The sequence below is a fragment of the Alkaliphilus transvaalensis ATCC 700919 genome, assembly GCF_000621485.1.
Lineage (GTDB): Bacteria > Bacillota > Clostridia > Peptostreptococcales > Natronincolaceae > Alkaliphilus > Alkaliphilus transvaalensis.
The window spans coordinates 115,344-346,029 of sequence record NZ_JHYF01000001.1 but is presented as its reverse complement, the minus strand read 5'-3'; the positions used below and the strand labels follow the sequence as shown (position 1 = coordinate 346,029).

The window sequence follows — 230,686 nt, the reverse complement described above, 5'->3', positions numbered from 1 at the left end:
CTTTACCCGGTCCAATCTCAATAAAAGTATCTACGTCATTCTTCAACATCAATTCTACTGAATCTTCCCAAAGAACAGATGAGCTCACTTGATCTACTAGTGAAGGAATAACCTCTTCTTTTCCCTTTAGTATTTGTGCATTTACGTTTGATATTACTGGGATTTCTGGTTGATTTATTTCATATTTCTGAAGTTCAACCTTTAATTTGTCCCCAGCTGGCTTAAGTAGACTACTATGGAAAGGGGCACTTACTGGCAATAATACTGCCTTCATAGCTCCCATTTCTCCTGCCTTTTCCACAGCAGCTTTAACTGCAGCAACTTCACCAGAAATAACAATTTGTCCAGGACTATTAAGATTAGCAGTTTCAACTACCCCATAACTACTACATTCTTTTAAGCAGACCTCTAATGTACTTCTATCTAGCCCTAGTATAGCAGCCATTGTCCCAACGCCTAGAGGTACAGCTTCTTGCATAAACTTACCTCTGTTCTTAACTATACGAACAGCATCCTTAAAGGAAAAAACCTTAGATTTTACTAAAGAAGCATATTCTCCTAAGCTCAGTCCTGCTGTAATGCTACAGTCTACCCCTTCAGCTTCTAAAACTTTTAGTAGAGCGATACTTGTCGTTAAAATGGCGGGTTGAGTATTTTCTGTTTTTACTAATTCTTCATCTGGTCCTTCGAAGCAAAGCTTTTTCATGTCTAAATTTAGATAATCGCTTGCCTCTTCGTAAACCTCTTTAGCAACTGAGAAATGATCGTAAATTTCTTTTCCCATCCCTACATATTGGGCACCTTGCCCTGGGAAGACAAAAGCAATCTTTGCCATAACTTACTCCTCCTTTTTATACTGTGACAGTATATTTAGTTGTTCCTTTGCACCATTAATTATATCTTCAATAATTTCACCACATGGTTGAATTTCTTTAACCATAGAAGCAATTTGTCCTGCCATTACCGAACCATTTTCAATGTCACCTTCTACTACGGCTAATCGTAATTTACCTACACCTAATTTTTCTATTTCATCAATTGTTGCGCCAGCCTTTTCCATTTGAGAAAATTCTTTAGTAAGTTTATTTTTTAATACTCTTACTGGGTGACCAGTGGTTCTAGCAGAAACAATAGCGTCCCGATCCTTTGCTTTAATCACCATTTGCTTATAATTGTCATGGACTACACACTCTTCTGCACAAATAAATCGTGTACCAATTTGAACTCCATCTGCCCCAAGGGATAGGGATGCTAAGAATCCTCTTCCGTCAGCAATTCCGCCAGCAGCAATTACAGGGATACTAATTTCACTGGCGACTTGTGGTACTAATACCATTGTCGTTAGCTCTCCAATATGTCCACCAGCCTCTGTTCCTTCTACAATTACAGCATCTGCACCTAACTTCTCCATTCTTTTTGCTAAGGCTACAGAAGGAACTACTGGAATAACCTTTGTTCCAATTTCCTTAAAACGACCCATAAATTTCCCAGGGTTTCCTGCACCAGTGGTTACAACCGAAACCTTTTCTCTACAAACAACATCGACTACTTCCTCAACAAAGGGAGACAATAACATGATATTAACTCCAAAAGGTTTATCAGTTAAGGCTTTAGCCTTTTTAATTTCTTGCTCTACAACCTCTGCTGGAGCATTGCCAGCAGCAATAATTCCTAAACCTCCAGCTTCTGAAACAGCAGCAGCTAATTCTGCAGTAGCTACCCAAGCCATTCCTCCCTGAATAATTGGATACTGTATATTTAAAATCTCACATAATTTCGTTTGAAACATATTCATCCTCTCCTCACTCACTAACTTCCTCATCAATCCTTGGACCATTTCATTAGGGTTGATCCCCAGGTTAACCCACCACCAAAGGCCACCATAACTACCTTATCGTTCTTTTTAATCAGTCCATTTCTTACAACTTCATCTAGGGCTACTGGTACTGATGCAGCCGACATATTGCCGTATTTATCTAAATTAACATATACCTTTTCCATTGGCAGCTTTAAACGTTTAGCTGAACCTTCAATAATCCTAATATTTGCCTGATGGGGAATTAAAAAGTCAATATCTTCTAATTCCATACCCCCAAGGCGTAGGGCTTCCATAGCCGCCTTACCCATTGCCCTAACTGCAAATTTAAATACTTCACTACCATCCATTTTAACATAGTGCAGCTTGTTTTCTACAGAATGTAAAGACGCTGGTATCCTAGATCCACCTGCTGGCTGTGTTAACGCTTCTCCATTACCACCATCAGCTCCTAAATAGGAGGATAAGATCCCCATACCTTCTTCTGTTCTTTCAACTACAACGGCACCTGCCCCATCACCGAAAAGAACACAAGTATTTCTGTCTTCCCAATCTAAAACTTTACTTAAAGTTTCTGCTCCAATCACTAAAGCATTTTTATATACACCATTTTTTATGAACTGTTCAGCTATTGTAAGGGCATAGATAAACCCTGTACATGCAGCTTCAATATCAAAAGCTGCAGCCTTAACTGCCCCTAAATTTTTCTGTACAATACAAGCTGTGGAAGGAAAAGCCATGTCTGGCGTTACAGTTGCAACAATGATTAAATCTAGATCTTCTGCCTTAAGATTAGCATCTGCTAAAGCCTTCTTTGCAGCTTCAGTTGAAAGATCTGAGGTTGCTGTCTTATCATCAGCAATTCTCCTGCTTCCAATACCTGTTCTAGTTCGAATCCATTCATCAGTAGTATCCACCATTTTTTCTAGGTCCAGATTCGTTAACACTTTTTCTGGTAATGCACTACCAGTACCGCTAATGCCCACTGCATAACCTTTAATCATTTTTATCCTCTCCTAATGTGCTTATTTCAGATGTAATTTCCATAACCACTTCATGCTCAACCAATAATTTGGCTTGGCGAATTGCATTCTTTATTGCTACTTCATTAGAGCTGCCATGAGCTTTAATTAATAATCCCTTAACCCCTAGAAAAGGAGCTCCTCCGTATTCTGTGTAATCAAATTGTTTTTTAAACTCTCTAAAACCTGACTTCATCAATAAAGCACCCAATTTTCTAATTGGCGTTTTCATTAGTTCTACCTTCAATAGCTTTAGAATAGTCCCTGCGACACCCTCCATAAGCTTCAAGATCACATTCCCTGTAAAGCCATCACAAACAACTACGTCTGCATAGCCAGCAGGAATATCTCTCGCCTCAACATTACCATAGAAGTTAAAGGGAGCAGTTTTACATATTTCATAGGCTGCTTTAGTACTTTCGTTTCCTTTTCCCTCTTCTATCCCAATGTTGACAAGACAGACTCTTGGTTTTGAGGTTCCCAGCATTTTTTTCGAATAAATATTACCCATCAGTCCAAACTCTAAATAATTTCGTGGTTTAATATCTGAATTAGCTCCACCATCAATTAAAACTGCTCCACCCTTTTCTGTTGGAATAATTGGGGCTAATGCAGGTCTATCAATCCCCTTTATTCTTCCTAAGACAAGTAGACCACCAGCTAATAGAGCGCCAGTATTACCGGCTGATATAATGGCATCTGCCTTACCTTCTTTAACTAAGTTTAAGGCCACCACCATTGAAGAATCCTTTTTTCTTTTAATTGCTGCAACTGGTTTATCTTCATTTGAAATAACTTCACTACAATGTATAATTTCAATTTTATCCTTTGGATAGTTTTTTGCACTTAATTCCTGTTGAATTGTTGTCTGATCTCCAGTTAAGATGACATTAATTCCATATTCATTAACTGCATCGACAGCTCCTTTTACCGTAACTTTGGTTCCATGATCACCGCCCATTGCGTCTACAACTATCTTCATGGTATACCTCCTTATTTGCTATTTAATAGCTACCAATATAAATTTACCTCTAAAAACCTGTTCTTGGTTAATATGTATTTTTACATGAACAAAATGATTATTTCCTCTAACTCTAACAACTTCTGCTTTTGCGATTAGTTTATCTCCCGCATGCACTGGACTGAGGTACTTTATATTTGATACACCTGTCAAAGCAACATCGGCATCAATTACCGCCATTGCCAAAGATTCTGCCTGCGAGAAAATATGGTGGCCTCTTACGATATTTGTTTTACTAAAGGCCATTTCTGGTGTAGTTTGTAGAATTGAGATTCCCCGTTGACCTAAGTTTAGATCAATTAGCTCACCGATGATTTCTGTCCCAATTATACTTCTTACTTTTTTATAGTTTTTATCGGCCACCTGCTTTATTCTTTCTCTTAATTCGGGAATTCCTAATTCTAGTCTATCTAGTCTTATTGTTTGTATACTTACAGCAAATTTTTCTGATAAGTCTTCGTCAGTTACAAATGGATCTGATTCTAATAGCTCTAGTAACCTTTTTTGACGACTTGATTTCTTTAGTTTCTCCGCCTTTTTCAATTCCTTCACCTCTAATAGTGATTTGTTTTAGTACCAGATACTAATAATTAGTATATATTATAAGTACTTAAAAATCAAGTATTTTATATCTAAAAATTCCCTTTCTTAATAGTTTAGCCATTTTTTAAACAAAAAAATAAAATAGTAATGATTTCTCATTACTATTTGTTAGTTAGTATTACTTTGTTTCAACTACCTCTTTGTTTTTATAGAAACCGCATGATCCACATACTCTATGAGGTAACTTAGGCTCATGGCATTGAGGACACTTGATTACGCCAACAGCAACATACTTTGAGTTAGAAGCTCTTCTCATATCTCTTTTTGATTTACTAGTTTTTCGCTTTGGTACTGCCATATTTAACACCTCCTTAATCTTCTTGTAGCAATTCCTTCAATTTTGCCAGTCGAGGATCTAATACTTCCTCTTCCTGTTCCTCTTCAATGGAACACTGACATTCATGAACATTAAGATTTTTACCACATTGTACACATAATCCTTTACAATTATCGCTACAAAGGGTTTTAAGGGGAACATTAATAAAGATGCTCTCCTTAATAATTTCATCTAGTTCAATTACTTCGTCTTGATAAAAAATCAGATCATCTTCATCATCTTGATTTTCTTCATTAGAATCCTCTTGAACTAATTCAGCATTAATTTTTTCGTCCAGTTGATATGTAAAAGGCTCAAGACATCGACTACAATCCACCAACAAGTCAGCTTTAACATTGCAGTTTAAATAAATTCTTTTATCCATCACATATAACTTTCCCGTTACTGAAACAGGCGACGGTACATTAATTTGATCTCCATAATAATCAATAGTATCAAGATTTAGAAGAAAATTCAAGTCAACTTGATCCTTTTTCTCTTTTTTAAGTGCTGTTAAATCAATCTTCACACAGTTCACCTCTTAACCATCGCTAAAATAGATTATACAAATGAATAAAATGTTTGTCAAGTATTTTATCTTGATAGCTACCGATAATTAATACAAATTCTGACTAACTATGCTGTAACTCTTGTATTCATCCCTCTATTAATTATTAGAATAAAAGTATATGAAGGTAGGTTGCCCTACCTTCAAAACCTATTTTTATTACTTAACAAGAGCTAATGTATCTCTTGCAATCATTAATTCTTCATTAGTTGGGATTAATAGTACCTTTGTTTTTGAATCGTCTGTTGTAACAATTCTTCTTTCCCCTCTAACATCATTCTTTTCAGGAGAAATGTTAATACCTAAGAACTCTAGACCTTTACAAACTGCTTCACGACATTCTTTTGAGTTTTCTCCTAAACCTGCAGTAAATACAACTGCATCTAATCCACCCATTATAGCTGCATAGGCACCAATGTATTTCTTAACTCTTTTATAATATACTTCTAAGGCAAGATTAGCTCTTTCGTTTCCTTCTGCAGCTGCTTGTTCGATATCTCTAAAGTCGCTACTTACTCCTGAAATACCTAAGACACCAGATTTTTTGTTCATTATGTTATTTAATTCTGATGAGCTGATATTTTCTTTTTCCATTAAGTAAGTCGTTATAGCTGGGTCCATATCTCCGCATCTTGTTCCCATTACTAAACCTTCTAATGGAGTAAAGCCCATGCTTGTGTCAACTGATTTACCACCATCAACAGCAGCAACACTTGCACCGTTTCCTAAATGGCATGTAACAATCTTTAACTCTTCTAAAGATTTTCCTAACATTTCAGCCGCAACATTTGCTACATATTTATGAGAAGTTCCGTGGAACCCGTATCTTCTAATTGAATATTTTTCGTATAACTCATATGGAAGTGCATATAAGTAGGAGGATTTTGGCATTGTTTGATGGAATGCAGTATCGAATACCCCTACCATAGGAACCCCTGGTAAAATTTCTTCACAAGCATATATTCCCATTAGGTTTGGTGGGTTATGTAATGGTGCTAATTCTGAACATTCTTCTAATGTAGCCTTTACTTCTTCAGTAATTAGTATTGAACCAGAGAACTTTTCTCCACCATGAACTACACGATGACCTACTGCGCTAATTTCATCCATTGATTTGATTGCCCCATGATTTGGGTCTACTAAAGCTTCTAAAACAATTCTTATTGCATCTTTATGATTCCCTAATGTTTCGTTAATCACTACTTTATCTTTACCAGTAGTTTCATGCTTTACAAAGCCATCTTCTATTCCGATACGCTCTGCAATTCCCTTTGCTAATACTTCTTCATTTTCCATATTAATTAATTGATATTTTAATGAAGAACTACCGCAGTTTAAAACTAATACTTTCATTTGATAACCTCCTAAAAATATAATTTTATCTAGTTTGATAAAAAATTGTTTTACATATTCCGACATTACCATAATAATAAAAATTCAAAAATAATGCAAGGCAAATTTAGCCCTTTGTATACAAAATATCTAAAATATTTTCTTCCAATCTACAGATATTGTACCATATTTTTAACCATTTATTTAAATAATATAGTATAATCATTATGTTATACAAAGAATGTTCTATTTCTTGCTATTCTCTAGGGATTAGTATAACCAAAATCCTCTTTCAAATTACATTTAATTAGGTAATTTATTCTTAATTAATAACCTCACCGAAAGAATAAATACTACTATTTTTTTATATTTATTTACAAAATGTTTTATTTATTTACTAAATACCGATAATACAAATTAACCCATATATAGGAGGAATTTATGAAGGTACTAGGTTTGATTACAGAATATAACCCCTTTCATAATGGTCATTTATATCATTTGCAGGAATCTCTTAAAGTTAGTAATGCAACCCATTCAATTGCTGTTATGAGTGGTAACTTTCTTCAAAGGGGGGAACCCGCCCTACTTCATAAATGGGCTAGGGCAAAAATGGCTGTTTCAGCAGGGGTAGATCTCGTTTTAGAGATCCCCACCCTATATGCTTGTGCAACCGCTGAACATTTCGCCTACGGATCAGTTAAACTTTTAGATGAAACAGGAATAGTTGATGCCCTGTGTTTTGGTAGTGAAGAAGGTAATTTAAAGGGGCTTCAATTAATTTCAGATGTTTTAGTATACTCTCCTGAAGCATTTAAGTGTTATCTGCAAAGTTATTTACAACAGGGACTATCCTTCCCTGTTGCCAGAGAAAATGCCCTAAAGGATTATTTTAATAAAGCAGGCAATTTTTCAGAGGAAGAAACGAGACAATTACATAGCATTATTAAGAATCCTAACAATATTCTCTCGATAGAATATCTAAAAGCCCTTAAAAGGATTAATAGTAAGATCCTCCCCCATACGATTTTGAGAGTAAAGGCGGGTTATCATTCCACTGATATTTCCTCTAATATTGCCAGTGCAACTGCTATTAGAGAGCATCTAAAGAGGAAGGTACCTCTAGAAGAATTAATGGGTGTGATCCCTGTTTCAACCTATTCTGTATTAAGGGACTCCTTTAAAGATGCAATTGGCCCAATTTTTAGTCACCAATACCAACAGTCTATCATGACCCTAATCAGACGAAGTAGTTTAGATGACTTAAGGAACATTCCTGATGTAAATGAAGGGCTAGAGAATAGAATTAAAGAGTGTGGTTTAACTTCAAATGACTATGGCGAACTATTAGAAAATATAAAAAGCAAACGATATACATTAACCAGAATCCAAAGAATTTTAATGCATTTACTTCTTAATATATCAAAATCAGACTTTGATAAAATACACCAACAGGGTGGTCCTCAATATATTAGAGTCCTTGCCTTTAATGATAAAGGACGAGAGCTTTTACGATTAATGAAGGATAAAGCCAGACTCCCAGTTATTAATAAACTTAGTCATTATATTCCCCAAAATGAAGCTGCTACTAAAATGTTAGAAATTGATGTTAGAGCAACTGATCTTTATCATTTAGGGGTTAAAAATTCTGATTTGGCTTTACAACAACAAGATTTTCTACAGACTCCATATTATCACCATCATTAAAGGGGTAGCAGCGCCACCCCTTTTAATGATCCCTATCTAATTAAATGGCCCTCATAAACTTAGTCTAACGATACAGTTTAAGTAAAAATTTAATTTATATACCCATATCATTATTCATAACATTTTTTAAAAGCTAGTCCTCATGATTTATAAAATTACATTATTGTCTATAATGATTTCTTTGAGTGCCCTAATTTATTACTAACTCTACACTTTGTCCCTCTTTAAGGCATTAGATTATGTTGGTAATGAGGGAATACTTTTATCAGTAGGCTTACATAATAATATACTTGTATACCTATCTGTTTGAAAAGATTTCCCCCTAGCTTCTTGATAAATAACCTAGGTTCCATCGTTTCAGTAATTTTCATTCTACTATTAAACTTAGCTATTTCAAATTAAACACCATGATAGTAATGCCTTGCTAAATTTACAATGTCCGCCTTAAACTTATTGCCCGCCACAGTTATTGGAGGTCTTCGCTCTTCTAATGCCTTCAAAATAGAAAGATAATCATCTGTAACAGTAAAGATTTGGTTTATATCAATATTAAAATAGCCACCATGATTGACTTCTACATCCTTGAAAAGATGCTTTATATTTTTTCGCTTTACATATACATCATCACTGTAACGATTTATCAATAAATCCACCTTAAGTTCTTTTAACCCATCAAGATAAAGCTTATTAGGCATTCTATTAAGAGTATTCATTCTCTGGTCTACCACTAACAATCGATGATCAACTAATGCTAATAGATCCCGAAGCACATTTTCCTCTAGTTTTGTACCTATATCAACAAGTACCACCTGTGCTTCCTCTTTACTTCTAAGGATCAAATTTGATAGTTGTTCCCTCGTTAAAGAAAGCTTTACGTCTCGATGTTCAGAGTAAATCGATAAATAGCGATTAATTTCAATAGGGGTTGTTGCCTTTCCATCTTTACTTGCTGAAGCAAGGCAATTGGCAAAATCCTTGTTAAAGTAATAATACACATCCTTTTTTTCTAAGTCAGCATCAATCAGTATTGTTTTTATTTTCTTTTGAGAGAAATACCATGCAAGATTGACTGCGGTAATTGTCTTACCTGTAGCTTCTGGAGCCATAATAGCTATTATTTTTTTATAATCTAGAGGAGGTTGATAACTTCCCTTCCCCTTGAATAAAGAAAAGCTATTACCTTCTTCCTTCTTAGACTCTTTTATTCTATCAAGGTCTAATTTAAGTTCTTCTATTCCCTGATATCTATTTTTCATTTCTCTCTGACAACATTTTTCTAGTACCTTTAATAATTCTTTAGAAACCTTTTTGGTCTGTCTAGCAAACCCTTCATCTACTTTAGGAAATGTTCCTGTTAGAAGATAAAATGACATAACCCCAAGACTATATAGATCTGTTCTAGTGTCTGCATAACCTTCAAACTGTTCTGGAGCAGCAAATTTTGCTGTAATAGCTACAGTTTCTTCCCTCAACGAAATAATAGACTTTTCTTTGAATTCCATTGATACACCAAAATCAATTAATACCGCTTTATTGTCGGGTGTAATCATAACATTTGAAGGTTTCATGTCACTGTAGATAATAGGATGGGGTTTAATACCGTGCAAGTACATTAACACATCTGTTAAGTGACTTAGCCAATTTAAAACCTCTTCCTCGTTAAAAGGCCCCTCCAATTTCATTTTTTTATCTAACGAAACCCCTTCAATGTAACTTTCCACTAAATATGTTCCATTTTCATCTTTAAATATGTCAACTATTTGTGGAAGATATGTATGGTTAAGCTTTTTTAATATATCTTCTTCCGCAACTATTGATGAGTTTCTTATCCCCTCAATTTTGGGAATATATTTAACAGCCCAAAGATTTCCCAATTTTAAGTTACGACAAAGATAAACCTTCCCCATGCCTCCCTCACCTAAAATGCCCTCTACTACATATTGATTATTTAGAATTGTTCCCTTTGGGGAACCTCTGTCAGGAAAATTAGATTGAATAAATTCTGTTACTAGTGGATCTTCTTCTAACATTAGATCTTCTTCTGATTTAGGATTTTTTGCAAAATTAGGTGACACAAGTTGTTGTGACATATTAGTCTTGTCATGATTTTTTTTATTGTTTTTTTCCACAAAAAGTAACAATACTAATCCAATTACTAGTATTGATAGTAATAAATAGACCATAGTATCCTCCTTCATCTTTTAAGCTATCATTTCTTGTTAGTGTAAACTTTCTTTTGTTATGTGCAATTAAAAATGTAATTTTCCTAACGCTTTATTTGAAAATATTACCTTTTAGCAAATTATAGCAGGTTTCGACCTTATATGCAATAATTTGTCACTTATTTTTATGATTTTTTTCAAAGTCTTATACTGCTAATTTTTCAATTTAATTCTTCTGTTCTCCCATTATCTATATTAACATTAATTCAATTTCATCAACCTTCTTCCTTCTTTATCATCAAATTCCATTACTTTGTCATTAAGTTCCCTTTCTTTATCATCAAGTTCGATTTCTTTATCATCAAGTTCGATTTCTTTATCATCAACCTCAACTCATATTGTGGATTTTTAAATTTTATCGTTTTTTCCGAAAATCATATGTTTCATCATGAATGTTGATTTGTGCTGTCTTATCATCCTTTAATTTGTTTACAAATGTAACGGTTTCATTACTGTTCCATTTTATGTCTTCATAATGTTGGTCTACCCAAAATAAGACCTTCCTTTCATCAGATTTGCTACTATGGATCACACCAACATAACTATAATCTGAAAATAAAAATGGTCCACCTCTATAATAAACTTCCAATGTCAGTTTTTCATCTGGTGATGGTATTTCATACAATGGTTGAGTATCCAAATCAATTGCGTTTTCAAGACTAGTCCTGTATATTGAAGCCCAGGTCAACAATTGGTGCTTCCCATATACAATAGTGACTGTACCTAGTATGAAAAATATAATGATAATTATAATTTTTTTACGGCCATCTCTTTGACTCAAATAATTTCCCCCTAGCTCTAAAATTTTTATAATTATTACTAACTTAACTAACTTATTTCTTTTATTACTTTTTCAACAAAAAGATTATACTTCCTTCTACTTGAATAAAGTTGTCTACACCAAGTTATTTTTCCTAAGAAGCCTAGGTCCCTTAGATGATATAATAACGTCTGAGTACCCTCCTGACTAGGCCCATAGGGGGACTCCTCTATACACCTATGACTAACAAACTAAAATTATAATTTACAGAAAAAAATAAGCACAAATGCTTATTTTTTTTCTTCAAGATTAAATTGCCACCCAACGCCAAATTTATCTACAACATATCCATATAATTTACTCCAAAATGTCTCCTGAAGCTCCATTGGAACAGAACCACCTACACTCAATTTTTCAAAGGCTGACCTAATTTCATCAATATCATTACAATTAACTACCAGGCTAATATTATTGCCTACTGTAAAGGGCATACCTGGTGGCACATCAGAAAACATTACAATACTCCCTTTAATATTTAAGAAGGTATGCATCACCAAATTTTTTGTTTCTTCAGTAAGGGGAAAATCTTCCGAAGAGTGAACGTCCTTATATAGCATTATTTCTTGTTTCTCTACATTGAAGACATTTGCATAAAATTCTACAGCTTCCCGACAATTCCCATTAAAGTTTAAATACATTTGAAGAGGCATTTTTTTCACTCCAATTCTTTTTTGATTTTTATATTGTTATCCATAACTTGTCCATATAAACATAGAGAAACACAAAAAATATTTTATTTATGTTTATTATACCTTAGTAGAGAAAACCTATTATCGCTTATCTCAGCCAACTACATGTCCCTCGTTTTCTCAGCTCCCAAAATTGCCATGGCTTCTTTGTATTCTGGAAATACTTTACCCACAAGCCGCCAAAAAGAACGATCATGATTCATATGCATAAGATGACAAAGCTCGTGGACCACAACATAATCTACTGCCTTAAGTGGAAACAGCATTAGTTTCCAATGAAAAGTCAAATGTCTATTGGAATTACAACTTCCCCATTTGGTTTGGCTATTTTCAATGGAGAAGGATTTATATTTTACTTTAAAGTTGGGTTGATAAAACCTCAATCTTTCTTCTATTAATTTACGACTAGCTTTAATATAATAAGCCTGTAATGCATCAGTAATGTCAATTTCCCCTTCATGAGGGCATCTGCAAATAAAGGTATCTTCTTTCTTTTCTATCGTAATTTTTTTAATGGATGAGTCTATTAGGATATATAAGGGATAAGGTTTACCTAAGTAATAGCAATACATCTTTCTTTTTTGATCTTCCATATAACGACTCCTTATATTAGGTTATATTAAGTAATTCATTCCACAATTATACATTTAGATACCATCTCCCTCTTTAAATTTAAGAAAGCTTTTAACTCTTAACTTTTATCTTTAACTTTTATCTTTAACTTCTACTTTTCTTATTTCACCATTCAAGTCGATATTGTTAGTTCCTTTCATTTCTATAATAGATTTTCTTTAGCAGGTTTTTAACTCTCATACTAAAAAACCGCCAATTTTCATTGGCGGTTAATTAAAAGGATATACTATTGAGCCTCTTTAGCGTATACACTAACTTGCTTTCTAGTTTTGTCTTTTCTTTCGAACTTAACAACTCCATCAATCATAGCAAATAACGTATCATCTTTACCGATTCCTACGTTAGTTCCTGGATGAATTTTAGTTCCTCTTTGTCTAACTAATATATTGCCAGAGCTAACAAATTGACCATCTGCTCTTTTAACACCTAGTCTTTTGGCAATACTGTCACGACCATTTTTAGAACTACCTACCCCTTTTTTACTGGCAAATAGTTGCAGATCCATGATAAATAACATGAGTTACACCTCCTTGTCATGAAGCGCTATATATTCCGAATAGCCTAATTCTAAATTTTTTAAACCTATCAACATTGTTTCCAAAAGAAGATTCGTTTTTTCACGTTCTTCTTTGGTTAGTTCATCGGGAATTCTACAAGTGAGAAAACCGTTATTTATTTCATAGGTTATGTTAATCTTTGTAATTTCATGTAATGCCAACACTATTGTTTGGCTTAAGACAGATACTGCAGCACAAACTATGTCTTGTCCCCGCTCTGCCGCCTCAGCATGACCAGAAATTTCAAACCTTGAAACTTCTTTTTTATCGTTTCTTTCTATCAGAATTGATATCATGGGCTTTACCTAGGCATTGATTTTTTCGATTACTAATTTAGTGAATGGTTGTCTGTGACCTTGCTTTTTTCTGTAGTCCTTTTTTCTCTTGAACTTGAAAACAATAACTTTCTTAGCTTTACCTTGAGCAAGAACTTTAGCTTCAACTTTTGCACCAGCAACAGTCGGAGCACCTACAGTAAGGTTACCATCCTTAGAAACTGCTAATACATTGTCAATTGTAACAACATCACCTTCAACTACTTCTAATTTCTCAACAAAAAGTGTGTCTCCTTCTTGAACTCTGTATTGCTTACCACCTGTTTCAATAATAGCGTACATATTTACACCTCCTCAACCCAGTCTCGCCAAATACTAGGTAGTAAGATATCCTTACATTTTAAACCCGATTTGTGCGGCTACTACAATAATAAATATTATCATAGTCTTTAGCTGTTGTCAACTCTTTCAGAGGACTTTTCTTTTAAGAGTTTTTCTATCATATCAATATTCCCCATAACTTTACGATTTATTTCATGATAGGCTAACTTTTCATCAATTTGGAAAAAAACTTTTATCTGAGTCACTCTCTCCATTTCCTCTAAAAGTTCCTGCTCCCCTTTAATTACTTCTAAAGCAACAGGATTAACTTCAAAAAGTACTGCTTGACAAGTTGTATGTTCCCTCATTCTTTTCAAATGAATTTCTAGCTTATGTAATAGGGTGTATTCTGATAAAACCTTACCCGTCCCCTCACAACAATCGCATCTCCGTTGCAAAAGGAAATCTAATCTCTGTCTTACCTTTTTTCTTGTGATTTCAACTAATCCCAATTGAGTCATTCCAAGAATTTTTGTTTTTGTTCGATCTTTTCCTAATGCCTTTTCTAATACCATCAATACTTCTTCATCATATTTTTCATTGATCATATCTATAAAGTCTACAATGATAATGCCACCAATATCTCTAAGTCTTAATTGTTTAGCAATTTCTGTAGCTGCTTCAAGATTGGTCTTAAAAACGGTATCATCTAGATCTATACTCCCTACATATTTCCCTGTATTGACATCTACAACCGTTAAAGCCTCTGTTGTATCAATTACAATATAGCCACCACTTTTCAACCATATTTTCCTTGAAATAGCTTTATTAATTTGTCCATCTATCTTATAGGTTTGAAAGATATCCTCGTCTTCTTCAAGACGCAGTTTATCCTTTAACAATGGTGAGATTAATTCTACTAAATCTCTAGCACTTTGGTATTCTTCCCGATCATTAATAATGAATTGATCAATTTCCTTATTAAAGACATCCCTAATTGTTCGATTAATTAAATCAAAATCTTTATAGATTAGCCTTGGAGCAAATCCTAACTTTTTATCCTTTTCGATTTTTTGCCAAAGTTTTAGCAGAAACTTGATATCGTCCCTAAAATCTTCTTTTGTTTTACCAGAAGCAACCGTTCTAACGATAACGCCCATTTTTCCTGGTTTTAACTCTTCTATCTCGGTTTTTAGACGTTCCCTTTCCTCTTCACTGCCAATCCTTCTTGAAATCCCCACATAGTCGGTATTAGGCATTAACACAAGATATCTACCTGGAAGGGTAATATGGGTAGTCACCCTTGCCCCTTTGCTGCCTATGGGCTCTTTAATTACTTGTACGATAATTTCTTGCCCTGGCTTTAATAACTCTTTTATGGAAATATCCTTACAGGATTCTTCATTATTTAATAGATCTTCAGGAATGGCATCTTTAACATATAAAAAACTATTCTTTTCTAAACCAATATCAACAAAGGCTGCCTGCATCCCTGGTAATACATTAGTTACTCTTCCTTTATAAATGTTCCCTACAATTCTTTTTTGATTTTTTCTTTCAATATATAACTCAACTAGCTCGTGATCCTCTAATAGGGCTAATCGTGTCTCTACGATCCCTACATCCACAACGATTTGATTCATAAATCCAACTCCCAACTTATTTAATGCTATTCCTCCATCAATGTAACAAATTGCCCATTATGTTCCTTTAGGGATTCTAGCCTACTAATTCTGACGGATTCTAAGTTTAATGGAATTTCAGTTAATTCTTTAAGATGTTTCACTACTATTTCTGGTTTTAGATTTCCAACACTTCCAGCTGCTAAATTCATTTTTAGAAGCATTTCTTGTCCATTAAGAGAGAAGATAATTAGTTCATGAATTAGTGGTCTGATATTTGTTTCTTGCACTTTATTTTTATCACGATCCCGTCTAAATCCACCTTTACCCTTTTTCTTTTTCTTCTCTTTCACTTCTATAATTTCCTCTTTTTTGATAAAATCTGAAAGTTGAGCCCTAACAGCATCTTCTTCCATAGGTGTTTCTAAATCTACCTTTACTATGTAAATAGAACGCTTTAAAATTGCCATTAATGACTCTGCTTTAGGTGCTACATACTGACTCTTAAGTAGCTTTAATCCTTCTGGTAGAACAGCATTTAGACGACTTATAAATTCATTTACATCTATTTCCTCATCTAATTGAATATCAATATATTCTGCCTCACTACTTACCCCTATTCCCAGGGCAGTAGCAAAGGCCATGATAGGATGAGGATTAAATCCTTGGCTATAGGAAATTGGGATATTTGCCCTCCTCATGGCTCTTTCAAACACCCTAACAAGATCTAAGTGGGATATAAATACTAAGTCTCCTGTTTTAGTAAATCTTGAACGCATTTTAAACATTAACATATTCCTCCTATAAAACCATTGTTGATACCACAACCTGAACAATTAGTACGACAATCCTGCGTTAATTCCCCTGATTTAGCCTTTTCATTCTCTTTAACTAGGAACTTCTTAGTTATCCCAACATCTATATGATCCCAAGGAAGTACTTCATCATATGCTCTTCTTCTATTAGCATAAAATGCAGGATCAACATTACACTTTTCAAAAACCTCCATCCATCGGTTATAATCGAAGTGTTCGTTCCAACCATCAAACTTACAGCCTGCCTTTAGGGCCTCTTCTAACACTCTAGATAGTCTTCTATCTCCCCTTGCAAAGATCCCCTCTAAGAAGCTAGTCTTGGCATCATGATAATTAAAGGTGATATTTTTACGCTTTAACTTGTCCACTAAATGTCGCTGCTTACTATATATTTCTTCTAAGGTATCTTGTGGTTCCCATTGGAATGGTGTAAATGGTTTTGGTACAAAAGTAGAGGCACTTACTGTAACATTTAGTCCCTTACCTCTTTTTTCTTTGTCTGTTTGATAATAAATATCCACAACCTTAAAGGCTAAGTCTTTTATACCGTCTAAGTCATCATAGGTTTCTGTTGGTAATCCAATCATAAAATAAAGTTTTACGCTACTCCACCCTAAACCGAAGGCTTTTTCAACTGCATTAGTTAGGTCTAATTCAGTTAATCCTTTATTAATTACGTCCCTCAAACGCTGACTTCCTGCTTCTGGGGCAAAGGTTAAACCTGTTTTTCTAACTTTTTGTATTTCTTGTATTAATTCAAAGGTAAAGTTGTCTAAACGAAGGGATGGCAAGGATACTCCAACTTTATCCTTTTCATACTCATCTATTAAATGTCTGACAATCGAGTCGAGGTTTGAATAATCACTAGTACTTAAAGACGACAATGAAATTTCTTCATACCCAGTATTAGCTAAAAGCTTTCCTGTAAGCTCTTGTAATCTATCAAAGCCCTTTTCTCTTACTGGTCGATAGATCATTCCCGCTTGACAGAAACGACATCCTCTAGTACATCCTCTAAATACTTCTAACATCACACGGTCGTGGACAATATTTAAATAGGGTACTAAAATTTCTTCTGGGTAAAATACTTCATCTAGATTTTGAATAATTCTCTTCTTTAGTTTTTCTGGGGCATTAGGGTTATTTGCTTTTACTGCCTCAATTGTTCCGTCATCTTTATATGTAACATCATAAAAGGAGGGAATGTACACACCTTGGATACTTGCAATCTTTTCTAAAAAAGACCTTCTACTAAAGGAAGTATTCTTAAACTCTCTATATGCATCAATTACTTCTACCATAACTTCTTCAGCTTCACCTAATATAATAATATCGCAAAAATCAGCTATTGGTTCAGCATTATAGGCACATGGTCCCCCAACGATTACAAAGGGATGATTTTCGTCTCTATCCTTTGAATACAGCGGAATTTCTCCTAAATCTAACATATTCAGTATGTTTGTGTAGCTCATTTCGTACTGCAATGTAAAGCCTACAAAATCCATCTCTTTAATTGGTTCTCTACTCTCTAAGGCAAATAGCGGTATCTTATTTTTTCTCATTTCTTCTTCCATATCAACTGCTGGCGAAAATACTCTTTCACAGAATACTTCTTCCTTACTATTTAACAGATGATATAAAATTTGCATTCCTAAATGACTCATTCCAATTTCATATATATCAGGAAAGCAAAAGGCAAAACGGATTGTGTTGTCATTTACTTCCTTATGTACACTATTGAGTTCATTACCCAAGTATCTTGCTGGTTTTTCGACCTTGTATAGTAAGTCGTGTATTGCTAATTTACCCATTATTGATCCTCCAATCAACTTCTTCATTTGTTTAATACTTCTATTGTATATGATAACATATTTTTCCCCATTATATGAGTTTAAATCTTGCTTTTTCATCATATACAAAAGTATTTTAAAAAGCAATAACTTATTTATCTCAATTTACAATTCTAATAAAAAAATAATTTTCACTGTTAATTAGTTCTTTAAAACATTTTATTTTTTTGCATAAACCCTACATAATTCATATTTATGGTGTTATGTAATTTCTTCGATTAGATAACATCTAAATAAAGAATAGTTTCTTCAATTACAAATTTAAACAGATAGATTTTTATATAATAACTTTAAAAGGATATTCTAATTATAACAAAGTCTTCCTTCGGAAGATTTATAGGATGACTTTAGGTGAAAAAAACTAAGCGACTTACACAATTTAATCCATTAAATTGGTTATCTGCTTATCTTGAAACTCATTACGTAAAGTTCTCTTATTTTAATAATAATTAAAGTCGAACTTTCCTATTCGTTATAAGAAAGCTTCTCGATTTAAGACTAAGAACCATTAATTGAAACTGAATAGTCTATAATAAGTCTCTACTGCTTTATTGAGAAGCTTTTACATGATTATGATAACCTATTCATACTTGATTTTTTAATTAGCCCACCTATCGTCATCTCACTTCCATAGCTGGCTACTGCATCTAAAATCTGACTCTCAGTTAATGTTCCTAATATCTCACCTTTCAAACTAATAACAGTTACAAAATGATACCTTCCCGTAGAAAATTCATGAAAAACCCTACTTATGTCGATGGTTTCGATTACGGTTAGATACTTAGAGTTCATGATGCCTTTCTTTTGTAGGGTTTTTTTCTTTCGAAGAACATCCCTAAAAAACAGAAAAAATACCATCTTTTTTTCTCTATGTACGTTAAAGTATAGAAAGATGGCTAACAGAATCAAATACAAATGCTCTATAGATTGACTAGTATAATATATACCAGTTAAAAGTAATAGCACCGACAGGGTCTTTCCAATTAAAACTGAAATTTTTGTTGCTCGTTTCATTCCCCATAGATAATTTAATATTGCCCTTAATATTCTCCCCCCGTCTAAAGGGATAATTGGTACTAGATTAAAAATGCCTATCATAATATTTGCTCTTAAAAAGATCATGAGAAGTTCTTCCTTTATAGGGAAATAAAGCCCTAAAAAATATCCGATGGAAAACATCAAGAAATTTGACAAAGGTCCTGCAATTGAAACAATAATCTCTTTATAGGGTTCTAACACTAATTCGTCGTCTACTTTAATCACACCACCAAAGGGAAATAGTTCTATTTCTTTTATGTTAATAGCATAATACTCCGACACCTTATAATGGGCCATTTCATGTAGGGTTACAATAACAAGGGTTATGATCAACTCTCTATAATGGCCCAAATAAAAGCTCAGAGTAATTAATGGGAATAGTAAAGGGTTTATTTTGATTTCCATTCCAAATAACTTAAATTTTATCATATTATATACCAACTTATAAATTTATTTGCTCTACATCAATGAAATTTAGAGGATTTACAGGCTCTTGACGTTGCCATATTTCAAAAAGCAACTTATTGGAGGATAACCCTATTTCCTCTCCTTTTACTACCTTCATATTTAATTCAACATGGCTACTTTGTAGATGCTTATAAACTGTTAGAAACTCTCCTCTATGTTTAATTACAATATAATGACCTAAACCATGACTTGAATCAACTTCTATAACAACCCCTTCATCAGCAGCAACAACTGGATTACCTTCTGGTGTCCCCAATATAATACCATTTACCTTTTTACTGGTGTCTGGATCAATTTCGTTAAAATAGGTAAGAATGTTGTTTTCCACCGGCATTATAAAGTTTCGCTGACTTATATCTGTTAAATTTAGTGCCTCTAGGGCTTCTTCCCCTTTAACAATTAATTGATTTCCCCATCCTACCACCATACGATAACTCTCTTTATAATTAAATTCTTGATTCATTCTATAGGCCAGTTGGTGGCTGATTCCGTTGGTAAAACCAGTGTTAATCATATTGATTAAAAAAATAATAATAAATAAAAAGACACAAATAACAGTTTGGACTACTGTTCGCTTTAGTATTGTATTAATATCAAAAGAAAACATCGACTTTTCAGTACCAATAGGTCTTTGTTGGTTTAGTTTTGCAAAAAAGCCGAAGGGTTGTTGGCGGTTTTTACTAGTACTCATCAAAACTCTCCTCTCCCTTAGTTTGAATTAGTATAATATATTGTTGGAAGAAGAGATTTATTACTGACTATTACCATTCCTTCAAAAACTAAAAAAGACTATAACTGCTATAGTCTTTTTTAGAGATATATGTACTTTTAAAAGTTTCCTAACTTTAAATCATTTTCAGTAAATCAAACTAGTCATGCTTACTTTCTTTGATAAATTTCCTCCATTGAAGGTCTCCCCGCTCAAGTGCTCTAATTAGAATTTCTCCGGTAGCAATGTTTGTTGCTACAGGCACCTTGTAAACGTCACAGAGTCTAATTAGTGCTTGTATATCGGGTTCATGGGGTTGCGCAGCCATAGGATCCCTTAAGAAAATTACCATATCCATTTCATTTTCTGCTATTTTAGCTCCAATCTGTTGATCACCACCATAGGGACCTGACTGGAATCTATGGACTTTCAGTCCTGTGGCTTCCATAATTTTCTTACCAGTAGTACCTGTTGCAAAAAGATTATGGTCCTTTAATATGTTTTCGTAGGCAATTACAAAGTTTACCATTGAGTCCTTCTTCTGGTCATGGGCTATCAGTGCTATATTCATGATGATCCTCCAATTTCAATTATCTTCCTCTATCCTTCATCTTTTTAATAGGAATATTGGCTACTAGTGCAGGTACACTACCTTCGTCTAATTCACGCTTTGTTTTAGTTATTTTAATATCTAGACCTGCTTCATCAATTTCCATATAATCTGAAATTACTTTTATGATATCCCCCTTCACCATCTCAAGAAAGTCAGGAGAGCAGTTAGTTCGGTCATGAACTAAAACTAATTTTAGTCTCTCTTTTGCAACGTCTTTACTAGTATTACTTTCTTTTGAAAACAGTTTGAAAAAATCCACTATATACTCCTCCTTCCACCCAGATTACTTACCAAAACCGAAGATTTTTCTTAGTTTTGTAACAAATCCTCCATCAGTCTCCATATTGATGAAGGGTACTTCTTCACCCGTTAAGCGCTTAGTAATATTTCGGTAGGCTTGTCCTGCTAAAGAGGAATTTTCCGTAACTACCGGTTCCCCCTTATTAGTGGAAATAACAATAGATTCATCATCTGGAACAACTCCCAAAAGATCTATGGCTAGAATATCGATCATATCTTCAATATTCATCATATCTCCCTTTTTCACCATTTCTATACGTATCCGATTGATAATTAGTAACGGGTCCCTCAGCTCAGCCGCTTCTAGTAGTCCAATAATTCTGTCGGCGTCTCTAACAGCTGATATTTCTGGTGTTGTTACAACAATAGCTTTATCGGCACCAGCAATTGCATTTTTAAATCCTTGCTCGATTCCAGCTGGACAATCAATTATCACAAAATCGAACATTTCTCTTAATTCATTAGTAAGTCCCTGCATTTGTTCAGGCGTAACAGCATTTTTATCTCTGGTCTGGGCAGCTGGTAGCAAATATAAACCATCATACCGTTTATCTTTTATCAGAGCTTGCTTAAGTCTACAGACTCCTTCAACTACATCCACAATATCATATACAATTCTATTCTCTAAACCCATAACAACATCTAAGTTCCTTAAACCAATATCTGCATCCACCACTACAACTTTATAACCCATTTTAGCTAGTCCAGTACCAAGATTAGCAGTTGTAGTTGTCTTACCAACTCCACCCTTACCCGATGTGATTACAATTACTTGTGACATTTTTTAATAACCCCCTAACAAATACTCATTTTATCTTTTTGTTAAATACGGTTCAATATACACTACATTATCTTTTATTTTTGCCAACTCGGGCCCTTTAGGTTTTTCATACTCTCCGTCGGGAGATCTTGCAATTTTGTCTGCAATTCTAAGCTGAGTTGGATCTAGATAATAGGCCGCTACACAAGCCTTTGTATTCCCATTACTTCCTGCATGGGCAATTCCTCTTAGACTTCCCATTATAATGATGTTACCATAAGCAATGATCTCTGCACCTGGGTTAACATCTCCTAAAATAACAACATTCCCATTGTAGTCTATCTTTTGGCCTGATCTAACAGTACCTTGTACAAATTTAGTTTTACCCTCATTTATACCTTGAAAAACTTCGTCTTCTACTTCAACTGAAGTATTGTCTTGTATTATTTCCCTTTGAAGCTGCATTTGATAATCGTTAGTCATAATGTTTTCTAACTCTTCCTTTTCTTCTGCAGTTAGGGATTCACATTGAATGTCTAAAATCTTAGCACCACTAAAAAAAGATTTAGTTTTATCTAGCTTTTCTATCAGTAGTTGCTTGATGGTTTCAAAATCATTTAATGGTTTAATTTGTACATAAATTCCTTTTTTTGTGCCTTTAAACTCGACTGCGTTATCTTGGGGCATTTAATCCTACCTCCACCAATAAATTACATAGTTTTACCCTATCTATAACATTCTCCATTGATGATTTAAATCCTGCTAAGAGGGTTAAAAAATATTCGGTACTATAGTCCTGTAAATGGTTTTACAACATACAAAACCCCTTTATGTTTCCATATAAAGGGGTTTTGTATGCTTATCTTTCAGATGGAACTAATAAAACCATATCCTTTCTACGATATATTCCCAACAGGAAGCCTACTAAGGCCATATTGGCGATAAAACTTGATCCACCAAAGGAAATAAAGGGGATGGTGGCTCCGGTATTGGGAAATATGCCAAAATTCATTAATAGATTTGAAATAATTTGTAGGGCAAATACTGTGACGATAGAACTTGATAAGAACTTTCCATAGGTGGTTTTAATTTTCATGGCAGTAGCTAACATGCGAAGAATTGTTGTAAGAAGCACTATTAATACTAAAATACCTGTTACCCACCCAAAGGCAGCAACAATATAAACAAACACAAAATCTCCATTGGCCATTGGTAGCCTCAATATTTTTTCGAACCCATTATCAACAAATAAGCCGTTAGCCTCCCCTATAAACCTTGCCCCTGTCAATAATTCTAGGGCAATTTGATGTACATATCTTCCAGCAGGGTGTTGTAGTCGGGGGAATAAGTGATACCATCTTAAGCCCTGTCTTATTAGAAATAATATTATTAGAATAAAACTAAAACATGCACTTCCATAAAGAGCTACTAAAAACTTTTTCTTATTTCCCTTAAAATTTTTCCCTAGTATAGCTATTGTTGTGGTAACTATAAAGCCACTTGTTAAAAGCATCGCACTTACAAACGATGGCTGTACATAACATGCTATTACAGCAATCCCCCCTAAAATTAACAGTTTTAACATATCCATCACTTTACCATTGGCCCATCTATTTAATAGCCCAGCAAAGGAGATCAAGAATATGGGAAGAAAAATAAAAGTTGGATTAAAAGATAGACTTCCTATTGTTATCTGGGGTATTCCATAGATATAAGTACCTTTTTTAATGTAGTAAAATAGTAACGCAACAGTAGAAAGAAACACAGGTAAAGAAAATTTCTCCAATTTTGTGTAATCAGTAAAATAGCACCCAATAAAAACCACTAATCCTACTATCAAATACATGGTGTAGGATATTAAGCTAGCAGATGTGATATAACTTCCTGTCACATAGGATAATGCATTTACTACCCCAAAACCTATTATAATCATTGTTGCTACCAGGGCTAATAGCCAGCCTTCTGTTCTAGGCTTATGGGCTTGGTCTAAACTTTTACCAATTTTTACAGGATCACCCATCTGATATAGGGCCTTTTTAACAGCTTCTTCTTCCGATATCCCTTTCTGGAGATAGGCTAAAATTATCTCATCAAGATGGTTTTGTAATTCCAATGAAATAGCTTTATGTACTCCTTTGTACTTGATTTCTTGACAGACTGTAGCTAAAAAGCTAGACACCTCCCTATTCATGACATGCACCCCCTATGACTTGATTCACAGTTTTACTAAAGTATCGCCATTCTTTTTCCTTCTCTTCTAACAGTTTTCTACCTTGTGAAGTAATTTTATAGTACTTTCTTTTCCTTGAAGATTCTGTATCTTCCCAAAAGGATTCAATCATCCCTTGACCTTCAAGGGTGTGCAAAATTGGGTATAATGTTCCCTCCTTCAAAGTAAAGCTATTGTCAGAACGCTGCTCCAACTCTTTTATCATTTGATAGCCATACATTTCGCTACTACTTAGAAGATTTAGCACTAGCATTGTGGTACTACCCTTCAAGAGTTCTTTATTAATCTTCACTTTATATACCTCCTATATCTATGTATTATATATCTATGTATTATCTTATATCTAATTACAGTATTTGTCAATTTTTTTGAATTTTAATTTTGACCTCATTGTCTATCTACCAAGAATAATTGCCTCTATAATATTTGGTGTTAGTGATTAAAAGCCAGCACCTTTTTTATTGCAAAAAAAATAAGACAACTGACAATACTCTGGTAAAATATAATCGACCAAAACCACATTTTACAAGGGAGTGCTGTCAAATTGTCTCTTGATGATTGTATAATAAATCAACATTAAAGGCCTAGGAGATATACCACCTAATATTCTCCTAAGCCTTTAGATTATATTTTTCATTGTTTATTCAGTTGTTTTATATTTTTTATTTTTCTTCACCAACACCAGTTGACAAAGTGCCGATTTTTGTAGCTTTTAAAAAAAAAATTAGTGATTAGAATGATTCTCACCCGTTATAATAGTTGTAGTTGTATAATGACCGCATGCAGCACACATGTAAGCAGTAGTTCTATAATAGGTTGTAATTATACAGTTTCTATTATGGCTACACATTCCTGGGTAAGATACCTGATAATAGTTCTCAACATTGTATACCCTGTAGTTATGCTCACCAATACTACAATCCCAGTGTGAGTTTGGGTGTGTGTCAGCTGCAATACTAGAAGACGTTAAAGCGAAAATAAATATCAATACTAACATCAAACTAAACAATTTTTTCATTTTGATCATCCTTTCACTTATATTATTTGAATTCATAATAAATAATAACATATTAAACAAAAAATGTAAATAATGGAATATATTTTTTTATTGACTCTTTAAGTTGGATTTATAGCAGTCTGTAATCTTTTCACCCTTGGTTTTTGCCTTAACGTAGGTTTTATTGAAAATGTTGTCAATACCTTAAAATAGTAATTCTCTAAAGAAAATCATCTTTTCCCTCTTGCTTTTTGATTGTACAAAAAGAAGTTCTACTTATCTTTTTGAAAAGTACTACCTTTCTATAGTTGGTAAAATATTTACTTACTTAAATACCACAGAATGTAAATTACTTTATTAGTGATATGTATGCTCCTTATGTCAGATTAGCTGGTGTATTTTTTTCTAAAGCTAAAGATGATATAATACATTTCACTTTGTAAGACAAGTTATGTAGCCCAATATTCAAATCAAAAGAAAGCCCACCGTCCTCAACGTATATCGTGATACGTAAGGGCAGTGAGCTTTCACAGTCACCAAGAAGATATCGACCATCAGCCTATAGGGTAGTCTCTACTGAGTGAGTCTGTTTTGCATAATCATCTCAGTACTATCTTCTTTAATATTTAATCCCATATATTCTGCTACAATTTCCCTAAAGATTGGTGCACCATATCCACCGGAACCACCTTGGAAGATGAGGACAGAAATTGCGATTTCTGGATTTTCATAAGGAGCAAAGCCTGTATACCATGCAAAGTTATCATAATCCTCTTTAAAATGATCAAGATCAGCATTTTTGATTCGTGGGTTTAACTGCTTAATTGCTTCCCTCATGACATATGCATCATCGTGGATTCGTGGATTATCACGATCTTCTGTTCGCATTATTTCCATTTGTTCATAAACAGCAGCCTCTGTAACCCCGAAGGCACCTAAGTGCCTCTTTAGATATTCTACTTCATCAAGAGGTGGTATTTTTCCCGATCTTTGGGCTGTACCTGTCTTTCCAGCAACATCTATTGGGAATCTAGAAAAATGACTTCTAGCTGTACCGGTTGTATTTACCAGATACATTCCATAATTTACTTCATCTAAATTACTGTAGTCATTCATTGGAATTCTCTCAATTAATTCTGGTGGATGCTCACTAATTATGTTACCTTCAAAATCTGTAATTTTATTTAACACACTAACTTTGTATCGGTATCCACCATTAGCTAAAATAGCCATGTAGTTAGTCATTTGAATCGGAGTATAGGCATGTTCACCCTGGCCAATGGAAAAATTCATTGTATCAGCTTTACTCCATCTTGCTTGATTAAAGTAGGTGAACTTAATTAAGTCAGCAAAAATACTAGCTTTATCTGCCTGTAGACCTATATCAACTAGTCTATTATAAAGCACTGGTCTTGAAGGGTTTTCTTCCGTCCAACTTACGATTTCCTCTATAATATCCAGTATTTCCTCCTGAGTTGGTATTCCAATAATTTCTTCAAAGTCAGCAGGTCGTAATTGTCTTTCTAATTGTCTTGTTAATAACGCCTTAATGGTTCTGGTTTTACTTTCAACACTTGGTACTCCACCGGATCTTTCCCTCGGTACATCTATTTCGATTCCAGTTCTATCATTTAATCCAAAGCGGTGACTATAGTCAATAAAGGTATCCACATTCATAGATATAGGTAACCATCTTTCAATACCATGATCATACCCAGTACCTAAGGAGTAGAAATAGTAGTTATTAGAGTCAGCAATAGCTTGATGTAGTCCTTGCCACCCCATAGTTTGTCCTCTACCTTGATTCCAAAGCCAGTTACCAAAAGAGTGACCCCCTACTTGAATAAATCCTCTATCCAATATTTTATAATTTGGGTCAAGCCCCTGTTCAATTGCGGCTAAACCTACCAACATTTTATAGGTAGAACCCGGCTGTATCGCTGTACTTAAAGCAATATTATTTAATGGACTAGGTGCTAAAAGATCCCTCGTATTTTCAGGGTGAAGACTATTCCAATCTTCTGTGCTGATGCCAGTTGCAAATAGATTAGGGTCATAGGAAGGATAATTTGCTAGTGCTAATACTTCACCAGTATTAACATCTGTTACAACAACAGAAGCTGACTTGGCATTCTTCATAATGCCAGCTGAACCCATAAGTCTAGCACTTCCCCATTGGGTTTCATAGACACCACCAACTTGAAGAGTTTCTAATACCACTTTTAGAACTTCTTCTGCCTTTTTTTGAATATTTAAATCAATGGTTAAATAAATAGTATTTCCAGGAACTGGGTCAACAGTCTCTATAACATTAACCAACCTTCCTCGAGAATCTACAATTACATTCTGGGATCCATTAGTCCCTTTTAAAGTTTCTTCAAACTTTTCTTCAATCCCAGTTTTCCCAATCATATCATTTGGATTATAGCCTAACTCATTGACATACTTTTCAATTTCGTGGGTTTGTGAAATTTTCCCCATATATCCTAAGATATGGGCGGCAGTTTCACCTTCTGGATAATATCTTATTGGTTCGAAGGCAACATTTACTCCAGGTAATTCCATGATGTTCTCTTCTATTTGAATAATAGATTCCTTTGAAACATCGTGGGCGATTCTAACAGGTTGATACTGAAGGAAACCTGTCTTTCTTAATTGCTCTTTAATAACCATAATTCTTCTGGCATCTTCTGCCGAGTAGGTACTTTCTAGATCATAAGGCCGTTCTCTGACTCGATCAAAAGCCTCTTTAGCTGTAATGATAGCAATTTCCTCTGGGTCTCTTATCCCGTGATCTTGCAACCAATTTTGTTTTCTCATATCATAGGTAAATCTTAAGTTTTCTGGGTTTGCTACTGATATTGGTACAGATGACATATAGTTTAGAAGCTCTATTTGTGCAGCTCCCACACTTTCTTCCTGTATTCCATGACGATCTAATAAGATTTGAAAAGCTTCTGATGCTGTTTCTACCCCCAAAAGATCGTTTCTTTCCTTCCAATCTTCCTTTTCTAAATCAAAAGTAAAGTGGTATTGACCATTATCATCGACTATTATTGGAAACTCATCTACATACTGATCCCCATTACTTTCAAAAATCTGAGTTAGTCTTAGGGCAACATCATTAACTGAATCTCCTGTAACTTCATTTTTCATAATTTGTACAGTATAGCTTGTTCTATTCCCTGCTATCAGTCTACCATATCGATCTCTTATTTCCCCTCGAGGAGCAGCCAATTCAATACTCTTAAAAATCCTGTTTTCTGCTTGTTCTCTATAGGTTTCACCATTTACAATCATTAAGTCTGCTAATCTAAATAAAATGATTGTAAAAATCATCACAAAAACAGTAGTTGTTACAAAATAACGATCCTTAAATTTATTAAGAAGCATAGACACCCCACCTACCTCACGTTACCTTCTTTTCATTAATCTAGATTGAAATAATTTAGATACATAAATATAAATAAAAACGGAAAAAATAGAATTATACAACACTTCTACTACTAACATTTTCTTAAAGATATTTAATAGCTCTATTCTATAACCCAATAGATAGATAAATAGCATATTAACACCTTCGTAAAATACTGTGGCTAATGCAGTAAGGGCAAAAGGGATTAATAAATTGTCCTTAAATACCTTACGATTAATTAATCCAACCACATAGCCTGTAAGCATAAAGACCAAAGCATTTAATCCAATAACTCGACCAAACATAATATCCTGTAAAATACCTACAAAAAATCCAATTACAGCGCCTTTATACTTTCCGCTGTAAATGGAGAAGGATATTACCAAAATAAGTCCAGTACTGGGTAGCACATCAAAAATCTTAAAGTACTGAAATAGTGTGGATTGTAATATTAAATTAACAATAATGATCATTCCAATGACAATACTCTTCACTTTACTTTCCCCTTTTATTGTTCATAAGTGAAGTTAGGTGTCATTACCATGACTTTCCTAATCCTCTTAAAGTTTACTGCTGGTTCAACGGTTATGGTCTTTAATAGTTGATCGGCTGATCTAGAGACATCGACAACTTCACCGATAGGAATCCCTCGAGGAAACGTTCCTAAGCCAGAAGTAATAAGCTTATCACCGATCACAACATCTGCCATTGCATCAAATAAATATCCAGTTAGATCATTACTAATACTTCCCGATACAATCCCTTGAGAATCGCCATCTCTTAATACTTGGAAACTTACTGAACTGTTGTTATCAATGATCGATACAACTTTAGCCCAATTTCCGCCTGTCTCAAATACTCTTCCTACTAAACCATTAGAAGCTACTATAATACTTTCATTTGATATGCCATGTTGCTCTCCAGCATTAATTGTAAAAGTATTAAACCAGTTGCCAGGTGTCTTTCCTATAACGTCGGCTACAATTGTGTCAAATTCAGCTTCTTCATCTAAGAAATTTAGAGCATATCTTAATTCCCTCAACTCTTCTAATTCATCACGATTTAAACGGGTAGTAATTACTTCTGATTCCAACTCTTCTACTTGTGATCTTAATTCATCATTTTCTCGTTTAATTTTTGAAACACTAAATACTGAAATAAAACCATCACCGACTGTGGTGACACCAGTATTTATCACCTGTTGAACAGGGGAAATAATATTCCCCACCCATTTTTCAACAACAGTTATCTCTTCCCTCTGTCCAGCAGTTACACCCATAATAATAATGAGTATAATAGCTATAATAGCAACCACTATGGCAGAGCGATCTTTGTTAGCACCCCTTTTACCCATCAGTAATCACCCACTCTATCCTAGTTTCTTGGGAGTAATTAGTACGTTCTTTAAAGCATCTAAATCTTCAATTGTTTTACCTGTTCCAAGTACAACACAATCTAGAGGTTCTTCAGCTATTCTTACAGGCATTCCCGTTTCATTTTTTACTAGTTTATCTAATCCATCTAGTAAAGCCCCTCCACCAGTTAACATAATGCCAATTTCCATAATATCAGCAGCTAACTCCGGTGGTGTTTTTTCTAATGTATACTTTATTGCATCAATAATTTGACTCACTGGCTCTTTAAGGGCCTCCATAATCTCTTTTGAAGTTATTTCTAAAGTCTTTGGTAAACCAGATACTAAATCTCTACCTCTTATTAACATCTTCTCTTCCTTTACTTTTGGAAAAGCAGAGCCAACGGTAATTTTTATTTCTTCTGCCGTACGTTCACCAATCATTAAATTGTACTCCCTCTTGATGTAGTTAATGATCGATTCGTCTAACTCATCGCCACCTACTCTAATGGACTTAGCGGTAACAATACCACCTAGGGAAATAATAGCAACTTCAGTGGTTCCACCACCAATATCTACAACCATGCTACCTGTTGGCTCGGCAACTGGTAAACCTGCTCCTATAGCGGCTGCCATAGGCTCTTCTATTAAAAAGGCTTCCCTTGCTCCTGCTTGATAAGCAGCTTCTTCAACAGCTCTTTTCTCAACTTCAGTAACCCCTGAAGGCACACAGACAACTACCCTTGGTTGAACTAATGTTTTTCTTGAATAAGCTTTTCTAATAAAATATTTTAACATACTTTGTGTTACATCGAAATCAGCAATTACACCATCCTTCATTGGTCTTATTGCTCGAATATTCCCTGGAGTTCTTCCTATCATCTTTTTAGCATCTTCTCCAACTGCTAAAACAGTTTTAGTCTCACTTTGTATCGCAACTACGGAAGGTTCTCTTAAAACAATCCCCTTACCATTCACATAAACTAATGTATTTGCTGTTCCTAAGTCTATACCCATATCCTTTGAAAAGAATTTAAATATGCCCATTATACTGCTCCTTCCTCTACATTAAATCATTCTCTTTTAAACTGTAATAATTGCCATCTCCCACAATAATATGATCTAGGACTGTTATACCAATAAGTTTTCCCGCTTCTTGTAATCTTTGGGTTATTTTAATATCTTCATTACTCGGCCTTGGGTCACCACTTGGATGATTATGGGCCAAAATAATTGATGAGCTACTTCTTTTGATAGCCCTGACAAAAACCTCCCTCGGGTGAACTATTGATGCATTTAAACTTCCAATTGAGATGTTTTCTACAGCTATCACTTCATTTTTTGTGTTTAGTAAAATTATATTGAAATGTTCCTTTTTCAAGTAGCGCATTTCTTCCATTAGCAGGTTACTTACATCATCTGGTCCCTTTATTTTATAATTATTAGCCTTTGTTGCCAAAGCTATACGTTTGCCTAACTCGACAGCAGCAATTAATTGAGATGATTTAGCTAAACCAATTCCCTTTATTTGACTTAATTCTTCTACTGTTCCATCTGTTAAAAATCGTAATCCTTCTTGGCTAAAGCTTAAGATGTTTTCTGCTAAACCTAAAGCAGATTGATCTTTCGTTCCCGTTGATAAAAGTATTGCCAAAAGTTCGGCGTTAGATAGTTTTCTAACTCCATATTTTAGTAATTTTTCCCTTGGTCTCTCGTCCTGTGGCATCTTCTTAATTGTAGTATACCCTTCTATTCCCATTCCTTTTCACCCAACCATACATATAATTTATTCGATTAGTTTATTCCAATTATTTAAAATAAAATGCAAAATTAATAATTTAATAAACTTTTCTCAAACTCTTTTCTTAATGTTTCTTCTATTTTAAATAAAGGTAATCCTACGACATTAAAATAATCACCTTCTATTTTCTCCACAAATAAAGATGCCTTTCCTTGAATCCCATATGCCCCTGCTTTATCCATCGGCTCACCAGAGCGAATATAGGACATAATTTCATCATGATTTAACTCTTTAAAATAGACTTTAGTAGTCTCAGATGAAAGAATCTTTTTATTAGATGGATATTCCACCACAGCAAAAGCAGTTATTACTTCATGAACTGTGGCAGAAAGTGATTTAAGCATGTCATAAGCTTCACCTTCATTGGCTGGCTTACCCAATATCCCTTGATGATACACAATGGTGTCTGCTGCTATAATAATAGACTCTTCATTTACATCAGTTAATACTGCCTGCGCTTTCCTAAAAGCGTTTTCACAGGCAAGCTTATAGGGATCATAATCAACTTCTTTAATTTCATCAACTTCTTTTGCAACCACATCGAATTTAACACCTAAGTTAGTTAATAGTTCCTTTCTCCTGGGAGAATTTGATGCCAATATCAATTTTGTCATTAATCCACCTACAATCTATTGAATATTAGAACTGCCAAAAGGAGTCCCACTAAACTGGCAACATTAATTTCAATAAGCATAGTCACATGAAAGTAAATTACACCTAAATTCACTTCTAAATTTCTTAGTCCTAATGGACCTGGCCCATAGGAAAGCAATGGCAATACATTCCCTAAAGAAGTGCCAATTAAGCTGCCTATAACTACTCCCGTCACTAACAAAAGTAATAATAGCCAAGGATTTTTGTACTTACTCATTTTGTGTCCTCCTAAAGTAAATTATGTCCCAATTACTTCATTTAAATGACCTGTTTTTGATATTGTAAAGTTTGCTGTAAGACCAATAAAAATCCCAGTAAAAATACTTGCCATCATTAGTACTGGCAAATAAATAAAGATTCGTGGGTTGCTAATTAACAAACTAGCAACTGTTAGCTGAGCAATATTATGGCCTAAAGCTCCAAAAACACTTACCCCAACCAAACTGAAATATTTACTTAAATATCTATAAACTAAATACATTAAAATGGTACTAACAATGGCACCTGCCATACTATACATCATAGAACTAACTGCACCTGTAGCTAGTCCACCCAAAAAACACCGTAGAAGATTTACGCTTAAGGCATATTTAAAACCAAACAAAACTAATGTGATTAATCCAATAATATTTGCTAAACCAAGCTTAGCCCCTGGAGCAATTCCCATAAATGGATTTGGTATAAAATTTTCGATCACATGTAGGGCTAACCCTAATGCAGTAAGCATTGCTAAATGTGTTAGTTTTTTTGTATTCATTTACATCACCCTTTTCTAACTGACTATTGAACTGGATTTTTTTGCTTTAAGGGCTCTATAGATTAGTATATATTATAGAACACTTTATATAATATTTTAACATAGAATGTGCAATAAATATAACTTTTCTATCAAAAATTTATAGCATATATATTCCAAATTTCCCCTTATATAATGCATATATATACTTCGAAAAAATTCTATTTTTTGCAGGGTACAAATCATTCCTTTTCTGAAACTTTCCTATGGCAATAAATTCACATAATCCATTAAAGTTTATCATTAAAGGAAACAACTTACAAGTAGTAATTATTAGAATTCTAATCATTGCCATTTGTATTTTATTAAATATATTTAATAAAGTTATCAAAAACAGATAAAAGAGTTTCCATTATGAAAACTCTTTTATCTCTATCATTGATGAAATTAGATTACATCCTTCTTTTGCATGTCTCTTCTTTCATAATTACCTTCGATTGCTTTAGTTGGGCATTTTTCAACACAAACAAAGCAATTAGTACATTTATCATAGTTGATGAAGGCTAAGTTATTTTCAAAATCAATAGCTTCGTGAGGACATGATTTAACACAAATCTTACATGCTATACATCCTACGCTACATTTTTGTCTTACAACTTTACCAACTTCTTTGTTATTACAAGCAATCACTACATCTTGGTCATAAGGAACCATGTCTATAACTTTCTTAGGACAAACTTCAACACATTTTCCACATGCTGTACATTTTTCTGGAATGATCTTAGCGATTCTTCCATCAACAATTTCAATAGCATCAAATGGACACGCTCTAACACAAGTTCCTAATCCTAAGCAACCATATTCACAAGATTTGCTTCCGCCACCAACCATTGAAGCAGCGACACAATCTTGTACTCCCTTATATTCAAATCGCTCTTTACACTTAGTTGTAGTCCCATTACAAATAACTTTAGCAACCGTCTTAACTGATTCTGTTTCTTCTACTCCCATAATCTTAGCCAATGCACTGGCACATTCAGCACCACCAACAGGACATCCATTTACAGGAAGTTTACCTTCAAATACTGCTTTAGCAAAACTATCACATCCAGGAACGCCACAACCACCACAGTTAGCTCCTGGTAACGCATCTCTAATTAATAATAGTTTAGGGTCTACCTCAGTACCAAATTTCTTTGATGCATAGGCAAGTCCTGCTCCGAAAAGAAGTCCCATTCCACCTAAACTCACGATTGGTAGTACAATCACTTGTTGAATATTCATCTGATCACTCCTTTACACAAGTCCACTGAAACCTAAGAAGGCTAACGACATTAAACTTGCTGTAATTAAGGCAATTGGAAAACCTTTGAATACTTCTGGTACATCATACAGCTCTAATCTTTCTCGGATAGCTGCAAATAATACAATAGCTAACGAAAACCCAATTGCTGCACCAATTGCATGAATCATCGTTTCGATAATATTGTAATCTAATTGGATATTTAAGATAGTTAATCCTAAAACTGCACAGTTTGTTGTAATTAGAGGTAGGAAAACCCCTAAAGATTGGTACAGTGTAGGACTGGTTTTTTCGATTACCATCTCTACAAATTGAACTAATGCTGCAATTACTAGAATAAACGCTATTGTTTGTAAATATTCTAAGTCAAATCGCTTTAGAATTTGATTTTGAATGATATAAGTCATCATAGAAGCTAAGGCCATAACGAAAGTAACAGCCATACCCATTCCAAAGGCAGTTTCTACCTGTTTAGAAACTCCAAAGAAGGGACAGATTCCTAAGAATCTTGATAGAATAAAGTTATTTACTAATATAGAACTAACTAATATTAAAAATATCGAAGAAACTGACAACGCCTACACCTCCTTAAAGTTCATTTAATTCTTTAGAAGTAATTTTATTAAATAGTGCTAATAGTAAACCTAATGCTAAGAAAGCTCCTGGTGCTAATGTCATAACTCTTGCTGGCTCGTAGAAAGAACCTAAAATTGTAACACCGAAGATTGTTCCTGCACCAAATAATTCTCTAACACTACCTAAGATTACTAAAGCAACAGTAAATCCAACTCCCATCCCGATACCATCAATAATAGAAGGTAAACCTGATTGCTTTGATGCAAAAGATTCTGCCCTTGCTAATATTAAACAGTTAACTACGATCAGTGGAATAAAAATACCTAAAGCTCTATCTAAATCTGGTAAGAAAGCCTTCATTAACATCCCTATAATCGTAACGAAGGTTGCGATAATAACAATGTAGGATGGTATTCTTATTTTACTTGGTATTAACTTCTTTACTAAAGAAATAACTAAGTTAGAACCAATCAATACTGAAGTTGTTGCTAAACCCATACCTAAAGCATTTTCAGCAGAGTTAGTAACAGCTAACGTTGGACACATACCTAATAATTGTACAAATACAGGGTTATCAAATATAACACCTCTTGAAAAAATTCGACCAAACTTCATCATTTCACCTCCGACGACCTAGCGATTTTTCAAAACTTCTTCAAACAATTGAGTAGAACGGTTTATACCTCTAGCAACTGCCTCCGAAGAAACTGTAGCTCCAGTAACCGTCTCAATATCATTTTCTCTTTGAGGATCTTTAGTAACTTGGAATTCATTTGTAGTAGCTTTATCTAAAAACTGGTTAATAAATGCAGCATCTGCAATTTTTGTTCCAAGACCTGGCGTCTCAGTGTTGTCACCAACTTTAGCACCAGTAATGATACCATCAATTGATATACCAATAAGGATATCTACTCTACCACCGTATCCTTGAGGATTTGATTTTACCGTATAACCAACAACCTCACCATTTTTAGTTCCTTGATATACTTCTACGATATCTGTTACCCCTGTAACATTGGCATCTTCAACTAACTCAAATTCTTCAGCCTCTGGTAGTAATACCTTAATAGCCGCAACATTTTCTTCGTGGGCTCTTGCCTGAATAATTCCTTGTGTATAGTCATTAGTTACTCCTAAAATGAAAGCAGAGATAGCGCAAATAATTAGAAGTACTAAACCCAATTTAATCATATCACGCACTTTGCTTCACCTCCCCAAAAACTCTTGGACTAGTATATTTCTCGATTAGTGGAGCAGCAATATTCATTAAGATAATTGAGAATCCAACACCTTCTGGATAAGATCCATAGAATCTGATCACTGTAGTTAGGATACCACATCCTAAAGCAAATATTACTTTACCACGAGCTGTTACTGGAGAAGATGCATAATCAGTTGCCATATAAATAGCACCGATCATTAAACCACCTGAAAACACATGATATAACATAAAGTTAATATCGAACCCACCAAAAATTAAAGTTAAAATTGCTACTGTTCCAATATAGATAACAGGAACTTTTGGAGACATTACACGACGATAAACTAAGTATAGGCCACCTAAAATCAATAGTATTGCAGAAGTCTCTCCCATACTACCGCCTGTGTTACCAATTATCATATTAAATATGCTTGGTGCATTTCCTGGAATTTCTGTAGCACCTTTAATTAAAGCAAGGGGTGTTGCTGTACTTACAGCATCTACTCCTGGTCTAATCCAAGCTGTCATTCTATCTGTCCATGAAATTGTTAAGAAGATTCTGGCTGCTAATGCAGGGTTCATGAAGTTTTGTCCAATCCCTCCGAATAACTGTTTAACAACAATAATAGCAAATGCAGAACCAACAACTGCAATCCACCATGGAGCAGAAGCAGGTATATTTAAAGCTAAAAGTAAACCAGTAATCACAGCACTAAAGTCAAGGATTGTTGTTTTTTGATTTCTTATTTTTTGTATCCCCCACTCACTTACAACTGCAGTTATTACTGCTAATGCAACTAAAATTGCAGCATTTAATCTAAAATAGTATACAGCAGCAATAGTGGCTGGAAGTAATGCAATAACAACATCTAACATGATTTTTGAAGTTGTATTTTTAGACCAAACGTGTGGAGAAGAAGATACAGTTAATTTTTCTACCATTATTTCTTTTCCCTCCCATCATTAATTAAGCTTGTTTTCTTTTTTTTGCGATGATATATCGCTTTGCAACTCTAATAGATTGTAATAGAGGTATCTTAGCTGGACAAATAAATGAACATGATCCACACTCAATACAATCTAAAGCTCGATACTTTTCAGCACTCTCCATCATGTTATTGAAGGAGTAATTACTAATGTGAAGAGGTTGTAGGAAAGCAGGACAAATGTCAACACACTTACCACATCGAATACAAGCACTGGCTTCTGGAACTTCTGCCTCTTCTCCTGTGAAAACTAAAATACCTGAAGAACCTTTAGTTGTAACAACCTCATCTGAGGGTTGTGCTAATCCCATCATTGGTCCACCCATCAGAATTTTCCCTGGTTCACCAACATAGCCACCACATTGTTCGATGATACTGTTAATGGATACACCGATCTTAATTAATAGGTTTTTAGGTGTTTTAACACCATTTCCAGATACAGTTGTAATACGTTCTACTAGAGGCATACCTGTTTTAATAGCAGTTGCAACTTGTGCTGCTGTTCCAACGTTGTTAACGATTACACCGACATCCATTGGTAGTCCACCAGATGGAACTTCCCTTTTAGTACAAGCATAAATTAATTGCTTTTCTGCCCCTTGAGGATACTTAGTATACAATGCAACAACCTCAATATTTGAATAGCTAGAAGCTGCCTTTTTCATTGTTTCAATTGCGTCTGGCTTATTGTTTTCAATACCAATATAACCTTTTTCAACTCCAACTGCCTTCATTAATGCGATTAAACCAAAAACAACATCTTCTGGTTTCTCTAACATTAAACGATGGTCTGCAGTAAGATAAGGTTCACATTCTGCTCCATTTAAGATGATTGTATCAATCTTCTTTTCTGGTGGCGGAGATAGCTTAACATGGGTTGGGAAAGTTGCTCCACCCATACCAACAATTCCTGCTTCTTTAATAATTTCAATAATTTCAGCAGGTTTTAAATTTTCTAGCTTCCCCTTTGGTTTAACAGAAGGATCTACCTCATTCTGTCCATCAGACTCAATAACTACTGAAAGTACTTCTCCACCTGTGACGCTTGGCATCATAGAGATGGATTTAACCTCACCAGAAACACTGGAATGTACAGGTGATGACACAAAGCCTTTTGCCTCACCAATTTTTTGCCCTACCAATACTCTATCCCCTGCTTTAACAATAGCTTCGCAAGGTGCCCCGATATGTTGCTGAAGTGGAATAGCAACAACACTTGGGTCGATAGCCTTTTCAATTGCTAGGTGCTCAGTTGCTTCTTTAAATTCTGGTGGATGGATTCCACCTTTAAAGGTTAAAAAATTCATTGTTATTTTCACCCCTTACATAAAATTATAACAAAATTTGCTTTTTATAATGTATTCTACATAAAAATACAAGTTCCTTTGTACAAATGCAGATTAATAATATCGAATACTGTATACAGTAATTTCGAATTATGATTTCTACCTTTGCATCCTTCAGAACTTATTTCATAGTTGTCTTCATGCAGAATCATTAAATAAAATTGAGATATTGCTAAGTTTCCCATAGCCCTCTCTCAATTTTTAGTAAAGATGAATTACTTTTATAAAAGAATAATTCAATATTATTAAATACTATAATATTACAAAATTTATATTTTAACAAGCTTTTTTATCCCACTTTCTATATAGTCTTTAATCCAAGTAATTACCTCTATATCAGTTATAGACAGTCCTTGAAGTATTTTTTTAATTTCTAAAGTACTGAAAAAAAATTTCTCAATATCTTTGGTATGGGTGTAAGTATACTCAATATTTTCATCCCCCAACAGCAAGGTTATCATTGTGTCAGCCATGTTTCCTATAGGTACACGGTTTATATGGTCATGAAGAAAAGTTGCAACTACTGTAGTTCCTTTACCTTTTTTAGATTCTATTTGTAGACTTCCTCCACATTCTTCGGCTGCAGCTTTAAAAAGGGGAAGTCCTAGTCCCACTCTTCTTGTTGTTCTAGTAGTTGTAAAGGGATCTAATACAATTTTTAACATTTCCGAGTCCATACCACATCCGTTATCCTTAATGGAAATTGTTAGTAAGTTTTCTTTAATATCTTCTTTAATTGTTATATCTATCTGTGTTGCCTTAGCACCTACAGAATTTTCAGCCAAATCTAGTATGTGGAGTGATAATTCCTTCACAATAAATCACCTCTATTTAAGTTCTCCATTTTATTTATGTCACATTTTTTCTAGAGCTTCAATAACACCAGAAATTGATAGTTCCTCTACCTCCAAATATACTTCTCTTTCTAATATATCACCTAATTGATGGGCATCGGAACTTTTAATCTTTTTGTATTTAGATAAGTAGGGATGTTTTTCCACTAAGGATGAATATCGACAAGAAGTAGTTAACTCAACAGTATTTATCAGAAGGTCTGGGGGGATAAAACCAAGATTAGAAAGGATACTATAGCTTCCTCGGTCTATATGGGCGGGTATTGATATGCCATTAAATTTCTTAATCGCATCGATTGCTTCTCTTAAGGTTAACTTAGTTGCATTCAATAATAGGGAAGGATATTCTCCTATTATTTCATCATATTGATTATAAAGGAGCTGTCTACCGAATATCTTCTCATGATAAGCCATAACAATTAAGTTGTTTTCAATAAATTGCTGAAAATTTAAAGCAGATTCCAAATCTCTAAAATAGCCTAACAGGTGTACATCTTCTTTAGTTGTTATTTCCACTCCCGGTATTAACAATAGGCGTTTCTCCTCTGCCACTTGAGTAAATGCTGGTATATTCTTCAAACAATTATGGTCGGTTATTGAGATTGCATCTAACCCTTTTAGCTTAGCCATACCAATAATGTTGTTTGGTGTCATATCCTCTTCACTACAGGGTGAAAGTCCACTATGAATATGTAGATCTACTGCAATCTTCATGACTGATCAGCTTCTAATAGTTGTCCATATTTAAATGCTAATTGAAAGGCACTTTCTTTACTCCTGAGAAGAGGAATATTTTCTTCATTCGCCTTTTCAATAGTGGCTTCATCGATGTCAGCACCTTCAGGTATGATAATACATGCTGCTTCTCCTAACATTGCAACAGCCACAATATTTACATGGGTTTGAATTGTTACCCAACAATTTCCTTTACGTATATTAGCCATAACCCAACTTAGTAAATCACCAATATACATTCCCTCCACAACTTGACTAAGTCCTGTTGCTCCTGCTATAACCTCTAACTCCATTTTTTCTACCAATTGATTTACTGTTATCATCATAACCTCCTATAAATACGTTAGTCTTTATTAAATTCACAACAAATGGGCTTTAATGCTAAACCTGTATTTACTAACCTTTGTTCTAACTATTATTTTATGTTATTATTTTAACAAATTCTTTTTTTCTCTTATTGTATTATTTAATTATTTTATATGCTTCAATAACTTCTGTACACTTATTTTATCTTCTTTTTACCTTCCTATCAATTTCTTCTACTTCTTCTAACTTCTTTTAACTTCCGTTTAACTTCTTTTAACTATTTTTAGATTCTTATAATTATCGTAACTTCTGTAGAATTACCAAGGGACGATTTAATTTCAAATTCATCTGCACACCTTTTCATATTCGGTAAACCCATACCTGCTCCAAATCCCATCTCTCTTACTTCTTGTGGTGCAGTCGAATATCCTTCCTTCATTGCCATCTCAATATCTGCTATACCTGGTCCCTTATCAAGTGCCGTAATCTGCACTTTTTCTGGAGTCACTAATAAAATTATTTCTCCGCCATCAGAATGGATTACAATATTCATTTCGGCTTCATAAGTGGCTACTGCAACTCTTCTGATAAGATCAGATGGAATCCCTAATTGCCTCAAGACCTTTTTGATATTACTCGAAGCTTCTCCAGCTTTAAAAAAATCATTTTTAACTACTTCGTAACTTAATTGTATGGTCACCACCCCTTCATCATATTGCCAATTATTTATACTCTAGCTTGGCTCCTTTTAAGCCATTATTATATAAAATACCACAACTGGTAAATAAAATGTGCTTTGTTGATAAAATTACAATATTATTCTCTTTTGCTATTTTAAGCGTCTCGTGATCAGGTATCTTACCCCTAACAAACACTACAGCGTTAATATCAAGCATTTCAGCTGTTCTAATCGTCTGTAGATTTACTAACCCTGTTAAAAGAATCGTTTTGTCTTCAATTAAAGATAAAACATCGCTCATTAAATCACAAGCAAAAACAGTATTTACCTCCCTTTCCATATGTGCTTCCCCAGACAATATTTCTGCGTCTAGGAGTTGTTGCACGTGTTTTAAATTCATAAAATCCCTCCTATTGATTCTTATCCTTTGATAATCTCTACTATTCTAAATAAATTATCTAAATATAAACTATGAAGACGATGGATGTTATCTTCTAAGTCTTCCTGGTAAAATTCTACAGAACGATTAATATTCCCCTCTTGATACACGATCATTTTATCAATTAATGCTTTATCCGGAAAACTCTCTGGTAACTCTACCTCAGATATGATATTAGATAAATGCGATAATAAAGTTTGTTGTTTTTTTAACAATTCTATATACCCATCTAATTTTCCTTCTTTTTTGAAAAAATTATACCAAGTTTCCCCTTGTTCTTCTAAAGTAATCAATATTTCATTTAAATCTCCGACGATTTCCTTTAGTACATCCTTATTTTCTCCTTCTTCATACTGGACTGATCTTCTTGAAGCATGAACTTCATTAATATATGCATCGGGATAGTTTTCCTTAACTCTTGCTAACTCAATTTCTACATGTTCACGTTTAGTTCCTCCCAACACATATACTTTATAACTGTTATCTAGTTGATATATTAAATGGGGCAATCTTTGGTAGTTTAGCTCGCCAATAACATCATCTAGATTACTATTATCTACTAAACTGGCAATTTGTATCGTATAAATTGAAAAAGGCCTAATTTCATTAGATATTTTACTTGTATTTTCATTTACATTTTCATTAGCATTTTTATTGGGGTCTTCAACCTCTTCTGAATCATCCTTTACTGGTTCATCTTCGTTGTTGTCAATATCGATAACCGATATGTAATCATCTGAATTTAAAACTGGAGATACCCATAATTCAGTAATTCTTAAGCCTATATAGATAGCTGTAATAGGAAGAATAATGCAAAAAACAACAACTAATAACAAACTGGTATTTCTCCTCTTTCGTTTAATCATCATCCGATTCCTTTTCATACTAATCTCCTCCTCCATTGCGTGGTCCCATCAACTAGATAAAACTTCGTAAACTTGTCTTATTATATATATAATGGATAAATCAAAAATTATTCTTACAATATTAATACATTACTTAGACATTTTGTCCATAAAAAAAGAGCTTATCCTATGACAAGCCCTAGATACGTAATTCATAATTAAGTTAATAATTTTCTACTAAAGTCTTACTGCTTTAATATATCGGGTATCATAGTATCCCTCCGATAAAGATGAAATCATTACTGTTTGTCTAGCCGATGAGGCATGGATAAATTGTCCATTACCAAGATAGATTCCAACATGGGTAATATTGCTACTGATTCTTGATTCAGTATTAAAGAATACTAAGTCACCTGGTATCCATTCACCTCTGTTAACATTTGTTCCAACTGTAGCTTGGTCTCTAGATGTCCTAGGTAAATTTATCCCCTTCGACTTTAAATAATCACCATAATATGTATTTAAGATGTATGTGGTAAATCCTGAGCAATCGAAACGATCTGGCCCGGTTTGACCCCATCCATATTTTTTTCCTAGATATTTTTTTGATACTTCTGCTATATTAGAAAATATACCAGTTCTTTCACCTGAGCGACTTACAGGTCTGGTTATGTTAATCTCTAACTCTACCTCTAACTGTGGAAGCCACCCTTCAATAAAATTATCTGTTACAACAAGATACCAGCCTTCTACAAAATCTTTAATGTAAACTCGACTATCCTTTCTTAAGGATAAAACGACTTTATCTGATCCTCTATTTTCCTTTAGGTCTGTATTTCTTAATACCAGCCCTGGAGGATAATTAGGAATTAACTTAACAAAATCACTATGGACCCAGCCATTGTTTATATGCTGTGTTTTAATTTGATACCATTCACCTCTAGCAGATACAATAATCACTTCCGAACCCTGACTTAACCTTGATAAAACATGTCCACTTGTTGAAGGTTCTTGTCTGACATTTAAAACCGAAGCTGTCGTAATTCCTTTTTGAGTTTTAGTTGAGTCTTCTACTACCATAAGTTCTTCATATATCCAACCCTCAAGTCCACCATCAAGGGTTTTAATGTGATACCAGCGGTCTTTAAAGTCTAGTACATTAACCGAAGTGCCAATATTTAATTTTTCAACAATTTCTCCATTAAAACTTGTACTTTTTCTCACAATTCCTTCAGAAGCAATTACGGTTCCCTTTAACTCAGCTGCTGATGCAAAATAAGTAGACATTAGCAATAACACCATTACCATAGTAACTAATCTTGATCTTCTTCTCTTTAGCTCCATACGTCACCACCCAATAAGTATTTTTCGTATGTAGTACTATTCTATGTTTTAAACAAATTTCCTGCTTTTTCTTCTAATTTTCTGTAAATATTTCTAACTAACATGTTTTATTATTTAATGGAAGAAATTGCATATTGAAATTAAACTTATAATAATGCAAAATGAAGATTTCATTGTTTCGTGTTCAATGAATAGTCTGAAAATCCAAATTACACACCCATCTGCTTTTCACATTGCATGACTATCCTTTCATCTCTCCATAAAACGAATAAGTTCAGGGTTATGGCATATACAATCTCCTAAATCATAAAAGCAATTTTTTAGCTTTTTAAGTCTTTACCTACCTTACCATTATTTCCAACGAAGGTACTTATTATAGATTTGTGTACTTACATTAGTTATTACAACTTTTTTTCGTGAGCATACAATAATTCAATTTCCACCATTAGTAGCCACTAAAAACTAAAGTCTTTTAGCCGAGAAAAAAAGGTCCTCAAAAGAGAACCTTACCTTAATTAAGATAGAAACCTTACTTTTAACAGGGTAGGAGAATGCTACTTTAAACTATTCAGAATGCTATAATATAATGCTATAATATAAAATGACCTTTACAAAAATTTGCTTCAACATAAGCAGTTAATCAATTTTGATTAATTAAATTGCAAATATATCTTTGCTTAAATATCTATCAGCTTTATCCGGAAAAACAACAATAATATTACCTTCCTTCATTTTATAAGCCTTTTCTATTGCAGCGTAAAAAGCTGCCCCTGATGACGACCCGACTAAAAGTCCTTCTCTTTTGGCTAATTCCGTTACCATACCAAAAGCATTGTCATCAGTAACTTTTACTACTTCATCAACAAACTTCTTATCGAGGGTGGCTGGAATAAAGTCATTTCCAATACCCTCCATTTTATAACAACCTTCTACTCCTCCACCTATTATCGAGCCAACAGGATCTGCCAATACACCCATAACAGGTACTTTTCGCTCTTTTAAATATTTCATTACCCCTGTAAAAGTTCCTCCAGATCCGGCACCTGCCACAAAAGCATCAATTTTACCGTCTAATTGTTCATAAATCTCTTTACCAGTAAAAAGATAATGGGCTTCTACATTATCGGGGTTGTTAAATTGATCCGCGACGAATACTGTTCCTATTTCTTCCTTCAATTCTTCTACTTTCTTAAAAGCACCCTTAAGGCCTTCTTCTGTAGGTGTGGTGATAATTTTTGCCCCTAATGCCTGCATAATTTTTTGTTTTTCAATCGAAAATTTACCAGGGACTACAAAAATCACTTCATAACCTCTATTAATAGCAGCTAAGGCAATGCCAATACCTGTATTACCTGCTGTTGCTTCTAATATGGTATACCCCTTTTTTAAGAGTCCCTTTTCCTCAGCCTTTTTAATCATCCAATGGCCAATTCTATCTTTTACCGATCCCCCTGGGTTGTAGTATTCTAATTTCGCATAAAGATTAATCCCTTCAGGTAGGTTAAAGTTACTAATTTTAACTATGGGGGTATTGCCTATTAATTCTGTTACATTATTATACACTTTCATACTACTCACCTTTAAATGGATTAATGTCTGAAATTAGGTCATCAATATCTTCTACCCCAACAGATAACCTAATTAAAGTATCTGTGATGCCTAATCTATTTCTAATTTCCACAGGAATTGAGGCATGGGTCATTTTAGCTGGAACAGAGATTAATGTTTCAATTCCACCTAAACTTTCCGCCAAGGTCATAATTTTAAGGTTAGCCATAATAGAGTTTAGAAGTTCTTCACTCTCAACTTCGAAGGAGATCATGGCTCCATAGTCTTTCATTTGATCTTTGAATTCTTCGATATTAGCGTCAAGACCAGGGTAATATACTTTCTTAACCCATTTTTGCTCTTGTAGCCAAGAAACCATTTTCTTAGCATTTTCACAATGTCTATCCATTCTTAAAGCAAGAGTCTTAATTCCCTTAATCAATAACCAACTATCCTGTGGTCCCAAGATTGCTCCTACAGCATTTTGTATAAAATGTAATCTCTCTCCTAGTTCTTCATTATTTACAACTGCTAATCCGGCCACTACATCACTATGCCCTCCTAAGTATTTTGTAGCACTATGAAGAACGATATCAGCTCCTAAATCTAGTGGCCTTTGTAAATAAGGCGTCATAAAAGTATTATCCACAACAAATACTAGGTTATGTTTTTTAGCCTTTTCTGCAATAGCTTTAATATCTGTAAGTTTCATAATTGGATTAGATGGCGTCTCTGCAATGATGGCCTTTGTGTTAGCCTTAATTACATTGTCAATATTTGATGGATCTGTTGTATCCACTGCATCATATTCAATACCTAAGTTTTTAAATACCTTATCAACTACCCTAAAGGTTCCTCCATAGACATCGTCACCAATTATAATATGGTCTCCTTTTTGAAAAAGCATAATAACAGAGGACATTGCCGCCATTCCAGAGCCAAAGGCAAACCCTCTATGGCCTCCTTCAAGATCTGCTATCAACTTTTCTAGTGCTTCTCTAGTTGGATTACCAGTTCTAGAATACTCATAACCCGTATGCTTACCTACTGCATGTTGTTTGTATGTAGAAGTTTGATAAATTGGTACAGTAACTGCTCCTGTTCTTTCATCTCCATCAATACCACCATGAATTACTAAAGTATTAAATTTCATTTTATATCCTCCCTCTCATTTAAGTAATTTTAATTGACTTTTTCATAACATATATTAATAATATATTATATTCCTACAATCCTTATCGGTTTACTTGGTATTAATATACCATTGATTTTTCCATCGGTCAATAGAAATTTCCTATAGAATCCTGTAGAATGTTATTCGTACTTTTATATAATTATTAATTGAGGAAAATGCATAATACCATAAATTAAATTTATATTGGTTTTATTCAGATGTGAAAGCTGAGACACTAAACAGCGAAGTTTTCATTTTTCATTAATATAAATTTAATATTAATTATCCAATTTCATCAATCATTTTATTTGAACTTCTATAATTCATTAAATTCATAGGCAGGACAGATGAACACTAGATTATTATTATCTATATTCAAGTAAAAAATAAAAGGACTACTCTAATAGTAGACCTTTACAATATTTTGTACCTTTATCTTATTATTATGCCTTTACCCTTTGTATATTTCCTTCAATTTTCCTAATACTTCCTTAGCATATTCCTGTGCTCCAAATAAAGACATATCTCTGTAATTTCCACACTGAACAGCATTGACTGCTGGAATCTCGGTTGAATTAATCACTTTTTCTAGTGTTCTCATTAAAGCTTGTGCAACCTCTTCTTCTGTAGATTCTCCAACTTTAATCAGATAAAAACCAGTTCGACAGCCCATTGGCGAAATGTCTACAATGTCTTCTAGTTCTTCCCTGAAATAACCTGCCATTAAATGCTCTATTGCATGAATTGCACCAGTAGGCATAGCTTCTGCGTTAGGTTGAGTGAATCGCAAGTCAAATTTATTAATCACATCACCTTTGGGTGTGTTGATGTGTCCACATTTCCTTACAAAAGGTGCTGTTACCTTTGTGTGATCCATCGTAAAACTTTCTACTACAATCTTCATAATTTAACCTCCTAAGGACTTTAAATTTAATTAATTCTTATCGGTTTACTTGGCATTAATATATCACTTATTTTTTCAGTGGTCAATAATTAATTCGATATTAATATTGTTTCTCCTTTTTTATTTTATGATTACAGTAAAAGCAATATCCTTAGCTTAAAAAATAAATATAATTAAAATACAAAACTTTCATTTTCCTAATTGACATATATTAGCATAGATGATAATATAAAACCAAGTAAATCGATAGGAATACTTGTATATTTAAAGGAGGATGATGTAAGTGCTAGAATTTAATGAACTATTTAATGAATGGGCCCCAGTCTATGATAAAACTGTTTATGATCAACAAGGTGAATATAGAGAGGTTTTTCAAAACTATGATGTTCTTCTAAACACCATATGTGATGAAATTAGCGACAAAAATAAGGGTTTAATATTGGAAATTGGCGTAGGTACTGGCAATCTATCTAAAAAATTAGTCTCTAAAGGTTTTAGTGTGATTGGTATTGAACCTTGCCAAGAAATGAGACGTCTAGCTAAAGAAAAATTGCCTAATATAGCAATACTTGATGGTCACTTTTTATCCATTCCTATTGCCGAACAATTTGATAGTATTGTTACCTCCTATGCTTTTCACCATCTTACCTATTCGGAAAAAAGAAATGCATTAAAATATTTAGATGGATATTTAAAAGAGTCAGGTAAGTTTGTGATTGCTGATACAATGTATGAATCTGCTGATTATAAGGATCAGCTTTTAAAATACGTTGCTGATTCTAATTCCCATAATCTATTAAATGACTTAAAAACTGAGTATTATGAGTTTACCAATGACATACTTAAACTATTTGATGAGCTTGGTTATACCTACCAACTGCAACAAATAAACAAATATGTTTGGGTTATTTCTGCACAAAAATAAGACTAAGGCTTCCCGCGGGAAGTCTTAGTCTTATTTTGCATCATCAACTTTTAAGCTTCTATCTATGATCTTGAAATTAAACTTTTCAGTTTTCTAACCACGAAAAACTCTTTAAACCCTAATAACGATATAAATATATTACTTCCTAAGAATAAGGTTGCAATTCTTACAGCAGTATCATTAAAGAAACCTTCTGGTAACATTAATATCATCAACTCATCCACCTCTAGTAACCATAAATCATTTGTAAAGAATATTAAGTGGAAGTAGGTAAAATAGCGATAGAAGTCAAATAACATTAATAAATACAATATTACCATCAATGAAACATTAACAACGGCAGTATACACCAATGTTTTAGCAAGGCTTCTCTTCCAATTCTTATTCTTCTTAATGGAGTAGATCAATAGTCCAATAAAAGCAATAATACTAAAATTTCTAATTCGCTTTCCCCCTATAAATAATTCCTTCACATCAATCATATGAAGCACAGCCCTCTCCCCAAAGGCAGGTATTTCTTGCCCATTCTCAATTCTTGTTGTATTCAATAAAGGTCTATCATCCTTTAAATACATTAGCAAATCATTCATGATTACTTGAAGTTCACTAATCTCTAGTCCAGTTTCTTTTTGCACATCATATTTATCAAACATTTCTTTATAATGATTTTGATTAAAAGTTACTAATTCTACTGCAGTTAACAATAGCATTAAAGATAAACAGATCCCCATTAAAATATATGATGCTCTACTTTTCATAAGCTTTTCTCCTTCATTTACTGATTTCTTAAGGACGGAAATTGTAATCATAACCTTAACAATGGATTTATATACGATTTACTATTAACATAAATCAAAGATTAATAATACAATTTCCGTAAACGATTGAAACTAGTATAATTTTCCTCCCATTTTATCTATGAATAAAATAATAAATAAATACCGATAGAATCATCATACCTATTACCATGATGTTGTCCCTCTTTAAATCCCTTACTTCTATTTTTACTGTAGCATTTGCCCCATTAGATTGTGGGTTATCATCCTTCTTTTGAAAGTACCATCTTAATGCAATAGCACCTGCTACTAGCCCCAAACTATATAGATGGGCAATTGATATCGGTCCTGCTACCATTGGATTAGTTCTAAAGAATTCCACGATAAATCTATTCATAGAAAACCCAATAAGATAGATTACAAATAATTGACCATTATAATAAAGTTTCTTTCTTTTATTCCATAAAACCATAAATAAGATATAATTTAATATTGCCTCATAGATTTGAGCAGGATGTAATAACCTACCTGCTACATTTACACCCCAGGGCCAAACCCTATTCATTTCTACACCAAATACATCACAGCCAATTCTTCCAATCGCTTGACCCATAATAATGGCAGGTGCAAAAACATCAGCAGTTTTCCCAATATCCATCTTTTTACGATTCATATACCAAAGGGCAAATATAATTCCGGCAATTAAAGACCCTTGTATTGAGAGTCCTCCATTTTGAATCATTAAGATCTCTAATGGATTTGAAAGATAATAAGATGGGTTAAAAGCTAATATATAATTTAGTCTAGCTCCTATTATCCCCACGATTACCGTATATAGGGCTAGATCTGTTAAATCTTCTTGATTCATATTTTTTCTTTTAGCTTCCCTCACTACAATATAAAGCCCTACCATGACCCCAATAGCTATTGTTAAGCCAAATAATTGAATTGGAATTCCTCCTATATGAAATGTTTTCATTTGTACTTCTCCTTTCAGTTTAAAATGATTAGTTACTACAAGAATATATATGCAATAACCATGCCATTTCTGAAAGTTACTTCCCAAAATCAAATTATTTTTTTATGCTATATTTTTCCATTCTATAGATTAGGGTATGACGACTTATGCCCAGTAGCTGAGCAGCCTTAGTTTGATTATAGTCAGTTCTTTCTAAAGCTTGAAGAATTAGATTTTTTTCAAGATCTTCCATAAACAGTCCATTTTCAGGCAATAGAAACTCTTCTCGGATTTCAGCTACCAATATCTCTTTAGGAAGATTATTTACTGTTATTTTGTTTCCATCGGATAGTATTACCATTCTTTCAATTACATTCTCCAACTCTCGTATATTTCCCTTCCATTGATATTGTAGAAGTTTTTCCGCTACCCCATCCTCAAGCATTATTTTTCCTTTACCAACTTCTTGACTAAATTTCTCTAAAAAGTAATTAACTAGTAGCGGGATGTCCTCCTTCCTTTCTCTAAGGGGAGGTAATTGAATAGGGATAACATTAAGCCTATAGTATAAGTCCTCCCTAAACCTACCCTCCTCTACCATACTAAATAAGTCTCTATTTGTGGCTGCTACTACCCTTACATCAATTTTAATGGGCTGTGTACCGCCAATCCTTTCAATTTCCTTTTCTTGAAGAACTCTTAATAGTTTCACCTGCATCCCTAAATCTAGCTCACCTACTTCATCTAGAAATATCGTTCCACCATTGGCTCGTTCAAACTTGCCTATTTTTCTTGTGGCAGCACCAGTAAAAGCACCTTTTTCGTATCCAAACAATTCACTTTCAATTAAATTTTCTGGTATTGCACCACAATTAATCTTTACATAGGGGGCTGCTTTTCGATCACTGCTATAATGAATTGCATTTGCGATTAATTCTTTACCCGTGCCACTTTCCCCTAAAATCAATACAGTAGCATTAGTTTTAGACACCCTTTCCACCATGTCCATAACATTTTTCAACTGATTACTGGCTCCTATTATCTGTTTTCCAGTTGTATGCTCCAACTCTTCTCTTAAGTAGTTTAGCTCTTCTTTTAAAGCACCAAAGCCTAATGCTTTTTGAATAGTAACCTTTAATTCTTCTACTTCAAAGGGCTTTGAAATATAATCTAATGCACCTATTTTCATCGCCTCTATTGCTGTCTCCATTGTGCCATGGGCAGTAATCATAATAATAGGCACTTCCTCGTTTAGGACTTTAATTTTTTTTAATGCCTCCAGTCCATCCATAGCAGGCATTTTTAAATCCAATAAAACCAAATTTGGATTACAGCTATTAAACTTTTCGATTGCTTCTTTTCCATTTGATGCCTCATAAACAACATATTTTTCTTTCTCTAAGGCCTTTCGAAGAGCCCATCGCATATTTTTTTCATCATCTACGACTAAAATTTTTTTATGCATCGACTTCCTCCTTGTTAATTATGGGTAAGAGGATCTTAACTCTAGTGCCTTTTCCCACTTCACTAATCACTTCTATTCTTCCATCATGTTCTTCAATAATCCGATGGGTAATTGATAAACCTAAGCCAGTGCCTTGGTCTTTTGTGGTATAAAAGGGATCAAACATTTTATCTAGATTTTCCATTGATATACCAGTTCCTTGGTCTTGAAAGGTGATCATTGCTAATTGTTGGTCAACAATTTCAAGTGTAATCATTAGTTCGCCACCCTTTTCCATAGCCTGAATACCATTTAACACGATGTTTAAAAATGCTTGTTTCAACTTATCAAAGTCTCCCTCTATAATACATTCGTCCTTTATATCCACAATAATTTCTACACCCCTCTGTTCACCATACTTATTTGTTAAAACCAAAAGTTCTAGTAATTGTTTACCCAAGGGGGCCTTTATCACTTGATATTTATAAGGTTTTGCAAAGTCTAACAGTTCTTGAATTACCCTGTTAGCCCTATCTGTTTCATGAAGAATAATCTCAATAGCCTCTTTGGTATCGAGATCCTTTATGTCTTCCTCAATTGTTTGGCTTATGGTTTTAATAATCCCTAAAGGATTTCTTACCTCATGGGCAATACCTGATGCCAATTGACCAATAGCCGACAATCTTTCACTTCGCTTTACTTGAAGCTGAAGTTCCTTAATATTGGTTATGTCCTCAATTAAAAGAACGATCCCTTCCTTCACACCTTTAATGTTTTTAATAGGTTGGGCAACAATCTTTAAATTCTGTTTCGACCCATCCCTTTGTTCTAATAATACTTCCGACTCTATTTGTTCAGCTTCACCCTTAAATATTTTATCCAGTTCTTCAACTAAATTATTTTTCTTTAAGAAAGGTAAAATCTCTTTAGAATCATTAAAGAAAACCAATGCTTGTTTGTTAGTAGAGGGTACATTATAGCTCCGATCTAAGGCTATTACACCACTATTTAGGCTATCTAATATATTATAGGTGTAATTTTCTAAGTTAGCCAACTGAATCAGCTGAAATTCCAACAATCCCCGTTTATGATAATCTTTCTCCACCAGGTAACCTGTAATCATTCCAACAATCATAAACATTCCTAGTTCTAAAAATTGATTTACAACCTGTATGTTAATTTCTCCAAAATAAAATATCAAATGGGGGGCGTATATCAACACGACAATAAGGGAGGTTATGAAACCTCCCTTAAGTCTAAACTTGAAGGCAGCAATAATAATCGGTAGATAATACAATCTTCTATAGAAGTCATGAATGGGCCAGTAACCTACCAGAGTAAAATAGTGCAACCCAGAAATTAAAGTAATTAATAATGCTATTGATAATAGATCCTTGTTGACTTTTTTCATGGTATCACCCATTTTCTCGTGTATTTCCACAATAGGGGCAGTATCGCCAATTACTGCTATAAGGTTTATTACACTTGAGGCACTGGTCTGTTAGTTCACCATCCAAAATAATACCCTTCTCTACTTTATTTTTATCTGTCTCGTTTTCTGTTTTTCTTAAACTATAAAACAATAGCATATAAATTATAATTGACATACCAACACAAGCTAAAACTGGCATATGATCACCTTCTATTGTAGTATATCCTACAGTTTCATCGAACGTTTAAATTCATCTATTTTTTCTTTTCAGACGAGTTATCACAACAACTACTTCCTTTAGACGAGCTGTTAGATGCGTCATTACGATCTTGTTTATGACCACCTCCACAGCAACCTCCTCTTCTCATCATAAAAAACATTAAAACTGCTAATAGTCCGTATATTAATATATTCTCCAAAAAGACACCTCTTTCATTAATAATAGTATATCCCTATTGCCTTTTCTAAGCAAACTAAAATCACTTATTACATACGAATTAATTTACTAAAATTTTTTCTCATTCTTTTGAAATTATCAACTAAGAAATTGCATTATTAATTATGCAATTTCCTCATAAGAATTACAATGGTTGAGTCTTGTCATCTACACCTTGCTTTTCTGAATGACAATCTTCTTTGTTACCCTTGAACATAAAGAACATCATACCAATATGCATCAAAGGACATATTAAAACCATAGCAAAGGGAGCATATCTTCCCAGTGGCCCTAGATTTACACCAAATCGTGGTAACAAAGCTAGTAGTAATAAAGGTACTAAACAACATAATAACATTAACATCCCGTGTTTTTTTCCATGATTATGATTTTTCATTTAAATTCCTCCAGTATTAGTTTTTCTTTTAGCCTTCTTATTTTTATTTAAATCACAACAATCCATTTTCCCACTATCAAAGTTGTTTTTATTTGCATCTTCAATAGCCTTTAACAATTTTTTAAACCATTTCTTCATAAAACCACTCCTTAAATTCTTTACATCAATAAAAGATTCACTGTACTGCCCATATTTCTGACTTACACTAATTATTTTGTCTCACTATTTATAACAAGCAAATTTCATGCCAACTTTACATATGATGACCCTTATGATTAGAACTTAAAAAGAAAAAAACTACTGCTAATAACAACATTAAGACTGCAAAGCACCTGTTAATAACCCTTCTATATCTAAATGTAAGGTTAATGTTGGTTATGTAGTCAGAAAATAGACCAAAGACAATAAAAATTAAGCTATGTCCTAAGCCAAAGCTGAATAAAAGTAACCCCCCATAAAAGAGACTACCCCTAAGCATGGCTAAGGTCAAAATTGATATAATATACGGTAAGCTACAGGGTGTAAAAATAAGGGGTAATATTATATTTTTCACCAGACTTCGTTTTTTAGTATTACTGCTATAAAAATAAACAATTTTTATGGGGGATAATTTCTTCAAATTAAGCCCTAACATTTTTAATCCTAAAAGCAGATAGATGGTTCCCCCAATGATATAACTTATTCTCATAATTGGATGAAGAGACGCCCCAAAACTTGAAACGATAACACCTAAAATCGTTAGCATTAGTGCAAAGCTAATGGAAAAGCAGATCACTTCTCTAGTCCTTACTCCCTCTTTTTTTTCCTGTAGAATTATTCCCATGTACATTGGTACCATCCCAATCATATGAGGGTTTAGAGACGAAATGATACCTATTAGAAATATCAATATAAAGATCATGGGTGAGTTTCCTAAAACTTGTTCCTTCATTGGTTCTAAATATGCACTGAAGTTCATAATAATCCCCCTAACAAAAAAAGATAAGAGCCAACTATATTAGTTAGTCTTATCTTTAGTAATTTTTTATATTATTAATTGAATTTAATTAATTGCTACACCTACTGTAGCATTTCCTACAATATATTTAGATTGATGTAGCAAAATATCATTTAGTTTATCTAGCCGATTTTCTTTTGTTTTGAATAGGCCCCCTTTCATATAATTTAATATAGTCTTGTTAATTTAAAGTTATAAACATGCAATTTTTATACCAAAGTCTATCTAACTTATTTTTTCTATAGTCACTCTTTTTTATATTTTTTAGATACCCCCCATAGGTAATACCCTACCAGAATAAAACCAGTAATAATTGCAACAGTGCTGAAGAGCATAATAATATAATTAGTCATTTAAGCCACCTCGCTATAAATTCTATCCTTCATCTAAGAACAGACTTATTTTCTCGTTTATATCTTGCCTTGTTGCTAATATTTTTAAACATTAGAACTAAAGATTGTTCAAGCATGAAAAAAAGAGACTCCCAATACCGGAGTCTCCTTCATTATCATTTTTGATTGATATAACTTGGATCAATATTTATCTTTTTTAATCTTAAAGAGTTATACACAACATTTAATGAACTAATTGACATTGCAGCTGCTCCAATCATTGGGTGCAGTAGTCCAAACATTGCTAGTGGTATTGCCATTGCATTATAGAACCATGCCCAGAAGTAATTTTCCTTAATCTTTCTAAAGGTTGCTTTAGACAACTTGATGGCTGAAATAATTCCACTCAGCTCACCTCTAACCAAGGTAACATCTGCCGCTTCGATGGCAATATCTGTTCCTGTACCAATGGCGATACCAACATTCGATTGTTTTAATGCAGGAGCATCATTGATTCCGTCTCCAACCATTGCTACTAGCCCATATTTTTCTTGAAGTCTTTCTATTTCTGCCACTTTACCATCTGGTAAAACTTCTGCAATAACGTGACTAATACCAACTTTTTTACCTATAGCTGCTGCTGTTCTTTTATTATCACCAGTGATCATGGCTGTAACAATCCCCATTTTTTCTAATTCAGCTATGGCTCTGATAGAATCTTCCTTTAGTGGGTCGGCCACTGCAACAATACCAATTAACTGATCATCTTTAGCCACCATCATAGCAGTTTTAGCTTCTTCTTCTAAACGAATTAGTTCATTTTCATGGCTCTCAAATTCTACTCCATTTTCCTTCATCAGCTTCCTGTTTCCAACTAGAATCTTATTTCCATCAATACTTCCTTCTACACCCATTCCGACTAAAGCGCTAAAATCCTTTACTTCACCGAAAGTAATCTGATCATTAGTTGCTTTTTCTATGATTGCATGGGCCAATGGATGCTCAGAAGCTTTTTCAATTGTCCCTGCAAAATAGAGGACTTCTTTTTCAGTTGAACTTTTTATTACTACAAGATCAGTTACTTCTGGCTTCCCTTTAGTAATTGTACCTGTTTTATCGAAGGCTATAGCCTTAATATCCTTGAATGTTTGTACTGCTTCTCCATTACGGATTAAGATTCCCTTTTCAGCACCAATACCACTACCAACCATTAACGCTGTTGGTGTTCCTAAACCTAATGCACAAGGGCAAGCAATTACCAACACTGCCGTTGCCGTAACAAAGGCTAAGGTTAATGGTGTTAGATCTGGGTTAACCCAAGGTAAATATTGAGCACCCCAAAGCATTATGTTTTTGTGGAAGTCAGGGAATAGGTTAAAGGATATAAAGGTCCCTAACGTTAAAAGTAGAATAATTGGTACAAAGTAACCTGTTACTCTATCGGCAAATTCCTGAATTGGAACTTTTGAACCTTGACATTCTTCAACCATCTTAATAACCTGAGACAAGAAGGTATCTTTACCAACCTTCGTAACCTGAACTTTCAATAAGCCCTGCTTATTAATAGTTGCGCCTATTACCTCATCACCACTTTGTCTTTTAACAGGCATTGACTCACCAGTAGCCATAGACTCGTCAACTAAACTGCTTCCATCAACTACCGAACCATCAGTAGGAATCTTTTCACCAGGTCGAACAATCATTATATCACCAATTTGAAGTTCTTTTACTGGAATTTCTACTTCCTCACCATTAATGATTACCTTTGCTGTTTTCGCCCCCATTTGAATCAACTTCTTAATAGCTTGAGAGGCTCTTCCCTTTGCCCTAACTTCTAGATATTTTCCTATAAGATGGAAGGACATAATTGTTGTAGCCATTTCAATAAAAGTTTGAATTGGGAACATAAAACCTAATAAACCAATTAAATAAGGAGGTAAAGACCCCAGAGAAACTAATACATCCATGTTTGGACTTTTATTTTTTAATGCTTTAAAACTTGCCTTATGAACATGCATTCCAGTCCCAAAAATAATTGGAATCCCTAAGACAACTGTCATTGGAAAATAATAAGGTACCTCTTTAATAAACATATGGATAATCATTAAACCCATTATTAATCCCGTAAAAATTAATGAAGTAAACATTGTTTTATAAGCTGCATCAACTTTCCTTTGATCTTCATCTACCTCTTCTTTAACAGAATCCTCATCAGTAATTAACTCATAACCTAAGCTTGCTATTTTTCTTTTCATATCCATGAGGCGAATCATTTTTGGATCATATTCTACAGTTGCTTTCTCAACAGCAAAATTAACACTTGCCGAATGTATACCCTCCATCTTATTCAAAGTTTTTTCTACTCTACTTGAGCAAGCTGTGCAGGTCATTCCAGTAACTTTAAAGGTAGCTTTTTCTAGTTTTTCCTCTACCTCTTCTGTTCCACTATATCCTAACTTTTGAATCTTTTCTAAAATTGACTCCATTGTAATGATGTCTGGGTCAAACTCAACTTGTGCTCTTTCAGCGGCAAAGTTTATACTTACATTGAAAATCCCTTCAGTTGCCTTGAGTTTCTTTTCAATATTGGCTGAGCAACTACTACAGGACATACCTTGTATTTTGATTGCTCTTTTAAGAAGATTGTTGTTTTTAACACTCATTTTAATGCTCCTCTCTTAGGAAATGTAGTAAAGGTTTCAAATATATTTAAACTTATCATTACTTACCGGTATACTAATACCCCCTATATGTATATAATACCCCCATAGGGTATATCTCGTCAACTATTTTTTTTATTTTCCTCTTATTTTATTACCCCATATTAAGGTATTTAATACGTTATCCTTTTTATGATCTCTATAACGATAGAAAAACCACTAGATTCCATGTCTAGTGGCTGTGTTAATTTTTAAAATATTATTTTTATTAATTCTCTATCTAGTTGTGTTATTCTTTACTTACTACTCTACTTCGATCTACTGCTATCTACTTCCATCTACTTCTTAAACAAAATATCCTTCACTTCTTCTTCCTCTTCACTTAGAAGCTGGAATTCGCTTATAGGAGGTAAGTCCTTTAATGAATTCAAGCCAAAGGCCTTTAAGAAATTTAGACTAGTACCGTATAGTATTGGACGGCCTGTTTTTTCTAAACGCCCCTTTTCTTCAATTAAATCTTTTTCTAATAGAGTTGCAATTGCTTTATCACACTTTACACCCCTAATCCCCTCAATTTCACCTTTTGGAATAGGTTGTTTATAGGCAATAATAGCTAATGTTTCTAGAGCTGCCTGGGTTAATCCTTTATTTTGTTTGGGTTCTAATAATTTCTGAACATAATCGTAATGCTCTGGCTTTGTAGCTAATTGATAGTGATCGTTCATTTTGATAATTTGAATTCCTCTTTTATTATAATTAAAATCATCCATCATCTCTTTTAACACTTCAGCTACTCTTTTTTCATCTACCTCTAGTACCTTTGCAATATCTTTTAAAGCTAGGGGATCTGACCAAGCAAAGAGTAATGCCTCTATAACTGATCTCATTTGATCTTCGTTCATTTATTCAACACCTCAAAGTTATGTTATATTCTTTAGTTTAATTTCTATATCTGAAAAGCATAGATCTTGTTTTACTGCTACTTCCTTCATTTTAATTAATTCTAGTAGGGCTAAAAAGGTAGTAATCATTTCGTTTCTATTTGATAAAGTTTCAAATAATGACTTAAACTTAATGGTATGCTTTTGAGATAATATTTTTTGAATTTCTATAATTTTTTCTTCGATGGTAAAGCTATCTCTTTGCATTTGATGAAAGGTATTTTTTTCTTTAATCTTTACATTTTTACTTGTTAATACCTTTTCTAATGCATTTAATAAATCCGCCATTTCTAAGTTTTCCAGTATATGGGCATCTTCTTCCTGTTCAAAAATAATTTCTTCCCTTGGTTTAAAATATAATTTTTTAGAAAGGTCTTCTTTCTCCTTAAAGACCTCAGCTACCACTTTATATTTCTTATACTCTAAAAGCTTTCTTACAAGTTCGTGTCTTGGGTCTAACTCTTCTATTTCCAACTGTACATGATCTACTACCTCAACAGGTAGTAACATTTTAGATTTTATTTCTAACAAAGTTGCAGCCATTACTAGAAACTCACTGGTAATTTCTAAATCAAGACTTTCCATTTGTCTAATATATGAAATGTATTGATCTGTCACTTGGTTGATGGGTATATCATAAATATCAATTTCATTTTTCTCAATTAAATGAAACAGAAGATCGAAGGGACCTTCAAAGGCTTGTAGTTTAACATTATAGGCCACTTTTTATCCCTCCTAGAAAAATGGTACTAATATAAATCTTACTAATAATGATAGTAAAAATTGAGTAACTGGAAATAGAACTTTATTTATTGCACCAAAGAAAATTAGGGCTATTAAAATCACGTAGGAATATTTTTCTATTTTATGAAAGTAATAGGCTAAATTATTTGGTAATATAGATAAAATAATTTTCGAACCATCTAATGGTGGAATGGGGAAAAGGTTAAATACCCCTAAAACTAAATTAATCCATATGCCATAAGTAATCATATCTGAAATCATCCCATTCGGATAGTAGGTAGCTTGTAGTCCTAATGCAATTGTCAATAAAGTAGCCAATATAAAATTGGTTACTACACCTGCTATGGATACAATAAATATTCCCAATCTACGTTTCTTAAAATAGTAGGCATTAATGGGAACAGGTTTTGCCCAACCGAAGCCTGCCACCAAAAGAAGAATAAATCCAAAGGGATCAAGGTGGGCTAAGGGGTTAAGGCTTAATCTTCCCCTTTCTTTAGCAGTAGGGTCTCCCATTAAATAAGCACTGTAGCCATGGGCAAACTCATGGAGGGTAATCGCCATTAAAACAGCTGGCACTGTCAGTATGATACGCTCTAGATCAAATAAATTAATATTAAACGGGAACATTATTACTCCCCTCCTATTCTTTCTTCGGCTATTTTTATTTTCTTCTTAACAAAATTTAACTCATCTTCCTTACTGTATATTAGCCCCATTACCTTAGCCTCTAATGTATCATCTAATAATTCTTTGAAAATTGGCCCTGGCTTAAGGCCTAAGGACATAAGGTCTTTTCCTGTCATCTCCAGCTCTATATCCCTTAATTTTAGCAGATAAAACATGAGATAATGTCTAATATATGGATCGTCACAATCATTATAGTAGAAGATAATTTCTTCTTGCTTAAGGGGTTTTAGCCATTGATAAAGTGTAAATTTATCTAAATCCTCTTCCTGCAATTGCTGGTATAACTTATCTTTATTCCTTAATGTTTCTTCTACTTTTTTGGCTAATGTTTGATTAGCTAACTTAAATAGTACAGTTTCCAAATGATCAGTGGAAAAGTTACTAAATAACTGCATAATGATAATCTGAAGTTTATTAATTCCCTTGTCTTCCCCATAGAACTCTTTGAATTTTTCAATTGAGGCATCAATATAATTTACCTTCTTCAATAAATCTTCATTTAAATTTAGCTGGGGGTGGAGAATCTCAATGATTCTAAATTTTTTTAATAGCTGTAAACTGTCCCCCATGCTTCTTTCCTTAAGAATTTGTACTAATTCTTCCCTAATTCGTTCATCACTTAATTTTTCCACCATATGATCCTTAATTGCCATCTCCATAAAACCACTAGTCTCTTCTTCAATTTCAAATTTAAAACGTGAGGCAAATCTTATGGCTCTAAAGATACGGGTAGGGTCCTCTATAAAGCTTAGGTTATACAAGACTCTAATTTTCTTATTCTCTATATCTCTTAGCCCGCCAAAATAGTCTATTAATTTACCTTCATGGGCTTTGTTGAGCTGAATAGCCATACAATTAATAGTAAAGTCTCTCCTAAATAAATCGCTCCAGATTGAACTTTGCTCCACCTTTGGTAAAGCTGCTGGGTACTCATAATATTCTCGCCGTGCTGTTACGATATCTATTGTTTGACCGTTATCTAAAGTAATCATAGCTGTACCAAATTGTTTATATAGGGTTGTTTGGCCATTAAGTTTTAAATTTAATGCTTCTGCAAAGGCAATTCCATCCCCCTCTACAACAATATCAATATCCCAGTTTGTAGCATGAAGGAATAGATCCCGTACAAACCCACCTACAACGTAGGCATTTTTATTGAGTTCATCTGCCACAGTTCCTGCAAAATCAAGTAAATGATATATGTCTTTAGGCAGCTTCTTTAATAGGTGATAGCAGTTAATATCCTCCAATTCTTCTTCATGAAAAACTTTTTTATACCAATTAGGATGATTATTTCCATATAAAACCTTAAGTAAATCAGTACGAGTCACAATTCCAATAATTTTGCCTTCTTCAATTACTGGAAGCCTTCCAATGTTATGTTTTAGCATTAAATTGTTAATATCAGTAATAGATGTATTGCTAGTTATACTTAAAATATTTCTTGTCATAAAACCCTTTACAGGAGCATGACTGAGTCCATGGAGAATGGCCTTATCGATATCTGTTCTAGATATAATTCCAATTAATTGATCTTCCTTTACAACAGGCATACCTGTATGACCATATCTTAACATAATTTTATTAACTTCATCTACCGACATGTCTTCAAATACAGTCTTTACTGGATGGCTCATAATCTCTTTAGCAGTAATCTTGGGTTTGGTATTAATCTGCAAGGCCTTCAACAACAGACTTTTCACTTCTTCTGTCTCACCTTTTTTGATTGATGCAGAAGCAGCCTTACGATGACCGCCTCCTCCAAAATCCTTCAAGATCAATGGTAAGTTCATTTCATCTACAATTGTTCTAGCTACAATATAGCAACGTTCTTCCATCTTTACAACTAAAAAAATACCATCACATTTTTTAATATCAATAATTTTTTCTGCCATCGTACCTAATTCACCAATAAAATCTTCTAAAACTAAGGTAGCCATTAAGATTTCATAACCATTTATATTGATAGTCTCAAGATTATTAATTATAGTAGAAAATAGTTGATCTTGTTCTGGTGCTAATGTTCCCCTCATAACTTGATTAACAATTGCTAAATTTGCCCCCTGCTTTAATAAATAGGCAACCACTTCAGCATCATGATAGGTTGTGTGGCTGAAGGTTAAACAATTGGTATCTGTATATATTCCTAGGGCAAATAAGGTTGCTTCGAAGGGGCTTATGGGGATCTCCTTTTCAATGATTTCCTCTAACAAAATAGTTGTACAAGCACCATAAGCTTTAATAATTTGGTTACCCTTCTTAATGCTATGCTCCCCAACCATATGGTGGTCAATTATCGTTATCGGTAGCTCTTTATCTAAAAGCTGACTAAACTTACCGATTCGTTTTGGAGAATTAACATCCACTATAAATAATTCTTCTACCTCTTCTAAGTTCAACTTTCCAGCTTGATCGATGGGTAAGACATTTTTATATAGAACAATAAATTCTTTTACTTCTTCCTTAAGCTTCCCGGTAAAAAACATAGTCGCATCAGGATGTATTTTAGAACAGGCCACCATGCTGGCCAATGCATCAAAATCTGTATTTTGGTGACTTATAATTGCCTTCATTTTTTTCACCCTTTACTCTCACTATAATCTGTATTTAAGAACTGATTTTTATTATATCATACCCGATTTGTAACTAAAAGAGTTAGGGTTGAAGAAGAAATATGATAGGGACTTTAAGTCTGAAGTAGAGTATGAGAAAAATAAATTTATTATTCCCCGACCGCTCTCCCTGTAATCAGCCTGTCTATCAACTACATAAATCTATAAATTCTTATCTTTACCTCTCTTAACAATATTATAATAAAGTATTACCAGCGTCATAGATCAACGTATCCTAGAAAGAATCTAAGTAAACCTTCTCGATAATCATATTTCCATCAGGATTAGTCACGTAATTTTTTAATTCTGTTGTATCAATTGTTATCTTTTGATAGGGCGCACTTGTTTAAAATTTACGATTAATAAGGTTTTTAGCATTGTTACCAACAATCTCTTTATAAGTGCTAATTTTCAAGACTTGAGGGAGAATTTAGTACAAATAATACCAAGGTTATTTGTTATTCTTAGAAGTTTTTTAACCAATATAGCAAGTCCACGCTAGTAACGCCATAACTAACTAAGGGAGCCAGACAGCTCCCTCAGTAAACTACTTATTGATTTATCACCCTTTATTTCCTTTAAAGATTCTACTTCTCTAAAATCCCTTTAATAATTTGTCCATTTTTTTTCAGGTGATCCCCCTCCAATAAACTAGAATGGTCACCACTACCTTCATACAACGTAAATTCACCTTTAGTATACTCCCGCCACCCTAAAATACCTTTTCTCAGGTCAAGGGATGGGTCAAGGGCTTCATCCTTTTCAGCCATTATGGTATAGATATCTGCCGATAACTTACCATTAATGTCCTTTGCATTATGATGGTAACTTAAGAAGGCCTTCATTCGCCCTATAGAAGCAGCATCTAATAGAGCCACCTTTAGGTTAGAGTGTTTTTTCATTTCTTCAACCTCAGAATCAATGTCAATCTGATATTTAACCTTTATTTCTTGGTCATAATAGCTCTTAGTAACTGAATCTAAAATAATCACCTTATTAACTTCATATCCCCTTACTTCCATCTCTTTAGCTACCTCTACCATTAGATTTCCACCAGCAGAGTAACCCATTAGGGTATATTGCCCGTCTTTCTGAATATTGGTAATCAATTTAATATATTCTTCTATCTGACTTTCTCCTTCTATAAAGTTAAATGCCACTATAGAATAGTTTGGAGTCATTTCAGCTAGTCTATTAAATATTAAAGCTGAACCAAATAGAGGTGGAAAGGCAAATATCTTCGGTACTTGATTCGGATTGAATACTATAAAGCTATGATCTATTTGATTTTCACCTGTCATTGTTGAAATAGATTCTGTAAACTCCTTAATAGTTGGTTTTTGCAGTGCTGTGACTATTTCCACATTTATGCCTAACTCTTTATTGATTAAAGAAACAAGTTTGATTAATTTAATGGAATGTCCTCCTAATTCAAAGAAGTTATCATTTATTCCTACTTTATCTACACCCAGTACTTCTTTCCATAAGCTTACTAATTTTTCCTCCAACTCATTTCTTGGAGATTCATAAACTGCTCCTGTTTCGATTACGCCACTTGGTTTCGGTAAGGCTTTTCTGTCTACCTTTCCATTATGGTTTAGAGGTATCTGGTCTAGAGTTATAAAATAGGATGGTATCATATAGTCTGGCAGATTCTTTCTTAGACCTTCCCTTAGTTCTGTTAGGCTATATTCCCTCTCTGTCATTATATAGGCAATTAAATATTTGTGATCTGCCTCTACTAAATCAATAATTACTGCATCTTTTATTCCATCTAACCGTAATAAACTATTTTCTATCTCCCCAAGCTCAATTCTAAACCCTCTTATCTTAACTTGCTGGTCTACTCTTCCTAAAAATTCTATATTTCCATCTGGTAGCCATCTCACTAAATCACCAGTTCGATACATTCTTTCTCCTGGTATAAAGAGATGCTCGATAAACCTTTCTTCCGTAAGTTCAGGTGTATTCAAGTATCCTCTAGCTAATCCATCTCCTGCTATATATAATTCACCTGGTATTCCTATAGGTTGTAGCTTGTTGTTCTGTAAGACATATACCCTTGTATTGTTGATTGGTTTACCAATGGTTACTGGCACTCCAACTCTACACTCTGACACCAATGTATCTACAGTAGCTTCTGTAGGTCCATAGTGATTATATAAGTTATATCCTTTGGAAATAACTTTATCCTTTAAGACATTGCTTAGTTGATCTCCTCCTACTGTAACAACCTCTAGACTTTCAATCCCCTCTCCTTCTAATAGGGTTGTTAGTGTTGCTGGTACAAATTGTGCAATTTGGATTTTATGTCTTCTTAAATAATCATTAAGTTTACCTTTGTCCAGCACTTCTTCTCTAGTAGGAATATATACAGTACCTCCATTGAGTAGCCCACCAAAAATTTGTTCAACAGCTACATCAAAGGATAAATTCGTTGTTTGAATAATATTTCTATTGCTTGAAATATCATATTTACAATTAAACCAATAACATAAATTAACAACACTTTGATGGTTAATTGCAACTGCCTTTGGCTTTCCTGTGCTACCTGATGTATATATAATATAGGCTAAACTATTGTAATTACAGGAAACGTCAAGATTATTATTTTCCCCTGCAAACCATTCCTTGTCTAACGCAATCAATTCTCCTTTAAATTCCGAAACGTCCAATTGACTCTTAAACCATGACTGACTTAATATAAGATGAGCACCACTATCCTTTAGCATGTACATAATCCGAGCCTGTGGGTATTCTGGATCTATTGGAAGATATGCTCCCCCCGCCTTTAAAATTGCCATCATACCTACAATCATTTCTAATGAAGGCTCTACCATAATTCCTACTAGGGTATCAGCCTTTACTCCCTTTGCTACTAACACCCTTGCTAGTTGATTGGCCTTTTCATTTAATGCTTTGTAGGTTAATTCTTTAGTTTCAAACACCACTGCAATATTGTTTGGGGTCTTTTTCACCTGTTCTTCAAACAATTGATGTATTGCTTTATCTCTTGGATAAACGGTGGATGTGGCATTAAACACTTCTAAAAGTTGATGTTTTTCTTCTGCTGATACCAATTCTATATCTTTAATTTTTACTTCCTCATTTTCTACAATTGCCTTTAGTATGTTGATATAGTGTTGGCTTAATCTTTCTATTGTGGCTCTATTGTAAAGTTTACTGCTGTAGTTGATATTAATAAGTAGTTCTTCCCCAACTTCTACCGCTGCTATAGATAAGTCAAATTTAGCTACTGTATATTCATCACCATAGCCTTTAATTGCTAACCCTTCTATTTCGATTCCTGCGAAGTCTAGGTTTTCCATTGACAAGGTGACATCAAACAGTGGGTTTCTACTTACATCTCTAGTTATATTTAGTTTTTCCACCAATTCTTCAAATTGATAGTCTTGGTTTTCATAGGCCTTTAAGGCTTTCTCCTTTACTTCTTGTAGGTATTCTTTGTAGCTTTGGTTTTCATCAACTCTACTTTTAATTGCCAAAGTGTTGACAAACATGCCTACGACATTTTCTAGATCCTTATGTTGCCTCCCTACTATTGGTGTTCCAACTACAATATCCTCTTGGTTACTATATTTTGATAATAGTATATTAAAGGCAGATAGCAGCATCATAAACATTGTACAGCCCGTTTTTCTAGAAATTTTTCTTAAGACCGCTGATTCTTCCTTCCCAATAGAGAAGTTAATTGCTTCCCCTTCAAAGCTTTGAATTTTGGGTCTTGGATAATCGGTTGGTAAATTTAATACTGGTATTTCTCCTTCGTATTCCTTTAACCAATATTCTTCTTGCTTTTTAAATTGAGGACTGTTAAACAGGCTATTTTGCCAAGCAGTGAAGTCCTTATATTGTATCTTTAGTTCTTCTTTTTCTATCCCTCGATAAAATTCAGAGAATTCCTTTGAGATGATTCCCATCGATACCCCATCAGAAATGATATGGTGCATATCAAGGGTTAGGATGTGTTTCTCCTTCTCTAGTTTGATAATGATTCCCCTTATGAGTGGTGCCTCATTTAAGTCAAAGAACCTTGTGAATTGATTAATGATTTTTACTGCCTCATCTTCCTCCTTGGCTGTTGCTACTTCAAGATTGAAAACTATATCTTCTATTTTATTTATTTTTTGTAGGATTACCCCGTCCTTAACCATAAAGCTAGTTCTTAATGATTCATGCCTTTCTATAAGCTTACGTAATGCCATTTCCAACCTTTCAATTTCTAACCTACCTTCTATCACCATAGACCAAGGCATATTATAGGCTATACTTTTTAGGTCAAACTGCTGTAGCATATACATTCGCTTTTGGGCTGATGATACTGGGTAATGTTCATCTTCTTTAACCCTTTTGATTTCTTCAAACTTGCTTGTTTCTTTTATTGCCATTCCTTCTGCTAGCGCTTTAATATTTCCTAAACTAAATATCTCTCTTATGGTTACTGCTACATTTAAGGCTTTATTGATTTTACCCATCAATACTGTTGCCTTTAGAGAGTGTCCACCTAAATCGAAGAAGTTATCTTTTATTCCTATTCGTTCTAGTTTTAATACCTCTTGCCATATTTCCACCAACTTTTCTTCTATTTCGTTTGTTGGTGCTTCATAGGTTGCTCCTGTTGCCATAATTCCCTCTGGTACTGGTAAGGCTCTAGTATCAATTTTTCCATTAGGGGTTAACGGCATTCTTGCCAACTGAATAATGAAGGTAGGAATCATATAATCGGGTAGTTTTGTTGATACATATTCTTTTATTTCCTTAGTATCAACTTCCTCGTCACTGGTAATATAGGAGTACAGATATTTGCTACCATCAATATTTTCCCTTGCTATTACAATTGCTTCATTTATAGCTTTATGGTCTAATAGTAATGTTTCAATTTCACCTAATTCAATTCTAAATCCTCTAATCTTAACTTGATGATCTTTTCTGCCTATAAACTCTATGTTTCCATCAGGAAGCCACCTGGCTAGGTCACCTGTTTTATATACTTTTCCTTCTCCAAAGGGATTATTAATAAATTTTTCAGCCGACAGCTCTGGTCTATTAAGGTATCCTCTAGCTAATCCATCTCCACCGATACAGATTTCTCCTTGAACCCCCACAGGTTGAAGGTTCATATCCTGATCAGTAATATAAATTACGGTGTTAGATATTGGACCTCCTATTGGAATGGTGGCAGCCCTATCATCAATATAGTCTATTTCATAGTAGGTGGCATAGACGGTACTTTCTGTAGGCCCATATACATGAAGTATTCTGCCTGGCCCCATAAATTGAAGGGCTTTTCTTGCATGTTCTACTGATACTCTTTCGCCACCAAACAGGACCTTTCTAATCCCTTGGAAACAATCGATTTCTACATCAACCAGTACATTAAACAAAGCAGTTGTGACAAAGAATACAGATACCTTCTCATCTCTTATTATCTTAGCCAAAGAACTAATCTCGGTTACAGTATCTTTACTAACTAATACGAGTTTTCCACCATTTAATAGGGCATTAAAGATATCAAATGCCGAACCATCAAAGGCATAATTGGATAGTTGCAACAAAGTATCCTCTTGTGTTATTTGGATGTAATTAGTATTTTTTAATAATCTAATTACATTATAGTGCATGATTAAATTCCCTTTTGGTTTACCCGTACTACCGGATGTATAAATGACATAGGCTAAATCTACAGCAGTTGTAATATGCTCTAGGTTCGAAGTATCTTCCTTCAATATTTCTCCATCCTCTAGGTTGATGATTTCTCCCTTAAAGGAGACATGATCCATTATTGAAGACTGGGTAAGGAGTAATTCAGTGTTACTATCCTCCAACATAAATGTAATTCGTGCAATTGGATATTGTGGGTCAATTGGTAGGTAAGCACCACCAGCCTTTAATATTCCCATAATACCCACCATCATCTCTAGAGAGCGATCTACCATAATAGATACAATAGTATCGGACTTAACACCTTTACTTCTTAACAACCTTGCCAATTGATTAGATCTTTCATTTAGTTCATGATAGGTTAGCCTTTTGTCTTCATATACTACAGCTATTTGATCTGGTGTCTTTTCTACCTGTTCTTCAAAGAGTTGCTGTATTGTTTTATCCCTTGGATAATCGGTGGTTGTGTCATTAAACACTTCTACAATTTGCCGTTTTTCCTCGACTGAAACCAGTTCTATATCTTTTATTTTTACTTCCTCATTTTCTATGATGACCTTTAATACGTTGATATAGTGTTGGCTTAACCTTTCTATCGTTTCTTTGTTGTAGAGTTTACTGCAGTAGTTAACATTAACTACTAGCTCTTTTTCTGCTTCTACTGCTAACATAGATAAATCAAATTTTGAAGTAGTTGTACCTGCGTTGTGCTCTCTAACCACTAACCCATCTAACTCAATTCCTGTTTGATCTAGGTTCTGCATTAAAAAGATCACATCAAAGAGTGGGTTTCTACTTAAATCTCTAATAATATTTAGGTTATCCACCAATTCATCAAATTGATAATCTTGGTTTTCATAGGCCTTTAGGGCTTTTTCCTTTACTTCTTGTAGGTAGTCCTTGTAGCTTTGGTATCTATCTACCCTACTTCTAATTGCTAAGGTGTTTACAAACATACCAACTACATTTTCTAAGTCTTTATGTTGTCGTCCTGCTATTGGTGTTCCAACTATAACATCCTCTTGATTACTATATTTGGATAGTAGTATGTTAAAGGCAGATAACAACAACATAAACATTGTACAGCCTGTTTTCTTAGAAATACTTCTTAAAACCTCTTTTTCTTCCTTCCCAATATTGAAGTTCATCAGTTCCCCTTCAAAACTCTGAGTTTGGGGTCTTGGATAGTCGGTTGGTAGATTTAATACTGGTATTTCTCCTTCATATTCCTTTAACCAATATTCTTCCTGCTTTTTAAATTGAGGACTCTTAAACAGCCTATTTTGCCATGCTGCGAAGTCCTTATATTGTATTTTCAATTCTTCCTTTTCTACCCCTTGATAAAATTCCGACAATTCCTCCGAGATGATTCCCATTGATACCCCATCAGAAATAATATGGTGCATATCAAGGGTTAGGATATGTTTCTCTTCTTCTAGCTTAATAACGATTCCCCTTATTAGTGGAGCTTCGTTTAAGTTAAAGAACCTTATAAATTTATCAATGATCTTTACTGCCTCTTCTTCATCTTTGGCTGTTTTTACTTCTAGGTTGAAGTCTATTTCTGTTGATTTATATATTTTCTGTAGAATAATCCCTTCCTTTACTATAAAGCTTGTTCTTAATGATTCATGTCTTTTTATAAGCTTACCTATTGCAACTTCTACTCTGTCAATTTCTAGCCCACCTTCTATCACCATAGACCAAGGCATGTTGTAGGCTATGCTTTCTGGGTCAAACTGTTGCAACATATACATTCGTTTTTGTGCTGATGATACTGGATAATACGCGTCTTCTTTAACCCTTTCAATTTCTTGGAACTGGTTTGTTTCTTTTGATGCGATTCCTTCTGCTAGAGCTTTAATATTTCCTAAACTAAATATCGCTCTAATGGTTACTGCTACATTTAAGACTTTTTTGATTTTACCTATCAATACTGTTGCCTTTAGAGAGTGTCCCCCTAAGTCGAAGAAGTTATCATTTATTCCTATTCGATCTATCTTTAATACCTCTTGCCATATTTTCACTAACTTTTCTTCTATTTCGTTTCTTGGTGCTTCATAAGCTACTCCCGTTTCAATTTCTCCACTTGGTTTTGGCAGGGCTTTTCTATCTATCTTACCATTACGGTTTAGAGGAAATTTTTCTAAGGTTATGAAGTAGGAAGGGATCATATAGTCTGGCAGATATTTTCTTAGACCTTCCCTCAATTCTGCTATACTATATTCCCTCTCTGTAACTATATACGCAGCTAGATATTTGTTTCCTTCCTCTTCAAGATCAATTACTACTGCATCCTCTATTTCTTCAAACTGAAATAGACTATTTTCAATTTCTCCTAGTTCAATTCTATAGCCCCGAATCTTCACCTGATGGTCAATTCTTCCTAAGAACTCAATGTTTCCATCGGGAAGCCATCTTGCTAAATCACCAGTTCGATATATCCTTTCGCCTGTGGTGAAGGGGTTTTCAACAAATTTTTCTGCTGTTTGTTCAGGTCTATTTAAATAGCCCCTTGCCAGTCCATAACCTCCTATACATAGTTCCCCTACTACTCCGATAGGTTGTAGGTTATTATGTTGATCCAGTATATAGACTTTGTTATTTCCAATAGGTTTTCCAATTGGAATATTGTCATATTGCCTATCAACTAAAAAGTTGGTGGTAACAACAGTATTTTCTGTAGGTCCGTAGTTATTAAATACCCTATAACCCCGCTTAATATACTGCTTTAGCTTATCTCCCCCCGTTAGAAGAATCCTCAATGATCTATTTTCCACCTCCATAAATTGTTGACAAATTTGAGTGGGTAAGTAACTTATGGTAATGTTATTGTCCTCAAAGTATTGGTTTAATTGATTCATGTCATATCTGATGTCTTCACCTATAATATGGATTGTTGCCCCCTTGTTTAAGTAAGGGAAGGTCTCCCATAAAGATGCATCGAATCCGAAACCAGCATATTTTGTACTACGATCATTTTCTGTCACTTCATAGTATTTTTGATGCCATTCAATTTGGTTTGTTAAGGATGAATGTTGAACCATAACCCCTTTAGGTCTACCAGTACTACCAGAAGTATAGATAACATAGGCAAGGTCATTTAACCTACTTAAACTCCTAAAGTTTTCACCATCTTCACTATAGTGTCCCGCTTCATCCAACAAAAGGATTTCCACCCCAGATAAACTAACACCTAAATCAGATTGGGTTAAAAGAAACCTAGTGCCGCTATCCTGTATCATAAAGCTTATTCGATTTTCTGGATATTCATGGTCTATCGGTAGATAAGCCCCCCCTGCCTTTAAAATACCCATTATTCCTATAAACATCTCTAGGGAAGGTTTAACCATAATTCCCACCACAGTATCTGCTTTTACTCCCTTTTCTACTAACACTCTTGCTAGTTGATTAGACTTTTCATTTAGTGCCTTGTAAGTTAATTCTTTAGTTCTAAACACCAAGGCAACATTATTTGGGGTCTTTTCTACCTGCTCTTCAAATAATTGTTGTATTGTTTTATCCCTTGGATAATCAGCTGCTGTATCATTAAACACTTCTACAATTTGATGTTTTTCCTCGGCTGAAACCAGTTCTATATCTTTTATTTTAATTTCTTCAATTTCTGTTATTGATTTTAATATGCTTTCAAAATGACTACTGATTTTTTCAACATTCTCTTTTAGATATTTATTTTCATTGTAAGCAAACTTTATGGTTATTACGTCTTGGTGAATTATAATTATATTGAAATTATAATTTGTATGTTCCACCCCTTTAAGTCCAATGATTTCAAAGGAGTTTTCTTTATTGTTTATTTCAGTAGTGTTGATTGGATAATTTTGAAAAACCATTATACTGTCAATTAAGTTCTCTTTGACTTCACTTGCACCTTGAATGTCTGCCAAAGAATAATACTCATAATTAGAATTTTCTAAATAACTATTATTTACTTGCTCTAAGATCTCTTTGTAGGATGGATTATCCCCACTTCTAATCCTTAAAGGTAGCGTATTAATAAATAAGCCCACCATCTCTTCGATTCCAGCTACTTCTCCATTTCTACCTGACACCACATAACCAAATACCGAATCACCTACATTGTTATATTTTTGCAGCTGAATTCCCCATATACTCTGCATAACGTTGTTTACCGTTACGTTGTTTCTTTTGGCTAAATCTTCTATTGCCTTTGTATCTTTCTTAGAAAGTTCTAATAGATGACTACTGTTTTTATATTCCTTTATTGTTGTCTTTTCTTCATAGGGCAGTTTACTAGCTTCCCTAAATCCATCTAAATATTCCCTCCAGTATCTATTAGCTTCTTTTGTGTTTTGTTTTGTTAACCACTCTACATAAGTGGAGTATTGGGGGGGTGTTTCTAAGTTTAGTTCCTCTCCTTTATTGAGCTGATTATATATTTTTATTAAATCTGAAATAATTATATTTAAACACCAGCCATCCATGATAATGTGATGGTTACTTATAATTATTGAATATTGCCTTTCGTCTGTCTTGATCAGCTTCATTCTTATTAGAAGGTCTTTACTTAAATTAAAAGGTTTTCTACGATCTTCTTTTACCAATTTATCTAAGTAAGCTTCTCTGTCTACAAGGTCCTTACTAATATCTTCAAAATCTATCTTAGTCGGTCTCTTTTTAAACACAATTTGCATACTACTATGGAAACTTTCATAATCAAAGATTGTTCGTAATATATCATATCTTTCTATAATCTTATTAAAACATGCTTCGAATATTTCTTCTCTGATATTTCCTTTAACCTCTAATATTATTGTTTCATGGTATGCTTCCGACCCTTTATCAGCAATAGAGTGGAACAACATTCCACTTTCCATTGGTGTTAGGGGAAATATTTTTTCTATATTATGAAGTTGTGCTTTATAGGGTTCTAGCTCTACTAAAGTTATTTTTTCTTTTGTTATATCACTTGCTGTTACTTCTACTTCTTTTTTACTTTGGCAATGCTCAACTATTTCTAATAGGTTCTCTTTATATTTTTCTGCTAGGGTTTTTATTGTTACTTCATGATACTCACTTTTACTATATTTAATATCCATATTTAACCTATTTTTTGTTATCACTCCTATGAAGTCCAAAGCAAACAATGGTTTTTCATTTACATCCATGAAGTCCCCTGTATCTATTTTCGAACTTCCAAACCCTCCAAAATTATCATCACTTTTAAATTCACCTAAATAGTTAAAGGAGATTTCAGGATCCAGCCTAAATTCTATCCCTTGCTTTATTTTTTCATCCGAAAGATATCTAAGAATTCCATATCCAATTCCTTTATTGGGGATTAGTCTTAATTGATCCTTTACATTTTTAATTAAATCTGAAATTAGATCGTTTTGTTTTCTTTCTAAAATGACTGGATATTGTGCTGTAAACCACCCTACGGTTCTAGTTATATCGGCACCTTCTATAATTTCTTCCCTTCCGTGGGACTCTAAATTAATGAGCACTTTATCATAGCCTGTCCACTCCCCGATAGTCTTGGTTAAGGCAGTCAGTAGTATATCATTAATTTCCGTACCATATGCCCTATTAACTTTTCTAAGCAGGTTTGCTGTCTCTTCTTCCGATAGATTAATTGTTTCAGCCTTTATATCACTACCTGTATCTGTGGTGACAACAGTTGAAACAGCTTTATCCTTTGGCAATTTTTCAACCTTCTTCTCTTCAATGCTTCTCCAATAATTAGCCTCTATTTCCATTTCATATGAATTAGCATATTTCACCAGTCTATTTGCCCATTCTTTAAAAGAAGTAGTTTTATTAGGGAGTTTAATTTCTTCTACCCTTTTTTCTTCTTTACTGGCCCTATATAGATCCGTAATATCCTCCAGCAATATTCTCCATGAAACTCCGTCAATGACTAAGTGATGGATTGCTACTAATAAATGATCTCCTTCTTTTGTTTTAAATAAGCCCAATTTCACAAGGGGGCCTTCATTAATATTGATGCTGCTTTGTATTCTAGTGCATATTTCAGTTATTTTTTCTTCATTATCCTTTTCCTCTTTAAAATTATAGACTTCTAGACTAAAGAGTTGTTCATTTAATCCTTTGTTTATTTGAATTACTTGACCTTTTTCAATTTTATAGATCATCCTTAATACATCATGATGTTTTATTAGCGACAAAAAGGTCTTTTTTATATGATCTACTTCAAAACCTTCTTTACTAAATAGAACTGTTGATTGGTTATAATGATTTTTATTCTCTATTGTACTTTCAAAGAACCACCTTTGTATTGCTGTTAATGGCACTTCACCTTCAACTATTCCTTGATCTATTTCTATAGTTTGAAATCTTACCAATTTTCCTAATTCTTTTATTGTTTTTACTTTAAAAAGATCTTTTACTTCAAAATAACAACCTTCTGATTTTGCCCTTGCAACTATTTGTATTGCCTTTATAGAATCTCCGCCCAAACTGAAGAATTCGTCATTTATCCCTATCTGATCTACCCTTAAAACAGAACTCCAAAGTTGAACTAACTTCTCTTCTATTTCATTTGTTGGTGCTTCATATTCTTCACCAGTATCTATTTTACCACTTGGTAATGGTAAAGCTTTTCTGTCTACTTTACCATTTTGATTTAAGGGTAGCTTTTCAAGTGTTATAAAATAGGAGGGAATCATATAATCTGGTAGATTTCTTTTTAGACTTTCTCTCAATTCTTTTACGCTATAATTATTTTCTGAAACTAAGTATGCTGTTAGATACTTGTTGCCCTCTTCTTCTAAATCTATTACAGCCACGGCTTTTATCCCTTCTAGCTGTAATAGTGCATTTTCAATTTCACCTAATTCAATTCTATAACCCCTTATTTTTACTTGATGATCTATTCTACCTACAAATTCAATGTTGCTATCAGAAAGTCTTCTTGCTAAATCTCCTGTTTTATACATTCTTTCCCCATCAACATAAGGATTATTAATAAATTTCTCCATTGATAACTTTGGGTTATTTAAATAGCCCTTTGCTACCCCATCGCCTGATATATAGATTTCGCCTATTACCATATTAGGCACAGGTTTTTTGTGTTGATCCAATATATATATCTTTACATTATCTGCTGGTTTGCCAATAGGGACAGCTACATCGTTATCCTTTTGTGGATCATATTGATGAATCATACAGCCTACTGTTGCTTCAGTTGGCCCATATTCATTATATATTTCTATGTTTCCCCCAAAAGCATAGTAAATCTTTTCTGCCAAAGCAGTCTCTAACTGTTCTCCTCCCACTATTAGGCGTTTAATTTTAGAGTTTGTATGTTTAATATTTGCCATTAATCTCAAGTGAGCAGGAGTCAATTTAACCACTTCCACTTGATTATCTTTAATAATATCCTCTATAAGGGTTTCTTGTTGTTGATTATTATAGATAACAATTGTGTTACCTGTTATAACAGGGGTAAAGATGGAGGTAACCGTAAGATCGAAGGATATATTTGTATATAAAGGCATTGAAACCCGCTGGCCCTTGATATAACTCTTAGCAGCCCATGTTAAATAGTTTACAGCCCCTTGATGATGAACCATTACTCCCTTTGGGTTTCCTGTAGATCCTGATGTATAGATTACATAAGCAAGGGATTCAGGGCCGCCAACCGAGGAAAGATTACTATCGTCCCCTTGATAAAGGTGGTTATGATCCAAGGAAAGAACTGTTCCATCAAAGGTTACATTTTTTATTAACTTTTCCTGGGATAATAGGATATTAGTATCACTATCCTCCAGCATAAAGTTAATCCGATCTATTGGATATTCTGGTGCTATTGGTAAATAAGCTCCACCAGCCTTCAATATTGCCATTATGCCTACAATCATTTCCAGAGAGCGTTCCACCATAATAGCTACTATTACATCCGTCTTTACTCCCTTTTCAACCAAAATTCTTGCCAATTGATTGGCCTTTTGATTCAGTTCATTATAGGTTAATTTATTTTCATTAAATACCACTGCTATCCCATTAGGGTTTTTCTTCACTTCTTCTTCAAAAATATTATGGATTAATTTATTCTTTGGATATTGGTAGGTAGTATCATTAAAGGTTTCTAAAAGCTCACGTCTCTCTTCTTCCGTCACTATATCAATGTCTTTAATTTTGATTTCTACATTTTTTATTATGATTTTTAGTATATTTATGAAGTGGTCTTTTAATTTTTCTATTGTGGCTTTGTTATATAGGTTGGTACTGTAGTTAATGGTAGCTATGATCTCTTCTTCTGTTTCTACTGCTGTTATTGTTAAATCAAATTTTGCTGTTGGAAACTCCTCACCGTACTCTGTTATTCTTAGCCCTTCTAATTGTACTCCAGCTATATCCAAATTTTGCATGGCAAACATGACATCAAACAATGGATTTCTTCCTAAATCTACTGTTAAATTTAATTTTTCAACTAATTCTTCAAATTGATAGTCTTGGTTTTCATATGCCATTATTGCTTTTTCTTTCACTGCTTTTAGGTATTCTCTAAAACTACTCTGCTCTTCTACTTTAGTCCTTATAGATAGGGTGTTTACGAACATTCCTACTAATGTTTCTAAATCTTTATGTTGTCTTCCTGCTATTGGTGTTCCCACCACAAAATCCGCTTGGTTACTATATTTTGAAAGTAGTATGTTGATACTTGATAACAGCACCATAAACATTGTGGATCCTGTTTTTATTGCAATATTCCGTAAGGCTTTTGTCTCTTCTTTTCCGATTATAAATTGATGATTATCTCCTTCAAAACTCTGGATTTTGGGTCTTGTATAGTCCGTTGGTAAGTTCAGTATTGGTATTTCTCCTGCAAAATCCTTTAACCAGTATTCTTCTTGTTTTTGAAATTGTTGTTTTTTATGTTGGTTATTTTGCCATGCTGAAAAATCTTTATATTGTATTTTTAGTTCTTTCAACTCTATGCCTTGATAAAACTCCGAAAACTCCCTTGAAAATATTCCCATTGATACACCGTCAGTTATAATATGGTGCATGTCTATGGTTAATATATGTTTTTCATCATTTATCTTAACGATACCCGCCCTTAATAAAGGTGCTTTGCTTAGATCAAAGAACCTTATAAATCTTCTGTTTAACGTTGCTGCTACTTTATCATCTTCTGCTTTTTCTATTTCAAGGGTGAAATTTATATCTTCAAGTTTATGTATTTTCTGTAGGATTTCCCCCTCCACTACTTCAAAGCTTGTCCTTAAAGATTCATGTCTCTCTATTAGTTTTATTAATACATTCTCTACTTTTTCTATTTCTAATTTTCCTTCAATTAACATAGACCAAGGTACATTGTAGGCTGTACTTTCTAGTTCAAATTGTTGAACCATATACATTCTCTTTTGGGCAGATGATACTGGGTAGTATTCTTCTTCTTCAACTTTTGGTATTTCTTCATATTGGTTAATCTCTTTTGTGGCAACTTCTTGGGCTAGAGCTTTTATATTACCCAGAGTAAATACTTCCCTTATACTTACTTCAACATTAAGGGCTTTATATATTTTGCCTACTAGTACCGTGGCATTTAGAGAATGTCCCCCTAGTTCAAAAAAGTTATCATTTATTCCAATTCGATCTACCCTCAGTACCTCTTCCCAAATTTCTACTAGTTTCTCTTCAACTTCGTTTCTTGGAGCTTCGTATACTACCTCTTCTTCTATTTCTTCTAAATCCATTTTCCTATTTTCATTGTAATATAATGGTAAATTTTCATTTTCATTATATTGATCATCTTCTAATATTCTTTTTAATTGGAAATATAGTTCTTCTTCTAAGTTGGCTATTTCTAACAATCTATTAAATACTTTATTTTTACTCTCCTTAACCTTGCCAGTATAGAAGGCTTTCATTAATATGCCAAAAATTGCTCTCCATTTTGTGTAACTCAGATTTAAACCTTCTATGGTACTATTAAATTTATTATAGTTGTATTTTTCACTTATGTATTTTAGAGCCATTCCATAATTAGCCCTTGAATTTCCTATTTGAAATACTTCCTTTAAGCAAGGAGAAATTGAAGGATCGTCTCTATATAGTTCTAACTGTCCTTCGTAATCAAAATCATTTAAAAAACTATCAGCGAATCTTCTAATTTCTTGAAACATATTTCCCTTTTCTTTATTCTCAAAAAGGTTTGTATAAATTTCATCTAAAATATCTTTCAAATGTATTTGATTATTTTCATCAACTAGATAAAAGTCATTAGATTCTATAGCACCTTTACTAAAATGGGATCTATCTAGTCGTTCCCCATTTATAGCCAATTGGGGATCTATGCATATTATTTCATCAGTGGCCTCATCTACGCCAATTACTAGTAAATAGTGTAATGTACTTTGTTTTTTATAATAGGAAGGATGCCAAGGAGTCCAAAAATAGTCCATAATTATTCCTACAGGTCTGTTTTGTAGAACTGATTCTTTTATATAGTCAAAGGCTTCATCCTTATCTGCATCTTCTAATACCTTGACGTTAAATTTAATATTGTGGTATTTCTCCAACAAACTGTACTTTTTTTCTTGTGTATACTGAAGTTTTTCAGACAACATCTCCCAACTCTTTGAATAATCAAACTCCCAGTCATCTAAAAACATTAATTGAAAGTCAACACATTTCCATTTCCCTAGTCCTCTAATCACCTGCTCTATACACGTAAAATTTTCAATAAATTCAATTTTTATAGGAAGAATATGCATTTAACCACCCCTTTTGTATGTTTCTCTGTGTCACTGTGATACAATAAATTCCTCTAAATAGAGGATTCAATTTAAATGAAAGTTATAACTCTAATCGGTCAATACTGCCTCATATATTCTTGAACTTACTCCCCATGGATGATAACCTTCTCCAATATATTTAAAGTGATATTTCTCATAAAGGCCGATGTGATCAGTGCATAAATACAAATGAGAAAATCCACCCTTTTTTGCATCTTCTTTTGCTTTTTCTAAAAGCAAAGAGCCGTAAGCTTTTCCTCGATAATTGGCATCAATAAATAGGGCACAGACCCACGGATATAGATCCATTCTACTTATAAAATCATTAGTTATTAATCCTGCACACCCTATAACTTCTTCTGAATCATTTAATAATAAATACCAATGAGGCAACGGATTTTTTGTTGAAAATGCAGTTTGAAATACAGTCTTCGTATATAATTTTAGTGTTTTTCCTTCCCCATTTTTTCTGAAAGTATTGAATTGCTATATCCTTATATTCAAGATTTTCTCTTACTGAAATAATTTTCATAATCTATCTCCTCGCACTTAATAATTTTCTTTAATAGGATTTAATTTAATTACTTAGGATAAATATTCTATACATGTATTAAGTAAATCCGTAAACTTATTTAATGGCGTTAAGTTTAGCTCCCTTTTATAAAATTCTGAGACATCCCCGATCTTCCATTGTAGCCATTTTAATGCAATTTCCTTAATGAGGTTATTACCTGTATTGCTGTTGGTCAATACAACCATTGCATTATTAGTATTGGGTAAAATGATAAATCTTGAACGCCAACCTCTATTTACGCCATAATTTAGTACAATTCTTTCCTTTGGCATTTTTATTAAATGGTAACCTAAGCCATAGGGCACTTCCCGATTGACCCTAGTCCACATTGAAGAAATACTTTCATTATTTAAAACCCCATTACTTCCATTATCATTTGTGTTTAATGTCTCCAACATAAATTCCACCATATCATCAATAGTGGTATAAAGTCCAGCAGCTGCTTTTTCAGTATAAATGTAATTTGGCAGAGCATTTCCAAAGTACCCATAACCTTTGGATAAATCTTTATTAACACACTCTTTGTACTCAAAAGAACTATCCTTCATTCCTATTGGCATCAATATTTCCTTCTTCATATATTCAGAAAAATCCATCTTAAGTAAATCTTCCATAAGTAATTGTAAAACGGTATATCCACCCCCAGAATACTTAACAGATTTTCCAGGTTCGGCTATGATCCTCACGCTACTTTTTTTATTAAAGGTACCATCTAAAGAATCTTTTAATGATATATTTCTTTTATTTGGTTGGTACCCCTTATACCCATGGGTAGAAAGGCCTGCTGTATGATTAAGTATCCTTCTAATGGTAACAGCTTCATTATATTTTGATTGAGGCAATTTCCAGGATAATAAATGTTTACCTACTGGATCATCTAGGGATATTTTACCTTCTTGTACCAATTTCATAATTCCCCATGCTGTGAAGGTTTTTGATATAGATGCTACTTGAAAAATAGTATTATAATCTATTTGTTTTTTATTGGCTTTATCTGAAAATCCGTATACTTTTTTGAAAAACACTTCTTTATGATCTATAAAGGCGATGGCCAACCCTGGTACAGAGTATTTTTTCATTAAACTAGGAACTAAATCATTAATATACTTATAAAATTCTTCATTAGCATCTCTTTTAAAGTTTGTTAGCATTTTTTCAAACACCCTTCTATAGATTTTACACCACTTCAATATAATAACTTATCAAAGTGGTGTATAAAACTAAGTAATAATTTCCCATAAGCCAGTTATCCAGCTTGTAGTGCACTCATATTTTTATATACTCCATTATTTGAAATAAGTTGCTTATGGTTTCCTTTCTCAACTATCCGTCCATTATCCAGAACATAAATTGTATCCATATTTTCTATTAATAACAGTCTATGGGTAATAATGATTACAGTTTTATTTTCCATCAACTTATTTAATGCTTCTTTTACCTCATCTTCTGTTTTAGAATCTAATGAAGATGTGGCTTCATCCAAAATAAGTATTGGTGCGTTTTTCAATAATGCTCTTGCTATAGCCAATCGTTGCTTTTGCCCTCCAGATAAGTTAATAGCCTTTTCCCCAACGATTGTTTCAAATTGATTAAGTTGTTCCATAATAAAGTCATAGGCCTTTGCAGCCTTCGCGGCTTCAATAATTTCTTCCCTTGTAGAATTTAAATTACCACATCTAATATTTTCTTCTATCGTACCATTGAATAAATATGCATCTTGTGATACATAGGAAACCATCTCTCTTAATCTTCTTAGATTAAGATCTTTAATGTTATTTCCATGGATAAATATATTTCCATCTTTTATATTGTATAGATTTAATATTAGTTTTGAAATTGTACTCTTACCGCTGCCACTTGCTCCAATTAGGGCTATCTTCTCACCCTTTTTCACCGTTAGGTTTAAATCCACCAACACTTTCTTATTTTCTTCGTATTGAAAACTTAAATTTTCTATTTTTAATGCAACTCTGTCATCAATTATTTCAATCGGCCAATCTTCAACATTTAATTCTTCCTTTGGTTCATTTAATAACTCAAGAATTTTATTTACACCAACTAAGGAGTCTTGAGTATCAGTAATAAAATTACCTATATTCACAAACATATAGCTGGCATAGGTTTGTAAACTTACCATAGCAATAATTACACCGATATTTGTAATACCCCTCATAACTAATATGATCCCTATAAGAATTATGAGCACATATCTAAACTTTTCATAGACATAATTTATTGCATCCATAAACCCCATAATCTTAGCTCTTTTTACTGTTAATTCTGATAGATCAGCATTTTTATTTGCATAAACATCGTATAATTCTTTATCTAAATCAAACATTTTAGAGATCTTTATTGATGCTAAAATATTGGTTAGTTGTTGATTTTTAAGATTAAATTTAGCTAGAATTTTTTCACTTAAATTTCTAATGGGCTTTATAAACCTTTTATTTATCAATATGGATACTCCACCCAATGGTAATATAATCATGGCGATCTTCCAGTCAAGCAAAAGCATAGAACCAATTGCTAAAGACCCATGAGTTATTGCAAAGATCAGCATCAGTAAATTATTATTGTATAGATTTTCAATCTTGGCAACGTTATGGGTTACTAGTGTAATTATTTCTCCACTATGATGCTTCTCAAAGTAGGATATGGGCAATTTACTTAAATTGTCGAATATATTTTCTTTTATTTCAACTATAGTTTCTGCTGTAATCTTATTCCATATATACTTAAAGATTGGAACCAGTATAACACCCACTGCCAAAGACCCTGCCCCTAAATACATAGCTCTGAGAAACAAATCTCTATCATTAGCTATAATTGCATTCAACATATCCTTCATGATAAAAGCAATTGCAATATTGTAGCAAAATGAATCCGTTATAGAATCAAGTATTAATACACTTAAATAAAGCCACACTTTCTTTTTCATAAGAGAAAGAGCTTTTATGACTTCTTTAAATATTAGTAGCATTAATAATAACCACCCTTCGTAATAGTTTTCCTTCGCAATAATAGCTACTTAATTTGCTTATGATAGAGTTCACTGAAGTAATGTCCTTTTTCTAATAACGATTGATGCGTTCCCCGTTCAACGATCCCTCCATTATCTAACACTAAAATCTCATCAGCATCTATAATAGAAGACAATCTATGGGCAATGGTAATTGTTGTTTTGCCTTTAAAAATTTCTTTGATATTATAGTTGATCTTCTGTTGGCTATCCGCATCAAGGGCTGATGTTGCCTCATCCAATAATAAAATGGGGGCATCCTTTAATATTGCTCTAGCAATAGACAATCTTTGTTTTTGTCCACCTGACAAGTTCACTCCATTTTCACCAATCATTGTATCGTACCCATTGGGTAAAGTGATTATATAGTCATGTATATTTGCTAATTTTGCTGCTGCTATTACCTCTTCTTGAGTAGCATGTTTTGAGCCATTCTTGATATTTTCATATATACTAGTTGGGAAAACATATACATCTTGTGAAACAATTGATATATTTTCTCTAACTTTAATAATATCTAATTTCTTTATATCTTCACCATAGAGCTTTATTTCCCCCAGTTGATTTTTGTAAAAGCCACATAAAAGCTTAAATACTGTACTTTTTCCACTGCCACTTTCACCGACCAAGGCTATATTGTTACCTTCTTCTATTTTAAAGGTAATGTCATTTAATATATTTTTTTGGTTATCATAACTAAAGGATACCTTATTAAACTCAATGGAAACATTATTCTTAGGAAGATCATTTGTACCAAACACGTCCTTTGGTGCATCCAATAATCTGCCTATACGTGCTATAGCACCCGTTGTACTTCTTAAACCATTATTGAGCATTAATAATTGTCTAGAAGGATTATATAGATAAACAACTAATGTTTGACATGCGATCAATTGACCAACAGTAATTTCACCATTAACAGCTAAATATCCCCCATACAAGGAGCAAATAAAAATTGGTACCACCACTTGGCCTAATTCTATGTAAAGTAGATAAATATTATAAAATTTGTTCAGTTTTAATTTTTCTTTTAATGCCTTTAATAAGGCACTTTTATGTCTTTTTGCCAACCAACCCTCTAGGTTATAGGTTTTACTAGTATACACCCCACCAATGTTGATAGCATCATAAAAACACGAGTTTGCTTCAGCAGTATGGTCTTGTTGGGACTTTGTAATGCCAGCTAGACCCTTCCCTACTTTTTGATTGATCAACATTGCAATCGGCATAGAAAGGGCTATCGCTACCAATAGTTTCCAATTTATAGTATATAGATATACTATGGCACTTAGCAATATGATTGGCTGTGTTATAAAATCAGCAGATCTATTTAACATTCTATCTACTATATTAATATCGTCATTTAAAGTAGTTACAACATCACCTGTATTAATGGATTCCATAAAACTAATACTGGTATTTTGCAGATTATTAACCACCCTATTTCTTATATCTCTAATGGCTAAAGTGGAAGTTTTAAAGGTGCTGTATTTTATAATATAGGTCAACAATGCACCTACCCCTGTTAATGCCAACAAACTATAAACATTTTTAATAAATAGATCATACTTATTAGCCAATCCATTATCAGTGGCTTGCGAAAGCAAGTATACTATTGAAAGGCTCACAAATACATTAATCAGTGCATTGATTATATTCACCCTTAACCAAAATCTATGGGGTTTTATATAAAAATATAGCCACTTAAATGAATGAATCCTACTAAAATCTTTTTGCATATATAACCTCACCTTCCTTATTATCCTTTGTCACCCTTACTGAATAATGAGAGCTTTTCAAAAACTAATCTACTCTACATTCATTACATACTCTACTATCTCTCTAACTGTTTTAAAATCTGATAAATTTAATTTTTCATCGTCAAATTCACAGTCAAAATCCTGTTCTAGGGCAATTACTAACTTTACAAATTGAATAGAATTTAACCCTAAGGATACAAGGTCAGTATCTAAGGTTATTTCTTTATCTTGAACTTTTTTATCCCTCTTTAAAATCTTTATAACTCCTTCTTGTACTGTATTAATATCATACTTTTTATTCATCGTAACCCATCTCCTTTTTTAAAGTTTATAATCTAAAAATTAATTCATTTAATTCCTTCTCCATACTATAAATACCATCTAAATAGTTTGAAATTTTTTCTATGATAGGCTGATTGAATCCCTGAGTTAACGATGCTCTTAATACGGTATTTCTCAATGAGTTCCAATCTTTTATGATTGAATCTAGTTTGGACTGTATCGCTAAATCTTCTGCTAAAATACCCTCTAAAACATATTTTTCTGTTTTTTTAGTATGGATAATATTGTTCAGCCCATTAATGATTCCAGTTGATTCATTAGTTAAAGTTGAAATATTTAAATTACTTATGTATTTATTTATTGATTCTAATCCAACTAGGATATTTTCTTTATTTTGCTTCCTATTTTTTAACAGTGCCTCTAAAAACTCCTTACGTCTGCTATCTAATTCCTCAGCTATTTGATCCATATTCGTATTAAATTTATACATTGTAATAATTTCTTGACCCTTTTGAAAGTTTTCTAAGTAACCTCTATAAGAATTAATGATATCGAAATAACCTATTTCAGTTTTTTGATAAGAAAGACTTTCATGGTATTCTTGCTCGATTGCATAGACAACTTTTTTTTCTTCATTTACTCCATAGATCAGGATACTATGGGGCCAATGGGATTTTAGAAATAATTCTTCCTTAATAGATTGATAATAGCAATCTATCTGTAATATAACAGGCATATTGTTACTAAGAGATTCAATTATTTCATTTATTACATTGGGGGAAGTGATGGTTATTTGATACTGGATACCTTCCTTTTCTAATAAAGTTATTACATCCTCACCTTCAATGTATTTCGTTGTTAGAAAACCATTTTCTAACTGATATACAGGCACTTCATTTATCATGAAGGGCTCTATATTTTTATTTAAATACTTTATAACAGGAAAGAAACTATTATAGAAGCAATTTTTAAAAAACAAATCGTTAAAGGGTTCTATATTCTCGATCAAAATATGCTTACTCATTATTACCCCTCCAAACCTTTAATATATTGCGATAACTCATTGATAGTTTGATAGTTATAAATATCTTCCACCTTAACATTTAACCCTACCTTTTTCATTTCAACTTCAACTTTTACTGCCAATAGTGAATTCCCACCACATTCAAAGAAGTTATCTTCAACCCTTACTACACTTGTACCTAACACATCTCTCCAAATGTCAATGATCTGTCTTTCTATAAAGTCTAAATCTTTATAGTCCATTTCCTCTTCGGTTTGATTGTCATTTACATTATTCATACTTCTTAATACTCTTTTATCCACTTTTCCGTTTGGCGTTATAGGCATTTTTTCTAAAAAGATAAAGTCAGAAGGTATCATAAATTTAGGTAGCATATCCTTTAAATAGTCCCTTAATTCATTAGTATCTATAGCTTCCTCCCGTACTAAGTATGCGCATAAGTATTGATTCTCCTTCATATCTTTATTAAGCAATACAATACATTCCTTAATAGATTTATTACTTAATATGGTTGATTCAATTTCACCTAGTTCTATTCTAAAGCCCCTTAATTTTACTTGGTCATCCATTCTATCAATAAATACAATATTGCCATCGGGCAACATCTTCCCAATGTCACCAGTTTTGTACATTAGGCCAGTTTCTTCAAATGGATTAGCTACAAATTTTCTACTGTTAAGCTGGGGAGCATTTAAGTATCCTTTTCCTACACCATCGCCGAGTATACAAATCTCTCCCGGTAATCCTATGGGCTGTACTTTATTATATTTATCACATATATACACTTTTGTATTTGATAGGGGTTTTCCAATAGGTATATCATTAACAACCTCTTCTAAAGAGTTTACTGTATAATAGGTTGCACAAATGGTACATTCTGTGGGGCCATATATATTAACAATGCTCCCAGGGCCTGTAACCTCAAAAGCCTTTTTAACATATTGAATTTTTAGCCTTTCTCCCCCTATGACAATCTTTCTAATGTTTTTTAAACATTGGACATTTGTATCTACAACAATATTAAATAGTGCCGTAGGGAATAGAACAACACTAACATTACTATTTTCTATCACTTCTGCCAATTTCTCCATATCCAACAATGTACTTTGAGGAATGATAATTAGTCTTACTCCATTCAATAAAGAAAGATATATATCAAATACCGACCCATCAAAGGTATAGTTGGATAGTTGTAGTACCCTATCATCTTCATTAATATTACAATAATTTGCATTTATAGTTCTGGCGATCAGGTTATAGTGGGATATTAGAACGCCATTGGGTTTACCAGTTGTCCCAGATGTATAAATGATATACGCCAAATCATCTCCATTAATCTTTAAACCTAAGTTTGATGTACTACCTTTGTAGGTTGCTTCATCATCTAACCTTAATACTTCAATTGTTGGATCTATTTCCTTGTCCCTTAAATCTAGATTAGATAGAATTAGTTTGCTATTGCTATCCTCAACTAAATATTTAACTCTATCTACTGGATAATCTACATCTATTGGTAAGTAAGCACAACCTGCCTTTAAAGAAGCCATTATAGCTATAATCATTTCAAAAGATCTCTTGCATATGATTGCTATAACCCTCCCCTTAGAAGTGTTTTTCTCTACAATTTTTCTAGCAATTTGGTTTGCTTTTTCGTTTAGCTGTCCATAGGTTAATTTTTCATCTCCAAATTCGAGCGCAATAGCCTCTGGATTCTTTTTAACTTGATTTTCAAATTGCTCTACTACATTATCAACTTCAAAAGTATTATGATGGGTTACATTTAAGCCATGTAGTACCTCTTGTCTTTCATCATGAGAAATCAATTCGATATCAGAAATTTTGGCATAGGGGTCTTCAACAACTGCCTTTATTAAATTTTCGAAATGTTTATTAAATCTCTTCATTGTTTCTTCTTTAAACAAATCAGATCTATAAGTGGCTTCTAAAAGAATCTTATCTGGATAATCTTCAACATTATAATATAGATCAAATTTTGTCTGTTTTGTTTCAAATACATACTTACTAAGGGTGCAGTCACCCAAGTCTATTTGACTAAAGTATGTGTCCCGTAGAGAGAACATGGTGTCAAACAATACATTTCTATTTGAATTTCGTTTAACATTCAATTTGTCAACTAAGGTGTCAAAGGGGTAGTCTTGGTTTTCATAGATCTGTAGGGCTTTATTTTTAGTTTCATCTAAAAAGCTTATAAAGCTTTTTTCATTATCAATATAATTTCTCATGGCTATGGTATTTACAAACATTCCCACAACATCATTTAGTTCTGGTAGAGGTCTACCTACTATTGGATACGCCACGATAATATCCTCTTGTTGAGAATATTTATTCAATAACAGATAATATGTTGTTAATAGAAATATAAAGGGTGTTACTGAATTTTTTGCAGCAAATGCTTTAATTTTAGAAGACAGTTCTGGATTTAATTCAAAGGTTAGGGTTGCACCTTCGTATAACCTTTCCTTGCCCCTTGGGAAATCCGTTGGTAGTTCTAAAACAGGAATTTCTCCTGAAAACATTTCTAGCCAAAACTTCTCTTGCTTTATAAAGTTTTCACTCTTCATAAATTCCATCTGCCAGTTGGAAAACTCTTTATATTGTATGCTTAAATCCTTTAGCTCTTGATTTTTATAAACTTTAATAAATTCGTCAATAATAATACCCATTGATGTTCCGTCTGATATGATGTGATGCATATCAATCAGTAAATAATGCTTTAATGGATCTACTCTAACTAATAAAGCCCTTAGAAGGGGTTCTTTGCTTAGGTCAAAGGGTCTAATAAAGCTACTTATAATTTTCTCCATATATGCCTCATCAAAATCCATAAAGTCTACTGTAAAATCTATGTTTTTCTCTATCAATTGAACTAGGTTATGTTCTCTAAATTCAAATCGTGTTCTGAAGGCCTCGTGTCTATTAACGATCAGATTAAATATTTTTTCAATCTCTCTTCTATCAATTTCCCCATTAATCACTAGTATTTCTGGCATATTATAGTTTATATTTTCTTTGTTAATGGCATTTAAAGCATACAGTCTCTTTTGGCTTGATGATGCAGGATAATATGGTTGCTCTTCTATTGCCTTCATGGAGGCATATAAAGACTTCTCCTTATTATTGATATATTGACAAACTCCACTGATATTTTTTAATTCAAAGAATTTTCCTATTGTAATTTCAGTGTTAAACTTTGTGAAAATCTTCGATAGTATCTCTATAGCATTTACGGAGTTGCCACCCAAATCAAAGAAGTTATCTTCTACACCAATATTTGCATCCCCCAATACTTCTTGCCAAATCTTCAATACTACTTCTTCTTCTTCATTTCTTGGGGCTATATAATCATTTGTAGCAATAGCTTTTGCGATGGGATCTGGTAAATTCAAAATACTTATTTTGCCACTGGTGGTATATCTAAACTCATCCAGTTGAATAATATAAGCTGGAACCATATATAAAGGTAATTTGTTATACAAAAATTCCTTTAAATCTTTTATATCTACTTCGTTATCTGCAACTACATAACCACATAAGTATTGACCTTTATTTTCATCTTCCTTCACTAATACTTTTGATTGTGTGATCCCATGGAAATTTTTTATTACATTTTCGATTTCTCCTAGCTCTATTCTAAGTCCCCTTAATTTTATTTGGTGATCTACTCTACCTATATAGTCGATATTTCCATCCCAACGCCATCTAGCTATGTCACCAGTTTTATACATTTTTTCGCCTTTAATAAAGGGATTATCAATATATCTCTCCTGTGTTAACAATTGATTGTTTACATAGCCACAAGATACCCCTTTACCACCTATATAGACTTCACCTGAAATACCTACTGGTTGTAGCTCTCCTTTATGATTTAGAATATATACTTGCATATTATCCATTGGTTTTCCTACAGGTAGTCTAAAACTGTTTTCCTTTGGTGCTACCGGAAAGCTAGTGGCATATATGGTTGTTTCGGTGGGGCCATAATAGTTCATAACTTCGACACCTTCTATGAGGCTGTAGAATTTTTTCACTAACTCTGTTGATAGCACTTCTCCTCCAATAAAAAGATATTTCAGTTGTTTTAATGATTTTAGATTATTTTCAACTAGTTCAGTTACAAAGGCTTCAAACATGGTTGGTACAAAAGCTAAATGGGTTACCTTATACTTAAATATAGCATCTAAAATTTTTTTAGGATCTTTGTTATCACCGTCATTAAGTATTGCTAAAGTTCCCTTCCCTATAAACCATCCAAACAATTCTGTTAGGGATACATCAAAGGTATAGGTGGTTTTAAATAAATATACATCTTCCTCTAACATTGGATATAGTCTTTCTAAATTATTCAATACATTAACTATACCTTTATGGGTTAGCATGGCACCCTTCGGCTTACCTGTGGAGCCTGATGTATAGATAACATAGGCTACTGAATCTTCCCTTATATGTCCTTCTAAATTATGGTAGTCCTCTTCATAAATTTTTTCATCATAAATATCTATAAACCTAAGGTGCTCCCACTCTTGTTCTGAGCCATTTAAGTTGTTATAAATTCTTCCTTTAATATGACCTTGGGTCAATACTAAATTAACCTCGCTATCAGCCATCAAATATTTAATTCGTTCACTAGGAAATGCATAATCTATTGTTAGACATCTACAGCCTGCCTTTAACACCCCCAATAAGGCTATAATGGTGGCAATTGAAGGTTCTGTCATAATAGCTATGGTAGCATTTTCTCTTTTCTCATTTTTTAATATAAATCTAGCCAGCTGGTTTGCTTTATAATTTAATTCTTTGTATGTAATTTTCTCTGACTCTTGAATAATAGCTATTTTATTAGGTGTGGCTTCTGCTTTTTTTTCAAATATTTTACTGATGGCCTCATCTTTACCATAATCAAAGTGGGTGTTATTAAAGGTCCTTAACAACTGCTGTTTATCATCATCCTCTAAAATTTCTATTCCGCCAATAGATTCATTGGGGTTACTTAAAAGTTCTGTAATCAGTTTTTTATAATGTTTGGCTAATTGTTTTATTCTGTTTATATCAAAAAGATTTTTATTATATAATATCTCTAACTTAACAACACCATCTTCTTTACAACAGGAGATCGCTAGATTTTTATTGGTTATATCTAAATCTTTAGACTGATGTAGGTTTTTATAAATAAATATCCCTTCTAAAAATGTTCTATAGCATTTTTGCTTCTCTTCTTCTAATTCATCTAGTATCTTCTCCAACGGGTAATCTTGATGCTTATAGGCCTCCATTATTAAGTTCTTTCCATGAATTAGAAGATCTTTAAAAGTCATAGAATCTGATAGTTGGTAATTTAATAAAATTTCTTTGTTATATTCTTGGCTAGCACTATCGTTTTCTGACTCTCTATAAACAGGCATGGGAATACAAATATCGGGAGTTCCCTTATATTTGTATATCGTACACGCCAATAGCGATGCCAAGATTGCTAAAATATTTAAGTGAGAATTTTTACTTATGTCCTCGATCCTTGATGTTAAGTCCTTTTCTAAAACAAAATCAATCCCTTGTATTTCTTTGTTATCATTACATTCAGAATAGTCATATTCCAATAAGCTATCAACATCTTCTATATGAGATAATTTATTCATCCAATATTCTTTTTGCAAAATAAATTTTTTTGAGGAAAGAATTACATAATTTAATTTATCCATTATCTTCTTCCTTTCTAACTATTGCTTTAACTGAAATTAAAATCGTCTGAATCATTAAAAAGCTCCATTACGCCTTTATTTATCTTATCTTGGTATAGGTCGATATCAACAATTTGGATATTAAAATTTTCTAGTATTATCGATAATATTTTCATATATAAATCTTTAAATAGATTTATTGTTTCTTGCTTGAACAAATCACTAAAGTATGTAATTTTAAAGCTAAAGTCTTTGTTTATTTCTATTACTTCAAAAAGTAAATGAAATTTAGCATAGCTTTCTGCATAGGTACAGGGTTTGAAGATTGTATCATCTATGACTATATTTTTATTACTTAAATTAAATACAGAGTTCTGATAATTAAAAGCTGTAGAAAATAGAGGATTAATATCATTGCCCTTCGGTAACTTTAATTTCTCTATTAAATTTTCAATGGAATAGTCTTGGTTGGCTAACACTTTTATAAATGTCTGTTTAAGTTCTTCAATATACTGGCTAAAGTTTTTATTTAATTCAGGAGCACTTCTCAAAGGTAGTGTGTTTACAAATAAGCCTACTATATCCTCATAACCCCATTTAAATCTGTCATTTACAAATATACCAACAGTAATATCTTCTTTAAGGGATATTTTTGATAACAGAAGATTATAGACTCCTAAAAGTAAGATATATGGGGTAATTTTGTATTTTTCACAAATTTGATAAATTTCCCAACCGCCATTTTTTTCTAACTGAAATTTAAGAGTTGAAGCCTTGTGGCTTATTGTATTGATATGATCAAAATCTAAGGGTAATTTTAAGGGAACAAAATGATCCTTAAATTCTTTTACCCAAAAGTCCTCTTGCTTTTTAAAGTCTTCTGACTGATAGAAGTTTCTTTGCCAATTGGCATAATGACTATATTGGTATTTTAGTTTTGAAGGTTCTTTATTCTCGTATAGTTTAATAAAGTCCTTGATTAACACCTCCATGGATAATCCATCTGAAATGATATGGTGTATATCAAATACCAATAGGTTCTTATCCTTAGTTTGAATATTGATCACCCTTAATAATATGTCATTATTTAGATCAAAGGGTTTAATCGTATCCTTTAAAAGGATTTCAAGGTTTTGGTTGGTGGTTTTTATGGTTTCTACCTCAATTGGGTTCGATTTATTAATTATTCCATATAAAACCCCATTTTCCATTTTAAATCTTACTTGTAATGCTTCATGTCTTTCAATTAATTTATTAAGGGTTTTATTAAGCTTGTCTAAATTTAGCAAACCCTCTACTTCAAAAATAAAACTCATATTATAGTTGGTTGAATTTTTATCATATTGACAGGATGCATATATACGCTTTTGTGCATCTGTTGCAATATATGAGTTTGCATTTTCAACATTTACTATATGACAACTTTTTTTATTGGCTAGAATAGCATCAACCATTTTCAAAGTTAATTCATTAATTGTTATATCCTCAAAAAATATTTCTATTGGCAATTCTACTTCATGTTTTTCTTTAACTTTACCAAGGATATACATTATACTAATTGAACTAATTCCCAAATCAAAAAACTTACTTTCTACATCAAAATAATCTCCTGTATACACATTATTGATAATGTCTATAATTTCTTTTTGGATATCATTATCTTTTAAATCCAACTGTTGTAGGGGTGCAACTGCTATAACTCCATTTCTATACTCTTCTGATGTAAGGTAATATTCTTTTCTATCAAAATAATAGGAAGGCAAACTTATCTTTTTTAGGTTTCTTCCTTGGTATACATCTTCCCACTTTATCTTTACTCCATCTTCCATTAAAGATATCATTCCTTTATAGAATGAATAAATATTGGTGTTGAAGTGTATTCTATTTATTGGTCGGTTCTGATATTTTAGTTTGAAAAATTCATCATTTAGATAGTCATTAGAGTTGACCAGTAAAAATAGTGCTTCTTTCTTTTTATTAATTTCATTTATTATGTTTTGTAGCCTTTCTTGATCTATTTCACTATTGTCTGCTAAATGGGTCTCTATTTCAGAAATACATTGAGCATAGGATGTTTTATTATTGAGGTAATCAATTACTGCATTTCCAGCCCCCATCCCCATGAAGATTAGTTTTGAAGAACAATATAATTGAAGTAGTTTTATATATGAAGTCATAGTTAAAAAATATTTTACTACATCACTATATTCATTTTGAATATTTAGATCCTTCATTAGTTCATCATAAATATTTCTAAAGACCTCATTTTCCCCTTTAAAGTCTGCTAGATCATTTAGATTTGAGCAGGTAATATTGGGTATAACCATTACTTTTTTATACTTTTCTTGCTTTTCACCAGCTATTAAATAGTAATCGTTACCCTTTAACTTTCTTTTAAAGTCATCAATTGAGTTGGCAATTATAACAGATTTATGTTGTAAATCTCTTCTTCCACTATTTAATGTATAGGCAATATCACTGAAAAGACATGGATCATCAAAATTGGAATTACTCAACTTTTCAATCATTTTTTTAAGGGATTTTTCAGTTCTAGCTGAAATAACTACTAATTCTGTTCCACTGCTACATCGGTTGCTATTGTAGTTAGATTGAAATTCTTCAACTATTATATGCCCATTTATACCGATAAAGCTTAAGGAGGTAACTCCTGCAACTCTTGGGGTGGTACTTTCCCAAAAAGTTGGCTGATCAATTACGTATACTGGCGAATTTGATACTTCTATTTCTGTATTCAGGCTTTTATAGTTGATGGAAGCTGGTATCTCCTTATTTTTTAAAGCCAATATTGTTTTGATCATGCCTGCTATACCAGCAGCTGTGTCTAAATGTCCTAAATTAGTTTTCACAGAGCCAATAGCTATGCCTTTATTATTAGATCTTACCTCTTTAAAGGCTTTATCTATCGCTTGAAATTCTAAAACATCCCCCAATGGTGTACCTGACCCATGGGCTTCTATATAGGATATATTATCTGGATTTATTCGTGCATTTTTTATTGCCTTAATCAACATATTTTTCTGCATATCTTCGCTAGGGGCATTTATACCATTGCTTTTATCACCATTTGTGCTTACACAACTACCAGCAATTACAGCAATTATGTTATCATGATCCCTTAAGGCCTTATCTAATCGTTTTAATACTAATATGCCTCCACCTTCTCCACCAATTATGCCATCGGCTTCTTTGTCAAAGGCACTAATTTTTTGACGTTGAGATGCTATAGGACTTTTAGTTATTTCAGTTTTATCGTGTGGAATTATTCTTAATTTGCACCCTCCAGCGATTGCATAATTTACCTCTTCTGTTTTTAAGCTTTGACATGCTAAATGTATAGCCAATAATGAGGATGTGCAGGCTGCATCTACGGAAATTGAAGGCCCTCTAAAATCGAAGGTATAAGAAATACGACCTGCATTTGACGCTTCTACATTATTAACCATGCTAAAGGTACTCAAATAATTAAAAAACTTTGAATACTCATTCTCATTTCTTGAGATAAAAACACCTGTTTCTTCTCCTGAAATTGATAGGGGATTGTAACCTGCATCAAGAATAGCCCCTTCTACAAGTTCTAGCAATAGACGTTGTTGGGGATCAATATATTTTGCTTCTTCTTGACTAATTGAAAATATTTCAGGTTCGAATAGAATTATATTTTCTAAAAAACCTTCCCTTATAAATTGTTCACTGGAGACACTAGGCAACATTTTTGTCAATTCTTCTACTCTTGTTTGAGGAAACTCAGTCACACAGTCCCTTGAGCTTTTTAATACATTCCAAAATTCATCGGTATTATTGGCAAGGGGAAATCTGCAAGACATTCCGATTATTGCAATTTTATTAAAAATGTTATGATTCGTCTCTTCGTTATTAAGCATACAGTTTTCTCCCTTCATCTTATGGGCAATATGAATTAATATTTATATACGACTACTTCATCTTCTTCACTATGATCCTCTTCGATTTTTTCTGCAATACTTTCAATTGTACTATATTTAAATAAGTCGCTAACATTAAAACATGAATTAAACTCTTTGTTTATTAAACTGGCTAAAGTCATTATTTTCAACGAATTTCCACCTATATCAAAGAATTTTGAATCAACACTGACGGCTTGTACATTAAGCAACTTGCACCAGATTTTTTCTAACCTTTCTTCCGTTTCATTTTTGGGCTTTTTATAGCTTTTGCTTTCTAATCCTTTTACTAAATCCATATTTTCTATTGCCTTCATGTCAATTTTTCCATTTGGCCCTTTAGGTATATGGGCAATTTGTGATATATAGGCTGGCACTGAATAGTAGGGGAGTTTCTTGGACAAATAGATTTTCAGATCATCTATGTCTATGATTTTATCTGAAACAATATATGCAATTAGCTCTTTTCCGTAGGGGTTTGAAATAACCGAAACTACCACTGATTTTATCTCAGGATATTTTAATAGTAGGTTTTCTATTTCCTCCTTCTCAATTCTGAACCCCCTTATTTTAACTTGATTATCAATTCTCCCTAAAAACTCCAATTCTCCTTCTGGTAGCCATCTCACCAAATCTCCTGTTTTATAAATCCTCTTTATCGATCCGTCTATATTAGAATTTAAGATAAATTTTTCATCTGTAAGATCGATATTATTTAAATATCCTTGTGATAAACCAACGCCGCTAATGCACAATTCGCCTGCAACTCCTATAGGTTGAAGGTTATTATTGGCCATTACAAAACACTGGGTGTTGTCTATTACTCTTCCAATATTTGAACCTTTGGTGGTTTTATCTAATTTTTTCACTGTTGTACATACACTGTTTTCTGAAGGTCCATATTCATTATGTAGTTCAACATTTTCTAAAAGTTTAAAATGTTTTTCTATTATATGGTCTGGGCATAATTCTCCTGCAATAGTTATAAATTTGAGACTTTTTAAGGTTTCTGGCACTTCATCCAAAAGTACATTATATAGGCTAGGTATGATTAAGAAATGGGTTATATTTTGGCTTTCTATGAGATGTTTAATGTAATCAACATCTTTTCGCTTCTCTTCATTCATTATTACTAATTTTGACCCACTGATTAGGGGTGTAAATATATCTTCCACTGAACTATCAAAGGAAAAGGATGGAAGTTGCATAACCCCCTCTTTACTACTGAATTGATAATACTTTGACCTCCAAAGTAAGGTATTTACAATTGATTGATGTTTGATTATAACTCCCTTTGGGTTCCCAGTAGAGCCTGAAGTATATATACAATAGGCATGTGACTGGGATGTATGATTTTTATCTACAAAACAACATTCTTCAGAGTTAGTTTCTATTTCATTAACTAATATTAAAGTAACACCCTCGATGGGTTCTTCTACTAGTTTATCTTCAGTAATTAATAGTTTTATATTGCTATCCCTTAATATATATTGAATTCTATCTTTGGGATAGGAGGAATCTATAGGTATATACGCCTTTCCCGCCTTCAGTATTGCTAGCATTGAAATAACCATTTCCATTGATCTATTTAACATTATACCTACGAAGTCTTCCTGTTGTATCTTTACTCTCAGTATTTTTGCTAATTTATTAGATAAAGTATCTAACTGTTTATATGTCAATTCTTTATCTTCATAGATTATTGCTACTGCATCGGGATTTTTTTGTACTTGTTCTTCAAATAGCGCATCTATTGTGGTGTCGTGATCATTTAAATTGACTGGGTTAAACTCACTTATTATTTGTTCCTTTTCTCTAGGATCTAAAATTGTAATTTCATTTATTCTTGTATTACTCACACTTATTGCCTTTAATATATTCATATAATGAGCTAGCATATTTTTCATTAAAAATTCTGGATATTTATTTGAGTTATAGTTTAAAGTAATGATTATTGTATCGATTATTTCTATACTTATCAGTAAATCATAGTTTGTTGACTCTAAAATGGAGTAGTTTTCTATATGTAGTGAGTTGTTATTTTGAAATAGCATTTTTTCTAAGGGATAATTTTCTATCACCATAACTGTATCAAATAAGCTATCATCTGCCTTTAGCTTGCAATATTCTTTGATATTAATTAATTCTGTATTTTCAAAGGCACTTCTCTCCATAATATTTGAATCTAATTTTTCTAGGAGTTCTTCCACAGTGGCATCATCAGGAAACTTTAGTCTTAAGGGAATCGTATTGATAAATAAACCTACTGTTTGATCTATATTTTTTATTTCTGCCACTCTTCCTGAAACTGTTGTGCCAAATATAACATCATTACTCCCACTGTACCTTTGCAATAAGATTCCCCAGGCTAAATTAAAAATTGTAGCCATGGTTGTTTTCCTGTTTTTACTTAGTTCATTAAATTCTTTGGTCAGTAGAGAGGGAATACTCCTTGACTCCTGTTTTATCTGCTTTCCATCATTACTTTTATTAGTTGCTATATTGATAGGACTGCATTTTAAGTTATCTAAGTATTTGCTCCAAAAGTTACTGTACTGTGTCATATCTCTTTTATTAAGCCATTTTAAATATTCTTTGAATTTTGCCTTATGATATATTGGCCATTTTCTACCATTTAATAATTCATCGTATATTTGAAAACATTCTTTAAGTAAAATCCCTGTACTCCAACCATCGTATATGATATGGTGGTTACTTATTATTACTGAATGTCGTTCTTCTTCTATTTTACAAACATAAACCCTTAGAAGAGGACCTACTTCCAAATTAAACTTATTTTGTTTATCTTTTACTTTAATCTCTTTGATACTCTCTTTAGTGTCTGTATCGTTAGAAAAATCCTTATATTCAATTTTTATTGATACTTCTTTTAAGACCACTTGTATGGGTTTTTCAACTTGTTGCCATCTATATACTGCCCTTAACATTTCATTATTTGCCACTAATATTTCCCATGTTTTCTCAAATAGATCATAATCTAAAAAACCACCAATAATTAATTCCAATTGCTGAAAATACTCATTTGGATCTTTATCTAACAGGTAGTGATATAACATGCCTGATTGCATATGACCCAATGATAAAATGTCTTCTACATTATTTTTATTTATAATCATATTTGCCCCCTTTTACGTTACAATAGTTAGCTCAACTATTTATTTTGTAGAACAAAAAAGAGTCTTTCTGCATTATCAACAATTCCATTGAGATAAAAGTCTGAAAAAACATCGACTATTTCAAAATTATACTTTTCTATGTGTTTAATTATTTCGTTGTATTCTATTGGAATTTCTTCATGTTCATCTTTTGAATCTTGAAAAACAAAGGAACTTTTAAATACTTTTTTACCTTCATCATAGGTTAGCTCATTGATATACTCTTCTTGGCTATAGTCATTGATTTCATTTCTTTCTTTTATAATATTTAAGAAAAATTTTTCATTAACTATATCAAATATAAAGAAACCCTTATCAATTAAATGTTCTTTCACACATTTAAAAACTAAGTCCAATTCTTCTAATTTTGAAATATGATTTAAGCTGTCATGACAACTTAAAACTAGATCATACTTTTTGTTTAAATTAAAGTTTGTAAAAGACCCTTGTATAAATTCAAGGTTGTTGTCATGAAACGACTTTTGTCTTGCTTTTTCCAGCATATCTTCGCTTAAATCTAGTCCAGTTATTATATTTTTTCCATTGCTTAACATATTTGCTAAACTACCTGTACCACATCCAATATCCAATATGGTATCCATTTTTATGTTGTGCTTTAACTGTACCGATTTGATAAATTTTTTATAGAGTCTTGAAAATATCAACCAATATCCATCATAGATATTGGATAATTCTTTATATGCCATCTTTTATTTCACCCCTCTACATAAAAGCTTCTTATACTTCTAGGATCATTGAAGTCCAACATGCTACTGGACTATTATTCAAAACTAAAATTTTATCACCTGACTTAAATTCTTTATTTAATACGCTCATTTTATAATTTAATAGAATATCAACCGATCCTAAGTGACCATAGTTTCTACAGTTGCTATAGCAGCTATCAGCAAAGGAGAAATCAAAAGTTTTTTCATTAAACTTTAAACCTGGTACTGATAAATTTTGAATGATATATCCATCTATTTTACTGATGTTATTTTCATTAATTAATTGGCTAAATAGATTAGTAAAAACTTTATTACTGGTGGTGGATAACTGAAATTTCAATCTATTGTTTTCGCATAATTCTTCGTAATCTTCCACTAATCGATCCCTAAATTTTACTTTATACAAATCCCAAAACTGCCCATCCGTCTTTATATTTAGATCTATAATCTTATTTCCATCGACTTGCTTAGAAATTATTAATCCCATTCCTGCATCTCCAATAACAGTAACTCCATTTCTATATCGTTTTTCTCCATAAGGTTTACTTCCATAACATATCAAAACATTTTTTGCTTTTTGATTCGACATTAAAAAATTTTTAGCTAACAGTATAGCTCCATTAATATTAGCACATCCTAAATCTGTAACAGACAAACTGAAGGCATTATTAGCCTTAAGCAAGTTTTGAAGTCTAGTTGCTTCCGAACTCATCATATACTCTGGTACTCGACTGGGTATTGAAATGATTAAATCTATCTCTTCTGCATTTACCTTTGCAGCTTCTAAAGCTTTAACCGATGCTTCATAGGCCATATCTATACTAGTCATATCTTCTGCAACGGGAATAGTTTCTATTTCTAGTAGTTTAAACATTTCCTGTTCATGTAAAGTCAATTTTTTAATTTCAGTAAGCTCATTTACATCTAGTAGTTTGTTGGGAATGTAAAATTCTATTGCCTTAAATCCTATCATAAACCTTCTCCTTATTAACACAAGTATTTTAACTACTATTACGCTAATTTTGACTCAATAAAGTCTGTTATACCATTAATACTCTTAAAGTTATCTATGTCTAAATCCGAGTTGTCCACCATTATAGAAAACTCCTTCTCTATAAACATGATTAGCTGAAATGCAAACAATGAATTTATCTGCCCCAGTTGAAAAATATCTTCGTCATCCGATAAATCTTCTTCATTTAAAAATTTACTTAGGTACCCTCTTACTTTTTCTTTATATTCCATATAAAACACTCCTCTACATTAGGTTATTCTTTGCTTTTATGATATAAATCTATTTCTTTCCCACACTACTTCATTCTAGTTCTATTTAAAATCTATTCATTCTTTTCACTACTAGCTTTTGCTCTTCTTAAATTGTCTAGCAAAACTTTTTACTAACAACATTTGATGTATTTCATTACAGTTTTTCAAACGCCAATATGATATCTGCAACAACGTCAAATGCAATCCATTTTTACTTGCCATTTAATATTAATTGATCACCCTCCTATTTGTATCAATTGTACTACTAGATGCATCACTCCCTGCATCAGGCTCTGTTAATGCAAGAGCACCCAATATTTCGCCTTTACCCATCGAAGCTAACCAACGTTGTTTTTGTTCTTCTGATCCCCATTTAAGAATTGATTGTTCTATCATTGTGTAAAGATTAAATAATCCACTTTAGGATGTACTACTTTTAGCCATAGCTTTATTAAGCAGTCTATAAGTTACGTGATCCAATCCTAGTCCCCCATACTCTTGAGGAAGAGTTCCAGCTAAATATCCAACATTTGAACAAAGTTCTATTATTTCTCTAGAGATTCGTTCTTCCTTCCCCCACTAGTTTGCGCAAGGCTCAATATTTAGTAAATTTAGAAAATTCATTATATTTCTCTAGTTGCTGTTTAGATAAATTATTCATAATATCAAGCACTCCTTATTCTTTTATTGTTTATGCTTTCTATCATTCTTAGTTTTAAATTCCACTATTTATATTCATTGAAACCTTTACTAGGTTTCTTGCCTATATTTCCAGCATCATCCATTTTACTAAGAAATAAACAACAGTGATACTTCCGGTTTTGCTATTCTCTGTTTACTTTCTATCAATTCAGCAAAGATGCAAAAGGTATCTACACTGTAGTATGCTTCTGTACTTACATAACTAAAGCTTTATAAATCCCAATCTTCAGTAACATTTTCAATAAATATAAGTGTTAACATCTCTAATCTCTATTGTTAGATGATTTTTACTTAAGCATGTGTACTTGTTATTTAGAATTTAATTAGCTCTAACTCCAATTCTCTTTGTTTCTATACCAATTACTCTCATTTTACTAAAAATCATTTTTTTGTAGCCGCCTATAATTTTTAGTTACAGAACTTTCTCCCTCCAATCCTATCTTTATAATTTTATTAGCGCTAGCATTTCATTTGACATTGGTTAGTTTATTCAAAGAATCTACTTTAAACTTAATATATCTCAAGTTCTTGATAAATACCAGAATACTAATTTATAGGTTTACACTTGCATCTTCATTTTCAAAGGAATGGACAAAGTTAGTGTTAGTATAAAAGCATGGACACGAAAAGTAAGTTTTACTAATTATATCTGAAAGGAAGCGTCCGTATGAAGCAAAATGGAAAACGATATGATGATGAGTTTAAAAGAATGCTTGTTGACCTTCTACAATACAACTAATCACACCTTCAAGAGTCTAGAAGGCAAATATGGCGTAACAACAATACAAATATGGGTCAAGGATATAACCCCTACTGATTCAAGCGATGAAAGCTCCCTAAGCCCTCGTAATATTGCTGAGTTTAAATAGGAAATTGCTCAAATAGAACAAGAGAATGCATAAATAGGATTGGATATCTAACTCCAAATGAATTTGAAAAACTTACTGCTTAAAAATATCACATTTTATATGTCCAAACTATTGTCCCATGTCCACCAAAAGTTTCTTTAATATAACATTTTATCAACTTTAATTCTGATAATTTTCCTAGAGTTTTACTTTTAGAGCATCAAAAATTACCTACTAGCAATAAGAAGACCTCTTAACATACCTTTTAACATTTATATATCTTGCATTTTAGCTAAATCACTTTTTAAAAAAAATGTCCAGTAAATAACTATTAAAAACTTAAGAAGTTAATTGTCTTTATGATCTAAGATAGGATAACAATATAATACTGTCTTAAAAGACCATATGAAATATGCTTTCTATTATCTAGTGTAAACTATAACCATTATAATTTATAATTATGGTTAACACTATAATTAAATCTATTTTAATATTATAAAATTGAACTCGATATGTCAACACCTCATGTAATAATTTCTAAATATTCCTGCAAAAACCATTTTTTAAAAGGTCATCCTCATACATTATGAGTATACGCTTAAGCAAGGGATAAAGCTTATTATTTAAAGAGCTGTAGAAAATTTTGAGTAAACAATAAAACTAAATATTGTTTACACTATGCAAAGTAGGCTCTCTCCAGTTTGTCGCTTCCTATACACCGAGGGATTCTTCGATAGTGCTCTCCAAGTTCTCCCTATCTTCCATGGTCTTCGCCCATTTTTGCAAGGCTCGACTTCTAACCAGAAACCTTTTTGACGATACGGCAGAATTCACTTTATGTTACGACCTGTACCTTCGCTCGCCTTGCTTTTTAGACAGGTACTTTATCCTTCCGCTTGGTACCCCACATTACTGTGACGCACTGGGATTAGCTAACAGACTTCTTGGTAATTACCCGTGATGATGGACTTTCACCAGAAAGTGTGGTCCAGCTTTACTGAATACACACCAAAAAGAAAAAAGGCGCTGCCTTTAATAATTGTAAGAATCATTTTAAGACAACCCCTAGCAGCACCCTACTACCCATAATCTATTAATCATATTGTTTTTGGACTTCATAAAAGTCAACTATTTTAGTATCAATGCTGACACATTTATAAAACTTTTAACTCCCGACAATCTTCCTAAACATTCTACTCATAATATCAATGATAGATGCCCTCTCAGCATCTTCCTGAGCTACTAAGTCTACCCTACCCTCTTCTTTTCCATCAACTGTTACAATCACTTCACCAATTTTCTCACCCTTCATCACTGGTGCTTGAACAAACTGAGGCAAGATGATTTCTTTTTCTACCTTTCCTTCTTCACCCTTTTTAACTAAGAGGGCTAAATCTTCTTTAGCCACTGCGTTTAACTCTAATCCTTTACCTTTTTGAACAGGCACTGTCCCTACAACACTATCTTCTTTTACGACCTCTACTGTATTATAGTTTGCAAATCCATAATCAAGTAATTTTGTACTTTCACTAAATCTAATAGGGGACGTTGGGGCACCCATTATAACTGATATAAAAGTAGTACTTCCTCTTGTGGCAGAAGCTGATAAGCAATGAAGCGCCTCACTAGTGTATCCAGTTTTAATTCCGTTTGCACCATCATAATAGCGGATCAAACGATTTGTATTTACTAATTGTTGTACCGATTGACTCTTACCTACGACCACTTCATCCATCCATGTAGTTAGCCATCTATGGATTTCCTTATGTTTTAATAATTCCTTAGACATCAGAGATATGTCATAAGCAGTCGTAACATGTCCATCGGCAGGTAATCCATTAGTGTTTACAAAATTAGTGTTTTCCATCCCTAGTTCTTTAGCTCTTTCGTTCATTCGTTGAACAAAAAGTTCTTCAGAACCAGCTATATGTTCACCTATTGCAACACAGGCATCATTTGCAGAGCGTATGGATATTCCCTTCATTAATTCTTCAACTGTTTTAATCTCTCCTGGCTCTAAATAAAGCTGAGTCCCCCCCATTTTAGAGGCATGCTCACTTACCACTACCTTGTCTTCTAAAGTTAGTTTCCCTTCATCAATTGCCTCCATAACAAGAAGCATAGTCATAATCTTTGTTACGCTGGCTGGTGGATAAGCCTCATGTATATTTTTTTCATAAAGAACTGTTCCAGTGGCAGCATCTATCAATATGGCAGATCTTGCATTTATATCGAAGGGCTGTGCCGCCTCAACCTCTGGAATGGAAAAGCTTAAGAGGAGAGTAACTAATAAAACAATGCTCAACATTTTTCCCATCAATTTCATTTTTTAATCCTCCTTTTATAGGTTTGTAATTAGGTTTTCCATGTCAGAAGTTCCTTATACTATAAGAAGAAGACAGAGGAGGAAATAGTCTATGTAAAATTTTACAAGAAAATTTCTGTTGAGAATTCTAAAATATGATTTATAGTGAGTAAACTATGATAGTAGCATAATATATTCATATTAAATCAGTTATCTACTATGTTGAAGTATAAATTTAGCCTCTAGATTAATCTAGAGGCTAATTCTTTTTTTCTATACTTTTATTTTTTGTATTTCCTATACATTTATTTTTTATATTTCCTATATTATTTGTTTTTCTTTGTCATCTTTGTTTACATTTATTTTTCTTTGTTTTTTTGTTTTTATTTGCTTCTTTTTATTTATTTTTATTTGTTTCTTTTTATTTTTCTTTATATATCTTTATTTACCTTGTTTTCTATATTAATTCAGATAATTTATTGATGATCTATAAGAATTAAATCCTTAAAACTTTCCCCTTTTCCTGTTCCAGAAATTTCTAAAAGATCAGCTATTGTCTCTGCAATATCAGCAAAGGACTTTCTAGTCCCTAAATTTACATTTTCTTTGACCATATCTCCATAAACTATAATAGGTACATACTCTCTCGTATGATCTGTTCCTTTATAGGTAGGGTCATTCCCATGATCAGCAGTGAAAATGATGATATCCCTCGGCCCTAAATGGTCTAATATTTCAGGTATTCGAGCATCCATTTCTTCCAATGCATTTTTATAACCTATAGCATCTCTTCTATGGCCATATTTAGCATCGAAGTCTACTAAATTGGTGAAAATAATTCCTCTATTATTCTTTTTTAGATAATCTATCGTTGCATCTATTCCTGCCATATTATCTTTAGTATGTATTGCTTCTGTAATTCCTCTACCATTGTAAATATCTTCTATTTTTCCTACGCCAATTACATCTAATCCTGCTGTCTTAGCAAAATCAAGGATCGTTTCTCCCATAGGGTCCAAGGAATAGTCTCTTCTATTAGGCGTTCTATTAAAGGCACCTACCTCTCCACTAAAGGGCCTTGCTATAATCCTAGCTACGGCATATTCTCCCATCATAATTTCTCTAGCAGCTTCACACATTTTGTAAAGTTCTGCTAAAGGAATAACCTCTTCATGGGCGGCAATTTGAAAAACACTATCAGCTGAAGTATATACAATGGGATTTCCAGTTTTCATGTGTTCTTCACCTAATTCATCTAGAATTACTGTCCCCGATGCGGGTTTGTTCCCCAACACTTTTCTTCCCACCTTCGATTCAAACTTCTCAATTATTTCTGGTGGAAATCCGTCGGGAAAAGTTTGAAATGGCTCAATAACGTGAAGACCTGCCATTTCCCAATGACCAGTAGTTGTGTCTTTCCCGTTAGATACTTCTTCGGATCGACCATAGGCACCCTTGGGATTTTCTATAGGTTCTATTCCTTTAAGTCCATCAATATTTCCCATCCCAAGATTTCTTAAATTCTTCATATTTATACCGCCTGTTGTTAAGGCAATGTTTCCTAAAGTGTTGGCTCCAACATCTCCAAAGTCTGCCGCATCAGGTAATGCGCCAATCCCAACACTATCCATTACAAATAATACAACTCGATTAATCATCATGTTTCTTCTCTCCTCCTTTATTTTTTGTTATTATACCCTGTTATCTTAGAACTATAGACTTAGTAATTTATTTTTTCGAGACCTCAACTTTAGAATTCTTTACTTCTTAGAAAAGTAGAGATTTAATTACTAGTCTGCAATAGACAGCCCCCAAAGTGTGATAATAACATTGCTAGCGAAAAATAGGACCTAACATTAGGCCCTAGGATGTGTTTTATTATAAACATCTTTTATTTTGTTCTTAGAAAGATTCATATAAACTTGTGTCGTTGATATATCCGAATGTCCCAACATTTCTTGCACTGACTTTAAATCTGCACCATTTTGAATTAAATGGGTGGCAAATGAATGTCTTAGTGTATGGGGAGTAATGGTTTTTTCAATATTTGCTTTTTTAGTATAGCTTTTAATAATTTTCCAAAAACCTTGTCTTGTAAGGGGTTTCCCCTGACAATTTAAAAATAAAATTACTTCACTTTTTGTTTTAACCAAATATTTGCGGTGTTCTTCAATATAGTCTTTTAATGCCTGTAAAGCCACTGATCCAAAGGGCACTACCCTTTCCTTTGAGCCTGTAGTACACCTAATATAACCCATTTCTAAATTAAGGTCATCAATTGTTAATGAAATTAGTTCACTAACTCGAATTCCCGTCGCATAGAGCAATTCTAGCATTGCCTTATCCCTAATTCCTTTTGTTGACGTGGCTTCTGGCTGATTCAAAAGGGTATCAATTTCAGTTAAGGTTAAAATGCTTGGTGCCTTCTTTTCAGTTTTCGGAGACTCTAGATTTGATGTAGGGTCCTTAGTTACTTGGTTATTCATCAATAAGAATTGATAAAAGCATCTAATAGAGGCTATATTCCTAGATATTGTTGAAGTAGCCTTCCCCTTGTTTTGCAAATATATTAAATATGTAATAATGGTTGTTTTTGTAGTAATTGCTAAATTTTTTATATTATTTTCTGTTAAATAGTTAATATATTGCTTAATATCACGCTTATAGGATTCTAAAGTGTTAGCCGATAAATTTTTTTCAGTTGTTAGAAAATTACTAAAATCTGTAATTATTTCATACATAATAAAAAACTCCCTCTATCCAATTATATTACAATTATTCGTTAAATCCTTATTAATTCCTGCAAGAAATAAAATATTTATTTAAATTGTAATATAACACCTTAAAGTCTAAAGGATATACTTAACAATCAATTTAATAAAAAATGGTACAATAAATGATTCTATCAGGGAAGATGTCAGCAAAATTCCGAAAATGGCAAGGTGAATGCCACTATAAATGGTAAACTGTTTTGAGAATCTAAAGTTTCTGACTTTATTTATTTTTGCCTTTAAGACCAGTAGCGCAAAACTTAAAGATACCACTGCGGCCATAATAAAGGCTGGAATAATAATAATATTTTGAGGTAAGACACCAAATAAAAATAAAAGAACACCATATAACCTAAATTCCTCTAATAAAAGACCTACAGTAAATCCAATAACAAATCCTTTGAAACCGATAACCATTAAAACTAATGGTACTGAAATCACTAACAATCCAAAAATCCAATTTAATATTAGTAATTGCGTATTATTTATAATTGACTCTCGAAATACTTCCGTAGATTTAATTTGATTTTGACCAAAAATGTTAAAAAATCCCCTTAAATAAGACACTAGTTCTTGTTTTTGATGGGGATCAATAGCCTTAACGGTAAAGGCCCCAACTGATACCCCTATTAAGAAACAAAGAACTACTATAAAATATATCAGTAAATTTTCCTTAACGTGTTTCTTAATGTTTTCAATCATCTTGTTTGGCACATAAAAACCTCCTCTTTAGACATTTATACTATAAAATCAATATGCCTAAAAAAGAAGTTTTATGCCTTGTCCTGTTATGTATTTTCTATCAAACAAGTTAAAATCTACAAATTAACGGTTAATAAAATTGTTTTGATAATATAAAATTCCAATAATCGTTTTAGAATCTTTTATCTTGCCATTTGAAATCATGGAAAGTGCCTCTTCTATATCTACTTTAAGTACTTCTATGTATTCATCTTCATCGGGACAGCATTCCCCAGCAACTAAATCTTCTGCTAAAAATATATGTAACACCTCATTAGAGAAACCTGAACTTGTGTAGAAGTCTAGCATCTTAGATACTTTCCTAGCCCCATAACCGGTTTCTTCTTTAAGTTCTCTTATAGCTGTATCTTTAGGGTCCTCTTCTGTCTCTATTCTTCCGGCGGGAATTTCAATTAATATTTCTTCTACAGGCTTTCTAAATTGCTTAACCAACAGAAGCTTTCCCTCTTGGGTTATGGCAACTATTCCAACAGCTCCTGAATGTTCAACGATTTCCCTTTTAGAGTATTTTCTGTCAGGTAATTCCACCATATCTACTCTTAAATTGATTACCTTCCCCTCATAAATTCTTTCACTTTTAACGGTTTTTTCATCCATAGGTATAAATCTCCCTCCCTATCAATATAATAGTACAAATTAATAAATCATAGATAAGTTTCTATTGATATCGATAACTATAATTAATACAATGGGGTGTTATGATGATTAAAAAAACTAAGGACAAACTTTTCTTTACTGGTAAAGCCCATCAATTACGGATATTTTTAACTGAAATTGTAGAGAAAAATCCAAAAAACACAACAATAAAAGAATTTCTACAAAAACCTATCCTCAAGTAGGCCTAAACCGTATTGGGCAGCAGCACCACATGTTTGGAAAAAAGCAAGATCTTCTTCTAGACCTCTACCCATGGTATCTACAGTAAAGTGATAACGACTTAAGGCTTCTGTAATAATGTTTCCATTTAATTCTACAATATAGTGTTTTTCATTTATTTTCAAGTTATTTATCTGTTTATATAAAAATTCTTTTTTTTCATCTTCTAATTCTGGAATAATAACATGGGATCTTCCTCTATTGATTTTATCTAGTACGGTTAAACTATGATGACTGATCCCCCGATGGCGACTTCTGAAGTCTGAGAAACTGATTCTTGGGACAGCAATTGGGGTTCCACCTAGTAGCTCTACAGCATCCAAGTTTACCCCTTGTTCTACTCCTGTAAAGCCAAAAGGAGTACCTGTTCCTACAATTCCTGGCCCCATAGTAACAATTACAATATCTAGTTTAGCAATTTCCTTTGCGGCTATTAATGCATTATAAATATTAATACATTCTAGATCTCCACCATAGGCATGTCCTATGGTGATGGTTTTGTCAATGATATGATTTTCTTTTAAAAGTTCTACGGTATTACTTAAGGCTATAGGTAAGGCTGCAGCATCTGTCATAATATAACCAATTTTAATATCTGGTCGAAGATATTTTAGAACGGTACTTATTGGTAATAACATACTATGGAGGCTCCCGACAATAACTGGCATTTTTTCAAGGGATCTAAATTCTAAAAATGTCTTGTGATGGGGGCTTTCTTGTTCTTCAGTTGCAAATACTTTAAACTGTAAAGGCGTATATCTTAACTTCATGATATGCCCTCCATCCATTACGTCTCTTTTTTCATTATCATGGTTACAAAAATTATGTAGTACAAAATGATAACCACCGGTTCCTAGTTTTAGCTTCATGGCGGTGGTATTTAATAGTACTTTATCATTTTCCTTAACTTCTCCCGTCAAGTCGATGTAATTTATGGCTTTCTCTTTTCTCCCATCAACCTCTACTACTAAATCCATCCTATTTTTATTTTTTTTTAAGATCTGCTTTACAATACCTGACTCCAAACTAATCAAAGAGATCACCTCTATTCCCTTCCTAATTGGTCAATATAGTTTAATAAGCCATTTTTTTGTATTATTTTACTGATTGAGTATTTTTCTGAAACTAAATGTATACCTAATAACCCTATTAATAATATCCCCTTTAAAAAAAAGGTGAAGCTCAGTACTGCAACTATTCCAAGAGAAACCCCTAAGGTATTTGAGCCAACATCTCCCATCATTGCCTTTCCTTTAATATCCATTGGAAAATAAACTACACAATATCCCATAACAACAGCTAATATCAACTGTGATTCTCTAGTTAAACCTACAAAAAAGAAAACTAAAGTCAAGAAGAAAATAGATTTAATTGCCCTACCTGGCCTTAAATCTAATAGGTTGATTAAATTTGTCATTAAAGCTATTACTAATAAGTTCACAATGAATTGGATAATTGTAGGGGAAACCAGAAAAGCAATTAGTGAGGCAATCATCCCTCCTATAATTGCTTTAAACCCGCCAGTTGTTAGTCTCCCCTTTAAAAAAGAACCTAGGTGTCCTTTAAATCCAGAAGTTTCTCTATTTCCCATCAAATCATCTAACATTCCTACAAAGGCCATAGTTAGAATTCCACCAAGAAATAGCAGTAATGTGTTTACATGTATTTCATAGATAAGACTAATTAAACAAAATTGAATCAACAATACAGGAATCAGTGTTATCCCCATACCAACAGGAATAACCTCCCTTCGGTAGTTTTCCTTTAAAAGATTACCCTCTACCAACATACTTTTAATAAAGGGAAGGGCAACATAAGTTGTTAAAAGACTAGTTATAAAAACTAAAAATAGATCCATTAAACCCCACCTCTACCCGTTTATTTCCTTTTTTTTATGATAACCTTAAATATCTGCCAAAACTGCCTTCCTCGATGATAAAACCCTTTAAAATTTCTACCTGTTTCATGGTGGGTCATATTAACTTCTACTTCTACTATTCTAAAGTCTTTTCTTAATAGATCTATAGTCATTCCTAACTCGATACCATAACCATGGGCATTTAAGTTTACCTCCTGCAAGACTTCCTTTTTAAAGGCCCTCTGTCCCGACAAAGCTGATGAAATAACTTTGCCAGTATGTATCTTTAATCCTAATTTCACCAACCCTTTCACCAGTCCAAAGCCACCCTTTCTTTTGGCTGGTGGAAATTTAGCGATGGTAACATCAGCTTCATTCTTAAGGATGGGATCGATTAGCTTTACTATTTCAACACTTGAGTCACCTAAATCTGCATCAAGGAATACAATAATGTCCGATAACTTAATAGCTTCCTTTACACCCGTTAACAATGCCGCACCCTTACCTTGATTAATTTGATGCTGTAATAAATTAACGCCTTCTAACTTTAGAACCTCTATTCCTGTAGCATCACAAGAACCATCATCTACAACAAATATATGATTAATTTCCTTAATCATTTGTAGCGGCTTTATGGTTTTCACAACTCTTTTGGCCTCATTATATGCTGGTATGATCACTGAAATATTTGGTTTCAAGAGCTTCATCTCCTACTCATGGTCACTGGTCATAAAGGGTCTTTCATTTTCTAGGTGAAAGATTAATGAAATTCTACCCATTGTAGTATTAATATTGTCTATAGTTGAAATATTTAATCCTTCATAATGGGGCAAATATGAGTATTGGACATCCTGCCTTTCTACCCCCACAACAGGTATATAATTTTTTAAACATTTCCTAATGATATCTAAATCTAGGGTTTCAATCCTCTTATTAGGATTAAGTCCTCCACCTGCAATGACAACATAATCGACAGGCGAACTTTCTAATGTTAATAAATTGCCTTTGATTTGTATGAAATTATTTCTTATAAAATAATCTAATTTTTCATTACTAATCCCAAAAGTTAGTAAATAAACGATACTATCATTTATTACCTCCAGAACATCATCTTCGTCCTTTAAGGATAAGTTAAAGGCACTATTTAACTCTAAAATTTCTTCATATTCGATATTGTATATTCTTTCTGTAAAAAGAAATTCTATTGGAACATTCGCCCCTGATGCTTCAAGTGTTGTCCGAATATCATGATAGTAATAGTCCTTCGATGTAATGATAATTCCTATATTTAATCCATAAAGTCGATTATTAGTTACCTCAGTGTATACTTTCTCAATAAAGCTTGTATTCCGTTGATTTTCCACCATCAACTCTTCTATTTGCTTCGTAAAGTTTTCTTTTTCCATATTTAACTGACTAAACTTTTCCTCTAGAGCATCTACAATAATTTGTTGTTGGCTTAAATAAAGGTCATCACTATCCATATTAAAACCAATAAAGATTCCAATGCCTAATGCAAGAAAAATTGATGCGATTGTTATAACATAATATCTCATATTAATAACCATAGTTTATTACCTCCTAAAGTCCTAAGTATAGTCTTAGTCTTATGTGAAGTAGCCTAATTAAGTACTGTATGGGTTGTGATAGTCCTGCAATAATGAGTATGGGTATTAAAGAAGCTGCCCCAACCCAGAAAATATGACTAATCTCTACATTGCTACAGTAGAGCTGACTTACACCTTTTGCATCTACCAATCTTGTTCCTATTTTCATTCTTACTAGAAAGGTACTACTCATTCCTTTTCGCCCCTTCTCTAAAAAATCGATCATATTAGTATGGGCACCTACTGCTACAATTAATTCAGCCCCTTTTTCATAGGCAAATAGCATGGCAATATCTTCACTAGTTCCCTGCAAGGGAATTGTCGCTGCCTTTAACCCTAAGTCTTTTATTCTCTCTAACCCCGGTGCTCTACCATCGGGATAAGCATGAACGATTATTTCTCCACTTTTTTTTAAACAATGATCACTAATACTATCCATATCTCCAACAACTAGGTCTGGTACCAGTCCAAATTCTAAGAGGGCATCTCCCCCGCCATCGACACCAATTAATATAGGCTTTTCCTCTTTAATATATGAAATGATTGTCTGTAGATCTTCTTTGTAGTTTTTACCCCTTACAACAACCAAAACATGTTTTCCCTTAATAGGTAATTTGGTATTAGGCATTGGTATTTCCTCTAAAATGATTGACTTTTCCTTGGAAGCATAGGATAGTGTATTATCAACGAACTTCTCTAGTTCCACCATCATATTTTTTTCTGCCTTCTCTAAAAGGTCTTTTATTACTTCTTTAGTCATGTTTTTTACTAATCCTAATTCAATCCCTTCCTTCAGTAAAACCCCGTCTTTAATGCTTATTTCGTCTCCATCCTTTATAAGTTCAAAAATGTCTACATCTTCTATTTCTAGTAGTGGTATGTTATGATTATTTAGTATGGTTGGACCAAGGTTTGGGTATCTTCCACTTATTGATGAGTCACAGTTAATTACTGCTGCTACTTTTTTAGAAACTAAAGATTTGGCTGCAACTTCATCTAAATCCCTATGATGGATAACAGCTATATCACCTGCTTCTAATCTTGAAATTAAGTTCTTGGTTCTTTTATCTAACTTAACAGGTGCTGGTTTTAACATAATAAAACCTCCATAAAGTCTTTTTACTTAGTATTTGTAATATTGATGGAATCATTCTACTTATCTATTATGGAAATTGTACCTCATCATAATAATCAGATTTAACTTAATGAAATTATGAAATATATATAAGGATGTGTTTTTTTGAAATTGATCACTTCTATTGAAAAACAAAAAAAGAATCTATATCGTTTTAATATTTATCTTGACCACCAATATGCTTTCTCATGCAACGATGAACTGATTGTTAAGCTTAAGCTAAAAACTGGTAACAAAATTGATGAATCTGCAATTACTGAAATTATTTATGAAGATAATTTTAAAGAAGCATTTAATAAAGGACTTAGTTATTTAGCCCTTCGCTCAAGATCAAAACAAGAAGTTTTTACCTATTTAGTACAAAAAGGTTTTGATGAAGAAATAGTTAATAAAGCAATTGTTCGTTTAAGGGACTATCAATTTGTAAATGATGAGGAGTATGCAAAAACTTATGTTAAGAATCGTTGTCAGAATCAATTAAAGGGTAAAAGATTAATTAGACAAGAATTAACAAAGAAGGGCATAGAAGAAAAAATTATCGAAGGTAATTTAAAGTCCTATTCCTACGAAGAAGAACTGGGAAATGCAATTAAGATTGGCCAACAGTTTTTTATGAATAAGAAAAGTCTTCCTTTAAATCAAATTAAGCAAAAGCTTACGAATCGCCTTATGTCAAAAGGGTATGATTGGACCATTATCACGGAATGTCTGGGAATATTAGAAACAGATCCTGATTTAGTAAAGGCCCTAGAAGAGCAATCTGACTTTTTATTGGAAGAGGCCCTTAAAATAGGAAAAAAGTACTTTGACAAACTCTCTAAAAAGAATAATGACTCTTCTTTCCTACTTAAGCAAAGAGTTGGAGCCTATCTATACCAAAAGGGCTATGAGCAAGAAGTCATAAGAAAAGTGTTAGCAGAATTATAACAGCAAAAAACGATTTAGTTAAATTGCAAAACTCCCTATATACTAACAACTAGTCAAAGGGAGTTTTCTATTACATTGGTTCAGGGATGGGGTCATGTTCATTTCTCAAAATAAAATGATTAACATTTCGCACCCATTCTATCCCAATTTTAGGGAATAAAATTAATACTTTAAAAATTATCATTTCTCTTATCCTCCCTTTCTTGTCTTATCGTTAACTCAAAATGCACTATTTTTATCAAAACATTAGCTTATATTCTTCAATTGAAGGGTTATTTTTTTCTATGTAATAACGAAACTGTTGGTTAAGAATCAAATTTATGTTTTTCTTTGAAATAAAACTTTCTAATTGTTGAAGATGACTTAAAGCATCTTCAAATTCCCTCAACTTAATGCATACTTGAATTATTGTAAAATGAAAATCTATAAGCATCTCATCAGTAGTTGTCCTTTCGACAAAAGGTAGCCCTTCTTTTAAGCTATTTAAAGCATCCCTCGTTTTTTTTAGCATTACTTGACATTTAGCCTTAGTCGTACAGATCCATATATAATGATGGAGGCTTATCTGGCCTTTGAGCTCTAATGCGCTATTAATAAATTGTAAAGCTACTTCAAATTCTAACCGTTGAATATTTAATATAATAAAGTAATGGTAAATGTAAAATAAAGCTTCTCTATTGATTAAACCGTGATCTTCATTACTGTTAGCTTCTATTAGGGAATTGAAAGAGTAAATATCCTTTTTGATACTTCCAAAGTTCATTGTTATTCCTCCTTTCCGTAACCCCAATCAAACTAAAACCCTATAATAGAATGATACCCTAAATTTTACATTGGTTCAAGGTAAATGTAAATGAATTTTATGAAAATTTTTAAATATTTGATTTCATTTTATTAATATTTTCAACTTTGATGAGTTAATTATCTTCTAATTATCCTAACTTGATGAAAGGTAACTTTTGTTAATTTTTACTATTTTTTTGCATTTCAGTAATAATCTATTTATGTAAAACAAAGTCTTCCTTCGGAAGATTCAAAGGATAACTTTAGGTGAAGAAACTAAGGGACTTACACAATTTAATCCATTAAATTGGTGATCTGCTTATGTTGAAACTCATTACGTAAAGTTCTATTATTTTAAGATTAATTAAAGTTGAACTTTCCTATTCGTTAAAAAAAAACACTTCTTGAAAAAAGAAGTGTTTTTCTAAAAAAAATGTTTTTTTTATTATATTATCCTACCTGTTGTTGTAATCTTAATTTATCTGCCACCATCGCTATAAATTCGGAATTTGTAGGTTTCCCCTTTTCAATATTTATTGTATAACCGAAAAGAGCATTAATGGTATCTACTCTTCCTCTGCTCCATGCAACTTCAATGGCATGTCGAATTGCTCTTTCAACTCTACTGGCTGTTGTGTTATATTTTCTAGCAATGGAAGGATAAAGTTCCTTAGTTACTGCACTTAGAAGTTCTAAATTCCCAACTACCATCGTGATGGCATCCCTTAAATATACATAGCCCTTTATGTGGGCAGGTACCCCAATTTCATGAATAATATTTGTAATTTCTGCTTCTAAACTCTTATTATTGGTAACGAAAGTTTGTTTTTGCGTTGTTTGAGGTGCCATAGGTCTTTTCTTTTCAGAATTAGCAGTTGCTCCACCCATTGTTTGACGGATTCTCTCTATAAAAACCTCAAAATCAAAAGGTTTAATTACATAATAATCTGCACCTAAACTAATTGCCCTTTGGGTAATTTTATCTTGTCCTACAGCTGAAAGTATAATTATCTTAGGAAATTTCTCCAAATTAATGGCATTTAATTTCTCCAAAACCCCTAAACCATCAAGATGAGGCATAATTATATCTAAAACCACCACATCAGGCGTTCTTTTTGCTATCATTTCTACAGCCTCTACTCCATCTTTTGCAACTCCGACGACTTCGATATCCTGCTGTCTTTCCAGATATTCTGATAAAATATCGCAGAAGTCTTCATTATCATCAGCAATTAATACGTTAATTTTTTCATTGTTCAAAAGTATCGCCCCCTGATTAACTTTAATTTTAAAATTTACTAAATTACTCTTTCGACAAAGGGAGGTCTTATCCTTCTGAAAAATAAAAAATATTGACTTTATTGAGTAAAAATCGTTTTCTTTTTTTCTTTGTTTTTCATTTATATTTTACATTTTCCTGTCGTTAATTGTCGAAAACCCCTGATTCCTGTAGCATCCACTCAATAAAGATTCCATAACCTCTAGTGGGGTCGTTTACTAGAACATGGGTTACTGCACCTACCACTCTTTCATCTTGAATAATAGGACTTCCACTCATACCTTGAACTATGCCGCCAGTTTTCTCTAATAACCTAGGATCTGTTATCCTTATAATCATACTCTTACTGTCGGCTTTAGATTGATTGATTACCCTTAAAATTTCTATATCATACTTATTAATTTGATTATCATCCAATGTTGTTAAAATGTATGCTGGTCCTTCTTTAATTTCGTGCTGATAGGCTATTTCCATTGGGACATTAAATTTATTGTTGGGAAAGTCTCTTATCATTTCTCCATAGACACCATGTACAGTATTTTTTTCAAGTCTTCCTATAGGACTGTTGACGTCATTAAAGATTCCTCTTATTTCACCAGGACGACCTTTCTTACCTGGCTGTATTGAAATAACCTTAGAATTCATTATCTCTCCATCTTTGATAGACATTAATTCACCTGTATCAACGTCTGCTATACCATGACCAAGGGCTCCAAACTTCTTAGAATCTTTATGATAGAAGGTTAAAGTACCTACACCTGCTGTTTTGTCCCTTACCCATAGACCTAATTTATAGCTTCCATCCTCTCCCGATTGAATGGGAGTTACGTTAGCAGTAAATTCCCTTCCATTTCTCTTTAAAACTAATTCTAAGTTTTCTCCGTTACTTTCTTGAACAAGCTCTGCAACATGTAGAGAACTCTCAACCATTGTATTATTGATAGCAATGAGGGAGTCCCCAATTCTAATTCCATTCTTTTCTGCTATACTGTGTCTATTTCCGCTAATATCGGTTATTTCTGCTACACCTACCACTAACACACCTTCTGTATTCAGTTTTACGCCTATTGATTGGCCCCCTGGATAAACCTCTAATCTTGGCACTACATTAACTTTTACAGTTTTATAAGGTATTAAACCCAATACTTTATAGTGAAGATCTGCGCTGCCTTTCTCCAATGTCTTTAACTGGATTCCGTTATTTCTACCTAGGTAAGTTTTCGATAATTCTTCTACTGGGTTCACTTCTAAAATGCTATTTTCCTCTAGATCGTAGGTAAACGATAAAGGAAATCTGGCATCTATTACATAGTCATCCCCAACCTTTATATTATATTCAGATGGGATTGCTCCAGTAAAGTCCAGTACCACCAGATAGATTAACATAATAGAGAAGGTGCAAAGAATTAAATTTCCTAAAAATAACAATTTTCTTTTGTGTCTCATTTCATCACTCTCCCAGCAATTTTTGGATTGCCTTCATTTCTTTATAGCTATACTTAATTTGGCTTTTTGGGACAGTGATTATGATATATAAATTTTTTAAAACTTGTCAGTTTTTGTTTATCCTTTTGAATAATTGGAAATTCCATAATTAACTTTAAATTTATATTAATGAATTCAAAACAAAAATTCGCTACTTAGTGTTAAATTTAATATTAATGACGTTAAAAACTTTCATGCTAACAGTTTAATATGATTTACTTCATCAAAAAAAATCTTAAGAGAAAATTAAGATTTTCTTTTAAGATTTCCTTGTTCTATCAGTTCTTTTGCATGTTTTAAAGTAATATCAGTTAATTCTCCACCTAAAAGGCGGCCAACTTCTTTGATTCTTTCTTCAACATTTATTTTATTTACCTCCGTCTTAGTTGAGTGATCTAGTTGCTTTTTTTCAATTAAATAATGGCTATCTGCTAAAGAGGCAATTTGAGGTAAATGGGTAATACAGATTACTTGATGATTTTGGGATATATGATAGAGATTTTTCCCAACGACTTGAGCTGTACGTCCACTAATTCCAGTATCAATTTCATCGAATATAAGTGTTGGAATATGGTCTACATTTGCTAAGATGGTTTTTAAGGCCAGCATAATTCTCGACATTTCTCCCCCAGAAGCTATTTTTGCTAATGGCTTTAATGGCTCACCTAAGTTAGTTGATATTTTAAACTCAACATGATCAATGCCTTTTTCATTAACCTTAAAGTTATTATTTGAATCATACGTATGATTGATAGCTACTTCAAAGGAAACCTTTCCCATATTGAGGGTTTCTAAAATTTGAGTTAGTTCTTGTTGAAAGGTTGAAGCAATTTTTTTTCTAATATTACTTAATACTAATCCTTTGCTTACGACCTTTTTTTGTGCTTCTTCGATTTCCTTTTTTAATCTAGTTATTTCCACTTCACTATTTTGATAGAAGTCTAATTCTTTTTGAATACTTTTAAAATAATGAAGTACTTCATCAACTGACTTTCCATATTTTCTTTTCAAGTTATTTATTGTATCTAAACGACTCTCTACTTCATTTAGTAGTTCTGGTTCAAAATTAATTTCTTCTTTATAATCTCTTATATCTCTAGATATGTCCTGTAATTTATATAATACTTCCTCTAAAGACTGATGGAAATATTCTAGTTTTTCATCATAGCTTGTTACATGTTGTAACTGATTAATAATCTTTGAGAGGGCATCTATCATCGGGGCTTGCCGATTGCCTTCATGTAGTTCAGTATATGCTTCTGCCACTGCCTTATAAATTTTTTCGCTGTTAGCTAAGCGATTTTTCTGTTGATTTAAGGCATCTTCTTCTCCACTACTAACTTGAGCTGCTTCTATCTCTTGAATTTGAAATTTTAAGAGGTCTATTTTCCGCTCTCGTTCTATTTCATTAGAGCAAATTGATGCTAAACGTGATTTTAGATTTGTAAGATTATGGTATTCTATTGAAATTTCTTTTAATAAAATTTCAACTTCTTGTCCACCAAAAGCATCTAACAGATCAATATGAGATTGAGTATTTAATAAAGATTGATGCTGATGTTGTCCATGGATATCAATTAACTTCTGGGTAATGTTTTTTAAGACCCCTTGGGTGACAATTGTACCATTTATACGACCAGTACTTCTGCCATTGGCATAAATCTCTCTTGTTACGACTAATGAATGATCTTGTTCTTCTTCAATACCATATTGACCCAATAAATCCTTCAGTCCAAAGATCCCATCTGTATTAAATAAAGCCTGTATGGTACATTTATTAGTTCCTGAGCGGACAAATTCCCTGTCAGCCCGTTCTCCTATAGCCATATTTACTGCATCAATGATAATTGATTTACCTGCACCTGTTTCACCTGTAAGGATGTTTAACCCCTTATCAAATTGAAGATAAAGTTCATCGATTAATGCAAAGTTTTTTACCTCCAGCTCTAATAACATAAAGAGCCTCCTCTACTTCATCAATTTTCTAAATTTCTCCATGGCTTCTTCCATTTTTTCATGATCTCTTATCAAAACAAAAATTGTATCATCCCCTGCTACAGAGCCTACGATTCCATCTAAACCTGCAGCGTCAATAGCAGAAGCTGCTGCTTGGGCTGCTGCTGGAATCGTTTTTAACACCAACATATTTCCAGAATGGTCTATTGAAAGTATAGAATCTTTAAAGAGTCTAATTAATCGATCCGATAAAACAGAGTCTTGACTTTTTAATGTAGCATACTTGTATTTTCCACTTTTAGCCAACACCTTTATTAATCTTAATTCTTTAATATCTCTTGAAACTGTTGCTTGAGTAACATTTAAGCCAATTTTTTTAAGTTCCTCTGATAATTCTTCTTGGGTTTCAATTTCCTGATTTTCGATTATTTCTAATATTTTAGCATGCCTTGTATACTTCATGGTAAACCTCCTTTATTAACATTAATAATCTATATCCACTTTGTTGTATTTTTATTATTCTTCATAAAAATTCATTTTCCTTCAAGATAACATATTATTCTAATTTTTTTTAAACATATTAATTTTTGTATACGAAAATAAAAGCCAGCACAGCTGGCTTTTATTAGTGGTCCATTAAAGCATTTGATGAGATTCTAAGACTTTTACATTGATATCCTCTTTAGAGATCACCATTTTAGAATTAGAATCATTACATAAATGTAATAAATATTCAATATTACCTTCAGGCCCTTTAATAGGTGAAAATGAAAAATTCATAATAGAAAAATTGCTAGCGTGACAGAAATTAACGATATCATCTACTACTTGTTGATGAACCTTTATATCCTTCACAACTCCTTTTTTTCCTACATTTTCTCTACCTGCTTCAAATTGTGGTTTAACTAATGCTACAATTTCTCCACCATCACGAATTAATTCTTTAACAACTGGCAATACCAATCTTAAAGATATAAAAGAAACATCAATTGAAGCAAAGTCTGCCATTTCTCCTAATTCTTCTTGCTTAACGTATCTAATATTTGTTCTTTCCATACAAACAACTCTAGCATCTTGGCGAAGCTTCCAATCTAACTGTCCATATCCTACATCGATAGAGAATACTTTTTTAGCTCCATTTTGTAACATACAGTCTGTAAAGCCTCCTGTCGAAGCTCCAATATCAAGACAGACTTTTTCTTGTAAAACAATATCAAATTCTTTAATGGCTTTTTCTAATTTTAAGCCCCCACGGCTTACATAAGGAATTGCATTTTCTTTTACTAAAAGAACAGCATCTTCACTTACTTTAGTTCCTGGCTTATCCACTTTTTGTTGATCTACAAAAACAAGCCCTGCCATTATTGTTCTTCTGGCCTTTTCTCGACTATCAAAGTAGCCCTTATCAAATAATAATTGATCTAACCTTATCTTCTGTGCCATTACCAATCTCCTAATTATCTATTAATTACTACTTTCCCTCTACTATTTGCAACAAAATCTTCTAATATCTCTTCCGTAATTCTTTCTACAGTTAAACCGTAAAAATTATGTAGGCTCTCTACATCTCCATGCTCAATAAATATGTCTGGTAACGCTAATATTTTCATATCTTTTTTTATGTTATTATCATTTAAAAGAGTTAATACCTGAGTTCCAAAACCACCGATCTTAACATGGTCTTCTATTGTATAGATATATTTGCATTTATCAGCATATTGTAGAATTAAGTAATCATCAAGGGGCTTAATAAATCTAGGATTTATTAAGGCGGCTTTTATCCCTTTAGCTTCAAGATTCTTGCATACTTCTAAACCTACCCCATTCATATGTCCTAAGGCAAAAATAACAAGATCTCGTCCTTCATCATATACTACTTCTCCCTTACCAGTTACAATTTCTTCGTTAGTATCAACCTCTGCATTATCCACATTACCTCTGGGGTATCTTATCGCAACTGGTCCACTAGATTTAGATGCGTATTTAATCATCTGTTTTAGTTCCCTACCATCCTTTGGAGAAAGAAAGGTTAAGTTAGGAATACAAGATAAAAATGATATATCAAAGGTTCCGTGATGGGTTTCACCGTCATTGCCTACAAGGCCTGCTCGATCCACTAATAAAGTGACTGGCAAGTTTTGAAGACATACATCATGTACAACCTGATCAAACCCCCTCTGTAAAAAGGTCGAATAAAGGGGGATAAAGGGTTTATATCCCTCGGCAGCCATTCCTGCTGCAAAGGTTACTGCATGTTGTTCTGCAATTCCTACATCAAACAACCTTTTTGGAAACCGTTCTCCAAAGGTTGTTAACCCTGTTCCTGCTGGCATAGCAGCTGTAATAGCAACCACTCGCTGATCTTTTTCTGCCAATTCAATTAAAGTATTTCCAGCTATATCAGAATAAGATATCTTTTTCTTATTTGAGACAGGTTTACCCGAATCTACTTTAAAGGGACTAACTCCATGGAAGTCTGATGGGCTGGCCTCTGCCAATGAATACCCCTTCCCCTTTGTTGTTAATACATGTAGTAATACTGGGCCAGATATGTTTTTACATTGCTTAAGGGCCTTACATAAGGCGCTATAATCGTGGCCATCTATGGGGCCAATATAGGTTAGTCCTAATTCTTCAAACAAAACTCCTGGAACAAAAAAATATTTAATGGCATCCTTTGCCTTTTCAGCAGTTTTTACCATAGTTTTGCCAATTGCTGGTATATTGCTAATTAGGTTCTCAACATCACCTTTTACCTTTGAATAAACTGGTGCAGTTCGAATCTTACTTAAATATTTTGATAGTCCTCCAACATTCTCTGATATGGACATTTCATTATCATTTAAAATCACAATTAGGTTAGTTTTACTTTGACCAGCGTGATTTAAAGCTTCAAAAGCCATTCCTCCAGTTAATGCTCCATCCCCTATTACAGCAACAATTGAGTGCTTTTCTTTTTTTAAGTCTCTAACAGTAGCCATTCCGAGGGCAGCCGATATTGAAGTACTACTATGCCCAGTGTCAAAGTGATCATGAAGACTTTCTTTTCTTTTTGGAAAGCCACTTAATCCTTTATATTGACGTAAACTACTAAAGTCATTTCTTCTCCCTGTTAATATTTTATGCACATAGCTCTGATGTCCCACATCCCAAATAAACTTATCTTTAAGACTATCAAATTCTGTGTGCATTGCTAACGTTAACTCCACTACCCCTAAATTAGATGCTAAATGCCCACCTGTCTTAGAAACTGAATGAACAAGAAATCTTCGAATTTCCTTTGCTAAAGCTGCCATTTCAGATTCCTTCAACTTTTTTAAATCACTGGGTGAGTTAATCTGTTCTAGATATTTATACATGATCGCTCATCCTCTTTCTTATTTTCTACCATTGGTTTCTGGAATTAAATCTACCCCAAATTTACTACTTATAAAGTCTAATACTCTAGCAGTTTTATACACAATTAGTTGTGCTTGATTTATACCAACACTTTTTCCCATCGCTTTCCCCCCTACTGTTAAGGAGGCAACGAACCCAGTTATCACTATGGTCATTAACGATCTAGGAACAATTGTAGTTTGCAATTTAAGAATAATGGTGGCACCTGCCACCCCACTAACAATTCCACAAATATCTCCAATTACGTCGTTACAAAAATTTGATACGACACCTGCATTTTTTAATAATCTGATGGCACATTTTGCACCTTCAACCTTATCAGCTGCCATAGCGTGAAAAGGTGTTTCGACAGCAGCTGTTACTGCTATACCAATCATATCACTGATTACTCCTACGGTTACGATTATCAATAGAATAGTAAAAGCAAACACTAAACTTGTATTACTTAATATAATTTCCGATAAAATACTTATACCGATTGTAAGGAAAAAAGTCCAGATGGAAATAATAATAACCCAATGAAGATTATATTTCTTCCATATACTATTTTTATCAGTATTCCCCTTTTTCACATTTTTACTGCCAACCGACAAAAAAATCCCCCCATTTATAGAGTCCTTTAACTCAAAAGAAAAAATAATAATATAAAGCTGATAGTAATCACTATCAGCTAATTGGTAGTGGTAATACATCAAGTAAATTTTACGGCTTAGGTCCAGTTGGATTTCCCAGTTTAATACTGCCTGTCGCCATAGCAGCGGTTTCCCTTTAAATTAAACTCTACCTTGTCACCAAAAGCAGGACTGGATTACCACTTAGTCCGCACTGTAATCCTTGATGTATCTCGTCAAACGAACAGTCTAGGAGTTTTCCTCTACAATTTCCCATAACTCTTAGCCTCTTTTGCAGTATAGGTTTCAAGCGGCAATGAATCCGTTAGATGGGCCCTATCCTTCAGAAACTGATCCACTTATCCACCTATCCCACTCAAGGCAGGCTACTCTACAGGGTTGCCCAATCAGAGCTCCTATAGGTTTCTCCCCACTATAATTATTAAAATTATAATCGGTCTCCACGAAGCGAGGGTCATCGCCCGCATGCCATTGCAGATCGCCCCCATCTCCTTACTCCCAGCAACGACCCCCAACTGGGCGTCAGCAGCCGTTACTAGGAACTTCATCGATGTGCCCTTTGACGGATTTTTAGCCCCGCCTTCAAAGCCAGGAAAATTGACTAGAATACTGCACCACTGAAATAATTACAAAAATTATAACATACTAAAATTTTTATATCAAATCAATAGATACGCTACTACAACCCCTAATAGGGCACCTGCAAACACTTCAATTGGTGTATGGCCTACTAGCTCCTTCAATCGTTGTTCTGTTACGTTTTTCTCTCTCTTACCCTTTTTCTTATGAAGATCCTCTATCATCTTATTAATAATAATCGCTTGCTTTCCTACAGCTCTACGAACACCGGCTGCATCATACATAACAATTAAAGCCATAACAATAGCTATTGCAAACAAGGTAGAGTCCCATCCATGAACTAACCCTATTGATGTAGAGAGGCCCATCACAAAGGAAGAATGGGAACTGGGCATGCCACCAGAACCAACAAACCTCCAAACATTAAATCTTCTATCAACAATCAGGGTATGTATTACTTTTAAGGATTGTGCAATAAACCATGCTAAAACTGAAACCCATAATACTTTGTTATTGCCAACGGTATCAAAAAAGCCCACTGTCATCCCTCCTTAAATCTACGTTTCCCTATCAATCAAATATTGACTCAAATGGTATAGAAAACTTCCTTTTTCACCATATGTAGATAGGATCTCATTGATACTATTAGTTAGCTCCCTCACCTTATTAATTGAAAATTCGAGACCATGGAGACTAGGATATGTTGATTTTTCGTTATCTTGGTCACTACCAGTCTTTTTACCAAGTTTTTCTTGATCTCCAACAATATCTAATATATCGTCTTTAATCTGAAAAGCTAAACCCAATTGCTGACCGACGTAAGCCATATTTTCTATATCTTTTTCAGATGCACCTGCAATAATTGCTCCTATTTTAAGGGGTACAGTAATTAATGCTGCTGTTTTGTTATGATGAATATAATCTAAGGTATCTGCATCAATGGCTTTCCCTTCACTCTCTAGATCAACAGTTTGTCCACCAATCATGCCATAGATTCCTGCCGCTTTAGCAATCTCATTTATGCTTCTTAGGTAAGGTTTTGGTTCATCTCTTTTCAAAGCGTCCCTTAACATAACTTCATAAGAATAGTTTAATAAACCATCCCCAGCAAGGATTGCCATCCCTTCTCCAAATACTTTATGGTTTGTTAGTTTTCCCCTTCTATAGTCGTCATTATCCATAGCAGGTAAATCATCATGTACTAATGAATAGGTATGAATCATTTCTAATCCGCAAGCATAGGGCATCACTTTATTTAAGTCATCTGCAAATAAGTTGTAAGATGCCAATGCCAGTACAGGACGAAGTCTCTTTCCACCAGCAAACATACTATATTTCATTGCCTCAACAACTTTTTTATTTTTGTCTTCAGGTATGCTAAAGTAGTCATCTAACTGTCTATTGACTATGCTAAGATATTCCTCTAGTTGATTTTTCCACTCCATTGTCTATTCCTCCTCTGTCTCAAAGGGAACCTGCTTCAAAACCCCATTTTCGTCAATAATCATAGCGATTTTTTCTTCTGCCTCATTTAGTTTTTGATGGCAAAATTGATATAGTTCTACACCCTCTTGAAATAGTTTTAAAGAATCTTCTAATTCCATATTTTGATCCTCTAACTGGTGCATGATCTCTTCGAGCTTTTTAATCGCCTCTTCAAATTTCCTTTTCTTCAAGAGTTTATTCCTCCTTAAATACTTCTATTACTCTGCACTGGAGCCTACCATCGGTTGCCTTAATATTAATCAAGTCATTTGGTTTTACATCCCCAACACTTTTAAGCATTTTTTCATTTTCCAGTTCGGCATAACAGAAGCCTCTTTTTAAAACCGATAAGGGACTAAGTCCATTAAGTCTATCACCAATATTATGTATTTTTTTCCGTCTTTCTCGATTAAAGTTATTAGTTTGTTTAATCAGACCCTCCATTAACCCATCTAGCTGTTGTTTATAGTCATATATAGGATTTAAGGGATACTTAAAAGGATAACTATTTTTTATATTCTCTAACTTATTATAAGAAAAGTTCATCTTCGTAGTAATAGATAAGAGTAAACGCTTTTGATAGTTAGTTAAAGTTTCCTTTACTTCAATTAAGGAGGGGAGGGCCAATTCTGCAGCAACCGATGGGGTAGGTGCTCTAAGGTCTGCAACAAAATCTGCTATTGTAAAGTCTGTTTCATGACCAACTGCTGCAATAATTGGTATCCTACTATTGTAGATTGCCCTTGCAACAACTTCTTCATTAAAGGCCCAAAGTTCTTCTATAGAACCTCCGCCCCTTCCTGTTATGATCAAATCAATATCATTGAAGGTATTAGCTGCCTCTATTGCCTTTTTAATAGAGTCTGGAGCCTTTTCTCCCTGTACTAGAACTGGAAAGACAACTATTTGTACTTTAGGAAATCTTCTCTTGATCACCGAGAGCATATCACGTATGGCAGCCCCTGTTGGAGAAGTAATGAGGGCAATTTTTGAAGGTAAATAGGGAATGGTTTTTTTTCTTCTAGAGTCAAATAAACCTTCTTTTTCTAACTTATCTTTAAGTTGCTGATAAGCTAAATATAGTGCTCCTATTCCTACTGGTTCAATTTCATTAACATATAATTGATACTGTCCATCCCTTTCATATACGGATATGTACCCCTTAATTGTGACCTTCATCCCCTCTTCAAGCTGGAATTTCATTTTTTCACAATTTGCCTTAAACATGATACAGTTTATTCTGCTTTGCTGATCTTTTAAGGTAAAGTACATGTGTCCACTACTATGGAACTTATAATTTGATATCTCGCCCTTAACCCTTAAATTATAAAGAATTGGGTCATTCGACAGAATCCGTTTAATATATTGAGTTACTTCAGAGACCGATAAGACCTTTATTTGCATTTTTTCTGAGCCGCCTCCAATGTATTTTGTAACAACATAGCTATTGTCATAGGACCTACGCCCCCCGGTACAGGAGTTATAAAGGAAGCAATTTCCTTAGCTTTATCAAACTCGACATCACCAATCAATTTACCCTTCACTACGCTTGTTCCAGCATCAATCACAATAGCCCCTTCTTTAATCATATCTCCTTTAATTAGTTCGGGTCTACCTACGGCAGCAACAACAATGTCTGCCTTCATTAAATGATCTTTAAGATCCTTAGTTTTTGAATGACAAATTGTTACTGTGGCATTTTCTTGTAATAGTAGTATTGCCGCAGGTTTTCCAAGAATATTACTTCTCCCAACGACAACTGCATGTTTTCCACTGATTTCTATACCAGTTGATTTAATTAATTCTATAATCCCCTTAGGCGTACATTGTACAATTGTCTCTTCACCCAAAAATAGGTTTCCTGTATTAATAGCATGGAAGCCATCAACATCCTTTTCTGGCTTGATATTAGAATTTATTAAATTCTCATCTATCCCTTTAGGTAGTGGAACTTGAACTAAAATACCATGAATTTTCTCATCTTGGTTCAATCTATGGACTAACTTCAATAATTAATCTTGAGTTGTTTCCTCAGGTAAACGATGGACTTCTGAGTACATCCCAACACTTTTACAGGTCTTTTCCTTCATATTAACATAGGTATGGGACGCAGGATCATCGCCTACAATGACAACTGCTAAACCTGGAAGAACATCATACTGTTCCTTCAAAGTTCTTACACCATGGGAAATTTTTTCCCTTATATCTGCCGCCATTTTCTTGCCGTCAATTAATTGTGCTGTCATACTAAATTTCCTCCCCTATGTATTTTTTAATACCTAACAGAGCGATACCTACTGCGTTATCTGAGCAATATTTAGGATTAGCAAATAAAAGATTTAATTGATACTTTCCTAATTCTATTTCCAATTTTTCTTTAATTAATTGATTTGATGCGACTCCGCCTACAAGTAGTATCGTTTTATAGGGATATTTTTTTATGAGACCCTTAATGAGGCCAACTAGGGTTATCCCTACGCATTGGAAAAGGGAATAGGCAACCTTATCGTCTTGAGAACCCTTTTCAACGAACTTTTGCAGATAAGTCTCTGGTCCAGAGAAACTAATCGTTGTCCCCTTAACTGAAGAAGAAACATTTATAGCTTCCCCCTTATAATTTTGGGCTAAGGCTTCTAAATGGGGGCCTGCTGGAAAGGGTAACCCTAGTTTTACCCCAATCCGATCAATAAATTGACCCGCACTTATGTCTCCTGTTTCTCCAACGATCTTAATGTCATAGCCTTCTCTAGTGGGGGAAATTTCTAAAGCTTCAGTTGTGCCCCCTGATAAATGTAGGGCTAAAAATCCATCTCTCATTTCCCTATTGATAGACCAGAGTCCAGCTTCAATGTGTCCTTCTTGGTGACTTAATTCATAAAAGGGAACCTTTAAGGTGTTTGACAGGGTTTTTCCATAGGATTCCGATGCTAAAAACACTGGCATATAAGACTCTTCTAGTGGTCTTGGTCTAGTTGTACCACTAATGGCTACTATTTCATTAGGATCTACTGTAGCCAGCAACGCTTTAGAGAGGTCTGGTAAGTTTTTTACATGGTGGAATAGGGCATCTGATTGCCTTAAACCAACGGTACCTTCCTTTACAGGTAGGACTCTTCTGACCTCTTTTATAAGTCTTTGTTCTGTTACATCCACCAACGCCATAGAAGTTGTGTAGTTACTGGTATCAATCCCTAATACTAATTTTCTGTTACTCATTTTTATTGATACCCTTTTCTTCTACATATCTACCTAATATTCCGTTGATAAAGTTAGCAGATTCGTGGGTACTATATTTTTTTGCTAATTCTATAGCTTCATTAATGGATACTGCAAAGGGTATGTTTTCCATAAACAGTATTTCTCCTAAGGCAATCCTTAAAATCGCAAGATCTACCTTTGCAATACGATCTAATTTCCATCCTTTTGAAAATTCAACAATAATATCATCCAACTGTTGGCGATTTTCTGTAACCACCTTAAGTAGTTCTTGAATATAATCCATTTGTTGCACTTCTATTACTTCCACTTCTTCATCAAGATGGCCTTTAATTATGTTTAAATCATAATTATTATGTATACTCATTTGAAACATCATTTTCATGCAGAATTCTCTGGCAAGTTTTCTATTCATTTTTTTCCTCCTTAATTGGTGAAGCACTGTATTTTTACAATTTTATAGCCTTTTGACTTAACGCTATAGAACTATATTGCTATTATCTATTGTTATATTTACTGAAGTATTTTAAACCACCAGAAATAAAATATTATAGACGCAAAACAAACCCTCTGATACCAGAGGGTTATTAATGATCATTTATTTAGAGCTTTGGGTCTTACCTTCTTCCTCCACCGCTTCCTTGGGGAAGTGGACTCCCTGAATATGAATATTAACCTCTATAACCTTCAGATTGGTCATTGTTTCGATTGACCGCTTTACCTTATCTTGAATTTCCCACGCTACATCGGGTATTTTAGTTCCGTATTCAACAATTAGATAAAGGTCTACAAAACCGCCTTTATCATTGATTACTACTTTTACACCCTTAGAAAGGCTTTTCTTGCCAAGTATATCGGCTATTCCGCCAACTAATCCCCCACTCATTCCAGCTACACCTTTAACTTCAATAGCTGCTAGGCCTGCTATTGTTGAGATCACATCTTCTGCAATTCGAATTTCTCCATTTTCTAAGTATTGAATAGCGTCCATTTCTTCACCTCCTGAGTGTCAAATATCTAGGATTATTATACCAAAATAAATACCTATTGACAAACAGTTCTATTTTTTATTCATAATAATAATATTATCCATGGTTATGTCAGTTTCTCTTCGGACGATATCAACGATTTGTGCAACTTCCTTTTCGTTTAGCCCTTCACTATGGACAACAATATTAATAGATTGATCTGTAAGATATACTATCGCATCATTAAACCCCTTAGCTGTGATCATGTTTTCTATCATCATTTCTTTTTCTGTATTAGTTACCACTTGAATTTTCATATTTTGAGCTTGAGAGCGAAGGTCTTCTGCCGTATGTTGATTATCTACGATATCATTTAAGTAGCTAATCATTTCGCTCCTTCTCTTATCTCGCTCTAGCTTACTTTCTATAAAATAGGCATTACTTTTCATAATCTGTCTATCGGTTATAATTTGAGTTATTTGGGCACTAGTTTCTTGTGCCACATTTATGACTTCATTATCACGACTATCTACGATTATCGCATTATCCATTTCATCTTGTGTTTTATTAGTTGCATCCACATCCACATCTACATCCTCTTCTTCTTTGTTTAAATCAAGATCCAACTCTCCCTCTCCCTCTTCCTCATCTTCATTAAGGGCTATTTCGTTATCAAGAATGTTCGTAACTACACCGCTATTCTCCATCATTCTTAACTCATATCGCTCTAGTTCACTAGAGGTTTGTAATAAGGACTGCTTATTTAAATTGTAATTAATATACCCAATTAACCCCAATATCATTACTAATGAAAATATTACAAAGTTCTTTCTTTTCAAAACATTAAAATCTCTAAATTTCATTAATGATCCCCCCTAAAATATTTTATATTCTAATTTCTTGGATATACCTGAACCCTGTGTCCGGGAACTTGAAGTACAGTCTTAACAGCTTCGTATAGACTAGCCTTTACAGCAATATCATCAGCCCCTTCTGCAACAACAATAACACCCTTTACTTGGGGTTTAATTTCCTTTAAAACCAAAGGTTTATTTCCGCCACTTTCATTTGTAATGACTGTGTTTGTCGTAACACTTTGGGAATTAACAACTCTGCTACCACCATTCGAATCTTTTTCTTCCGTCGTATCTGTTGATTCCACCGTATTTATGGCAGGTACAATTTCTGCTCCCATTTCAAAGGTAATCATTACTTGTACTTCTCCTGCGCCTTTAATTTCTTCTAAAATCCTTTTGAGGCGGGCTTCAACAACTTCCTCTTCTGTTCTATTTTCCACCACCTGATGAACCAATGTTCCATTGATGGGTTGGTTACTATTGTTATTTGATGAAGCATCCTTAACAAAAAAATCTCCTGAAACAATTAAAGCAATAATTGCCACTGCCAATAACACTAAAATATTGGCTACATACTTCTTCGATATTACCTTTTTTATTGCCTCACTCCACTTTTCCATTGTTTTCCCTCCTATTAATTGCTATTCTTAAGTACAGAAATATTAATCTTTTCTTTTGATACTTGGTATAAGGTACTAAAATCATTTTTAATGATTTCTTCTTCACTATCTAACAATATGCTATCTGCCTTTACATTATTATAATTTTTTTCCGACAAGCTTACATTTACATTGACGCTTACTTGAACATCTTTAATTCTCTTATCATCTCTAGCTTCAGTCTCTTTTGTTCCTTCGGCTAAAATTATATTGATTTCTTTAATGATGCCAAATTCATCATTATTATTTTCTTCAATCGCTAACTCTATATCATAAACCTGATAGCCTAATTGCTTTTCTAGCCTGTTTTTCATCTGGCTTTTTACATTTTCTTTATATATGTGAATTACAGTTTCTTGATTGGCTACTTCAAAGGTTTGCATTCTATTTTGCATTGTCATCACTTCCATTTGATTGCTGGTTTGTAGAATGTTATCACCTAAATTTACACCCCCATTTACCAGACCCATTAAAGGTCTCAAAACCACCAACATAATCATCAGTCCAATGATGACATTAATATATCTTTTATGATTATTATTAGGTAATAGAAATTCAACAAAAGTGATAAAGATTATCATAGATAAAATCGTTACAATCCACTCTCTAATGGTTTCCATCATTTTACCTCACCTACCTCATCATTAGTGTTATATTACCGGTCCCCACAATTATGGTGATGGTAATAAAAAACATAATTGCTATTGATGAAACCGTTGCAAATAAAAGTACTAACGCATTACTCATTTGGTTCAAACAGTCTACCAACTGACTTTGGGCAATGGGTTCTATAACAGCTGCACAAAGTTTATAAATCACAATTAATGCCAAAATCTTAATCATGGGAATTAAGCAGATCAAAAACACTGTAATTAATCCAATTGCTCCAATTGCATTTTTTAATAAAAGAGAAGCCCCAATCACTGTATCCATTGCATCAGATAAAAAACCGCCTACTATTGGTATAAATTTATCAACAGCAAACTTAGCTGTTCTAATGGTTACGCCATCTACTGATGCAGCTGTAATTCCTTGGATAGATATGACCCCAACAAAGGCGGTTAGTATAAACCCAAGAAGCATTGTTGCACCCTGCTTTAGAAGACCTGCCAGTTTTGAAATCTGTATTTTCGAAGAAAAATTATTAACAACTGATAAAACAGCTGAGAAAAAGATTAATGGTAAAACAACTGTCTTTACCACTGTCCCTACAAAGCCAATAGCCCCTAATAATACTGGGTGAAAAAAAGCTGAAGAAGTAATCCCCCCCATTGCCAGTAAGATTGCCAATAATATGGGTAGGAGGGCCTGCATAAAGGTAACCATTAAATCTATGGTATCTTTACCTATATTTATTGCGATCATAAAGCTTTTAATTGTTAGGGTTACAATTATTAAATAACATACACTGGAGGCTAATTTACCAACAATGTCATTTTCAAAGGCATTTTGCAAATTACTTAGAATTGCATAAATTGATGATAAGACGATAATTTGTCCCAAAAGTCTCCAATTGGCAATCACTTCTCTAAATAAGAACCCCAATGCTCCCACCATCAAGTCATTAAAGGAAAAAACCGCTTCTCCCTTTATTAACTTTTGTATAAAGTCTCTAAAATCAATTCTTGGCAGATACTCACCTAGGTCTTTATTAAGGCCCTCCATAATCATCTGCAGCTCACCCGTATCTAATCGATTAATTTGATCCATAATAATGTTCTCTGGGCTAAGAATTACTCCATCTTCTGCCCAAACCATTACAGGGGTCATCAGTACGTATATTATTATTGTTATAATCAGTAGTTTTTTCATATTTTCACATCCTAAGGTACCATATTTATAATTAAATCCATCAAAGAAACTAGAATCGGTACTGCCATAACCATAATTAGTACTTTTCCTGCAAATTCAATTTTAGAAGCGATTACCCCTTCACCGGCATCTTTGCAAATCTGAGCTCCAAACTCTGCAATATAGGCGATCCCCACAATCTTTAAGATAGTGGATAAATAGATATCATCTATATTGATTTTATTAGCCATTTGGTGAAGGATTTCAATGACTGATTGTAGCTTAGTAACAATAAAAATGAAAATAACAAGCCCTGCCACAAGACTGACGAACATGCCCATTTCTTGTTTTTGATTTTTAACAGTAACTGCCAGTACAGTTGCAACAATTCCTAATGCTACAATTTGATATATTTCCACTTGATCATCACATCCTTAATATAAACGAAACATCGTTTTTACAGTATCAAAGAGATTACTAACTAAATTAATAACCATCATTAACACAACAACTACTCCCGCTAAGGTCACCATCATAGCTTGTTCATCTCGTTCTGCAGCCTTTAATACCCGATATAAGACTGCTACGATAAACCCCACTGCAGCAATTTTAAATATTAAATCCACATCCATTATCATTGTTATTTCCTCCCCAATTAAAATAAGATGACTACAATGGCTATTCCGCCTAATATACCAAGACTTTTATATAGCTTCACATTTTTATGCTGAAGATCTATAGCTTCTTGATAATTTCTACGTAATTCTTCCATTGTCAGCTGAATATGTTTAACTTGATTATCTCGATCAGAATTACCTAGGTTGTTGCCTAGACTAATTAATAATTCAATATCTTCTTTTCTTAGTTCGCTCTTATTCTTAGCTAATTCGATCCCTTTACGCCATGCTTCTGAAAAAGTGTAGCCTTCTTTTTTTAGTAGTATCTCTGCAGTTTCTTCAAGCAAATATGCGATTTCTATTTTGCTTCTTTTGGCTACACTCTGCAATAAATAAGGTAAAGGTGTTGAGGCATAAACAATTTCAGTCTCTAGCATTTGAAGAGTTAAAATAAGCTGACTTAGGAGGTTTGTCCGCTGCCTATAGGCATTGGCATATATCTCACCTACTAAGGTGCTACAGATAATAATGATGATGGAAAATATCATTTTAATCATCATATGAATTCACCACCCTATTCCTTATGGACCCAGAGATGAGGTTATTCCCCTTATTTCCATCAAAAATTCCTTCGATGGTCCCTACATCGTCTTTATTTGATAGTAAAATTATCCGTTGAAAGGTATTACTCTTTATTAATTCTCCAATGACTTTTTTATTAAGTAAATCCTCTAATGAGTTCCCGTGGACGGTTGTAATTAACCGTATTCCTGCCATTAATGCTTCCTCTATCGCAATACTATCTTCATATCTCCCCACTTCATCTGTAACGATAACTTCTGGTGACATTGCCCTGATGAGCATCATCATTCCTTCTGCCTTGGGACAGGCATCTAAGAGATCTGTCCTTACCCCTAAGTCATTCTGTGGATTTCCTTGAAAACTACCCCCGATTTCCGACCGTTCATCCACTACGCCAACCTTCATACCCTTTAGTCCTACTCTAGGTAAACCATTACTAATATGCCTTATAATATCCCTTAATAAAGTTGTTTTTCCACATTGGGGAGGAGAAGCGATTAGGGTATTATATACCTTCCCACTAGAGTCAACCAAATATTTTATAATGGGGTTGGCTACCCCCTTCTTCTCTCTAGATATCCTTATGTTTAAACCACTAAAATCTCTCATGGTTTTTATGGTATTCTTTTCTGATATTACTTTCCCTACAATTCCTACCCTATGACCTCCAGTTACTGTAATATAACCTCTTTTTAATTCTTCTTCTACTGCATAAATAGAATAATTAGAAATAAATTGTAGTGTATTTTGTATATTTGGTCCCCTCACCAGAAAACCTTTCTCTCTATCCTTTATAAGTTCTCCTTCGGCACTAACAAAGTGGTCTTCATTATTACCATAGACCATCAATGGTTGGTTTACCCTTAATCGGATTTCTTCCATTGTTTTTTTAAACTCCTTAGGTACTTTGCCGAATATTTTCCTTAGTTCAGGACAGAGGTACTGTTCTAATTGTAGATGAACGTCATTGTTAAGCTCCTTTTTAATAAAATTGCTTTGCATTTTATAATTCATCAGAACATGTCCCCCCTCTATATATAATAGATATTGTCCTTTGACTATAAATATTCTTAAAACATAAAAAAAAGGAAATCCAATGTTAGAATCATTGATTTTCCTTTTTATTGTTTATTATTTTCTATCTTATTTTCTTCTTTAAAAGAGATGCCTTACAGATCACTCACTTCAAAGGGATCATATTCAAAGATGGCGATTTTACATTCTTCGCATCTAAAAGCCGGATTTTTAATTGGTTTAAAAAAAGGCATCCCTACAATTATTTCTTTTTCAAAATCAAAAAATTTTCTTCTTGTATCTTCAGACCAATTGATAGCATGGGTAGACCATATAGCTCCATAACTCATATCCTTGCCACAATTAGGACAATTTATCTCTTTGATTTTTCTCATAACCTTCCCCCTACCTAGAAAAATTTTGTAAAACTATTTTCCTATTAAATGATTATTCTCTTTTACATCTCTATTTCCTTCTTTTACATGAGGAAATTGCATAATACCATAACTTTGAATTAATATTAGTTTTATGCAAATATAAACCTAATATTAATTATGCAATTTCCTCACATATTACTATTCATTTAATGATATATCTACTGAAAAGAAAAAAATCCAATGCAAACACATTGGATTTTTTAATGTAGTAAATTTAGTTTAAATTATTCTTCATCATGATTATGAATTTCTTCATATTCGGCATATTCATTTTCATCCATTATTGTAATTGGTCTATGACATTGAGGACATTGAACTTCTACTTCATCTTCATCTAAAAGATCTTCGTCTACGTAGATATCTTCTTCACAGTAAGGACATTCTACTTCAGCAAAATCAATATCATCATCTTCAAAGTCATCATAATCATCTAAGTCATCTTCTTCGTCTAATTCGAATAGTTCATCTTCAACTTCCATTAGGTCTTCGTCCATCGCTTCAACATACTCAATTAAATCTTCTTGATCTTCACTGACTTCAACAATGGCATCGGCAAATTCTTCTAGTGTGTCAATAATACTCATTAATAATTTACCTTCTTTAGAAGATTCTTTGATGTTAAGTCCATCTGCCAAACCTCTTAGATATGAAACTTTTTCAAATAAATAACTCATCTTTACTACCTCCTTTTTTTACATAATACTTTTATATTATTTCCTACATAGCACACATTTTATGCCCTTGACATGTATTCTCCAGTACGAGTGTCAATTCTAACCTTGTCTCCTTCGTTGATAAAAAGAGGTACATGTATTACGGCACCTGTTTCAACAGTAGCAGTTTTAGTTACGTTAGAAGCAGTATCACCTTTAATTCCTGGTTCTGTCTCTGTAATGATAAGCTCTACAAAGTTAGGTGCATCCACCTGGAAGGCTTTCCCTTGATAAAATTTGATCGTAGCTGAATCATTTTCTTTAAGGAATTTAATAGCATCTTCTACTTGGTCATAAGTTAAAGGAATTTGCTCATAGGTTTCATTATCCATAAAGTGATATAATTCTCCATCATTGTATAGATACTGCATTTCTTTTGTTTCAATATGAGCTCTTGGGAACTTGTCACTTGGGTTGAAAGTCTCCTCTCTTATTGAACCAGACTTTAAGTTTCTATGTTTAGTCCTTACAAAGGCTGCTCCTTTACCTGGCTTAACATGTTGGAAATCCAATACTACATATGGCTCTCCATTCATTTCAAATGTAACACCTTTTCTAAAATCACCTGCTGAAATCATTCTATCCCTCCATAAATTAATTATTATAATTAAGTTCAATCAGTTCCTTAGTAGATTTTGATAGAACTTGATAACCATCTTCTGTTACTATAACTAAATCTTCGATTCTTACTCCACCAAAATCGGGAATATATACGCCTGGCTCAATTGTTATTACCATTCCTGGCTCCATCGGGACAGTTCCTCTAACATTTACATGGGGAAGTTCGTGGACTTCTATACCAACCCCATGTCCAAGACCATGACCAAAGTTTTGTCCATATCCTTTTTCTGTAATGATATCTCTTGCTATTTTGTCAAGTTCGATCCCCTTTACACCTGGCTTTACGGCTTTTAAAGAAGTTTCTTGAGCTTCTAATACTGTATTGTATATTTCTTTTTGTTTATCTGTTGCCTTCCCCATAAAGAAGCTTCTGGTCATATCTGAGCAATAACCATTATAAATACAACCAAAATCTAGGGTAATCATGTCATCTTTATCTATAACCTTATCGGAAGCCTTACCATGGGGTAGAGAAGATCGCTTACCAGAAGCAACAATACTTTCAAAACTTAAGCCCGAAGCTCCCTTTTTCTTCATAAAGAATTCTAGCTCTAAAGCAACATCCAACTCTCTCATTCCAGGTTTTATGTATTTCAGGATATGTTGAAAAGCTTCATCTGTAATTTCTGCTGCCTTAGCAATATAACTTAACTCTTCTTGAGTTTTAACAGATCGCATTTTAGTAATAAACCCCTCTAATGAAACAAACTCTACATTAGGTAGTTTTTTACTAAAATCTTGATATTGTCCATAGGTTACGTAATCTTCTTCAACACCTAATTTATTGATACCTAGATCATTTAACACATCAGTTATTCCATTAGGAATACTGTTTTCAATAATTTCGAATCCTTGACATTGGGCAGTAGCCTGTTCTGTATATCTAAAATCTGTTACAAAAATGGCTCTATCTTTGGTAATAATAACATAACCTGCACTACCAGTAAAATTTGATATATATCTTCTGTTTTCAGGCTTGTACAATAATATACCATCTAAGTTTCTTTCTTGTAATAAATTTCTAACTTGATTAATCCTTGTCATTATTATAATCCCCCTAGAAATAATATTTATGAAACCTGTGTTATTAATGCCTGTAATGCTAACAAATAACTATTAAAGCCGAAACCACTTATTTGACCGATACACGCAGGTGCAATAACTGATTGACGGCGAAAATCTTCACGGGCATGTACATTACTCAAATGAACTTCGATTGTAGGCAAATTAACAGCTTTAATAGCGTCATAAATGGCTATGCTGTAATGGGTATAAGCAGCAGGATTAATAATAATTCCCTTCACATTGCTATTCTTATGTAGAAAATCAATTATTTCTCCTTCACTATTACTTTGTATTATTTCCAACTGAACCCGATATTTTTCAGCCATCTCCATTAATTTTTGATTAATCTCATTTAAAGTAAGGGTTCCATAGACCTCTGGCTCCCTTGTTCCTAATAAATTTAAGTTAGGACCATGAATCACCAAGTATTTTTCCACTGTTACCAAACCCTTCCTCTAAAAATCCTATTTTATAATATCATATTTTTTATCATTTGAATAGATTTTGTATAATAGACTTGTATTTTTTATGTATGCCTTGGGTGCTGAGCTACCTTCTTAATGGCTTGTAAAATTTCTTTAATTGCATCGGCTTCAAATTGAAGAGATAGTTCGTTTACTCTTGTATAGACTTCCCCAATAGGGGTTGCAACATACTTTGGCGGCAGATTATTTAAGGTCAAGGCCTTTATATCACTTACACAATGCTGACATTTGCAAAGATCAGGATAACTCTTTAGCACATCTGGTAATAGGTAATCCACCACATCTTCCATATAATTCTTAACTTTCATCAATATCCCTCCTAGTTTATTATCCGCTAATTTATTTATTTTTTACCCAGTATGGTCATTACTAAAAGCATCATACTATCTTTTCAGTATTCCACAAGGAATAATTAATTCCTGCTAAGAAGATTTAGTTCCTAGTTACTATTAATTATGAAATGTCTTTCTTTTCCATAAAAAACCCCTCAGTTGATCTAATTTGATCAAAAGAGAGGCTTGTAGTAAAGCAACATATGTGAGAAGGTCCCACAACTTGCTAATTTTACTTCTTATTAAGATTATATCCTTTAGCCCTAAGTATTACATAGGGGAGATTTAAAGTTTTCCTTCTTTTTGTAATTCATGAAGCATATAAATAATTTCTCCCCTAGTAATATGTTTCCCCATACTATGGCGACTGTCGGACCTTGTGTACTTTTCATATAGCATTTTGTCTTCTATATCTGCCCACTTAAAACCTCTGCTACCTAAGATTCGTTCCATAATCCATTCAATTTCTTGATAGGTTATGGGGTTTTTCGATTTAAAAGTATTATCTGGATAGCCTTTTATATAGCCCCTAGCTACAGCATTATATATAGCAGTACTATGGTCTCCAAACTGTCCTTCGTCGATAAAGTTAATGCTAGGCTGACTAATATTGTTCCACTTAAGTACTCTATTCAAAAGGGTAACAAATTCTCCCCTTGATACTTCCTCCTTTGGTCTAAAAGTACCATCGGTATAACCCGCTACATAAAATTGTCTAACAAAGGTATAAATTTCTTCGTAGGCCCAATGGGTATAAATATCCCTTAGTATCGGATATTGATGATCAATAAAAACTGCATAGGTACCACCCGAATATAATCCTGTTGGAAGGACAGTTGTGATAGTACTTCCACTAATTGTACTATACAAATACCTCCACTCACCATTTATGAGTTGATAAATACCAGCTCTTTCGGAGCCATAATAAGTAAATTCCAATTCTATAGGCTCTTTAAGATCTACTGCTCCTACATGGTTTGCTACATCAATTGTATATCTATTCGTTGCCGCTTCTAATCGATTTGTGTTCAGCTGATAAATAGCTCGTACCTCTTTATCCACAGTGAAATAAGTGTCCCAATAAAAACTACCTGGTTTAATTCTGAGGGTTAACATGTCATCGGCAGTGATTATTGTAGCCCCAACTAACGAAACATTTGTGTGGGCAATACTTTGGAGGGTATTGGTTATGTTAGCATTTTGAAAGGCCACAGTGTATCCTTCCTTAAATCCCTCTTTATATCCGGCTAAAAAACCCTCCCTATACTGTAGATTTTCCCTTAATAGGTTAGCTTGTATAACTACTTCTTGTTCTCTTGGTATAGCCCGCTTCCAGTCGTTGCTCCTACCATCGACATAATCCATTTCACCAAAAAATTCTCCTTGCATTTTCCCTACAACAGATCCATGTTCTAGTCCCATTTCTTTTGTGAAACGATGATTATCAACATTAGCATTTCTGAAGGCATCTGTATAACCTTCTTCATAGGCTCTTTTAAAACCGACTATAAAACCACTACGGTATCTTGTCGTATCTCTATTTAAGGAATACTCTCTCGTAAGATCTGTATCACTGGGTACTGTTCTTTTCCAGTCATTGGTTTTCCCTTGATGAAACTCTTTCACTCCATTAATTTCTCCAAGCATTCTCCCAAAGAATCCTCCATGAGATAAACCATAATCATAATCGGTTAATGTTTTACTATTTGATAGTTCTTTATAAACCCTCTCATAGCCCTCCTTAAAACCCTCTTTAAATCCTCGAAGAAAATAAAATCGATAGGTATAAGTTTCTTTTGTTAGGTCATGTAGGACTATAATTTTCTTTTCTTCTTCCTGGTGGGCTTTTTGCCAGTCACTTCGTTGATTATTAATGTAATCTCTTTGGGCAGCTATTTCTCCCAATATTTGTCCATTAGTATAACCATTTGCCTCTGCAACTTCATGGAGGCTTTGACCAGTAACGACGCTAACCCCAGATAACAGAAAAATAATTACTATTATAAGGCTCATGAATGCCTTTTTATTCATACAAACACCCCATATCTTTCATGATTTCTGGCAAAAGTCTATTCGTTATTAAAATGATAAACGTGGAATTAAAATTCGCTGACCAATCTTCATATCATTTGGATCTATTATTCCATTTTGCTCCATAATCAAGTGTCGTTTAGTAACATCGCTATAGAACTGTCGACTGATACTATAAAGGGTATCTCCTTCTTTTACGACATATTCAATGGCATCTATAACAGAACTATTAACCTGTTTATTACCGTCTGGTATAATCAATTTTTGGCCAACATAAATCTGGTTAGAATCAGTAATATTATTGGCTTCCATGATTAAAAAACGCTTCGAAAAATCCTGATAAAAAGCTGTTGTTATACTAAAAAGCGTGTCTCCTGCCTTAACTTCATAGATTCTTCCATCACTAATACTCAAATCTAATGGATTGATAATAGATCCATTTGGATAAATTGCTTCTAACTCATCCAACAACAACGTTCCACTAATAGTAGCGCTAAAGTCTTCTGCTAAAATAACTAACCTTTGAATTTCAACTGGATAGCTTATGTCCATTTGGGGCACTCCCTCTAGTTTGTTCCAGCCTGTCCAATTAATTTGCTGAGTTAAAGGGATGATAGACTCCTTACCCCTACTGTCTTTTAATACTAATGATATTTTATGGTTACTATGACTAAAGGCATATAACGATAATTGAATCTTTTCTGGCTGAGCAGTTAATAATATTTTTTCATCAAATACAATATTTGCAACTGATCTTTGTCGAGGCCTTAGAAAATCATAAGTTAATTGTAATGAGTGATTACCCTTCTTAGCCTTTGTACTTAACCCAAGGTTTCCGACAACTTCCCTAGGCTCACCAACAAAAAAAGTATTTAGAGTTTCAAAACTATTTAGGTTTATTGTTACGAAGGAATCATTTGTAGGATCTAATAATTCGGGTTGAGCAATACCAATACCTCCACTGTTTTGAGGTGGTACTATAGGCTCCCATCTTTCATAAAGTTCTGCAATATAACCTTTAAAGGGTAGAAATGGATTAGCTCGTCTCATCCACCCCTCTTCTGTTATAGAACTCTCGTCTACATTTGATTTACCATTTAAACTTTGAAATATTAATATCATGTTACCATTAATTTCTTCATTAAAATTGTTCTGTAATTGAAGTTCTTCAATTATTATGTTTTTTTCATAGCCTCTAATGGCCTTAATAAAATCTATGGTAGATTGATATGTCCCTTGAAAGGGAACAGTAACTGAAATTGTATCTAATTGTAAGTTTGCAATCTCTTCCACCCTATATTCAGAAAAACTTAATGAAGGAATGATAATGTTGGCTTCCTTCGACCATTCCTCTAATAAGAGAATAATACTTCCTTGATCTATCCTACTAAAAAATTGTTCTGACTGATGTTTTAGCTCCTTTTGTAAAGATAGAATCTCTTTTTCAACAGCTTCCTTTGAAGATAATGCTTCTTCTATTTCATTAATACCATCACTATATGCTTCCTTTTTATTAGCTATTTCCTGTAATTTAGTGATTTGAGGACTGACAATAAAACCAAAATATACAGTTAAAAAAATTACTACCCCAAGCACATAAATGAGTTTCTTTTCTCTAGTTGTTAGCTTCATTTCTCATCTCCATCCTTAATGGATAAACTTAATGTAAAGGTGTAATGATTTGAATCTTCTATTATATTAGGTATAAAAATATCTTTAAATCCATCGATTCTTCTTAAGTTATTCTCAAATAAAGCAATCGCTGTTTTATTTTTAGCTATACCTTGCAATTGAATCTCCTTCTTAGTTATTTTAAGGGTTTGCAAGAAAACATTTTCTGGAATTTGTTCATTTATTGTATAAAGTAAATAATCATTGATCATAGACTCTTGATGGAAATAAGAAATTAAGCCTTGAAAATTTGTTGTATTTTCTTTCAAGCTATCTAATTCCACCATTAATGTATCAAAATTTCTTTTTCCCTCCTGTAATGCTGGACTATTAAAAACATTACTGACAGCTGTAACTTCATTATTTCCTTTATAGATCTTCCAAGCATTCAATAAAGGAAATACAGTCAATCCAACAATAAGTATACTAGCCACAATCATTTTTGATAATTTTGTCTCTTTACTTTTTTCACCAGAATCTAAATAGGGTTGAAAAAAATTAAAGTCCTTCAACTTTACCACCTACTCACTTTCGTATAATAGCTCCCATTGCATTTAAATAACATTTAATGTCTAAATCATCCCGCTGATTGGTGGGCAAATTGAATTTGACATTACTCAAATTAGTAATTACGCTTGTTGATATATTAAAGTAATCCTCGATTACTCGTGCAATATCCTTGAGGTTCGAATGACCACCCATTAATGAAATTTGGTCAATTTTATTTCCTAGACTTCTGCTGGTATGGTATTTAAAAATTCTTTGAATCTCTTCAGCCCAGCCTTCAATACAACTAAGAATTAATGCTTCTAATGTCTCATTTTCAATAGGGTTAGTTCTAATCGATTTTTTTCTTTCATCTGCTTCCTCTGGGTTTAAGTTTAAGGTATTAATTAAAGTCATATCAATATCTTTTCCACCAAAGGGTAATAACCTGCTAAATTCCAGTATTCCATCCTTGATAATATTAATATTAATTCCTTGGTAACCTAAATCTACCACTGCTAATGTACAATCTTTATAATCTTGCTGATCTATTTTTAATCCCTTCATAAACAGTTTAGAAATGCTATTAGAATGTATATCTAAGGCTATCGGCCTTAAATTTAATGACTTAGAAAGTTCCATATAATTTTCGACAATTAGTTTCGGTAAAGCCGCCACCAATAGTCGAGTCTTTTTTTCATCTTCTTCTATATTTTTTAATACTTTATATTGAATAACATATTCATCTAGAGCAGTTGGAAAAAACTGTTGGACTTCAAACTGAAGCATGTTTTCAAGTTCTTCTTCTCTAACTGAAGGCAAGTCAACCTCCCTTGTAATAACAGTAGTGCTTTGAAGAGAGTAGATCACCTTATTCGTTTTAATATTCCTTCTGTTTAACTCATGACTAATGGCCTTTTTCAAGGTTTGAATATCTATAATTTCTCCGTCTTGAAATACATTTTGGGGAGTAGGAATCATGAAAGCTTGAGATAGAAGAATTTCTCCATTTTGAAATTTCCCCACTACAGCCTTCGTTTGATAACTCCCAATATCTAAGGATAAAACATCTTTATTTAATATCAAATTCTTCCCTCCCTAACATGTATCAGAAATAATTAATTAATATTGTTATGTAATAATTAATTATATCATTTCCAAAGAAAACTGTCAGTAATGTAGCCAATCCAATAAAAGGACCAAATGGAATCATATCCTTTCTCCCTTTTATTTTTAATATCATTAATATAATAGAAATAATTGCCCCCAACAAAAAGGATAAAAAGATAACAATAAGAATTGGTCGCCACCCCAGCCAAAAACCTAATAAGGCCATTAGCTTGATGTCTCCTCCCCCCATGCCGCCTTTTGTGATTACCGCTAAAAATAGAAAAAAGCCTCCAGCTAGAAACCCTCCACCAAGGCTACTTAGCAAAATTTCTGGTGAATCTATATAATAGATGACATTGAACAAAAACACAATTCCTAGCCCAGTGATTACTAGTTCATCAGGTATAATTTGATGTTGTAGATCAATTGCGCTAATGGTTAAAATGAGGCTCGCCATCAGACAATACTCTAATGCAGTAAAAGAAAATCCCCCACGCCAAAAGGCTAGTGTCCATAATAGCCCATTAGCTAACTCAACTAAAGGATATTGTAAAGGGACTTTATTTTTACAGTAACGACATTTCCCTCTAGAAATGATATAGCTCATTAAAGGTAGTAGATCACGTACTTTTAAGGATTGATTGCATGTTGGACAATGGGAGGATGGAAAAACTAATGACTCTTTTCTAGGAATTCTCCATATACAAACATTTAGAAAAGAACCAACAACAATCCCGTATATAAAAACAATAAAGTACATCTTATCACATCCTTTAAATAGATTAAACCAAATTATAAATAGGTCTATAGTCTCATATTCGCCATTCTACGGCAAAATCCTTTAACTCCCTCTTAAATATACAAATTTCTACATTTTCAAAATATTATTAAAAAACTTATAGAGTGACCTAAATTTCAATAATTATACTTACCTCGTGAAAATTCTTTGTTAATAAAATGATAATGATATTGCTATTTTCTTTTGACAGGACTATAATAATATAGGATTAAAATTAAAAAGAAAGAAGATGACATTAATGAATTTAGAAAAGTTCAAAAAAAATCTAATTAAGTATGCTATGAATCTGGAAATTGTCATAGCCGTATGTATTTCGATTTCTATTTTATTAGGGATTTTCACCCTAGCGAGATACTTGATGGTTATTGCAAAAACTGATGCCTACGCCCTCTATGATACCTTTAAAAAGTTTTTAAGTATTGCTTTATTATTGGTAATCGGTGTTGAAATGGTATTAATGCTTCTTTCCCATTCCAGCAGTAGTATATTAGAATTGGTACTTTTCGCCATTGCAAGAAAAATGTTAATTTACAGTGAAACTATGCTTGACTTAATTCTAGGTACTGTAGCCATCGCCATTGTATTTATTATCCGCAAGTATCTTATGTCTAGCAAGTACACTAAATATCAAAGTGATGAAGGCAATATCGTATCAGCTGCATCACCTATTCACGATTTAAATTTTTATTCTAACATGCATATTCCAGAAAACAAAGGTGTAACCGTAGGCGGTTTAATCTGCCACCTTTCAGAGGAAACGGGGGTACCAATTGAAGTAGGTGCAGAATATTCTATCGAAAATGTATGTATGAAGATTATAAAAATGAAGGATGGACTTATTGAAAAAGTTGTTTTAAGAGAAAGAAGTTCTGAAAATATCGAAGTAGAGTCTAAAGAAAAAGTACATGCTACTTCTCAACATTAATAATTTTATAGACCATCGATCAAGATCGATGGTCTTTTTAATTCCTTTAAATCAATGAAATTCTAAAAAAACACAACTTTAAAATATACCATTAATACAAAATATACTAGAAAAGTCGCCCCTGTATAAAATAAGCATCTTTTTGGTAGCCTTCTGCCAACAATGGCTATTAACAGTAATAGTAGCGGTACTACTAACAACTTTACTATTGAAAAATATGGTGTATATAATATGGCATTTATGATGGGATTAGCTTCTTGATGCCCCTGCCCCACCACTTCTAATGTTAAAAAATAGTCTGCGATATTAAATAGACCTATACCTGCCAATAAAAAAACTAAAAAGTAATATTGTTTATTAGTCATTTTAAGCACCCCATTCTTGTTATACCCATGAGTATTACAATTAATGGGGTATTTATACATTTCACAATAAACTATTACTTGAGGATTTCCACAATACATATCAACAGTGATTTAATATACAATCTATACAAATATGAAAACTAACTTACCCAGTCGGAAATGAGTGAATTACTGTGGCTTAATTGGACTTTCTCAAATAACCTCATTAAATTGAATCGGTCTTAAAAAACAAAACCTAAAGCTACCCATTGTCAATAACACGAATATTAAACTTTATATTCTTGTTAAATATACGTTATATATCGAATTATATATTTTTTTCTTACCAAAAGTTCGTAAAAACTATTGACTGACGGATAAGAATGTATTATTATAGTTGAGGCAAAACATTAAAATAATTAAGTCTTATATAATTCGTGCAATAGGGGCACGAAGTTTCTACCAGACAACCGTAAATTGCCTGACTATAGACTTTAATTTGAATTTGATTTTACCTACAAAACTTTTCTTTGTTCGTAAAATTATGTAAAAAATTCAAATTTAGTCTATCATTTAAGGAGGGCATTATATGGAAAACTCAAAATCTACTAACTACGTTTCCCCATTAGAAAAACAATTTAAGTTAAGGGAAAATGGCACTACTGCAAAAAGAGAAATTATGGCAGGTATTACAACCTTTATGACCATGGCATATATTCTTGTGGTAAATCCCAACATCCTTTCAGCAACAGGAATGAATCTAGGGGCTTTATTTACAGCAACTGCCCTATCTGCAATTGTTGCTACCATCGTAATGGGTCTTTATGCAAATCTTCCCTATGCATTAGCACCTGGAATGGGACCTAATGCTTTTTTTGCTTTTACAGTTGTTTTAGGAATGAATTACTCATGGCAGACGGCTTTAACGGTGGTCTTTTTAGAAGGTATACTTTTTCTTATTTTAACCTTCTTTAATGTACGGGAAGCTGTTGTAAATGCTTTACCTATGACTGTTAAAAAGGCAATGTCTGCAGGCATCGGTTTATTTATTGCCTTTTTAGGATTATATAATTCTGGTATTGTTACAACTGGTATGTTCCATGTGGGAGATGGCCTTCTAGACGGTGTTCCCCTCGCAATCGGTAATATATCTTCTGGCTCACCCCTCTTAGCTATTTTAGGAATTATGATTACTGGACTATTAATGGCAAAGAAGGTCAAAGGAGCCTTATTGATTGGTATTTTAATTACTACAGTTATTGGAATTCCAATGGGGGTTACTCAATTGCCAGAAGGTTTAAAATTCCTATCTGCACCACCCTCTTTAAGTCCCATTTTCTTTCAATTTGATTTTTCTAATATTTTTTCACTTGACCTATTAGTCGTGCTTTTTATCTTCCTATTTGTTGATATGTTCAATACAGTAGGTACATTAGTAGGGGTAGCAGCTAAAGCAGATATGCTGGATGAAGAAGGTAATGTACCAAAAGCAAAGGAAGCCCTGTTTGCTGACGCCGTTGGAACAACCTTCGGTGCTGTTCTAGGGACAAGTACCGTTACCACTTATGTTGAAAGTGCAGCAGGGGTTGCTGCAGGAGGTAGAACTGGTCTTACAGCCTTATCTACAGCCGGTATGTTTATTTTGGCATTATTTTTATCTCCTTTATTTATTATGATTCCTTCAGCTGCAACTGCACCAGCTTTAGTAATTGTTGGACTATTCATGATGTCACCTATAAAAGAGATCAATTTTGAGGACTACACAGAAGCTATTCCTGCTTTTCTTACAATTGTTCTAATGCCCTTAACCTATAGCATTTCTGAAGGTATTGTTTTTGGTATGATTAGCTATGTTGTGTTAAAACTTTTTTCAGGGAAGAAAAAAGAAGTCTCCCCTATTATGCTTATAACTGTATTGTTATTTGTTATTAAAATTTTGGTCGAAAAGTAATTATAGTATTAAAGGTAATTATAGTATTAATAGTAAGTTGAGAACTGTAAAGAATTGACTGAGTAAACTACCCTATTAAATCTTATCACTTTAAATGCAAAATGAAGCGCCATATATATAATATTTTTTAATATGGCTTTTATATACTTGCGGAAATTGCATAATTGATATTATATTTATATTAATGCAAAATAAAAACTTCGCTGCTTAGTGTTCAACGAGTAATTTGTTGGAATACAAAGGGGATTACTCGTTTCACAATGCGCGACTTAGTTCTTATTTTTGCATAAACCGAATATAAATTCATTGTTATGGTATTATGCAATTTCCTCACTTGATTTAGTTCTATATTCAGGTATAAATAAATTCATTCAGATATAAATAATAGAAGTAAGTCCTTTTTTAGACTTACTTCTATTATTTTTCTTTTGTTGGATTTTTAATTACTACCCGCTCATTAGAACCGCCACCAGTTTCTGAGCCACCACCAGAATCTATCCCCCCATTTATGGTTATAGGCATACTAGTTTGTGTAAAAAAGTCTGTTAACCTTTTCATATTAATATTCCACCCTCCACCAGAGGCAATCAAACCATCCTTTGAAATGATTACTCCTGTAAAGGAAGCCACATCAAGTCTTACGCTACCATTTGGTGCAATTAAGACGCCTGTAATATGCCGCCATCCCCTTATATCAATATCTCCTTTGCTAACAATTATTGTATCGCCACTAGGACTTGTATGACTATTGGAATAATAATTATCCACCAGCATTTTAGTATTATTGGGAATCGATGCTTCTGAAACACCTCCCCTTATTGTATAACCATTAGAAGAATACCAAAAGTCATCCTTTAAACCTATGTCTATAATAGGATAAGGAATTGTGGGTACATGATCAACTTTAACTACCTTTGCTAAAAGTTCCCCTGGATAACCGGTTGGATACACTAATGTCCCTGTATAGAAGATTTTTTGATGAATTTGAGGAGTCCATCCCAGTTCTAGATCACCATTAACATAGACATTACCGTACATCCTTGCATCTTTTAAACTGAAGTTTCCATTGATATAAACATCTCCATATACATTTCTTGTTCCACTCCATAGATTTAAGTTTCCATTTACGTAAATGTTTCCTGGATTTTTTTGGCTTCCAAAGGAAGCTGAGCCACCATTCATATTTACTGAACCTCCAAAATAAAGGTTTGATACATTAAGGGTCGAGCCTCCATTTAGGTCATGGGTGTTTAATCCTCCCGATACAATTGTACCACCTTCTCCATTGATATTGCTCCCTGTGAAGGAGAAATGGGGACCATAGATAAATACATCTCCCATATTGGAAGATTCTTCTCCCTTATTCCAATTGATGGTGACCGTTGTTGTTACTGTTCTTGTACTATTACCTATCTTACCTACTGATGTTAGCGTATAATCGGCATTCTTTGAATTAGCCTCTCTCTGTCCATTTACTGTAGTTGTAGCTATAGGCACTCTACCAAAATTTGTGTTGAAATTATCAACGATAAAAGGATTACTCATAAAACCCTCTAATTCATTAAAGAAGTCCTCGGGCGAATTGACATGATCATATAAATGATCTACTTTAACATTAATTAAGTCAAGAGTTGTCGTAATTCCTGCCTCTGCAATATAATAGGCACTTTGGACATCACCATCGATTCTGGTCATCTTAAAAGTTGAAGTTGCTATCCCTATTAGGGTCATTCCAAGTACCGATACGACAACTAATACCACTAATACCAAAGGTAGCGACGAGCCTCTATTGTTATTGATCATACCCTTAATATATCTCATTTCCTAACTCCTTTATCTTAAATATATAGTTGAAGTTATTTGGGTTTTACTGCCAATACTTCTCTCTGGACTACTAATTTCGATATCAATTCTATTATTGCTACGGACTATCTCAAATTTTTCAATGTTTGAGATGATTACTTGCCCATTTTTTGTTATAGAATTATTTTCTAATTTATAGACGTATTCATCTAGTGTTAGGACATTGTTGTTGATATCTACACTTTCAGCTTTTCTAATCTCTCTAGTGATTAAATCCATAGCATTTCTCACACTGGATAAATTATCAATTTGATCAGCTTGTACATTAAATGATCTACTTCCAAATACCAAAGTCGAAAATATTAGACCAATAATAATTGAAGATATGGCCAAAGCCACTATTAGTTCTACTAGAGTGATTCCTTTATTGTTTTTTATCATTTCACTATCACTCCTAATCCCATGATAGTATTGTTTCTATCTGTGCTTCTTTTTTTTGCAAATAATCATCTTCATAAACAATCACCAGTACTTTAATTAAATTTCCCAACGTTTCAAACTCAATGGTTATATATTTTTGCTCTAGGAGCTTACCATATAATTTCTTGTCGGTGGATAGGCTAGTATAATGATGGTCAGTTGTTAGAATTTCTATAGCAGTAGAAAAATCTTCTGTCCTACTTAAGTCATACAACATTTCAACATTATCTCTAGCTATATAGGTTGCCGTCATTGAGGTTGTAGACATGCTGTTAGTTCTAGCTGAAAAGACAAATAAGCCGATAAAGCCCATAACTATCAAAGAGATTAATGCCAATGCCACAAGTACTTCGGCTAATGTAAATCCTCTATTTGATTTCAGCTGTTTCTTTAGGAAATTAATCACAATCAATATCCACCTTTTCCAATTATTCTTAATTATTATATTTAGTCATACTTTGTAATTTATATTGCGTATATCATACTACTATTTCTAAACTGTCATTATTCATTTATCCTCCATTAGAGTTTATTGGAGTTTATTAGGCTTTAAAAAGACTTTCATTAGTGCTTTAATAGACTTTTATTAAGGACTTATCGTTAAAATTCTCCAATTATGACTGTTACCATTTCTTCTCACCCGTAATGAGTAACTACCACCACTCTCAGTTACAACAGTAACCTCCACTTCAGCGTTAATAGTAAAGCTACCTGAATTTAGTCTATAGGTAATTTCATTAGTACCTAACCCAGTTACGGTAATACTCTGATTTGATGTAGAGGTAATAATTTTATCTTTAAAGGTTATCTTAAAGAAATTGCCGCTGCCGTTGATAGATTTTATGAAGTTTTCGGCACTTGGTATGGGTTCAAAATTTGCTGTAACCGTTACATTTTGCGAAGGCATAATAAAGGTAGTTGAGGGGGCATCAATATCATCAAATGTGCCTGCTGAAGCTTGCCAATTTATAAATTGGTAGCCAGATTTAGCATTTGCTGAGACATTAACTATTTGACCTTCTTCGTATGTACCTGTACCCGAGGCTGTTCCTCCTGATGTTGCATTTACAGTTACAGTAAGTTGATATGTATTAGGTATTTCACCTCCGGGGTCTGTAGGTGAGCCAGAATCTGGGTCAGTACCACCACTACCTCCATCAATAGAGACGACTCCTGTAGTAGCGTCATATTTAAAGGATCCATTACCCAAGAAAATAATTTTATCATTAATAAGATGATCTACTTTCACAGGCTCAATTTCAGTAAAAGTGCTCCCCCAGTATTCCTCTGTTGGGAAATAGCCTAAGGTAGCTTCAATCATATGGGCGGCGTTAGTTAGAATTTTAGCATTAGCTAGATTAGTTTTATGCTCTGCACTTCCATTAAACCCTCCTAGTCTTGGTACTGCAATAGCTGATAATACTCCTAGGATAGCGATTACTACGACTACTTCAATGAGGGTAAAGCCCCCTGTATTTTTCATCCTTTTAAAATTGCTTTTCATCATACATTCCTCGCCCCTTGGCATGATTTAAAAGTAGAGTCAATCTGTTAGATTGACTCTATCTTTTATAGTTAATGGCTAGGCGTCATACGCCAATATTAGAGTTAATGTTAACTTTAATAGTAGTTATTAGTAATAACAAGCTATTAATCGATCTAATATACCCACACCATTATGGGGTAACTGAAATGTTACCATCTCTATCGATAACTACGCTTGTTACGCCGGTCGGCCATTTGTCTAAATATTTTTCCCATTGTGTTTTATTAGTTGTTGAATTCCAAGTAGTATTGCTAGCAGGATTTCCATTCTCAGCTAACCACATTGCTGCAGCACTCTCAACAACTCTTTGATTAGCTACATCTGCTTGTTCTTGAGCATTATTTCTAAATCCACCCAACCTCGGTACTGCAACTGCTGCTAAAATCCCTAGTATTGCAATTACTACAATTAGTTCAATTAGTGTGAACCCTTTTCTGTTGTTTACCATCTTTGAAAAAAATTGAATCATTTTTTTTCCTCCCTTTTATTTTTCATTTGGTTATTATCACCAAAATTATTAATATAATAAAATTAATGTTTTAATTAGTTAGCATTAACTAAACAATATTTAACATATCGAACATTGGCAGAATCATTGCCATTACAATAAACCCTATAATTAATGCCATTACTACAATCATTAATGGTTCTAAAAGTGTCGTCATCTTTTGTAAAGCTATTTCTGTTTCATCGTCATAAAAATTTGCTGTCTTATCTAATATTTCATCTAATGCACCTGATTCTTCTCCAATCTGTATCATAGAAATCAACATTGGAGGAAATACCCCAATCTTTTTAATAGGGGCCGCAAGACTCACTCCCTTCGAAATATCTTCTATAGCTGCTATAATCCCCTTTTCCACTACTTTGTTTCCAACAACCTTCGAAGTGCTCTCAAGGGCTTGTATTAGCGGTATGCCGCTGTAAAGCAAAGTAGAGAGGGTTCTTGTAAACCTTGAAGTAACTATTTTTTGAAGGGTATTTTTAATAATTGGTAATCTAAATTTCATTTGATCTAAAAAACTTCTTACCTGATGGCTTTTCATCATTTGATATACCCCTAAGCTAAGTCCCATTAAAGCAAATAAATATATATACCAATAATGGGTCATGGTATAGCTTATGGTAAGTAAAATTCTAGTAGGTAATGGCAAGGGAACATTACTGTCTTGAAACATACCTATAAAAGTTGGCATTACAAAAGTTAGTAAAAATACAATTACAAAAACTGCTACAACAGATAAAATAATTGGATAAACCATTGCTCCTTTTATCTTATTTGTAATTTTATTTTCCTTTTCATAATGATTTGCCATCCGTTCCATGATCCCATCTAAATTACCACTTATTTCTCCAGCTTCAATCATATTAATTAGAAGTTCAGGTATCAACTTTCTATGAGTCCGCAAAGCTTCAGATAGGGTGACTCCCCTTTGTATACCGCTAGAGACATCTTCTAGAAGCGTTTTTAACTTTTTATTCTCTGTTTGTAGTTTTAATACATCAAGGCAAGTTACAATTGGGACTCCTGCATGTAACATGGTATAAAATTGCCTACAGAATATTGCTATATCTTTAGAATTAATAGTTCTAGCAAAACTAACTTCAGTTATTTTTTTCGCTTCTTCCATTTCTCTAATTTCTACGGGATAATATAGATTTTGTCTTAGCATAGCAATTACTTCGCCTTCATCATGGGCGTAATGGGACCCTTGTACCCGTTCCCCTTGCTTAGTAATTGCTTTATATTGAAATACAGGCATACTTCCACCCCTTATTTAATTTATATATACCGTGAGATGGTATCCTGACTAAAGGCATGGGATAAAGCAGTTTCTTTTGATATTAACCCTTTCAGCTGCAAATCTCCCAAGGCGGCCTCCATCGTCTGCATTCCAAACTTTCCTCCCGTCTGAATAGAGGTTTGTATCTGATGGGTCTTTCCTTCCCTAATTAGATTACGAATGGCATTTGTTGCTACCATTATCTCCATAGCGGCCACTCTACCCTGATCATTTAGCGTTGGTACCAGTTGTTGGGAAACAATCCCTTCTAACACTGTTGCTAATTGTATTCTGATCTGTTGCTGTTGATGGGGTGGAAAGACATCTATAATTCGATCTATTGTCTTTGGTGCTCCTAATGTATGGAGGGTGGATAACACCAAATGGCCAGTCTCTGCAGCTGTAATAGCGATGCTAATTGTTTCAATATCCCGCATTTCTCCAACTAGAATAACATCTGGATCTTGACGTAAAGCTGCCCTTAATGCATTTGTAAAATTGTGGGAATCCTGACCTATTTCCCTTTGGTTAACGATACTCTTATTATGGCGGTGCATATATTCTATCGGATCTTCTAGAGTAAGAATATGACAATTTCTTTCTTTATTAATATAGTCAATCATAGAAGCTAAAGTTGTAGATTTACCGCTTCCCGTAGGTCCAGTTACCAATACCAAACCTCTTCTTTTGTTGGCCAATTCCTTCATCACCGATGGCAAGCCCAACGCTTCAATCGTAGGAACATTTGGAGCTACCACCCTTAAGGCCATACTATAGGTTCCCCTCTGCTTAAAGGCATTTACCCTAAATCGTCCTAAGCCAGGACAAGAATAAGTCAAATCAACCTCGCCTTTACTTTCTAAAATCTGAAGTTGATCCTCTGATAAAATTTCTTTAACTAATCTCGATGCTTCTTCTGTTGATATCAATTGTTCTCCAATTTTTGTTAATTCCCCATTTACACGAATTGTAGGGGGTACTGCAACGGTAATATGAAGGTCAGAAGCTTTTGAATCAATCGTTTGTTGTAATAAGTTAGTTATATTCATGAATTTCCTCCTACTCTAACCCGTAGGCTATACGGATCAGTTCTTCTACAGTTGTTGTTCCATCTAGTACTAACTGTTTACAATTTTCCCTCAAGGAAGTAAGTCCTTGGTTAAAGGATGCTCTTCTTATGACATCAATACTGGCTCTATCGTCTACTAGTTTCCTAATGGTTTCATCAACTGGCATAATTTCCTGCACAGCTTGTCTCCCTTTATACCCTGAGTAATTACACATATTACAGCCCTTTCCCTTCACTAATTCTATATCGTCAGTTAGTCCTAATAGTTCCTTTTCTGAAGGGTTGGATATATATGTGTAACTACATGAATCACATACTTTTTTAATGAGTCTCTGAGCAATTATTCCAACTACTGATGAAGAGACAAGATAGGGTTCTATTCCCATATCTAGTAGTCTAGTGACCGTAGAGGCTGTATCATTTGTATGCATTGTACTAAGAACTAAATGCCCAGTTATAGAGGCCCTTACGGCTATTTGAGCTGTCTCTGAATCTCTTATTTCACCAATCATGATAACGTCTGGATCTTGTCTTAATATAGCCCTTAAACCTGCAGCAAAGGTAAGTCCTGCCTTATTATTTACCTGTACTTGATTAATTCCTCCCAAGCGATATTCTACAGGATCTTCAACTGTCACGATATTTCGATTAATGGCATTTAATTCCTTAAGGGCTGCATACAGAGTTGTGGTTTTTCCACTCCCTGTCGGTCCAGTTACCAAAATGATGCCATAGGGCTTTTTTATGATTTTTTCAAATACATTCAAGTTCTCTTCTGTAAAACCTAATTGGCTTTTAGAAAGGACAAAACTGCTTCTATCCAACAATCTGATTACAACTTTTTCTCCAAAAACTGTTGGTAATACAGAAATACGCATATCTATCGGTTTATTATCTACGATCATTTCCACCCTACCATCTTGAGGCAACCTTTTTTCAGCAATATCCATTTTGCCAATAATTTTAATTCTAGAAACCACTGCTAAATGGGCAGATTTTCCAATAGTCATTATTTCCTGTAGGTCTCCATCAATTCTATAACGAATCCGTAAGTTATTTTCTGAAGGTTCTATGTGAATGTCACTTGCCTTTAACTTTACTGCCTGCTTAATAAAGGAATTAACTAGTCTAACCATAGGTGCATTGTTAACTTCAGTATATGAGCTATTCTCTAAATCTTCAATTCCTTCGATATCGTATTCTCTTCTAAAGTCTTTAATAGCTTCTTCGGCACTTTCTTTACCATAGTATCTAGCAATTGCATCCTCGATATTTTGTCTTGTTGCTATGGCTGGCGTTATCTCTAATCCTGTTGCTATTTTTACATCATCTATCGCAAAAATATTTAAAGGATCTGCCATTGCCACTAGCAATTTTTCACCGTCTTTTTTTATAGGTATTAAGTTATGTCTTTTCGCTAACCTTTCACTTATTAATCTAGGTATTTCTGTCTGTATACGATATTTTTTTAAATCTAAATGGGGTATCCCCAATTGAAATTCTAAAACCTCAATAATTTGTCCTTCCTGCAAAAAGCCTTCATCAATCAGAATTTCTCCTAATTTTTTACCAGTACTTTTTTGCATTTGTAAAACTTTTTCCAATTGCTCTACTGTTATTAATCCAGCATCTATTAATAAGTCACCTAATCTTTTATTTTTAACTGCCATATACATCCCTCATTGTTTTAAAATGTGTAAACAACCTTACCTAAAATATACTATCTCAGCTAGTCAAATAATAGTATCATTTTTAATACAAAAAAACTAACAATATATTTTACAATACAATGTTAGTCGGTTACGCCACTACATCCGTACAGCATAAGGCGTCCATATTTATCTGTACTTCATTTGTCCCTATCAAGTTTTATATACTAGATAGTTAATTCTATATGAATATCAAATTTCCTTCTATGTAATATAAAAGTAATAGAACAATTTTTTCCTTTAAACTCTATTAAAACTAAATACTTATTACAACTTTTATATAGGAAAAGATTTTTTCAAGTTCAAAGTGGATACAAGCTAAAGCCCATAATTTCCTGTGTACTAGAAGAAAACCACCTCTAGCAATATACTAAAAGTGGTTTTCTATTAATCTCCTTGGCGCTCTGGCACAACAGCCTTTAAAACATGCTTTTCTATCTTTCTAACAAATTCTGTCCACCAAAATTCTTTACTTTCTATAGGGATTACTAAAATCGTATACAAACCCATTCTATTTCCCCCTAATACATCTGTAAAAATCTGGTCTCCTATTACTGCTGTGTTATTTACATTTGTTTTCATCATTTCCATTGCTCTTTTAAATGCACCTCGGCGTGGTTTTACCGCCCTATGTATAGCTTGAAGGTTCAAGGCTTCGTTAAACTTTACAACTCTATCTTCAGTATTATTTGAAACTAGACAAACTTGAAACCCTTCCTTTTGAAGACTTAAAAGCCATTGCTTCGTTTCTTCGCTTGCATACTTAATATCCCATGCTACAAGGGTGTTATCAATATCGATAATTAGTCCTTTTATATTTCTTTTCTTTAATTGTTCAAGATTTAAATGAAAAACAGATTCAACAAATAAATCTGGTGTTAATAATTTCACTTCCTCACCCCATTATGCTTTTTATTAAATTTAGTATTTCCAATTCTATTAAATAAATTAATATAACCTATCTATTTTTCCCAATAAGCTCTAAATCTCATTTTCCCACCATCATCTTTGTTTATATTTATTTTCTCTAAATCTTCCTTTACTTTTAGTAAATCATTCATCATTTCTCCTTCACATGTAGGACAATATTTATGATGGGCAGAGAGTAATAGACAATTACATCTCATACATTGAAGATTAATAAAATCATTATTAATTTCTATTAATCTTCCATCCTTGACAAAATTATTAATAACATGTAAAGGAATTCCTAACCGTTGTTCCATTTCATAGGAAGTAGCTCCAGGAAATTCAGCTAAATATTCACGAATTTTATCAAAGATATCTTCAACGATTTTAAAACAGCTTGGACAATAATCATGTAATGAATTTTCATGTACTGGTACTCTACATTTTCTACAGACTTTTAATTTATTTACAGATTTATTTTTTTTCATAGTTTCCATCCTCATCTATATAGTGTCCCCTCGATACCCATCCATTTACAATAATTAATATAAAAAGCATTCCTTATTAACTATTTTAATAGATTTTTTGTATTTTGACCAGTCTAGAAACCTTCAGTATCTCAATATTTAATTTCCGAGGAAATAGTGTTAATTCAACAATTTTCAAGCTATTAAGCCATTTTACATCATTTTAGCCCACTTTTTTGTGTACTAGGAAGATAGCACTATTTTATAATATTATAGCTTATTATCAACTAAAAGATAACAAGCCCACTAGTAACCCTAGTGGACCTTTCTTATAACGAATAAGAACGTTCGACTTATTTATTTTTAAAATCTGAGAACTCTACACAATAAGTTTCAACTTAATCAGATAATCGATTTAACGGATTAAATTGTGTAAGTCTGTTAATTTATTCAGCTACAGTCAAACTATAAATCTTGTGAAGGAAGACTTTGTTCATTATGACTTACTGAACAACTTTAGTTGTTTCTAATCTTTTGAAAGTACACTTTTGTGGCATTGATATTTCCAAGATCACAATATAACTCACCTAAAAGACTATAAACCTCATTTAATTTTTCACTAATGCTATCTTTTTCTAAATAGTATTGTGACTTTAATAAATACTCTTCAGCTTCATTATAGTTTTGTCGACCTAGATAAATTTTAGCAGCTAATATATAAGTATCCGCTAAATCAGCTTCCCGCAAGATTTCCTGTTCAGATATAAGCATTATTTCAGAAAGAAGTTTTAAGACACCTTCATGGTCATTAATACCATAATAGCATTTTGCAATTTCAAGTAAAAATGTTGCAAGGTATTCTTCATCTGCAATTCTTTCCCTTTGCAAAATTGCCCTTTGAAGTATTTCTCTAGCTTTGCTAAGCTCTCCTATTTTACTATATAGTTTAGCGATATGATCATAAACAGGTAGCATTACATGAAGTTCAACCTTTCCTTCTCTGTTTAGAAGTCTTTCATATATTTTTCTTGCTTTCTCATAATTCTTTAAACTGTAGAAGGTATTTGCTTCAAGTAAAGTTACTTCATCATTCAATGATTCATTAACATATTTAATGTTTTTAAATTTTTCAATTTCTTGTAATGTTAAATCATATCTATTTGTTCTATAATAACAAATTATTTTGTTTAATAAGGCCTTAGCTTTTATTTCATTAGAATTTGATATCTTTGACTCCCTTGATAAACTAAAGGCTTTTTCACCATAAAAAGCAGCTTGATCAAATTGAGCCATAAAAATATAACATTTAGATATTTTAACATAAAGGAGCGCAATTTTAGCTTCTTCTTTAGAACTCAAGTAATATTCTAAAGAATTATAATAGTCAGCAATAGCTAAATTAAACTGTTTCTTATCAAAATAATACTTACCTCTAACTAATAATATCTCTGCTTTCTTATCAGGTAAATTCCATTTCTCTGCTAATTCGATCATGCTTTTAAGAATTTCAAACACATGTTGGTGATCTACTTCCTTTTTATTCTTTAAAATCGGTCTTAAGCTTTCAATATTTTCCTCTATAATATTACTTGCCTGTTTTTCTTCCGATTCCAATAAATACTCTGGAGTTATTTCTTGTCCTAAATTTTTGTAATAATCATTAAGTTTTACAGCAATAATCATGGCAGTTTTGCGGTTTAATCTTCTCTTACCATTCTCGATCATACTGATTAAACTTCTTGTTATTCTCGCATCAGTTAATTGGTCTTGTCTTAACCCAATCTTTTTTCGAAGAATTTTAATTTTCTTGCCCGGACTTAAAATCTCCATTGTGTCCCTCCTTTCCAAATTACCTTAATGAAATAGCTTTTAAATTTTTATATTAAAGAATAACTAATAATTCTGTGGTAGGCTTTGTAAAAATATACATTGGGTAATTACCTCATTCATTAATAACTATTCTTTTTTGTGTAGCTAATATGAATTAATCTACATAATAATATTAACAAATTTATCTTCGATTGTCTAAAAAATTTACATTTTTTTTTGCAATTTTCAAGTAATTTTTTTATATTTATCAATTTAATAGATAATAGCTCAGTATTCCATTGATATCACTCGATGCCATGGGTCAAAAGGATACCGGTACACCCAAATTTAAATTTAATTGCAAAATATACATTATCATTGAGGAAATTGCATAATTCTAAAAATCTGATTTTAATCATCCTATGTAGAGCTGAAAGCTGAGTCCTGCATTTACACTAAACAGCCAAGTTTTCATTTTACATTAATATAAATCTAATATTAATTATGCAATTTCCTCAACTCATTTTTAGACCTAAAAAAGATCGATTTTCATCGATCTTTTTTTACCTTTGTTAGTATGTTAGCGCTAAATTTACTGCATCATACCCCTGAACTAATCCATTACCATAATAGTTTGGATTACCTAGAGGAAGAGCAGTTGAGTTCATAGCATTTCTAATTTGATGATTGCTAATATCTCCTCTAGCTGATCTTATTAATGCTGCGACTCCAGCTACATGGGGAGCGGCCATTGAAGTCCCGTTCAATGATGCATAGCTATTATTTGGCAATGTGCTTAATATTCCTACCCCTGGTGCTGCTATTTCAATTGTATTACCAGTACTAGAAAATGGTGCTCTTGCATTATCTGAATTTGTTGCCGCAACAGCTATTACAGACTCGTATCTAGCTGGATAACCTACGTTATTCCCTGTTCCGGCCTGATTTCCACTGTTGGCAGCTGCTGCAACTACGACAATACCTGCATTATTGGCTGCATCACAAGCATTTTTTAATGCAGTAGAGCCCACAGCACCACCAAGACTCATGTTGATAACATCCATTCCATTAAGCCTTGCCCATTCAACTCCTTGCACTATCCCTGCTAATGTTCCGCTACCAGAATTATTAAGTACCTTAACTGCATACAATTCTGCTTCTGGAGCAACCCCTACTACGCCAATATGATTGTCTAATGCTGCTACTATACCTGCAACATGAGTTCCATGTCCATTTCCATCAAAGAAGGGATCGCTATTGGAAGAATCTGAAAACACAGACATGCCACCTTTAACGTTTCCTGCAAGATCTTCATGGGTATTATCAATACCAGTATCCAAAATAGCAACTTTTACCCCCGTACCTTTATAACCTATTTCCCAAACAGCAGGAGATTGGACTCGTTCAATACCCCAAGGAATACTCTGGGAAAGAAGATTTACTTCAGCATTCAACTCAACATATTCAATGTTAGGGTTTTTAGATAGTCCTTTAGCTTGAGCTTCTGTTAGTTCTAATAAAACCGTTGGCATAAAAATATATTCATGGAGCATGGCTTGATCTTTTACCGCAAAAGCTGTTAACAATCCTCTATTGACTTTACCGTTAAATCCCACTAAATACTCTTGTTTCTCACTATTAACTGATTGTGTCGCAGACACTGGAATTATTATTCCAATGCATAAAACAAGAATCATTAAGATTGAAAGTATTTTTTTCATGACAATCTTCCTCCTTCGTTTTCGTTATATTAGTTATCAGAAAAGGGCATAAAGAAAAACCTTGCAATTAATCACCACCTATAATGATATTAAGTACATTACCAAGGCAAAAGTTACATGTACTATAGATTTAAGATTTAACTTTATTTTCCCTATCCTACAACTAGACACGATAGGTAGCGGTATTATGCATTAATTACCGACCTATTTGTATCTATGTCTATTTTATAATTTCTACATATAATAGTCGGAATATTTAGACCAAAGGGAGTTTATTGGAATTAAAATACACTTATAATAAATTAGTCCTATTAATACAACTTTTATCTACAAAGCATAGTAATATCACAATAAAATATGAAGATGAAAATTCCATTAATTCTTTTTTTGAGTATCTACTAGTTGGCTAGTGGTTTATCTCCATACTAAAATGATTTATTAGATTTAAATTATGGTAAGCTATATTTTTTCTATAAATTAAAACAAAGTCTTCCATTGTAAATCTACTGGTAGACTAAACTTTATTGAAGTATTTATTGGAATACTTATTGAAATACTTATTTTAAAATATCATCTACTATGATTTGATAAAATTTCCAGCTATTTATCTCCTTCTATATATTGTAATAAATGGGTTAAAATCAAATTGAAGGCAGAAAAAAGGTCGATTTTCATCGACCTTTTCTTTGATCCTTATTAGTAGCTTAATACCATATCAAGTGCATTGTTTGCTCTTACTAGTCCATTTCCGTACCAGTTAGAGTTTCCTAAGTTAAGTGCAGTACTGTTCATAGCATTTCTAATTCCTGCAGCTGTTACAGCAGGTCTAGCAGACTTTAATAAAGCTGCAACACCAGCAACATGAGGAGCTGCCATAGAAGTACCATTTAATGATCTATAAGTATTAGTTGGATAAGTACTATTGATATCTTGTCCAGGAGCTGCGATTTCTACAGCTGGACCAGTACTAGAGAAAGATGCTCTAACGTTTCCAGAAGTTGTTGCAGCAACTGCCATTGCATTTGGATATCTAGCTGGGAAACCAACGTTGTCGCCTGTTCCAGCAGAATTTCCACTGTTACCAGCAGCAGCAACTACTAAAATACCTGCATTATAAGCAGCGTTAACTGCGTTTTGTAAAGTTGTAGAACCACTAGTTCCACCTAAACTCATGTTAATAACATGCATGTTGTTTTGTCTTGCCCACTCGATACCTTGAGCGATACCAGCAAGTGTACCACTACCTTGGTTATTTAAAACTTTTACTGCGTATAATTGAGCGTTGTAAGCAACACCAATTACTCCAACAGAATTGTTTCTAGCAGCAATTGTACCAGCAACATGAGTTCCATGTCCTTGTACATCATTGTAAGGAGAGTCTCCAAACACAGAGTATCCACCAGATACTGTTAAATCTTCATGGGAAGAATGAATACCAGTATCTAATACAGCAACTCTAACGCCAGAACCTGTAAATCCTCTGTTCCATACGTTAGGAGCTTGTACACGAGTTACTCCCCAAGGAGTACTTTGTGCTAAAAGATGAACTTCTGCGTTTTCTTCAACGTATTCAACATTAGGGTTATTAGCTAAAGCCTTAGCTTGAGCAGGAGTTAACTCCATTAATACTGTATCAATATATTGGAACTCGTGAAGAATTGCCTCATTCTGAACACCAAAAGCTTGAACTAGGCCTCTGCTTGCCTTGCCATTAAACCCTACCAAATACTCTTGTTTCTCATTCTCTGCAGATACCGATGCAGAAACAGGAACCAAGATCCCGATACTTAAAACAAGTATCATTAAAACAGCCAACATCTTCTTCATTAAAACTCCTCCTTTGATTTTTGTTTTATGTTTATGGATTACTTAATACATTCTAATTCCCGCTACTACACTTTGTGTAAAATAACTGTTCTACCCTCTGTACTCTTTTGAAATAACATTTCATAATATTTTTTTACACTGGGTGAACATCATCGTTTATAACCTTTGGGTTTTTCTTCAAAGGATAAACACCTTTGTAATACACATTATGTAATACCTTGATTAAATGTTAAGCAAACCAATAACATCAATTAATGTTACTCATTAAACAAACTTAAAATTAATTCGTTTATCTAATAACCATTATAATATTTATATTTAGAATTGTCTGAATCTTGGAATTAAAATGTAAATATTGGTGTAAAAATGTAAACAGAGGATCTAATAATTACTTGCTTTATATAATATATTAGCTAAACATATTGAAAACACTTACTTTTATAAATTATATTCTTTTATTAATAATTAAGTTAATATACATCAACATATATGATGAGTTGAGTTTTTAACTTTATTTCTCTACAAAAAAAAGGCCGACTTAGTCGGCCTTTATATAAACTATTAATATGTTAAAGCTAGGTTAATCCCATTCATAGCTCTTACTAAACCATTTCCATAGTAATTCCACGTTCCCAAGTTTAGTGCTGTATCGTTCATAATTTGTCTTATTTGACTATTGGTTAAAGTAGGATTTGCGCCTTTTATAAGGGCCGCAACACCTGCAACATGTGGCGATGCCATAGAAGTACCATTAAATGAAGCATAATTGTTACCTGGGGTTGTACTTAATACAGAAACACCAGGTGCAGATATTTCAACTGCTGGTCCATGGCTAGAGAAGTTAGCCCTTCTATTATTTGAATCTATTGCTGCAACCGCCATAACAGACCCATACTTTGCTGGATATCCAACAGTGTCTCCCCAACCAAAAATATTACCGCTATTTCCCGCTGCTGCAATTAATAGTACACCAGCATTATTAGCTGCATTAACCATATTTTCTAGTATTGCAGAACTAGCTGATCCACCTAAGCTCATATTAATAATATCCATACCATTGTTAACAGCCCATTCAATTCCCTGTGCGATACCGTCATAAGAACCACTACCGCTATTATTTAGCACCTTTACTGCATATAAATCTGCATTATAGGCTACTCCAATAACACCAAGATTATTATCAAGGGCTGCAACTGTTCCAGCTACATGTGTACCATGGCCATTTCCATCGTAAAAAGGATCACTGTTTGCTGAATCTGTAAATACAGAATATCCACCCTTTACATTTGAAAATAAGTCTTCGTGTTTATTATCTATACCCGTGTCTAATATTGCTACCTTTACATTTTCACCAGTATAGCCACTATTATGGGCCGTAATGGCTTGAACATGAGAAATTCCCCAGGGAACTGTTTGTGATAATGCATAGGCTTCGGCATTAGGCTCTACATGTAATATATGGGGATGATTTTTTAATCCTTTTGCTTGTGCTTCAGTAAGCTCTAGTAATTTAACAGGGAGTAGCTGATATTCATGAAGAACAGATTCACTTTTTACCCCAAAAGCATTCATCAATCCAACTTCTGCTGGTCCTGCAAATTGAACTAAGTATTCAGTCTTTTCTCCATTAGCTGCCTGTGTTGCAGTTACAGGAATTAACACACCAATACTTAAAACCAAAGTCATCAAAATCGCAAGTGTTTTTTTCACTTAAATCATCTCCCTTTCCTTAGTTTGTTTTTGAAAATAAATTAAAATATAACTTCTTTCTTGTAAAAAAATCACCTTCTTTCCTATTTATTTTAATTTGCAAGTCTTTCTACACTTTGCAAGACATGTAGCAATTACATGCTAAAATAATCAATGATCACAACTTTAACTGCCCCATAAAAATATCAAAGTGTAACAAACTTACAAATTTACTGATAATACTTATCGAAAAGCAACATATTTAATAAATTAACATTTTCAATAAGTATTATTGAATTAATTATATAATTCTATTGAAGACTAGTCATAAAAAATGAATGAAAGTGCATAAAATAGATTATTTATGCATTAGAATTTAAGCAATTTATTTATTTTACTATATCATTAAAATATGGGTAACTAATAATATACAATTATCCTTTTTTCTTGTTTTTTCTACTTAATACCAATATTTTTTTAATTGTCAGTTGAAAAGGATGTAGTGAAATTTCTCACTACATCCCTTCATCAATTTGTGTAATACCTTAAGTCAATCATTTAATTTAAGTTTTCAACAACCGATTTTAAGTAATCTTCTAATTTAGATTCTTCATCGGCCTTACAATAGGTGTTAACCGTAATTTTATTGTTATTTAAAGCAATATCAGTTATTAATCCTTCTACCTCAGCCCCTTGGTTAATGCCATCAAGTTCGATCCCTTTTAAGTCACTTTCTTCCTCAAACAGTCCTACGTAATTAAATACTGGTAACGCTAATTTTAAAATATCTAGCTTGTTGATTAACTTTCTGATATTTGAGAAATTCGCCTCTAATGCTTTATCAATAGCTAAGGTTGTGAAGTTAATATTTTTGTCATAAGCGATCTCCATTAATGTTTTAATTTTTTTAAAACCTACTGTTTCTCCTGCCTCTAAATTTACTGTGTAGGGAATAATATCTAAAAACTCTCCAACTGTATTATAATAATTTTTATCCTGATAACGCCTACCAGTGTGTAAAATGGCAATAGGTGCTTCTTTTACCTTAAAATTAAATCTTACGACTTCCAAGAATAGGCTAAATGCCACTTCCCACCCTTTACTACTTATTAAATTTCCTTCCTCTTCATTTAGTTCTATAGTTATGATAGTGCTTCTCAGTTTAGATTTTTCTTTCTTTAATTGTGCTTGGAATTCATTCGCCGAATCTCCAAACTTCTCTAGTTCATATAAGGCTATAATCTCCTCCTCACTAATCCCTTCTGGACCTTTAGTTATTTGCTCAATATAAGAATGATAATCTAGCGTTTTTTCATAACTATTTTTTATGCCATTATTTTCATAGGTTTTAACTATAATGTTTTTAATATATTCACTACTCATCCCGTCAAATACAATATGATTAAATGGCAAGTATGCTTTAAACTCTTTTTCATTAAATTTAACTAGTAGAATTGTATATAATAGTTTGTTTGTTATATTGCTTTTATTTTTATAGTTGTTGGTAAATAATTCTCTTACAACCTGATTTAACACCCTATTGACAAATTCCGGCTCAAGGTAAGTCAAATCTAGAAATGGCACATTTACACTTTCAGGAGCTTCTAATTCTTGAATTTCTAAAGACTGTCCTTTTTCAATAAGGATGCTCCTTAATAAACCTTCTTCTTTTACTATGTTTAAAATACTTTTATTAAACACCTCTAAGTCTATGCCAGCATCAAAGTTAATTACTGTCCCACTAAGGGTCATATTAATAGCTTTAGTTATTTCTTGTACTGCTGCTAAGTTGTAATTTCTAATAATTTTACCACTAATCACCGACTCTTCTAAGCTCTTTGTTGCCCCTTTTACTAATTCAGCTACTTTATCAATACTACTTTCCTGTCTATAGTTCTTAAGAAGGTTTGTAAATTCGGTCTCAGTAAGCATATCTTTTTTTAGAGACATTCCATCTGTCATTCTAAGAACATAATGGGGCAGTAAATGATTTAAATTATTTTTCTTGAAACAATTTAGAACATCTTCTCGATGATCATAATATAAATCGTCAATCAATAATAAATCTCTACTTGTTTTATTTATTTTTATCGTTAGATATTGCATCGCAAAGTTAAAGTGAGATTTCAATAAATCTTCAATCACCTCTTTACTACTTAGGTTTTTATCATCTCTTCCCTTGGTAATGCAGTTATCTCTTAATGCTCTGATGTTCTGATGATATAAGATATCATTTAATGTCACTTCGAATCCTCTACTTGTCATAGCTGACATAATTCTTATAAGTTTTAAAGAATCTCCACCAATATCAAAGAAATTATCTTCTATTCCAACTTTGTCTAAATATAAAATCTCTGCCCATATTGAAGCTATTTCTTCTTCGATTTTATCCCTTGGTGCTGTATACAGTTGTTCTTCATAAAAGACCTCTTCTTCCACTGGTGAAGGTAGTGCTTTTTTGTTTACTTTTCCATTAACTGTAATTGGTATTGCTTCCATATTGACATAATATGATGGAATCATATAGTTAGGCAGTTCCTTAGACAAGTAGCCTTTAAGGTCTTGTACCTTTAGATCTTCTGTCCCAACTACATAAGCAGATAGATACTTCTCTCCCCTTTCATTATCTCTAGCTATTACTACCGCTCCTTTTATGTCGGAATGATTTAGAAGGACATTTTCTATTTCCCCTAATTCTATTCTATATCCCCTTAGTTTCACTTGATGATCTACTCTTCCTAGAAATTCGATATTTCCTTCTGGTAGCCACCTTCCTAAGTCACCTGATCTATACATTTTTCCTTCTATATATGGGTTGTCCAAAAATTTTTCCTCTGTTAGTTCAGGTCTGTTTAGATAGCCTCTTGTAACCCCCATACCTGAAATATAAATTTCTCCAATAGCCCCGACAGGTAATAAATTTCCATCTCTATCTAATATCAATACATTGCTACTATGAATCGGTTTTCCGATAGGTATGCTGTCCTTCTCTAAACCGCTACATTGATAGTATGTTGCACATACGGTGGTTTCCGTTGGCCCATAACTGTTATATACTTTCCTTTTATCAGAAATGATATTTGTCATGTATTCCTTTTTCAATACATCTCCACCACTAATATATAAACGGATACCTTCTAGAAGCTTATATTTATTAAACTCATTTAAAAGCAACGGAGAACAACTAATCACAGAAACGCTGTTGATTAAAACTATTTCCCGTAATTTATCCATATCTAGAAGATTGTTTTTATTAGTAATTACTAGCTTTCCGCCCTTAAATAAGATTGGATATACCTCTTCAGTGAAGGTATCAAAACTAAAAGAAGCCTGTTGAAGAACAGCATCATTTTCCGTTAGTCCAAATTCTTCTATAAATGCCCCTGTATAACTAACAACATTTCTATGCTCTACCATAACCCCCTTAGACTTGCCTGTACTGCCAGATGTATACATGACATAGGCGAGGGAACTAGAATTAGTTATGACTCCTAAATTATGATCTTCTCCACTATATAGTCCTTCTTCATCTAATAATAAAACCTCCCCACGGAATAATTTTAAATCTTTAGAAATGTCCTTAGTCGTTAACAGTAGGTGAGTACCACTATCCTCAATCATATGATTTATCCTATCTTGAGGGTATTGGGGATCTATCGGCAGATATGCTCCTCCCGCTTTTAACACAGCCATTATCCCTACGATCATCTCTAAAGATGGATGGGTCATAACACCAACAATTGAATCTGTTTTTATTCCTTTATTAAGAAGAACCCGTGCCAACTGATTAGACTTTTTATTAAGTTCATCATAGGTAAGCTGATCCTTTTCTAAAACTAAAGCGATATGATAAGGTGTCTTCTCAGCCTGTTCTTCAAAATATTGGTGAATTGTTTTGTTATTATGATAGCCCATTTCCTTATTAAATCGATGAAGTATCAGGCCTTCTTCTTCCTCTGATATGATTTTTATTTCAGCTAATTTAACATCAGGCTTTTCAATAATCTGGTTAATTACGGTCTTAATATGTCCTTCAATCAATTGAATATCTGCAGGATCATAGACGCTATCATTATAAGACATGATAATGGTTAATTCTTTATCTGGGACAACAGTAATACTAAAATCATAATTAACTTGTTCATTAATTCTAGCATCTTTAATGTCAAAGCCTAGACCCAATTCTTTCCCTATATTATCGATCTCTTTATCGATAGGATAATTCTCAAAAACAATGATATGATCAATTAAGTCTCTTTTTAGCTCTGACTGGGCCTGTATCTCAGCAAGTGGTAAATAATCGTATTTAGATGAAACAAAGGCCCTATTTTGAATGTCTTTAATAATTTCTTCAAACTTACTATCGGAATTGAAGTTCATTCGTACTGGTATTGTATTTATAAATAGGCCTACCATGTTTTCAATGCCGTCTATTTCTGAAGGTCTACCTGAAACTGTTGTACCAAATACAACATCATCTGTATAGCAGTACTTTTGTAGTAAAATTCCCCAAACTGCTTGGAAAATGGTATTTATGGTCACGCCATATGACTTAGCCAACAATGTAACTTTGTCTGTTGCTTCTTCACTTAAAGATATGACTGTTTCATTTAACGTATATTCATTTTCCAATTTGTTGTTTTTACAGTAGGGCAGTACTACTTTTTCATCGTATCCTTCTAAATAGTTTTTCCAATAATTTAGACCTTCTTGCTTTTTCTGACTTTCTATCCATTTAATAAAGTTACTATAGGGAGTTTCTTTTTCAATAATTAATGCTTTACCATCTGCTAACGTCCTATAATTACCAAACAAATCTTCTGCAATAATACCCAAACACCAACCATCCATGATAATGTGGTGGAAACTCCAAATTACCTCAAAAAGCTTATGATCTGTTTTGATGATGGATATCCGCATAAGGGGTTCTCCAGTTAAGTCAAAGGCTTTTAATTTGTCGAGTTGCTTAAAACCATCTACATACTCACTTTTTTTATTTTCTTCAAATCCACTTATATCTTCATAGTGTATCTTAATTTCTCTATCTTTTAATACAACTTGAAGGGGCTCTTTAACTGCTTTGTATAGGAATAGACTTCGTAATACGTCGTATTTTTTGACAAGGCCATTAAAAGCTTCTCCAAATAATAGGATATCCAGTTCTCCATCAACAGTAAAACTGGCTTGTTCAAAATATGATCCATTACTATCATTCATAATCGAATGATATAACATTCCTTCCTGCATAGGTGCCAATGGATAGATGTCCTTAATATTATTTTTCTTATAGCCTATTCCTTCTAATTCTCTTACCACATGGTCTAAATCCTTAATATTTAATTTCTTTGCAGTTATGTCACTTGGCGTAAGTTCTATATCTTTTTTATCTAAACAATGTTGAATAATTTCTTCTAGATACCCTTTGAAGTCTGATAACAAGTTATTGATTGTAGCTTCGTTATATTGATGTTTATTAAAGCTTAAGTTTATAACAAATTCCCCATTAATGATCAGCCCATTAATTTCTATACTATGGGTTCTTTCGCCATTGGGACTAAATTCATCTCCCTTTGACAAGTCAGATAATTCAAAGACATCTGTGTTTAGTTCATTATCTAACTGTCCTAGATAATTAAAGCTCACTTCTGGCATTAAGTTAAATACCAGTTCTTTTTTATTTTCTGGAGAAGTGAGATACTTTAATAATCCATATCCAATTCCTTTATGGGGAATTTTTCGTAGTGTTTCCTTTACAGTTTTAATTTGATACACTAAGTCTCCTTCATCAGAAAAATCAAATATTACTGGATACATAGATGTATACCATCCTACAGTTCTACTAACATCCATCTCATTAATTGATTCTCTTCCATGACCTTCAAGGTTTATTAATATCTTATTTCCACCGATCCACTTTCTCATTGCTAAGCCCAGTGAAGTTAATAAAATATCACTAATTTCAGTATTATAAGTTTGATTAACCTTCCTTAGTAGCTTTTCTGTTTCTTCTCTATTTAATGATGTCGTTAGCATTTTTTCATCTTTAACTAGATTAGCTTCTATTTGATAGTCCTTTGGAATTTCGATAATTTCATTTCTTTCTATCGCTTTCCAATAATCTACTTCTTCTAAAAAAACCTTACTATTGGCATAAGCATTAATTTCTGAAGCCCATTGCATAAAGGAATTAGTCTTTGGAGGTAACTTTACTTCTTCATTCTTTACAAACTGACTGTAGGCAGCATTAAAATCTTCCAGTAAAATTCTCCAAGATACCACATCAACTACTAGATGATGAATTGCTATTAAAAGATAATCTGCATCCTGCGTTTTAAATAAAGCTAGTTTCAACAAAGGCCCATTTCTTAAATCTATACTACTTTGTATTTCATTTGCCTTCTCCTTTAGCTTAGTCCCATAATTTACTTCATTAATAAAGTCATATACCTTTAAGCTAACATCACTTTCTATACTTTGAATTTTCTGTACTACCTCATCTCCGTTTAATTCATACACAGTTCTTAAAAGGTCATGATGCTGCATCAATTTTTTGAACACCTTAACGATCCCTTCTTCACTAAAAACTGTTTTGCCTCGAAGAAGCATTGATAGGTTCCAATGGTGGCCCTCTGTAAAGTTTCTATCAAAATACCACTTTTGTATTGGAGTAAGTTTTACTTCCCCTACTACAGGGCCTTGGTTTACTTCTTTATAGCCCTCTACAATAAATTTACTCACTTCTTTTATTACAGGATTTAATAGTAGATGTTTTGTTTCTAACTTTAATTTGTATCTCTGTAGTCTAGCCGAAACTTGGATTGCCTTTATTGAATCCCCTCCCAGGGTAAAGAAATTGTCATTAATACCGAATCCTTCTATTCCCAATATTTCCTTCCATACCTCCATCAAAACTCTTTCCTTCTCATTTCTAGGTTCTTCAAATTCCCCACTAGATAACTGCATCCCCCCTACTTCTGGAAGAGATTTTAAATCTATCTTCCCATTTGATGTTAGAGGAAACTGCTCCATCTGTATGAAGTGAGCTGGAATCATAAACTCTGGTAATTGTTCTAATAGATATTTTCTTAATTCAACAATGTCTATTTTGTTAGTTGCAATTATAAATCCGCATAAATACTTACTTTTATCTTGATTTTCTCGGGCAATTACAACGACTTCCTTTATCCCCTCATAACCAAGTAAACAATTCTCAACTTCTCCAATTTCTATACGATACCCCCTAATCTTAACTTGATGATCTATTCTTCCTAAAAACTCAATATTACCATCAGGTAACCATTTAGCTAAATCTCCAGTTCTATAGACCCGCTCGTTAGATACATAGGGGTTGTTTCCAAACTTTTCTGCCGTCAACTCCTGTTTATTAAGGTAACCTCTAGCTAGCCCTACTCCAGAAATCCATAACTCACCAGCAACCCCTACTGGCTGCAGCTTCTCGTCTGCACTAACTATATATGCCTTAATATTAGGTAAGGGTTTACCAATGGGCACTGTAGATCTATTTCCTATTTCATCACCAAAGATCATAGTTGAACAAATTGTCCCTTCTGTTGGTCCGTATGCATTAATAATTACCATGTCTCTTCTCCATTGATCCATAATCTCTTTATTAAGAGCAGAACCAGCCGAAATCACCCGCTTTAGGGAAGTAAGGTTTTCAGGTATAAGACTTGATAAATAGGTAGGAGGCAATGTTGCAGTTGTTATTTTGTTTTTAATTAAGTACTCTTCAAACCTACTACTGTCTTTAATTACATCAGAAGGGATTAAATATAACTGTGCCCCCAGTAAAAGGGTCATAAAAATATCCCATACAGAAGCATCAAAAGAACTGCTGGCAAATTGAAGTATTCTATCTTCTTCAGTAATTAAAAATTGCTGTTTCCATAGGGTCGTTAAATTGGCTACCCCAGCATGTTCAACCATAACACCCTTTGGATTTCCAGTCGATCCTGAAGTATAGATGATATAAGCCAAGTCATTAGCTTTATTAATTGTTTCTAAGTTGTTGCCACTTCCCTGATATATTTGAGGATCATCTAAAGCTATTGTCTTACCTCGATATCCTATACCCTCCATCAGATGAGACTGTGTTAAAAGCACCTCTAATCCACTGTCCTCCATCATATACTCAATTCGTTTTTGGGGATATTCTGAATCAATAGGCAGATAAACTCCACCAGCTTTTAGTACAGCTAATTTTCCGATAATCATTTCTAAAGAACGTTCTGCCATAATACCTACTATCGAATTTAGCTCTACACCTTCTTTTCGTAAAAGCCTTGCCAATTGATTAGCTTTTTCATTCAGCTCCCTATAAGTAAGTTTCCTATCTTCATATACCACTGCTACATGACCAGGATTCTTTTCAACTACTTCTTCAAATAGTTCATTAATCGTTTTACCTTCAGGATAATCGGCTTTTGTGTTATTGAACTGATAAAGGATTTCTTCTTTTTCTTTATCTGTTAAGATATCTATTTCTGACAACTTAGTCGATGGTGCCTCTAGAAAGTATCTTAAGATTTTCTTAAGGTGACCTTCAATTTTCTCTAACTGAGCCTCGTCGTAAACCAATGAATTATAGGACAGTACAACTGTTAATTCTGCTTCCGGCAATACAATGATATTAAAGTCGTAGTTACCCTGTTCTTCAATTTTGGCCTTCTTAATAACAAATTCTTCCCCCTCTTTGGTGGTGACCCGTCCTATTTCTTTATCCAACGGATAGTTTTCGAAGGCAATTACATGATTAATTAGGTCCCGCTTTAGCTCTGTTTCTGCCTGTATTTCTGCAAGGGATAAATAGTCATATTTACTAGATTGAACAGCAGAAGTCTGTACCTGTTCTACTATTTCAGTTAGATTAATATTTTCGGGAAAATTCATTCTTACAGGAATTGTATTGATAAAGAGGCCTACCATATTCTCTATTCCATTGATTTCTGAAGGTCTTCCAGATACAATAGCTCCAAATACAACATCCTTTGTATTATTGTATTTTTGAAGTAATATTCCCCACGCCGTTTGAAATAAAGTATTGACTGTTAAACCCATTTCTTGAGCAAGGCTGGTTAACCTACTAGTTAACTCTTTATCTAAGGTAAATTCCATTTCCTTATGCTGATAACCACTTAAACTCTTATTTTCTTTATTTTTATAGGGAATCTCTATCTGTTCTTCGTAACCTTTAAGGTACTTTTTCCAGTAGTCAATGCCTTCTTGCCGATTTTGATTTTGTAACCATTGGATGAAATTACTATAGGGCATTCCTTTAACAATCATTAAAGGTTTATTTTCCCTCAGTATTCTGTAGTTTTCCAACAGATCTTTAATGATTATACCTAAGCACCAACCATCTAAAATAATATGATGGAAGCTCCAGATTAATTGATATTGATTGATCTCAGTTTTAATAATGGACATTCTAAGAAGTTTATCCTTGGCTAAATCAAAACCTCTCTTCTTATCCTCTCTTTTATATTCCCCTATGAAATTAACCTTTTCTTCTTGACCCAAATCTGTCAAGTCAACAAATGAAACCTTTACCTTTCTATCTTCTAATACTGCTTGGAGTGGCTGTTTCACTTTATCATAGACAAATACAGTCCTTAAAACATCGTATTTTTCTATAAGAGCATTAAAGGCTTTTTCAAACAGCCCTTCATCCATTTTCCCTTCAATTGATATATCTGCCTGTTCGAAATAAGTTTCTGTACTCTCTCCCACAATTGCGTGAAATAACATTCCTTCCTGCATTGGTGATAGTGGATAAATATCCTTTACTTCCCCCTTAGTAAACCCTGCTAACTCCAATACCTCCATCGCTTGGTCAAATTCATTAATATCAAGATGTTTTGCAGTTGTATCGTAGGGAGTCAATTCAGTCCCTTCTTTTTCTAAACAATGTTCTAAAATCAACAGAAGATTCTTACTAAACTTTTCCATTAATGCTATTATTGTTTCGGTTTCATACTCTTGTTTGTTATAATTAAAGTTTAGTCTTAGTTCCCCATTGGTTATCATCCCATCAATTTCTATCCTATAGTTTCTTTCCAAATCTGCAGCGATACTACCTTCAACCTCAATGCTAGAGAATTGAAAAATATCTGTATTCACTTCCCTGTCAAATTGCCCTAAATAATTAAAGCAAACTTCAGGTTTTTTCTTTAGCCCTATATTTCCATTAATTTTTGATGTCAAATGCTTTAATATCCCGTAACCAATTCCTTTTTGGGGCACTCTTCTTAAGGTTTCTTTGGTATTCCTAATGATAAATGACAGATTATCCGATTGGGTAACATCTAAAATCACTGGATATACTGATGTAAACCACCCTATTGTTCTAGATACATCAATTTGATTTATTTCTTCACGTCCATGACCTTCTAAACTAATTAATATCTTATTTTCTCCAGTCCATTCCTTAAAGGATAACCCTAATGTCGCTAACAATATATCATTAATTTCTGTATTATAGGATTTATTTACATACTTCAATAGCTTCTCTGTATCATTTGGGTTTAATATAATCGACTGATTCTCTCCATCCTTTACTCTGTTACTGATGGCAACATGGTCTTTAGGTAGAGGTGAAATTGAGGTATCTTCTATCTCCTGCCAATAATTTAATTCTTTTAAAAGGGTTTCATCATTTACATATTTTCTTAACTCCTTAGACCAAGCTTTAAAAGAATCAGTTTTATCAGGTAAAGATATGCTGTTTCCCTCTAACAACTGGCTATAGCCTGTTTTAAAGTCTTCTAACAGGATTCGCCAAGAGACCCCATCTATCACTAAGTGATGTACTGCGATTAGTAAATGATCCCCCTCTAGGGTTCTAAACAACCCAAGCTTAACTATAGGTCCATTGACTAAGTCTATAGTCGATTGAATCTTCTCTACTTCTTCCTTTATTCTCTCCTCATATTGGTTTTCTTCAGTAAAGTCATATATCATTAACTCAAAAGTTTCTACACCGCAATCCCTTATTTCTTGAACTACCTCCTCAGCTCCTTTGTAATATACAGCCCGAAGAAGGTCATGATGTTCTCCAATCTTATTAAACACTTCCCTAACTAAGCCCTCATCAAAATTGTCTTTCCGGTATAACATCATTGATAAATTCCAGTGATGTTCATCGCTAAAGTTACTGTCGAAAAACCATTTTTGAATAGGGGTAAGTTCTACTTTTCCTATTACAGGACTCTGATCAATTCTTCGAAGAGCTGTTTTTACATGTTGACTTAATTCCTTTATTGATGGGTTTAGTAATAGATGCTTAGTCTCCAGTTCTAAATTATGCCCCTTTAGTCTGGCAGATACTTGTATCGCCTTTATTGAATCTCCACCTAGGGTAAAAAAGTTATCATTAATACTAACCCTTGATACCCCTAAAACCTCTTTCCATGTTTCTACAATAACTTCTTCAATTTTATTTCTTGCCTCTTCATATTCTAAGCCCGTCAATATATTTCCGTCTGGTAATGGTAAAGCCTTTTTATCTATTTTCCCATTTTGATTTAAGGGGAACTTATCCATCGGGATCAGATATGATGGAATCATATATTCAGGTAGTTCTTTCGCAAGAAACTTTCTTAAGGCTTGAATACTAAGGGTTTCATCCATTGCTACAAAGTAACCACAAAGATACTTACCGCCTTCTTCCTTTTCCCTTGCAACTACAACCGCTTCATTAATCGACTCATGACTAAGAAGTTGGTTTTCTATCTCACCTAATTCTATTCTAAACCCACGTATTTTAACCTGATGATCTAACCGATCCAAAAACTCGATATTACCGTCTGGTAACCATCGAACCACATCACCGGTTTTATACATCTTTTCCCCTTCTACAAAGGGATTATCTACAAACTTTTCTTCTGTTAACTGAGGGTTATTCAAATAGCCTCTAGCTAGTCCATCTCCACTAATGCATAGTTCCCCCGCTACCCCTAAAGGTTGTAATTTATTATTTCCGTCTAATACGTAGAGTTCTGTGTTTGATAAGGGCTTACCAATTGGAATTGTTATGGCACTTTCTTCTATACCATTAATGTTGTAGTAGGTGGCATAAACTGTGCTTTCTGTAGGTCCATAAACATGAACAAGTTTATCTTTCCCAACATATTCCAAAGCCTTTTTAACATGTTGAACCGACACACGTTCTCCGCCAAACAATACCTTTCTTACCCCTTGTAAACATGATAATTCTAAATCAACCAATACATTAAAAAGGGCAGTTGTTATAAAAAAGACGGTAACATTTTTATCCTTAATTACCTTAGCTAACTTATTTACTTCAACAGCAGTTTCTTTATTAATTAATATTAGTTTAGCACCATTAGTAAGAGCAGCGTAAATATCAAAAACTGACCCATCAAAGGCATAACTTGATAATTGTAGTAGGACATCATCTGATGTTACCTCAATGTAGTTGCTATTTTTTAATAATCTAACCACGTTAAAATGCATTGTTAAATTACCCTTTGGTTTTCCTGTACTGCCGGATGTATAAATGACATAGGCTAAATTGTCAGGTTTGTTTATTGTCTCCAGGTTAGAGGTCTCTTCTTCTACTAGTTTTGTGTCTTTTAAATTAACTACTTCACCCTTAAAGTCTATCTCTACATTTAAATTTTCTTGTATTAATAAAATTTCCACCTGACAGTCGGTTAGCATATAAGAAATTCTATCTGATGGGTACTCTAGATTTATTGGAAGATAAGCAGCTCCAGATTTTAAAATCCCAAGAATTCCAACCATCATTTCAAGGGAGGGCTCTACCATTAACCCTACAATATTATCAGGTCTTACACCCTTTTTTCTTAGAAATTGAGCTAACTGATTTGATTTTTCATTGAGCTCTTTGTAGGTTAAGCTCTGATCATTGTACTCCACTGCTATATCATTAGGAGTCTTTTCCACTTGTTCTTCAAAAAGTTGGTTTATTGTTTTTTCTTTGGGATATTCTGTTTTTGTGTTATTAAAATCCACTAGTAATTGCTGCTTTTCTTTCTCTGATAAAATATCAATATCTTTAATCAATACATCAGAATTAGAAGTAATTGAATTTAGAATATTAAGGAAGTGTTCTCCTAATATTTCTATAGTCCTTTCCTTAAAAATCTCTGTATTATACTCTATATTTACTAAGAATTGATTATTTACCTCTCTAATCTCAAAGGTTAGATCTACTTTAGAGCTATTAACACTAATTTCAAATTCTTTGAAATTTAATCCATCAATACTAAATTGAAATTGATCATTGTTTTGATAAACAAAAATTACATCAAATAGAGGGTTTCTTCCTAGCTCTTTTTTTATTTTTAAAGCTTCTATTAAGTCCTCCAATTGATAATCGGAATGATCGAAGGCACTTAAAGTATTCTCCTTTAATTCCTGTAAAAAGTCATAAAACTTCTTGTCTTGTTCAGGATAATTCCTCATTGCTAGTGTATTTACGAACATCCCCATAACCTCTTGTAACATGGGATGATTTCTTCCCTCTACAGGAGTTCCAATGATAATATCTTCCTCCATGGAATATTTAGCAAGTAAAAGATTTAGGGCTGCTAGAAATACCATATAGGGTGTCGTTTGGGTTTCTTGTACTAATCTATTAATTTCTGCACTTAAATCATCGGAAAGTAGCATGTTAATGATCCTACCCTTATGACTCTGCCTTATAGGCCTTTTGTAATCTGTATGGATATTTAAGGTTGGAACTTCCTTTGATATGCGATTAATCCAAAAGTGCTTTTGTTGCCTCATGTAGTCGGTTTTCTTCAATTTGTTTTGCCATACTGCAAAGTCTTTATATTGTATAGCAGGTTTTTCTAATTTCTTTCCACTATACAAGCTAACAAATTCTGTTCCAAAAATATGTCCACTTGCACCATCAAAAATACTATGATGAAGATCTATTAATAGTAGATGCTTTTCTTCCTGTAATTTGATTAGCCCTACCCTTAACAAAGGTAGTTTATTTAAGTCAAAGGGTCTAACAAAACTGGATATCACATCATCAATAAAAGTTTTTTCATCTCTAGAATCCTTCTCAATATATTCTATTTGAAGGTCAAGATGTTCTACTACCCGTTGGTGGACTTCCCCGTCTATTTCTTCAAAGCTAGTTCTAAGTATCTCATGTCGCTTAATTAACTGATTAATTGTACTTTGAAGTTTAGCTTTCTCAAAGTTTCCCTCTACAATCATCCCAATAGGTACATTATAATTCAAGCTATTATTTCCTAATTTATGGAGGGCGTACATTCTTTTTTGAGCTGAAGAAACTTCATAGTAATCACTAGCCTCAACAACCTCTAACTTAACTGGAACTTCAATTTTGCTATTGCTCCTAATTACATTTGCCATATATTTTATTGTTGGTTCTTTAAAAATTACATTTAAGGGAAGTTTAACATTAAAATCTAATTGCACCTTCGCCAGTAGTCTTGTTGCTTTTAATGAATTTCCCCCCAAAAGGAAAAAGTCGTCATTTACGCCTATGAAGTCAACGGTTAGTATATCCTTCCACAATCTAATTAGTTGGTTCTCTACACCATCATATTTTTCTTCTTTATAAAAAAGAATCTCGCCATCTAACTCGGCAACATTATCTATTGAGTTTAAGTCCATTCCATCACTGGAAAATTCCCTAATTTGAATAAACTCCTTTGGAATCATATACTCTGGTAAATATCCCCTTAGGAAGTCTACTAGCTCATTAACTCTTGCTAAAGTTTCTATTGCAATAATATAGGCTTTCATTTTGCCAGTATTTTCATCAAGAGTACAGTAGACATCTACAATCCCATCCATCAACTTAAGGGTATTTTCAACTACATTTAGATTTACTTTCCGCTCATCTATAAATACCTGCTTATGATGGGGGCCTAATACAATTAGTTCTCCTTGTCCATCAAATTTTGCCCTCTCTCCTGTAAAATAGAACTCTACATCGCTTCTTCCAATATGCAAGTTACCTTCTATTCCTAGGGGTTGGAGTTTCATATTGTCGTCTAAAACATAGCATTTACCTTCCCTTACATCTTCTAAATCAAAGAGCCCTAAATCTACATCCAGTTTTTTCTTAAGGGTATCTGTACTAATATTACTATACTTGTTGTAAATTTCTTGTCTCTCAAGATTAGTAATCATTTCTATTTCTACGACTGCCCTATTACTATTTTCTATGAGTTTTTTCAAAATATTTAAGTAATAGCCCGCCCATCTTTCTATGGTTTCTTTGCTAATGATATTACTATTATAATCAAAATGTAATTTTAATTGATTAGTTACATCAATTACATTAAGCATTAAGTCATACTTTACCTGATTTATTGTGGGTAAAATCATTTCTGTTGTGGTTCCATAAAAATCATAATCAAAAATGGTACGATCCATATTAAATACCACATTTAAATTTATGCTGGAAATTTCATCTGCGAAATCTTCTATCATGTCAGGGGTTATATACTTAATTTCTTCAAATTTTAAAAGTTCGGCTTTTATATTGTTTAACATCTCCCCAAAACTACACTCATCGTTAATTATTGTGTTAAGCGGTGCTATACTTACACAGTTTCCCATTAAGTTTTCAGCATTCATTATATTTTGACCCGCTATCGGAAGACCTATCGTTAGCTCACTTTGTCCTGTTAATTTATTTAATAATATTTTGAAGGCCGTTAGCATTGTTGTAAGTAGACTATTTTTATATGAAGCCGATAATTTTCTTAGTCCCTTTAATAAATCTCCATCTATCGTCCAGTTATATCTATCCCCTTCATTTTTCATATCCCTTGTTTCAAACTTTTCTTGGGGTAAGTTTACAAACTTAGAGACATTCTCAAGTTTGTTTTTCCAAAATAATTTTGCTTCTTTTGCTACATTGCTATTTAGTAGTTCATCTCTCCATTGAAGGTATTCTCTAAATTGTACTGGTTCTTTCAAGTCTACTGCCTTATTTAGTACTTCTCCTTCATAAATTTCTTGAAGTTCTTTACAGAATAAAGCTAAAGACCAGCCATCACCTATAATATGGTGCATTGATATGATTAAAATATATCTATCTTTCACACAAATTAATGATATATTAATGGGGGGCCCACTCCTTAAGTCAAAATCTTTTGTACATTCCTTCTCTAACAGCTCTGTCATAGAAGTATCTTCTACTGAGAATTCTTTAAAGTCTAATCGATTGATTTTAACTTCAGATTCATTTGATATTTCTTGTACACCCTTCTCTTGATTAATTACACTTCTTAAGATTTCATAGCGGTTAACAATTACAGTTACAGCCTTTTGCAATGCCTCAACGTTCAAGCTACCATTAATCTCGAAAATGATTGCTTCATTAAAGGCAGATGAATTGCATCTTGCTCCACATTGAAGCAATATATTCTTCTGTTCATTTGTTAAAGGAATCTCTTTTCTTTCTTCCTCCTTTTTTATTGGCGAACTTGGTGGATGGTTTGGGAAAAAACCTGCTGCCTTCATCTCTTCTATTGTTTTGTATACAGCTTTAATTATATTTTCAATATCTTCATCGGTATGGGCTGTAGAAAGAAAACAATTACGACCTTCCCAAATATATATTCCCTTATCTAATAAACCATAGTAGAATATCTCGAAATCTCCCTTTAAAACAAACCGGAATAATGACCCAAAATAGATAACATTAATAGGGATCTGGCCTTCATCAAAATAATTATTAAGTTTATCTACCAAGTACTTCGTTTTATTATTAAGATCTTGATATAGACTTTCACCAGTTTCTTTAATCTGGTTTAATGTTGCTTTTGCTGCTGCCATCGCTAAAGGATGATGACAAAAGGTTCCTGCAACAAAGGTTCTCTTATCATCATGAGGTGGTATTGAATCATCTCCAAATGACCATAGTCCACCATCTATACAGTCTAGAAACTTCCTCTTCCCAGCTACAATTCCTATAGGTAGTCCTCCCCCTATTACCTTACCATAAGTAACTATATCCGCCTGAATATTATAATGTTTTTGAATACCTCCTGCCTCTATACGGAAACCTGTAATAATTTCATCAAATATTAATGCAATCGATAATTCTTCTGTTAGCTTCCTTAATTCTGTTAAAAAGGCCTTTGGTTGAATATCGGGTCTTCTACTCTGAATCGGTTCAACTAGTACCCCAGCAATTTCATTGGAGTACTTTCTAATAATTTCAAAAGATTCCGAATCATTATAATTTAAAATCATTAAATCTTCTACCATATTAGGTAGAATACCAGGAGCTAGAGGTCTGGCACCGTAGTCTTTCGAGTCATAGGCCTGTGCCCCCAACACACCATCAAATGTTCCATGATAGGATCCTGCAAATAAAACTATTTTTTTCTTGCCAGTTGCTGCCCTTGCTATTCTTAAAGCAACCATATTTGCTTCAGTACCGGTGTTATAGTAAGCCACTCTTTCAACACCTGTCATTTCATGAATTGATTTTGCAACATCTCCTGCTAATCTACCCATAGGGCCAAGGGGCATCCCATGATTAATCTCATCTAATAATGCTGCTTCAACAAAAGAAGGGTTATGACCAAACAAATTTACTCCAAAGCCCATTGTTAAATCAATATATTGATTACCATCTACATCAATCATTTTTGAGCCATTACCTTCTTCAGCTATAATTTGATAGACAAGTTCCTTTAGTGAGGGTCTAAAACCAGCAACATTTCTATTACTGGCATAGACCGATCGATAGAACTGTGTTGTCTTTTTCGATTTTCCTGTGCGTGTTGTATAGCTGTGAATTAGTTTTTGGAGATATTCCTGTTTTTGGCGGTCGGCATTTGGGTTTTCTACTATTTGTAAAGGTGTATAGGGTAGGAAAACATCTTGTTTAACCTGAGATTTTCTTGATGCCATTTGTTTATTTTTTCCTACTTTTATATCTTTGTCTCTGTTAAATGCTATAACATTATCAGTTGGTACTGTTGCATCTTCTGCTAATGGTTTGATATTTAAATTATTAATCGTTTCTACCTGCTTAGATAGTAGGTTGATTTGCTTAGAAAAAATATTTTCTAGCCAACTCCAATTTTGCTGATTTTCTTCAATGGGAAGGTGTTGTTTCTGTTCTATACTTGCTGCAACTTCCTTCATAGAAAACTCGCCATAGTCTTCTTCCTCTATTATGTCATCCAACGACTTATGTTTGTCTAATAAGTTCTCATTTAAGTTGTCAATTTTTTCGTCATTACGGTCTTCTGTAGCTTTTAAAATTTCTACAAATTCTGTATCTTTTATTGCTTCGACAGGTATCTCTTCGGGGGTATTTACATTAATATATTCCGAAATTGCATTTAGATTATTTAGCGTATCTAAAAACATCGTTATAGGTATTTCTATGTTATATTTCGAGTTAATTAAACTTTTTACTTGTGTGAAGATGATGGAATCTACACCTAGTTCTATAAGGTGGTCATAGATGTTTATATCTGACTTTTTCAATTTAGTCACTTGTGATAAGATACTCACTAAGTCATCAAGTATTACTTCTTTTCTTTTTATACTTGTCATTTATGAACTCCTCCCATTCTTTCAATTTTCTTCTTTAAGTTGATCTCTTTATCTTCTTCATTTACGGCTCCAAAATGTTTTTAAGTCTGGAGTAAAAATCATCCAAAGGGCAAATAGCATTGCAATTATTCCAGTAACTATAAATATTTTTGCAGGAATAATTATATCTGATAGCACTCCAAAAAAAGCTAAACCAACAGGTACTATTGCTGCCGAAGTTGTATTAAGCAAGGCAAAAAACCTACCTCTATACTCATCAGGAACCCTTCTTTGTAATGCTGTAAAAAAAGGTATGGTAATTAATGAGTTAAACATCATTAAAAGGACTGCCATAATACAAAATAAAATAAATACTGGCATCACACCTACTTCCCTTAATATTGATGGAATAATAGGTATACCAAAAGCAATCAGTATAGAAGCTTGGGCAATTAGAGCTACTTGTACAATTCTATAACTATTTTGAACTTTGGTAGATAGAGAAATTAAAAGCATACCAACTACTGCACCAACTGGAAATAAAGACTGAAGATAACCAAATTCTTTAGCCGTCATTTCTAAAGTAAACTTAACCGTTTTGGGAAATATGATCTGTAATATTGGTTGAATGATAAAGTTAAGGGTTAGGGCAAAAATCATTATTTTTAGAATCACTTTCTGGCTTTTTACAAATGCTATTCCAACTTTAAAGTCCTCCCAAAGACTAAATTTATCCTCTGTGCTTTTTGGGGTTCTAGAGGGCAGTTGTATGAACATTTCTGAAATACCTGATCCTATAAAAGAGAGTCCATTAACCATAAAAACCCCCACAATTCCAAGTCGATAGTATAAGATTCCTGCTATTGCTCCTCCTATTGTCCAAGAAAGTTGGCGACTAAGTTCATTTAATGCATTAGCCTGCCCTAGGTGTGCTTCATTAACGACATTAGGTACAGAGGAATCTACAGCAGGATTAAAAAACGTACCAAAAAAAGCACATAATGATGTAATAACAAATAGAGATTGCAACGGATAGAAATCACGATAGACTAATAGGGCTAATAGTAGCATTAAAATCCCCTGCATAAAGTCGCTTCCATAAATAATTTTCTTACGGTTGATTCGATCTACCAAAACTCCTGAAAAGGGCCCAAAAACAATATAGGGGATTAACACACACGTGCCGAATATAGCCATGTACATCCCAGAGCGTTCCTCTGTAACAGAGCTCATAATAAACCAAGCAACCGCCACTTGATGTATCCCATTACCTAAGTTAGATACAATATGCCCTAAAAACAATAACATATAATTTTTGTTACTAAATAAACTTTGTTCTTTCGTCCTTAACTCTCCACTCATGATATCCCTCCACATGTCATTAATAGTTTGCTATTAGAATCGAAATCCTCTTCTATCAAAGTTAGCAGGTAGACCCTTCTATTATATTTAAATCAACATAGTCTGGCATATTAGGTACTTCCTCCAACTTATATTCTAACATGACTAAATCTTCCTTTTCTTCTACCTCTTCAAATCCGGCAAATTTATAAGTTATATACATCATCCTATTTCTATCGGTTGGTTTAAATTCTGCTAAAACCTTTACACCAGCCTTTTTTCCTAAGGTTAATATATGATTTAACAAAATAGAACCTACCCCTCTAGAGATTACACGACAAGACATTAACAATAGCTTAATAATCCAAACATCTTCCTTACACTCTAAAAGTGCCAAGCCAATTTTGCCATAAGTACCATATTTATCCTCAAGTTCAGCCATTAACAGTATATGATCATCAGAAAATCGTAAGGCATCTAATTCTTCATAGGAATAGGTATATCCAGTTGCATTTAATTGATTAGTTCTTACCGTTAATTCTTCAGCTCTTTTTAAATCGTCATCCATTACTGGCGAAATAATCAATTTCATATTTAAAGACTTTAGAAAGTCTTCCTTTGGTCCTACATAGGTTTCTTCTAATTTATTTCTTTTTATATCACTCATATAGAGTAACCTTCGCTGTTTTGAGTCCTTTGTAATAAATTTGGGGTTCATTTCTGGCATATCTAAAATCCTGTCAATTAAAGATGCATCGATACATAAAACTTCTGGCAATTCACTATTTACTTCTTCTCTTTCAAATGCCTGATCATCAACAAAAGCAATAGTGTCCATTCCTATATTGATCTCAGATTTTATTTGTGATATAGATGAGGATTTAGCATTCCAGTTAATTTGTGGATACAAAAAATACTCTACTAACCCTAATTCATTTAATTTTTCCATAGCCATGCTATGGTCATTTTTACTAGCTATTGATTGTAATATACCTCGATGATCTAATTCTTTTATGATATTTCTAATATTATCTTTTAATTTTATGCGAGAATCTTCAATTAGGGTTCCGTCCCAAATTGTATTATCTAAATCCCAAACAACACACTTAATTTTTCTTTCTTCCCCCATTGTTATTCCTCCCCTATACATTTTTAATTTACCATTATTAGATAAATTTAATAGGTTGCAATATAGCTAAAAACTTTAGCTATATCGCACAAAAGAATTTGTTGCAATAAGTACTTCATGCATCTGAGTCGTACCCTCAATAATTTCATTAATCCGTGCATCTCTTAAATACCTTTCAATTGGATATTCATTATAACAACCATTACCCCCAAAGATCTGAACTGCGTTATTGGCAACTCGATTAACCATTTTAGCTGCATAGTATTTCGCAATCCATGTATCTACTATTGAATCTGGGTCGCCGACATCCTTTAAATAACCACATTTGTAGCATAATTGCCTAGCAGCTTCTACATCTACAGTCATTTCAGTTATCATTTTTTGAATTAGTTGATTTTTCCTTAAGGGTGCATCAAACTGCTTTCTTCTTCGTGCATATTTTAAACTGTCAGTTAAGCAAGCCTCTGCCAAACCAACACAGCCCCAAGCAACGGTGTATCTTCCATAATCTAGACAACTTAATGCTACATGAGTTATTCCTCCACCAGGAAAACCAATTATATTTTCTATTGGAATTTTGCAATCTTGAAAGGTTAATTCTGCTATCATTGCAGCCCTAGACCCTAACAACTTCTTCATCGGTTTAACTGAAAAACCTGGCGTCCCTTTTTCCACCAAAAACGCTGTAGGCTTTCCTTCAAGCTTTGCAAACACGATTATAATATCAGCAATTTGACCCATAGTAATCCATTTTTTATGTCCATTAATGACATAGTGTCCATCTACTTGGCTAGCGACGGTCTCAACACTTTTTGCATCACTACCAATATTAGGCTCTGTTAATGCAAAAGCTCCAATAGCCTCACCTTTTGCCATTTTGGGCAACCACAGGTTCCTTTGTTCTTCACTTCCCCATTTTAATATCGCTAAGCTACACATACCATGGACAGTTAAAAGACCTTTAGCTGAGGAGCACCCTCTACCAAACTGTTCATTTAATAGACCTATAGTAATTTGATCCCAATCTAGCCCTCCATATTCTTTGGGCAGAGGGGCTCCTAAATACTTGCTTTCAATTACTTTTTTTAACATCTCTGGATTCATATTTTCTTCTTCATCATTATCTTTTGCATAGGGTATAATAGATGTATCAACAAATTCTTTAAATTCATCTTTTTTCTTAATTTGCTCATCAGTTAATTCTATTCTCATTTTTTCTCCCCCAGTCTATAATTTTTCTGTTACGTACTTCTTGCATCAACAAAGGCAACGATAGAATCGATTGTTCTGAAGTTTTCAAAATTTAGATCTTTATTATCAATTTTAATATTAAACTCTTTTTCAATGAACATGACTAATTGCATTGCAAACAAAGAGTTTACAAAACCAAGGGCAAAAATATCCTCATGGTCTTCAATCTCCCTTTGTCTATAAAATCTACTAAGAAATTTTTTAACATTACCTTTTACTTCCTTCATTTTTATTCCTCCTCATTTTTATTTATCAGTTCTTTATCTTTAAAATAATGCTACTTCTAATATTGGTAAAAACCTTCGCCACTTTTTCTTCCCTTTAAGCCTGCTTGTACCATTTTCTTTAAAAGGGGAGAGCACCTAAATTTAACATCTTGATACTCTTGATAAAGGATGTTAAGGGAATCCATTACCGTATCTAATCCAATTAAGTCAGCAGTTTCCAAAGGCCCCATTTTATGACCGAAACATTCTTTAAAAATCTCATCTACCTCTGCAGGAGTCGCAACTCCATCCTGAACTACAAAGGCAGCTTCATTCATTAATAAATGGGATATTCTATTTGATACGAAGCCAGGGTAGTCATTAACCACGACACATCTTTTATTCATTGTGGCTAATAATTCTTTTAGGGAATTAATCGTTTCCTCAGAGGTATGAAATCCCTTTATTGCTTCTATAACAGGTTTCATAGGTACTGGATTCATAAAGTGTGTACCAATAACCTGTTTTGGTCTTTTTGTTAAGGCTGCTATTTTAGTAATGGAAATGCAAGAGGTATTAACTGCAAATATACAATGGTCTGGACAAATTTCATCTAACTTATTATAGACATCCCTCTTTATTTCCCATATTTCTGGAACATTCTCAATAATAAAATCGACATCTGATAAAAGCTCATAATCTAAAGTAGTTGTAATTCTATCAATAACTTCCTCTGGTGATAGGGACTCTTCCTTTTTATTAAAGAAAAATTGCATTCTTACATTGTTGTAAATCTCTTCTTTAGCTTTTTCCAATAAATTTGTGTCGATATCCACCAAGATAACCCCATGACCTGCTTCGGCGACACTATGGGCGACACCAATTCCCATTACCCCAGCTCCAATAACTCCTACTTTTTTCATTTTATCCCACCTCTTTAATATTGTTTATACTAGCTTCTTCCTTTTCATTTATTCGTTTTTGTAATTCTGCAATATGCCTTGCATCCCTTGCGATCTCTTTAAGTATTTCCTCACCTTCTTCATGAGGTACTTGCTTTACTTTTAAAATATCTTCCAATATTAAAATTGCTTTTAGACACTGTTCATATGTAGGCTTAATTTTTTTTGCTTCTGTATCTAAGTACAATGTTTGGATACGATTATATTTTTCTGTTACCTCTTTTTTGTAATCCGCTATAGCAGGGTTAAAGTTTCTAGTTGTGGCAACTGCACTTAAACATTTTCCAATTACGGTTAACATTGGGGTAGCATTAGAAACATCGGCCTTCATAATTTCCATCAATTCTTTTCTTTCTGGTAGATTATCAAAGGAATAACCTTTCATTTCTGTTTTTTGAGTATTCAATAAACCAGTTAAAACATTTTTACTACCCAATTCTAAAATGCTTGTCACTCCCATTTTTTGAAGGTAATTGATAACTTCCCTCCATCGAACTGGCTCTATTAAATGCCTTGTTAGCTGCTCAATAATCTTATTTTTATCCCTATAGGGTCTTGCCGTTACATTGGAGATTACAGGGTATTTAAAGTCATTAAACTTAAACTGTTTTAAATACAGACTAAATGTTTCTGCCGCTTCTTTCATTAGAGGACTATGAAAGGGTGCACTTGTTAAAAGGGGGGTAATATTTAACCCCTTGTTCATTAATTGATCTTCCAACTCTATTATATCCTGTGAGTATCCTGCAACATTAACTTGATTAGATGCATTATAGCAACAAATCCAAACTTGTCTTCCCTTTTTCCTCAGTTTTTCACATTGAGCTTCTATTTCTTTTATCTCGCCCCCATCTACGATCGTCATTATTCCGTCCCACTTTTCATTCCCTTCAACCGCTAGTAAAGAACGGTGTTTGACAATTTTTATTGCATCAGAAAAATCTATTGCACCACTACAAGTTAGTGCTGAATACTCCCCAAGGCTATGTCCAGCTAAAAAATAGGGAGGAATTCCTATTTCTTCTATATACACTCTATAGGCTGCAACACTACTTACTAATAGTGCTACTAAGCTATTCTCCATCTTAGATAATTCAGCTAAACTACCTTCAAAGCAAAGTTTAGCTAAGTCATAACCAAGAGTATCATTTGCTTCTTCAAAAGTTCGTCTTACTATTGGATAAGTATTATAGTTTTTGTTTTGCATTCCAACATATTGCGAGCCTTGCCCTGGAAAAACAAATGCAACTTTCTCCATACTGTGTACACCTCCATCATCTAAACTTAAAATCTTAATTTTATTAATTAGCTTTTTTCTGCCCTCCTTCTGGCCAACTACGATTCTTTTCAAATCCATAGGTGGGCAAACTCACTTTCTGTCTACTTCTCCCTTCATATAAATAAGTCCATGAAACCTGAGCACCTCTTATATATAACTGACAGATTCGATTAAGTGTTGCTATATCTTCACGCTCTTTCAAATTTATGATGAGTTGCTGGGCTTTTCGAGATATTTCTTCTAATTCCTCCTCAAAAATTTCATCAAACCCTTTGTGACTTTTTACCTTCATCACAACTTTATGCTGGGCATAGAATACACCTTTTTCTAATTGAGATCTAAAGTTGAAGTTCATAAGCTTATTGTATAAGTCTTCTATACTTTCAATAATAAAAATTCCTCTATATTGATGGTGGCCTCTGCCTACATTGGCTGTATAACATATGTTTTCAATTGATTCTGTCGAATCAGACTTTAAATAAATAATATATTTATTTATTAGATTCTCTAATGCCTCTTTACTTTTTGCTGAAATCGTAAAAATCTCTTTCCTTTTAGTTAAGGGAATCATTTCTTCCTTTCTTTCTTCAGCTTCTTCTAAAATAACATGGCAGTTTGTTCCTGAAAAACCAAAGTTACTGATTCCACACCTTCTAGGGGTCTCACCCCTTTCCCATTTACCTAACCTTGTATTTACATAAAAAGGAGAATCTGTAAAGGATATCTTTCTATTGGGGACTGCGAAATTTACCATAGGAGGTAATATTTTATATTTTAACATTAAACTACATTTTATTAGTGCTGCTACCCCAGAAGCTTCATAGAGATGACCTATATTAGCTTTAACAGAACCAATAGCACAAAACTGTTTTTCTTCTGTATAGTGATTGAATGCCCTTGAAAGGGCTTGTATCTCAATCGGATCACCTAAGGGGGTCCCTGTTCCATGGGCTTCAATATAGCCTAATGTTTTAGGGTTAATATTAGATTTTTTATATGTGTCTATCAGTACATTTTTTTGAGCTATTAGGTTTGGGGCAGATAGACCTATAGAGCTTCCATCTTGATTAGATGCGGTCCCCTTTATTACTGCATATATTTGGTCTTTATCTTCAAGGGCTTTATTAAGGGGCTTTATTAAAACTGCAGCAACGCCTTCTCCTTCCCCTGTCCCATCAGAAAGATCGTCGAAAGTTCTAGTTCTCCAATCTTTAGATTCTGTTCCAACCTTTTCCTTTGAATCAATTGGAAGTATTTTAAAACGTACACCTCCAACGATCGCTTGTTGACAGTCGCCATTTTTAATTCCTTGACAAGCCAAATGTAAAGCAACCAAGGAAGATGAGCACGCAGTATCAACCAACATACTAGGTCCTTTAAAATCCATAAAGTAAGACAATCTCCCACATATATTAGATGATAATGTTCCCGTTGGCGATGCTTTATCATTGGAACTATTTAAAATTTGTTGATATTTATAGCCTTCTAAATCTCCAATGTAACCTACATAAACTCCTGTTCTGCTTCCTCTAAGTTGGTCTCCTCCATAACCTGCATCTTCAATAGCTCCATAGGCTACCTGTAGAAATTTCCTTTGAGCTGGATTCATAGCGATAGATTCTGAGGGCATTACTTTAAAAAATTTATAATCAAAGGAATCTATGTCATCTAAGTAGCCCCCCTCTTGGAACTTCAAAACATCTGGGGCTTCCTTTTGAGACCTTAAGTAGGGTGTAATATCATTTTTCCTATTGTTTGGTATTTGTTTTAAGCATTCAACGCCATTACTAATAATCTCCCAATATTCTTGTAAATTCGTTGCCCCAGGTAAATGTACCCCCATCCCTATTATTGCAATATCAGTAGAAGGTATATCTGACATGTTTTCTGGGGTCGGGTTATTTTCATCTCCAAATTTAATATATTGTGCTAAACTTTTTATTGTAGGATATGAGAAAAAGTCTATTACTTGTAAATGTGCTCCATATTCTTCTTGTACAATCCCTGCCATTTGGTTTAAAGTTAAAGACCCTAAGCCTAGCTCAAAAAAATTAACATCTAAAGTAATTTCTTTATCTGGTATAATACTTTTACAGATTCTAAGCAAATTTCTTTCTATGGTGTCAAGCTCATCAGCTACATATGTTTGTCTTTTTTTATTACTCATTAATTGAAGCTCTTTTATTATTAAATCAAACTCACCCGCTTCAAATTGCTTCGATAAATTGAATCGTTGTACTTTTCCACTAGTTGTCTTTGGTACTTTTTTAATTGGCAAAACATAGGTTATTTCAATTCCAACCCTCATACTGAAATGTTTTTTTATTTTAGGGGGCATCTCTTTAAAACTCTCTAAATTTTTCTTATGTAGTATAAAGGCTGCAATATTTTCAGCTTGGGTAGCAGGATCTTTTACTGCTGTTACAATAATTTTACCTAATTCAATTTCATCCAATTCTTCAGCTATTCTTTCTAAATCGTGGGCATAATAGTTTTGTCCATTAACAAATACAACATCCTTTGCCCTACCAATTACAACTACCCTATTGTCCTTCATAAAACCAAGATCTCCAGTGTTTACCCATCCGTCTTGGGATTTCATCTCCCTCGTTTTCTCTTCATCATTATAATATCCTTGTGTAACGTTTCTACCACTTATCTGAATGTAACCAACCCGCTCATCTTCTAAAACATTATCTTTTTCATCACCTATTCTCATAAAGCAGTGCTTAATTGCTGGCCCTTCATCAAAAAAGGTTGCTGCAAATTGATCTTCTTCACTTTCTAAATACTTCACTTTTTCTCCAATGCCCAAAAACCTTCTATCTAAGACTACACTTCTCATTCGTTCACCATTAACTGGCGGTATCGCTACGCCTACACTAGCCTCTGCCAGCCCATATACTGCAAACATGGCATTTCTATCTAAGTGATACTCATCCATAGCCTCAAAAAACTCATTACATATATCTGCAACAATTGGTTCGGCTCCATTTAAAATGACTCTTACTGACGATAGGTCCCATTCTAACTTTTTTTCTCTTCTTAAAAATGACATGACATATTTATATCCAAAGTTGGGACTTTGTAGTATTGATGCTTTATGGTGACTTGTTTTTTCTAGCCATATCGTCGGTCTTCTAATAAATAGGTTTGTCGGTATGATAAATTGATCTATATTTGAAAAAGTTGCTAGTAGATGACATGCAATTAAGCCCATATCATGGGTCAAAGGCATCCATGATAACAATGAGTCTTCTTCTGTAATTGCTAAGGCATCAGATAACCCTTCTAAATTGGCGATTAAATTATCATGGGTTAAGATTACTCCTTTTGGGTTTCCGGTAGACCCTGATGAGAATTGAATAAAGGCAATATCTTCTTTATTTGGTAGGATACTTACTCCATAATCATCGTGGCAATAAATTTCTTCAATAGTAATATGTCTTTCCATAATCGTGTTAATGGCTTTATTACTACCTTCAGCATATGCCTTTATACCTGTTAATGTTTCTTTGTCTGATATTATGAATGGGTTCTTTAATCGCTCCCACACCTTTAAAACCTTTAACTTACGTTCATCATTGTTTGCTTCTGTAACAGGTACAGCTATAATTCCTCCCAATAGACATGCCCAAAACACATGGATAAAATCTTTGTTGCTATTAATCTGAAATATTAATTCATCCTTTTCTTTTAGTCCATATTTTTGTAGAAAACCTAGTACTTTTAGTGATTTATCCAGTATTTCACTATAGGACATCATTTCTTCTTCATTTCTTCCATTAATAAAACATATTCCTTTATTAGTGACTTGTTTTTTTCCCATTAGTAAATCACCTAAGGTTTTATAGTTCATCATATACCACCTCTTTCTTGTTAACATCATTTTTAAATTAATCGAATTTTATTTTTTAATCTTTCAAGCATAATACTCAATATACACTATCTTACTTTCTAATAGGCACCAATTACATAGCGATCAACCAAAATCCACCCCCTTTTAAGTAGATTTAACATTTATAAATCCATTATCTTGAAAGAAAGAATTTCTTGGAACACAATCTATTGGGTAATAAAATCGACATACTACACTAATGGCGACTAGCCTTTTAGTCCCTTTGTTATCCCTAAAATAAGTAATAGGAAAGCTATCCTCTGAACCTTCCGAAGGAAGACTTTGTTCATATAAGTAGATTACCAATTAATTTGATTGAAATAAATTATATAAGTGGCATCGTTTCTTTATCTAAAGTCATCCTTAGATCTTTCTAAGGATGACTTTATTCAAAACTTAAACAAAACTTAAATAATAATTGCAAGTGGTTATAGTATGAAATTGTTAATCGGAAAATTTCTAATATCGTTAATATTACTCCTTTAACACTAAGGGGGATGTTCATTTTTTGTATTAATATAGATTTAATATTAATTATGCAATTTTCTGACTTATCATCGTAGTTAAAACTCAATTGGTATTCGTTTGTTATTCATAGAGAATGGATGCACTTATAGGCCTTTTCTAAGGATGGCTGATGGGATAACTCCAAGAAAAATCTTTAAAAGATAAATATGACAGCTGAACCGATTTATTTTATCAGCTGTATTTATAAAAGAGCATACTATTTTACCAAAACTTTAAGTAAATAATGATAATAAGTATGAGTTAAGGGAAATTGTGTCGTTATAGAATTCGCCCGATATAAAGTCCTCATAATATATTTTTTCTATCAAGCAAAGTAAGAAAGGTTATTAAATTATGGATTTATTCTATCTATATTTTTATAATACTACACAGTAATTTCGCATTTTATCTTTATATGATTCATGCATTTTTTTAGACAAATATCCTCTATAACTTTTATGATCAAAGATTACTTCATAGGATGTTCTAGTATAGGGTTTTACTGATTTAATTTTTTCCAAGTTAATAATATTAGACCGACTAGCCCTAAAAAAATTATCGTAAGATAAAAGCTTTTCCATTTCTTTTAGAGAATGATCACATATAAAAGATTCCTTTGCTGTATATACTTTTGTTTTTTTATCTATAGCTTCGATTAAATAAATATCTTTGTTTCTTACAATTTGATAACCGCCAGAAGCCTTCAGCTGAACTATTTTTTCAATCACATCATATTTATGTTTTAATCGACTTATGGTGGTATATAATCTTTCTGCATTAACTGGTTTTTCAATAATGTCAGCAGCATAAAGTCTAACGGCATTTTTTAAGTCTTCTACAGTAGTAGATAAAAATATTAACTCTAAATGAGGCTGGTCTTCCCTAATGAGTTCCCCTACCTTAATACCACTTAGATCAGGCATATGAGTGCTAATAATTGCAATTTGAGGTTTCATAAGCTTTAATACATTTAGAAGATCTTTTCCATTGTCTGTAGAATATATTACTTCTACCCCCTCTACCCGTTCCAACACCTTAATGATATCCCTCCTCAAACCTTCATCAACTTCCCCTACTATAGTTCTTAAACTCAAAGTAAACACCTCCATATTCACTCATGACCAGTTAACACGCCATTATAATTGTTAACACACACCTTGTTAAACTACAACATGTGAAAATTCTTTTGAATACTAGTTTCTTTCATGTTACATCAATGGATATGGCAACAAATCTAATAATGCTATTTACTCATTAATAATAATTTTGTTATACTTTCGCCACAACTTTCCAAATTCCTTTTTTTATTTTATAATATTTTAAAAATTTTTAAAATTTTCCATAAAAAAAAGGATCAATTCAGATCCCTTTTTACATTCCTATACAATTTTAGTTGTCCAATCCTCTACATTCCATATATCAGTCACCCAATCTTCGTAAAATTCAGGTTCATGAGAAACAAGTAAAATTGTGCCTTTAAACTCCTTTAATGCTCTTTTCAATTCTTCTTTTGCATCAACATCCAAGTGGTTTGTTGGCTCATCCAGCACTAACCAATTAATTTCTTTAAGCATAAGTTTACATAGTCTAACTTTTGCGTTTTCTCCACCACTTAAAACCATCATTTGACTTGTTATATGTTCGTTGGTCAACCCACACTTAGCTAAGGCCTGTCTTACTTCAAAATTCGTAAGGCCTGGATAATACTTCCATATTTCTTCAATAGCCGTATTGTTATTATCTCTGCTGCTTTCTTGTTCAAAATAACCGGGGAATAGATAATCTCCCAACTCCACAGTCCCACCTACTGGCTTTAATTGACCTAATAAGGTCTTTAATAATGTAGATTTTCCTAAACCATTTACTCCGCAAATGGCAACTTTTTTACCCCGTTCTAGACTTACATTAAGTGGCTTAGTTAGAGGTTCGTCATATCCAATAACCAGGTCTGTTGCTTGGAAAATTAACTTACCAGGAGTTCTAGCTTCGATAAATTGGAATGTCGGTTTGACTTTTTCCCGTGGTCTTTCAATCCGTTCCATTTTATCTAGTTGTTTTTGTCTACTTTTTGCTCTACCTGTTGTAGAGATTCTAGCTTTATTACGAGCGATAAAGTCTTCCAGTCTTTCTACTTCTTGTTGTTGTCGCTCATATGCCTGTTGCTGTTGCTGCTTTTTAATTTCATACAATTTCATAAACTGCTCATAGGTACCTGAGTACCGAGTTAAAATTGCATTTTCTACATGATAAATTACATTAACGACTTCATTTAGGAAAGGAATATCATGAGAAACTAAGATAAAACTATTTTCATACTCCTTCAGATATCTCTTTAACCATTCTATATGTTCTACATCTAAATAGTTTGTTGGTTCGTCTAAGATCAGAATACTTGGATTTTGTAATAGTAATTTTGTTAATAGTACCTTAGTTCTTTGTCCTCCACTAAGATCAGCAACATCTTTGTCTAGTCCTATTTCCCTTAAACCTAACCCGTTTGCGATTTCTTCTATTTTAGAATCTATCATATAAAAACTATTGCTCTCTAAAATACTTTGTATTTCACCAACATCTTCCATCATTGCAGTAAGTTCATCATCTGTTGCATCTGCCATCTTTTCATAAATTTGTAGCATCTCAGCTTCTAAATCAAACATTTCTTTAAAAGCTTCTCTTAAAGCTTCTCTGATTGATTTCCCTTTTGTTAGTACAGTATGCTGATCTAGATAGCCGACAGTCACACGGTTAGACCATTCTACATTACCAGCATCTGGCATTAGCTTTCCTGTTATGATATTTAAAAACGTAGATTTCCCTTCACCATTGGCACCTACTAAGCCAACGTGTTCTCCCTTTAATAACCTGAAAGAGACATCTTGAAATATTTTTCTGGCACCAAAACCATGACTCATTTCAGTAACAGTTAGTACGCTCATTATTCTCACCTTTACTTTCATATGTTTTCTACCCTTTACATTTTACTAGATATGTCGATTATCTACAATCATTATTATTAAAATCTTTTATTAAATACGCAACTTCATTTTGTTAGGATAGAAAAACCCTACATTTACATTTTTATGATAAGTTTTATGTATAAGGCTTTGAAATTTGGCAATCATTATAATATAAGTGAGATTATATTGGTTAGGTATTTTAGTCCCCCTTTAATGCCAAAAACTGATATAGTCTCATTTTCTATTTTAATCCTTTATTCTTTCTAACACTTAAAGATTTTTAGCTACACCTTCAACAGAATGTAAGTATGGAGCAGAATTAACCATGGCTGCTAGTATATTATCCTTTATGAATTTTCTATTTGCTTTTCTTTTATAGCAATAAGCATATATGATTTTCCCATCATCCTTCATTACCTTAACTGTCCGCTGGGTTATTTCTAACCCTTTAGCATATACAATTACGATAGGGACCTTGTTTTCTAATGAATAGTTCAATACATATTCAACCATTATTTCACCCCCACTTTTATTTTTATCATACCAGAACATATGTTCTTTGTAAATGATTTTTATCTACTTTCCAGTACTAAGACGACTTTATTTATTACCTTCAAGTATAACTTTAATAATTATGGATAAAATAATAAAAGAGGATGCAAAGACACTTAGGTATTTTAGTCCCCCTTTATGCCTATATCTTTGCAATCCTCTTTCTTTAATTCTTCAACCACAGTTAATTAAGATAGATCCTTCATAAAGAAAAATAAAAGCAGCATTGCTGCTAAATAATTTTCTTTTATTCATCTTTATTTTGAAAGGATTTTAATAATTTTTTTACTGCTCTTTTTTCAATTCTCGATACATAGGACCTTGATATGCCTAACATCTTAGCAATTTCCCGTTGAGTCATGCTTCCCCCGCTACAAATACCATATCTTAATTCGATTACTATTCGCTCTCTTTTTTTCAATACTGAAGCCATTTTTTCATATAGTTTTTTAATTTGTATTTTTAACTCGACTTCTTCTAGTACTTTGTCAGGTTCAGTCCCCAAAAGATCTAATAGAGAAATTTCATTGCCTTCTTTGTCCATTCCTATCGGCTCCTGTAAAGAAACTTCAGTTTTTAGTTTTTTACTGGAGCGTATGGTCATTAGGATTTCATTTTCTATACACCTTGCCGCATATGTTGCCAATCGTGTACCCTTCTTACGATCAAAGGTTGTTATTCCTTTAATTAGTCCAATCGTACCTATGGAAATTAAATCATCTGCATCCACACCAATATTAGAGTACTTTTTGACAATGTGAGCGACTAACCTTAAGTTTCTTTCTACGAGTACATTCCTTGCTTCTTCATCTCCTTCTTCATAACGCTCTAAGTAAATTGCTTCCTCCTCAGGTGTAAGGGGTTGAGGAAAAGAGGTACTGCTAGAAATGTACGAAACTGCCAGCATTAATGGTTTAAAGACCAAGGGCGCAATTCCAGTCAATAAGGCCCACATTTAATAACACCTCCTAGAAAAACCTATATAATAGGTCACTTTAAATAATATGTTGCTTAAGAGGTATATGTGCATGTACTGAAAAGATTTAGATTGTCATCCTTGGCCTTTTTTCAAGCTTTTTCCTTCATTGTAGATTTTATAAGCTTCTATTTAATACCCTAATCTAATTAGCTTTTCTATAATCTCTTTAAATACTGGTACTGCATATTGTCCACCCGATTGACCATTTTGCAGAAAAACCGTAATAGCATACTGAGGATTTTCAACTGGATAGTAACCTGTAAACCAACCATGAAGAACTGGCTGTCCCTTTTCAGTGGATTGAGCTGTTCCAGTTTTACCGGCTGTTAGGTTAGATAAGTCACCTACATTTCGTCCTGTTCCTTGAGTCATGGTTAATTCCATCATGTGTTGAAGCTTCGATATCGTGCCTTGGCTTAATCTTCCCTCTTCAACTAAAGGATCTATCTCGGCTTCCCTATTCTTAAAGTCATCAAAACCAACTATTTTTTCATGCTCCTTATTAACGACTCCTTCAATTAAATGCAGAGGCATTTTAACACCATTATTGGCAATCATTTGAGTTAATTGATTAACTTGTAAAGGTGTTACTTCAATCAGTCCTTGACCAATAGAAATATTTCCTATCGCAGGCCCAAGTAGATTATCACCTTTAGGTAAGTTCCCTTGTTCCTCTTCCTCTAAGCCTATTCCAATTTTTTGGTTAAACCCTAATGCCTCTGCCATTTCAATAATCTTCTTAGCACCTAATCTTTGACCTACCTGAATAAATGTAGAATTACAGGACTCTGCAAAGGCCTCTGCAAAGGTTATTTCACCATTACCCCCTTGATTAAAGGAATTGCATCTAATAACAACATTTCCTACCTGCTCTGCACCTGAGCAAAAAAATACATCATCTAATTCTACTAGATTTTCTTCTAGTGCTGCTGCCGCTACTACGATTTTAAATATAGAGCCAGGGGGAAAAGTTAGTTGAATTGCCTTATTAAACAGTTCATCACCATCACTTCTGAGGTGAGTAGCAATATCATTTGGATTAAAATTAGGTCTACTTGCTAAAGAAAGAATTTCACCAGTTTCTATATTACTAATTATTACAGCACCCCTATCATTACTACGGTCTAGTGCTTCTTCTACTATTTTTTGAAGATGATAGTCTATTGTTAGTTTCACATTTCTTTCGTCTGCAACCCCACTTACCATCGTATATCCTTCACCTGGCAACAGCCTTTTCCGTCCATCCAATACTGCTGCAATGGCTCTACCTTCCTGCCCCTTTAATAAATCATTTAATGATTTCTCAAGACCAGACATTCCTCGTTTATCAATCGTACTTATATAACCGATTACGTGACTAAGCAGCTTTTCATCATCATATCTGTTTTTCTTTTCAATAACAAATAATCCTCTTGTGTTAACTAATCTTCTATCATTCCAATCTAAATCTCCTTTAATGCTAAGCTCTATTAAGTTATTTGATCTTTTGATGCGATTATCAAGCTCTAAAGGAGAACTTCCAGTAAGATCACTTAAAAATTGAAGATTTTCTTCAGTCCTTTGAAAAAGTTGAGGATAGACGATTCCGATGGTATCTTCACTTCGCTCTGTAAGGGGGATGAAATTTCTATCGTATATAGTTCCCCGTCCACTTGTTAAAGGTATTGTTACGTTCCTTTGTTTATTTACCTCTGTCGTATAAAATTCATGCCGCATCACTTGAAGATAAAAAAGTCGTCCTATAAGTGCAACTATTATCGTTGATGCCACCACACCCATAATAATGATTCTGTTTGTATTAATTTGTAAATCATCACCATCTACTCTGTTTTTTCTATTCTTTCGCATAAAAATTACCCCTATGTTTTTTTCTATAGTATTTCCAAAAACAAAGGGGCATAAACTGATTAATATCTAATTTTAGACTCTAAACTACTGAAGATCACTGGCTTATTATTGTTCTTTAACTTCTCTTCTAAGTAAATCATAAGGTTCTACAATTTTGTCTATCTTCATTTTTACAATTTGTTTAGGGTGTGGGGCTACTTCTATTTCCTTACCTTCTTCATCCCACATTTTCTCTATTACTGTTTTTACCAGCTCTTTGTGGGGCCCAATGATTTCAATTTGGTCGCCTTGGAAGAATCTATTTCTTTGCTCAACAGTCACTATCTTATTATTATGATCATAGTCTAAAACCATTCCAATAAAATCATAATTTCTAACATAAGATTTATCTGTGTATAAATGTTCATTTTCATCTGGTCTTTGATGATAAAAACCTGTAGTAAAGTCTCGGTGGCTTGCCTTTTTAATTTCTTCTAGCCATTCTTCTTTACATTCCCAATTTTGTGGATCTTTTAAATAAGCATCTATAGCCATTCGATAAGCCCTCACTACTGTTGCAACATAATAAGTCGTTTTCATTCTACCTTCTATTTTCAAACTATTAATTCCCGACTCAATGATTTCAGGTATATATTCTATCATACATAAGTCTTTGGAGTTCATGATATATGTACCTTTTTCATCTTCATAAACCGGCATATACTCTCCAGGTCTCTTTTCTTCAACGATATGATATTTCCATCTACAGGGCTGAGCACACTCTCCTCTATTAGCATCTCGATTGGCCATATAATTACTTAATAAACATCTTCCAGAATAGGAAATACACATCGCCCCATGGACAAATGCCTCTAGCTCTACCTCTTGTGGTATATGTTCTCTAATTTCTTTAACTTCTTCGAAGGATAATTCCCTTGCCAATACCACCCTTTCAGCCCCTAAATCGTACCAAAACTTCACAGTTCTGTAGTTAACATTATTAGCTTGGGTACTAATATGAATTTCCATCTCTGGTACGGTTTCTTTTACAATTGAAAAGGTTCCTGGGTCTGAAACAATTACTGCATCTACACCAATTTCATAAAGCTTCTTCAAATAATCTGGAAGCTCAGAAAGATCTTCATTATGGGGAATGATATTTGCTGTAACAAATACCTTAGCACCTCTTTCATGGGCAAATTTAACCCCTTCCGCCAGCTCATCTATGGTAAAGTTTTTTGCTGCCGCCCTTAATCCAAAAATTTGACCTCCAACATATACAGCATTTGCTCCATAGAGGATTGCAACTTTTAATCTCTCTAAATCACCTGCGGGGGCTAATAGTTCTACTTTTGTCATGTTTATTCCTCCTGCCTTTTATAACTTAAAGCTAATCCATCACCAATAGGAATAATACTAGTTTCCAGTTGAGGGTGATCACATATAGTCTCTAAGTAACTTCTCATTCTATTCACGATGGTTCTTTTTCTTCTTACCACAAGTTCGTCGGTGGCAATCATTCCTTTATATAAAATATTATCAGAAATAAGCAACCCACCTGGCTTCAATAAATGAAGACAGTCATTTAAAAAATCATTATACTGACCCTTTGCTCCATCCAAGAAAATAATATCATATCTACCTTCTAAAAACCTTAGAATTTCTTCGGCGTCCCCTTGTAGGATTCGAACCTGATCTTCACGATTAGCCTTTTTTATATTTTCTTTTGCTTTTAAAATCATCTCTTCATTTCTTTCAATCGTAGTAATATGTCCATCTTCTCCCATTGCTCTGCAAAATAACAATGTTGAATAAGCAATAGCCGTCCCTACTTCTAATACTTTTTTTGCGCCACTGGTTCTAGTTAAAACTCCCAATAGAGATGCCACTTCCTTATGGACAATGGGAACATGGTTTTCTTCAGCATAAATTTCCATTTCTTTAAACAAGCCTTTTGATTCTGGCAATAGCTCTCTTATATATGTTTCTACAAACTCATTTGTAATATTACTCACAAATAACACTCCTTGCGCTAAATTAAATGTAAAAATAAATCGTAATAAATTCTAGTTGCTTCGACAGATCAAAAGCTTCCGTCGGAAGATTTTAAAAAAGTATCTATTTAAATTGTTACCTATATTTTCTTGTCTTATTATATTATTTAATAGAAGAAAAAACAATAAATGATAAATTATTATCTCATCAATAAGTAAAGGCAGTCAGATTGACTGCCCAATTAATAAACAATAATACGTTTACTCTAAATCTTCGATTTCTATTGATTCTCCAATAATTTTATAGATATCCGACAACATTTGAGTAAACCTAAATTCTGCTTCTAGATAATTACCAACAGTTGAGTCCTTCATTAGTTGCTCTTCCATTTCCTGCAATTTCTCTAGCTTTGTTTTTTCAACCTTATGCCCCCTCATTTGAGCACTTTGTACTTCAAATTGTCTTTTCTTAAAGTCCTCCATCATAGACTTAATAGAAGGGTTGGCTTGTAGGTTTTTTTCAAGGCTTTTAAAAGTTTGGTATTCTGCACTTTCTTTAAGTGCCTTTGCCAGTTGATGTGCTTTGTCATAAACGTTCATATTATAAGCCCCCTTTAATCCATTGCTGTAAAACTTGTTGTAATATCAGAGTAAGCTCTTATAACTATCATTTCTATTTTATATGAAAGTTACTGAAAAAGCAACTACTTTACCTTAGAGGGACATAATAAGAGGTACAAGGATCGGAACCATTGTCGAAAGGCATACACCCGTAATAAATGAGATAATTGCAACCCTTCCATCGGTGGCCTTAGAAATTACAGGAAGAGTTGTATCCATAGCAGTTGCCCCTGCAGGTGCAATACTTTCCAGTTTTCCTATATATTTAGCTATAAAGGGAATAGACACCAAGGCAATTATTTCCCTCATCACATTTGTAATAAAGGCCAATGCCCCCAGCTGGGCACTATGCTTCGATAGTTCTATAGCCGAAAGGGAATACCACCCAAAGCCAGCTCCAATTGCCGCCGACTCTTTGATAGAAATGTTTAGAAACATCCCCCCAAAAATTGCCCCAAAGATACTGCCTAAACCCACCATTAAAGGAATCAACAGGACCTTTGCCCCCATTTCTTTAATTTCATTTAATATATTTTTCTGTCGCCCGATATCAATTCCAACAAAAAATAATAGTAGACATAATCCCAAATTAATTAATATACCTATATATTCAACTAGCATGGTTGGAAAAATAAAAAAACCTACTAAAATACCTAAAACAACTGAAATCAGTATCTTAAATGTCATCTCTAGCCCGCCCCTTCTGATGTAATATTCTTCCTGAGATGAATCGAACTCCTAATATGCTAAATATGATAGAGGCAAGGGCAAGAACAGTACCTTGTAATCCAATTATTCTAAAAGAATAGATAATTTCTCGATCTAAACCTATCTTGATCCCCATAACGAATAATAAAAAAAGTAGTGCGAAGGTTTGTATTTCTCCTGTATACTTTAGAAGAGGAAGCTTTTTATTATCTTTAAACCCAATAAAAGCCCCCACCAGTAAAATACCTAAGTATAAAAGTATATCCATTTCATTTCCCCCAGTAAAATTTTTTTCTATTATAAAAGATTCTACATTAGATCATTTTTGCCTTCTGATAATTAATTATTTTTATTCATAATAAAATCACCCATAGAGGGTGATTTTATTATTTGTATGATTTTTAAGTTTCTACACTTCCATGATTACTGGTAAGATCATTGGTCTACGTTTTGTTTTTTCCCAAAGGAAATCTTTCAAACCATCTCTGATGGCATTCTTTAAGACAGACCATTCTCTAGAGTTATTTTGTTGGCAGGTCTCTAAAGCTTTTTTGACAACATCTTTTGCTTCAACCATAAGTACTTCAGATTCCCTTACATACACAAATCCTCTAGAAATAATATCTGGCCCTGCAACGATTTTTCCTGTTTCTCTAGCAATCGTTACGACTACCACCATTAACCCATCTTCTGCAAGATGTTTTCTATCCCTTAAAACGATATTTCCAACATCTCCTACGCCAAGTCCATCTACCAATACCCTACCTGCTGGTACTGTTCCATTTACCTTAGCACTATCTTTAGTAAATTCAACAATGCTTCCATTTGATACAGTAAAAATATTTTCTCTTGGCATCCCAAGGTCTTCAGCCAATTTGGCATGTTTTAATAGGTGTTTGTATTCACCGTGGGCTGGGATGAAATACTTAGGTTTAACTAGTCTATGCATAAGCTTTAGTTCCTCTTGGCAAGCATGGCCAGAAACATGAACCTCTGCTAAGCTCTCATAGATTACATCTGCACCTTTTTCGAATAGTTGGTTAATTACTCGACTAACACCCTTTTCATTTCCAGGGATCGGTGTTGATGAAAATACAACTAAGTCTCCTTGTTGAATTTCTAGTTTTTTATGTTCAGAACTTGCCATTCTTGATAAAGCAGCCATTGGTTCTCCTTGGCTTCCTGTAGTAATAATAACGATCTCGTTAGGCTGATATCGATCCATTTCATCAATATCAATTAATAAATCTTCTGGTAAAGTTAAAATACCTAATTCTTCAGCTACATTTACAACATTCACCATACTTCTTCCTGATACAACAACTTTTCGGTTATGTTTTTGGGCGGCTTCCATAACTTGTTGTACCCGATGAACATTAGAAGCAAAGGTAGCTACTATAATTCTTTGGCTAGTATTTCTAAAAATGTTTTCGAAGGTGGCTCCTACGCTTTTTTCAGACATAGTAGCGCCTCTTCTTTCTGCATTTGTACTATCTGCCAACATTACCAGAACACCTTTTTGTCCTAATTCTGCTATCTTGTGTAGATCAATCATTTCTCCATCTATTGGTGTATAGTCGATTTTAAAATCTCCTGTATGAAAAACAATTCCTACTGGTGTATGGATGGCAATACAGCATGCATCTGGTATACTATGGCTAGAACGAATAAATTCTACACTAAAGTTACCTGCCTTAATTGTTTCACCAGGGTTCACCCTTTGAAGATGTACATTTGACATTTTGTGCTCTTTTAGCTTGTTTTCCACAAGGCCTAATGTTAGTCGGCTTCCATATACGGGCAAATCAATTTTCTTTAATACATATGGTAGGGCACCGATATGGTCTTCATGCCCATGGGTCAAGTAGATTCCTTGAACCTTATCTTTGTTTTTTAAGATATATGAAATATCGGGTATTACAATATCTATTCCCAACATTTCGTCTTCTGGAAAGCTTAAACCACAGTCTATAATGATTATTTCATCTTTATATTCAATGGCTGTCATATTTTTTCCTATTTCATTTAATCCTCCAAGGGGGATTATTTTTAGTTTTGATGGTTTTCTTCCCAATACGATTCACTCCTTTTCTATTTAGTCCGCCCATGACTTATTTAAATTAATTTGTTTTCAAATTAATTTTTTAAAAATTTTTCTTTTAATATCTTAGCACGACTTGCTCCGACCTATACACCTTAAAGAATATTTTACCATATATATCATTTATATAAAATAATATTTTAATCATCTTCATTTCATCCTATAGATATATTCTGTCCTAATTTAAAAATTTTAAATAATGTTTAAGTCTTATTTAACACTTTTATCTAAAATTTTTTTGTACAAAAATAAAAAGTCTTGCTAGAGCTTGCAAGACTTAGTTACAATTTGAACAAATCCCGAAAAACTTCACCTTATGATCTTTTATTTTAAACTTGTACTCTTTTTCTATGGCTTCTTCTAGTTGGTCTAATAAATCGATCTCTACCTCAATAACACAATTACAACTCTGGCAAATTAAATGATGATGCTGATGGTCATCTTCGTGGTTATTAAATTCATATCTGCTACAACCATCGTCGAGGTTAAGTTTAGAGATCAATCCCATCTCATCTAATAATTGCAAGGTTCTATAAACAGTGGCAAGACCTATTTCTGGGCAAGTTTCTTTTACTATATCATAGATCTCTTCTGTATTAAGATGTTCTCCTTGATTATTATACAGAACTTCTAAGGTTGCTCTCCTTTGGGGAGTTAGTTTTAAACCTTTTTCCTTTAATCTGTCTTTTAAATCGTCCATAATTTCCATTTATTTCACCCACATTTCTCAAGTAATAACCCTTATTATCCAAAAGTATACACTTTCCAACACCCTTTGTCAATCCATTTTTTTCAAATGATTACAGTTAATTCTTCTTTCAATGAAATAAAGTCTTGATTTACCAAGCAGTTAAAGGCATAAAATTCCACACCTTTTTCTTTTGCCATCACAACAGCCTGATAGAATTTTTCATCCATGTCGAAATTTGGCGTAAATTCTTTTCCATCTTCCCGCTGAACAATAAAAAATACTGCTCCCCTAATTCCTTCCCTAACTGCATCAATTAGTTCGAGAACATGTTTTCTTCCACGATCGGTAGGAGCATCGGGAAAGGTGGCCAAGCCATTTTCCTTTACTAAGGTAACACATTTTGCTTCAACAAGGGCATGATTTCCGCCTAAGGTATTTAGCGAAAAATCGAACTTACTTTTTCCAAAAGTAACTTCTCTCTTAACTTGATTATACCCAGAAAACTGACTCATCAATCCTTCTTTAAAATATTTTTCTAAAATTGTATTAGGTAATTTTGAATCGAGGGCTACCAAAAGATCTCCCTTGTATGCGAATAATAAATCATAGGATGTTTTTCTTAATGGGTTATCTACTTTTCTAAGAATTACCTTTGCTCCTGGTAATAATAGTTCCTTCATCCTGCCAGTATTGGGCACATGGGTGATAACAAGTTTGCCATCTACGATAACCTCTGCAATAAAACGATTTACTCTTTTTTGAAATTTACCGATTACCTTTTCACCTTCAATATTTATTCTCATAATTTTCACCTACTTATGTTATACTAATTTTAGGACAAAGTCCTTCTACAAAAGTTTAAAAGTTATTCTATGGGAGGGGTTAATTAATTTGAAATCATCAACGCAAATATTTTTGAATACCATCCACGGTGTATTTTTAGGATTTGTAATGGGACTACTTTTAGCCGTTTTAGCTAATGAATTTTATCCAGAAATTGAAGCTTATTTCCATCCTGGTTTTATCATCCCCAGTATTGCCATTATAGGAGGAGCATTAGGACTAATAAAAGGCTATAACCATTATTCAAATTTCCTTTTCCCCTTATTTTCTACAGCAGGGACAATACTTGTACCAGTAATTGCCCTAACAATTATATTTTACCTATTAGGCTACGATCGTGGGCTAACATTGCCTCCTGTACTTTTTAAAACAGGGATAGGCTTAAAGGAAATAGATACTCAGCTAAGTACTTATATATTAAGCATCTTTTTTACATTAACTGCTGTTGCGGCTTTTATATCTAGCTTAACCATTAACAAAAAGAAGAGATGGACTTGGTAAGTCCATCTTATTTTTTAGTTTCCTTCTTCTTCATCCATAATTGCTTCATAGGCAGCAACTACATTTTCATACTCTTCGTCGTCTTCGATAGCAACTAAAGTATATTCTTCTTCGTCTTCATTTACTATTCTAAAGATGTATGCCTCATCGTCTTCATCTGCATCAACAGCTAAAAGAATGGCATATTCCTTTTCTTCCACTTCAAGAGTCATTAATATCTCAAATTCCTCTTCTTTGCCTTCTTCATCTACTAATGTTATAAAATTTTCTCTTTCTTCCATTTTAATTCTCCTTTCCTTTGGTCTAAGCCACATATGTATTATATACTATATTATTAGAAAAAAATACTATTTTATATTATTATTTACTGACACTATCTAAATAACCCTGTAATATATAGACAGCAGCCATTTTATCAATCACTTCTTTACGTTTTTTCCGACTTACATCTGCCTGAATCAGTGCCCTTTCTGCTGCTACAGTTGTAAGTCTTTCATCCCATAGCACAACTTCAATCTTTGGAAAACGCTTTTTTAGTCTTTCAACAAATTCCAATGTTTTTTCACCTTGAGGACCAAGGGTTCCATTCATATTCTTTGGTAATCCAACAACAAATTTATGTACCTCATATTCCTCCACCAACTCTTCCAAACGTCGTAGATCCTTCTTGATTCCAATTCTTTGAATTGTCTCAATACCTTGAGCAGTCCATCCCATTAAGTCACTGGCTGCAACTCCTATTGTTTTATCTCCTACATCTAAACCCATCATTCTTGCCATAATCTTTCCTCCTAAACCACCTTAATACAAAATTGTGGACAATACTTGGAACAATAACCACATAGAACACATTTACTATGATCTACTTGAAGCTGATTGTTTTTTATTGTTAATGCCTGATGGCTACACCCTTCAAGACACTTACCACAGGCTTCGCACCAATGGGCAATATTTAATCTTTTATCTTCAATTTTAACTTGACTCATCAATTCTTCATCAATCTCATAACCTTTAAAAATAGCTGCATTGATATCTATTTCATTTATGTTTTGCATCCCCACTGCGATGGAGTGTAGGTAAGGTAGTTTTAAGACGAAATCAAAGGAGGCTTTAAAGTTTTTTAGTAAATTGCCACCCCCTAAAGGTTTCATAGCATAAATACCCTTCCCCATTTGATGGGCAGTCTTTAGAGCATCTAACATTTCTTCTATATTACCATCTTGTATACCCAAACCATTAATGTTTACAATAGGGTGCAGCACTTCTATTTCTTTCATTTTAAGGGCGGCTTTAACAGCAGCTATATGATGGGTAGATAAGCCTACAGCTTTAATATACCCCTTTTCCTTCATTTTAATAAAGTAATGAAGGGCTTCTTCATGGCCCCTTAAAGTATGCTCATTCTCTTGTTCATGAAGTAAAAAAATATCAATGACGTCTGTTCCCATTTCCTTCATGGCTTTTTTTAGACTTTCCTCTGCAGTTTCCTTAGAATAAGCATAGGATTTTGTTGCAATTACATAATCTTCACGTTTTATCACCTTTAAAGCTTCCCTAATATGGGCATAATTTTCGTATAGCTCTGCTGTATCAATAAAATTAATTCCCTTATCAAAACCGTAAATAATTAGATCCCCCCCCGCCTGAGGAGATAAATTAGATTGTAAAGGTCCCATTGTTAAACTACCAAAACACATTTTTGAAACATGAAGACCAGTGTCCCCCAATTTTTGCTTATCAATTTTTTCCATAATCATTCTCCATAACTTTAAAATAGAAGGATTTATTAAATACCTAGATAAATTCATCATTAATACTAAATATTAGGTTTCTATTGTATATTTCCTCATCAACTAATTAGCATTATCATCTTAATATACTAATTTGATTTACTTACCATTAATTACTAAATAAAGAATAGATGTTGTGAGAAAAATTGTTGCCATAGCTGCCATTACTACCCCAGAGTCATTAACAACAAAGCCTACAGCTGCAGCTACAAGTATCCCCGTCCAACCTATTGTCAATTGTGAATATTCATTAGCAATTTTTTTTAATACTCCCATAGGCTTATAAAATAGGATTCCTAATACAGCCACTGCCATAAGCAGCACACGACTCCAAATAGTTACCCCCATTACCCTAATGTTCATAGCTAATTTTCGGGTGATAATCTGGAGGATTACCCATGGTCCTCCACGATAAATTTGGTGAATAGCCCCTGCTAAATGAGATTTACTTTCTAATACAAATAGGTCTATAAGGGCAAAGGTTCCAACACCTAAAACCACTAACCCAGCAATTAAAAGCCATTTCTTAATATTCATCTGCTTCCCAAATACTCTAAAGAGACTATATAGGAAGGCAACCATTGCTGTAATGGTTCCGCCAACATTTGCACCCCACTTGGGAAATCCGATTATCATTATAATTAATATATATATAAAGGGAATACCCCATTTAAACTTTGCATTTTTTTGAATGATGGCGGTTGAGAAAACTAACGTACTTCCAATTAATACACCAGTAAATTCATTACCTATGCCATAATATCTAGCCCCAATAATGGGGTCATAGCCTAATAAAGAGTTTTTAATTAGATTCTGTCCAGTTAAAATATCAATTACTAAACCTAAAACAACAAGTCCAGTAGCTAAGATCAAAGTTCCTACCTCGTCTTGCTTAGCTAGAATTCTTATCAAACTAACAAATATGATCGTTAAAATAATTAAAAAGATATATATGTATGTTATTGCTGTAATCTTTAGTAATGGTAATATCAAGAAAACAAAAGGGATTATAATTGTTGCTAATAGAATGCCCGCTATAACCCCTTTAATTTTTTGTGGAATATTCTTTTTAAGTATAATTGCTAATAATGCAACTACAGATGCCAACATCTCAAAAACAGCAAATGTGTATAGCACTCGATATCTTTGCTGAGAGGTGTATAAAACACGTAACCCAAGTTCTCTCAAATAGTTTAAATTGTTATCTGAAGTAACTGAACTAATTTCTCTTCCTGTCATCATTTCATTAGAGTTTAATCCAAAATGGGCTAAAATGGTTGGTGCTATATCTATATTACCGATAATCCCTGTCCTTCTGGTTGTATCGGAAACCAACAAGCCTGTTTTTATATTTTTTCCATAGAAAACAACTGGAGTCAATCGATTTCCAGCTTCAAAAGTTACATCTGTTGGATAAGGAACTACCAACATGAGTAAGGTATTAGCCTGATCCTGATCTATGTAGTCCATCACTTTTTCAACAAATATTTGAATATCTTCAAATATTGCATTTCTATATTTTTCATAAGTCTCGTCATTTAATTTACTTTTATAGCTTTCTAGTCTAGATAAATCACCTGTTTCAATCACAATAAAATCACTATGGAGATAAAATTCTTTAAAATCTTCAAAAAGTAGTTCATAATTAGTTTGAATCCCATAGGGTTTAAGGGGATTGTCTATTAAATGTCTACCCTCAACATCTCCGTAATCTATATAACCTTTTTGATCCATAGCAATTAACCCTGCAGATGGGCTTTTATTTTCATCCGAGCTGGCACTCCCTATCATACCAGTCTTTATACCATTTCTACGCAAAACTTCTCCTAAGCTACCAGGTATAGCACCAAATTCGCCTCTTAAATTTTGCTGTATTAAAGTATTTATTGCAAGGTTAATAATTCCCTTCTCTTCAGGTGTTTCTCCTGTTCTTCTCTGATAAATCGCTATTGTTTCTTCATTAATGTTTGAAAAAGCCTGACCATCTTGACTGGCCTCTGCCCTAGTTCCCCAACCAATTGTTGCATAAGATTTATATTCACTATATCTACCAGAAGCCCTAATGTTCATCAACCCGATGGAGCCTTCTTCCATCATTTTTTGAACTTCTTTCATCTTACTTAAATCATCAAGGTCAACACGGTTAACTATAATCATCACAACTTTATTTTGGTTGTCCTGACTGTGTTGACCAAAAGCAACTAAAGGGCTTGATAGTATTGTCACTATAATCAGCAGTATTGTTAAGATTAATCTGGCTATTTTCAAAGCAAATCGCTCCCATTATTTTTCTAGATAGGATTTTAATAGTTCCTCTAAGAGCTCATCCCTCTCAATTTTACGAATAATGCTTCTAGCATCATTATGATTTGTAATATATGTAGGATCGCCAGATAATATGTATCCGATAAATTGATTAATTGGATTATAACCTTTTTCCTCCAATGCTTTATAAACGGTAGTAATAATCTCGTGGGCTTTTCTTTCCTTTTCTTTATCCAAATTAAACTTCATTGTATAGTTCATTTTTTCAGTCATTTTAAACACTCCCTTCTATCAGTTATTATTATTTTACCATATTAATCCCCTATACCTCAATTTAAAGAATTTCTTTTTCTTTTTTAGTGGTGGATCTAGTCATAAAAATTATTATCATTGAGACTAACTTATAAGACAAGGCATGGATAATCTCCATGCCCTATTATTTTACCCATTTAATTGCTCTTTAACTAAAGTTTTTACAGTTTCTAATGCCTCATTTATTTTATCAGCATTTTTCCCACCAGCTTGTGCCATGTCGGGTCTACCTCCACCGCCACCACCAGTAATTTTTGCAGCTTCCTTAACTAGATTACCAGCGTGTAATCCTTTAGAAATTAGATTTTTTGTCACAACTGCAACAAAGCTTGCCTTCCCATCATTCTCACCTGCTAAAACAATTACTCCCGTTTCAATCTTTTCTTTAATAACATCAGTAACTTTTCGTAAATCATCCATATTTGCTGTACCCATATGGTGAAGAACTACCTTTGTATCATTAATGATTTCTGCTCCAGCTAAAATATCATCAGTTGCGCCAGATGCCAATTGACTCTTTAATTTATCTATTTCTCGATCCTTTTCCTTTAACTCTGCCATGATGGCTTCTAATCGATTTAATAGTAGATTTTCTTGAGTTTTAACAATTTCAGCAACCTTTGTAAGTGTACTTCTTTGCTCTTTGATAAAATTATAGGCTTCGGATCCTGTTAATGCTTCTATTCTTCTAGTCCCTGCTGCGATTCCTCCCTCACTTAAAATTAAGAAGGTACCGATCTCGCTTGTATTTTTTACATGGGTTCCACCACAAAGTTCTGTGCTAAATTCACCAGCTTTAACAACTCTTACTGTGTCGCCATATTTTTCACCAAATAGGGCTTCTGCTCCCATTTCTTTAGCTTCTTTAATAGAAGTTTCAAAAGCCTCTACTTCTAAAGCATCAAGAATCTTTCCATTTATAATTTCTTCAATCTGTCTTAATTGATCTTGCGTTAATCCTTCAAAATGGGTAAAGTCAAAACGTAGCCTTTCTGGTGTTACTAGCGAGCCTGCCTGTTGAACGTGGTTACCTACTACTTTCTTAAGGGCTTTATGAAGTAAATGGGTCGCTGTATGATTTCTTTCAGTATTCTTTCTTAGGGTCTCATCCACTTTCCCATCTACTCGATCTCCTACACTAATCTTTCCATCTTCTATCTTTACAATAAGATGAATTCTATTGTTAGTACCTTTTTTGGTGTCTAGCACAGTAGCTTTAAAAGAATCCTTGTAAATTACTCCTTTATCCCCTATTTGACCCCCACCTTCGCCATAGAAGGGAGTCTCATCTAAAATCAATATCGCTTCTTCGCCGACTCCAATTTCTTCAACAACCCTTTGGTTGTGTATAATTGATAAAACAGCTCCCTTTCCAGAGAGATTTCCATAACCAATGAAGTTTGTTTTAATATTCTTATCTAAAGTTGCAAAAACATCATCCTTCCAACCTTCATTGGCTTCTCCTGCTCTTGCTTTTCTAGCTCGCTCCCTTTGCTTTTCCATTTCATTTGAAAAGCCTTCTTCATCTACTAAAAGTCCCTTCTCTTCTAGGATTTCTTTAGTTAAATCTAAGGGGAAACCAAAGGTGTCGTAAAGTTTAAAAGCAACCTCACCTGTTAATGTTTTTTCTCCTGATTCTTCCATATTAGAAATATATTCGTTTAAAATATCAATCCCTTGATGGATAGTTTCTTGGAATCTTTCTTCCTCTACCTTAATGACTCTTTGAATATATTCTCTTTTTTCAACTAGCTCAGTATAAGTTTCTCCAAACATTTTAATAACAGCATCAACCATTTCAAATAGGAAGGCATTACTTCTACCTAGTAACTTACCATGACGAGCTGCCCTTCTTAACAATCTTCTTAAAACATAGCCTCTTCCTTCATTACTAGGGATTACACCATCACATACCATAAAAGAAATAGAACGAATATGGTCGGTTATGATTCTGATGGAGGTATCCTTTTTAGGGTCTTCATTGTATTTTGTCGAAGTTTTTTCACATGCTTGATCTCTTATAAACTTCATTGTATCAATATCAAATATAGAGTCTACATCTTGCATAATACAAGCGATTCGCTCTAGGCCCATCCCTGTATCAATATTCGGGTTTGGTAAAAGATTATAGTTGCCTGCTTCGTCTTTATCAAATTGAGTAAATACATGGTTCCAAAATTCTACAAAACGATCACATTCGCAACCTGGCATACAATCAGGTGAGCCACAACCATATTTTTCACCTCTATCATAATAGAGTTCTGAACAGGGTCCACATGGCCCGATCCCTATTTCCCAGAAGTTATCGGCTTTCCCCAGACGAACCATCTTCTCTTCAGGAACACCAACCATTTTAGTCCAAATATCATAGGCTTCATCATCTTCTTCGTAAACACTAACCCACACACGGTCTAGGGGTAATTTTAAGTATTCCGTTACGAATTCCCATCCCCATTGAATTGATTCTTTTTTGAAATAATCTCCAAATGAAAAGTTTCCTAACATTTCAAAGAAGGTTGCATGTCGTGAAGTTTTTCCTACATTTTCAATATCTCCTGTACGAATACACTTTTGACAGGAAGCCATTCTATTTTTAGGGGGAATTTCCGTTCCTGAAAAATAGGGCTTTAATGGAGCCATTCCCGCATTAATCAGTAGCAAACTGTTATCATTTTGTGGTACTAATGGTGCACTAGGGGTTATTAAATGTCCCTTAGACTCGAAGAAGTCTAAAAACAATTTTCTAATTTCATTTAATCCTTTCTTTTCCATATCATTTCCTCCTCATAGTTTATGTAAAGTTTTATTAACTTCATCTCAAAGTACTATTAGTTTGTTTCATTAATAGATGGCTTATTTTAATTTCTAAAATTAAAATACGATAAAATAATTATAGTCAAGGAAATTGCACTGTTAATATGAGTTTAGTTTTATATTAATGGATAAATCCTAATATAAATTCAGCCTTATGGTTTTATGCAATTTCTTCAATGAAATACAAAAATAAAAAGCCACCTTAATTAGATATAAATAGGGACGAGGAATACCCGCGGTACCACCCTAATTACCTGAAAGGTCGCTTTGGTTTAAAATAATAACGGATTTACCGATAATCTCTACTACTATTTCAAGATTATAGCTCTGAGACTGCTTCCCATGGTGTATCTAGAGGTTTTCCAGCCAAGAACCTCCTCTCTATAAGAATCCATCCATACTACTCCTTCTCTTCATCGCCTTTGAAATATTAAGTTATAAGAATTATTATAAGAATTATATTACGTTGTTGGGGGTTTTGTCAATCATTGTTATAGATTATTTTTGAAACTCCACCTCTAACTCCGACAAAGTACAAATGCCATCTTCTAATGCTTTTTCCCTTAGTTTTAAATATAGTTCTGCGTTAGTGGCATTAACATAGGGCATTACAAATATAATACCGACAACAAAAGCTAAGCCTCCTAATATATACCAACCAATAAAGGATAGGTCTAAAATAAAGATCTCCATTTTTTGTCCCTTAGTCATTTGGTTACTAAGTTCCACTGCCCTTTTGTATCCAATGTTAGGATTCTCAGCTAAAATATAAGGTACCATTCGATAGGCGTATCCTTTAATTATACCAGGGATAATCAATAGTAATGTCCAAAGAAACAATAAGACACCTCTATACAGCATTGTTTTAACTACACTTAGATAGCTACGTTTATTAAAAGTATAACCAATTTCCTCTAGCTGGGCATTTTTTTCAATTGCAGCTTTGATGAAAAAACGCCTTCCACCAACCTCAAGATGTACTCCTAATAAAAGTCGATACAAGCTTCCTATAATTATCATAACCAGTGCTACCATTAATACCACAAAAATTAAAGATGTAGGTGAGTAACTATAATTATAACTTGGGAGGAAATCGCCTACACGATCAACCCAAATATGAGTCCTATCATTATTTCGTAAATTAAAATTGATCCCTCCATTAGAGCCATTTCCGGATATAATAACTAACAGACTGACCAATAGCCCCCTCCAATAAATTGCTTTTAAAACGCTTTTTGCCCTCGATTTTAGTTCAGCTCTAGTCCACATATATATATTCCTCCAATCTTACTGTTTTTCTTAACAGGTATTATTTTCCTATACCCAATTATACTATATTTATGCCAAGAAGTAACAGAAAATTAGCAAAGTTTTAAAATTTAACAATATATAGGATAATATGCTTTCCTAAAACCTTAAGAACTCCAGCTGCAGGTACAGCAATTAACAGTCCCAATAGTCCAAAAAGTCTACCTCCCACCAATAATGATAGAATTACCCAAACAGGATGGATTCCTACACTTTTCCCAACAATTTTAGGCGACAGGATGGCACTTTCTATTTGTTGAATGATTGTAAAGACGATCACAACCCATAATGCTTTTATGGGACTATCCATTAATGCAAAAAAAACTCCAGGTATAATACCGATAACTGGTCCAAAATAGGGTATGATATTGGCGATACCAGCTATTAACCCAACTAATATAGCAAAGTCTACCTGCAAAATTAGTAAGGCTATCATAGTTAAAATACCAACAAAGGATGCAACAATTAATTGCCCTCTTATAAATCCTCCAAGGACATCATCGAAATCTTTAGCCATTTCTAAGGCCTTTCTTCTTACTTTGCTAGGAATTAACAAAACAATAGATTTTTTAAACTCCTCTGCATCCTTTAAAAAATAAAAGGCTAGTATTGGAATTAAAATAATACTAAATACCTTTCCAAATATGGATAATAAGGTATTCGTCACACTTGTTAATACATTTAATACGATTTCTTGCCCTCGATCAATATTAATTTGAAGTAAATTTCTTACCCCATCAAACTCTGGTGGTAAATTTTCAAGATTACGATTAAACTTAATATATGCGTCATGAATAAATTCGTAGGCTCCATTACCGAAGTCAGGCAAAATCTCCATAAGACCCCGAATTTCTCCTGTCATTTTAGGAATAATGGTTAGTGACAATGCTAAAACAACTACCCCTATGGATAAATAAATAATAAGTACTCCCCATAATCTTGGAATCCCTTTTTTGCATAGGGTCTTTACTAAGGGGTTTAGTATGTAAGCTAAGGCTATGGCACCAATAAAAGGGGTTAATAGTTCCAATAAAATTCCCCTAATCCTAAAAAAAACTAGGCCAATGGAGACTAATAGGAAAACCAGAATAATATTTAAAATTTGCCTTCTCTCGAAATTAATTCTACGTCTTGAATCAACATGTTTATTTCCTATATGAATTAGATAATATAAAATAAAAACAATTAAAAAAACCAATAGTATTTGTGTTACAAAAAGAAGGAAATTTTTAAGAAAGTCTCCAGTAGCAATTTCTTGAATACTGTTGGATATTGTTTGAATTGTTGGATGATCCATCTTAATCCCCCTCTCTTTTCCAGAAAAAATACCTTATTTAAAAGCAGCTTTATTAGCTGCTTTTAAATAATTAAAATATTCCCATCCCTAACATATTACTAGTAGCCTTCGATAGCATCCTTTTGGTTGTTTTTAAGGCTTTTTTTCTATCCCTTGGACTCATTTGGGAAGCTGCATAAAGTCCAACTGTTGCCCCCAATAAACTTCCAGTAACTAAACCCATCATGGTACTTCTATTCATAGTATCCACTCCTTTTTCTAAGAGTTTTCCTTAATAGTTTTTGTTAATTTTCCTGTTCTATACCAAGCATTTTTTTCAAACCACCATATTGATAATAAATCATATCATTCATATTTACATGATTCAAAATAATATTTTTCTTATCAAAATTTATATGCTCCGATAAGAAAATAATTCCATATCCATTTATAATATCTGTGAGGACACCTTCACTAATTAAAAGCGCCACAATCTTTCCTGTTTTAATCTCTATTAATGTATCCTTCACAATGCCAACCAACTCGCCCTTCATTCCGTAAATTTCAAAACCAATCATGACAGATGGATTCTCTAGTGCTACTTCTATTTCTGGGATTTGACTAGGACTTAATATTTCCCTATGGGATGTGATTACGATCTCCTGTTGTCTAATATCTTTTATTTTTTTGTAAGGAACAACTTTTTTTCCTTTACCTTTAGGCTGCTTTTCCACTATCAAACCTAATACTTTTAATTTTTTAAGACAGTAGACCAGCTCTTTTACATGATAGTCCATTAAATGATTATTAGAATCAAAAATTTTTCCTCCGATTAACTCACTTCCTTTTATCATATATATCCCTCTTTTCAAATAGATATCATTATTTTTTGCCCCCTACAAAAAAAAAATACAGGGAATCAATCCCTGTATTTCTCTATAAAGTATAATCATAAAATTTTAGTGTTCTTCGTCTTCATGTCCATGATCGTGGTGATCATGGTCTTCGTCTGGATTAAAACCTTCTAATTCTTCGAAATATAAGTCATTTTTTTGGGCATAATTGTAAATAGCTGATTTAACCGCCTGCTCTGCTAAAACAGAACAGTGCATTTTTACTGGCGGAAGTCCATCTAATGCCTCAGCAACAGCTCTATTTGATAGGTTTAAGGCTTCTTTTACAGTTTTACCCTTTATCATTTCTGTTGCCATACTTGAAGTTGCAATGGCAGAACCACAACCAAAGGTTTTAAATTTTACATCTACAATTGTATCATTTTCTATTTTAAGATACATTTTCATAATGTCTCCACACTTAACATTACCTACTTGACCTACTGCATCTGCATTTTCTATTTCTCCAACATTTCTAGGGTTTGTAAAATGATCCATTACTTTTTCACTGTACATATTAATTTCCTCCCTTTACTTTCTCATATAGTGGTGACATTTGTCTAAGTCTTTCAACGATTGGTGGTAAATTTTCTATCACATAATCTATATCTTCTTCTGTTGTATAGTCTCCAATGGTTAGTCTGAGGGAACCATGGGCTGTTTCATGGGTCAATCCAATTGCCATCAGTACATGGGAAGGATCTAATGAGCCAGAAGTACAAGCCGAACCACTTGAACATGCAACTCCAACCATATCTAGCATTAATAATAGAGATTCGCCTTCAATAAATTCAATACTAATATTTACATTCCCTGGTAATCGTTTAGTTGGATGTCCATTTAAATGAACAAAAGGAATCTTTTCTGTCAAACCATTAATTAATTTATCTCTTAAGTAAATCAATCTACTTGAATGTTCTTCAATGTTTTCATAGGCTAGTTCAGCCGCTTTGCCAAAACCTACGATTGCTGGTACATTTTCTGTTCCCGCTCTTCTTCTTCTTTCCTGAGCTCCACCGTGGATGATTGGCTGAATTTTTGTACCTTTTCTAATGTATAAAAGACCAATTCCCTTAGGTCCGTAAACCTTATGGGCTGATAATGACATCAAATCTACACCTAACTCATTAACATCCATTTCAATATTTCCATAAGCTTGTACAGCATCAGTATGGAAAATAATTTTGTTTTCTTTTGCTATTTTTCCAATTTCTTTAATCGGTTGTAGGGTTCCAATCTCATTATTGGCATACATAATCGTTATTAAAATCGTGTCAGGCCTAATGGCAGCCTTTAATTCTTCTATATCGATTAGTCCATATTTATCAACTTTTAAGTAGGTTACATCATACCCTTCTTTTTCTAAAAATTGACAGGTGTGTAGAACAGCATGGTGTTCAATTTCAGTAGTTATAATATGTTTACCTTTGTTCTTTAAGGCACTAGCTACTCCTTTTATTGCCCAGTTATCAGACTCTGATCCACCGCCTGTGAAGAAGATTTCATCTACCCCAGCATTTAGTGTCTTAGCAATAGTGGTTCGGGATTTATCAATTGCTGCCTTATTTTCTCGTCCGAAACAGTGAATACTTGAAGGATTCCCAAATTGGACGTTAAAAAAAGGTAACATTTCATCTAGAACTTCTTTTTTCATTGGTGTTGTAGCTGAATAGTCTAAATAAACTCGTTTTTTCATTAAACCATCTCCTTATGTGTTCTACCTTTATACTGGTCTATATATAGAACATATAGTGTTCTTTATTCTTAATTTTATGATAATCCTCCACCATATCTTGAAGGGTTATTGAATCAATTACATCACTAATACTAATTCTAATTTTTTCCCAGATTACCCTAGTCACACAACATTCTGCGTTGTCACAATTGGTAGCGTCTTCTTCTAATACACAATCTGATGGTCCTAATGGGCCTTCTAATGTACGTATAATACTACCAACAGTAATCTTTTCTGGCGGATAAGCTAGCATATAGCCCCCTTGGGCACCTCTAACACTCTTAACTAGTCCTGCCTTTCTTAAGTTTGCAATGAGTTGCTCTAAGTAATGATCGGAAATTCGTTGTCTTTCTGCTATATTTTTTAAGGCGATCGGTCCATCTCCGTAATGAATTGCCAAGTCATACATTGCCTTTAATCCGTATCTTCCTTTTGTAGAAAGTTTCATATTCTCTATCACTCCTTTAATCCCAAGTGAATTGATTGGAATTCATTTTAAGTATATTATACCCTAGTTGGCTTGTCAACATTACAATTGGAAAATAATTATTATATTTTTTTCATTTGTTACTAATCCTCCATTAAAAATGACGCATCAAGAATAGATACCTAAGTGTAAGTTTTTTAAATAGAATTTTAGATTTTAAGTTTTTCATTTGAGGAAACTACATCATCAATTATTTTTATATTAATCAAAATGAAAACTTCACTGTTTTGTGTTTCTATGCACTTGCATATCATATCCATTTTTAGGCATTTTAAAACTCCTACTATTTCTGTAGGAGCTATGTTTTGATATGATAATTTTTTCATATTTTTTTGTTACAATCCTTGGGAATATTTATTATGTTTTTTTGTATATTGTATTTTGCCTACTTTATAAGATGCTTCATTTATGGTTAGACTAGATACTCTTTAGAAAGGCCTCTAAAGCATCCTGCCATGGTCTTAACTTTATGTTTGAGTTATTCATTAAGCTTGAATTTTTCGGTCTTTTAGCTTTCTTTTGTAATGTTTCAGATTTAATAGGATTTACCTTTGCCTCAATTTTTCGAAGTCTACAGATCTCTTGTGCCAACTGATACCATGTGCAATCACCTTCATTAATAAAATGATAAACCCCATAATCATCAGTTGCAATTAGATCTTTTATCGCTATTGCTAAGTCAAAGCCATAGGTAGGGCAGCTTCTTTGGTCATCTATCACATTTATTAAGCTCTTACTTCCAGCCAAACTTAGGATGGATTGCACAAAACTCTTCCCTTTATGGCCGTAGAGCCATGCAGTTCTAACAATATAATATTCTTTTATGTTTTTTACGATTTCTTCTTCAGCCGCCAATTTTGTCTTACCATAGACGTTAATGGGGTTTGGTTGATCCTTCTCGCAATAAGGGCTATCTTTATCACCGTCAAAAATATAATCCGAACTAATATAAAGAAGCTTGCTCCCTATACTCTCAGCAATCTTTACTACATTACTAGTTCCTACAGTATTAATTTGATAAGCTGTTTCTGGTCTTTCTTCACACCTATCAATATTTGTATAGCCAGCAGCATGAATTATAATTTCTGGGCTAAGATTTTTTAATTGTTTATAGGTTTCACCAAAATTAGTTATGTCTAAACCTTTACTTCCGAAGCTATAAACCGTCTCATTTACAAGACTTTTATTTATTTCATTACCTAGTTGCCCTGTTCCTCCTATCAAACATATTTTCATTCCGACCTCTCCCCTCATAAAACTTTGGTTTCTATCTTATAGAAATTTTATTCATTATATGCCTGTGTTTAAAAGAATAGTCTTTTTTAAATAACTAAGAAAATTGCATAGTTAATACTAAGTTTATATTAACGCAATTTCCTTCACTATAAGAGTCAGGTTATTCAAGTAATTCTTTATAAACCTTCAGCAATTTTTCTGCCACTATATCCCAAAGATAATTCGCCTTAATATATTCACTTATTTGATGATTTTTTTCCTGATTCCATGCTTCGTTAATACGATCTTCTATAGATACAATATTCTTTGGGTCTACATATTTTGCATAATCTATAAAATATTCTTTAGTACTGCCTTCTTCAGTAGTTACAATATTACATCCCGCAAGAGCTGCCTCTAGATTAGCCAGACCTGGTATTTCATACCAACTTACTAAGGCATGTATTCTTGCTGCTTTATAAATTGATGCTAACTGCAGATGATTGATTTTTGATAAATAAATTATATTAGAATTGGTCTTTATACATTTATGGAAATATTGTAGATCATTAACTGGACCAACAAGCACTAATGGTAACTGCATTTTTTTTGCTACTTCAGCCAAGCTTAATTGATTTTTATGGGGGCAAACTCTTCCTACGCACAAAATAAAATCATTCATCTTATGTTCTTTAATAAAAAGCTCCCCGTCTCCTTTAGCAAATTCTTCATCTACGCCATTAGGAATTATTGTATAATCTGTCTGTACATTAAAAATTTCTTTTATTTTCTTCATTTCAATTTCTGCACTTGGTAAAATACGGTCTACATTTTTTAAAACTTTTTCCCTTAATCGATCCCCTTCTTTCCAATAAATCTGTTCTAGATCATTATATTTTCCCTTAGGGGTGTAGTCGATATAATTCCAATAGATTGGCGATATTACTACTTTCTTTTTATACCGATGGGCATTAATAAAAAAGCTATAAGTATCCTGTACTCGTATTGTATTATATAAATGTATTAAATCATATTGTTCTAAATCTTCATTTGGATTACTAGAAACCGTAATATCTATACCTAGTTTTTCTAGGTACTCTTTTGTCTTTAGCATTTGGATAGAATCTCCTGCCAAATTCTTCAAATAATCTTCTCTGACATAAAATAGTATTTTCATGGTCTGTCCCCCTTATTTCAACACTTTAACACAATTATTAATACATAATACCTTTGTGTTTTATTTAACACCACTGCCTTTTTTTCGTTTTACTACCATATTTTATGCGTTGAAAGGCCTAGCCTATTACTATATCATAGTTTTAAGCATAAAAATAAGGAGGAGATAAGATGCTTAATCATAAAATATCGAAAAAGGTAGTTGTCCCAACTTTAGTTGCTTTAATGTTGATGGGTACCACAGCAACATCTAGTGCCTTTACAGTTACTAATAACAGTAACTTAAGATTTGTATACAATATTAATGGCACAAGTAGTAATGGGAGTACAGTTAACATTCTTAAAAGAATTCCCTTCAACTTTACTACAACCACTCAAAGGATTACAATAAATAATAAAGCTCAAGATAAACCAGCTGAAGAGTCAACTCCAACGCCGGCACCAACACCAACTCCAACACCTGAACCTACTCCAGCTCCAACACCTGAACCTACTCCAGCTCCAGAACCTAAACCTGCTCCAACGCCAGCTCCAGCTCCGGCTCCATCTGTAGAGAAACCATCAAATACAAGTAATGCACGTCATTCTTTAAGTGCTAACGAAATTCAAATGGTACAGATGGTAAATGAAGAAAGAACAAAAGCAGGATTAAGAACATTGGAAATTGATGTAGATCTATCTTATGTTGCTAGAGTAAAATCAAAAGATATGAGTGATAATAATTATTTCTCCCATCAATCACCAACTTATGGTTCACCTTTTGATATGATGCGTTCTTTTGGAATTTCATATAGAAGTGCTGCTGAAAACATTGCAAGAACCCAAAGCTTACAATCTGCCCATACAGGTTTAATGAATTCTGAGGGCCATAGAAAAAATATTTTAAATCCTAATTTTACTCATATTGGAATCGGTATCCACAACGGTTACTATACTCAAATGTTTATTTCTAAATAATAAGCAAATTTTAATATAAGTAAGATTATGAAACAAAAGGGGAAGATCGTCTTTGATAAAGCGATCTTCCCCTTTTTAGCATATATAGGAGAATTTAATCATTTTAACTGTTTCTCATACTTAAGAAATTTAAACCAACTTTCTTATACAAAAAAACTGCCCTATGGCAGTTTTTATATGCTTTTAGAAAAGTGGCGTCTCAATATCTTCTAATTGTGGTGGGAAGAAATCCGGGAACGGTACTTCATCAAAGTCAATGCAAACATCATCCGGTAAAAACTCTTCGCAATCTGGTGGCTCAGGACAGAATCCAAATGCTGGGATTAATAATTGTACTCTTCCTACTACTTTTACTATAATGAATACGCCTACAGCAAATACAAGGAATCCGTCTTCAACAAGGGGCTCTGTCAAAATTTGAGATGCTGTTTCAATTACAATTTTAAACTTAAATTCATCTCTTGCTTCAGGGATAAACATGATAATGTCTTTTTGAATTTCTGGAAGTTCTCCTGCAATACTAATGACTTTACCTTTTTCGCCCTTAACTTTTAATCTTACGTTGAATGTAATTTTTACTCTAAAACGTACTCTACTAAAATTAGGTCTGTTGGGAATTGGCGTTATGGATAATGTATTCTTAACTATTTCTCCTGGGTTAAAGGTGATATCAAGAAATTTGAATTCGTCTCCACATGGGAGGGCTACAGCTATCCTTTCAAAGCATTCTCTTTGCTGACAACTAAAATAAACCTTATCAACTATGATACATTCTGCTTTGAAGTCTGGAAAGTATGGATCATTTTGTAATGTAATAACGTCCCCTGGATTCGGTTCATGATTTGACATAATTTTACCTCCTTACTTTTACTATTTATTTCTATGCTACCAATATATGTTGTTGATAAAATTGTGTTACAAATTTATATGGTCTTAATTTTCAAGATCCTCAAGCTGAGGTGGAAAGAAATTAGGAAATGGTGCATCATCAAAATCTATACATACATCATCAGGTAAGAACTCTTCACAATCTGCTGGTTCGGGACAAAAACCATAGGCAGGAACTAATAATTGCACTCTTCCCACTGCCTTTACAATTAAAAATGTTCCGGCTGCAAAAGTAAAAAATCTTTCTTCTTGTACAGGTTCTGTTAATATTTGTGATGCAGTTTCTAGGATGATCTTAAATTTAAATTCACTTCTAGCTTCAGGCATGAACATAATAATGTCTTTTTGTATTTCTGGTAACTCTCCTCTAATTGCTAAAATGTTTTTTTCATCGCATATTTCCCTTACTCTTAATGTAAAAGTTATCCTTATTCTAAATCGGACTCGACTAAAGTTTGGCCTATTTGGAATAGGGGTTATGTCCAGTGTATTTTTAATAATTTTACCCTGATTAAAGGTAATGTCTATAAATTCATATTTACCACTATCAGGTAGAGGTACAAAAACATCTTCAAAGCATTCTCTTTGCTGACAACTGAAATATACTTTGTTTACCATCACACATTCAGCTTTAAAATCTGGAAAATCCATACTATCCCCCCCTTGCATATTACTATAAGAACGCTAAAAGAATAATAAATTTGCTAGTAATATCATAGTATGGAGTAAGTCAACAATGGTGATTAATTTTCTAAAAAAATTTTTATAAAAGGAAGTGAGTACCATGCAATTACCTTCTCCTCAGTCCTATTTGATCAAAACAAAGACAAACTTAGGGTACTATTTTTATTTAACAAAAGATAGGACAATAGCATTTAAAATCTTTACAGAGGAAAATGTATTTCTAGAAGAGGAAGTTTTAACTGCTACATCTATTCTGGATTTTGCTGTATCAATTGATGGAAGTGATTACATACATCTTGTCTGCATAACAGGTGAAGGTCTGATGAATTACTATATCTTACAAAATGATCAGTGGAATCATCGTCAAATCGCAAAACTAGATATTAAGTCCAATGTATATCGTAACTTAGTTCTTATTCTGAAAAATAAGATTACCCACGTTTTATGTAATAAGACAAATTTTACTAATCCTGCAATATCCTCTATTGAACATATGTATTGGAATGATAAAAGCATAAAAAAAATTACTGTCACAACTTACCTACCTGGTAAATATGCAAGTCCTTTTCAAGTGGATGTTGACAGCATAGGAAATCTACATTTAGTTTATAAAGTATTACACACAAAGAATAGTCAGCTATATTACAGCTTCTTTAATATCTTCAATACGAAATGGAGCAATGGGGAGATTATCTCTAGCCTTCATGAGGATCATAGCCATCCTCATGTACTAATTGATCGAAGTGATAACTTGCATTTAGTATGGTGTACAATTGAAGATAACAACTTTACCCTCAAACATAAACGTAAAGTAAATATCAATCACTTTAAGTCCAAATGGTCTGGTGTAAAAAATCTGTCAAATCCTAATTCAAATAATCTATCTCCGATATTGCTTCAAGAAGGTGCTATCATTAAGGTCTTTAGCAAACAGAATAACCGTATAAATGAGGTTTTTTCAGAGGATTTTGGTCAGAGTTGGCAGGCATCAAAAGAAATTTTAACAGATATGCTTAGCCCAAATTTAATTAAGTTTTCTTCAAATGCTTCTCAAGAAAGGTTGACAAATGCAATTAATAAGGTATATGGGGAAATTACCGATACAATTTCTGTTATAGGAGCCAGCATATTTAAAGGAATTGCTAAAAAAGATCCTCCTAAAATAGAAGAACAACCTCAAGTAGTAGAAGAAGTAATTGAAGAAGTCATAGAAGAAGTAGTCGATACTATAAAAGAAGAAGAAATTGAAATTGTAAAAACTGAACCTATCAATAATAAAGTCTCTGAAGAAAAGATACAGGAGATTAGCTTAGATAAAAATTTAAAGGTACTAGTTCAGGAAGTACAGGAATATATTAATAGAATGGCTTTAGAAGTAGAAAAAATTGAAGAGGCCAAAAAATTTATTGAAACTGATCCTCTACATGCAGAAGAGGACCCAGCTAAGTCCTCTTCTTTCCAACAATTTCAAAACACTTTACAACATTTAAACGAAGATCTTAATTCGATTGAAAACGAACAATTTATACTTCAAAAAGAATTAGATGATTTTCAGAAAAAGATTTATTCGATGGAAGATAAAATGATTCAGTTTAAAAAGCAATTACTAGAATTAGAAGACAAAGTAATGAAGATTCCAACGCTACAATCTAGTTTTGTTTCTAAATTGAAAAATATCTTCAGATAAAGAAAATAACAGCCTTGTTTAAGATAATTTGTTAAGGATTCGTCTTCCATAGGATCGATTGATCTCATAAAAACTTGCGATCTTTATTTTAAGTTTAGCGGCCTCTTTAATTAAAATCTCTCTTTGATCTATATCTGTAAATCTAATTGAATAGCTGCAACCTGCCTTTATTTTGCAAGGAGTTGATACCATTTCAAATCCACTGATCTTGTTTCTTTTTAAATGCTGCTGTAGAAAAATAGCATGGTTTTTTGAATCAAAAACAGCAAGATAATATACCGTTTCCATCTTAATTCCCCCCATCATATAGTAAACTTTATATATTACTATATGATGGGGGGATTTTTCTTGTGCCTATCAATAATTAATGTATACTTAAATTTACTACGCTTGTCCTTTAATAAATTTCATGTGCTCTTTAATTTTCTTTTCATAGCCATTTGAAGTAGGCTCATAGTATCTTTTTCCCATTAATTGATCTGGAAGATATTGTTGCGCTACATAGTTATGATCATAGTTATGGGCATAGAGATAATCCTTTCCATGGCCTAATTTCTTTGCTCCACCGTAATGGGCATCCCTTAAATGTAAGGGGACAGTGGTCTGGACTTTTTCAACATCTCTTAAGGCCATATCAACCCCCATATAGGCGGCATTACTTTTTGGGGCTGAAGCTAAATAGGTGGTTGCTTGGGCTAGAATGATACGAGCTTCTGGAAGTCCGATAATACGGGCAGCTTCATGGGCTGATAATGCCATCTGTAGGGCCATAGGGTCGGCGTTACCGATGTCTTCAGAAGCTGATATAATTAGTCTTCTACCAATAAATTCTGGATCTTCTCCACCATAAATCATCTTTGCTAAATAGTGGAGGGCTGCATCGGGGTCGCTGCCTCGTATACTTTTTATAAAGGCAGAGATTACATCATAATGCTGATCGCCATTTTTATCATATTGGATTGCCCTCTTTTGTATTGATTCTTGCGCAACCTCAAAGTCTATTACTATTTTCATATCCTTATTAAAGGGTGTACTCAGCACAGCAATTTCCAAGGCATTTAAGGCCCTTCTTACATCTCCATTTGCCACGTTGGCCATATGCTCTAGTGCTTCATCAGTAATTTCCACCGATTGATTGCCTAAACCCCTCTCCCCATTGACAATCGCTCGTTTCATAAGCTCAATTAAGTCTTCTTGCTCCATCAGTTCTAGCTTTAATACAGTCGTTCTTGACAGTAAAGCCCCATTAACCTGAAAGTATGGGTTTTCTGTAGTAGCACCAATTAATATAACTAAGCCACTTTCTACATGGGGTAATAATGCATCCTGTTGACTTTTTGAAAAGCGATGAATCTCATCAATAAACAAAATACTTGATTTTTGATACATTCCTAGCAGTTCTTCAGCTTCTTTTATTACTTCACGGATCTCTTTAACACCAGAAGTTACTGCATTCAATTGAAAGAATTCTATTTCTAATTCTTTAGCTATAACTTTAGCAATGGTTGTCTTTCCAGTACCTGGAGGTCCATATAGAATGATTGATGGAATTCGTTTGGCTTTAATACAACGTGATAAGAATTTATTCTCACCTAAAATATGTTCCTGCCCGACAATTTCATCTATACTTTGGGGCCTCATCCGTTCTGCCAACGGTGCATTTTGTACCAAAGTATTTTCTTTTACCATATCAAATAAATTCATTTCCTCACCCTTACGCTAATATTTCTTTTACAATTTTAATGGCGGCCTCTACATCCCTATTATTTATTCCTCGATGGGTCACGAATCTAATTAATCTTTCATTTCTAGGATTAACTAAGAGACCCTTTTCAGACATTCTATTAACTAGATCATATGCATTAAAGCCTGTTTCACTAATGTCTGCCATAAGGATATTTGTATGTACTTTATCTAAATTAACCCTTACGCCATCAATAAGATTTAGACCAAATGCTAGTTTTTTAGCATTCAGATGATCTTCTTCCATCCATTGGCTGTGATCCCTTAAGGCAACTAACCCTGCAGCTGCTATAATCCCCACTTGTCTCATTCCGCCCCCTAGCATTTTACGCAGTTTTCTAGCTTTTTTTATAAAATCTTTCGTACCAACCAGCATACTTCCGATTGGTGCACTTAAACCCTTTGACAGGCAGAACATGACAGAATCAGCATATTGAGTAATCTCTTTAACATCTACCTTTAAATGATGGGCGGCATTGATAATTCTAGCACCATCTATATGTAGGGGAATCTCTTTTATTTTAGCCAACTCATATACTTTTCTCATTTCTTCTAAAGGTAAAACAACCCCTCCCGCCATATTATGGGTGTTCTCTAAACAAATTAAACCTGTTTCTGGGAAATGGATATTCTCTTGGCGTATGGCTCCCTCAATATCCTTGGCTAAGATCATGCCGTCTTTCCCCTTTATCGGTTTAGCTTGTACACCTGCAATTCTTGCAATTCCTGCGACTTCATATAGGTAGATATGACAACTCTCTTCCAAAATAACCTCTTGTCCAGGTGTTGTATGGGCTAGTACAGCAATTAAGTTCCCCATTGTTCCTGATGGAACAAATAAGGCCCCTTCCTTTCCCATTAATTCGGCTGTTTTTGCCTCTAACAGATTAACTGTTTCGTCATCACCATAAACATCATCCCCTAATGGAGC

Annotated in this window: 189 protein-coding genes, 2 pseudogenes, 1 riboswitch and 2 other annotated features (2 of these 194 only partly in view); of the genes and pseudogenes, 10 read left to right on the top strand and 181 right to left on the bottom strand. The window is 33.4% G+C overall.

Annotated elements, in window-relative coordinates:
* From fabD (T335_RS0101520) to T335_RS0101485, 8 genes are all read right to left on the bottom strand, one after another.
* Window positions 1-835 carry the 5' portion of an ACP S-malonyltransferase gene (gene fabD, locus T335_RS0101520; protein ID WP_026475968.1) on the bottom strand. The gene continues 104 nt to the left of window position 1, outside the view, so only the first 835 of its 939 coding nucleotides appear in the window; it begins with the start codon at window positions 833-835; its stop codon lies beyond the left edge, outside the window.
* A gap of 3 nt (window positions 836-838) precedes the next feature.
* On the bottom strand, window positions 839-1,789 hold the full coding sequence (fabK, locus tag T335_RS0101515; protein ID WP_026475967.1) for an enoyl-[acyl-carrier-protein] reductase FabK: 951 nt from the start codon (window positions 1,787-1,789) through the stop codon (window positions 839-841).
* Between the two features lie 32 nt (window positions 1,790-1,821).
* The gene (locus T335_RS0101510) at window positions 1,822-2,820 is read right to left on the bottom strand and encodes a beta-ketoacyl-ACP synthase III (protein ID WP_026475966.1); all 999 of its coding nucleotides are present in this window, start codon (window positions 2,818-2,820) and stop codon (window positions 1,822-1,824) included.
* Window positions 2,813-3,820, bottom strand: a complete 1,008-nt coding sequence (gene plsX / locus T335_RS0101505) for a phosphate acyltransferase PlsX (protein WP_026475965.1) — start codon at window positions 3,818-3,820, stop codon at window positions 2,813-2,815. The genes T335_RS0101510 and plsX overlap by 8 nt, the downstream gene beginning before the upstream one ends.
* A gap of 18 nt (window positions 3,821-3,838) precedes the next feature.
* On the bottom strand, window positions 3,839-4,411 hold the full coding sequence (gene fapR, locus T335_RS0101500; RefSeq protein ID WP_334291160.1) for a transcription factor FapR: 573 nt from the start codon (window positions 4,409-4,411) through the stop codon (window positions 3,839-3,841).
* Between the two features lie 169 nt (window positions 4,412-4,580).
* Window positions 4,581-4,760 (bottom strand): 50S ribosomal protein L32, encoded by a 180-nt coding sequence (rpmF, locus tag T335_RS0101495; protein WP_026475963.1) that lies wholly within the window; start codon window positions 4,758-4,760, stop codon window positions 4,581-4,583.
* Between the two features lie 13 nt (window positions 4,761-4,773).
* A complete protein-coding gene (locus T335_RS0101490) occupies window positions 4,774-5,307 on the bottom strand; it encodes a YceD family protein (protein WP_026475962.1) in 534 nt (177 codons plus the stop codon).
* Window positions 5,308-5,505: 198 nt separating this feature from the next.
* The gene (locus tag T335_RS0101485) at window positions 5,506-6,699 is read right to left on the bottom strand and encodes an acetate/propionate family kinase (RefSeq protein WP_026475961.1); all 1,194 of its coding nucleotides are present in this window, start codon (window positions 6,697-6,699) and stop codon (window positions 5,506-5,508) included.
* Between the two features lie 420 nt (window positions 6,700-7,119).
* On the opposite strand from T335_RS0101485, the gene T335_RS0101480 reads away from it, so the two are divergent.
* Window positions 7,120-8,385, top strand: coding sequence for a nucleotidyltransferase (locus tag T335_RS0101480; RefSeq protein ID WP_026475960.1), 1,266 nt, complete (start codon window positions 7,120-7,122; stop codon window positions 8,383-8,385).
* A 398-nt stretch (window positions 8,386-8,783) separates the two neighbouring features.
* On the opposite strand, the gene T335_RS21445 is transcribed toward T335_RS0101480, so the two are convergent.
* The 42 genes from T335_RS21445 to T335_RS0101270 form a co-directional block, all read right to left on the bottom strand.
* The gene (locus tag T335_RS21445) at window positions 8,784-10,568 is read right to left on the bottom strand and encodes a serine/threonine-protein kinase (RefSeq protein ID WP_051569075.1); all 1,785 of its coding nucleotides are present in this window, start codon (window positions 10,566-10,568) and stop codon (window positions 8,784-8,786) included.
* 394 nt (window positions 10,569-10,962) lie between these two features.
* On the bottom strand, window positions 10,963-11,388 hold the full coding sequence (locus tag T335_RS0101470) for a DUF5412 family protein (RefSeq protein ID WP_026475959.1): 426 nt from the start codon (window positions 11,386-11,388) through the stop codon (window positions 10,963-10,965).
* A gap of 269 nt (window positions 11,389-11,657) precedes the next feature.
* Complete coding sequence (locus tag T335_RS0101465) at window positions 11,658-12,077, bottom strand: VOC family protein (RefSeq protein ID WP_026475958.1); 420 nt, start codon at window positions 12,075-12,077, stop codon at window positions 11,658-11,660.
* A gap of 140 nt (window positions 12,078-12,217) precedes the next feature.
* Window positions 12,218-12,709 (bottom strand): M48 family metallopeptidase, encoded by a 492-nt coding sequence (locus tag T335_RS19595; RefSeq protein ID WP_051569074.1) that lies wholly within the window; start codon window positions 12,707-12,709, stop codon window positions 12,218-12,220.
* Window positions 12,710-12,975: 266 nt separating this feature from the next.
* Window positions 12,976-13,266 (bottom strand): 50S ribosomal protein L27, encoded by a 291-nt coding sequence (gene rpmA / locus T335_RS0101455; protein WP_156943604.1) that lies wholly within the window; start codon window positions 13,264-13,266, stop codon window positions 12,976-12,978.
* Window positions 13,267-13,269: 3 nt separating this feature from the next.
* The gene (locus T335_RS0101450; protein WP_026475956.1) at window positions 13,270-13,602 is read right to left on the bottom strand and encodes a ribosomal-processing cysteine protease Prp; all 333 of its coding nucleotides are present in this window, start codon (window positions 13,600-13,602) and stop codon (window positions 13,270-13,272) included.
* Between the two features lie 9 nt (window positions 13,603-13,611).
* Window positions 13,612-13,923: a 50S ribosomal protein L21 gene (gene rplU, locus T335_RS0101445; protein ID WP_026475955.1), complete on the bottom strand. Its 312-nt coding sequence runs from the start codon at window positions 13,921-13,923 to the stop codon at window positions 13,612-13,614.
* A gap of 9 nt (window positions 13,924-13,932) precedes the next feature.
* Window positions 13,933-14,012 (bottom strand) — a sequence feature (ribosomal protein L21 leader region).
* An 18-nt stretch (window positions 14,013-14,030) separates the two neighbouring features.
* Entirely contained in the window at window positions 14,031-15,545 is a 1,515-nt protein-coding gene (locus T335_RS0101440) for an Rne/Rng family ribonuclease (protein ID WP_026475954.1), read from the bottom strand.
* Between the two features lie 26 nt (window positions 15,546-15,571).
* Window positions 15,572-16,312 carry a TIGR03936 family radical SAM-associated protein gene (locus tag T335_RS0101435; RefSeq protein ID WP_026475953.1) on the bottom strand — a complete coding sequence of 247 codons (741 nt, stop codon included), beginning with the start codon at window positions 16,310-16,312 and terminating at the stop codon, window positions 15,572-15,574.
* Window positions 16,312-18,150 carry a TIGR03960 family B12-binding radical SAM protein gene (locus T335_RS0101430; RefSeq protein WP_026475952.1) on the bottom strand — a complete coding sequence of 613 codons (1,839 nt, stop codon included), beginning with the start codon at window positions 18,148-18,150 and terminating at the stop codon, window positions 16,312-16,314. The genes T335_RS0101435 and T335_RS0101430 overlap by 1 nt, the downstream gene beginning before the upstream one ends.
* A gap of 609 nt (window positions 18,151-18,759) precedes the next feature.
* A complete protein-coding gene (locus T335_RS0101425; RefSeq protein ID WP_026475951.1) occupies window positions 18,760-19,656 on the bottom strand; it encodes a site-2 protease family protein in 897 nt (298 codons plus the stop codon).
* Window positions 19,657-19,669: 13 nt separating this feature from the next.
* A complete protein-coding gene (locus T335_RS0101420) occupies window positions 19,670-20,386 on the bottom strand; it encodes a murein hydrolase activator EnvC family protein (protein WP_026475950.1) in 717 nt (238 codons plus the stop codon).
* Between the two features lie 178 nt (window positions 20,387-20,564).
* The gene (gene mgsA / locus T335_RS0101415; RefSeq protein ID WP_026475949.1) at window positions 20,565-20,975 is read right to left on the bottom strand and encodes a methylglyoxal synthase; all 411 of its coding nucleotides are present in this window, start codon (window positions 20,973-20,975) and stop codon (window positions 20,565-20,567) included.
* A gap of 19 nt (window positions 20,976-20,994) precedes the next feature.
* Window positions 20,995-21,279 (bottom strand): cell division topological specificity factor MinE, encoded by a 285-nt coding sequence (gene minE, locus T335_RS0101410; protein WP_084280836.1) that lies wholly within the window; start codon window positions 21,277-21,279, stop codon window positions 20,995-20,997.
* Window positions 21,280-21,300: 21 nt separating this feature from the next.
* Entirely contained in the window at window positions 21,301-22,098 is a 798-nt protein-coding gene (gene minD / locus T335_RS0101405) for a septum site-determining protein MinD (protein ID WP_026475947.1), read from the bottom strand.
* A 30-nt stretch (window positions 22,099-22,128) separates the two neighbouring features.
* Window positions 22,129-22,764, bottom strand: coding sequence for a septum site-determining protein MinC (minC, locus tag T335_RS0101400; RefSeq protein WP_026475946.1), 636 nt, complete (start codon window positions 22,762-22,764; stop codon window positions 22,129-22,131).
* 172 nt (window positions 22,765-22,936) lie between these two features.
* On the bottom strand, window positions 22,937-24,268 hold the full coding sequence (locus T335_RS0101395; protein ID WP_051569073.1) for an FtsW/RodA/SpoVE family cell cycle protein: 1,332 nt from the start codon (window positions 24,266-24,268) through the stop codon (window positions 22,937-22,939).
* Window positions 24,261-24,599: a PadR family transcriptional regulator gene (locus tag T335_RS0101390; protein ID WP_026475944.1), complete on the bottom strand. Its 339-nt coding sequence runs from the start codon at window positions 24,597-24,599 to the stop codon at window positions 24,261-24,263. The genes T335_RS0101395 and T335_RS0101390 overlap by 8 nt, the downstream gene beginning before the upstream one ends.
* Before the next feature lie 1,278 nt (window positions 24,600-25,877).
* Window positions 25,878-28,697, bottom strand: coding sequence for a penicillin-binding transpeptidase domain-containing protein (locus tag T335_RS0101385; protein WP_026475943.1), 2,820 nt, complete (start codon window positions 28,695-28,697; stop codon window positions 25,878-25,880).
* A gap of 21 nt (window positions 28,698-28,718) precedes the next feature.
* Window positions 28,719-29,213 (bottom strand): rod shape-determining protein MreD, encoded by a 495-nt coding sequence (mreD, locus tag T335_RS0101380; RefSeq protein WP_026475942.1) that lies wholly within the window; start codon window positions 29,211-29,213, stop codon window positions 28,719-28,721.
* A gap of 14 nt (window positions 29,214-29,227) precedes the next feature.
* A complete protein-coding gene (gene mreC / locus T335_RS0101375) occupies window positions 29,228-30,073 on the bottom strand; it encodes a rod shape-determining protein MreC (protein WP_026475941.1) in 846 nt (281 codons plus the stop codon).
* A 15-nt stretch (window positions 30,074-30,088) separates the two neighbouring features.
* Window positions 30,089-31,120, bottom strand: coding sequence for a rod shape-determining protein (locus T335_RS0101370; protein WP_026475940.1), 1,032 nt, complete (start codon window positions 31,118-31,120; stop codon window positions 30,089-30,091).
* A 16-nt stretch (window positions 31,121-31,136) separates the two neighbouring features.
* A complete protein-coding gene (gene radC / locus T335_RS0101365; protein WP_026475939.1) occupies window positions 31,137-31,832 on the bottom strand; it encodes a RadC family protein in 696 nt (231 codons plus the stop codon).
* 71 nt (window positions 31,833-31,903) lie between these two features.
* A complete protein-coding gene (locus T335_RS0101360; protein WP_026475938.1) occupies window positions 31,904-32,488 on the bottom strand; it encodes a Maf family protein in 585 nt (194 codons plus the stop codon).
* 8 nt (window positions 32,489-32,496) lie between these two features.
* Entirely contained in the window at window positions 32,497-32,745 is a 249-nt protein-coding gene (locus T335_RS0101355; RefSeq protein ID WP_026475937.1) for a DUF4321 domain-containing protein, read from the bottom strand.
* A 21-nt stretch (window positions 32,746-32,766) separates the two neighbouring features.
* Window positions 32,767-33,285: a Gx transporter family protein gene (locus T335_RS0101350; protein WP_026475936.1), complete on the bottom strand. Its 519-nt coding sequence runs from the start codon at window positions 33,283-33,285 to the stop codon at window positions 32,767-32,769.
* A 426-nt stretch (window positions 33,286-33,711) separates the two neighbouring features.
* Complete coding sequence (locus tag T335_RS0101345; RefSeq protein WP_026475935.1) at window positions 33,712-34,548, bottom strand: RnfABCDGE type electron transport complex subunit B; 837 nt, start codon at window positions 34,546-34,548, stop codon at window positions 33,712-33,714.
* 12 nt (window positions 34,549-34,560) lie between these two features.
* Complete coding sequence (gene rsxA, locus T335_RS0101340) at window positions 34,561-35,142, bottom strand: electron transport complex subunit RsxA (RefSeq protein ID WP_026475934.1); 582 nt, start codon at window positions 35,140-35,142, stop codon at window positions 34,561-34,563.
* 13 nt (window positions 35,143-35,155) lie between these two features.
* Window positions 35,156-35,758 carry an electron transport complex subunit RsxE gene (gene rsxE / locus T335_RS0101335; protein ID WP_026475933.1) on the bottom strand — a complete coding sequence of 201 codons (603 nt, stop codon included), beginning with the start codon at window positions 35,756-35,758 and terminating at the stop codon, window positions 35,156-35,158.
* A gap of 18 nt (window positions 35,759-35,776) precedes the next feature.
* Window positions 35,777-36,334 (bottom strand): RnfABCDGE type electron transport complex subunit G, encoded by a 558-nt coding sequence (locus T335_RS0101330; RefSeq protein ID WP_034327488.1) that lies wholly within the window; start codon window positions 36,332-36,334, stop codon window positions 35,777-35,779.
* 1 nt (window position 36,335) lies between these two features.
* Window positions 36,336-37,286, bottom strand: a complete 951-nt coding sequence (locus T335_RS0101325; RefSeq protein ID WP_026475931.1) for an RnfABCDGE type electron transport complex subunit D — start codon at window positions 37,284-37,286, stop codon at window positions 36,336-36,338.
* A 25-nt stretch (window positions 37,287-37,311) separates the two neighbouring features.
* Entirely contained in the window at window positions 37,312-38,637 is a 1,326-nt protein-coding gene (rsxC, locus tag T335_RS0101320; RefSeq protein WP_026475930.1) for an electron transport complex subunit RsxC, read from the bottom strand.
* A 308-nt stretch (window positions 38,638-38,945) separates the two neighbouring features.
* On the bottom strand, window positions 38,946-39,491 hold the full coding sequence (locus T335_RS0101315) for an ATP-binding protein (RefSeq protein ID WP_026475929.1): 546 nt from the start codon (window positions 39,489-39,491) through the stop codon (window positions 38,946-38,948).
* A gap of 39 nt (window positions 39,492-39,530) precedes the next feature.
* Entirely contained in the window at window positions 39,531-40,244 is a 714-nt protein-coding gene (locus tag T335_RS0101310) for a PHP domain-containing protein (protein WP_026475928.1), read from the bottom strand.
* On the bottom strand, window positions 40,241-40,588 hold the full coding sequence (locus T335_RS0101305) for a DRTGG domain-containing protein (RefSeq protein WP_051569072.1): 348 nt from the start codon (window positions 40,586-40,588) through the stop codon (window positions 40,241-40,243). The genes T335_RS0101310 and T335_RS0101305 overlap by 4 nt, the downstream gene beginning before the upstream one ends.
* Before the next feature lie 266 nt (window positions 40,589-40,854).
* Entirely contained in the window at window positions 40,855-41,271 is a 417-nt protein-coding gene (locus tag T335_RS0101300; protein ID WP_026475926.1) for an ATP-binding protein, read from the bottom strand.
* 22 nt (window positions 41,272-41,293) lie between these two features.
* Window positions 41,294-41,650 carry a DRTGG domain-containing protein gene (locus T335_RS0101295; RefSeq protein ID WP_026475925.1) on the bottom strand — a complete coding sequence of 119 codons (357 nt, stop codon included), beginning with the start codon at window positions 41,648-41,650 and terminating at the stop codon, window positions 41,294-41,296.
* A 20-nt stretch (window positions 41,651-41,670) separates the two neighbouring features.
* Entirely contained in the window at window positions 41,671-42,573 is a 903-nt protein-coding gene (locus tag T335_RS0101290; protein ID WP_026475924.1) for a hypothetical protein, read from the bottom strand.
* Window positions 42,574-42,771: 198 nt separating this feature from the next.
* Window positions 42,772-43,878 (bottom strand): C40 family peptidase, encoded by a 1,107-nt coding sequence (locus tag T335_RS21440; protein WP_051569071.1) that lies wholly within the window; start codon window positions 43,876-43,878, stop codon window positions 42,772-42,774.
* A 654-nt stretch (window positions 43,879-44,532) separates the two neighbouring features.
* A complete protein-coding gene (locus tag T335_RS0101280; RefSeq protein ID WP_026475923.1) occupies window positions 44,533-45,447 on the bottom strand; it encodes a PLP-dependent cysteine synthase family protein in 915 nt (304 codons plus the stop codon).
* A gap of 1 nt (window position 45,448) precedes the next feature.
* On the bottom strand, window positions 45,449-46,579 hold the full coding sequence (locus tag T335_RS0101275) for a bifunctional cystathionine gamma-lyase/homocysteine desulfhydrase (RefSeq protein WP_026475922.1): 1,131 nt from the start codon (window positions 46,577-46,579) through the stop codon (window positions 45,449-45,451).
* A 472-nt stretch (window positions 46,580-47,051) separates the two neighbouring features.
* A complete protein-coding gene (locus T335_RS0101270) occupies window positions 47,052-47,504 on the bottom strand; it encodes an S-ribosylhomocysteine lyase (RefSeq protein ID WP_034327404.1) in 453 nt (150 codons plus the stop codon).
* 283 nt (window positions 47,505-47,787) lie between these two features.
* Here T335_RS0101270 and T335_RS0101265 point away from each other — a divergent pair, with 283 nt between their 5' ends.
* Entirely contained in the window at window positions 47,788-48,429 is a 642-nt protein-coding gene (locus T335_RS0101265) for a class I SAM-dependent methyltransferase (protein ID WP_026475920.1), read from the top strand.
* A gap of 62 nt (window positions 48,430-48,491) precedes the next feature.
* Here the strand turns inward: T335_RS0101265 and T335_RS0101260 are convergent, their stop codons facing one another.
* The 29 genes and pseudogenes from T335_RS0101260 to T335_RS22965 form a co-directional block, all read right to left on the bottom strand.
* The gene (locus T335_RS0101260; protein ID WP_034327402.1) at window positions 48,492-49,187 is read right to left on the bottom strand and encodes a TIGR01906 family membrane protein; all 696 of its coding nucleotides are present in this window, start codon (window positions 49,185-49,187) and stop codon (window positions 48,492-48,494) included.
* A 154-nt stretch (window positions 49,188-49,341) separates the two neighbouring features.
* Window positions 49,342-50,184: a prolipoprotein diacylglyceryl transferase gene (lgt, locus tag T335_RS0101255; RefSeq protein ID WP_026475918.1), complete on the bottom strand. Its 843-nt coding sequence runs from the start codon at window positions 50,182-50,184 to the stop codon at window positions 49,342-49,344.
* Between the two features lie 94 nt (window positions 50,185-50,278).
* On the bottom strand, window positions 50,279-51,628 hold the full coding sequence (locus T335_RS0101250; RefSeq protein ID WP_026475917.1) for a sigma-54-dependent transcriptional regulator: 1,350 nt from the start codon (window positions 51,626-51,628) through the stop codon (window positions 50,279-50,281).
* Window positions 51,621-53,018: an ATP-binding protein gene (locus tag T335_RS0101245; protein ID WP_026475916.1), complete on the bottom strand. Its 1,398-nt coding sequence runs from the start codon at window positions 53,016-53,018 to the stop codon at window positions 51,621-51,623. The genes T335_RS0101250 and T335_RS0101245 overlap by 8 nt, the downstream gene beginning before the upstream one ends.
* 4 nt (window positions 53,019-53,022) lie before the next feature.
* Window positions 53,023-53,238 (bottom strand): double zinc ribbon domain-containing protein, encoded by a 216-nt coding sequence (locus tag T335_RS0101240; protein ID WP_026475915.1) that lies wholly within the window; start codon window positions 53,236-53,238, stop codon window positions 53,023-53,025.
* A gap of 55 nt (window positions 53,239-53,293) precedes the next feature.
* Window positions 53,294-53,458, bottom strand: coding sequence for a hypothetical protein (locus T335_RS22150; protein WP_156943603.1), 165 nt, complete (start codon window positions 53,456-53,458; stop codon window positions 53,294-53,296).
* 162 nt (window positions 53,459-53,620) lie between these two features.
* Window positions 53,621-53,872, bottom strand: coding sequence for a hypothetical protein (locus tag T335_RS0101230; protein ID WP_026475914.1), 252 nt, complete (start codon window positions 53,870-53,872; stop codon window positions 53,621-53,623).
* On the bottom strand, window positions 53,873-54,010 hold the full coding sequence (locus tag T335_RS22465; protein ID WP_169735922.1) for an LDCC motif putative metal-binding protein: 138 nt from the start codon (window positions 54,008-54,010) through the stop codon (window positions 53,873-53,875).
* A gap of 115 nt (window positions 54,011-54,125) precedes the next feature.
* A complete protein-coding gene (locus tag T335_RS0101220) occupies window positions 54,126-54,830 on the bottom strand; it encodes a cytochrome c biogenesis CcdA family protein (RefSeq protein ID WP_026475913.1) in 705 nt (234 codons plus the stop codon).
* Between the two features lie 547 nt (window positions 54,831-55,377).
* Entirely contained in the window at window positions 55,378-57,864 is a 2,487-nt protein-coding gene (locus T335_RS0101210) for a heavy metal translocating P-type ATPase (protein WP_034327400.1), read from the bottom strand.
* Between the two features lie 335 nt (window positions 57,865-58,199).
* Window positions 58,200-58,763, bottom strand: coding sequence for an SMC-Scp complex subunit ScpB (gene scpB, locus T335_RS0101205; RefSeq protein WP_026475911.1), 564 nt, complete (start codon window positions 58,761-58,763; stop codon window positions 58,200-58,202).
* 18 nt (window positions 58,764-58,781) lie between these two features.
* Window positions 58,782-59,525 carry a segregation and condensation protein A gene (locus T335_RS0101200; RefSeq protein WP_026475910.1) on the bottom strand — a complete coding sequence of 248 codons (744 nt, stop codon included), beginning with the start codon at window positions 59,523-59,525 and terminating at the stop codon, window positions 58,782-58,784.
* 12 nt (window positions 59,526-59,537) lie between these two features.
* Window positions 59,538-60,176 carry a site-2 protease family protein gene (locus T335_RS0101195; RefSeq protein WP_026475909.1) on the bottom strand — a complete coding sequence of 213 codons (639 nt, stop codon included), beginning with the start codon at window positions 60,174-60,176 and terminating at the stop codon, window positions 59,538-59,540.
* Window positions 60,177-60,178: 2 nt separating this feature from the next.
* Complete coding sequence (locus T335_RS0101190) at window positions 60,179-62,809, bottom strand: CBS domain-containing protein (RefSeq protein WP_026475908.1); 2,631 nt, start codon at window positions 62,807-62,809, stop codon at window positions 60,179-60,181.
* 626 nt (window positions 62,810-63,435) lie between these two features.
* Window positions 63,436-79,257: a non-ribosomal peptide synthase/polyketide synthase gene (locus tag T335_RS19585; RefSeq protein ID WP_051569069.1), complete on the bottom strand. Its 15,822-nt coding sequence runs from the start codon at window positions 79,255-79,257 to the stop codon at window positions 63,436-63,438.
* A gap of 90 nt (window positions 79,258-79,347) precedes the next feature.
* Window positions 79,348-79,671, bottom strand: coding sequence for a GNAT family N-acetyltransferase (locus T335_RS19580; protein ID WP_278246884.1), 324 nt, complete (start codon window positions 79,669-79,671; stop codon window positions 79,348-79,350).
* A complete protein-coding gene (locus T335_RS22795; protein WP_278246887.1) occupies window positions 79,643-79,810 on the bottom strand; it encodes a hypothetical protein in 168 nt (55 codons plus the stop codon). Before T335_RS22795 ends, T335_RS19580 begins: the two co-directional genes overlap by 29 nt.
* Window positions 79,811-79,863: 53 nt before the next feature.
* Window positions 79,864-81,003: a serine hydrolase domain-containing protein gene (locus tag T335_RS19575; RefSeq protein WP_051569067.1), complete on the bottom strand. Its 1,140-nt coding sequence runs from the start codon at window positions 81,001-81,003 to the stop codon at window positions 79,864-79,866.
* A gap of 95 nt (window positions 81,004-81,098) precedes the next feature.
* Complete coding sequence (locus T335_RS0101170; protein WP_026475907.1) at window positions 81,099-82,835, bottom strand: ABC transporter ATP-binding protein; 1,737 nt, start codon at window positions 82,833-82,835, stop codon at window positions 81,099-81,101.
* Between the two features lie 44 nt (window positions 82,836-82,879).
* Window positions 82,880-84,613, bottom strand: coding sequence for an ABC transporter ATP-binding protein (locus tag T335_RS0101165; protein ID WP_026475906.1), 1,734 nt, complete (start codon window positions 84,611-84,613; stop codon window positions 82,880-82,882).
* Between the two features lie 69 nt (window positions 84,614-84,682).
* Window positions 84,683-84,937, bottom strand: coding sequence for an acyl carrier protein (locus tag T335_RS0101160; protein WP_026475905.1), 255 nt, complete (start codon window positions 84,935-84,937; stop codon window positions 84,683-84,685).
* 25 nt (window positions 84,938-84,962) lie between these two features.
* Complete coding sequence (locus tag T335_RS0101155; protein WP_026475904.1) at window positions 84,963-85,940, bottom strand: cysteine peptidase family C39 domain-containing protein; 978 nt, start codon at window positions 85,938-85,940, stop codon at window positions 84,963-84,965.
* Window positions 85,941-85,942: 2 nt separating this feature from the next.
* Window positions 85,943-91,654 carry a non-ribosomal peptide synthetase gene (locus T335_RS0101150; protein WP_026475903.1) on the bottom strand — a complete coding sequence of 1,904 codons (5,712 nt, stop codon included), beginning with the start codon at window positions 91,652-91,654 and terminating at the stop codon, window positions 85,943-85,945.
* A gap of 26 nt (window positions 91,655-91,680) precedes the next feature.
* On the bottom strand, window positions 91,681-95,535 hold the full coding sequence (locus T335_RS21435; protein ID WP_026475902.1) for a condensation domain-containing protein: 3,855 nt from the start codon (window positions 95,533-95,535) through the stop codon (window positions 91,681-91,683).
* A 35-nt stretch (window positions 95,536-95,570) separates the two neighbouring features.
* Entirely contained in the window at window positions 95,571-98,711 is a 3,141-nt protein-coding gene (locus tag T335_RS0101140; RefSeq protein ID WP_026475901.1) for a non-ribosomal peptide synthetase, read from the bottom strand.
* A gap of 35 nt (window positions 98,712-98,746) precedes the next feature.
* Complete coding sequence (locus T335_RS0101135; protein ID WP_026475900.1) at window positions 98,747-99,457, bottom strand: class I SAM-dependent DNA methyltransferase; 711 nt, start codon at window positions 99,455-99,457, stop codon at window positions 98,747-98,749.
* Between the two features lie 31 nt (window positions 99,458-99,488).
* Window positions 99,489-100,451, bottom strand: a complete 963-nt coding sequence (locus tag T335_RS0101130) for a hypothetical protein (protein WP_026475899.1) — start codon at window positions 100,449-100,451, stop codon at window positions 99,489-99,491.
* Window positions 100,452-100,489: 38 nt separating this feature from the next.
* Complete coding sequence (locus T335_RS0101125; RefSeq protein ID WP_026475898.1) at window positions 100,490-100,723, bottom strand: acyl carrier protein; 234 nt, start codon at window positions 100,721-100,723, stop codon at window positions 100,490-100,492.
* 249 nt (window positions 100,724-100,972) lie between these two features.
* Window positions 100,973-101,311, bottom strand: a pseudogene (locus T335_RS22965) (acyl-CoA dehydrogenase family protein); the annotation flags it as partial.
* Between the two features lie 827 nt (window positions 101,312-102,138).
* Here T335_RS22965 and T335_RS22145 point away from each other — a divergent pair.
* On the top strand, window positions 102,139-102,315 hold the full coding sequence (locus tag T335_RS22145; RefSeq protein WP_156943602.1) for a hypothetical protein: 177 nt from the start codon (window positions 102,139-102,141) through the stop codon (window positions 102,313-102,315).
* A gap of 1,144 nt (window positions 102,316-103,459) precedes the next feature.
* Here the strand turns inward: T335_RS22145 and T335_RS0101115 are convergent.
* The 5 genes from T335_RS0101115 to T335_RS0101095 form a co-directional block, all read right to left on the bottom strand.
* The gene (locus tag T335_RS0101115; RefSeq protein WP_026475897.1) at window positions 103,460-104,620 is read right to left on the bottom strand and encodes a D-alanyl-D-alanine carboxypeptidase family protein; all 1,161 of its coding nucleotides are present in this window, start codon (window positions 104,618-104,620) and stop codon (window positions 103,460-103,462) included.
* Window positions 104,621-105,075: 455 nt separating this feature from the next.
* Window positions 105,076-106,257, bottom strand: coding sequence for a phosphopentomutase (locus T335_RS0101110; RefSeq protein ID WP_034327473.1), 1,182 nt, complete (start codon window positions 106,255-106,257; stop codon window positions 105,076-105,078).
* Between the two features lie 198 nt (window positions 106,258-106,455).
* Window positions 106,456-107,340: a site-specific tyrosine recombinase XerD gene (xerD, locus tag T335_RS0101105; protein WP_026475895.1), complete on the bottom strand. Its 885-nt coding sequence runs from the start codon at window positions 107,338-107,340 to the stop codon at window positions 106,456-106,458.
* A 108-nt stretch (window positions 107,341-107,448) separates the two neighbouring features.
* Complete coding sequence (gene spoIIM / locus T335_RS0101100) at window positions 107,449-108,084, bottom strand: stage II sporulation protein M (RefSeq protein WP_026475894.1); 636 nt, start codon at window positions 108,082-108,084, stop codon at window positions 107,449-107,451.
* A 111-nt stretch (window positions 108,085-108,195) separates the two neighbouring features.
* Window positions 108,196-108,729 carry an NUDIX hydrolase gene (locus tag T335_RS0101095; protein ID WP_034327396.1) on the bottom strand — a complete coding sequence of 178 codons (534 nt, stop codon included), beginning with the start codon at window positions 108,727-108,729 and terminating at the stop codon, window positions 108,196-108,198.
* 104 nt (window positions 108,730-108,833) lie between these two features.
* Between T335_RS0101095 and T335_RS22140 the strand changes: the two genes are divergently transcribed.
* Window positions 108,834-108,971, top strand: coding sequence for a hypothetical protein (locus T335_RS22140; RefSeq protein WP_156943601.1), 138 nt, complete (start codon window positions 108,834-108,836; stop codon window positions 108,969-108,971).
* Here the strand turns inward: T335_RS22140 and T335_RS0101085 are convergent.
* From T335_RS0101085 to steA, 5 genes are read right to left on the bottom strand one after another with little or no spacing between them, the layout of a single operon-like run.
* A complete protein-coding gene (locus T335_RS0101085) occupies window positions 108,948-110,042 on the bottom strand; it encodes a DUF3866 family protein (protein WP_026475892.1) in 1,095 nt (364 codons plus the stop codon). The genes T335_RS22140 and T335_RS0101085 overlap by 24 nt on opposite strands.
* Before the next feature lie 11 nt (window positions 110,043-110,053).
* The gene (locus T335_RS0101080; protein WP_026475891.1) at window positions 110,054-110,866 is read right to left on the bottom strand and encodes an MraY family glycosyltransferase; all 813 of its coding nucleotides are present in this window, start codon (window positions 110,864-110,866) and stop codon (window positions 110,054-110,056) included.
* A 20-nt stretch (window positions 110,867-110,886) separates the two neighbouring features.
* Entirely contained in the window at window positions 110,887-111,564 is a 678-nt protein-coding gene (locus T335_RS0101075; protein ID WP_026475890.1) for a glycosyltransferase family 2 protein, read from the bottom strand.
* A 12-nt stretch (window positions 111,565-111,576) separates the two neighbouring features.
* Window positions 111,577-112,434, bottom strand: a complete 858-nt coding sequence (locus T335_RS0101070; protein ID WP_026475889.1) for a copper transporter — start codon at window positions 112,432-112,434, stop codon at window positions 111,577-111,579.
* Window positions 112,435-112,447: 13 nt separating this feature from the next.
* Entirely contained in the window at window positions 112,448-113,569 is a 1,122-nt protein-coding gene (gene steA / locus T335_RS0101065; RefSeq protein WP_026475888.1) for a putative cytokinetic ring protein SteA, read from the bottom strand.
* Window positions 113,570-113,713: 144 nt separating this feature from the next.
* Between steA and T335_RS0101060 the strand changes: the two genes are divergently transcribed.
* Window positions 113,714-114,535 carry a RecX family transcriptional regulator gene (locus tag T335_RS0101060; RefSeq protein WP_026475887.1) on the top strand — a complete coding sequence of 274 codons (822 nt, stop codon included), beginning with the start codon at window positions 113,714-113,716 and terminating at the stop codon, window positions 114,533-114,535.
* A 238-nt stretch (window positions 114,536-114,773) separates the two neighbouring features.
* Here T335_RS0101060 and T335_RS0101050 read toward each other — a convergent pair whose 3' ends face one another.
* The 36 genes and pseudogenes from T335_RS0101050 to T335_RS0100870 form a co-directional block, all read right to left on the bottom strand.
* Window positions 114,774-115,298: a hypothetical protein gene (locus T335_RS0101050; protein ID WP_026475886.1), complete on the bottom strand. Its 525-nt coding sequence runs from the start codon at window positions 115,296-115,298 to the stop codon at window positions 114,774-114,776.
* Window positions 115,299-115,768: 470 nt separating this feature from the next.
* Complete coding sequence (gene spo0A, locus T335_RS0101045) at window positions 115,769-116,578, bottom strand: sporulation transcription factor Spo0A (protein ID WP_026475885.1); 810 nt, start codon at window positions 116,576-116,578, stop codon at window positions 115,769-115,771.
* Between the two features lie 163 nt (window positions 116,579-116,741).
* A complete protein-coding gene (spoIVB, locus tag T335_RS0101040) occupies window positions 116,742-118,043 on the bottom strand; it encodes a SpoIVB peptidase (RefSeq protein WP_026475884.1) in 1,302 nt (433 codons plus the stop codon).
* 285 nt (window positions 118,044-118,328) lie between these two features.
* Window positions 118,329-120,038 carry a DNA repair protein RecN gene (gene recN, locus T335_RS0101035; protein ID WP_026475883.1) on the bottom strand — a complete coding sequence of 570 codons (1,710 nt, stop codon included), beginning with the start codon at window positions 120,036-120,038 and terminating at the stop codon, window positions 118,329-118,331.
* A gap of 12 nt (window positions 120,039-120,050) precedes the next feature.
* Window positions 120,051-120,500: an arginine repressor gene (locus T335_RS0101030; RefSeq protein WP_026475882.1), complete on the bottom strand. Its 450-nt coding sequence runs from the start codon at window positions 120,498-120,500 to the stop codon at window positions 120,051-120,053.
* Window positions 120,501-120,674: 174 nt separating this feature from the next.
* On the bottom strand, window positions 120,675-121,481 hold the full coding sequence (locus T335_RS0101025) for a TlyA family RNA methyltransferase (protein ID WP_026475881.1): 807 nt from the start codon (window positions 121,479-121,481) through the stop codon (window positions 120,675-120,677).
* Window positions 121,482-121,495: 14 nt separating this feature from the next.
* A complete protein-coding gene (dxs, locus tag T335_RS0101020) occupies window positions 121,496-123,397 on the bottom strand; it encodes a 1-deoxy-D-xylulose-5-phosphate synthase (RefSeq protein ID WP_026475880.1) in 1,902 nt (633 codons plus the stop codon).
* Between the two features lie 18 nt (window positions 123,398-123,415).
* Window positions 123,416-124,030, bottom strand: coding sequence for a hypothetical protein (locus T335_RS0101015; protein ID WP_242837233.1), 615 nt, complete (start codon window positions 124,028-124,030; stop codon window positions 123,416-123,418).
* Between the two features lie 698 nt (window positions 124,031-124,728).
* Window positions 124,729-125,187, bottom strand: coding sequence for a divergent PAP2 family protein (locus tag T335_RS0101000; RefSeq protein WP_026475878.1), 459 nt, complete (start codon window positions 125,185-125,187; stop codon window positions 124,729-124,731).
* Window positions 125,188-125,205: 18 nt separating this feature from the next.
* Window positions 125,206-126,093 (bottom strand): polyprenyl synthetase family protein, encoded by an 888-nt coding sequence (locus tag T335_RS0100995; protein ID WP_026475877.1) that lies wholly within the window; start codon window positions 126,091-126,093, stop codon window positions 125,206-125,208.
* Between the two features lie 3 nt (window positions 126,094-126,096).
* On the bottom strand, window positions 126,097-126,324 hold the full coding sequence (xseB, locus tag T335_RS0100990) for an exodeoxyribonuclease VII small subunit (protein WP_026475876.1): 228 nt from the start codon (window positions 126,322-126,324) through the stop codon (window positions 126,097-126,099).
* Between the two features lie 4 nt (window positions 126,325-126,328).
* Window positions 126,329-127,537 carry an exodeoxyribonuclease VII large subunit gene (gene xseA, locus T335_RS0100985; protein WP_026475875.1) on the bottom strand — a complete coding sequence of 403 codons (1,209 nt, stop codon included), beginning with the start codon at window positions 127,535-127,537 and terminating at the stop codon, window positions 126,329-126,331.
* On the bottom strand, window positions 127,528-127,983 hold the full coding sequence (locus T335_RS22905) for a bifunctional 5,10-methylenetetrahydrofolate dehydrogenase/5,10-methenyltetrahydrofolate cyclohydrolase (protein WP_330371164.1): 456 nt from the start codon (window positions 127,981-127,983) through the stop codon (window positions 127,528-127,530). Before T335_RS22905 ends, xseA begins: the two co-directional genes overlap by 10 nt.
* A 45-nt stretch (window positions 127,984-128,028) precedes the next feature.
* A pseudogene (locus T335_RS22900) lies at window positions 128,029-128,379 on the bottom strand (tetrahydrofolate dehydrogenase/cyclohydrolase catalytic domain-containing protein); the annotation flags it as partial.
* Between the two features lies 1 nt (window position 128,380).
* Entirely contained in the window at window positions 128,381-129,349 is a 969-nt protein-coding gene (locus T335_RS0100975; protein ID WP_026475874.1) for a tRNA (adenosine(37)-N6)-threonylcarbamoyltransferase complex transferase subunit TsaD, read from the bottom strand.
* Window positions 129,342-129,764: a transcription antitermination factor NusB gene (gene nusB, locus T335_RS0100970; protein ID WP_026475873.1), complete on the bottom strand. Its 423-nt coding sequence runs from the start codon at window positions 129,762-129,764 to the stop codon at window positions 129,342-129,344. Before nusB ends, T335_RS0100975 begins: the two co-directional genes overlap by 8 nt.
* Before the next feature lie 183 nt (window positions 129,765-129,947).
* Entirely contained in the window at window positions 129,948-130,340 is a 393-nt protein-coding gene (locus tag T335_RS0100965; RefSeq protein ID WP_026475872.1) for an Asp23/Gls24 family envelope stress response protein, read from the bottom strand.
* Between the two features lie 69 nt (window positions 130,341-130,409).
* The gene (locus T335_RS0100960; RefSeq protein ID WP_026475871.1) at window positions 130,410-131,180 is read right to left on the bottom strand and encodes a SpoIIIAH-like family protein; all 771 of its coding nucleotides are present in this window, start codon (window positions 131,178-131,180) and stop codon (window positions 130,410-130,412) included.
* Window positions 131,181-131,209: 29 nt separating this feature from the next.
* Window positions 131,210-131,794, bottom strand: coding sequence for a stage III sporulation protein AG (gene spoIIIAG, locus T335_RS0100955; RefSeq protein ID WP_051569065.1), 585 nt, complete (start codon window positions 131,792-131,794; stop codon window positions 131,210-131,212).
* A 14-nt stretch (window positions 131,795-131,808) separates the two neighbouring features.
* Window positions 131,809-132,453 (bottom strand): stage III sporulation protein AF, encoded by a 645-nt coding sequence (gene spoIIIAF, locus T335_RS0100950; RefSeq protein ID WP_169735921.1) that lies wholly within the window; start codon window positions 132,451-132,453, stop codon window positions 131,809-131,811.
* A 13-nt stretch (window positions 132,454-132,466) separates the two neighbouring features.
* On the bottom strand, window positions 132,467-133,645 hold the full coding sequence (spoIIIAE, locus tag T335_RS0100945; RefSeq protein ID WP_026475868.1) for a stage III sporulation protein AE: 1,179 nt from the start codon (window positions 133,643-133,645) through the stop codon (window positions 132,467-132,469).
* An 11-nt stretch (window positions 133,646-133,656) separates the two neighbouring features.
* The gene (gene spoIIIAD / locus T335_RS0100940; RefSeq protein ID WP_026475867.1) at window positions 133,657-134,043 is read right to left on the bottom strand and encodes a stage III sporulation protein AD; all 387 of its coding nucleotides are present in this window, start codon (window positions 134,041-134,043) and stop codon (window positions 133,657-133,659) included.
* Between the two features lie 15 nt (window positions 134,044-134,058).
* A complete protein-coding gene (spoIIIAC, locus tag T335_RS0100935; protein ID WP_330371153.1) occupies window positions 134,059-134,262 on the bottom strand; it encodes a stage III sporulation protein AC in 204 nt (67 codons plus the stop codon).
* Window positions 134,263-134,279: 17 nt separating this feature from the next.
* Window positions 134,280-134,801 (bottom strand): stage III sporulation protein SpoIIIAB, encoded by a 522-nt coding sequence (gene spoIIIAB, locus T335_RS0100930; protein ID WP_051569063.1) that lies wholly within the window; start codon window positions 134,799-134,801, stop codon window positions 134,280-134,282.
* On the bottom strand, window positions 134,791-135,837 hold the full coding sequence (gene spoIIIAA, locus T335_RS0100925) for a stage III sporulation protein AA (protein ID WP_026475864.1): 1,047 nt from the start codon (window positions 135,835-135,837) through the stop codon (window positions 134,791-134,793). The genes spoIIIAB and spoIIIAA overlap by 11 nt, the downstream gene beginning before the upstream one ends.
* Window positions 135,838-135,992: 155 nt before the next feature.
* Entirely contained in the window at window positions 135,993-136,232 is a 240-nt protein-coding gene (locus T335_RS0100920; protein WP_026475863.1) for a PF20097 family protein, read from the bottom strand.
* A gap of 266 nt (window positions 136,233-136,498) precedes the next feature.
* Window positions 136,499-136,948 carry a CD1247 N-terminal domain-containing protein gene (locus tag T335_RS0100915; protein ID WP_026475862.1) on the bottom strand — a complete coding sequence of 150 codons (450 nt, stop codon included), beginning with the start codon at window positions 136,946-136,948 and terminating at the stop codon, window positions 136,499-136,501.
* A 59-nt stretch (window positions 136,949-137,007) separates the two neighbouring features.
* Window positions 137,008-137,565 (bottom strand): elongation factor P, encoded by a 558-nt coding sequence (efp, locus tag T335_RS0100910; RefSeq protein ID WP_026475861.1) that lies wholly within the window; start codon window positions 137,563-137,565, stop codon window positions 137,008-137,010.
* Window positions 137,566-137,581: 16 nt separating this feature from the next.
* Window positions 137,582-138,652: a M24 family metallopeptidase gene (locus T335_RS0100905; RefSeq protein WP_026475860.1), complete on the bottom strand. Its 1,071-nt coding sequence runs from the start codon at window positions 138,650-138,652 to the stop codon at window positions 137,582-137,584.
* 26 nt (window positions 138,653-138,678) lie between these two features.
* Window positions 138,679-139,110 carry a type II 3-dehydroquinate dehydratase gene (aroQ, locus tag T335_RS0100900; protein WP_026475859.1) on the bottom strand — a complete coding sequence of 144 codons (432 nt, stop codon included), beginning with the start codon at window positions 139,108-139,110 and terminating at the stop codon, window positions 138,679-138,681.
* Window positions 139,111-139,199: 89 nt separating this feature from the next.
* Window positions 139,200-139,466 (bottom strand): late competence development ComFB family protein, encoded by a 267-nt coding sequence (locus T335_RS0100895; protein ID WP_026475858.1) that lies wholly within the window; start codon window positions 139,464-139,466, stop codon window positions 139,200-139,202.
* Window positions 139,467-139,775: 309 nt separating this feature from the next.
* Window positions 139,776-141,521, bottom strand: coding sequence for an S-layer homology domain-containing protein (locus T335_RS0100890; protein WP_026475857.1), 1,746 nt, complete (start codon window positions 141,519-141,521; stop codon window positions 139,776-139,778).
* A gap of 48 nt (window positions 141,522-141,569) precedes the next feature.
* Window positions 141,570-143,153 (bottom strand): LysM peptidoglycan-binding domain-containing protein, encoded by a 1,584-nt coding sequence (locus T335_RS21430; RefSeq protein WP_051569061.1) that lies wholly within the window; start codon window positions 143,151-143,153, stop codon window positions 141,570-141,572.
* Window positions 143,150-143,704 carry a PilN domain-containing protein gene (locus T335_RS0100880; protein ID WP_026475855.1) on the bottom strand — a complete coding sequence of 185 codons (555 nt, stop codon included), beginning with the start codon at window positions 143,702-143,704 and terminating at the stop codon, window positions 143,150-143,152. Before T335_RS0100880 ends, T335_RS21430 begins: the two co-directional genes overlap by 4 nt.
* 13 nt (window positions 143,705-143,717) lie before the next feature.
* Window positions 143,718-144,764 (bottom strand): type IV pilus assembly protein PilM, encoded by a 1,047-nt coding sequence (pilM, locus tag T335_RS0100875; RefSeq protein WP_026475854.1) that lies wholly within the window; start codon window positions 144,762-144,764, stop codon window positions 143,718-143,720.
* A gap of 22 nt (window positions 144,765-144,786) precedes the next feature.
* Entirely contained in the window at window positions 144,787-145,548 is a 762-nt protein-coding gene (locus T335_RS0100870) for a prepilin peptidase (protein ID WP_026475853.1), read from the bottom strand.
* A gap of 277 nt (window positions 145,549-145,825) precedes the next feature.
* Between T335_RS0100870 and T335_RS21860 the strand changes: the two genes are divergently transcribed.
* A complete protein-coding gene (locus T335_RS21860; RefSeq protein ID WP_084280807.1) occupies window positions 145,826-146,512 on the top strand; it encodes a transporter associated domain-containing protein in 687 nt (228 codons plus the stop codon).
* Window positions 146,513-146,574: 62 nt separating this feature from the next.
* Here T335_RS21860 and T335_RS0100860 read toward each other — a convergent pair whose 3' ends face one another.
* The gene (locus tag T335_RS0100860; protein WP_034327391.1) at window positions 146,575-146,877 is read right to left on the bottom strand and encodes a DUF5658 family protein; all 303 of its coding nucleotides are present in this window, start codon (window positions 146,875-146,877) and stop codon (window positions 146,575-146,577) included.
* A gap of 384 nt (window positions 146,878-147,261) precedes the next feature.
* A riboswitch (purine riboswitch) is annotated at window positions 147,262-147,364 on the top strand.
* A gap of 81 nt (window positions 147,365-147,445) precedes the next feature.
* Between T335_RS0100860 and T335_RS0100855 the strand changes: the two genes are divergently transcribed.
* The gene (locus tag T335_RS0100855; RefSeq protein WP_026475851.1) at window positions 147,446-148,807 is read left to right on the top strand and encodes an NCS2 family permease; all 1,362 of its coding nucleotides are present in this window, start codon (window positions 147,446-147,448) and stop codon (window positions 148,805-148,807) included.
* Window positions 148,808-149,224: 417 nt separating this feature from the next.
* On the opposite strand, the gene T335_RS0100850 is transcribed toward T335_RS0100855, so the two are convergent.
* The 35 genes from T335_RS0100850 to sfsA all read right to left on the bottom strand — a co-directional run bounded on the left by T335_RS0100850 (window position 149,225) and on the right by sfsA (window position 207,984).
* Window positions 149,225-150,628 carry a PilX N-terminal domain-containing pilus assembly protein gene (locus tag T335_RS0100850; protein ID WP_026475850.1) on the bottom strand — a complete coding sequence of 468 codons (1,404 nt, stop codon included), beginning with the start codon at window positions 150,626-150,628 and terminating at the stop codon, window positions 149,225-149,227.
* Window positions 150,629-150,640: 12 nt separating this feature from the next.
* Complete coding sequence (locus T335_RS0100845; RefSeq protein WP_026475849.1) at window positions 150,641-151,051, bottom strand: PilW family protein; 411 nt, start codon at window positions 151,049-151,051, stop codon at window positions 150,641-150,643.
* Between the two features lie 13 nt (window positions 151,052-151,064).
* The gene (locus T335_RS0100840; protein ID WP_026475848.1) at window positions 151,065-151,496 is read right to left on the bottom strand and encodes a type IV pilus modification PilV family protein; all 432 of its coding nucleotides are present in this window, start codon (window positions 151,494-151,496) and stop codon (window positions 151,065-151,067) included.
* Window positions 151,497-151,676: 180 nt separating this feature from the next.
* Window positions 151,677-152,597, bottom strand: a complete 921-nt coding sequence (locus tag T335_RS19550) for an InlB B-repeat-containing protein (protein WP_034327388.1) — start codon at window positions 152,595-152,597, stop codon at window positions 151,677-151,679.
* Between the two features lie 169 nt (window positions 152,598-152,766).
* Window positions 152,767-153,105: a type II secretion system protein gene (locus T335_RS22790; protein WP_051569059.1), complete on the bottom strand. Its 339-nt coding sequence runs from the start codon at window positions 153,103-153,105 to the stop codon at window positions 152,767-152,769.
* A gap of 88 nt (window positions 153,106-153,193) precedes the next feature.
* Complete coding sequence (locus T335_RS0100825; RefSeq protein ID WP_026475847.1) at window positions 153,194-154,399, bottom strand: type II secretion system F family protein; 1,206 nt, start codon at window positions 154,397-154,399, stop codon at window positions 153,194-153,196.
* A gap of 20 nt (window positions 154,400-154,419) precedes the next feature.
* Complete coding sequence (locus T335_RS0100820) at window positions 154,420-155,469, bottom strand: type IV pilus twitching motility protein PilT (protein WP_026475846.1); 1,050 nt, start codon at window positions 155,467-155,469, stop codon at window positions 154,420-154,422.
* Between the two features lie 10 nt (window positions 155,470-155,479).
* Window positions 155,480-157,159, bottom strand: a complete 1,680-nt coding sequence (locus T335_RS0100815) for a GspE/PulE family protein (RefSeq protein WP_026475845.1) — start codon at window positions 157,157-157,159, stop codon at window positions 155,480-155,482.
* A gap of 426 nt (window positions 157,160-157,585) precedes the next feature.
* A complete protein-coding gene (locus T335_RS0100810; protein WP_026475844.1) occupies window positions 157,586-158,089 on the bottom strand; it encodes a YqeG family HAD IIIA-type phosphatase in 504 nt (167 codons plus the stop codon).
* Between the two features lie 71 nt (window positions 158,090-158,160).
* Window positions 158,161-158,595: a hypothetical protein gene (locus T335_RS0100805; RefSeq protein WP_026475843.1), complete on the bottom strand. Its 435-nt coding sequence runs from the start codon at window positions 158,593-158,595 to the stop codon at window positions 158,161-158,163.
* A gap of 495 nt (window positions 158,596-159,090) precedes the next feature.
* Window positions 159,091-160,404, bottom strand: coding sequence for a helix-turn-helix domain-containing protein (locus T335_RS21425; protein ID WP_026475842.1), 1,314 nt, complete (start codon window positions 160,402-160,404; stop codon window positions 159,091-159,093).
* A 551-nt stretch (window positions 160,405-160,955) separates the two neighbouring features.
* Window positions 160,956-162,104: a S8 family peptidase gene (locus tag T335_RS19535; protein ID WP_034327386.1), complete on the bottom strand. Its 1,149-nt coding sequence runs from the start codon at window positions 162,102-162,104 to the stop codon at window positions 160,956-160,958.
* Between the two features lie 696 nt (window positions 162,105-162,800).
* Complete coding sequence (locus T335_RS0100790; protein ID WP_026475841.1) at window positions 162,801-163,931, bottom strand: S8 family peptidase; 1,131 nt, start codon at window positions 163,929-163,931, stop codon at window positions 162,801-162,803.
* A 561-nt stretch (window positions 163,932-164,492) separates the two neighbouring features.
* Window positions 164,493-165,641 (bottom strand): S8 family peptidase, encoded by a 1,149-nt coding sequence (locus T335_RS0100785; RefSeq protein ID WP_026475840.1) that lies wholly within the window; start codon window positions 165,639-165,641, stop codon window positions 164,493-164,495.
* 537 nt (window positions 165,642-166,178) lie between these two features.
* Window positions 166,179-184,199: a non-ribosomal peptide synthetase gene (locus tag T335_RS19530; RefSeq protein WP_026475839.1), complete on the bottom strand. Its 18,021-nt coding sequence runs from the start codon at window positions 184,197-184,199 to the stop codon at window positions 166,179-166,181.
* A 57-nt stretch (window positions 184,200-184,256) separates the two neighbouring features.
* Window positions 184,257-185,540, bottom strand: a complete 1,284-nt coding sequence (locus T335_RS0100775) for an MFS transporter (protein WP_026475838.1) — start codon at window positions 185,538-185,540, stop codon at window positions 184,257-184,259.
* A 61-nt stretch (window positions 185,541-185,601) separates the two neighbouring features.
* Complete coding sequence (locus T335_RS0100770) at window positions 185,602-186,648, bottom strand: HAD-IIIC family phosphatase (protein ID WP_034327383.1); 1,047 nt, start codon at window positions 186,646-186,648, stop codon at window positions 185,602-185,604.
* 75 nt (window positions 186,649-186,723) lie between these two features.
* Window positions 186,724-187,860 carry an acyl-CoA dehydrogenase family protein gene (locus T335_RS0100765; protein ID WP_026475836.1) on the bottom strand — a complete coding sequence of 379 codons (1,137 nt, stop codon included), beginning with the start codon at window positions 187,858-187,860 and terminating at the stop codon, window positions 186,724-186,726.
* A gap of 29 nt (window positions 187,861-187,889) precedes the next feature.
* Window positions 187,890-188,126: an acyl carrier protein gene (locus T335_RS0100760; protein ID WP_026475835.1), complete on the bottom strand. Its 237-nt coding sequence runs from the start codon at window positions 188,124-188,126 to the stop codon at window positions 187,890-187,892.
* Window positions 188,127-188,182: 56 nt separating this feature from the next.
* Entirely contained in the window at window positions 188,183-189,028 is an 846-nt protein-coding gene (locus T335_RS0100755; protein WP_026475834.1) for a 3-hydroxyacyl-CoA dehydrogenase family protein, read from the bottom strand.
* Between the two features lies 1 nt (window position 189,029).
* The gene (gene fabD / locus T335_RS19520) at window positions 189,030-190,325 is read right to left on the bottom strand and encodes an ACP S-malonyltransferase (protein WP_169735920.1); all 1,296 of its coding nucleotides are present in this window, start codon (window positions 190,323-190,325) and stop codon (window positions 189,030-189,032) included.
* Between the two features lie 43 nt (window positions 190,326-190,368).
* Window positions 190,369-194,205, bottom strand: a complete 3,837-nt coding sequence (locus tag T335_RS0100745; protein ID WP_026475833.1) for a beta-ketoacyl synthase N-terminal-like domain-containing protein — start codon at window positions 194,203-194,205, stop codon at window positions 190,369-190,371.
* Window positions 194,206-195,128: 923 nt separating this feature from the next.
* Entirely contained in the window at window positions 195,129-195,845 is a 717-nt protein-coding gene (locus tag T335_RS0100740) for a LytR/AlgR family response regulator transcription factor (protein WP_051569056.1), read from the bottom strand.
* 285 nt (window positions 195,846-196,130) lie between these two features.
* Window positions 196,131-197,687 (bottom strand): ABC-F family ATP-binding cassette domain-containing protein, encoded by a 1,557-nt coding sequence (locus T335_RS0100735; protein WP_026475831.1) that lies wholly within the window; start codon window positions 197,685-197,687, stop codon window positions 196,131-196,133.
* A 291-nt stretch (window positions 197,688-197,978) separates the two neighbouring features.
* A complete protein-coding gene (locus T335_RS19515) occupies window positions 197,979-198,221 on the bottom strand; it encodes a hypothetical protein (RefSeq protein WP_051569054.1) in 243 nt (80 codons plus the stop codon).
* Window positions 198,222-198,507: 286 nt separating this feature from the next.
* Window positions 198,508-199,215 (bottom strand): RNA polymerase sporulation sigma factor SigK, encoded by a 708-nt coding sequence (gene sigK / locus T335_RS0100725; RefSeq protein ID WP_026475830.1) that lies wholly within the window; start codon window positions 199,213-199,215, stop codon window positions 198,508-198,510.
* 153 nt (window positions 199,216-199,368) lie between these two features.
* Window positions 199,369-201,087 carry a peptidoglycan D,D-transpeptidase FtsI family protein gene (locus tag T335_RS0100720; RefSeq protein WP_026475829.1) on the bottom strand — a complete coding sequence of 573 codons (1,719 nt, stop codon included), beginning with the start codon at window positions 201,085-201,087 and terminating at the stop codon, window positions 199,369-199,371.
* A gap of 105 nt (window positions 201,088-201,192) precedes the next feature.
* Window positions 201,193-202,425 carry a peptidase U32 family protein gene (locus T335_RS0100715; protein ID WP_034327377.1) on the bottom strand — a complete coding sequence of 411 codons (1,233 nt, stop codon included), beginning with the start codon at window positions 202,423-202,425 and terminating at the stop codon, window positions 201,193-201,195.
* Window positions 202,426-202,427: 2 nt separating this feature from the next.
* Complete coding sequence (locus tag T335_RS0100710; RefSeq protein WP_026475827.1) at window positions 202,428-203,081, bottom strand: O-methyltransferase; 654 nt, start codon at window positions 203,079-203,081, stop codon at window positions 202,428-202,430.
* A 240-nt stretch (window positions 203,082-203,321) separates the two neighbouring features.
* Entirely contained in the window at window positions 203,322-203,660 is a 339-nt protein-coding gene (locus tag T335_RS0100705) for a YlbF family regulator (protein ID WP_026475826.1), read from the bottom strand.
* 114 nt (window positions 203,661-203,774) lie between these two features.
* Window positions 203,775-204,368, bottom strand: a complete 594-nt coding sequence (locus T335_RS0100700; RefSeq protein WP_026475825.1) for a lysine exporter LysO family protein — start codon at window positions 204,366-204,368, stop codon at window positions 203,775-203,777.
* On the bottom strand, window positions 204,358-204,657 hold the full coding sequence (locus tag T335_RS0100695) for a LysO family transporter (protein ID WP_026475824.1): 300 nt from the start codon (window positions 204,655-204,657) through the stop codon (window positions 204,358-204,360). Before T335_RS0100695 ends, T335_RS0100700 begins: the two co-directional genes overlap by 11 nt.
* A gap of 141 nt (window positions 204,658-204,798) precedes the next feature.
* On the bottom strand, window positions 204,799-206,463 hold the full coding sequence (locus tag T335_RS0100690; RefSeq protein WP_026475823.1) for a ribonuclease J: 1,665 nt from the start codon (window positions 206,461-206,463) through the stop codon (window positions 204,799-204,801).
* Between the two features lie 304 nt (window positions 206,464-206,767).
* Window positions 206,768-207,199: a Fur family transcriptional regulator gene (locus tag T335_RS0100685; RefSeq protein WP_026475822.1), complete on the bottom strand. Its 432-nt coding sequence runs from the start codon at window positions 207,197-207,199 to the stop codon at window positions 206,768-206,770.
* A gap of 83 nt (window positions 207,200-207,282) precedes the next feature.
* Window positions 207,283-207,984 carry a DNA/RNA nuclease SfsA gene (gene sfsA / locus T335_RS0100680; protein ID WP_034327372.1) on the bottom strand — a complete coding sequence of 234 codons (702 nt, stop codon included), beginning with the start codon at window positions 207,982-207,984 and terminating at the stop codon, window positions 207,283-207,285.
* An 88-nt stretch (window positions 207,985-208,072) separates the two neighbouring features.
* Here sfsA and T335_RS0100675 point away from each other — a divergent pair, with 88 nt between their 5' ends.
* Window positions 208,073-208,525 carry a hypothetical protein gene (locus tag T335_RS0100675; protein ID WP_026475820.1) on the top strand — a complete coding sequence of 151 codons (453 nt, stop codon included), beginning with the start codon at window positions 208,073-208,075 and terminating at the stop codon, window positions 208,523-208,525.
* A gap of 14 nt (window positions 208,526-208,539) precedes the next feature.
* Here T335_RS0100675 and T335_RS0100670 read toward each other — a convergent pair whose 3' ends face one another.
* The 15 genes from T335_RS0100670 to T335_RS0100595 form a co-directional block, all read right to left on the bottom strand.
* The gene (locus tag T335_RS0100670) at window positions 208,540-208,806 is read right to left on the bottom strand and encodes a DUF1292 domain-containing protein (protein ID WP_026475819.1); all 267 of its coding nucleotides are present in this window, start codon (window positions 208,804-208,806) and stop codon (window positions 208,540-208,542) included.
* Between the two features lie 79 nt (window positions 208,807-208,885).
* On the bottom strand, window positions 208,886-209,305 hold the full coding sequence (gene ruvX / locus T335_RS0100665; RefSeq protein WP_026475818.1) for a Holliday junction resolvase RuvX: 420 nt from the start codon (window positions 209,303-209,305) through the stop codon (window positions 208,886-208,888).
* Window positions 209,306-209,316: 11 nt separating this feature from the next.
* Window positions 209,317-210,276: an aldo/keto reductase gene (locus T335_RS0100660; protein WP_034327371.1), complete on the bottom strand. Its 960-nt coding sequence runs from the start codon at window positions 210,274-210,276 to the stop codon at window positions 209,317-209,319.
* A 138-nt stretch (window positions 210,277-210,414) separates the two neighbouring features.
* A complete protein-coding gene (locus T335_RS0100655) occupies window positions 210,415-212,583 on the bottom strand; it encodes an alkaline phosphatase family protein (RefSeq protein WP_026475816.1) in 2,169 nt (722 codons plus the stop codon).
* A gap of 15 nt (window positions 212,584-212,598) precedes the next feature.
* Window positions 212,599-212,853, bottom strand: coding sequence for an IreB family regulatory phosphoprotein (locus T335_RS0100650; protein ID WP_026475815.1), 255 nt, complete (start codon window positions 212,851-212,853; stop codon window positions 212,599-212,601).
* Between the two features lie 168 nt (window positions 212,854-213,021).
* Complete coding sequence (gene alaS / locus T335_RS0100645; protein ID WP_026475814.1) at window positions 213,022-215,664, bottom strand: alanine--tRNA ligase; 2,643 nt, start codon at window positions 215,662-215,664, stop codon at window positions 213,022-213,024.
* A gap of 257 nt (window positions 215,665-215,921) precedes the next feature.
* Window positions 215,922-216,132 (bottom strand) — a binding site (T-box leader).
* A 72-nt stretch (window positions 216,133-216,204) separates the two neighbouring features.
* A complete protein-coding gene (locus T335_RS0100635; RefSeq protein WP_026475813.1) occupies window positions 216,205-216,975 on the bottom strand; it encodes a DUF975 family protein in 771 nt (256 codons plus the stop codon).
* 103 nt (window positions 216,976-217,078) lie between these two features.
* A complete protein-coding gene (locus T335_RS0100630) occupies window positions 217,079-218,311 on the bottom strand; it encodes an AI-2E family transporter (RefSeq protein ID WP_026475812.1) in 1,233 nt (410 codons plus the stop codon).
* Between the two features lie 70 nt (window positions 218,312-218,381).
* Window positions 218,382-218,552 carry a hypothetical protein gene (locus tag T335_RS22135; protein ID WP_156943599.1) on the bottom strand — a complete coding sequence of 57 codons (171 nt, stop codon included), beginning with the start codon at window positions 218,550-218,552 and terminating at the stop codon, window positions 218,382-218,384.
* Between the two features lie 43 nt (window positions 218,553-218,595).
* Window positions 218,596-219,144 carry a PRC-barrel domain-containing protein gene (locus tag T335_RS0100620; RefSeq protein ID WP_026475811.1) on the bottom strand — a complete coding sequence of 183 codons (549 nt, stop codon included), beginning with the start codon at window positions 219,142-219,144 and terminating at the stop codon, window positions 218,596-218,598.
* Window positions 219,145-219,249: 105 nt separating this feature from the next.
* Entirely contained in the window at window positions 219,250-219,699 is a 450-nt protein-coding gene (gene nifU, locus T335_RS0100615) for a Fe-S cluster assembly scaffold protein NifU (protein ID WP_026475810.1), read from the bottom strand.
* Between the two features lies 1 nt (window position 219,700).
* On the bottom strand, window positions 219,701-220,879 hold the full coding sequence (gene nifS / locus T335_RS0100610; RefSeq protein ID WP_026475809.1) for a cysteine desulfurase NifS: 1,179 nt from the start codon (window positions 220,877-220,879) through the stop codon (window positions 219,701-219,703).
* Window positions 220,880-220,916: 37 nt separating this feature from the next.
* On the bottom strand, window positions 220,917-221,366 hold the full coding sequence (locus tag T335_RS0100605) for an RrF2 family transcriptional regulator (RefSeq protein WP_026475808.1): 450 nt from the start codon (window positions 221,364-221,366) through the stop codon (window positions 220,917-220,919).
* Window positions 221,367-221,822: 456 nt separating this feature from the next.
* Window positions 221,823-222,641: a dTDP-4-dehydrorhamnose reductase gene (rfbD, locus tag T335_RS0100600; protein ID WP_026475807.1), complete on the bottom strand. Its 819-nt coding sequence runs from the start codon at window positions 222,639-222,641 to the stop codon at window positions 221,823-221,825.
* 160 nt (window positions 222,642-222,801) lie between these two features.
* Entirely contained in the window at window positions 222,802-223,797 is a 996-nt protein-coding gene (locus tag T335_RS0100595) for a glycosyltransferase family 4 protein (RefSeq protein WP_026475806.1), read from the bottom strand.
* A gap of 170 nt (window positions 223,798-223,967) precedes the next feature.
* Between T335_RS0100595 and T335_RS0100590 the strand changes: the two genes are divergently transcribed.
* Window positions 223,968-224,753 (top strand): CAP domain-containing protein, encoded by a 786-nt coding sequence (locus T335_RS0100590; protein WP_051569052.1) that lies wholly within the window; start codon window positions 223,968-223,970, stop codon window positions 224,751-224,753.
* A 183-nt stretch (window positions 224,754-224,936) separates the two neighbouring features.
* On the opposite strand, the gene T335_RS0100585 is transcribed toward T335_RS0100590, so the two are convergent.
* Both T335_RS0100585 and T335_RS0100580 read right to left on the bottom strand, forming a co-directional pair.
* Window positions 224,937-225,602, bottom strand: a complete 666-nt coding sequence (locus tag T335_RS0100585; protein WP_051569050.1) for a hypothetical protein — start codon at window positions 225,600-225,602, stop codon at window positions 224,937-224,939.
* 84 nt (window positions 225,603-225,686) lie between these two features.
* Window positions 225,687-226,292: a hypothetical protein gene (locus T335_RS0100580; protein ID WP_242837232.1), complete on the bottom strand. Its 606-nt coding sequence runs from the start codon at window positions 226,290-226,292 to the stop codon at window positions 225,687-225,689.
* Window positions 226,293-226,425: 133 nt separating this feature from the next.
* Here T335_RS0100580 and T335_RS0100575 point away from each other — a divergent pair, with 133 nt between their 5' ends.
* Window positions 226,426-228,012 (top strand): hypothetical protein, encoded by a 1,587-nt coding sequence (locus T335_RS0100575; RefSeq protein WP_026475802.1) that lies wholly within the window; start codon window positions 226,426-226,428, stop codon window positions 228,010-228,012.
* Between the two features lie 18 nt (window positions 228,013-228,030).
* Here T335_RS0100575 and T335_RS19510 read toward each other — a convergent pair whose 3' ends face one another.
* From T335_RS19510 to ltaE, 3 genes are all read right to left on the bottom strand, one after another.
* Window positions 228,031-228,300 carry a DUF3343 domain-containing protein gene (locus T335_RS19510; protein ID WP_034327368.1) on the bottom strand — a complete coding sequence of 90 codons (270 nt, stop codon included), beginning with the start codon at window positions 228,298-228,300 and terminating at the stop codon, window positions 228,031-228,033.
* 96 nt (window positions 228,301-228,396) lie between these two features.
* Entirely contained in the window at window positions 228,397-229,716 is a 1,320-nt protein-coding gene (locus T335_RS0100565; protein ID WP_026475801.1) for a replication-associated recombination protein A, read from the bottom strand.
* A gap of 10 nt (window positions 229,717-229,726) precedes the next feature.
* On the bottom strand, window positions 229,727-230,686 hold the 3' portion of the coding sequence (ltaE, locus tag T335_RS0100560) for a low-specificity L-threonine aldolase (protein ID WP_026475800.1). The gene runs 81 nt beyond the window's last position; the window shows 960 of its 1,041 coding nt (coding positions 82-1,041); its start codon lies off the right edge, out of view; it ends in the stop codon at window positions 229,727-229,729.

What these genes read in the sequence shown, in the direction of transcription:
- fabK (WP_026475967.1), bottom strand. Translation starts at nt 1,789, where the DNA reads ATGTTTCAAACGAAATTATGTGAGATTTTAAATATACAGTATCCAATT.
- T335_RS0101510 (WP_026475966.1), bottom strand. Translation starts at nt 2,820, where the DNA reads ATGATTAAAGGTTATGCAGTGGGCATTAGCGGTACTGGTAGTGCATTA.
- plsX (WP_026475965.1), bottom strand. Translation starts at nt 3,820, where the DNA reads ATGAAGATAGTTGTAGACGCAATGGGCGGTGATCATGGAACCAAAGTT.
- rpmF (WP_026475963.1), bottom strand. Translation starts at nt 4,760, where the DNA reads ATGGCAGTACCAAAGCGAAAAACTAGTAAATCAAAAAGAGATATGAGA.
- T335_RS0101485 (WP_026475961.1), bottom strand. Translation starts at nt 6,699, where the DNA reads ATGAAAGTATTAGTTTTAAACTGCGGTAGTTCTTCATTAAAATATCAA.
- T335_RS0101480 (WP_026475960.1), top strand. Translation starts at nt 7,120, where the DNA reads ATGAAGGTACTAGGTTTGATTACAGAATATAACCCCTTTCATAATGGT.
- T335_RS21445 (WP_051569075.1), bottom strand. Translation starts at nt 10,568, where the DNA reads ATGGTCTATTTATTACTATCAATACTAGTAATTGGATTAGTATTGTTA.
- T335_RS0101465 (WP_026475958.1), bottom strand. Translation starts at nt 12,077, where the DNA reads ATGCCTCTTCAAATGTATTTAAACTTTAATGGGAATTGTCGGGAAGCT.
- T335_RS19595 (WP_051569074.1), bottom strand. Translation starts at nt 12,709, where the DNA reads ATGGAAGATCAAAAAAGAAAGATGTATTGCTATTACTTAGGTAAACCT.
- rpmA (WP_156943604.1), bottom strand. Translation starts at nt 13,266, where the DNA reads ATGTTATTTATCATGGATCTGCAACTATTTGCCAGTAAAAAAGGGGTA.
- T335_RS0101450 (WP_026475956.1), bottom strand. Translation starts at nt 13,602, where the DNA reads ATGATATCAATTCTGATAGAAAGAAACGATAAAAAAGAAGTTTCAAGG.
- rplU (WP_026475955.1), bottom strand. Translation starts at nt 13,923, where the DNA reads ATGTACGCTATTATTGAAACAGGTGGTAAGCAATACAGAGTTCAAGAA.
- T335_RS0101440 (WP_026475954.1), bottom strand. Translation starts at nt 15,545, where the DNA reads ATGAATCAAATCGTTGTGGATGTAGGGATCGTAGAGACACGATTAGCC.
- T335_RS0101435 (WP_026475953.1), bottom strand. Translation starts at nt 16,312, where the DNA reads ATGTTTAAAATGCGTTCAAGATTTACTAAAACAGGAGACTTAGTATTT.
- T335_RS0101430 (WP_026475952.1), bottom strand. Translation starts at nt 18,150, where the DNA reads ATGGGTAAATTAGCAATACACGACTTACTATACAAGGTCGAAAAACCA.
- T335_RS0101425 (WP_026475951.1), bottom strand. Translation starts at nt 19,656, where the DNA reads ATGATAAAATTTAAGTTATTTGGAATGGAAATCAAAATAAACCCTTTA.
- T335_RS0101420 (WP_026475950.1), bottom strand. Translation starts at nt 20,386, where the DNA reads ATGAGTACTAGTAAAAACCGCCAACAACCCTTCGGCTTTTTTGCAAAA.
- mgsA (WP_026475949.1), bottom strand. Translation starts at nt 20,975, where the DNA reads ATGAATATAGCACTGATAGCCCATGACCAGAAGAAGGACTCAATGGTA.
- minD (WP_026475947.1), bottom strand. Translation starts at nt 22,098, where the DNA reads ATGTCACAAGTAATTGTAATCACATCGGGTAAGGGTGGAGTTGGTAAG.
- minC (WP_026475946.1), bottom strand. Translation starts at nt 22,764, where the DNA reads ATGCCCCAAGATAACGCAGTCGAGTTTAAAGGCACAAAAAAAGGAATT.
- T335_RS0101395 (WP_051569073.1), bottom strand. Translation starts at nt 24,268, where the DNA reads ATGAATAGGGAGGTGTCTAGCTTTTTAGCTACAGTCTGTCAAGAAATC.
- T335_RS0101385 (WP_026475943.1), bottom strand. Translation starts at nt 28,697, where the DNA reads ATGCTTCTTAATAAATTTAAGGATCGTTATTTTGTAACAACTACTGTT.
- mreC (WP_026475941.1), bottom strand. Translation starts at nt 30,073, where the DNA reads ATGGGTAAAAGGGGTGCTAACAAAGATCGCTCTGCCATAGTGGTTGCT.
- T335_RS0101370 (WP_026475940.1), bottom strand. Translation starts at nt 31,120, where the DNA reads ATGGGCATATTTAAATTCTTTTCAAAGGATATGGGTATAGACTTAGGA.
- radC (WP_026475939.1), bottom strand. Translation starts at nt 31,832, where the DNA reads ATGGGAATAGAAGGGTATACTACAATTAAGAAGATGCCACAGGACGAG.
- T335_RS0101360 (WP_026475938.1), bottom strand. Translation starts at nt 32,488, where the DNA reads ATGACAAAATTGATATTGGCATCAAATTCTCCCAGGAGAAAGGAACTA.
- T335_RS0101355 (WP_026475937.1), bottom strand. Translation starts at nt 32,745, where the DNA reads ATGAGTAAGTACAAAAATCCTTGGCTATTATTACTTTTGTTAGTGACG.
- T335_RS0101350 (WP_026475936.1), bottom strand. Translation starts at nt 33,285, where the DNA reads ATGAATACAAAAAAACTAACACATTTAGCAATGCTTACTGCATTAGGG.
- T335_RS0101345 (WP_026475935.1), bottom strand. Translation starts at nt 34,548, where the DNA reads ATGAATATTCAACAAGTGATTGTACTACCAATCGTGAGTTTAGGTGGA.
- rsxE (WP_026475933.1), bottom strand. Translation starts at nt 35,758, where the DNA reads ATGAAGTTTGGTCGAATTTTTTCAAGAGGTGTTATATTTGATAACCCT.
- T335_RS0101330 (WP_034327488.1), bottom strand. Translation starts at nt 36,334, where the DNA reads ATGATTAAATTGGGTTTAGTACTTCTAATTATTTGCGCTATCTCTGCT.
- T335_RS0101325 (WP_026475931.1), bottom strand. Translation starts at nt 37,286, where the DNA reads ATGGTAGAAAAATTAACTGTATCTTCTTCTCCACACGTTTGGTCTAAA.
- rsxC (WP_026475930.1), bottom strand. Translation starts at nt 38,637, where the DNA reads ATGAATTTTTTAACCTTTAAAGGTGGAATCCATCCACCAGAATTTAAA.
- T335_RS0101310 (WP_026475928.1), bottom strand. Translation starts at nt 40,244, where the DNA reads ATGAAGATTGCAGTAGATCTACATATTCATAGTGGACTTTCACCCTGT.
- T335_RS0101305 (WP_051569072.1), bottom strand. Translation starts at nt 40,588, where the DNA reads ATGATAACAGTAAATCAATTGGTAGAAAAAATGGAGTTAGAGGTTATA.
- T335_RS0101295 (WP_026475925.1), bottom strand. Translation starts at nt 41,650, where the DNA reads ATGAATTTAAAACACGTGCAACAACTCCTAGACGCAGAAATATTGTCT.
- T335_RS0101290 (WP_026475924.1), bottom strand. Translation starts at nt 42,573, where the DNA reads ATGAAAAGGAATCGGATGATGATTAAACGAAAGAGGAGAAATACCAGT.
- T335_RS21440 (WP_051569071.1), bottom strand. Translation starts at nt 43,878, where the DNA reads ATGGAGCTAAAGAGAAGAAGATCAAGATTAGTTACTATGGTAATGGTG.
- T335_RS0101280 (WP_026475923.1), bottom strand. Translation starts at nt 45,447, where the DNA reads ATGAAAGTGTATAATAATGTAACAGAATTAATAGGCAATACCCCCATA.
- T335_RS0101275 (WP_026475922.1), bottom strand. Translation starts at nt 46,579, where the DNA reads ATGAAATTTAATACTTTAGTAATTCATGGTGGTATTGATGGAGATGAA.
- T335_RS0101270 (WP_034327404.1), bottom strand. Translation starts at nt 47,504, where the DNA reads ATGAAGATTGTAGTAGAAAGTTTTACGATGGATCACACAAAGGTAACA.
- T335_RS0101260 (WP_034327402.1), bottom strand. Translation starts at nt 49,187, where the DNA reads ATGAAAAGTAGAGCATCATATATTTTAATGGGGATCTGTTTATCTTTA.
- lgt (WP_026475918.1), bottom strand. Translation starts at nt 50,184, where the DNA reads ATGAAAACATTTCATATAGGAGGAATTCCAATTCAATTATTTGGCTTA.
- T335_RS0101250 (WP_026475917.1), bottom strand. Translation starts at nt 51,628, where the DNA reads ATGCATAAAAAAATTTTAGTCGTAGATGATGAAAAAAATATGCGATGG.
- T335_RS0101245 (WP_026475916.1), bottom strand. Translation starts at nt 53,018, where the DNA reads ATGAAAAAAGTCAACAAGGATCTATTATCAATAGCATTATTAATTACT.
- T335_RS0101240 (WP_026475915.1), bottom strand. Translation starts at nt 53,238, where the DNA reads ATGCCAGTTTTAGCTTGTGTTGGTATGTCAATTATAATTTATATGCTA.
- T335_RS0101230 (WP_026475914.1), bottom strand. Translation starts at nt 53,872, where the DNA reads ATGAAAAATCATAATCATGGAAAAAAACACGGGATGTTAATGTTATTA.
- T335_RS22465 (WP_169735922.1), bottom strand. Translation starts at nt 54,010, where the DNA reads ATGAAGAAATGGTTTAAAAAATTGTTAAAGGCTATTGAAGATGCAAAT.
- T335_RS0101220 (WP_026475913.1), bottom strand. Translation starts at nt 54,830, where the DNA reads ATGAACTTCAGTGCATATTTAGAACCAATGAAGGAACAAGTTTTAGGA.
- T335_RS0101210 (WP_034327400.1), bottom strand. Translation starts at nt 57,864, where the DNA reads ATGAGTGTTAAAAACAACAATCTTCTTAAAAGAGCAATCAAAATACAA.
- scpB (WP_026475911.1), bottom strand. Translation starts at nt 58,763, where the DNA reads ATGAACGAAGATCAAATGAGATCAGTTATAGAGGCATTACTCTTTGCT.
- T335_RS0101195 (WP_026475909.1), bottom strand. Translation starts at nt 60,176, where the DNA reads ATGTTCCCGTTTAATATTAATTTATTTGATCTAGAGCGTATCATACTG.
- T335_RS0101190 (WP_026475908.1), bottom strand. Translation starts at nt 62,809, where the DNA reads ATGAAGGCAATTATAAGTCACCAAAATACAGATTTTGATGCATTGGCC.
- T335_RS19585 (WP_051569069.1), bottom strand. Translation starts at nt 79,257, where the DNA reads ATGCATATTCTTCCTATAAAAATTGAATTTATTGAAAATTTTACGTGT.
- T335_RS22795 (WP_278246887.1), bottom strand. Translation starts at nt 79,810, where the DNA reads ATGAAAATTATTTCAGTAAGAGAAAATCTTGAATATAAGGATATAGCA.
- T335_RS19575 (WP_051569067.1), bottom strand. Translation starts at nt 81,003, where the DNA reads ATGCTAACAAACTTTAAAAGAGATGCTAATGAAGAATTTTATAAGTAT.
- T335_RS0101170 (WP_026475907.1), bottom strand. Translation starts at nt 82,835, where the DNA reads ATGCTACTAATATTTAAAGAAGTCATAAAAGCTCTTTCTCTTATGAAA.
- T335_RS0101165 (WP_026475906.1), bottom strand. Translation starts at nt 84,613, where the DNA reads ATGCAAAAAGATTTTAGTAGGATTCATTCATTTAAGTGGCTATATTTT.
- T335_RS0101160 (WP_026475905.1), bottom strand. Translation starts at nt 84,937, where the DNA reads ATGAATAAAAAGTATGATATTAATACAGTACAAGAAGGAGTTATAAAG.
- T335_RS0101155 (WP_026475904.1), bottom strand. Translation starts at nt 85,940, where the DNA reads ATGAGTAAGCATATTTTGATCGAGAATATAGAACCCTTTAACGATTTG.
- T335_RS0101150 (WP_026475903.1), bottom strand. Translation starts at nt 91,654, where the DNA reads ATGGATAAATTAAATTATGTAATTCTTTCCTCAAAAAAATTTATTTTG.
- T335_RS21435 (WP_026475902.1), bottom strand. Translation starts at nt 95,535, where the DNA reads ATGCTTAATAACGAAGAGACGAATCATAACATTTTTAATAAAATTGCA.
- T335_RS0101140 (WP_026475901.1), bottom strand. Translation starts at nt 98,711, where the DNA reads ATGATTATAAATAAAAATAATGTAGAAGACATTTTATCATTGGGTCAT.
- T335_RS0101135 (WP_026475900.1), bottom strand. Translation starts at nt 99,457, where the DNA reads ATGGCATATAAAGAATTATCCAATATCTATGATGGATATTGGTTGATA.
- T335_RS0101130 (WP_026475899.1), bottom strand. Translation starts at nt 100,451, where the DNA reads ATGATAGGATTTAAGGCAATAGAATTTTACATTCCCAACAAACTACTA.
- T335_RS0101125 (WP_026475898.1), bottom strand. Translation starts at nt 100,723, where the DNA reads ATGGAATATAAAGAAAAAGTAAGAGGGTACCTAAGTAAATTTTTAAAT.
- T335_RS22145 (WP_156943602.1), top strand. Translation starts at nt 102,139, where the DNA reads ATGATGAGTTTAAAAGAATGCTTGTTGACCTTCTACAATACAACTAAT.
- T335_RS0101115 (WP_026475897.1), bottom strand. Translation starts at nt 104,620, where the DNA reads ATGAAATTGATGGGAAAAATGTTGAGCATTGTTTTATTAGTTACTCTC.
- T335_RS0101110 (WP_034327473.1), bottom strand. Translation starts at nt 106,257, where the DNA reads ATGATTAATCGAGTTGTATTATTTGTAATGGATAGTGTTGGGATTGGC.
- xerD (WP_026475895.1), bottom strand. Translation starts at nt 107,340, where the DNA reads ATGTATGAAATAATTACAGATTTTAGTAATTTTCTAACAACTGAAAAA.
- T335_RS0101095 (WP_034327396.1), bottom strand. Translation starts at nt 108,729, where the DNA reads ATGGATGAAAAAACCGTTAAAAGTGAAAGAATTTATGAGGGGAAGGTA.
- T335_RS22140 (WP_156943601.1), top strand. Translation starts at nt 108,834, where the DNA reads ATGATTAAAAAAACTAAGGACAAACTTTTCTTTACTGGTAAAGCCCAT.
- T335_RS0101080 (WP_026475891.1), bottom strand. Translation starts at nt 110,866, where the DNA reads ATGGATCTATTTTTAGTTTTTATAACTAGTCTTTTAACAACTTATGTT.
- T335_RS0101070 (WP_026475889.1), bottom strand. Translation starts at nt 112,434, where the DNA reads ATGGTTATTAATATGAGATATTATGTTATAACAATCGCATCAATTTTT.
- steA (WP_026475888.1), bottom strand. Translation starts at nt 113,569, where the DNA reads ATGTTAAAACCAGCACCTGTTAAGTTAGATAAAAGAACCAAGAACTTA.
- T335_RS0101050 (WP_026475886.1), bottom strand. Translation starts at nt 115,298, where the DNA reads ATGAACTTTGGAAGTATCAAAAAGGATATTTACTCTTTCAATTCCCTA.
- spoIVB (WP_026475884.1), bottom strand. Translation starts at nt 118,043, where the DNA reads ATGAGACACAAAAGAAAATTGTTATTTTTAGGAAATTTAATTCTTTGC.
- recN (WP_026475883.1), bottom strand. Translation starts at nt 120,038, where the DNA reads ATGTTATTAGAGCTGGAGGTAAAAAACTTTGCATTAATCGATGAACTT.
- T335_RS0101030 (WP_026475882.1), bottom strand. Translation starts at nt 120,500, where the DNA reads ATGAAGTATACAAGGCATGCTAAAATATTAGAAATAATCGAAAATCAG.
- T335_RS0101025 (WP_026475881.1), bottom strand. Translation starts at nt 121,481, where the DNA reads ATGGCACAGAAGATAAGGTTAGATCAATTATTATTTGATAAGGGCTAC.
- dxs (WP_026475880.1), bottom strand. Translation starts at nt 123,397, where the DNA reads ATGTATAAATATCTAGAACAGATTAACTCACCCAGTGATTTAAAAAAG.
- T335_RS0100995 (WP_026475877.1), bottom strand. Translation starts at nt 126,093, where the DNA reads ATGGAGTGGAAAAATCAACTAGAGGAATATCTTAGCATAGTCAATAGA.
- xseA (WP_026475875.1), bottom strand. Translation starts at nt 127,537, where the DNA reads ATGCAAATAAAGGTCTTATCGGTCTCTGAAGTAACTCAATATATTAAA.
- T335_RS0100975 (WP_026475874.1), bottom strand. Translation starts at nt 129,349, where the DNA reads ATGAGTAACAGAAAATTAGTATTAGGGATTGATACCAGTAACTACACA.
- nusB (WP_026475873.1), bottom strand. Translation starts at nt 129,764, where the DNA reads ATGAATAGAAAACTTGCCAGAGAATTCTGCATGAAAATGATGTTTCAA.
- T335_RS0100965 (WP_026475872.1), bottom strand. Translation starts at nt 130,340, where the DNA reads ATGGACGCTATTCAATACTTAGAAAATGGAGAAATTCGAATTGCAGAA.
- T335_RS0100960 (WP_026475871.1), bottom strand. Translation starts at nt 131,180, where the DNA reads ATGAAATTTAGAGATTTTAATGTTTTGAAAAGAAAGAACTTTGTAATA.
- spoIIIAG (WP_051569065.1), bottom strand. Translation starts at nt 131,794, where the DNA reads ATGGAAAAGTGGAGTGAGGCAATAAAAAAGGTAATATCGAAGAAGTAT.
- spoIIIAF (WP_169735921.1), bottom strand. Translation starts at nt 132,453, where the DNA reads ATGGAAACCATTAGAGAGTGGATTGTAACGATTTTATCTATGATAATC.
- spoIIIAE (WP_026475868.1), bottom strand. Translation starts at nt 133,645, where the DNA reads ATGAAAAAACTACTGATTATAACAATAATAATATACGTACTGATGACC.
- spoIIIAC (WP_330371153.1), bottom strand. Translation starts at nt 134,262, where the DNA reads ATGATAATGGATGTGGATTTAATATTTAAAATTGCTGCAGTGGGGTTT.
- spoIIIAB (WP_051569063.1), bottom strand. Translation starts at nt 134,801, where the DNA reads ATGATGATTAAAATGATATTTTCCATCATCATTATTATCTGTAGCACC.
- spoIIIAA (WP_026475864.1), bottom strand. Translation starts at nt 135,837, where the DNA reads ATGAATTATAAAATGCAAAGCAATTTTATTAAAAAGGAGCTTAACAAT.
- T335_RS0100920 (WP_026475863.1), bottom strand. Translation starts at nt 136,232, where the DNA reads ATGAGAAAAATCAAAGAGATAAATTGTCCTAATTGTGGCAAGGATATG.
- T335_RS0100915 (WP_026475862.1), bottom strand. Translation starts at nt 136,948, where the DNA reads ATGAGTTATTTATTTGAAAAAGTTTCATATCTAAGAGGTTTGGCAGAT.
- efp (WP_026475861.1), bottom strand. Translation starts at nt 137,565, where the DNA reads ATGATTTCAGCAGGTGATTTTAGAAAAGGTGTTACATTTGAAATGAAT.
- T335_RS0100905 (WP_026475860.1), bottom strand. Translation starts at nt 138,652, where the DNA reads ATGACAAGGATTAATCAAGTTAGAAATTTATTACAAGAAAGAAACTTA.
- T335_RS0100895 (WP_026475858.1), bottom strand. Translation starts at nt 139,466, where the DNA reads ATGAAAGTTAAGAATTATATGGAAGATGTGGTGGATTACCTATTACCA.
- T335_RS0100890 (WP_026475857.1), bottom strand. Translation starts at nt 141,521, where the DNA reads ATGAATAAAAAGGCATTCATGAGCCTTATAATAGTAATTATTTTTCTG.
- T335_RS21430 (WP_051569061.1), bottom strand. Translation starts at nt 143,153, where the DNA reads ATGAAGCTAACAACTAGAGAAAAGAAACTCATTTATGTGCTTGGGGTA.
- T335_RS0100870 (WP_026475853.1), bottom strand. Translation starts at nt 145,548, where the DNA reads ATGTACTTTATTGTTTTTATATACGGGATTGTTGTTGGTTCTTTTCTA.
- T335_RS21860 (WP_084280807.1), top strand. Translation starts at nt 145,826, where the DNA reads ATGAATTTAGAAAAGTTCAAAAAAAATCTAATTAAGTATGCTATGAAT.
- T335_RS0100860 (WP_034327391.1), bottom strand. Translation starts at nt 146,877, where the DNA reads ATGACTAATAAACAATATTACTTTTTAGTTTTTTTATTGGCAGGTATA.
- T335_RS0100855 (WP_026475851.1), top strand. Translation starts at nt 147,446, where the DNA reads ATGGAAAACTCAAAATCTACTAACTACGTTTCCCCATTAGAAAAACAA.
- T335_RS0100850 (WP_026475850.1), bottom strand. Translation starts at nt 150,628, where the DNA reads ATGAGATATATTAAGGGTATGATCAATAACAATAGAGGCTCGTCGCTA.
- T335_RS0100845 (WP_026475849.1), bottom strand. Translation starts at nt 151,051, where the DNA reads ATGATAAAAAACAATAAAGGAATCACTCTAGTAGAACTAATAGTGGCT.
- T335_RS19550 (WP_034327388.1), bottom strand. Translation starts at nt 152,597, where the DNA reads ATGATGAAAAGCAATTTTAAAAGGATGAAAAATACAGGGGGCTTTACC.
- T335_RS22790 (WP_051569059.1), bottom strand. Translation starts at nt 153,105, where the DNA reads ATGATTCAATTTTTTTCAAAGATGGTAAACAACAGAAAAGGGTTCACA.
- T335_RS0100825 (WP_026475847.1), bottom strand. Translation starts at nt 154,399, where the DNA reads ATGCCTGTATTTCAATATAAAGCAATTACTAAGCAAGGGGAACGGGTA.
- T335_RS0100820 (WP_026475846.1), bottom strand. Translation starts at nt 155,469, where the DNA reads ATGAATATAACTAACTTATTACAACAAACGATTGATTCAAAAGCTTCT.
- T335_RS0100815 (WP_026475845.1), bottom strand. Translation starts at nt 157,159, where the DNA reads ATGGCAGTTAAAAATAAAAGATTAGGTGACTTATTAATAGATGCTGGA.
- T335_RS0100805 (WP_026475843.1), bottom strand. Translation starts at nt 158,595, where the DNA reads ATGAAAAAAAATAAATCTGTAAATAAATTAAAAGTCTGTAGAAAATGT.
- T335_RS21425 (WP_026475842.1), bottom strand. Translation starts at nt 160,404, where the DNA reads ATGGAGATTTTAAGTCCGGGCAAGAAAATTAAAATTCTTCGAAAAAAG.
- T335_RS19535 (WP_034327386.1), bottom strand. Translation starts at nt 162,104, where the DNA reads ATGAAAAAAATACTTTCAATCTTAATGATTCTTGTTTTATGCATTGGA.
- T335_RS0100790 (WP_026475841.1), bottom strand. Translation starts at nt 163,931, where the DNA reads ATGAAGAAGATGTTGGCTGTTTTAATGATACTTGTTTTAAGTATCGGG.
- T335_RS19530 (WP_026475839.1), bottom strand. Translation starts at nt 184,199, where the DNA reads ATGACAAGTATAAAAAGAAAAGAAGTAATACTTGATGACTTAGTGAGT.
- T335_RS0100775 (WP_026475838.1), bottom strand. Translation starts at nt 185,540, where the DNA reads ATGAGTGGAGAGTTAAGGACGAAAGAACAAAGTTTATTTAGTAACAAA.
- T335_RS0100770 (WP_034327383.1), bottom strand. Translation starts at nt 186,648, where the DNA reads ATGGGGGAAGAAAGAAAAATTAAGTGTGTTGTTTGGGATTTAGATAAT.
- T335_RS0100765 (WP_026475836.1), bottom strand. Translation starts at nt 187,860, where the DNA reads ATGAGAATAGAATTAACTGATGAGCAAATTAAGAAAAAAGATGAATTT.
- T335_RS0100760 (WP_026475835.1), bottom strand. Translation starts at nt 188,126, where the DNA reads ATGAAGGAAGTAAAAGGTAATGTTAAAAAATTTCTTAGTAGATTTTAT.
- T335_RS0100755 (WP_026475834.1), bottom strand. Translation starts at nt 189,028, where the DNA reads ATGAAAAAAGTAGGAGTTATTGGAGCTGGGGTAATGGGAATTGGTGTC.
- fabD (WP_169735920.1), bottom strand. Translation starts at nt 190,325, where the DNA reads ATGGAGAAAGTTGCATTTGTTTTTCCAGGGCAAGGCTCGCAATATGTT.
- T335_RS0100745 (WP_026475833.1), bottom strand. Translation starts at nt 194,205, where the DNA reads ATGAACTATAAAACCTTAGGTGATTTACTAATGGGAAAAAAACAAGTC.
- T335_RS0100735 (WP_026475831.1), bottom strand. Translation starts at nt 197,687, where the DNA reads ATGAGCGTACTAACTGTTACTGAAATGAGTCATGGTTTTGGTGCCAGA.
- T335_RS19515 (WP_051569054.1), bottom strand. Translation starts at nt 198,221, where the DNA reads ATGGTTGAATATGTATTGAACTATTCATTAGAAAACAAGGTCCCTATC.
- sigK (WP_026475830.1), bottom strand. Translation starts at nt 199,215, where the DNA reads ATGTGGGCCTTATTGACTGGAATTGCGCCCTTGGTCTTTAAACCATTA.
- T335_RS0100720 (WP_026475829.1), bottom strand. Translation starts at nt 201,087, where the DNA reads ATGCGAAAGAATAGAAAAAACAGAGTAGATGGTGATGATTTACAAATT.
- T335_RS0100715 (WP_034327377.1), bottom strand. Translation starts at nt 202,425, where the DNA reads ATGACAAAAGTAGAACTATTAGCCCCCGCAGGTGATTTAGAGAGATTA.
- T335_RS0100705 (WP_026475826.1), bottom strand. Translation starts at nt 203,660, where the DNA reads ATGAACGTTTATGACAAAGCACATCAACTGGCAAAGGCACTTAAAGAA.
- T335_RS0100700 (WP_026475825.1), bottom strand. Translation starts at nt 204,368, where the DNA reads ATGACATTTAAGATACTGATTTCAGTTGTTTTAGGTATTTTAGTAGGT.
- T335_RS0100695 (WP_026475824.1), bottom strand. Translation starts at nt 204,657, where the DNA reads ATGGATATACTTTTATACTTAGGTATTTTACTGGTGGGGGCTTTTATT.
- T335_RS0100685 (WP_026475822.1), bottom strand. Translation starts at nt 207,199, where the DNA reads ATGGAAATTATGGACGATTTAAAAGACAGATTAAAGGAAAAAGGTTTA.
- sfsA (WP_034327372.1), bottom strand. Translation starts at nt 207,984, where the DNA reads ATGAGAATAAATATTGAAGGTGAAAAGGTAATCGGTAAATTTCAAAAA.
- T335_RS0100670 (WP_026475819.1), bottom strand. Translation starts at nt 208,806, where the DNA reads ATGGAAGAAAGAGAAAATTTTATAACATTAGTAGATGAAGAAGGCAAA.
- ruvX (WP_026475818.1), bottom strand. Translation starts at nt 209,305, where the DNA reads ATGGCAAGAATGATGGGTTTAGATGTAGGAGATAAAACAATAGGAGTT.
- T335_RS0100660 (WP_034327371.1), bottom strand. Translation starts at nt 210,276, where the DNA reads ATGGAAAAAATTGATAAGCAAAAATTGGGGGACACTGGTCTTCATGTT.
- T335_RS0100650 (WP_026475815.1), bottom strand. Translation starts at nt 212,853, where the DNA reads ATGACTGAAAAAATGAACTATACAATGAAGTTTAATTTGGATAAAGAA.
- alaS (WP_026475814.1), bottom strand. Translation starts at nt 215,664, where the DNA reads ATGGAAAAGAAAGGATTAAATGAAATTAGAAAATTGTTTTTAGACTTC.
- T335_RS0100635 (WP_026475813.1), bottom strand. Translation starts at nt 216,975, where the DNA reads ATGTGGACTAGAGCTGAACTAAAATCGAGGGCAAAAAGCGTTTTAAAA.
- T335_RS0100630 (WP_026475812.1), bottom strand. Translation starts at nt 218,311, where the DNA reads ATGGATCATCCAACAATTCAAACAATATCCAACAGTATTCAAGAAATT.
- T335_RS22135 (WP_156943599.1), bottom strand. Translation starts at nt 218,552, where the DNA reads ATGAATAGAAGTACCATGATGGGTTTAGTTACTGGAAGTTTATTGGGG.
- T335_RS0100620 (WP_026475811.1), bottom strand. Translation starts at nt 219,144, where the DNA reads ATGATAAAAGGAAGTGAGTTAATCGGAGGAAAAATTTTTGATTCTAAT.
- nifU (WP_026475810.1), bottom strand. Translation starts at nt 219,699, where the DNA reads ATGTACAGTGAAAAAGTAATGGATCATTTTACAAACCCTAGAAATGTT.
- nifS (WP_026475809.1), bottom strand. Translation starts at nt 220,879, where the DNA reads ATGAAAAAACGAGTTTATTTAGACTATTCAGCTACAACACCAATGAAA.
- T335_RS0100605 (WP_026475808.1), bottom strand. Translation starts at nt 221,366, where the DNA reads ATGAAACTTTCTACAAAAGGAAGATACGGATTAAAGGCAATGTATGAC.
- rfbD (WP_026475807.1), bottom strand. Translation starts at nt 222,641, where the DNA reads ATGAAAATATGTTTGATAGGAGGAACAGGGCAACTAGGTAATGAAATA.
- T335_RS0100595 (WP_026475806.1), bottom strand. Translation starts at nt 223,797, where the DNA reads ATGAAAATACTATTTTATGTCAGAGAAGATTATTTGAAGAATTTGGCA.
- T335_RS0100590 (WP_051569052.1), top strand. Translation starts at nt 223,968, where the DNA reads ATGCTTAATCATAAAATATCGAAAAAGGTAGTTGTCCCAACTTTAGTT.
- T335_RS0100585 (WP_051569050.1), bottom strand. Translation starts at nt 225,602, where the DNA reads ATGTCAAATCATGAACCGAATCCAGGGGACGTTATTACATTACAAAAT.
- T335_RS0100580 (WP_242837232.1), bottom strand. Translation starts at nt 226,292, where the DNA reads ATGGATTTTCCAGATTTTAAAGCTGAATGTGTGATGGTAAACAAAGTA.
- T335_RS0100575 (WP_026475802.1), top strand. Translation starts at nt 226,426, where the DNA reads ATGCAATTACCTTCTCCTCAGTCCTATTTGATCAAAACAAAGACAAAC.
- T335_RS19510 (WP_034327368.1), bottom strand. Translation starts at nt 228,300, where the DNA reads ATGGAAACGGTATATTATCTTGCTGTTTTTGATTCAAAAAACCATGCT.
- T335_RS0100565 (WP_026475801.1), bottom strand. Translation starts at nt 229,716, where the DNA reads ATGAATTTATTTGATATGGTAAAAGAAAATACTTTGGTACAAAATGCA.